This window comes from Symbiopectobacterium sp. Eva_TO, assembly GCF_053848865.1.
Map to the genome: position 1 here is coordinate 916,472 of NZ_JBSPEY010000004.1, position 230,686 is coordinate 1,147,157.

169 protein-coding genes, 4 tRNA genes, 66 pseudogenes and 1 riboswitch (2 of these 240 cut by a window edge) are annotated in these 230,686 nt (G+C 52.8%); of the genes and pseudogenes, 110 read left to right on the top strand and 129 right to left on the bottom strand.

Annotation, left to right across the window (positions count from 1 at the left end):
• Nucleotides 1–780, top strand: a pseudogene (locus tag ACWWJF_RS06760) (enolase C-terminal domain-like protein) (its annotated part extends 31 nt beyond the left edge of the window); the annotation flags it as partial.
• 6 nt (nucleotides 781–786) lie between these two features.
• On the opposite strand, the gene ACWWJF_RS06765 reads toward ACWWJF_RS06760, so the two are convergent.
• Nucleotides 787–2,118, bottom strand: a complete 1,332-nt coding sequence (locus ACWWJF_RS06765; RefSeq protein ID WP_455869025.1) for an IS4 family transposase — start codon at nucleotides 2,116–2,118, stop codon at nucleotides 787–789.
• Nucleotides 2,119–2,241: 123 nt separating this feature from the next.
• Here ACWWJF_RS06765 and ACWWJF_RS06770 point away from each other — a divergent pair.
• From ACWWJF_RS06770 to ACWWJF_RS06820, 11 genes and pseudogenes are all read left to right on the top strand, one after another.
• A pseudogene (locus tag ACWWJF_RS06770) lies at nucleotides 2,242–2,589 on the top strand (enolase C-terminal domain-like protein); the annotation flags it as partial.
• 154 nt (nucleotides 2,590–2,743) lie between these two features.
• Nucleotides 2,744–4,177, top strand: a pseudogene (locus ACWWJF_RS06775) (ABC transporter substrate-binding protein); the annotation flags it as partial.
• Nucleotides 4,178–4,280: 103 nt separating this feature from the next.
• Nucleotides 4,281–4,736, top strand: a pseudogene (locus ACWWJF_RS06780) (helix-turn-helix domain-containing protein); the annotation flags it as partial.
• Nucleotides 4,737–4,809: 73 nt separating this feature from the next.
• Nucleotides 4,810–5,978 (top strand): IS3 family transposase gene (locus ACWWJF_RS06785; RefSeq protein WP_455869026.1). Its coding sequence is split into 2 segments (ribosomal slippage): nucleotides 4,810–5,065 and nucleotides 5,065–5,978, totalling 1,170 coding nucleotides; the frame shifts between segments, so codons are not numbered across the junction.
• An 8-nt stretch (nucleotides 5,979–5,986) separates the two neighbouring features.
• Nucleotides 5,987–6,574: pseudogene (locus tag ACWWJF_RS06790) on the top strand (integrase core domain-containing protein); the annotation flags it as partial.
• A 55-nt stretch (nucleotides 6,575–6,629) separates the two neighbouring features.
• Nucleotides 6,630–6,812, top strand: a pseudogene (locus ACWWJF_RS06795) (transposase); the annotation flags it as partial.
• A gap of 67 nt (nucleotides 6,813–6,879) precedes the next feature.
• Nucleotides 6,880–7,885: pseudogene (locus ACWWJF_RS06800) on the top strand (IS110 family RNA-guided transposase).
• A gap of 265 nt (nucleotides 7,886–8,150) precedes the next feature.
• Nucleotides 8,151–8,867, top strand: a pseudogene (locus ACWWJF_RS06805) (IS5 family transposase); the annotation flags it as partial.
• 324 nt (nucleotides 8,868–9,191) lie between these two features.
• Nucleotides 9,192–9,886 (top strand): IS1 family transposase gene (locus ACWWJF_RS06810; protein ID WP_455869027.1). Its coding sequence is split into 2 segments (ribosomal slippage): nucleotides 9,192–9,435 and nucleotides 9,435–9,886, totalling 696 coding nucleotides; the frame shifts between segments, so codons are not numbered across the junction.
• Between the two features lie 83 nt (nucleotides 9,887–9,969).
• Nucleotides 9,970–10,281 (top strand): hypothetical protein, encoded by a 312-nt coding sequence (locus ACWWJF_RS06815; RefSeq protein WP_455869028.1) that lies wholly within the window; start codon nucleotides 9,970–9,972, stop codon nucleotides 10,279–10,281.
• 58 nt (nucleotides 10,282–10,339) lie between these two features.
• Complete coding sequence (locus ACWWJF_RS06820; protein ID WP_455869029.1) at nucleotides 10,340–11,548, top strand: IS256 family transposase; 1,209 nt, start codon at nucleotides 10,340–10,342, stop codon at nucleotides 11,546–11,548.
• Between the two features lie 233 nt (nucleotides 11,549–11,781).
• Here the strand turns inward: ACWWJF_RS06820 and ACWWJF_RS06825 are convergent.
• The 8 genes and pseudogenes from ACWWJF_RS06825 to ACWWJF_RS06860 form a co-directional block, all read right to left on the bottom strand.
• Nucleotides 11,782–12,812: pseudogene (locus ACWWJF_RS06825) on the bottom strand (IS630 family transposase).
• 172 nt (nucleotides 12,813–12,984) lie between these two features.
• Nucleotides 12,985–13,629 carry an adenylate kinase gene (gene adk, locus ACWWJF_RS06830; protein WP_455869030.1) on the bottom strand — a complete coding sequence of 215 codons (645 nt, stop codon included), beginning with the start codon at nucleotides 13,627–13,629 and terminating at the stop codon, nucleotides 12,985–12,987.
• Between the two features lie 160 nt (nucleotides 13,630–13,789).
• On the bottom strand, nucleotides 13,790–15,679 hold the full coding sequence (gene htpG, locus ACWWJF_RS06835) for a molecular chaperone HtpG (protein WP_455869031.1): 1,890 nt from the start codon (nucleotides 15,677–15,679) through the stop codon (nucleotides 13,790–13,792).
• 207 nt (nucleotides 15,680–15,886) lie between these two features.
• Entirely contained in the window at nucleotides 15,887–16,492 is a 606-nt protein-coding gene (gene recR / locus ACWWJF_RS06840) for a recombination mediator RecR (protein WP_455869032.1), read from the bottom strand.
• Entirely contained in the window at nucleotides 16,492–16,821 is a 330-nt protein-coding gene (locus ACWWJF_RS06845) for a YbaB/EbfC family nucleoid-associated protein (protein ID WP_455869033.1), read from the bottom strand. The genes recR and ACWWJF_RS06845 overlap by 1 nt, the downstream gene beginning before the upstream one ends.
• Before the next feature lie 39 nt (nucleotides 16,822–16,860).
• The gene (gene dnaX / locus ACWWJF_RS06850) at nucleotides 16,861–18,846 is read right to left on the bottom strand and encodes a DNA polymerase III subunit gamma/tau (protein ID WP_455870970.1); all 1,986 of its coding nucleotides are present in this window, start codon (nucleotides 18,844–18,846) and stop codon (nucleotides 16,861–16,863) included.
• Nucleotides 18,847–18,958: 112 nt separating this feature from the next.
• Nucleotides 18,959–19,510, bottom strand: coding sequence for an adenine phosphoribosyltransferase (gene apt / locus ACWWJF_RS06855; protein WP_455870971.1), 552 nt, complete (start codon nucleotides 19,508–19,510; stop codon nucleotides 18,959–18,961).
• 157 nt (nucleotides 19,511–19,667) lie between these two features.
• The gene (locus ACWWJF_RS06860) at nucleotides 19,668–20,027 is read right to left on the bottom strand and encodes a DUF454 family protein (protein ID WP_455870972.1); all 360 of its coding nucleotides are present in this window, start codon (nucleotides 20,025–20,027) and stop codon (nucleotides 19,668–19,670) included.
• Between the two features lie 167 nt (nucleotides 20,028–20,194).
• Between ACWWJF_RS06860 and priC the strand changes: the two genes are divergently transcribed.
• Both priC and rsmS read left to right on the top strand, forming a co-directional pair.
• A complete protein-coding gene (gene priC / locus ACWWJF_RS06865) occupies nucleotides 20,195–20,734 on the top strand; it encodes a primosomal replication protein PriC (RefSeq protein WP_455870973.1) in 540 nt (179 codons plus the stop codon).
• 22 nt (nucleotides 20,735–20,756) lie between these two features.
• A complete protein-coding gene (gene rsmS / locus ACWWJF_RS06870) occupies nucleotides 20,757–20,927 on the top strand; it encodes a pleiotropic regulatory protein RsmS (protein ID WP_455869034.1) in 171 nt (56 codons plus the stop codon).
• A gap of 192 nt (nucleotides 20,928–21,119) precedes the next feature.
• Here the strand turns inward: rsmS and ACWWJF_RS06875 are convergent.
• A pseudogene (locus ACWWJF_RS06875) lies at nucleotides 21,120–21,677 on the bottom strand (mechanosensitive ion channel domain-containing protein); the annotation flags it as partial.
• A 107-nt stretch (nucleotides 21,678–21,784) separates the two neighbouring features.
• Between ACWWJF_RS06875 and ACWWJF_RS06880 the strand changes: the two are divergent.
• A pseudogene (locus ACWWJF_RS06880) lies at nucleotides 21,785–22,826 on the top strand (IS481 family transposase).
• 63 nt (nucleotides 22,827–22,889) lie between these two features.
• A pseudogene (locus tag ACWWJF_RS06885) lies at nucleotides 22,890–23,039 on the top strand (transposase); the annotation flags it as partial.
• On the opposite strand, the pseudogene ACWWJF_RS06890 reads toward ACWWJF_RS06885, so the two are convergent.
• Both ACWWJF_RS06890 and ACWWJF_RS06895 read right to left on the bottom strand, forming a co-directional pair.
• Nucleotides 23,031–24,362: pseudogene (locus ACWWJF_RS06890) on the bottom strand (IS4 family transposase). The pseudogenes ACWWJF_RS06885 and ACWWJF_RS06890 sit on opposite strands and share 9 nt — an antisense overlap.
• A gap of 122 nt (nucleotides 24,363–24,484) precedes the next feature.
• On the bottom strand, nucleotides 24,485–25,519 hold the full coding sequence (locus ACWWJF_RS06895) for an IS630 family transposase (protein WP_455870938.1): 1,035 nt from the start codon (nucleotides 25,517–25,519) through the stop codon (nucleotides 24,485–24,487).
• Nucleotides 25,520–25,704: 185 nt separating this feature from the next.
• Here ACWWJF_RS06895 and queD point away from each other — a divergent pair, with 185 nt between their 5' ends.
• Nucleotides 25,705–26,067 carry a 6-carboxytetrahydropterin synthase QueD gene (gene queD, locus ACWWJF_RS06900; protein WP_455869035.1) on the top strand — a complete coding sequence of 121 codons (363 nt, stop codon included), beginning with the start codon at nucleotides 25,705–25,707 and terminating at the stop codon, nucleotides 26,065–26,067.
• A 16-nt stretch (nucleotides 26,068–26,083) separates the two neighbouring features.
• Here the strand turns inward: queD and queE are convergent, their stop codons facing one another.
• Together queE and ACWWJF_RS06910 are read right to left on the bottom strand one after the other, a co-directional pair.
• Nucleotides 26,084–26,755, bottom strand: coding sequence for a 7-carboxy-7-deazaguanine synthase QueE (gene queE, locus ACWWJF_RS06905; protein ID WP_455869036.1), 672 nt, complete (start codon nucleotides 26,753–26,755; stop codon nucleotides 26,084–26,086).
• A 171-nt stretch (nucleotides 26,756–26,926) separates the two neighbouring features.
• Nucleotides 26,927–27,082 carry a hypothetical protein gene (locus ACWWJF_RS06910; RefSeq protein WP_455871272.1) on the bottom strand — a complete coding sequence of 52 codons (156 nt, stop codon included), beginning with the start codon at nucleotides 27,080–27,082 and terminating at the stop codon, nucleotides 26,927–26,929.
• Between ACWWJF_RS06910 and ACWWJF_RS06915 the strand changes: the two are divergent.
• Nucleotides 27,020–27,964: pseudogene (locus ACWWJF_RS06915) on the top strand (MBL fold metallo-hydrolase). The gene ACWWJF_RS06910 and the pseudogene ACWWJF_RS06915 sit on opposite strands and share 63 nt — an antisense overlap.
• Before the next feature lie 56 nt (nucleotides 27,965–28,020).
• On the opposite strand, the pseudogene bglB reads toward ACWWJF_RS06915, so the two are convergent.
• The 7 genes and pseudogenes from bglB to rlmD all read right to left on the bottom strand — a co-directional run bounded on the left by bglB (nucleotide 28,021) and on the right by rlmD (nucleotide 39,206).
• Nucleotides 28,021–29,160: pseudogene (bglB, locus tag ACWWJF_RS06920) on the bottom strand (beta-galactosidase BglB).
• Between the two features lie 39 nt (nucleotides 29,161–29,199).
• Nucleotides 29,200–30,762: pseudogene (locus tag ACWWJF_RS06925) on the bottom strand (MFS transporter).
• A gap of 368 nt (nucleotides 30,763–31,130) precedes the next feature.
• Nucleotides 31,131–32,432, bottom strand: coding sequence for a phosphopyruvate hydratase (eno, locus tag ACWWJF_RS06930; protein WP_455869037.1), 1,302 nt, complete (start codon nucleotides 32,430–32,432; stop codon nucleotides 31,131–31,133).
• A 116-nt stretch (nucleotides 32,433–32,548) separates the two neighbouring features.
• Nucleotides 32,549–34,186, bottom strand: coding sequence for a glutamine hydrolyzing CTP synthase (gene pyrG, locus ACWWJF_RS06935; protein WP_455869038.1), 1,638 nt, complete (start codon nucleotides 34,184–34,186; stop codon nucleotides 32,549–32,551).
• A gap of 349 nt (nucleotides 34,187–34,535) precedes the next feature.
• Entirely contained in the window at nucleotides 34,536–35,333 is a 798-nt protein-coding gene (gene mazG / locus ACWWJF_RS06940; protein ID WP_455870974.1) for a nucleoside triphosphate pyrophosphohydrolase, read from the bottom strand.
• 227 nt (nucleotides 35,334–35,560) lie between these two features.
• Nucleotides 35,561–37,792 carry a GTP diphosphokinase gene (relA, locus tag ACWWJF_RS06945; RefSeq protein ID WP_455869039.1) on the bottom strand — a complete coding sequence of 744 codons (2,232 nt, stop codon included), beginning with the start codon at nucleotides 37,790–37,792 and terminating at the stop codon, nucleotides 35,561–35,563.
• A 9-nt stretch (nucleotides 37,793–37,801) separates the two neighbouring features.
• Nucleotides 37,802–39,206, bottom strand: a pseudogene (gene rlmD, locus ACWWJF_RS06950) (23S rRNA (uracil(1939)-C(5))-methyltransferase RlmD).
• A 60-nt stretch (nucleotides 39,207–39,266) separates the two neighbouring features.
• Between rlmD and barA the strand changes: the two are divergent.
• The gene (gene barA / locus ACWWJF_RS06955) at nucleotides 39,267–42,041 is read left to right on the top strand and encodes a two-component sensor histidine kinase BarA (protein ID WP_455869040.1); all 2,775 of its coding nucleotides are present in this window, start codon (nucleotides 39,267–39,269) and stop codon (nucleotides 42,039–42,041) included.
• 57 nt (nucleotides 42,042–42,098) lie between these two features.
• On the opposite strand, the gene ACWWJF_RS06960 is transcribed toward barA, so the two are convergent.
• Nucleotides 42,099–42,749 carry an RBBP9/YdeN family alpha/beta hydrolase gene (locus ACWWJF_RS06960; RefSeq protein WP_455869041.1) on the bottom strand — a complete coding sequence of 217 codons (651 nt, stop codon included), beginning with the start codon at nucleotides 42,747–42,749 and terminating at the stop codon, nucleotides 42,099–42,101.
• A 281-nt stretch (nucleotides 42,750–43,030) separates the two neighbouring features.
• Here ACWWJF_RS06960 and ACWWJF_RS06965 point away from each other — a divergent pair, with 281 nt between their 5' ends.
• The gene (locus tag ACWWJF_RS06965) at nucleotides 43,031–44,239 is read left to right on the top strand and encodes an IS256 family transposase (protein ID WP_455869042.1); all 1,209 of its coding nucleotides are present in this window, start codon (nucleotides 43,031–43,033) and stop codon (nucleotides 44,237–44,239) included.
• Nucleotides 44,240–44,272: 33 nt separating this feature from the next.
• Here the strand turns inward: ACWWJF_RS06965 and ACWWJF_RS06970 are convergent, their stop codons facing one another.
• The 6 genes and pseudogenes from ACWWJF_RS06970 to ACWWJF_RS06995 form a co-directional block, all read right to left on the bottom strand.
• Nucleotides 44,273–45,415 carry a glycerate kinase gene (locus ACWWJF_RS06970; protein WP_455869043.1) on the bottom strand — a complete coding sequence of 381 codons (1,143 nt, stop codon included), beginning with the start codon at nucleotides 45,413–45,415 and terminating at the stop codon, nucleotides 44,273–44,275.
• Between the two features lie 107 nt (nucleotides 45,416–45,522).
• Nucleotides 45,523–46,407, bottom strand: a complete 885-nt coding sequence (garR, locus tag ACWWJF_RS06975) for a 2-hydroxy-3-oxopropionate reductase (RefSeq protein ID WP_455869044.1) — start codon at nucleotides 46,405–46,407, stop codon at nucleotides 45,523–45,525.
• Nucleotides 46,408–46,463: 56 nt separating this feature from the next.
• The gene (gene garL, locus ACWWJF_RS06980; RefSeq protein WP_455869045.1) at nucleotides 46,464–47,243 is read right to left on the bottom strand and encodes a 2-dehydro-3-deoxyglucarate aldolase; all 780 of its coding nucleotides are present in this window, start codon (nucleotides 47,241–47,243) and stop codon (nucleotides 46,464–46,466) included.
• A 55-nt stretch (nucleotides 47,244–47,298) separates the two neighbouring features.
• A pseudogene (locus tag ACWWJF_RS06985) lies at nucleotides 47,299–48,575 on the bottom strand (enolase C-terminal domain-like protein).
• Between the two features lie 91 nt (nucleotides 48,576–48,666).
• Nucleotides 48,667–50,007 (bottom strand): annotated as a pseudogene (locus tag ACWWJF_RS06990) (enolase C-terminal domain-like protein).
• Nucleotides 50,008–50,228: 221 nt separating this feature from the next.
• Nucleotides 50,229–51,073 (bottom strand): IS5 family transposase gene (locus tag ACWWJF_RS06995; protein ID WP_455869046.1). Its coding sequence is split into 2 segments (ribosomal slippage): nucleotides 50,229–50,728 and nucleotides 50,728–51,073, totalling 846 coding nucleotides; the frame shifts between segments, so codons are not numbered across the junction.
• A gap of 44 nt (nucleotides 51,074–51,117) precedes the next feature.
• Between ACWWJF_RS06995 and ACWWJF_RS07000 the strand changes: the two genes are divergently transcribed.
• The 7 genes and pseudogenes from ACWWJF_RS07000 (at nucleotide 51,118) to cysH (ending at nucleotide 60,165) form a co-directional block, all read left to right on the top strand.
• On the top strand, nucleotides 51,118–51,939 hold the full coding sequence (locus ACWWJF_RS07000; RefSeq protein WP_455870975.1) for an efflux RND transporter periplasmic adaptor subunit: 822 nt from the start codon (nucleotides 51,118–51,120) through the stop codon (nucleotides 51,937–51,939).
• 70 nt (nucleotides 51,940–52,009) lie between these two features.
• The gene (locus tag ACWWJF_RS07005) at nucleotides 52,010–53,341 is read left to right on the top strand and encodes an IS4 family transposase (RefSeq protein ID WP_455869047.1); all 1,332 of its coding nucleotides are present in this window, start codon (nucleotides 52,010–52,012) and stop codon (nucleotides 53,339–53,341) included.
• A gap of 288 nt (nucleotides 53,342–53,629) precedes the next feature.
• Nucleotides 53,630–54,671 (top strand): annotated as a pseudogene (locus tag ACWWJF_RS07010) (IS481 family transposase).
• A 59-nt stretch (nucleotides 54,672–54,730) separates the two neighbouring features.
• Nucleotides 54,731–55,669 (top strand): annotated as a pseudogene (locus tag ACWWJF_RS07015) (IS630 family transposase); the annotation flags it as partial.
• Between the two features lie 186 nt (nucleotides 55,670–55,855).
• Nucleotides 55,856–57,670: an NADPH-dependent assimilatory sulfite reductase flavoprotein subunit gene (gene cysJ, locus ACWWJF_RS07020; RefSeq protein ID WP_455869048.1), complete on the top strand. Its 1,815-nt coding sequence runs from the start codon at nucleotides 55,856–55,858 to the stop codon at nucleotides 57,668–57,670.
• Between the two features lie 32 nt (nucleotides 57,671–57,702).
• Nucleotides 57,703–59,418, top strand: a complete 1,716-nt coding sequence (gene cysI / locus ACWWJF_RS07025) for an assimilatory sulfite reductase (NADPH) hemoprotein subunit (protein WP_455870976.1) — start codon at nucleotides 57,703–57,705, stop codon at nucleotides 59,416–59,418.
• Between the two features lie 12 nt (nucleotides 59,419–59,430).
• The gene (gene cysH / locus ACWWJF_RS07030) at nucleotides 59,431–60,165 is read left to right on the top strand and encodes a phosphoadenosine phosphosulfate reductase (protein WP_455869049.1); all 735 of its coding nucleotides are present in this window, start codon (nucleotides 59,431–59,433) and stop codon (nucleotides 60,163–60,165) included.
• A gap of 207 nt (nucleotides 60,166–60,372) precedes the next feature.
• On the opposite strand, the pseudogene ACWWJF_RS07035 reads toward cysH, so the two are convergent.
• Nucleotides 60,373–61,096 (bottom strand): annotated as a pseudogene (locus tag ACWWJF_RS07035) (XRE family transcriptional regulator).
• 265 nt (nucleotides 61,097–61,361) lie between these two features.
• Between ACWWJF_RS07035 and ACWWJF_RS07040 the strand changes: the two are divergent.
• Nucleotides 61,362–61,547 (top strand): annotated as a pseudogene (locus tag ACWWJF_RS07040) (antiterminator Q family protein); the annotation flags it as partial.
• Nucleotides 61,548–61,562: 15 nt separating this feature from the next.
• On the opposite strand, the gene ACWWJF_RS07045 reads toward ACWWJF_RS07040, so the two are convergent.
• Both ACWWJF_RS07045 and uvrA read right to left on the bottom strand, forming a co-directional pair.
• Nucleotides 61,563–62,257 (bottom strand): IS1 family transposase gene (locus ACWWJF_RS07045; RefSeq protein ID WP_455869050.1). Its coding sequence is split into 2 segments (ribosomal slippage): nucleotides 61,563–62,014 and nucleotides 62,014–62,257, totalling 696 coding nucleotides; the frame shifts between segments, so codons are not numbered across the junction.
• Nucleotides 62,258–62,449: 192 nt separating this feature from the next.
• On the bottom strand, nucleotides 62,450–65,284 hold the full coding sequence (gene uvrA, locus ACWWJF_RS07050; RefSeq protein ID WP_455869051.1) for an excinuclease ABC subunit UvrA: 2,835 nt from the start codon (nucleotides 65,282–65,284) through the stop codon (nucleotides 62,450–62,452).
• A gap of 227 nt (nucleotides 65,285–65,511) precedes the next feature.
• Between uvrA and ACWWJF_RS07055 the strand changes: the two genes are divergently transcribed.
• The gene (locus tag ACWWJF_RS07055) at nucleotides 65,512–65,667 is read left to right on the top strand and encodes a hypothetical protein (protein ID WP_455868661.1); all 156 of its coding nucleotides are present in this window, start codon (nucleotides 65,512–65,514) and stop codon (nucleotides 65,665–65,667) included.
• Nucleotides 65,668–65,867: 200 nt separating this feature from the next.
• Here ACWWJF_RS07055 and ACWWJF_RS07060 read toward each other — a convergent pair whose 3' ends face one another.
• Nucleotides 65,868–66,275 carry a hypothetical protein gene (locus ACWWJF_RS07060; RefSeq protein ID WP_455869052.1) on the bottom strand — a complete coding sequence of 136 codons (408 nt, stop codon included), beginning with the start codon at nucleotides 66,273–66,275 and terminating at the stop codon, nucleotides 65,868–65,870.
• Between the two features lie 525 nt (nucleotides 66,276–66,800).
• On the opposite strand from ACWWJF_RS07060, the gene ACWWJF_RS07065 reads away from it, so the two are divergent.
• Nucleotides 66,801–68,008, top strand: a protein-coding gene (locus ACWWJF_RS07065) for an IS3 family transposase (protein ID WP_455870574.1) whose coding sequence is annotated in 2 segments (ribosomal slippage) — nucleotides 66,801–67,122 and nucleotides 67,122–68,008 — 1,209 coding nt in all. Because the reading frame shifts where the segments join, the coding sequence is not laid out codon by codon here.
• A 155-nt stretch (nucleotides 68,009–68,163) separates the two neighbouring features.
• On the opposite strand, the pseudogene ACWWJF_RS07070 reads toward ACWWJF_RS07065, so the two are convergent.
• Nucleotides 68,164–68,697, bottom strand: a pseudogene (locus ACWWJF_RS07070) (ATP-binding protein); the annotation flags it as partial.
• Nucleotides 68,698–68,796: 99 nt separating this feature from the next.
• On the opposite strand from ACWWJF_RS07070, the pseudogene ACWWJF_RS07075 reads away from it, so the two are divergent.
• From ACWWJF_RS07075 to ybcJ, 5 genes and pseudogenes are all read left to right on the top strand, one after another.
• A pseudogene (locus ACWWJF_RS07075) lies at nucleotides 68,797–69,827 on the top strand (IS630 family transposase).
• Nucleotides 69,808–70,035 (top strand): diguanylate cyclase domain-containing protein, encoded by a 228-nt coding sequence (locus tag ACWWJF_RS07080; RefSeq protein WP_455870977.1) that lies wholly within the window; start codon nucleotides 69,808–69,810, stop codon nucleotides 70,033–70,035. The pseudogene ACWWJF_RS07075 and the gene ACWWJF_RS07080 overlap by 20 nt, the downstream one beginning before the upstream one ends.
• Nucleotides 69,986–70,201: a GGDEF domain-containing protein gene (locus ACWWJF_RS07085; protein ID WP_455869053.1), complete on the top strand. Its 216-nt coding sequence runs from the start codon at nucleotides 69,986–69,988 to the stop codon at nucleotides 70,199–70,201. The genes ACWWJF_RS07080 and ACWWJF_RS07085 overlap by 50 nt, the downstream gene beginning before the upstream one ends.
• 114 nt (nucleotides 70,202–70,315) lie before the next feature.
• Nucleotides 70,316–71,179 carry a bifunctional methylenetetrahydrofolate dehydrogenase/methenyltetrahydrofolate cyclohydrolase FolD gene (folD, locus tag ACWWJF_RS07090; protein ID WP_455869054.1) on the top strand — a complete coding sequence of 288 codons (864 nt, stop codon included), beginning with the start codon at nucleotides 70,316–70,318 and terminating at the stop codon, nucleotides 71,177–71,179.
• An 85-nt stretch (nucleotides 71,180–71,264) separates the two neighbouring features.
• On the top strand, nucleotides 71,265–71,477 hold the full coding sequence (ybcJ, locus tag ACWWJF_RS07095) for a ribosome-associated protein YbcJ (protein WP_455869055.1): 213 nt from the start codon (nucleotides 71,265–71,267) through the stop codon (nucleotides 71,475–71,477).
• 85 nt (nucleotides 71,478–71,562) lie between these two features.
• Here ybcJ and cysS read toward each other — a convergent pair whose 3' ends face one another.
• The 3 genes and pseudogenes from cysS to ACWWJF_RS07110 all read right to left on the bottom strand — a co-directional run bounded on the left by cysS (nucleotide 71,563) and on the right by ACWWJF_RS07110 (nucleotide 75,293).
• Nucleotides 71,563–72,948 (bottom strand): cysteine--tRNA ligase, encoded by a 1,386-nt coding sequence (cysS, locus tag ACWWJF_RS07100; RefSeq protein WP_455869056.1) that lies wholly within the window; start codon nucleotides 72,946–72,948, stop codon nucleotides 71,563–71,565.
• A 223-nt stretch (nucleotides 72,949–73,171) separates the two neighbouring features.
• Entirely contained in the window at nucleotides 73,172–73,594 is a 423-nt protein-coding gene (locus ACWWJF_RS07105) for a DoxX family protein (RefSeq protein ID WP_455869057.1), read from the bottom strand.
• Nucleotides 73,595–74,087: 493 nt separating this feature from the next.
• A pseudogene (locus tag ACWWJF_RS07110) lies at nucleotides 74,088–75,293 on the bottom strand (IS3 family transposase).
• A 72-nt stretch (nucleotides 75,294–75,365) separates the two neighbouring features.
• Between ACWWJF_RS07110 and ACWWJF_RS07115 the strand changes: the two are divergent.
• From ACWWJF_RS07115 to ACWWJF_RS07130, 4 genes and pseudogenes are all read left to right on the top strand, one after another.
• Nucleotides 75,366–75,998 (top strand): replication protein, encoded by a 633-nt coding sequence (locus ACWWJF_RS07115; protein ID WP_455869058.1) that lies wholly within the window; start codon nucleotides 75,366–75,368, stop codon nucleotides 75,996–75,998.
• Nucleotides 75,995–77,140, top strand: a complete 1,146-nt coding sequence (locus ACWWJF_RS07120) for a replicative DNA helicase (protein WP_455869059.1) — start codon at nucleotides 75,995–75,997, stop codon at nucleotides 77,138–77,140. Before ACWWJF_RS07115 ends, ACWWJF_RS07120 begins: the two co-directional genes overlap by 4 nt.
• A 270-nt stretch (nucleotides 77,141–77,410) precedes the next feature.
• Nucleotides 77,411–78,742 carry an IS4 family transposase gene (locus ACWWJF_RS07125; RefSeq protein ID WP_455869060.1) on the top strand — a complete coding sequence of 444 codons (1,332 nt, stop codon included), beginning with the start codon at nucleotides 77,411–77,413 and terminating at the stop codon, nucleotides 78,740–78,742.
• A gap of 117 nt (nucleotides 78,743–78,859) precedes the next feature.
• Nucleotides 78,860–79,899 (top strand): annotated as a pseudogene (locus ACWWJF_RS07130) (IS481 family transposase).
• Nucleotides 79,900–79,956: 57 nt separating this feature from the next.
• Here the strand turns inward: ACWWJF_RS07130 and ACWWJF_RS07135 are convergent.
• Both ACWWJF_RS07135 and ACWWJF_RS07140 read right to left on the bottom strand, forming a co-directional pair.
• Nucleotides 79,957–80,844, bottom strand: a pseudogene (locus ACWWJF_RS07135) (IS481 family transposase); the annotation flags it as partial.
• A pseudogene (locus ACWWJF_RS07140) lies at nucleotides 80,835–82,166 on the bottom strand (IS4 family transposase). The pseudogenes ACWWJF_RS07140 and ACWWJF_RS07135, both read right to left, overlap by 10 nt.
• Nucleotides 82,167–82,528: 362 nt before the next feature.
• Between ACWWJF_RS07140 and ACWWJF_RS07145 the strand changes: the two are divergent.
• On the top strand, nucleotides 82,529–83,671 hold the full coding sequence (locus ACWWJF_RS07145) for a phage tail fiber protein (RefSeq protein WP_455869061.1): 1,143 nt from the start codon (nucleotides 82,529–82,531) through the stop codon (nucleotides 83,669–83,671).
• A gap of 323 nt (nucleotides 83,672–83,994) precedes the next feature.
• Here ACWWJF_RS07145 and ACWWJF_RS07150 read toward each other — a convergent pair whose 3' ends face one another.
• Nucleotides 83,995–85,098: a YcbX family protein gene (locus tag ACWWJF_RS07150; RefSeq protein WP_455870978.1), complete on the bottom strand. Its 1,104-nt coding sequence runs from the start codon at nucleotides 85,096–85,098 to the stop codon at nucleotides 83,995–83,997.
• 211 nt (nucleotides 85,099–85,309) lie between these two features.
• Between ACWWJF_RS07150 and rlmKL the strand changes: the two genes are divergently transcribed.
• The 6 genes and pseudogenes from rlmKL to ACWWJF_RS07180 form a co-directional block, all read left to right on the top strand.
• The gene (gene rlmKL, locus ACWWJF_RS07155) at nucleotides 85,310–87,454 is read left to right on the top strand and encodes a bifunctional 23S rRNA (guanine(2069)-N(7))-methyltransferase RlmK/23S rRNA (guanine(2445)-N(2))-methyltransferase RlmL (RefSeq protein WP_455869062.1); all 2,145 of its coding nucleotides are present in this window, start codon (nucleotides 85,310–85,312) and stop codon (nucleotides 87,452–87,454) included.
• Between the two features lie 3 nt (nucleotides 87,455–87,457).
• Nucleotides 87,458–89,377, top strand: coding sequence for an ABC transporter ATP-binding protein (locus ACWWJF_RS07160; protein WP_455869063.1), 1,920 nt, complete (start codon nucleotides 87,458–87,460; stop codon nucleotides 89,375–89,377).
• Between the two features lie 181 nt (nucleotides 89,378–89,558).
• On the top strand, nucleotides 89,559–90,797 hold the full coding sequence (gene pqiA / locus ACWWJF_RS07165; protein ID WP_455870979.1) for a membrane integrity-associated transporter subunit PqiA: 1,239 nt from the start codon (nucleotides 89,559–89,561) through the stop codon (nucleotides 90,795–90,797).
• A complete protein-coding gene (gene pqiB / locus ACWWJF_RS07170) occupies nucleotides 90,784–92,433 on the top strand; it encodes an intermembrane transport protein PqiB (protein ID WP_455869064.1) in 1,650 nt (549 codons plus the stop codon). The genes pqiA and pqiB overlap by 14 nt, the downstream gene beginning before the upstream one ends.
• Nucleotides 92,430–92,993, top strand: a complete 564-nt coding sequence (gene pqiC, locus ACWWJF_RS07175; protein ID WP_455869065.1) for a membrane integrity-associated transporter subunit PqiC — start codon at nucleotides 92,430–92,432, stop codon at nucleotides 92,991–92,993. The genes pqiB and pqiC overlap by 4 nt, the downstream gene beginning before the upstream one ends.
• A gap of 234 nt (nucleotides 92,994–93,227) precedes the next feature.
• A pseudogene (locus ACWWJF_RS07180) lies at nucleotides 93,228–93,692 on the top strand (MurR/RpiR family transcriptional regulator); the annotation flags it as partial.
• Nucleotides 93,693–93,847: 155 nt separating this feature from the next.
• Here the strand turns inward: ACWWJF_RS07180 and ACWWJF_RS07185 are convergent.
• Nucleotides 93,848–94,012 (bottom strand): excisionase, encoded by a 165-nt coding sequence (locus ACWWJF_RS07185; RefSeq protein WP_455869066.1) that lies wholly within the window; start codon nucleotides 94,010–94,012, stop codon nucleotides 93,848–93,850.
• Nucleotides 94,013–94,232: 220 nt separating this feature from the next.
• Between ACWWJF_RS07185 and ACWWJF_RS07190 the strand changes: the two genes are divergently transcribed.
• Together ACWWJF_RS07190 and ACWWJF_RS07195 are read left to right on the top strand one after the other, a co-directional pair.
• Nucleotides 94,233–95,401 (top strand): IS3 family transposase gene (locus ACWWJF_RS07190; protein WP_455869067.1). Its coding sequence is split into 2 segments (ribosomal slippage): nucleotides 94,233–94,488 and nucleotides 94,488–95,401, totalling 1,170 coding nucleotides; the frame shifts between segments, so codons are not numbered across the junction.
• Nucleotides 95,402–95,495: 94 nt separating this feature from the next.
• Nucleotides 95,496–96,075, top strand: a pseudogene (locus tag ACWWJF_RS07195) (substrate binding domain-containing protein); the annotation flags it as partial.
• Between the two features lie 8 nt (nucleotides 96,076–96,083).
• Here ACWWJF_RS07195 and ACWWJF_RS07200 read toward each other — a convergent pair.
• Nucleotides 96,084–97,007 (bottom strand): LysR family transcriptional regulator, encoded by a 924-nt coding sequence (locus tag ACWWJF_RS07200; protein WP_455870980.1) that lies wholly within the window; start codon nucleotides 97,005–97,007, stop codon nucleotides 96,084–96,086.
• Between the two features lie 221 nt (nucleotides 97,008–97,228).
• A complete protein-coding gene (locus ACWWJF_RS07205; protein ID WP_455869068.1) occupies nucleotides 97,229–97,363 on the bottom strand; it encodes a hypothetical protein in 135 nt (44 codons plus the stop codon).
• Between the two features lie 97 nt (nucleotides 97,364–97,460).
• Between ACWWJF_RS07205 and ACWWJF_RS07210 the strand changes: the two are divergent.
• Nucleotides 97,461–98,417 (top strand): annotated as a pseudogene (locus ACWWJF_RS07210) (ABC transporter substrate-binding protein); the annotation flags it as partial.
• Here the strand turns inward: ACWWJF_RS07210 and ACWWJF_RS07215 are convergent.
• From ACWWJF_RS07215 to ACWWJF_RS07240, 6 genes and pseudogenes are all read right to left on the bottom strand, one after another.
• A pseudogene (locus ACWWJF_RS07215) lies at nucleotides 98,418–98,534 on the bottom strand (IS5/IS1182 family transposase); the annotation flags it as partial. It lies immediately after the preceding pseudogene.
• 37 nt (nucleotides 98,535–98,571) lie between these two features.
• Nucleotides 98,572–99,779, bottom strand: a protein-coding gene (locus ACWWJF_RS07220) for an IS3 family transposase (RefSeq protein ID WP_455870981.1) whose coding sequence is annotated in 2 segments (ribosomal slippage) — nucleotides 98,572–99,458 and nucleotides 99,458–99,779 — 1,209 coding nt in all. Because the reading frame shifts where the segments join, the coding sequence is not laid out codon by codon here.
• Nucleotides 99,780–99,870: 91 nt separating this feature from the next.
• Nucleotides 99,871–100,188 (bottom strand): annotated as a pseudogene (locus tag ACWWJF_RS07225) (transposase); the annotation flags it as partial.
• A protein-coding gene (locus tag ACWWJF_RS07230; protein WP_455868400.1) for an IS3 family transposase occupies nucleotides 100,188–101,356 on the bottom strand; the annotation gives its coding sequence in 2 pieces (ribosomal slippage) (nucleotides 100,188–101,101 and nucleotides 101,101–101,356; 1,170 coding nt in all). The pseudogene ACWWJF_RS07225 and the gene ACWWJF_RS07230, both read right to left, overlap by 1 nt.
• 128 nt (nucleotides 101,357–101,484) lie before the next feature.
• Nucleotides 101,485–102,329 (bottom strand): IS5 family transposase gene (locus tag ACWWJF_RS07235; protein ID WP_455869069.1). Its coding sequence is split into 2 segments (ribosomal slippage): nucleotides 101,485–101,984 and nucleotides 101,984–102,329, totalling 846 coding nucleotides; the frame shifts between segments, so codons are not numbered across the junction.
• Between the two features lie 59 nt (nucleotides 102,330–102,388).
• Nucleotides 102,389–102,595: a YbfA family protein gene (locus ACWWJF_RS07240; protein WP_455869070.1), complete on the bottom strand. Its 207-nt coding sequence runs from the start codon at nucleotides 102,593–102,595 to the stop codon at nucleotides 102,389–102,391.
• A 295-nt stretch (nucleotides 102,596–102,890) separates the two neighbouring features.
• Here ACWWJF_RS07240 and ACWWJF_RS07245 point away from each other — a divergent pair, with 295 nt between their 5' ends.
• Nucleotides 102,891–103,931, top strand: a complete 1,041-nt coding sequence (locus tag ACWWJF_RS07245; protein ID WP_455869071.1) for an IS481 family transposase — start codon at nucleotides 102,891–102,893, stop codon at nucleotides 103,929–103,931.
• A gap of 251 nt (nucleotides 103,932–104,182) precedes the next feature.
• Nucleotides 104,183–104,866: a two-component system response regulator KdpE gene (kdpE, locus tag ACWWJF_RS07250; protein WP_455870982.1), complete on the top strand. Its 684-nt coding sequence runs from the start codon at nucleotides 104,183–104,185 to the stop codon at nucleotides 104,864–104,866.
• Between the two features lie 60 nt (nucleotides 104,867–104,926).
• On the opposite strand, the pseudogene ACWWJF_RS07255 reads toward kdpE, so the two are convergent.
• Nucleotides 104,927–105,643, bottom strand: a pseudogene (locus tag ACWWJF_RS07255) (IS5 family transposase); the annotation flags it as partial.
• 79 nt (nucleotides 105,644–105,722) lie between these two features.
• Here ACWWJF_RS07255 and ACWWJF_RS07260 point away from each other — a divergent pair.
• Nucleotides 105,723–105,962, top strand: coding sequence for a hypothetical protein (locus ACWWJF_RS07260; protein WP_455869072.1), 240 nt, complete (start codon nucleotides 105,723–105,725; stop codon nucleotides 105,960–105,962).
• Here ACWWJF_RS07260 and ACWWJF_RS07265 read toward each other — a convergent pair.
• The 5 genes and pseudogenes from ACWWJF_RS07265 to ACWWJF_RS07285 form a co-directional block, all read right to left on the bottom strand.
• Complete coding sequence (locus ACWWJF_RS07265; protein ID WP_455870964.1) at nucleotides 105,909–106,913, bottom strand: IS110 family RNA-guided transposase; 1,005 nt, start codon at nucleotides 106,911–106,913, stop codon at nucleotides 105,909–105,911. The genes ACWWJF_RS07260 and ACWWJF_RS07265 overlap by 54 nt on opposite strands.
• Nucleotides 106,914–106,980: 67 nt before the next feature.
• Nucleotides 106,981–107,184: pseudogene (locus tag ACWWJF_RS07270) on the bottom strand (transposase); the annotation flags it as partial.
• A 91-nt stretch (nucleotides 107,185–107,275) separates the two neighbouring features.
• Nucleotides 107,276–107,970, bottom strand: a protein-coding gene (locus ACWWJF_RS07275) for an IS1 family transposase (RefSeq protein ID WP_455868802.1) whose coding sequence is annotated in 2 segments (ribosomal slippage) — nucleotides 107,276–107,727 and nucleotides 107,727–107,970 — 696 coding nt in all. Because the reading frame shifts where the segments join, the coding sequence is not laid out codon by codon here.
• Between the two features lie 85 nt (nucleotides 107,971–108,055).
• Nucleotides 108,056–108,364, bottom strand: a complete 309-nt coding sequence (locus ACWWJF_RS07280) for a hypothetical protein (RefSeq protein ID WP_455869073.1) — start codon at nucleotides 108,362–108,364, stop codon at nucleotides 108,056–108,058.
• 321 nt (nucleotides 108,365–108,685) lie between these two features.
• Nucleotides 108,686–110,636 (bottom strand): annotated as a pseudogene (locus ACWWJF_RS07285) (bifunctional 2',3'-cyclic-nucleotide 2'-phosphodiesterase/3'-nucleotidase).
• 185 nt (nucleotides 110,637–110,821) lie between these two features.
• Here ACWWJF_RS07285 and cysQ point away from each other — a divergent pair.
• Complete coding sequence (gene cysQ, locus ACWWJF_RS07290) at nucleotides 110,822–111,562, top strand: 3'(2'),5'-bisphosphate nucleotidase CysQ (RefSeq protein WP_455869074.1); 741 nt, start codon at nucleotides 110,822–110,824, stop codon at nucleotides 111,560–111,562.
• Between the two features lie 69 nt (nucleotides 111,563–111,631).
• On the opposite strand, the pseudogene ACWWJF_RS07295 reads toward cysQ, so the two are convergent.
• Nucleotides 111,632–112,188 (bottom strand): annotated as a pseudogene (locus ACWWJF_RS07295) (YtfJ family protein).
• 337 nt (nucleotides 112,189–112,525) lie between these two features.
• Here ACWWJF_RS07295 and ACWWJF_RS07300 point away from each other — a divergent pair.
• A complete protein-coding gene (locus ACWWJF_RS07300; RefSeq protein WP_415674214.1) occupies nucleotides 112,526–112,732 on the top strand; it encodes a DUF1107 domain-containing protein in 207 nt (68 codons plus the stop codon).
• A 79-nt stretch (nucleotides 112,733–112,811) separates the two neighbouring features.
• On the opposite strand, the gene ACWWJF_RS07305 is transcribed toward ACWWJF_RS07300, so the two are convergent.
• Together ACWWJF_RS07305 and ACWWJF_RS07310 are read right to left on the bottom strand one after the other, a co-directional pair.
• Nucleotides 112,812–114,152, bottom strand: coding sequence for a hemolysin family protein (locus ACWWJF_RS07305; RefSeq protein ID WP_455870983.1), 1,341 nt, complete (start codon nucleotides 114,150–114,152; stop codon nucleotides 112,812–112,814).
• A 175-nt stretch (nucleotides 114,153–114,327) separates the two neighbouring features.
• Nucleotides 114,328–114,534 (bottom strand): annotated as a pseudogene (locus tag ACWWJF_RS07310) (peptide-methionine (S)-S-oxide reductase); the annotation flags it as partial.
• Nucleotides 114,535–114,552: 18 nt separating this feature from the next.
• Between ACWWJF_RS07310 and ACWWJF_RS07315 the strand changes: the two are divergent.
• Nucleotides 114,553–115,320 (top strand): DUF1187 family protein, encoded by a 768-nt coding sequence (locus ACWWJF_RS07315; protein ID WP_455869075.1) that lies wholly within the window; start codon nucleotides 114,553–114,555, stop codon nucleotides 115,318–115,320.
• A gap of 112 nt (nucleotides 115,321–115,432) precedes the next feature.
• Here the strand turns inward: ACWWJF_RS07315 and msrA are convergent.
• Both msrA and ACWWJF_RS07325 read right to left on the bottom strand, forming a co-directional pair.
• Nucleotides 115,433–115,898 (bottom strand): annotated as a pseudogene (gene msrA / locus ACWWJF_RS07320) (peptide-methionine (S)-S-oxide reductase MsrA); the annotation flags it as partial.
• Between the two features lie 278 nt (nucleotides 115,899–116,176).
• Nucleotides 116,177–117,031: pseudogene (locus tag ACWWJF_RS07325) on the bottom strand (IS4 family transposase); the annotation flags it as partial.
• A gap of 228 nt (nucleotides 117,032–117,259) precedes the next feature.
• On the opposite strand from ACWWJF_RS07325, the gene tamA reads away from it, so the two are divergent.
• The 7 genes and pseudogenes from tamA to ACWWJF_RS07360 all read left to right on the top strand — a co-directional run bounded on the left by tamA (nucleotide 117,260) and on the right by ACWWJF_RS07360 (nucleotide 125,799).
• Entirely contained in the window at nucleotides 117,260–118,996 is a 1,737-nt protein-coding gene (tamA, locus tag ACWWJF_RS07330) for an autotransporter assembly complex protein TamA (protein ID WP_455869076.1), read from the top strand.
• Nucleotides 118,993–122,862, top strand: a complete 3,870-nt coding sequence (gene tamB / locus ACWWJF_RS07335; RefSeq protein WP_455869077.1) for an autotransporter assembly complex protein TamB — start codon at nucleotides 118,993–118,995, stop codon at nucleotides 122,860–122,862. Before tamA ends, tamB begins: the two co-directional genes overlap by 4 nt.
• 2 nt (nucleotides 122,863–122,864) lie before the next feature.
• On the top strand, nucleotides 122,865–123,206 hold the full coding sequence (locus ACWWJF_RS07340; RefSeq protein ID WP_455869078.1) for a gamma-glutamylcyclotransferase family protein: 342 nt from the start codon (nucleotides 122,865–122,867) through the stop codon (nucleotides 123,204–123,206).
• A 318-nt stretch (nucleotides 123,207–123,524) separates the two neighbouring features.
• A complete protein-coding gene (locus ACWWJF_RS07345) occupies nucleotides 123,525–123,731 on the top strand; it encodes a siderophore-interacting protein (protein WP_455869079.1) in 207 nt (68 codons plus the stop codon).
• A 107-nt stretch (nucleotides 123,732–123,838) separates the two neighbouring features.
• Nucleotides 123,839–125,128 (top strand): annotated as a pseudogene (locus tag ACWWJF_RS07350) (IS4 family transposase); the annotation flags it as partial.
• 4 nt (nucleotides 125,129–125,132) lie between these two features.
• Nucleotides 125,133–125,729, top strand: coding sequence for a siderophore-interacting protein (locus ACWWJF_RS07355; protein ID WP_455869080.1), 597 nt, complete (start codon nucleotides 125,133–125,135; stop codon nucleotides 125,727–125,729).
• Nucleotides 125,698–125,799, top strand: coding sequence for a hypothetical protein (locus ACWWJF_RS07360; RefSeq protein ID WP_455870984.1), 102 nt, complete (start codon nucleotides 125,698–125,700; stop codon nucleotides 125,797–125,799). Before ACWWJF_RS07355 ends, ACWWJF_RS07360 begins: the two co-directional genes overlap by 32 nt.
• Nucleotides 125,800–125,867: 68 nt before the next feature.
• Here the strand turns inward: ACWWJF_RS07360 and ppa are convergent, their stop codons facing one another.
• Together ppa and plsY are read right to left on the bottom strand one after the other, a co-directional pair.
• Nucleotides 125,868–126,395 (bottom strand): inorganic diphosphatase, encoded by a 528-nt coding sequence (ppa, locus tag ACWWJF_RS07365; protein ID WP_455869081.1) that lies wholly within the window; start codon nucleotides 126,393–126,395, stop codon nucleotides 125,868–125,870.
• A 94-nt stretch (nucleotides 126,396–126,489) separates the two neighbouring features.
• Entirely contained in the window at nucleotides 126,490–127,116 is a 627-nt protein-coding gene (gene plsY / locus ACWWJF_RS07370) for a glycerol-3-phosphate 1-O-acyltransferase PlsY (RefSeq protein ID WP_455870985.1), read from the bottom strand.
• Between the two features lie 107 nt (nucleotides 127,117–127,223).
• Between plsY and folB the strand changes: the two genes are divergently transcribed.
• Both folB and bacA read left to right on the top strand, forming a co-directional pair.
• Complete coding sequence (gene folB / locus ACWWJF_RS07375; protein ID WP_455869082.1) at nucleotides 127,224–127,577, top strand: bifunctional dihydroneopterin aldolase/7,8-dihydroneopterin epimerase; 354 nt, start codon at nucleotides 127,224–127,226, stop codon at nucleotides 127,575–127,577.
• Nucleotides 127,578–127,929: 352 nt separating this feature from the next.
• Nucleotides 127,930–128,748, top strand: coding sequence for an undecaprenyl-diphosphate phosphatase (gene bacA, locus ACWWJF_RS07380; protein ID WP_455869083.1), 819 nt, complete (start codon nucleotides 127,930–127,932; stop codon nucleotides 128,746–128,748).
• Nucleotide 128,749: 1 nt separating this feature from the next.
• Here bacA and ACWWJF_RS07385 read toward each other — a convergent pair.
• Both ACWWJF_RS07385 and ACWWJF_RS07390 read right to left on the bottom strand, forming a co-directional pair.
• Nucleotides 128,750–128,923: pseudogene (locus ACWWJF_RS07385) on the bottom strand (helix-turn-helix domain-containing protein); the annotation flags it as partial.
• Between the two features lie 21 nt (nucleotides 128,924–128,944).
• Nucleotides 128,945–129,478 (bottom strand): Crp/Fnr family transcriptional regulator, encoded by a 534-nt coding sequence (locus tag ACWWJF_RS07390; protein ID WP_455869084.1) that lies wholly within the window; start codon nucleotides 129,476–129,478, stop codon nucleotides 128,945–128,947.
• A gap of 110 nt (nucleotides 129,479–129,588) precedes the next feature.
• Between ACWWJF_RS07390 and ACWWJF_RS07395 the strand changes: the two genes are divergently transcribed.
• Nucleotides 129,589–130,257 (top strand): SAM-dependent methyltransferase, encoded by a 669-nt coding sequence (locus tag ACWWJF_RS07395; protein ID WP_455869085.1) that lies wholly within the window; start codon nucleotides 129,589–129,591, stop codon nucleotides 130,255–130,257.
• 3 nt (nucleotides 130,258–130,260) lie between these two features.
• Here the strand turns inward: ACWWJF_RS07395 and ACWWJF_RS07400 are convergent.
• The 3 genes from ACWWJF_RS07400 to ACWWJF_RS07410 all read right to left on the bottom strand — a co-directional run bounded on the left by ACWWJF_RS07400 (nucleotide 130,261) and on the right by ACWWJF_RS07410 (nucleotide 133,670).
• Nucleotides 130,261–131,429 (bottom strand): IS3 family transposase gene (locus ACWWJF_RS07400; RefSeq protein WP_455868400.1). Its coding sequence is split into 2 segments (ribosomal slippage): nucleotides 130,261–131,174 and nucleotides 131,174–131,429, totalling 1,170 coding nucleotides; the frame shifts between segments, so codons are not numbered across the junction.
• 173 nt (nucleotides 131,430–131,602) lie between these two features.
• Nucleotides 131,603–132,844, bottom strand: coding sequence for a multifunctional CCA addition/repair protein (locus ACWWJF_RS07405; protein WP_455869086.1), 1,242 nt, complete (start codon nucleotides 132,842–132,844; stop codon nucleotides 131,603–131,605).
• Between the two features lie 205 nt (nucleotides 132,845–133,049).
• Nucleotides 133,050–133,670, bottom strand: coding sequence for a TIGR04211 family SH3 domain-containing protein (locus ACWWJF_RS07410; RefSeq protein WP_455869087.1), 621 nt, complete (start codon nucleotides 133,668–133,670; stop codon nucleotides 133,050–133,052).
• 221 nt (nucleotides 133,671–133,891) lie between these two features.
• Here ACWWJF_RS07410 and ACWWJF_RS07415 point away from each other — a divergent pair.
• Both ACWWJF_RS07415 and ACWWJF_RS07420 read left to right on the top strand, forming a co-directional pair.
• Nucleotides 133,892–135,099, top strand: a protein-coding gene (locus ACWWJF_RS07415; RefSeq protein ID WP_455870986.1) for an IS3 family transposase whose coding sequence is annotated in 2 segments (ribosomal slippage) — nucleotides 133,892–134,213 and nucleotides 134,213–135,099 — 1,209 coding nt in all. Because the reading frame shifts where the segments join, the coding sequence is not laid out codon by codon here.
• 173 nt (nucleotides 135,100–135,272) lie between these two features.
• Nucleotides 135,273–135,974: pseudogene (locus tag ACWWJF_RS07420) on the top strand (CYTH domain-containing protein); the annotation flags it as partial.
• A 20-nt stretch (nucleotides 135,975–135,994) separates the two neighbouring features.
• On the opposite strand, the gene ACWWJF_RS07425 reads toward ACWWJF_RS07420, so the two are convergent.
• On the bottom strand, nucleotides 135,995–137,026 hold the full coding sequence (locus ACWWJF_RS07425; protein WP_455869088.1) for an IS630 family transposase: 1,032 nt from the start codon (nucleotides 137,024–137,026) through the stop codon (nucleotides 135,995–135,997).
• An 84-nt stretch (nucleotides 137,027–137,110) separates the two neighbouring features.
• Between ACWWJF_RS07425 and ACWWJF_RS07430 the strand changes: the two genes are divergently transcribed.
• The 5 genes from ACWWJF_RS07430 (at nucleotide 137,111) to ACWWJF_RS07450 (ending at nucleotide 144,464) form a co-directional block, all read left to right on the top strand.
• A complete protein-coding gene (locus ACWWJF_RS07430; RefSeq protein WP_455870987.1) occupies nucleotides 137,111–137,758 on the top strand; it encodes a CHAD domain-containing protein in 648 nt (215 codons plus the stop codon).
• A 44-nt stretch (nucleotides 137,759–137,802) separates the two neighbouring features.
• On the top strand, nucleotides 137,803–140,670 hold the full coding sequence (gene glnE / locus ACWWJF_RS07435; protein ID WP_455869089.1) for a bifunctional [glutamate--ammonia ligase]-adenylyl-L-tyrosine phosphorylase/[glutamate--ammonia-ligase] adenylyltransferase: 2,868 nt from the start codon (nucleotides 137,803–137,805) through the stop codon (nucleotides 140,668–140,670).
• Between the two features lie 85 nt (nucleotides 140,671–140,755).
• Nucleotides 140,756–142,189, top strand: a complete 1,434-nt coding sequence (hldE, locus tag ACWWJF_RS07440) for a bifunctional D-glycero-beta-D-manno-heptose-7-phosphate kinase/D-glycero-beta-D-manno-heptose 1-phosphate adenylyltransferase HldE (protein ID WP_455869090.1) — start codon at nucleotides 140,756–140,758, stop codon at nucleotides 142,187–142,189.
• A gap of 25 nt (nucleotides 142,190–142,214) precedes the next feature.
• On the top strand, nucleotides 142,215–144,245 hold the full coding sequence (gene ligA / locus ACWWJF_RS07445; protein ID WP_455869091.1) for an NAD-dependent DNA ligase LigA: 2,031 nt from the start codon (nucleotides 142,215–142,217) through the stop codon (nucleotides 144,243–144,245).
• Between the two features lie 3 nt (nucleotides 144,246–144,248).
• Nucleotides 144,249–144,464: a DUF3820 family protein gene (locus ACWWJF_RS07450; RefSeq protein ID WP_455869092.1), complete on the top strand. Its 216-nt coding sequence runs from the start codon at nucleotides 144,249–144,251 to the stop codon at nucleotides 144,462–144,464.
• Nucleotides 144,465–144,506: 42 nt separating this feature from the next.
• Here the strand turns inward: ACWWJF_RS07450 and ACWWJF_RS07455 are convergent, their stop codons facing one another.
• The 3 genes and pseudogenes from ACWWJF_RS07455 to garD form a co-directional block, all read right to left on the bottom strand.
• Nucleotides 144,507–144,869 carry a FlxA-like family protein gene (locus ACWWJF_RS07455; protein ID WP_455869093.1) on the bottom strand — a complete coding sequence of 121 codons (363 nt, stop codon included), beginning with the start codon at nucleotides 144,867–144,869 and terminating at the stop codon, nucleotides 144,507–144,509.
• 230 nt (nucleotides 144,870–145,099) lie between these two features.
• Nucleotides 145,100–146,203 carry a methyl-accepting chemotaxis protein gene (locus ACWWJF_RS07460; protein WP_455869094.1) on the bottom strand — a complete coding sequence of 368 codons (1,104 nt, stop codon included), beginning with the start codon at nucleotides 146,201–146,203 and terminating at the stop codon, nucleotides 145,100–145,102.
• A 541-nt stretch (nucleotides 146,204–146,744) separates the two neighbouring features.
• A pseudogene (gene garD, locus ACWWJF_RS07465) lies at nucleotides 146,745–147,512 on the bottom strand (galactarate dehydratase); the annotation flags it as partial.
• A gap of 127 nt (nucleotides 147,513–147,639) precedes the next feature.
• Between garD and ACWWJF_RS07470 the strand changes: the two are divergent.
• The 4 genes and pseudogenes from ACWWJF_RS07470 to ACWWJF_RS07485 form a co-directional block, all read left to right on the top strand.
• Nucleotides 147,640–148,970: pseudogene (locus ACWWJF_RS07470) on the top strand (IS4 family transposase).
• Nucleotides 148,971–149,324: 354 nt separating this feature from the next.
• On the top strand, nucleotides 149,325–150,365 hold the full coding sequence (locus ACWWJF_RS07475) for an IS481 family transposase (RefSeq protein ID WP_455868660.1): 1,041 nt from the start codon (nucleotides 149,325–149,327) through the stop codon (nucleotides 150,363–150,365).
• A gap of 292 nt (nucleotides 150,366–150,657) precedes the next feature.
• Nucleotides 150,658–151,866, top strand: a complete 1,209-nt coding sequence (locus tag ACWWJF_RS07480) for an IS256 family transposase (protein ID WP_455869095.1) — start codon at nucleotides 150,658–150,660, stop codon at nucleotides 151,864–151,866.
• A gap of 32 nt (nucleotides 151,867–151,898) precedes the next feature.
• Nucleotides 151,899–152,366, top strand: a pseudogene (locus ACWWJF_RS07485) (U32 family peptidase C-terminal domain-containing protein); the annotation flags it as partial.
• Nucleotides 152,367–152,512: 146 nt separating this feature from the next.
• Here ACWWJF_RS07485 and ACWWJF_RS07490 read toward each other — a convergent pair.
• On the bottom strand, nucleotides 152,513–152,689 hold the full coding sequence (locus ACWWJF_RS07490; RefSeq protein WP_455869096.1) for a hypothetical protein: 177 nt from the start codon (nucleotides 152,687–152,689) through the stop codon (nucleotides 152,513–152,515).
• A gap of 59 nt (nucleotides 152,690–152,748) precedes the next feature.
• Between ACWWJF_RS07490 and yegS the strand changes: the two are divergent.
• Nucleotides 152,749–153,639: pseudogene (gene yegS / locus ACWWJF_RS07495) on the top strand (lipid kinase YegS).
• A gap of 8 nt (nucleotides 153,640–153,647) precedes the next feature.
• Here the strand turns inward: yegS and psiE are convergent.
• On the bottom strand, nucleotides 153,648–154,055 hold the full coding sequence (gene psiE / locus ACWWJF_RS07500) for a phosphate-starvation-inducible protein PsiE (RefSeq protein WP_264623672.1): 408 nt from the start codon (nucleotides 154,053–154,055) through the stop codon (nucleotides 153,648–153,650).
• A gap of 289 nt (nucleotides 154,056–154,344) precedes the next feature.
• Nucleotides 154,345–155,712, bottom strand: a pseudogene (locus tag ACWWJF_RS07505) (efflux RND transporter permease subunit); the annotation flags it as partial.
• 73 nt (nucleotides 155,713–155,785) lie between these two features.
• On the opposite strand from ACWWJF_RS07505, the gene ACWWJF_RS07510 reads away from it, so the two are divergent.
• A protein-coding gene (locus ACWWJF_RS07510; RefSeq protein ID WP_455869097.1) for an IS3 family transposase occupies nucleotides 155,786–156,975 on the top strand; the annotation gives its coding sequence in 2 pieces (ribosomal slippage) (nucleotides 155,786–156,041 and nucleotides 156,041–156,975; 1,191 coding nt in all).
• 34 nt (nucleotides 156,976–157,009) lie between these two features.
• Here ACWWJF_RS07510 and ACWWJF_RS07515 read toward each other — a convergent pair.
• Nucleotides 157,010–157,561, bottom strand: a pseudogene (locus tag ACWWJF_RS07515) (integrase core domain-containing protein); the annotation flags it as partial.
• Nucleotides 157,562–157,741: 180 nt separating this feature from the next.
• Nucleotides 157,742–158,230: pseudogene (locus ACWWJF_RS07520) on the bottom strand (helix-turn-helix domain-containing protein); the annotation flags it as partial.
• Between the two features lie 287 nt (nucleotides 158,231–158,517).
• On the opposite strand from ACWWJF_RS07520, the gene yqaB reads away from it, so the two are divergent.
• The 4 genes from yqaB (at nucleotide 158,518) to ACWWJF_RS07540 (ending at nucleotide 161,483) form a co-directional block, all read left to right on the top strand.
• Nucleotides 158,518–159,084 carry a fructose-1-phosphate/6-phosphogluconate phosphatase gene (yqaB, locus tag ACWWJF_RS07525; RefSeq protein WP_455869098.1) on the top strand — a complete coding sequence of 189 codons (567 nt, stop codon included), beginning with the start codon at nucleotides 158,518–158,520 and terminating at the stop codon, nucleotides 159,082–159,084.
• The gene (locus ACWWJF_RS07530) at nucleotides 159,081–159,509 is read left to right on the top strand and encodes a YqaA family protein (RefSeq protein ID WP_455869099.1); all 429 of its coding nucleotides are present in this window, start codon (nucleotides 159,081–159,083) and stop codon (nucleotides 159,507–159,509) included. The genes yqaB and ACWWJF_RS07530 overlap by 4 nt, the downstream gene beginning before the upstream one ends.
• 79 nt (nucleotides 159,510–159,588) lie before the next feature.
• The gene (gshA, locus tag ACWWJF_RS07535; RefSeq protein ID WP_455869100.1) at nucleotides 159,589–161,148 is read left to right on the top strand and encodes a glutamate--cysteine ligase; all 1,560 of its coding nucleotides are present in this window, start codon (nucleotides 159,589–159,591) and stop codon (nucleotides 161,146–161,148) included.
• A gap of 95 nt (nucleotides 161,149–161,243) precedes the next feature.
• Nucleotides 161,244–161,483, top strand: coding sequence for a hypothetical protein (locus ACWWJF_RS07540; RefSeq protein ID WP_455869101.1), 240 nt, complete (start codon nucleotides 161,244–161,246; stop codon nucleotides 161,481–161,483).
• Here ACWWJF_RS07540 and ACWWJF_RS07545 read toward each other — a convergent pair.
• Together ACWWJF_RS07545 and ACWWJF_RS07550 are read right to left on the bottom strand one after the other, a co-directional pair.
• Nucleotides 161,430–161,543: pseudogene (locus tag ACWWJF_RS07545) on the bottom strand (IS110 family transposase); the annotation flags it as partial. The gene ACWWJF_RS07540 and the pseudogene ACWWJF_RS07545 overlap by 54 nt on opposite strands.
• A gap of 171 nt (nucleotides 161,544–161,714) precedes the next feature.
• Nucleotides 161,715–161,807 (bottom strand): annotated as a pseudogene (locus ACWWJF_RS07550) (hypothetical protein); the annotation flags it as partial.
• Nucleotides 161,808–161,855: 48 nt separating this feature from the next.
• On the opposite strand from ACWWJF_RS07550, the pseudogene ACWWJF_RS07555 reads away from it, so the two are divergent.
• Nucleotides 161,856–162,550 (top strand): annotated as a pseudogene (locus tag ACWWJF_RS07555) (IS1 family transposase).
• Nucleotides 162,551–162,564: 14 nt separating this feature from the next.
• Here the strand turns inward: ACWWJF_RS07555 and ACWWJF_RS07560 are convergent.
• A pseudogene (locus tag ACWWJF_RS07560) lies at nucleotides 162,565–163,389 on the bottom strand (IS110 family RNA-guided transposase); the annotation flags it as partial.
• A 233-nt stretch (nucleotides 163,390–163,622) separates the two neighbouring features.
• Between ACWWJF_RS07560 and luxS the strand changes: the two are divergent.
• Complete coding sequence (luxS, locus tag ACWWJF_RS07565) at nucleotides 163,623–164,123, top strand: S-ribosylhomocysteine lyase (protein WP_455869102.1); 501 nt, start codon at nucleotides 163,623–163,625, stop codon at nucleotides 164,121–164,123.
• On the opposite strand, the gene ACWWJF_RS07570 is transcribed toward luxS, so the two are convergent.
• Together ACWWJF_RS07570 and ACWWJF_RS07575 are read right to left on the bottom strand one after the other, a co-directional pair.
• Nucleotides 164,116–165,284 (bottom strand): IS3 family transposase gene (locus ACWWJF_RS07570; RefSeq protein ID WP_455868400.1). Its coding sequence is split into 2 segments (ribosomal slippage): nucleotides 164,116–165,029 and nucleotides 165,029–165,284, totalling 1,170 coding nucleotides; the frame shifts between segments, so codons are not numbered across the junction. The genes luxS and ACWWJF_RS07570 overlap by 8 nt on opposite strands.
• A 57-nt stretch (nucleotides 165,285–165,341) precedes the next feature.
• Complete coding sequence (locus tag ACWWJF_RS07575; RefSeq protein ID WP_455869103.1) at nucleotides 165,342–165,584, bottom strand: hypothetical protein; 243 nt, start codon at nucleotides 165,582–165,584, stop codon at nucleotides 165,342–165,344.
• Nucleotides 165,585–165,731: 147 nt separating this feature from the next.
• Between ACWWJF_RS07575 and ACWWJF_RS07580 the strand changes: the two are divergent.
• Nucleotides 165,732–166,937 (top strand): annotated as a pseudogene (locus ACWWJF_RS07580) (IS3 family transposase).
• 37 nt (nucleotides 166,938–166,974) lie between these two features.
• On the opposite strand, the gene ACWWJF_RS07585 reads toward ACWWJF_RS07580, so the two are convergent.
• Nucleotides 166,975–167,769: a cytochrome C assembly family protein gene (locus tag ACWWJF_RS07585; protein WP_455870988.1), complete on the bottom strand. Its 795-nt coding sequence runs from the start codon at nucleotides 167,767–167,769 to the stop codon at nucleotides 166,975–166,977.
• Nucleotides 167,770–167,950: 181 nt separating this feature from the next.
• Between ACWWJF_RS07585 and ffh the strand changes: the two genes are divergently transcribed.
• The 7 genes from ffh (at nucleotide 167,951) to ACWWJF_RS07620 (ending at nucleotide 172,610) form a co-directional block, all read left to right on the top strand.
• Nucleotides 167,951–169,312, top strand: a complete 1,362-nt coding sequence (ffh, locus tag ACWWJF_RS07590) for a signal recognition particle protein (protein WP_455869104.1) — start codon at nucleotides 167,951–167,953, stop codon at nucleotides 169,310–169,312.
• A gap of 147 nt (nucleotides 169,313–169,459) precedes the next feature.
• Entirely contained in the window at nucleotides 169,460–169,708 is a 249-nt protein-coding gene (gene rpsP, locus ACWWJF_RS07595; RefSeq protein ID WP_196907624.1) for a 30S ribosomal protein S16, read from the top strand.
• A gap of 18 nt (nucleotides 169,709–169,726) precedes the next feature.
• Nucleotides 169,727–170,275 carry a ribosome maturation factor RimM gene (gene rimM, locus ACWWJF_RS07600; protein ID WP_455869105.1) on the top strand — a complete coding sequence of 183 codons (549 nt, stop codon included), beginning with the start codon at nucleotides 169,727–169,729 and terminating at the stop codon, nucleotides 170,273–170,275.
• Nucleotides 170,276–170,313: 38 nt separating this feature from the next.
• A complete protein-coding gene (gene trmD, locus ACWWJF_RS07605) occupies nucleotides 170,314–171,069 on the top strand; it encodes a tRNA (guanosine(37)-N1)-methyltransferase TrmD (protein WP_455869106.1) in 756 nt (251 codons plus the stop codon).
• A 59-nt stretch (nucleotides 171,070–171,128) separates the two neighbouring features.
• Nucleotides 171,129–171,476 carry a 50S ribosomal protein L19 gene (gene rplS, locus ACWWJF_RS07610; protein ID WP_222157879.1) on the top strand — a complete coding sequence of 116 codons (348 nt, stop codon included), beginning with the start codon at nucleotides 171,129–171,131 and terminating at the stop codon, nucleotides 171,474–171,476.
• 151 nt (nucleotides 171,477–171,627) lie between these two features.
• Nucleotides 171,628–172,272: a hypothetical protein gene (locus ACWWJF_RS07615; RefSeq protein ID WP_455869107.1), complete on the top strand. Its 645-nt coding sequence runs from the start codon at nucleotides 171,628–171,630 to the stop codon at nucleotides 172,270–172,272.
• Nucleotides 172,273–172,316: 44 nt separating this feature from the next.
• Nucleotides 172,317–172,610 carry a hypothetical protein gene (locus ACWWJF_RS07620; protein ID WP_455869108.1) on the top strand — a complete coding sequence of 98 codons (294 nt, stop codon included), beginning with the start codon at nucleotides 172,317–172,319 and terminating at the stop codon, nucleotides 172,608–172,610.
• Nucleotides 172,611–172,811: 201 nt separating this feature from the next.
• On the opposite strand, the gene ACWWJF_RS07625 is transcribed toward ACWWJF_RS07620, so the two are convergent.
• The 4 genes from ACWWJF_RS07625 to ACWWJF_RS07640 form a co-directional block, all read right to left on the bottom strand.
• The gene (locus ACWWJF_RS07625; protein WP_455869047.1) at nucleotides 172,812–174,143 is read right to left on the bottom strand and encodes an IS4 family transposase; all 1,332 of its coding nucleotides are present in this window, start codon (nucleotides 174,141–174,143) and stop codon (nucleotides 172,812–172,814) included.
• A 70-nt stretch (nucleotides 174,144–174,213) separates the two neighbouring features.
• A complete protein-coding gene (locus ACWWJF_RS07630) occupies nucleotides 174,214–174,849 on the bottom strand; it encodes a dihydrodipicolinate synthase family protein (RefSeq protein WP_455869109.1) in 636 nt (211 codons plus the stop codon).
• Nucleotides 174,850–175,004: 155 nt separating this feature from the next.
• Nucleotides 175,005–175,439 (bottom strand): N-acetyltransferase, encoded by a 435-nt coding sequence (locus ACWWJF_RS07635; RefSeq protein ID WP_455869110.1) that lies wholly within the window; start codon nucleotides 175,437–175,439, stop codon nucleotides 175,005–175,007.
• Nucleotides 175,432–175,998, bottom strand: coding sequence for a DNA-3-methyladenine glycosylase I (locus tag ACWWJF_RS07640; protein WP_455869111.1), 567 nt, complete (start codon nucleotides 175,996–175,998; stop codon nucleotides 175,432–175,434). Before ACWWJF_RS07640 ends, ACWWJF_RS07635 begins: the two co-directional genes overlap by 8 nt.
• A gap of 246 nt (nucleotides 175,999–176,244) precedes the next feature.
• Here ACWWJF_RS07640 and ACWWJF_RS07645 point away from each other — a divergent pair, with 246 nt between their 5' ends.
• From ACWWJF_RS07645 to glyS, 3 genes are all read left to right on the top strand, one after another.
• Entirely contained in the window at nucleotides 176,245–177,051 is an 807-nt protein-coding gene (locus ACWWJF_RS07645) for a sulfite exporter TauE/SafE family protein (RefSeq protein WP_455869112.1), read from the top strand.
• 165 nt (nucleotides 177,052–177,216) lie between these two features.
• Nucleotides 177,217–178,131, top strand: a complete 915-nt coding sequence (glyQ, locus tag ACWWJF_RS07650) for a glycine--tRNA ligase subunit alpha (RefSeq protein ID WP_455869113.1) — start codon at nucleotides 177,217–177,219, stop codon at nucleotides 178,129–178,131.
• 5 nt (nucleotides 178,132–178,136) lie between these two features.
• Entirely contained in the window at nucleotides 178,137–180,206 is a 2,070-nt protein-coding gene (gene glyS, locus ACWWJF_RS07655; RefSeq protein ID WP_455869114.1) for a glycine--tRNA ligase subunit beta, read from the top strand.
• Between the two features lie 78 nt (nucleotides 180,207–180,284).
• Here the strand turns inward: glyS and ACWWJF_RS07660 are convergent, their stop codons facing one another.
• Nucleotides 180,285–180,683 (bottom strand): aminotransferase class III-fold pyridoxal phosphate-dependent enzyme, encoded by a 399-nt coding sequence (locus tag ACWWJF_RS07660; protein ID WP_455869115.1) that lies wholly within the window; start codon nucleotides 180,681–180,683, stop codon nucleotides 180,285–180,287.
• Nucleotides 180,683–181,585 (bottom strand): aminotransferase class III-fold pyridoxal phosphate-dependent enzyme, encoded by a 903-nt coding sequence (locus ACWWJF_RS07665; RefSeq protein WP_455869116.1) that lies wholly within the window; start codon nucleotides 181,583–181,585, stop codon nucleotides 180,683–180,685. The genes ACWWJF_RS07660 and ACWWJF_RS07665 overlap by 1 nt, the downstream gene beginning before the upstream one ends.
• A 160-nt stretch (nucleotides 181,586–181,745) precedes the next feature.
• On the opposite strand from ACWWJF_RS07665, the gene ACWWJF_RS07670 reads away from it, so the two are divergent.
• Both ACWWJF_RS07670 and ACWWJF_RS07675 read left to right on the top strand, forming a co-directional pair.
• Nucleotides 181,746–183,077, top strand: coding sequence for an IS4 family transposase (locus ACWWJF_RS07670; RefSeq protein WP_455869117.1), 1,332 nt, complete (start codon nucleotides 181,746–181,748; stop codon nucleotides 183,075–183,077).
• A gap of 78 nt (nucleotides 183,078–183,155) precedes the next feature.
• Nucleotides 183,156–184,190 carry an IS481 family transposase gene (locus ACWWJF_RS07675; protein WP_455868298.1) on the top strand — a complete coding sequence of 345 codons (1,035 nt, stop codon included), beginning with the start codon at nucleotides 183,156–183,158 and terminating at the stop codon, nucleotides 184,188–184,190.
• 76 nt (nucleotides 184,191–184,266) lie between these two features.
• Here the strand turns inward: ACWWJF_RS07675 and ACWWJF_RS07680 are convergent.
• The 8 genes and pseudogenes from ACWWJF_RS07680 to ACWWJF_RS07715 all read right to left on the bottom strand — a co-directional run bounded on the left by ACWWJF_RS07680 (nucleotide 184,267) and on the right by ACWWJF_RS07715 (nucleotide 190,042).
• Nucleotides 184,267–184,343 (bottom strand) — tRNA-Arg (locus tag ACWWJF_RS07680).
• A 113-nt stretch (nucleotides 184,344–184,456) separates the two neighbouring features.
• Nucleotides 184,457–184,533 (bottom strand) — tRNA-Arg (locus ACWWJF_RS07685).
• 8 nt (nucleotides 184,534–184,541) lie between these two features.
• Nucleotides 184,542–184,634, bottom strand: a tRNA-Ser gene (locus ACWWJF_RS07690).
• Between the two features lie 301 nt (nucleotides 184,635–184,935).
• Nucleotides 184,936–185,121: a carbon storage regulator CsrA gene (gene csrA / locus ACWWJF_RS07695; RefSeq protein WP_455869118.1), complete on the bottom strand. Its 186-nt coding sequence runs from the start codon at nucleotides 185,119–185,121 to the stop codon at nucleotides 184,936–184,938.
• Nucleotides 185,122–185,447: 326 nt separating this feature from the next.
• On the bottom strand, nucleotides 185,448–188,075 hold the full coding sequence (gene alaS, locus ACWWJF_RS07700; RefSeq protein ID WP_455869119.1) for an alanine--tRNA ligase: 2,628 nt from the start codon (nucleotides 188,073–188,075) through the stop codon (nucleotides 185,448–185,450).
• Between the two features lie 137 nt (nucleotides 188,076–188,212).
• Entirely contained in the window at nucleotides 188,213–188,437 is a 225-nt protein-coding gene (locus ACWWJF_RS07705; RefSeq protein WP_455869120.1) for a regulatory protein RecX, read from the bottom strand.
• Between the two features lie 50 nt (nucleotides 188,438–188,487).
• Nucleotides 188,488–189,676, bottom strand: a pseudogene (locus ACWWJF_RS07710) (IS256 family transposase).
• Nucleotides 189,677–189,724: 48 nt separating this feature from the next.
• Complete coding sequence (locus ACWWJF_RS07715; protein WP_455869121.1) at nucleotides 189,725–190,042, bottom strand: regulatory protein RecX; 318 nt, start codon at nucleotides 190,040–190,042, stop codon at nucleotides 189,725–189,727.
• 107 nt (nucleotides 190,043–190,149) lie between these two features.
• Between ACWWJF_RS07715 and ACWWJF_RS07720 the strand changes: the two genes are divergently transcribed.
• Nucleotides 190,150–191,190: an IS481 family transposase gene (locus tag ACWWJF_RS07720; protein ID WP_455869122.1), complete on the top strand. Its 1,041-nt coding sequence runs from the start codon at nucleotides 190,150–190,152 to the stop codon at nucleotides 191,188–191,190.
• A 79-nt stretch (nucleotides 191,191–191,269) separates the two neighbouring features.
• On the opposite strand, the gene recA is transcribed toward ACWWJF_RS07720, so the two are convergent.
• The 4 genes and pseudogenes from recA to ACWWJF_RS07740 form a co-directional block, all read right to left on the bottom strand.
• The gene (recA, locus tag ACWWJF_RS07725; RefSeq protein ID WP_455869123.1) at nucleotides 191,270–192,349 is read right to left on the bottom strand and encodes a recombinase RecA; all 1,080 of its coding nucleotides are present in this window, start codon (nucleotides 192,347–192,349) and stop codon (nucleotides 191,270–191,272) included.
• A gap of 136 nt (nucleotides 192,350–192,485) precedes the next feature.
• Nucleotides 192,486–192,977 (bottom strand): nicotinamide-nucleotide amidase, encoded by a 492-nt coding sequence (pncC, locus tag ACWWJF_RS07730; RefSeq protein ID WP_455869124.1) that lies wholly within the window; start codon nucleotides 192,975–192,977, stop codon nucleotides 192,486–192,488.
• Nucleotides 192,978–193,081: 104 nt separating this feature from the next.
• Nucleotides 193,082–193,543: pseudogene (locus ACWWJF_RS07735) on the bottom strand (integrase core domain-containing protein); the annotation flags it as partial.
• Between the two features lie 9 nt (nucleotides 193,544–193,552).
• Nucleotides 193,553–194,717, bottom strand: a pseudogene (locus tag ACWWJF_RS07740) (IS3 family transposase).
• On the opposite strand from ACWWJF_RS07740, the gene ACWWJF_RS07745 reads away from it, so the two are divergent.
• Entirely contained in the window at nucleotides 194,706–194,987 is a 282-nt protein-coding gene (locus ACWWJF_RS07745; protein ID WP_455869125.1) for an IS4 family transposase, read from the top strand. The pseudogene ACWWJF_RS07740 and the gene ACWWJF_RS07745 overlap by 12 nt on opposite strands.
• A gap of 227 nt (nucleotides 194,988–195,214) precedes the next feature.
• On the opposite strand, the gene ACWWJF_RS07750 is transcribed toward ACWWJF_RS07745, so the two are convergent.
• A tRNA-Lys gene (locus ACWWJF_RS07750) sits at nucleotides 195,215–195,290 on the bottom strand.
• A gap of 183 nt (nucleotides 195,291–195,473) precedes the next feature.
• On the opposite strand from ACWWJF_RS07750, the gene ACWWJF_RS07755 reads away from it, so the two are divergent.
• A complete protein-coding gene (locus ACWWJF_RS07755; protein WP_455869126.1) occupies nucleotides 195,474–196,514 on the top strand; it encodes an IS481 family transposase in 1,041 nt (346 codons plus the stop codon).
• A gap of 34 nt (nucleotides 196,515–196,548) precedes the next feature.
• Here ACWWJF_RS07755 and ACWWJF_RS07760 read toward each other — a convergent pair whose 3' ends face one another.
• Complete coding sequence (locus tag ACWWJF_RS07760; RefSeq protein WP_455869127.1) at nucleotides 196,549–196,950, bottom strand: hypothetical protein; 402 nt, start codon at nucleotides 196,948–196,950, stop codon at nucleotides 196,549–196,551.
• Between the two features lie 266 nt (nucleotides 196,951–197,216).
• On the opposite strand from ACWWJF_RS07760, the pseudogene ACWWJF_RS07765 reads away from it, so the two are divergent.
• The 3 genes and pseudogenes from ACWWJF_RS07765 to ACWWJF_RS07775 form a co-directional block, all read left to right on the top strand.
• Nucleotides 197,217–198,604: pseudogene (locus tag ACWWJF_RS07765) on the top strand (DDE-type integrase/transposase/recombinase).
• 48 nt (nucleotides 198,605–198,652) lie between these two features.
• Entirely contained in the window at nucleotides 198,653–198,958 is a 306-nt protein-coding gene (locus ACWWJF_RS07770; protein ID WP_455870989.1) for a KilA-N domain-containing protein, read from the top strand.
• A gap of 218 nt (nucleotides 198,959–199,176) precedes the next feature.
• Nucleotides 199,177–199,508 (top strand): annotated as a pseudogene (locus ACWWJF_RS07775) (IS5/IS1182 family transposase); the annotation flags it as partial.
• A 75-nt stretch (nucleotides 199,509–199,583) separates the two neighbouring features.
• On the opposite strand, the gene ACWWJF_RS07780 reads toward ACWWJF_RS07775, so the two are convergent.
• A complete protein-coding gene (locus tag ACWWJF_RS07780) occupies nucleotides 199,584–200,714 on the bottom strand; it encodes a hypothetical protein (protein WP_455869128.1) in 1,131 nt (376 codons plus the stop codon).
• Nucleotides 200,715–201,029: 315 nt separating this feature from the next.
• A pseudogene (locus ACWWJF_RS07785) lies at nucleotides 201,030–201,572 on the bottom strand (IS4 family transposase); the annotation flags it as partial.
• A gap of 74 nt (nucleotides 201,573–201,646) precedes the next feature.
• Here ACWWJF_RS07785 and ACWWJF_RS07790 point away from each other — a divergent pair.
• Together ACWWJF_RS07790 and ACWWJF_RS07795 are read left to right on the top strand one after the other, a co-directional pair.
• Nucleotides 201,647–202,815 (top strand): IS3 family transposase gene (locus tag ACWWJF_RS07790; protein ID WP_455869129.1). Its coding sequence is split into 2 segments (ribosomal slippage): nucleotides 201,647–201,902 and nucleotides 201,902–202,815, totalling 1,170 coding nucleotides; the frame shifts between segments, so codons are not numbered across the junction.
• Between the two features lie 300 nt (nucleotides 202,816–203,115).
• Nucleotides 203,116–203,409, top strand: coding sequence for a LysR substrate-binding domain-containing protein (locus ACWWJF_RS07795; RefSeq protein WP_455869130.1), 294 nt, complete (start codon nucleotides 203,116–203,118; stop codon nucleotides 203,407–203,409).
• Between the two features lie 39 nt (nucleotides 203,410–203,448).
• On the opposite strand, the gene ACWWJF_RS07800 is transcribed toward ACWWJF_RS07795, so the two are convergent.
• A complete protein-coding gene (locus ACWWJF_RS07800; protein ID WP_455868660.1) occupies nucleotides 203,449–204,489 on the bottom strand; it encodes an IS481 family transposase in 1,041 nt (346 codons plus the stop codon).
• A gap of 116 nt (nucleotides 204,490–204,605) precedes the next feature.
• Here ACWWJF_RS07800 and ACWWJF_RS07805 point away from each other — a divergent pair.
• Nucleotides 204,606–205,061 (top strand): annotated as a pseudogene (locus tag ACWWJF_RS07805) (LysR substrate-binding domain-containing protein); the annotation flags it as partial.
• A gap of 49 nt (nucleotides 205,062–205,110) precedes the next feature.
• Here ACWWJF_RS07805 and ACWWJF_RS07810 read toward each other — a convergent pair.
• From ACWWJF_RS07810 to ACWWJF_RS07840, 7 genes are all read right to left on the bottom strand, one after another.
• A complete protein-coding gene (locus tag ACWWJF_RS07810) occupies nucleotides 205,111–205,299 on the bottom strand; it encodes a YpfN family protein (RefSeq protein ID WP_455869131.1) in 189 nt (62 codons plus the stop codon).
• Nucleotides 205,300–205,301: 2 nt separating this feature from the next.
• Nucleotides 205,302–205,976: a M15 family metallopeptidase gene (locus ACWWJF_RS07815; RefSeq protein ID WP_455870990.1), complete on the bottom strand. Its 675-nt coding sequence runs from the start codon at nucleotides 205,974–205,976 to the stop codon at nucleotides 205,302–205,304.
• A complete protein-coding gene (gene dapE, locus ACWWJF_RS07820) occupies nucleotides 205,973–207,100 on the bottom strand; it encodes a succinyl-diaminopimelate desuccinylase (RefSeq protein WP_455869132.1) in 1,128 nt (375 codons plus the stop codon). Before dapE ends, ACWWJF_RS07815 begins: the two co-directional genes overlap by 4 nt.
• Nucleotides 207,060–207,464, bottom strand: coding sequence for an ArsC family reductase (locus ACWWJF_RS07825; protein WP_455869133.1), 405 nt, complete (start codon nucleotides 207,462–207,464; stop codon nucleotides 207,060–207,062). Before ACWWJF_RS07825 ends, dapE begins: the two co-directional genes overlap by 41 nt.
• 407 nt (nucleotides 207,465–207,871) lie before the next feature.
• A protein-coding gene (locus ACWWJF_RS07830; protein ID WP_455870991.1) for an IS3 family transposase occupies nucleotides 207,872–209,079 on the bottom strand; the annotation gives its coding sequence in 2 pieces (ribosomal slippage) (nucleotides 207,872–208,758 and nucleotides 208,758–209,079; 1,209 coding nt in all).
• Nucleotides 209,080–209,289: 210 nt separating this feature from the next.
• Entirely contained in the window at nucleotides 209,290–210,321 is a 1,032-nt protein-coding gene (locus ACWWJF_RS07835; protein WP_455869134.1) for an IS630 family transposase, read from the bottom strand.
• 278 nt (nucleotides 210,322–210,599) lie between these two features.
• Nucleotides 210,600–211,298: an aspartate/glutamate racemase family protein gene (locus ACWWJF_RS07840; RefSeq protein WP_455869135.1), complete on the bottom strand. Its 699-nt coding sequence runs from the start codon at nucleotides 211,296–211,298 to the stop codon at nucleotides 210,600–210,602.
• 220 nt (nucleotides 211,299–211,518) lie between these two features.
• Here ACWWJF_RS07840 and cspE point away from each other — a divergent pair, with 220 nt between their 5' ends.
• On the top strand, nucleotides 211,519–211,728 hold the full coding sequence (gene cspE, locus ACWWJF_RS07845; protein ID WP_222159976.1) for a transcription antiterminator/RNA stability regulator CspE: 210 nt from the start codon (nucleotides 211,519–211,521) through the stop codon (nucleotides 211,726–211,728).
• Nucleotides 211,729–211,781: 53 nt separating this feature from the next.
• Here the strand turns inward: cspE and crcB are convergent, their stop codons facing one another.
• Nucleotides 211,782–212,165 carry a fluoride efflux transporter CrcB gene (gene crcB / locus ACWWJF_RS07850; RefSeq protein WP_455869136.1) on the bottom strand — a complete coding sequence of 128 codons (384 nt, stop codon included), beginning with the start codon at nucleotides 212,163–212,165 and terminating at the stop codon, nucleotides 211,782–211,784.
• A 75-nt stretch (nucleotides 212,166–212,240) separates the two neighbouring features.
• Nucleotides 212,241–212,302: riboswitch (Fluoride riboswitch) on the bottom strand.
• Between the two features lie 172 nt (nucleotides 212,303–212,474).
• Between crcB and tatE the strand changes: the two genes are divergently transcribed.
• The gene (gene tatE, locus ACWWJF_RS07855; protein ID WP_438814660.1) at nucleotides 212,475–212,684 is read left to right on the top strand and encodes a twin-arginine translocase subunit TatE; all 210 of its coding nucleotides are present in this window, start codon (nucleotides 212,475–212,477) and stop codon (nucleotides 212,682–212,684) included.
• Between the two features lie 100 nt (nucleotides 212,685–212,784).
• Here the strand turns inward: tatE and lipA are convergent, their stop codons facing one another.
• From lipA to leuS, 13 genes are all read right to left on the bottom strand, one after another.
• Nucleotides 212,785–213,750 (bottom strand): lipoyl synthase, encoded by a 966-nt coding sequence (lipA, locus tag ACWWJF_RS07860; RefSeq protein WP_455869137.1) that lies wholly within the window; start codon nucleotides 213,748–213,750, stop codon nucleotides 212,785–212,787.
• A 212-nt stretch (nucleotides 213,751–213,962) separates the two neighbouring features.
• A complete protein-coding gene (gene lipB / locus ACWWJF_RS07865) occupies nucleotides 213,963–214,652 on the bottom strand; it encodes a lipoyl(octanoyl) transferase LipB (protein ID WP_455870992.1) in 690 nt (229 codons plus the stop codon).
• A 114-nt stretch (nucleotides 214,653–214,766) separates the two neighbouring features.
• Nucleotides 214,767–215,030, bottom strand: coding sequence for a DUF493 family protein YbeD (gene ybeD / locus ACWWJF_RS07870; RefSeq protein ID WP_252319101.1), 264 nt, complete (start codon nucleotides 215,028–215,030; stop codon nucleotides 214,767–214,769).
• Nucleotides 215,031–215,165: 135 nt separating this feature from the next.
• The gene (dacA, locus tag ACWWJF_RS07875) at nucleotides 215,166–216,377 is read right to left on the bottom strand and encodes a D-alanyl-D-alanine carboxypeptidase DacA (RefSeq protein WP_455869138.1); all 1,212 of its coding nucleotides are present in this window, start codon (nucleotides 216,375–216,377) and stop codon (nucleotides 215,166–215,168) included.
• 167 nt (nucleotides 216,378–216,544) lie between these two features.
• Nucleotides 216,545–217,651, bottom strand: coding sequence for an endolytic peptidoglycan transglycosylase RlpA (rlpA, locus tag ACWWJF_RS07880; RefSeq protein ID WP_455869139.1), 1,107 nt, complete (start codon nucleotides 217,649–217,651; stop codon nucleotides 216,545–216,547).
• 14 nt (nucleotides 217,652–217,665) lie between these two features.
• Complete coding sequence (gene mrdB / locus ACWWJF_RS07885; protein WP_455869140.1) at nucleotides 217,666–218,778, bottom strand: peptidoglycan glycosyltransferase MrdB; 1,113 nt, start codon at nucleotides 218,776–218,778, stop codon at nucleotides 217,666–217,668.
• A gap of 8 nt (nucleotides 218,779–218,786) precedes the next feature.
• The gene (gene mrdA, locus ACWWJF_RS07890) at nucleotides 218,787–220,691 is read right to left on the bottom strand and encodes a peptidoglycan DD-transpeptidase MrdA (protein WP_455869141.1); all 1,905 of its coding nucleotides are present in this window, start codon (nucleotides 220,689–220,691) and stop codon (nucleotides 218,787–218,789) included.
• Nucleotides 220,692–220,725: 34 nt separating this feature from the next.
• Complete coding sequence (gene rlmH, locus ACWWJF_RS07895) at nucleotides 220,726–221,196, bottom strand: 23S rRNA (pseudouridine(1915)-N(3))-methyltransferase RlmH (protein WP_222159985.1); 471 nt, start codon at nucleotides 221,194–221,196, stop codon at nucleotides 220,726–220,728.
• Between the two features lies 1 nt (nucleotide 221,197).
• Nucleotides 221,198–221,515 carry a ribosome silencing factor gene (gene rsfS / locus ACWWJF_RS07900; protein WP_455869142.1) on the bottom strand — a complete coding sequence of 106 codons (318 nt, stop codon included), beginning with the start codon at nucleotides 221,513–221,515 and terminating at the stop codon, nucleotides 221,198–221,200.
• 210 nt (nucleotides 221,516–221,725) lie between these two features.
• On the bottom strand, nucleotides 221,726–222,382 hold the full coding sequence (nadD, locus tag ACWWJF_RS07905) for a nicotinate-nucleotide adenylyltransferase (protein ID WP_455869143.1): 657 nt from the start codon (nucleotides 222,380–222,382) through the stop codon (nucleotides 221,726–221,728).
• A complete protein-coding gene (gene holA, locus ACWWJF_RS07910; RefSeq protein ID WP_455869144.1) occupies nucleotides 222,375–223,412 on the bottom strand; it encodes a DNA polymerase III subunit delta in 1,038 nt (345 codons plus the stop codon). Before holA ends, nadD begins: the two co-directional genes overlap by 8 nt.
• Nucleotides 223,409–223,966: an LPS assembly lipoprotein LptE gene (lptE, locus tag ACWWJF_RS07915; RefSeq protein WP_455869145.1), complete on the bottom strand. Its 558-nt coding sequence runs from the start codon at nucleotides 223,964–223,966 to the stop codon at nucleotides 223,409–223,411. The genes holA and lptE overlap by 4 nt, the downstream gene beginning before the upstream one ends.
• Before the next feature lie 14 nt (nucleotides 223,967–223,980).
• Entirely contained in the window at nucleotides 223,981–226,563 is a 2,583-nt protein-coding gene (gene leuS, locus ACWWJF_RS07920; protein ID WP_455869146.1) for a leucine--tRNA ligase, read from the bottom strand.
• A 468-nt stretch (nucleotides 226,564–227,031) separates the two neighbouring features.
• Between leuS and ACWWJF_RS07925 the strand changes: the two are divergent.
• A pseudogene (locus ACWWJF_RS07925) lies at nucleotides 227,032–227,517 on the top strand (zinc ribbon-containing protein).
• Between the two features lie 82 nt (nucleotides 227,518–227,599).
• Here the strand turns inward: ACWWJF_RS07925 and ACWWJF_RS07930 are convergent.
• Nucleotides 227,600–228,325 carry an amino acid ABC transporter ATP-binding protein gene (locus ACWWJF_RS07930; RefSeq protein ID WP_455869147.1) on the bottom strand — a complete coding sequence of 242 codons (726 nt, stop codon included), beginning with the start codon at nucleotides 228,323–228,325 and terminating at the stop codon, nucleotides 227,600–227,602.
• Nucleotides 228,322–228,876, bottom strand: a pseudogene (gltK, locus tag ACWWJF_RS07935) (glutamate/aspartate ABC transporter permease GltK); the annotation flags it as partial. The gene ACWWJF_RS07930 and the pseudogene gltK, both read right to left, overlap by 4 nt.
• A 72-nt stretch (nucleotides 228,877–228,948) precedes the next feature.
• Between gltK and ACWWJF_RS07940 the strand changes: the two are divergent.
• A protein-coding gene (locus ACWWJF_RS07940; RefSeq protein WP_455868400.1) for an IS3 family transposase occupies nucleotides 228,949–230,117 on the top strand; the annotation gives its coding sequence in 2 pieces (ribosomal slippage) (nucleotides 228,949–229,204 and nucleotides 229,204–230,117; 1,170 coding nt in all).
• 9 nt (nucleotides 230,118–230,126) lie between these two features.
• On the opposite strand, the pseudogene ACWWJF_RS07945 reads toward ACWWJF_RS07940, so the two are convergent.
• Nucleotides 230,127–230,426 (bottom strand): annotated as a pseudogene (locus ACWWJF_RS07945) (transposase); the annotation flags it as partial.
• A 15-nt stretch (nucleotides 230,427–230,441) separates the two neighbouring features.
• Nucleotides 230,442–230,686 (bottom strand): IS1 family transposase gene (locus ACWWJF_RS07950; protein WP_455869148.1); it runs 450 nt beyond the window's last position. Within the gene, nucleotides 230,442–230,686 belong to an annotated coding region that runs on past the window's edge; the region does not span the whole gene.

The following is a 230,686-nucleotide window of genomic DNA, read 5'->3' on the forward strand; positions in this document are numbered from 1 at the left end:
TTACGTATCCCACTCGTCGCGTGTCCGACAGTGCGGGACATTCGCATCCAGGAGAAGAGAATCAGGCCAAGATGGCCCTCTTGACGCTGACCACCGACGATGGACATCAGGGCTATGCATTTGCACCACCCGAAGTGGTTCGTCCCCATATTATCAACGCGTTCTTCCGCAAGGTGCTGATCGGGCAGAACCCGTTTGACAGAGAACGTCTGTGGCAAGATCTGGTGCATTGGCAGCGCCAACCAACTGACCGATCGCGCCATCTCTATCGTGGAATCTGCGCTGTGGGATCTGCAAGGTCGCTTCCTGAATATGCCAGTACACAAACTGCTGGGCGGTTTTCGTGAAAAAGTGCCAGCTTACGGCAGCACCATGTGCGGCGATGAGCTGGAAGGCGGCCTTTCGACGCCGGAAGAGTACGGCCAGTTTGCCGAGAAACTGGTGGCGCGCGGCTATAAGGCGATCAAGTTGCACACCTGGATGCCGCCGGTATCCTTCGCACCCAGCCCGCAGATGGACGTTAAAGCCTGTGCTGCCGTGCGTGAAGCGGTAGGTCCAGATGTCTGCCTGATGCTGGATGGCTACCACTGGTACAGCCGTAGCGACGCGCTCTACATTGGCCGTGAATTGCAAAAACTGAACTTTACCTGGTTTGAAGAGCCGATGGAAGAGCAGAGCATGGCGTCCTACAGCTGGCTGACCAAGAGCCTGGATATCGACGTTATTGAGCCTGAAAGCCTGTCAGGCAAATACTTTAGCCGCGCCGACTGGGTGAAAGACACCTCGTTATACACATCTCTGTTCGTGCCTGAGCGCGCGTAGCGTTTCGGCGGCCGTCATGACTTTCTGCAAGCCTTTCCAGATAGTTTTTGCGCCTGGTTCACCGTCGCCTTTTCGAGCAAGAAAGCCTCCGAGTTGCGCAACTAAGCGCAATACTTCGTTTAGCTTAGGGCGGCCCTTGGGCATACGCTTGTTCATCAGTAGGTAAGCGCCATGAGTCTCGTCGGAATCAAAGAACAACATTGCGTCCAGCTCTGGACAGGTTCGTCCCATACGCATTAAATAGGCGATGCGCCATGCCACGATCATGAACAGCGCCAATGCCCGCTCAATGCGATCCACGGTCGATAACTGTAACGCTTCGACACAGCAGCCGTTCTTCAGCACATTGAAGAACATCTCGATTTCCCATCTAGCCCGATACCAGTCGATCAGCTCCACGATATCTTCTCGTCCTTCAGGTACGCGATTGCTCAGCAACCGCCACTCGACCGGCTTCACGCCTGCTGGCGGCTCAATTTCCTTGGCCATCACACAAGTCACTGCCAACCCGCAACGCAGCGACACTCGCTTCACGCGCAGCGCCTGTTTCACCGTACGCGCCTTCTGCCCCGCGCGAGCCGCCATAACGAATTGGATTTCTCCCACCGGCACGGTCTTTCCAACCTTCTGCCAAAGCTTCTCATTACAGTCCAGACTGCGATTATGAGTCGAGCGGATCAACCAGTCAGCCTGAGTGCCAAGGTCATCAGCGAGCTGCATCAACGCCTTGATATCCGCTTCGCGATCGGCTAAGTACACCAGACGTGTGTTTGGCAACTCCGAGGCGAGTTCAGCAACTCGCTCGTATCCCTCGAGCCAGCGCGTACTCTCCTTGAGCCCATCGCGTTTTCCGTCTGCATCCTTCGGCTCTCTTGCCCACATCCACGCATCCAGTACGCCCAACCCCACGCGATCCGGACTGACCGCGTAGGTCGGATGCAGGTACAGACCACGCCTGGCTTCGTAGTTCAAGGGACCCAAGCCTTGGATTTGCTGCCCGTTGAAGTCAAGCTCGGTAGTGTCTTGGATACACAGCACAACCTCGTGTTCTCGGATCCTTTCCTGCGTACGCTGCCAGTGAGGTTGCAGAATGTCTCGCCATTCGAATGCTTGGTTCTCCATGAAGCGGTAAGCACCCAGCGTCTCAGACCATCCGAGGCACGCATGCGGAATGCTGGCTTGCGGATTCTCAGCCAGCCGTATCAAAAGCCCTTTGGCACGCTTATTGAGCCTCGTGTCACCAAGATTTACCCCTTCCAGTTCTTGGTGTGCCCAGCCATCTGAATCCCGTGTCATTTTTCAGCGCCGTAAATGGCGATAGTACACGTCGGTTTCACTTCATTTACAACCCCACTGGCTGCCTATTTCAGCCCGCTAACCCTTGGCATATAAGGCGTTGCGGACTTGTGTATAACGAGGTGGGTGAAAGAGGGTGCCTGTGACATTCTGCGCGCGGGCGTGCAGGGCGTGGGTGGCCTTTCTCCGACCATGAAGGTCGCCGCATTGGCGGAAGCCTTTGGTATGGATTGTGAAATCCACGGTAATGGTGCACCGAATCTGAACGTGGTGGGTGCGATTAAAAACTGCCGTTGGTATGAACGCGGTCTGCTGCATCCTTTCCTGAACTATGAAGAGCCCGCCGCTTACCTCAACAGCATCATCGACCCGATGGATGACGACAGCTTTGTTCACCTGCCGCAGTGTCCAGGCCTGGGTGAAGACATCAACTTTGATTGGATCGAGGAGCATACTCTGAGTAAAGAATAACCGCAGTAATAATAATAAATAGCAGTAATAACAAAGTAGTACTGAAAGAAAGAGCCCTTACAAAATATACGTTTCGTCTTCCATTCTTCACACCTGGAGAAGTCTAATGAAAGCACGAGCAATAATCCGTACCCTGCTACTTAGCTGTTTCTGTATGGCCGCAACACCGGCCTTGCTGTCTGCAAAAACGCCCGACGATCAACTGATCGTCGGGATGAACATGAACAATATGCTATCCCTCGATCCCGCCGCGATGACCTGCAACGAGGTGGTCGGCATTATCGTCAACCTTTACGACTCGCTGGTCGAGCTCGATCCTGAAAACCTCAGCCGCGTGCTGCCTTCGCTGGCGAAAAGCTGGGAGATCAGCCCAGACAACAACCTAATCACCTTCCATTTGGTGGATAACGCCAAATTCTACTCCGGCAACCCGGTCACCGCCCATGATTTTGCCTGGTCGATGAAACGGTTGCTAACCCTCAACATGGCGCAGGCCACCACCTGGAAATCCTACGGCTTTACGGCAGAAAATGTCGAAAAGCTGATCCGCGCCAAAGATGACAAAACGGTGGAGATCGAACTGCCTAAACCGAACGATCCCAAGCTGGTGATCTATTCCCTTGCCACGCTCGGCAGCGGATCGGTGTTGGACAGTAAAACCGTAATGAAGAATGAGAAAAACGGTGACTGGGGTAACGGTTGGTTGACCACCAATGAAGCCGGTTCCGGTCCGTTCAAGCTGGACGTATGGCAGGCGAAAGACGTGCTGCGCGTGAACCGTGCCGACGGTTACTGGCGCGGTGATGCTAAAATGCGCCGGGTGATCTTCCGTCATATGACCGAATCTCAGGCGCTACGTCTGATGATCGAAAAGGGCGATATTGATGTGGCGACCGGTATGTCGGTGCCGGACATCAATGCCCTGAAAGCGAACCCGGATGTGAAAGTTGAAGAGGTGAAGAAAGGCACGCTCTATTACGTAGCCATGAGCCTGAAGAACGACGAATTCGCCAAGCCGAAAGTGCGTGAAGCGGTGCGCTACCTCATCGATTACGACGGTATCAACAAGACCGTGATGCCAGGCTATGGTTTCTACCACCAGCGCCCGATTCAGGCGGGAATGGATGCCACGCTGCCTAACCCCGGTTACAAGCTGGACGTGCCGAAGGCCAAGGCGCTGCTGGCGGAAGCGGGTTATCCGAACGGCTTTGAAACCACGCTGCGGGTGCTGTCCGATCAACCTTTCCTCAACCTGGCGACGTCGGTGCAATCCACTCTGGCGCAAGCCGGTATTCGAGTCAAGATCATTTCCGGCACCGGTAATCAGGTTTATGGCGCGATGCGCGATCGTAAATTCGATATGCTGGTCGGACGCGGTGGCGGCGGGGTTGATCCCCATCCGCACTCAAGCCTGCGCTCAGTGGTGTATAACCCGGATAACAGCGATGAAGCCAAACTCACCAACTTCCAGGGGTGGAGAACCTCTTTCTACGATGCGCAACTGAACGAAATGATCGATCAGGCGCTGCTGGAGAAAGATCCCGCCAGGCAGAAGCAGCGCTATGCCGAGATACAGAACCGCTATGAGGTGTATTAGTCGCGACTTGATCTGACACTGAACCTTGAAAGGTTGAGAGTTACCGGTTTTGATATGGGTGTCGAATCCTTATACAAAACACGAGGTAACTCTCATGCTTCATACTAACAATCCCATCATCAAACACAAAGCCGGCCTGCTCAATCTCGCCGAAGAACTCGGTAACGTATCAAAAGCCTGTAAAATCATGGGGGTGTCACGCGACACGTTTTATAGCTATCAGGAACTGGCGGCAGAAGGCGGCATTGACGCTCTGGTTAACCAAAACCGCCGGGTTCCCAACCTGAAAAACCGTGCTGATGAAGCCACTGAACGTGCGGTTGTTGATTACGCCATTGAGTTCCCGGCTCATGGCCAGCACCGGACCAGTAATGAGCTGCGTAAAAAAGGCGTCTTCATTTCTGGCAGCGGTGTGCGCTCCATCTGGCAACGACACGATCTGGAAAACTTTCGTAAGCGCCTGAAGGCACTTGAGGAAAAAGTTGCCAGAGAAGGCATCGTACTTACTGATGCTCAAATCGCTGCACTGGAGAAGAAGGCGCACGACGACTGTAGTGGCACACTGATACTGGCCACCTGATCGGAGGTGATATGCTCACCTCATCAACACGACAGGTGACCTCATGGGTAAACATTTTACGGCGGAATTTAAGCTCGAAGCCGCAAAGCTGGTTGTCGACCACGGCTACACATACGTTAAGGCCGCAGAGGCGGTTAATGTCAGCCATTCTGCCATTAGTCGCTGGGTCAATAAGCTTCGCCTTGAACGACAGGGAAAAACGCCAACGGGACTTCCTCTTACCCCTGAACAGCTCGAGCTGCGTGAGATGAAGAAAAAAGTCCAATGCCTTGAAATGGAGAACGAAATCCTAAAAAAGGCTACGGCGCTCTTAATGTCGGACTCACTCAACGGTTCACGGTAGTCGACAGGCTGAGGGCGCGATACCCGGTCACGGCGTTGTGCCAAACTTTTGAGGTACATCGCAGCAGCTACAGGCACTGGCAGGCTTCCGCTAATGAACCCGACGGTGAGCGCGTGGTTAAGTGTCGCCGCGTCATGGAAGCCTGGAACGCCAGCGGCGGCTCTGCCGGCGCTCGAAGTATCGCGACCATCGTCACCGGCAGCTCCGGTGTCAAAATGGGGCGCTGGCTGGCTGGCAAGCTGATGAAGGAGCTGGGTATCGCCAGCTGCCAGCGACCGGCTCACAAATACAAACGCGGCGGCAATGAACACGTTGAAATACCGAACTATCTCAACCGCCAGTTCGCGGTTACCGCGCCGGATCAGGTCTGGTGCGGCGATGTGACCTACATCTGGACGGGCAAATGCTGGGCTTACCTTGCGGTGGTGCTAGATCTGTTCGCCCGCAAACCGGTGGGCTGGGCCATGTCGACGTCGCCGGACTCGGCGCTGACAGTTAAAGCGTTGCAGATGGCCTGGGAACTCCGGGGACAACCAACAGGAGCCATGTTCCACAGCGACCAGGGCAGCCACTATACCAGCCGTCAATACCGGCAAGCCCTGTGGCGCTGCCGGATAAAGCAGAGTATGAGTCGGCGGGGTAACTGCTGGGATAATGCGCCAATGGAGCGGTTCTTCCGCAGCCTGAAGACAGAATGGGTGCCGACAAAGGGTTACAACAGCTTCAGCGAAGCCCAGGACGCGATTATCCGCTACATCACGGGGTATTACAGCGCTATCCGGCCTCACTGGTATAACGGCGGCTTAACTCCAAACGAATCTGAGCGACTGTTCTACATACAGTCTAATGCGGTGGCCAATATTAGTTGACCACTACAGACGAAGCCTGTGGTGAAATAGAGACTGCTCACCCGGGTTATCTGGGGTCGCAGGACACCTTCTACGTGGGTAATCTGAAAGGTGTTGGCCGTATCTACCAGCAGACGTTCGTGGATACGTACTCGAAAGTGGCGCACTGCAAGCTTTACACGAGTAAAGCACCGATCTCTGCCGCCGACCTGCTCAATGATCGCGTGCTGCCGTTCTACGAAGCTCAGGGGCTGCCAATGCTAAGAATACTGACGGACAGGGGGACGGAGTACTGCGGTAAAGTGGAACAACATGACTATCAGCTGTACTTGGCTATCAACGATATAGACCATACGAAAACGAAAGCGATGTCTCCGCAGACAAACGGTATCTGCGAGCGCTTCCATAAAACTATTTTGCAGGATTTTTATCAGGTTGCGTTCCGTAAGAAGTTATACGAGGACCTAGAAAGTCTACAAAAGGATCTGGACAACTGGTTGTGGCATTACAATAATGAGCGAACTCATCAGGGTAAAATGTGCTGCGGGCGTACGCCAATGGCCACGTTACTTGATGGTAAACGAGTCTGGGCAGAAAAAAATCTGAACCAGATTTAATCTGACAGACACCTGTATAAATAACCGGTAATTGTCAGATCAGGTCTGAGCTAATATAACTAACTGGCCCTCCTATAACAAGGCCCTCAAGCAGCGCGGTTCTCTAACCGTATGGCTAGATGAATCAGCCATTGCTGCATGGACGGAAAAAACGACTACTGAACGGCGTGGACGACCGCTCCACTACTCAGATATGGCCATCACCACAGTCCTGATGATGAAACGCGTGTTTGGCCTAATGAGATGGTCACCCCCACCCTGTGAGCGGTACGCTGACAGGGTGTTTCTTTATGGAGAAGGCCATCATGCAAAACGTCACGCTTATTGGTATCGATCTCGGCAAACATTCTTTTCACATTCATTGCCAGGATAAATCAGGCAAGGCATTACTGCGGAAAAAGTTTACCCGCACCAAACTCATCGAGTTTCTGGCTACGTGTACACCTACTACCGTTGTAATGGAAGCCTGCGCCGGTGCCCATTTTATGGCTCGTCGGATCAGTGAGCTGGGGCATGAAGTAAAGTTGATCTCTCCGCAGTTTGTCCGCCCTTTTGTCAAGAGCAACAAGAACGATTTCGTTGATGCCGAAGCAATATGCGAAGCCGGATCACGCCCTTCCATGCGGTTTGTGCAGCCAAGAACTGAGGCTCAGCAGGCTATGCGAGCCTTGCATCGCGTCAGGGAGTCGTTGGTCAGAGACAACGTTAAAACGACTAACCAAATGCATGCTTTTTTACTGGAGTTTGGTATCAGCATGCCGAAAGGTATTGCGGTAATCAAAAGGCTTTCAGCTGTTCTGGCTGATAATGACTTGCCACCTTATCTGGCACAGTTGCTGCTTCGATTACACGATCATTACCAATATTTGGTTGGGCAGATAGCAGAGCTCGAAAGAGAACTTGGGCAGGCACTCTCTCTAGATGAAACTGGCCAGCATTTAATGACCATCCCTGGTGTTGGACCGATAACAGCCAGCGTTTTGTCATCACAGTTAGGCGATGGCAAGCAATATGAAAACAGTCGTAATTTTGCCGCTTCCACCGGTCTTGTACCCCGCCAATACAGTACTGGAGGGAAGAATACTCTGCTGGGTATTAGCAAGCGTGGAGATAAAAACCTTCGCCGATTGCTTGTTCAATGTGCGCGGGTATTTATCCTAAGAATTGACCATCAATCAGGGAGATTAGCTGATTGGGTAAGGTCTCAGTTGGGCAGGAAACATTCTTGCGTTGTGTGCTGTGCATTAGCAAATAAATTAGCTCGAATAGCTTGGGGCAATAACGACACGAAATACCGTGTTTGAACAGTAATGCTGGTCTAACAGTCAGCAATTTAACGAAATTACCCATCTGGTTTTGCGAAGACTGATTATTGATGACATGAACGGCCTGACGGCCTGATATAAAACCAAAAAATGAAAATGGCTCAATGAAGCCGATGGTCTTTTTAGGAATATCAGGTGCGAAACTCATCGTGGCGCGGGCATCCTTGGCCATAAAGACGCCGGATAGATTTAAGCAAGCCCACCATTAATCAAAGATCAGTGTTGCAAAAATGGGGGTGACCATAGATTCATTGAGGGCTTTACAGGGTTTTGTTGACTCGATTTTTAAACTGATTAAATTGTCGCTGCATTGTCCAGACTATTCGCTGCTCAGCAAGCGAGCAAAGACAGTGAACATCAGCATAAAAACGCCAACCCGTGGTGAAATCTCACATCTGGTCATTGATGGAACCGGCCTGAAGGTCTTTGGCGAAGGCGAATGGAAAGTCCGGCAGCATGGTGCTGACAGACGCAGGGTGTGGCGTAAGCTGCATCTGGCAGTAGACAGTGCGACGCATGAGATTATCTGTGCGGATTTGTCGCTCAGTGGTACGACTGATGCCCAGGCTCTACCGGCACTGATAAACCAGACCCACCGGAAAATCAGAGAGGCATCGGCTGACGGCGCTTACGATACAGGTTACTGCCATGATGCTCTGCTGAGGAAGAAAATAAGGCCGCTTATCCCGCCGCGAAGGGGGGCGCAATATTGGCCGGACCACTACCACGAGCGTAACCACGCTGTTGCAAATCAGCGCCTGAGCGGCAGCAACGATACCTGGAAAAAGAAAGTGGGCTATCACCGACGCTCAGTGGCTGAAACGGCCATGTTCCGGTTCAAAACGCTTCTGGGTGGTCATCTAAGTCTGCGTGACTACGATGCTCAGGTGGGTGAAGCCATGGCGATGGTCAAAGCGCTTAACCGGATCACGCTATTAGGAATGCCGAACAGTATTCGCATCACGTAACAATCGACCTGGGGCACAGTCGTTACAAGTTCTGATTTATTCAACAAAGCCGCAGAGTACATGAACGCAAACGCACACGCGGCGGAAATTGAAATTGCATGGTATAACGATTTATTCAAAAAGATCTTTAACAACAATTAATTACATCACGATTAAAAGATAGAAATACTGGCGCATATCTTATTTATTGATATCAACGCCAGAAGTATCAAAGCGGGCTCGCAGTGGATGTCTCCCATCGGAGTAGAAAATCACATTAACAAGATGGTAATGCCTTCAAATAGTTGGCTTTTGTGATATTCTGCCGCTATTTGAGGTTTCCACGTGGTTACTGTTTTTGTTCATTGCCCTCGCTGCCATTCAGATAAAGTTTATCGACATGGCCTTAGTCCAACTAAGCGCGAACGCTTCCGGTGTCAGTGCTGTCGCCGTGTATTCCAGCTTACCTACCGCTATGAAGCGCGAAAGCCGGGAGTCAAAGAGCAGATCGTTGATATGGCCTTCAACGGTGCCGGTGTTCGCGATACCGCCAGAACGTTGAAAATCGGCATCAATACGGTCATCCGGGCTTTAAAAAGCTCTCGCCCCGCAGGATAACGTCTTCTCCCGTTGCTCACGCCGACGTCGCCCTTATCTGTGAACTTGATGAGCAATGGAGCTTCGTTGGCAGTCAGGCGCTACAGCACTGGCTCTGGTACGCTTACAATACCAAAACGGGCGGTGTTCTGGCCTACACTTTTGGCCCCCGAACCGATGAGACCTGCCGTGAATTGCTGGCTCTGTTGACACCGTTCAACATCGGCATGATTACCAGTGACAACTGGGGCAGCTATGCAAGAGAGGTTCCGAAGCAGAAACATCTGACTGGCAAGATCTTCACGCAACGCATAGAGCGCAATAACCTGACGCTCCGTACCCGCATTAAACGACTGGCGCGTAAAACGATTTGCTTCTCGCGCTCCGTCGAGATCCACGAAAAAGTCATCGGAGTCTTCATCGAAAAACACATGTTCTACTAATTGGAGTCATTACCCAAGAAAGAATCCTTACCTTTATTGACTTTCTCCTTGAGGTGATTGCCACACTGCCGCAAAAAGATCAAATGGATATCACCAACAAATACATGAACGAGGTTTTGATAAAGTACCCATCTCCCGTACTGTGGTATTATTATTTTGATTTGATCAAATCGCACAGTAAAATCCCGGAAAGCAAAAAAAGCCAGTTTCAAACCATCCGAGGCTACGAAGAACGAGTCGATAACTTTTACAACGACAGCAAAGGTATCGATAAAAACTACATTGACTTAAAAAGCAGTGTGCTCTATTCCCTTTTCTATGCGTATCACATCAGAAACGGGAACAAAAGCGATGCGGATAGAAATTATGATAAGGTCAATAGACCCTGTACATAAATTTGTGTAATTGCCTGATTTTGATATGTTCAATCCAACATCAAAAACAGGTTAATTTATGGACGAAAAACAGTTGCAGGCTCTGGCTAACGAACTGGCCAAAAATCTCAAAACCCCTGACGATCTCAGCCAATTCGATCGCCTGCTGAAGAAAATCAGCGTTGAGGCTGCTCTCAACGCCGAAATGTCCCACCATCTGGGCTACGATAAAAATCAGCCCAAACCGGGGGCCAACTCCCGCAACGGCTATTCCACAAACACCGTGACCACCGGCGATGGCCCTCTGGCACTACGTACTCCGCGCGATCGTGATGGCTCCTTCGAACCACAACTGGTGAAGAAAAACCAGACCCGGATCACCGGGATGGATAACCAAATCCTGTCCCTGTACGCCAGAGGGATGACCACCCGCGAGATAGCGTCTGCGTTCAACGAGCTGTATGATGCGGATGTCTCACCGGCGCTGGTCTCGAAGGTCACCGACGCCGTGATGGAACAGGTTACTGAATGGCAAAATCGTCCACTGGATGCAGTCTATCCCATTGTTTACCTTGACTGTATCATCCTGAAGGTCCGGCAGGACAGTCGCGTCATCAATAAATCCGTGTTCCTGGCACTGGGTATCAACATCGAGGGCCAGAAAGAACTGCTGGGTATGTGGCTGGCCGAAAACGAGGGCGCGAAGTTCTGGCTCAATTTGCTGACAGAACTAAAAAACCGCGGCCTGAACGATATCCTCATCGCCTGTGTCGACGGTCTGAAAGGCTTCCCGGACGCCATCAACCCGGTGTATCCGGAAGCCCGCATCCAGCTGTGCATCGTGCACATGGTACGCAACAGCCTGAGGTTCGTCTCTTGGAAGGACTACAAAGTCGTCACACGCGACCTGAAAGCCATCTATCAGGCCGCTACGGAAGAAGCAGGCCAGCAGGCGCTGGAAGCATTCGCCAGCGCATGGGACAGCCGCTATCCACAGATAAGCCGGAGCTGGCAGACGAACTGGAGCAATCTGGCAACGTTCTTCGCTTACCCGGCAGATATCCGCAAAGTCATCGACACAACCAACGCCATCGAGTCGCTGAACAGTGTGATCCGGCATGCGATTAAAAAACGCAAGGTGTTCCCGACTGACGACGCAGTGAAAAAGGTGGTGTGGCTGGCAATCCAGTCGGCCTCACAGAAATGGACGATGCCACTGCGGGACTGGCGTATGGCAATGAGCCGTTTTATTATCGAGTTCGGTGACCGACTGGACGGTCACTACTGAGAAAGGCATTTACACAGAATCATGTACAGGGTCGGTCAATACGCTATTAAATGAGAATCCGACCGCGAAAGTGCTGTTTTATAAAATAGCAACGAAAACCAACGGTGAATCCCAGTCATCGCCCCGAAAACCCCCACTAAGTGCGTATCCGTTACAATGCGAAAAAGGTAAACCGGAGTAGATGATACGCTTCAGTGTTGAATAATCGCGCTAAATAGCTGTTCCTAATACCGCTACACTTTTGCCTGTCCATGTTTTCCACTGGGAAACGGGTTGACGGTTTCCATGAAGCGGCGAACCTTGTTCAGTCACTGCCACATTGAACAGCATTGATGATTGCGGGTAATGGTTTCATGCAACGCCTGCCATAACCGCTCTACATGATTTACCCATGGTGAGTACACCGGCTGATAAATAACCCTGAATTTCGGGTTTTCTTCCAGCCAGCGCTGCGTCTCCCGGCTTTTGTGAATAATGTAGTTATCAACTATCAGCGTGAGCGTTTTTGCCCGTCTGTACGTTGCTCCCAGATGCTCTAACATACTGATAAACAAACACGAACTTTTACTGTTTCCTCCAACATCGCTGACTTTTCCCGTCTCGCTGTGTAATGCACCCGCCAGATAATATTTCTCGTTCTGGCCCGGCGTCACGATGCGTTTCTGCTTCCCGCGAACCTGACAGTCCGCGCCAATTTTGGGATTCAGATGAATATCCACTTCGTCTTCGTAAAAGACGGGATGTTCCGCGCTGCATTGTTCCAGCGCCATCGCGATGGCCTCCATTTTTTCTTCCTTATGCGGGTCGCGGATACGCAGCGTAGGAGCTGCGCGTCGCCACACCAGACCGGCAGAAGGCAGCCAACGGCGCACCGTGGAAGCATGCAACTGGCAACCGGTTATCTCATTGATTTTTATCGCTAGCAGTTCCGTGCTCCAGCGCGAACGCTGATAGCCAAAATCATGAGGGGAACGCTTTACGAGCTGGATTAACAGTGCGCAGATCTGTTCAAACGGCCAGAGACGGCCACGACCGGGCCGCAGAGATTTGAGGCCTTCAATGCCGTACAGGGTGAGCCAGTTAATCCATCTGCCGATTGACGAACGGGCGCAGCAAAGCATTCGGCGACATCGCTCACGCGCTCGCCCCGATGCAACATCAGGATGGCGGTCAGCCTGCGGGCGTGATTCTTGTCACGCGTTTTATGGAGAGTTTTCTTCATCAGGCGTCGTTCGTTACGGGGTATCGGTGCTATGCTCGACATCGCTCAGTCCGGTTGATGATTTGGGATCTTTATCGATTGATCAGATCGCTCAACTCGGACTGAGTTCCCTTCAGGTGATCTACTATTCGGAACAGTTATTTAGATACCGCGCGCTCAAGCATAAAAAAGCCGGTCACGCTGTACCGGCATTTTCATACGACACTGCGATAGGTTAACCCAGGATGGATTCCAACTCAGCGCGCACTTGTACTACCTGACGGGTTCCGTCTACTTTGTGGTAGCGGGTATTGCCTGCCTTGGCCTCTTTCTGGTAGTAGTCCACCAGCGGCGCAGTTTGCTGATGATATTCCACCAGACGTTTACGCACGGTATCTTCATGATCGTCTTTACGGATGGTCAGTTCTTCACCCGTGACATCGTCTTTACCTTCAACCTTTGGCGGGTTGTACTTCACGTGGTAAACACGACCTGATGCAGCATGCACGCGACGGCCAATAATGCGATCGACAATCAGTTCGTCAGGCACAGCGAACTCAATAACGTTATCAACCTGAATGCCAGCGTCTTTCATGGCATCCGCTTGCGGAATGGTGCGAGGAAAACCATCCAGCAGGAAACCGTTACGGCAATCATCCTGGGCGATACGCTCTTTTACCAAGGCAATAACCAATTCATCTGTGACCAGTTTGCCTGCGTCCATGATTTCTTTGGCCTGTTTGCACAGTTCGGTCCCGGCTTTCACCGCCGCACGCAACATATCACCCGTGGAAATTTGCGGAATGCCATACTTTTCCATAATGAATTGTGCTTGAGTGCCTTTGCCTGCGCCCGGAGCGCCCAGCAGAATAATACGCATTGCGTAAATCCCCTTGCTATGTAGATTTTTTAAAATAAATTTGAAAATGCTCAACCATACCATTCCAGAGGCTTATCCTCAAGGAACGGGCTCGCTTCAGCGTGTCACAAAGCGAAAAAAAACCCGGTTAAAAACCGGGTTTTCAGAAAAGTGTGAGCGGTTATGCACTCAGCAGTTGGTTCATACGACGGATAAACTGGTTAGGATCTTCCAGCGTGCCGCGTTCAGCCAGCAGCGCCTGTTCCAGCAGCAGTTCAACCCACTCGCCAAACTGCACGTCATCGCCGGTGTTTGCAGCGCGTTTCACTAACGCATGCTCAGGGTTGAGTTCAAAGATATATTTCACTTCCGGCGCATTCTGCCCAGCGGCGGCAAACAGCTTCGCCATCTGCGTGCTCATTTCATTGGCATCGGTGGTGACGATGGCAGGCGTATCAGTCAGGCGATGCGTCAGGCGCACCTCTTTGACGCGTTCACCCAGCAGCGTTTTCACGCGCTCCACAAACGGTTCCAGGGATTTTTCCGCTTCTTTACGCGCTTCGTCATCACTGGCATCATCCGCCAGCTTATCCAGCGCTTCATCCGCTTTGCTGACGGACTGGAAGGACTTACCGTCAAACTCGGTCAGGTAGCTCATCATCCACTCATCGACGCGGTCAGAAAGCAGCAGCACTTCGATGCCTTTCTTGCGGAACAACTCCAGATGCGGGCTGCTCTTCGCAGCGGCATAACTGTCGGCAGTGATGTAGTAAATCTTCTCCTGCCCTTCGACCATACGACTGACATACTCTTCCAGCGATACCGTCGGAGCGGAGCTGTCGCCGTAGGTGGAAGCGAAGCGCAGCAGTTTGGCAATGGCTTCACGATTGCCTCCGTCCTCAGCAGGTCCTTCTTTCAGCACCAGACCAAACTGTAACCAGAAGGTTTGGTATTTTTCGGCGTCGTCTTTTGCCAGTTTTTCCAGCATCTGCAACACGCGTTTGGTCAGTGCATTACGCAGATTCTGGGTAACTCGGCTGTCTTGCAGGATTTCACGAGAAACGTTGAGCGGCAGATCGTTGGAGTCGATCAAGCCACGCACAAAGCGCAGGTAATTCGGCATGAACTGCTCGGCGTCATCCATGATGAACACGCGCTGAACATAGAGTTTCAGGCCATGTTTATGATCGCGGTTCCACATGTCCCACGGTGCCTGAGAAGGGATGTAGAGCAGGCTGGTGTACTCCTGCTTCCCTTCTACGCGGTTATGGCTCCAGCTCAGCGGATCGCTGAAATCGTGAGCAATGTGCTTGTAGAATTCTTTGTATTCATCTTCGGTCACATCCGCTTTATTGCGCGTCCACAGCGCATGTGCCTTGTTGACCTTTTCCCAAGTGACCGTCGGCTCGCCGCCCTCTTCTTCGCTCGGCGTATGGGTTTCAATTTCCACCGGCAGCGCGATGTGATCGGAGTATTTACCGATAATGGAACGCACGCGCCACTCATCGAGGAACTCATCTTCCCCTTCGCGCAGGTGCAGGGTGATCTCGGTACCGCGATCGGCCTTGACCACATCCGCCACGGTGTACTCACCTTCCCCCGCCGATTCCCAGAACACACCCTCTTCTGCCGCCGCGCCCGCTGCACGGGTACGCACCGTCACTTTATCCGCAACGATAAACGCAGAGTAGAAGCCCACACCGAATTGACCGATGAGCTGGCTGTCTTTGGCTTGATCGGAGCCGATCGATTCCAAAAACGCCTTGGTACCCGATTTGGCAATGGTGCCCAAATTATCGATAACTTCATCGCGGCACATCCCGATGCCGTTGTCCGCGATGGTCAGGGTACGTTGCTCTTTATTGGTGGAAACGTGCACGCGCAGTTCTCCATCCCCTTCATAGAGCGCTGGCGAAGATAAGGCGCGAAAACGTAACTTGTCTGCCGCATCAGAGGCGTTGGAGATCAATTCACGCAGGAAAATTTCTTTATTGGAATAAAGTGAATGGATCATCAAGTGCAGCAATTGCTTCACTTCAGATTGAAAACCGCGCGTTTCTTGGCCCTTCATGCTCATTGTCACTTACCTCAATCCTAATAGTTAGTCAGGCTGATAATGTTCAATCCCTGCAGCGGGTGTGGGAATGGTGCCGGTATTTCCGGCCAGTAGGCAAAAGGTGGGGATAAGGAGAAGGATTTTCAAGAGCAAAAAACAATTTATCCCCAGCGCGGCGTCAGGTGAAGACAACACCACGCCAGGGAAAATGCAGCACAGCTGCTACAAACGGATGAGATGACGCCCCGCCAGCGAATGGGAGAGTGTGGTACCATCGACCATTTCCAACTCACCGCCGACCGGCACGCCGTGCGCAATACGGCTCGCCACCACGCCGTGCTGGGCACACAGTTCAGCAATGTAGTTGGCAGTCGCATCGCCTTCCACCGTCGGATTAGTGGCAAGAATCACTTCTGTCAGGTTTTCCTGCCCTAAGCGTTGTTCCAGCAGGTCGAGTCCGATATCGTCCGGCCCGATGCCGTCCAACGGCGACAGATGCCCCATCAACACAAAGTAACGGCCGGCAAACTGTCCGGTCTGCTCAATGGCGTGGATATCTGCGGGGCTTTCCACCACGCAGATCTGTCCCGTTTGCTGACGACGCGGATTGGCGCAGATCGCGCAGCGTTCCTGCTCAGTAAAGGTGCGGCAATCCACACAGTGACCGATTTCAGACATGGCGCGCGTCAGGGCCTGCGACAAACGCATACCACCACTGCGATCGCGTTGCAGCAATTGAAACGCCATGCGCTGTGCTGATTTCGGCCCCACGCCCGGCAAGCAGCGCAGCGCCTCCATCAATGACTCAAGGAGCGGACTGGTTTGCATCAGAACGGCATCTTGAAGCCCGGCGGCAACTGCATACCGCTGGAAACTGACGCCATTTTCTCTTTCTGAGTTTCGTCGATACGGCGCGCGGCATCGTTGAATGCGGCAGCGATCAGGTCTTCCAGCATCTCTTTATCATCTTCCAGCAGGCTGGGATCGATTTCGACACGACGGCAGTTGTGTGCACCGTTGATGGTGACTTTGACCAAGCCTGCGCCTGATTCACCGGTCACTTCCAGCTTGGCAATCTCTTCCTGCATTTTCTGCATTTTGTCTTGCATCTGCTGGGCCTGCTTCATCAGATTGCCCAAACCACCTTTACCAAACATATGCTTCTCTCTATTGCATGGCTGCAAGAATTGCAGCGGTTAAACAGGGCGGATACTCTCTTCGTCCAGTTCCGCATCAAAGAAACGCCGCAGCGTTTGAATCGTTTTGTCGGTCATCAGAGACTCGCGCGCCTGCGCCAGTTTCTCTTCATAAATCGTCTGACGCCACTCCAGCGGTGTTAACGTACTGGGATCGTCATCCTCTACCACCACCAAGGTGATAGGCTTTCCATAATGTGCTGCCAATGCATCCATCAGCGTTTTTTGTGCCGACGGTGAATTCAAGTGACGCAGCGATGAACGTAAATGCAGCGTCACGGTTTCGTTATCCGTGTCGACTTTAAACGCGTTAAGCGCCAGTTGCTGAACCAGTTTCGGTAGAGGTAAACGTTGAACCTCTGCTGCCCAAGCATCGCGCGCTTGCGCTTCTTCCGTCAATTTAGCCGCTAATTCCGGCGTTTTCTCGTACTTCAGTACCGTGCGCAACGCTTTAGGCGTGGCGGTGGTTTCTGCCACGGTAGTCTGCTGTTGCTGCGCGCGCCAGCGGTACGCCTCAGGCTTTTTCTGCGCCTCGCCGTTCTTGTCAGCCGTCTGACGCTGCTGACTGCGTTCCGTCACCGAGGCCAAGCGTTCCAGCGCCGATACCGCCGTGCCCGGCCGAGCGCCTTCCTGCGCTGCCGGCTCAGACTTTTTTGGTGGCGGCGTACCCTGTCGCTGCAATAACTGGCTGCGCGCCTGCAACAGTTGCGAAGTAGTGTCAGGCAGCGGTGCGGCCTGTACAACATGCTCCTCTGGCACCGCTATCGGCGATGACGGCGCGGTGACAGGAGATGGCGGTGCACTAGGCGTCGTGGCCTGGCGCGCTGGCGCAATATGCGCCTGAGGTGAGGCTGGCGCACTTGCCACCACTGGCACGGTTGTCACAGGTGCAATCACAGCCTGCGGGTGAAACGCCAACGCTCTGAGCAGCGTCATTTCAACGCCCATACGCCGGTCTGGCGTATAGGATAATTCTTTTCGTCCCACCAGCAACGTCTGATAGTAGAGCAGCACATCGGCAGGCGGTACGGTGCGGGCCAGATCGCGCAAGCGCGACGCAATGGGGGAATCTTCCGGCCCGAGCGCCGTGGGCAGCAACTGCACCATCGCAATACGATGCAATAGCGTCAGCATCTCAACTAACAGCGCTTCCCAGTCAACGCCACGCGACGCCGCCTGTTGAAGCAACGCCATAGTCTGTTCGCCGTTGGCATTGACGATAGCTTCAATCAGCGCCAGCGGTTGTTCATCATCCAACGTGCCCAGCATGCGCGCGACCGCATCGGTCAACACCGCGCCCTGCCCCATGGCAATCGCCTGATCGGTCAGGCTCAGCGCATCACGCAGGCTGCCCTCCGCCGCACGCGCCAGCAGTTGCAAGGCGCGCGGTTCGGTCGCAATCGCTTCGGCTTGCAGCACTTGCTCAAGGTGGTGACGGATTTGCTCCACATCCAGCGCTTTGAGATGAAATTGCAGGCAGCGAGAAAGGATAGTGACAGGCAACTTCTGCGGATCGGTGGTCGCCAGCAGGAATTTAACGTGTTCGGGGGGCTCTTCCAGCGTTTTTAACAGCGCATTGAAGCTGTGGCGGGAGAGCATGTGCACTTCATCGATCAGGTAGACTTTGAACCGACCGCGCGCAGGGGCATACTGCACGTTATCCAGCAGTTCGCGGATGTCTTCTACCTTGGTGCGCGAGGCGGCATCAATCTCGATCAGGTCAACAAAACGCCCTTGCTCAATTTCCCGGCAATTCGCGCACTGTCCACAAGGCGTGGCGGTAATGCCGCTCTCACAGTTCAGTCCTTTCGCCAACAGGCGAGCGATACTGGTTTTCCCCACGCCACGCGTGCCGGAAAACAGATAGGCGTGGTGAACCCGCCCCATAGAGAGACCATTGGCCAATGCGGTCAGAACATGTTCTTGACCAACGACATCAGCGAAAGATTGAGGACGCCACTTACGGGCCAGTACCTGATAGCTCATCAATACCGCAACGGTTGTGTGATTGAGGAGGCCATGCTAACACGGCCTCGCCGGACACGGCGAGACTGTTTATCAGGATAGCCAACAGATTTACGACGGAAAAAAGGCAGGATCAATGGCCCGGGAAATTCACCAGACTGTAGCAGTTGATACCAAGATTATTCAAACGCTGCTCGCCGCCCAGATCGAACAGATTAATGATAAATGCCGCATCGGTGACGTCTCCGCCCAAACGGCGAATCAGCTTAACCTTGGCCTCAATGGTACCGCCGGTAGCCAGCAGATCGTCGATGACTAACACCTTGTCGCCAGCGCTGATGGCATCGGTGTGAATTTCCAGGCTGTCAGTGCCGTACTCCAACTCATAGCTTTCTGAAATCGTCGGGCGCGGCAGTTTGCCTGGTTTACGCACTGGCACAAAACCCACCCCCAACGCCAGTGCCACCGGTGCACCGAACAAAAAACCGCGCGCTTCCGTGCCCACCACTTTTGTTACGCCAGTGTCACGAAAACGGTTTACCAGCATCTCGATACTGGTCGCATACGCAACGGACGCTTCCAGCAGACTCGTGACATCACGGAACAAGATCCCCGGTTTGGGATAATCGGGAATGCTTTTAATGCTGTTTTTGATTAATTCTGAATGCTGTGCGGTTACGCTCATCATCTTTTGCCTGATAGTACGCTTTAAAAATCTTACCCATGACCGCTGCTGCTCCTTTCCGCTCATCGATACTGAGAGATAACCGGAGGCAAACGGCACACGAAAACGCTCAAATATAGTCAAACTGACGATCAAATGCAACAGCCTGCGATGGGTTTTATTGTCGCGGATCAACAACTGGCAGGCGCAACATAAAGGTTAGCAAGACCGCCATTATCGTTAACAGCAGCACTCTGACCCATACCATGTCCACCAGCCACAGCGAAATGGCGAAGGTCAGCACGATCATCACCACCGCTTTGCCTTTTGCTCCCGGCGGCAATGCTCGATGATACTGCCAGTGCCGCAAATAGGGGCCAAACCAGGAACGGTAGATCAGCCAGGCATGAAAACGCGGTGAGGAACGGGCAAAGCACCAAGCAGCCAGCAGCAGGAACGGGGTAGTCGGCAACAGCGGCAACACAACGCCTAACGTCGCCAACACAACCGCTAACCATCCCAACACCACCAACCCAATACATCACTGCTCATCCTCTTCACGTTACGCGCTAGCACTCTAGCATCCCGCCCTTCCCTGACGTTAGTTAAGATGCGCTCATCTTTATTCCCTACGTGCAAAAGGCTTGTGCCTGCTGACAATCCCGTGCAAGCTTGGCTTTATCATTTCATTATGTGGGTCAATCCGTGAACCGCCACCATTTTCTTCAGGCGTTGGAACATCAACTTGTCCTGTTGGCTCAGGCGGTCGCTCCGCTGGCAGACAGGCCGTTGGCCTACTCCCGTTTTGATCGCCAACTGTTTCAATCACATGGCACGCGTTTGCGCGATTATCTGAATGAAGTTGAGCAAAATTTTCAGTCCTTGCTCCATCTGGTAGCAGAAAGCCGTACCGAACGCGTCGCGTTCATGACGGAAAAATTGGTCGCGCAGATCGGCGCACTACAACGAGAACTCTCCACACAGGCGCTACGCCGTCAGGAAGAGAAGACGCCAGTCGCCGTTGCCAGCGATCTGTATCAAAAGCTGGCAGAGCACCAGGACTATGAACGACGCCTGAATTTGATGATTCAGGATCGGGAAAGCCAACTCGACAGAGCGGCAACGTTGAGCACGCAGCAACAGTTGCAACGAGAGATAGCCGCGCTCGAAGGCCGGTTAGCACGGTGTCGTCAGGCGCTGGAGCGTTTAGAGCGTAAGGTGGAAAGGCGTGAACAAGGGCTGTAACCGCAACCAAAGGACCTAACGCATGTCGCTGGAAAATGCCCCGCCAGAGGTCAAACTGGCAGTCGATCTGATTATGCTGCTGGAAGAGAGCGATATCACGCCCGATGTGGTGCTGGCTGCGTTAGAGATTGTGCGGCGTGACTACGAATCCAAGGCAGATGCCGTAACAGGGCCTGTGCCTGACAACGGATGACCCCGTTTACACCAGTTCACTAGGTTGCAGATAAACAGCGCTACACCCGCCGTCATCCCCTTCCATCACCGTCATTCCCGCGAAGGCGGGAATCTCATACCGAAGAAACACATTTATTCTCACAGAGCTCCCCGGCTTTCGCCGAGGATGACGAGGGGTAAAGTAATTTTGTTATCAGACGGATAACCCCGCTTACGCCGTTTCACCTACCGCGTTACCACCCAACGCGCGGTTTATCTCCTGAACTTCGCTGCCCTGTTTGTTATGCAGGTAGACTTCAAGCTGATTAAACGCGATATCAATATTATTTTCCCGACACAGCCTGTCGATACTACGGTTTAACTCATCTACCGTATAGCTGCGATCGCGCAGCTCCCGTACGTAAAGCCGCAGTTCGTGATCCAGCGAGCTGGCACCAAACGCCAGGAAAAACACCTGTGGCTCAGGATCGGTCATCACGCGGCTGTTCTCATGTGCCGCCTGCAACAGCACCGCTTTCACCTTGTCCAGATCGGAGCCGTAGGCCACGCCAATTTTAATCAGCACACGTGTAATGGTGTCCGACAGCGACCAGTTGATCAGCCGCTCGGTCACAAAGGCCTTATTGGGAATAATCACTTCTTTGCGATCGAAATCCGTAATGGTGGTGGCGCGAATGCGAATTTTGCTTACTGAACCGGAGAAGGTGCCAATAGTGATGGTATTGCCAATGCGTACCGGACGTTCGAACAGAATGATCAGGCCGGAAATTAAAGTGTATTAGTCGCGACTTGATCTGACACTGGACCTTGAAAGGTTGAGAGTTACCGGTTTTGATATGGGTGTCGAATCCTTATATAAAACACGAGGTAACTCTCATGCTTCATACTAACAATCCCATCATCAAACACAAAGCCGGCCTGCTCAATCTCGCCGAAGAACTCGGTAACGTATCAAAAGCCTGTAAAATCATGGGGGTGTCACGCGACACGTTTTATCGCTATCAGGAACTGGCGGCAGAAGGCGGCATTGACGCTCTGGTTAACCAAAACCGCCGGGTTCCCAACCTGAAAAACCGTGCTGATGAAGCCACTGAACGTGCGGTTGTTGATTACGCCATTGAGTTCCCGGCTCATGGCCAGCACCGGACCAGTAATGAGCTGCGTAAAAAAGGCGTCTTCATTTCTGGCAGCGGTGTGCGCTCCATCTGGCAACGACACGATCTGGAAAACTTTCGTAAGCGCCTGAAGGCACTTGAGGAAAAAGTTGCCAGAGAAGGCATCGTACTTACTGATGCTCAAATCGCTGCACTGGAGAAGAAGGCGCACGACGACGAAGCCTGTGGTAAAATAGAGACTGCTCACCCGGGTTATCTGGGGTCGCAGGACACCTTCTACGTGGGTAATCTGAAAGGTGTTGGCCGTATCTACCAGCAGACGTTCGTGGATACGTACTCGAAAGTGGCGCACTGCAAGCTTTACACGAGTAAAGCACCGATCTCTGCCGCCTACCTGCTCAATGATCGCGTGCTGCCGTTCTACGAAGCTCAGGGGCTGCCAATGCTAAGAATACTGACGGACAGGGGGGACGGAGTACTGCGGTAAAGTGGAACAACATGACTATCAGCTGTACTTGGCTATCAACGATATAGACCATACGAAAACGAAAGCGATGTCTCCGCAGACAAACGGTATCTGCGAGCGCTTCCATAAAACTATTTTGCAGGATTTTTATCAGGTTGCGTTCCGTAAGAAGTTATACGAGGACCTAGACAGTCTACAAAAGGATCTGGACAACTGGTTGTGGCATTACAATAATGAGCGAACTCATCAGGGTAAAATGTGCTGCGGGCGTACGCCAATGGCCACGTTACTTGATGGTAAACGAGTCTGGGCAGAAAAAAATCTGAACCAGATTTAATCTGACAGACACCTGTATAAATAACCGGTAACTGTCAGATCAGGTCTGAGCTAATACAATTTAGATGAAACTGGCCAGCATTTAATGACCATCCCTGGTGTTGGACCGATAACAGCCAGCGTTTTGTCATCACAGTTAGGCGATGGCAATCAATATGAAAACAGTCGTAATTTTGCCGCTTCCACCGGTCTTGTACCCACCTCGTTATACACATCTCTGTTCGTGCCTGAGCGCGCGTAGCGTTTCGGCGGCCGTCATGACTTTCTGCAAGCCTTTCCAGATAGTTTTTGCGCCTGGTTCACCGTCGCCTTTTCGAGCAAGAAAGCCTCCGAGTTGCGCAACTAAGCGCAATACTTCGTTTAGCTTAGGGCGGCCCTTGGGCATACACTTGTTCATCAGTAGGTAAGCTCCATGAGTCTCGTCGGAATCAAAGAACAACATTGCGTCCAGCTCTGGACAGGTTCGTCCCATACGCATTAAATAGGCGATGCGCCATGCCACGATCATGAACAGCGCCAATGCCCGCTCAATGCGATCCACGGTCGATAACTGTAACGCTTCGACACAGCAGCCGTTCTTCAGCACATTGAAGAACATCTCGATTTCCCATCTAGCCCGATACCAGTCGATCAGCTCCACGATATCTTCTCGTCCTTCAGGTACGCGATTGCTCAGCAACCGCCACTCGACCGGCTTCACGCCTGCTGGCGGCTCAATTTCCTTGGCTATCACACAAGTCACTGCCAACCCGCAACGCAGCGACACTCGCTTCACGCGCAGCGCCTGTTTCACCGTACGCGCCTTCTGCCCCGCGCGAGCCGCCATAACGAATTGGATTTATCCCACCGGCACGGTCTTTCCAACCTTCTGCCAAAGCTTCTCATTACAGTCCAGACTGCGATTATGAGTCGAGCGGATCAACCAGTCAGCCGGAGTGCCAAGGTCATCAGCGAGCTGCATCAACGCCTTGATATCCGCTTCGCGATCGGCTAAGTACACCAGACGTGTGTTTGGCAACTCCGAGGCGAGTTCAGCAACTCGCTCGTATCCCTCGAGCCAGCGCGTACTCTCCTTGAGCCCATCGCGTTTTCCGTCTGCATCCTTCGGCTCTCTTGCCCACATCCACGCATCCAGTACGCCCAACCCCACGCGATCCGGACTGACCGCGTAGGTCGGATGCAGGTACAGACCACGCCTGGCTTCGTAGTTCAAGGGACCCAAGCCTTGGATTTGCTGCCCGTTGAAGTCAAGCTCGGTAGTGTCTTGGATACACAGCACAACCTCGTGTTCTCGGATCCTTTCCTGCGTACGCTGCCAGTGAGGTTGCAGAATGTCTCGCCATTCGAATGCTTGGTTCTCCATGAAGCGGTAAGCACCCAGCGTCTCAGACCATCCGAGGCACGCATGCGGAATGCTGGCTTGCGGATTCTCAGCCAGCCGTATCAAAAGCCCTTTGGCACGCTTATTGAGCCTCGTGTCACCAAGATTTACCCCTTCCAGTTCTTGGTGTGCCCAGCCATCTGAATCCCGTGTCATTTTTCAGCGCCGTAAATGGCGATAGTACACGTCGGTTTCACTTCATTTACAACCCCACCGGCTGCCTATTTCAGCCCGCTAACCCTTGGCATATAAGGCGTTGCGGACTTGTGTATACTCGATTAACTTGAAGTTGCATTTTTCAGCGTCTGGAAGTTGTCATTAATCCTGCGCGACAAGCCCCCCGCCAGTCCCGGTAATATATTGCGGAAGAAGTGGTGTATTTCCTGCCGAAACGCCTTTGGTGAAGCGAAGTAGCGGTTGTTTCTCACCTTTTCATTCATCACTTTCCACAGTCTTTCTATCGGGTTCAGATTCGGGCTGTAAGGCGGCAGATAGTGGAGGTCGATATTCATCACATATGCCCACTTTTTCACCAGCTCCGCCCGGTGGTAACCCGCTCCGTCGAGTATGATATGCACCTTCTGTCTTATCGGGTAAGTTTCCCGGATGGCGATAAAAAAGCGGGCGATATTGAGACTGTTGATGCTGTCGTACTCCCGAACCACCGTGCTGCCGATGTCGTTCAGGTTCAGGGCTCCCATGATGTTCAGACGGGTACGACTACCGGTGGTTTCCACTGGCTGAGATTTTTTTCCCGCAGGCATCCAGCCATATGCCAGTTTTGTTCCCTGTGTCGGGTGGACGCCATCGATGAACAGGATGGGTTCATCGTCACCGGCTTTTTGTTTCAGCTCGTTGTAGGTTTCCACAAACGCCTGCTGCGCTTCTGCACTGAATTTATGTGGGATACCGACAGGCTTTCGATAACTGAAGCCGTTGCGGTGCAGCCATTTAGTCATTCCCGGAACGGTGTAGCGGATACCCCACCAATCAACAACCTGTTCAATGATAGCCTGTGTAGTGGGAAGAAGGTTGTTCGTCAGAGATGTGGTGAGTTCAGCGGTTTGCTCTTCGCTGAGATGACTATCAGAGCCGCCATTCTCAGGCGCAAGTTTCTCACCCTTTAGCCAATCATTTAGATGACGGCGTACCGTGGTTTCGTGAATAAGTTGCGATTGTGCAATCATTCCTGGCGTCCAGCCATCGGCAGACAATAGGACACACCGTATCCGATCGCGCACATGATGGTCACGACTTGTTTGGTGAAGATTCCTTAACTTTTTTTTCTGCTCTTCAGTGGGATGAATGTTCATAACCATGAAATGGGTATTGTTCATGGAAAATCAAGCATCTTCAATGATTACGAGTATAGGTCTCCTGATCAGATGAACACCCTATCAATCAGATTATTCTTCAACCAAACGTGCTTCAAGGACGACTTTCCGGTAGTATGCGACGGCTTTTGTTTACGCTCGGTTATCCCTTCAGGAACGTTGTTATGGTCACTACCCTATTTAAAGATTTTCAGTTTGAAGCCGCCCACCACCTACCGCACGTGCCGGAAGGGCACAAATGTGGCCGTTTGCACGGACATTCCTTTATGGTGAGACTGGAAATCACCGGTGAAGTCGACCCGCATACCGGCTGGGTGATGGATTTCGCAGACTTGAAAGCAGTATTCAATCCGGTTTGGCAGCAGTTGGATCACCACTACCTCAATGAAATCGCCGGCTTGGAAAACCCAACCAGCGAGGTGCTGGCGCACTGGATCTGGCAGCAGTTAAAACCCACACTGCCTCTGCTGAGCGCCGTGACGGTGAAAGAAACCTGCACGGCGGGCTGCGTTTATCGGGGGGAATAAAAGGTTCGGCATGCTATCAGGCGATATTCAGATACTTGTGCGTCTGCATCGACAGACGCCAATTACGCGCGATACAGATTTCGATACAGAGTTTGGTCGCCGTGTATTTCTGGCTGATGGGCTGTAGGGCGATAATCCGTGCTTTATCATCGTGTAAACGCGCCAGCAGAGCATCCAGCGCCTCAATGTCTTTCTCTCTCGCCACAGGATGCTTGATTTCATCAGCGCGCACTAATGCCAGGTCGAGCACCACCATGCCGCCGCGCATATTCACTTTGGGTGAGACCGTGACCCAGGTTTGCGGCGAACAGCGCACATCATGGGTGCCGCTGGTTTCTATCTGGCAGCGATAGCCGTTTTGCTCGAGATAGTCGGTCAGCGGCGTCAAGTCATGGATACAAGGCTCTCCCCCCGTGATAACGATATGCCGGGCGCTATACCCCTCTTGCTGGATGCGCGCCAGAATAGCTTCCGGGCTGGCCGGTGCCCAAGCATCGCTCTCCTGCGTCTTTACCAGAATATTCTCCAGTGTGGTTTCACGCTCAGCAAACTTATCCCAGGTGTGTTTGGTATCGCACCAACTGCAACCCACCGGACACCCTTGCAAACGTACAAAAATCGCCGGAACACCGGTAAAAAAACCTTCACCTTGCAGGGTTTGAAACATCTCATTTATTGGGTACAGCATAACATCCTATCACTTAACTATCGGGTGCCAGCACGAGCAGGCTGGTAAACCGTCATTATCGCAGATTGCCTGTGGTGCGCCAAACCCCACATCGCGTGACCGCGCCAGATAGCCGTTGCATTATAACGTTACGATAGGAGGTGATAACATTTGAGGAATGTTGCAGTTCGGTTAATAATCAAGGGGATTGCCCATTTCTTTTTCACGGTGTTTACGACAAGGAACGATACGATGAAACCTTTGAAAGCGGCGTGCCTGATAGCGATGACAGCCTTCGGCCTCCCCGATGCCGCAGTGGCTGAAGCCACGACGCAAGTCAAAACCCAACCCGGCCACTATCGGTAGTTGTTGGGGCAATATGAAATTACCGCGCTTTCAGATGGCACCAACGCTATGCCGATGGACAAACTGCTCACGCGCACCGATCCCAACACCATTCGCCAGTTGCTGGCAGAGAAATCCTTATCCCCCACGGTTGAAACTTCCATCAATGCGTTTCTGATCAACACAGGTAAAAATCTGGTGTTGATTGATACCGGCAACGGCACGCAGGCCAACAGCAACGTCGGAAAAGTACAGAAAAACCTATTGGCGTCGGGCTATCGTCCCGAACAGGTCGATACTATCCTGATGACCCACCTGCACGGCGACCATTTTGGCGGTCTGGTGCAAAACGGCAAGCTCTCCTACCCGAATGCGACCGTTTACGTTTCGCAAAAAGAGTATGATTTCTGGTTAGATCCGCAGCATCTGGCGCAAGCCGCCCCTTAACGCAAGCCCGCTTTCCAGCGGGTTCAGGACGTCTTTAAGATCCTGGCGGCAGCAAATAAAGTGAAAACCTTCAGCGGGGATGCCCCACTGCTGCCTGGCATTACACCGGTGTTTGCGCCAGGCCATACGCCAGGGCATACCGCCTATAGCATCGTCAGTGACGGCAATAAATTGCTGGCATGGGGCGATATCGTGCACGCCGAAGCAGTGCAAATGCCGATACCGGAAACCACCATCAGCTTCGATTCAGATATGGATCAGGAGACCAAAACCCGCGAAGCCCTGTCTGCTCAGGCAGCCAGTGAAGGCTATCTGGTGGCGGGCGCGCACCTGCCGTTCCCGGGCATCGGCCATGTAAATACCCGCGTGGAACGCAACGGCACCACCAACGGTTATCGCTGGATCCCGGTGAATTACAGCCTGAACGGACTGAAATAACGCCAAACCCCGCGAAGCAACATAGTGCTTTCGCGGGGCCATCTTCGGTTTATCGCTTACAGATAGACGCGCAGATACTCAGACAGGCACAGGATTGCCATCGCCTGACCGTAAGGCATGGAGGTCAGCGGTATCTGGCGGTAGTAGTCCAGATCGCGGCCCATCGCCGTACCAAACGACACATTGACCAGCTCGCCTTGCGGATTGATATTGGTAATCACGCCGCGAATCGCTTTTTCCGCCATCTCGGCATAGCGCTTATCCACATAGCGTTTGCTCACCGCTTTCAGAATACCATAGGCAAATCCGGCGGTGGCGGAGCTTTCCACGTAAGAGTTGGCGTCATCCAGCAGCGTATGCCACAGACCACTGTCATCCTGATACTGCGCCAGCGCTTCAATCTGGCTTTCCAGCACCTGCAACAGGAAGCGGCGCGTTGCATTTCCTTCAAGCAATTCCAGCAGTTCGATAAACTCAGGAATGGCTACCGTCAGCCAGCTATTGCCGCGCGCCCAACGCGCTTCGGCAAAATTGTGCTTGCCATCAAACGTCCAGCCATGGAACCACAGGCCGCTGCGTCGATCCATCAGATACTGCACGTGCAGTAAGAACTGGTAGGTTGCCTCTTCAATAAACTCGGGGCGGTTGAGCAGCTTGCCAATTTTTGCCAGCGGCAGCACACTCATCATCAGGGTGTCGTCCCACAGTTGATCGGTGTTTTCGCTGTTGTAGACGATATGCTGCAAACCGTTTTTCTGGGTGCGCGGCATGTCATACATCACCCACTCCGCCCAGCGCTCCAGATAAGGCACCCAACGGGCATCACGCGTCTCTTCATAGCGATAGGCCAGCGTCAGGAACGGGCAGACCGTGTTGACGTTTTTGGTAGGCGTACCTTCCGCCAGACGTGCCTCGAACCAATCATCAATGATGGCTCGCATCTGGTCATCACCCGTCTGTTGGTAATATTGGTAAATGCCGTACAGGCCAATACCGTGCGTCCATTCTCACCCAGCCCAACCCTTGGTATCGATGACACGACCATCATCCAACCGCAGCAGAAACTCACCGGTTTCATCCTTGATATTGACCAGATTATCGGTAATGCGGCAGATCAGTGCCTTCAGATCGTCGCGAGAGATAAAGTGCTCAGGCTGACGCAGCAGCGGGCTATGTTTAAAACTGAATACGGTCATAGATTATCATCCACTCTTATCGTTAATGCGTTCATGCGGTTAATGCTGAGTCACCTGGGTTGCTGAATGCGCCGGTTGTTTATGGCGATTCAGGTAACCGATATTGTTATTGCCTCACAGCGATTCATAAGACATGCCAGAGAGCATTTCCACCACCTGACGCGCCTGTGGCGTGATGCGTTCCGGCACCGGACGTCCAGCTTCACGCATTTTTAGCGTCTCTTCACGCAGTGTCTGGTGTGTTTGCAGGTTCAGTTTAAACCGTAATGAGACCAGAAAACCTAACGCCAGCACGCAGACTGTGCCGACACTGAGCACCATCAGGATGGTATGACTTACGCCCGGTGCCTGTACGCTCGGCCCTGAAACAAACCCCGACAGTTGCAACACCACGCCGACCAGCATCACCGCGCCGGCCTGAGAAGCCTTGCGAGTCAGCGTCATGATCCCGGCAAAGATCCCTTCACGACGTTGTGCGGTGATCACTTCATCCACATCGGCAATGTAGGTGTAAGTATTCCACGGTACGTAGTTGATACCACCACGCCCCAGCCCCGCCAACGCAGAGATCAGCAACAGCAAAGAGAACACATCGTGCAGGCCGCTGTAATAGAGCACGCCGTAAGACATCGCCGCCAGACCGAACAGGCAAACCACTAAGCGGTAAGAGGGAGCCGGTCCGAAGAGAATGCACAGCGGGATCATGCCAATCACCGCGAGGAATTGCAGGATAGCCATGGTACCCATCAGGTTGGAAGCCACCGTGGGGCTTTGCATCAGTACAAAGACGACGTAGTAGGTGAATACCGCGTTAAACACGTCCTGTGAAATGTAGCCGCCGAGGTACATCCCGAGATGTTGACGGAAAATACGAATGCGCAGCGTGGAAGAGAGTTCGACGCTCAGTCGCTTCAGGCTTTGTCCCAGCGTCAGTGACTGGCGTTCCTTTTCTGCCTGTAGTGACGCCGCTGACATCTCTTCGCGCGGCCGTTCCCAGGTAAAGAAATAGACCAGCGTCAGCACTGTGGCGCAAATCACCGAGAACACCAGGCTTGAGTAGAAGAAGGAAATGGCGTTGTCTTTGCCAAAGTGACTGAGCAGAATGCCTGGCAGGAACGCCGCCAGAATGGTAGAAAGCTGCGCCAGCGCGATACGCGCCCCGGAGAATTTGGTTTTCTGTTTAAAATCATCGGTCATTTTCGGTACCAGCGTTTCATACGGTACCAGAATCATGGTGTAGACCACATCAAACACCAAATAGATCAGCAGATAGTACCAGTACCCCATGTCGCCCACCCACATAAAGCTGTAGCTAAACACACAGGGAATACCGAGCAAAATAAAGAATTTACGGCGGCCAAAGCGTTTACCCAATCGGGTTGAGCCAAAGTTGTCCGTCAAGAACCCCATCAGCGGGCTGACAACGGCATCCAGTACTCTGGCCATCGCGAAAATAAACGTGGCTTCAATGGGCGTCAAGCCACAAAACGTGGTGTAAAAATAGAGCAACCATGCCGCCGTTAGCGCCGTGGTTCCCGCACCGAGAAAATCACCTGAGCCGTAAGCCAAATAGTTGGCCAGCCCAATTTTACGCGTTTTCATTTGCCATCCTTCCTGTGTCATTGTCTTTATGAAGGTAATGCGGCAGGGTACAAACCCTTTACTGCCGTGATAGCTAAACTACTGCCGGGACGTTGGGAAAACCTTTGCACCGTTGCCACGCCCCGAGCGGGATTGGCATCCCAGGGAAGAACGTAACGATCGACCTCAAGATTTTTATAAAAAGCCATTTTAAACCAATAAAACCAGCGGTTCGTTTATGGCGATCACAGGGTAGTAAGCACAGGAGCAGATAGGGATACGGACGTGAAAGGGATAATCACAGAGAACAAAAATAATAAAACCCGGAGACGCTTACGCGTTTCCGGGCTTCGATAGCCGGGCGATAAGTCCCGGCAGCAGACAGGCGATTACGCCTGGCCTTTCACTTCTTTCAGACCGTTGAATGCAGCACGGCCAGCCAGTGCTTCTTCGATACGGATCAGTTGGTTGTACTTGGCAACGCGATCAGAACGGCTCATGGAACCAGTTTTGATCTGACCAGCCGCAGTACCTACCGCCAGATCGGCGATGGTAGCGTCTTCGGTTTCGCCAGAACGGTGAGAGATAACGGCAGTGTAGCCAGCATCTTTCGCCATCTTGATAGCAGCCAGGGTTTCGGACAGAGAACCGATCTGGTTAAATTTGATCAGGATGGAGTTAGCGATGCCTTTTTCGATGCCTTCTTTCAGGATCTTGGTGTTGGTTACGAACAGGTCGTCACCAACCAGCTGGATTTTGTCGCCCAGTACTTTGGTCTGGTAAGCAAAACCGTCCCAATCAGATTCGTCCAGACCGTCTTCGATAGAAACGATCGGGTACTCTTTGGTCAGGCCTTCCAGATAGTGAGTGAACTCTTGAGAAGTGAAGGTTTTGCCTTCGCCTTTCAGTTCATAGTTGCCGGTTTCTTTGTTGTAGAACTCAGAAGCAGCACAGTCCATAGCCAGCGTAACGTCTTTGCCCAGCACGTAACCGGCATTTTTTACCGCTTCAGCGATAACAGCCAGTGCTTCTGCGTTGGAGCCCAGGTTCGGCGCGTAGCCGCCTTCGTCGCCAACAGCGGTGTTCAGGCCTTTGCCTTTCAGCACTTTCGCCAGGTGATGGAACACTTCAGAACCGATACGGATCGCTTCTTTCACCGTTTTCGCGCCAACCGGCTGAATCATGAACTCTTGAATATCAACGTTGTTGTCAGCGTGTTCGCCACCGTTGATGATGTTCATCATCGGCAGAGGCATGGAGAATTTGCCCGGGGTGCCGTTCAGTTCAGCGATGTGTTCGTACAGCGGTTGACCTTTGGACGCTGCTGCTGCTTTGGCGTTAGCCAGAGACACCGCCAGAATGGCGTTAGCACCAAAGTTGGATTTGTTGTCAGTACCGTCCAGGTCGATCATTAGCTGGTCGATGGCAGCCTGATCTTTGGCATCTTTGCCCAGAATGGCCTGCGCCAGCGGTCCGTTCACAGCGGCAACGGCTTTGGTTACGCCTTTGCCCAGGAAACGGGATTTGTCGCCATCACGCAGTTCCAGCGCTTCGCGAGAGCCTGTGGAAGCGCCTGACGGAGCAGCAGCAAGACCAACGAAACCACCTTCCAGGTGCACTTCCGCTTCAACGGTCGGGTTTCCGCGTGAGTCGATGATTTCACGGCCAATGACTTTAACGATTTTGGACATTAGATTTTCCTCAGTACAAGTTAAACTAAAACCGATTCTGTATATAAAACCGAGCTTTAAACTAAAACCTTAGACGAACAACGCGCGGTACTGGACCGCGCGTTGCTGAAAAACCCTTACTTCACCTGACGCTTTTGATACGCGCCAGCGGCTTTAACAAAACCGGCAAACAGGGGATGCCCATCTCGTGGCGTCGACGTAAATTCCGGATGGAACTGACAGGCCACGAACCACGGATGCTCAGGGAGTTCAACAATCTCCACCAGCTTGCGGTCGGCGGAAAGACCAGCAACACGCAATCCCGCCGCTTCAATTTGTTTCAACAGCATGTTGTTCACTTCATAGCGGTGACGGTGGCGTTCAATAATGGTTGCCTCACCGTACATCTCGCGCACCAGACTGCCTTCCGCCAGGTGGCAGGGTTGACCGCCCACGCGCATGGTGCCACCCAGGTCGCTCTCTTCACTGCGCACCTCAAGGTTACCGTCTTCATCACGCCATTCGGTGATCAGCGCAACAACCGGGTACTTACAGTCTGGCACAAATTCCGTAGAGTTTGCCGCTTCCATACCCACAACGTTACGGGCAAATTCCATCAAAGCGACCTGCATTCCCAGGCAAATACCCAGATAAGGGATGCTATTCTCACGGGCGTAACGCGCCGCCATGATTTTACCCTCAACACCGCGGTAGCCGAACCCCCCTGGGATCAAGATAGCATCAAGATCTTTGAGAACTTCGACGCAGCGGGTTTCTACACCCTGCGAATCGATCAGCTTGATGTTGACGGTCAGGCGATTTTTCAGCCCGCCGTGCTTCAGGGCTTCGATCACCGACTTGTAGGCATCCGGCAGTGCGACATATTTGCCGACCATGCCAATGGTGACTTCACCACCCGGATTGGCTTCCTGATAGACAACCTGTTCCCATTCGGACAGGTCTGCTTCGGCGCAACTCAAGCTGAATCGTTTACAAATATAATCGTCCAATCCCTGCGATTTCAAGAGCGCCGGGATTTTATAAATCGAATCAATATCTTTTAAGGAGATTACTGCTTTTTCCGGCACATTACAGAATAAAGCAATCTTTGCACGCTCGTTGGCGGGCACGGTGCGATCGGAACGGCAAATCAGCACGTCCGGCTGAATACCGATAGAAAGCAGCTCTTTTACCGAGTGCTGAGTCGGCTTGGTTTTCACTTCGCCTGCTGCCGCCAGGTACGGTACCAGCGTCAGGTGCATGAACAGGGTATGCTCGCGGCCCACTTCCACCGCCATCTGCCGAATCGCTTCAAGGAACGGCAGAGATTCGATATCGCCGACGGTGCCGCCGATTTCCACCAGCACCACGTCATGGCCTTCACCGCCTTCAATGATGCGTTCTTTAATGGCATTGGTGATGTGTGGAATCACCTGAATGGTTGCACCCAGGTAGTCGCCACGGCGCTCTTTGCGAAGCACATCAGAGTAGATACGGCCGGTGGTGAAGTTATTGCGGCGCGTCATTTTGGTACGGATAAAGCGTTCGTAGTGGCCCAAGTCAAGATCGGTTTCCGCGCCGTCTTCGGTGACAAACACTTCACCGTGCTGCGTCGGGCTCATCGTGCCCGGATCCACGTTGATGTACGGGTCCAGTTTCATGATAGTAACGTTGAGGCCACGGGCTTCGAGAATAGCCGCCAGAGAGGCTGCGGCAATGCCTTTACCCAGAGAGGATACGACCCCGCCGGTCACAAAAATATAATTAGTTGTCATGCTGAACCTGAGAGTTTAGGTTTATATACCCAAAATAATTCGAGTTGCAGGAAGGGGGCAAGCAAACGAATCCCTAGGAGCCTACTCAAGTAAGTGACTAGGGTGAGCGAGCACAGCCAACGTACCTGCAACTTGAAGTATGACGGGTATAACGATGGAGTACCAAGACGGGAAAGTAGTATACCTGAACCTGATGAAGGCTACAAATGTTGCTTTTCATCATTGTGGCGATCATAACGTCGTGGCTAAACCGATGTATCACGCACAAATAGCATGAAACATCTGATTAAAAATCATAAAGATAAATAACAAAGCCATCAGAAAAATGCAGTAATACGATAAAAATATCTTAACTGGCCTTTTCTTGACGTTTTACCTGTTCCCAAGCCGCGTCCATTTCCTCAAGCGTCGCCTGTTCAACTGTTTTTCCCGAGGCGATAACAATTTGTTCTACCTGACGGAAACGGCGGCTGAATTTGCGGTTTGCCGCCTGAAGCGCATTTTCGGCTTTTTGACCAAGATGGCGTGAGAGATTGACCGTAGCAAACAATAAATCGCCCACTTTTTCGGCCAGCTTTTCTTCATCCACTACTGCCTGCCGGGCTTCATGCATCACTTCATCAATCTCTTGATACACTTTGTCGACCAATGGCCCCAGACTGTTCCAGTCGAAACCGACTGACGCGCAACGCTGCTGGATTTTGTGCGCTTTCATCAAGGCGGGCAACGCGTCAGGAATATCGTCCAACGCCGAGTATCGGGCTTTTTCAGCGCGCTCCTGGGCTTTGGTTTGCTCCCAGTTGGCAAGCACCGCGTCACTGTCGGTGAGCGTCGCATCGCCAAAAATATGCGGATGTCGCCGCTCCAGTTTGTCGCTTATCGCGTCGCACACCGCAGAAAAATCAAACAACCCCTGCTCTTGCGCCATCTGGGCGTAAAACACCACCTGAAACAACAGATCGCCCAATTCGCTGCGCAGATCGTCGAAATCCTGACGCGCAATAGCATCCAGCACTTCGTAGGTCTCTTCCAGCGTGTAGGGCGCGATCGTGTCAAAGGTTTGTTTGCGATCCCACGGGCAACCATTTTCCGGATCGCGCAATGTATTCATAATGTAAAGAAGACGTTCAATAGCCGCTGCTGTCATGCCTGATTCCTGAATCAATAAAAATCGCGTGGCCCCCTTACTGGAGAAACGCGTTTATACCCGTCATACCTCACGTTGCAGGTGCGTTGACTGCTTTCGCTGACCCGAATCACTTACCTGAGGATTCCCTCACTGGCCGCCTTCCTGCAACGCGAATTATTTTGGGTATATTCCGTGATAGATCCCCGCCTGCGCGGGGATGACAAAGTGAGGACCTACGTAAAAAATTACGCTCCTTGCTGGCGACGCGCGTCAATGACATCCGGCAGTTGGTTGAGCTTCGCGAGCACCCGTCCCAATACCTGAAGGTTGTAGATCTCTATCTCCATGTCGATCACCGCGATCTGCTGTTTGGTATCACTGCGGCTGGACACGCCCAGCACGTTCACCTTTTCGTTCGCCAGAATGGTGGTGATATCGCGCAGTAACCCACTACGATCGTTGGCGGTTACGCGCACCGTCAGCGAATAGCCGCTGGAGTAGCTTTCCCCCCAGACGGCATCGACAATCCGCTCAGGCGCATGGCTGCGCAGATCGTCCAACTGCTCACAGTCAGCGCGGTGGATAGAGATACCGCGTCCGCGCGTAATGAAACCGATGATCTCATCGCCCGGGATCGGCTGGCAGCACCGCGCGATATGATGCATCAGATTGCCAACCCCTTCTACCACAACACGGCCGCTGTCTTTGCGGCTGTTCTGCGCTGGCGCTTTCTGCTGGGTAAGTTGACGCAGCGCTTCGCGATCCTGCTCCTCGGCGCTGGGTTGATTGAGCTGCGCCTGAAGGAAGTTCACCATCTGGTTAAGGCGAATATCCCCGCCGCCAATACCGGCCAGCAGTTCATCAAGCGAGTTGATGTTATAGCGCGGCAGCAGCAGCTTCTCTGCTGCTTTGAGGCTGATCCCCAAATGTTCCAGCTCGTTATCCAGAATCTGGCGCCCTGCCAGGATATTCTTGTCACGATCTTGCTTGCGGAACCAGTTATGGATCTTGGAACGGCCACGGCTAGTGGTGATATAACCCAGGTTCGGGTTCAACCAATCGCGGCTCGGGTTCGGCTGCTTCTGAGTGATGATTTCAATCTGATCGCCCATCTGCAACTGGTAGGTAAAGGGCACAATGCGCCCGCCAATTTTGGCCCCGATGCAGCGATGCCCAATATCGCTATGAATGTGGTAGGCAAAATCCAGCGGCGTAGAGCCGATTGGCAGATCGACCACGTCGCCTTTTGGCGTAAACACGTAGACACGATCGTCGAACACCTGGCTGCGTACTTCGTCCAGCATTTCGTCTGAATCGGCCATATCTTCTTGCCAGGTGAGCAGCTTGCGCAGCCAGGCAATGCGCCCTTCGTAACCGGAGCGTCCCCCCGCAACCGCGCCCTCCTTGTATTTCCAGTGCGCAGCAACACCCAATTCTGCATCTTCATGCATCTGTTTGGTGCGAATCTGGATTTCAAGAGTTTTGCCCCTCGGCCCCAATACCACCGTATGGATGGACTGGTAGCCGTTAGGCTTCGGGTTTGCCACGTAATCGTCGAACTCGTCGGGCAGGTGACGGTAGTGGGTGTGAACGATACCGAGCGCCGCATAGCAATCCTGCAAGCGTTCAACCACAATACGCACAGCGCGCACATCAAACAGTTCATCAAACGACAGGGATTTTTTCTGCATCTTGCGCCAGATGCTGTAGATATGCTTGGGTCGGCCATAGACTTCAGCCTTGACGCCCTCGCCCGCCATCGCGGTGCGCAGGGTTTTGACAAAATCGTCAATGTACTGTTCACGGTCAATACGCCGCTCGTGCAACAGTTTGGCGATTTTTTTGTATTCATCCGGATGCAGATAACGGAAACAGAAATCTTCCAGCTCCCACTTGAGCTGGCCGATACCGAGGCGGTTCGCCAAAGGCGCGTAGATGTTGGTACATTCCTTGGCCGCCAGCACGCGCTCTTCTTCCAGCACATCTTTCACTTCACGCAGGTGCGCAATGCGCTCCGCCAGTTTGATCACCACGCAGCGGAAATCTTCCACCATCGCCAGCAGCATACGGCGGATATTGTCTACCTGCTCGGAGGCAACGGAATCGTGTTGCGTCGCTTTCAGTTGACGAATCGCATCCATATCGCGCACGCCGTGCACCAAATCGACGATATTCTTGCCAAAAGCGTCACGCAGCGTGTCTTCATCCACCACGCCGGAGTCAGCCAACGGGAACAGCATCGCCGCGCGCATGCTGTCGTTGTCCATGGTGAGGGTGGAGAGGATCTCCACCATTTCAATACCGCGCCACAGCAGCAACATCGCATCGGGGTGCCCCTGCGTGTGCTGTTCACAATAGCGCCAAGTCTCGGCTAAGCGTTCACACGACTGCTGATTATTGATGCCCAACGATGCAATCCAGGCATCTGGCACAAACTCGCCGTCCGTATTCAAATGCGCACTTCTTACCGCAACCATAAACTCTCCCTACAATGCCGCTTTGCCAGAGCGTGCCGCCTTACCAGAACGCTGCAAAAACAGTGCCATCGATTCAAGGTGGCCGGTGTGAGGAAACATATCCAACATGGCGACCTGCGCCAACGTGTAACCTGCGGCCAACAACACTTTACTGTCCCGCGCCAACGTGGTGGGGTTACACGAAACATAGACCACACGCTGTGGTGCAAGTTTAACAATTTGCGGCATCACTTCCGCCGCCCCGGCGCGTGCCGGGTCTAGCAGTATCTTATCAAATCCCTTGGCGCTCCAGGACTGTTGCGCAACATCCTCGTCGAGATTTTGGTGAGAAAATGTGACGTTAGACAAGCCGTTACGGCGCGCATTCTCTCGTCCTTTCTCCACCAGCGCTGGCACACCTTCGACACCGATCACCTCTGCCGCACGCGTTGCCAGCGGCAGTGTGAAATTGCCCATGCCGCAAAACAGATCCAGAATACGGTCTTGCGGCTGCACATCCAGCCACGCCAGTGCCTGTGCTACCATCTGCTGATTCACCGCGTCATTGACCTGAATAAAGTCGCGTGGGCTTAAGGCGAGCGTCATGTCGTTCACACGATAAACCGGCGTGTCGCCCGTCAGAGGGATGACGATATCGGCCTCCGGTGCCAGATAGATAGCCACCTGCTGGGCTGCGGAAAACGCGCGTAAAGCATCGGTATCCGCCGCGCTCAGGGCATCAAGGTGACGCAACACCAGCAGCGGGCCGTTATCCGCCAGCACCAGTTCCACATGGCCGAGCCGTTTCACCCCTTGCAACTGGCTGAGGCAGTGACGCTAACAGTACATCCAGTTCCGGTGCCAACACTGAGCAGGTCGCGATATCCACCACATCGTGCGATTGCCCCTGGCGGTATCCCATGCGCAAACCCGACGCGGGTTGAGGCACTGATTTGGCGCGGGCTGAAGCTTTTCCGCCCGCTGACGCAGGTTTGTCTCACGTCAAAAAGTATAACGCAAGACGCGCACGCCGACGGTAACCATAGGCCGGCCCCGCAATCAGTCCAATATCCATCAGCGTTTGTCCGGTTTCTCGCGTTATCAGCTTTTGCAGCGCGGCCGATTTGCTGCGCTGTTGCAACGCGACATCGGCATGCTGCTGCTGGCAGCCACCGCACACGCCAAAGTGCGGACAGCCCGGTTCCACACGTTGCGCACTGCGCGTCAGCAGCCGTTTAAGTTCAGCGCGCGCATACTGACGTTTATCTTCGGTCAGTCGGACTTCCGCCTGCTCTTCCGGCAACACGCCGGGCACAAAAACGGTTTTGCCTTGATGACGCGCTACACCCTGTCCGAAGGGATCGAGATCGGTCACGGTCACGTTAATGGTTTGCCGGGTCGTCACACGCCGGTTTGGAGAGTAGAATTGCGCCATAGTTTGCTATTGTGTCTTTAAGCTGAACGTCTGGGCCTAATTCTCCCACATTGGAACCTCATGACCAAATACAGTCTGCGTGCCCGCATGATGATACTGATTCTGGCTCCAACATTGATTATCGGGTTGATGCTCAGTACCTTCTTCGTTATTAACCGCAGCAATCAGTTGCAGGACCAGCTTGCCAGCGCGGGGGCCAGTATTATTGAGCCGCTTTCCGCCGTCGCTGCCTATTCGCTGGTAGCCAACCAGCAGGAGATGATTCAGCCGCTAATCAATATGCTGCATCGGCGTCATTCCGACATTGTACGCGCCATTATCATCACTAACGCACAACATCAGGTGTTATTCAGCACCGATTCGCGCCATATCACCCAACTGATTGATGCGGTAAAACAGCAGTCGATGCCGTCAGGGCTACATTCCCACCAGGTTGATGACAAGCTGTTACTGCATATGCCTATCACCATCGGCCCGGAATTCACCCGTCATGCGGGCAAGGTCGAGCGCTCCGGCGCGACCGTGGGGTATGTGTTGCTGGAGCTGGATACCGACTCCATCATGCTGCAACAGTATCAGGAGACGTTTATCGCCACGCTGTTGATGCTGCTGTGCATGGCGATTGCCGGTCTGTTCGCCTACCGTCTGGTGCGCGATGTCACCATGCCGATACGCAATATGGTGGATACCGTCGATCGTATCCGTCGCGGTCAATTGGATAGCCGTGCAGAAGGGTGCATGCTGGGCGAGTTGGATATGCTGAAGAATGGCATCAACGCCATGGCGATGTCCCTGACGGCCTACCACGAGGAGATGCAGCAAAACATCGATCAGGCCACTTACGATCTGAGAGAGACGCTAGAACAGATGGAGATCCAGAACGTCGAGCTGGATTTGGCGAAAAAGCGGGCGCAAGAGGCCGCGCGTATCAAGTCCGAGTTTTTAGCCAACATGTCGCACGAGCTGCGTACCCCGCTTAACGGCGTGATCGGTTTCACCCGTCAAACGCTGAAAACTACGTTAACCGCCACCCAGACCGACTATTTGCGCACTATCGAGCGTTCCGCCAACAACCTGCTGACCATCATCAATGACGTGCTGGATTTCTCCAAGCTCGAAGCGGGCAAGCTGGTGTTGGAAAACATCCCATTCTCACTGCATAACACGCTGGATGATGTCATCACGCTGTTAGCGCACACTGCCCATGAAAAGGGATTAGAGCTGACGCTCAACATTCAGCCCGGCGTACCCGAACGTTTTATCGGCGATCCGATGCGTCTGCAACAGGTGATCACCAATCTGCTGGGCAATGCCATCAAATTCACCGAAAAGGGCAATATCGATATCCGCATTGAACGCCACCGTCAAAGCCATAAACAGCTGGAGTTGGAAATTCAGATCCGAGATACCGGTATTGGCATCGCCGAGGGACAGCAGACACAGTTGTTTCAGGCATTTCGGCAGGCAGATACCAGCATTTCCCGCCGCCACGGAGGCACCGGGCTCGGGCTGGTTATCACCCAGCGACTGGTGAAAGAGATGGGCGGCTATATTCGCTTCCAAAGCGCGGTAAACCAAGGATCCACCTTTTGGTTCCACATTACGCTAACCTGCGATCCGCACAGCAGCATGGCAGAGAACAATCTCTCCGTACTGCAAGGACACAGCATTGCCTATGTGGAAGCCAACGCCTCCGCCGCGCAAGCCGGATTAGATATTCTGGGGCAAACGCCGTTGCAGGTGCACTTTAGCGCGACCCTTGAACAGTTACCGCCGCAACATTTCGATATTTTGCTGCTCGGCGTTCCCCTCCGGCATCGTAATAACTTGCTGGATTACACCTCACAGTTGCGCGACATGAGCCGCAAAGCAGCTTGTGTTATTTTGGCCTTGCCCAGTCTGGCGCAAATGGATGCTGAACAGTTGAAATCCTTCGGTATCCACGCCTGTCTGAGTAAACCCCTTTCCTCGGTACGCCTGTTGCCCTTAATACAGGAAGGTCTGTTGATCCAGCAGCTATCGTTGCTGCCAGTAACGCAACCAGCAACGCTGCCCACACAGCGCTTGCCGCTGTGTGTGATGGCGGTGGATGACAATCCGGCTAACCTGAAACTGATCGGCACTCTGCTGGAAGAGCAGGTGGAAAACATCTTGTTGTGCGACAGCGGTGAAGAGGCTATCGCGCAGGCGGCAATGCAGGATATCGACGTCATCCTGATGGATATCCAAATGCCCGGCATGGATGGCATTCGCGCCAGCGAGCACATCCGCCAGCTTTCCCGCCACGCTAGTACGCCGATTATTGCGGTCAGCGCCCATTCGCTGAGTGACGAGCGCAAATCATTGCTGCAAGCGGGGATGGATGGTTATCTGGCTAAACCGATTGATGAGCAGATGCTGGCGTCGGTATTGGCGCGTTATACCCAACAACCGGGTATACCGATTGAAAGCGAGAACGGCAGCATGGCGCAATTGCTGGCTGAACATGATGACAGCCAGCTCTCGCTCGACTGGTCGCTGGCAACGCGTCAGGCAGCGAATAAACCCGATCTGGCGCGCGATCTGCTGCAAATGCTGCTGGATTCCCTGCCCGACGTGCAGCAACACATCGAAACGCTGTTGGCGGGCCACCCGGTGGCAGACACACTGCCGCTGATTCATAAACTGCACGGCAGTTGCGGCTACAGCGGCGTGCCACGCTTGAAGCAACTGAGTTACACGCTGGAAACCGCACTGCGTAAGGGAACGGACGTGCTTGAACTGGAGCCGGAGTGGTTGGAATTGCTCGACGAAATCGCCAATGTACGGCGGGCTGCGCAGGCGCATTTGTCGTAGCCCACAGGCATTGTGCCGAGCGTATCCTGATTCTGCTGCTCGTCTGACGCCAGCGGCTCACCGCCCTGATGCGGCTATGGCCTTCTGTAGCTCAGCCAGCACCAGAGGGAATTCGGTAAATCCATCACTTGCCAGAAAGTGGTTACCCTGCTCAACCGTAATGAACAGGGCATCGAGGGATTTCGCCAACGCCTGACTGAATCGGTAAGGAACCACGCTATCATCAGGTGCAGCGATGACAACGCGGCTGCTTGCCCTCTGCACCAGTTTGCGATAATCAATATCCGGTTTTATGAAGCGGTCGAGCTGCGGAAGCGTCGGCAGACGCTCATTGAAACCGGAAACCAGAATAAAGCCGCCGATAGGCGCGTTGCCCGGATGTTTTTCAAGGAACCTCAACAGCGTAATGCTGCCAAGGCTGTGCGCGACAAAATAGGTGTTGCTATCTAGCGATGTCACCTGTGTCTCGAGGGCCCGTTGCCACGCCTGCGGTTGGGGATCGCCAGGGGTGGGTAAATCAATGATCGACACCCTGACTCCCGTTTTCTCCATCTCGCTTTTCAACCACGCGAACCAATGCTCTGACGGTGAAGCGCCGTATCCGTGAACAATGTAGATATGCCTGTTTGACTGCTGTGTGTTTACGGGAGAGGTACAGCCCGACAAGGCGGCTGCCATCGAAAGGAGTAGCGCGGCGAATTTGTTCATATACCCTCACTGAATGGGCTGAAAAGTCAGATATTGGCGATAGACTTGAATCTTAGTGCTTCGAGTCCAATAACACAGAAGGGGTTAGCGTCAGTGATAGCAAAATGAATGGATTTTGGAACTTTGATGACGCGTCGCCCCCGGCACCAGCGCGGGGACGACGAAGAAAGGAGCCGCCAGAAAAAATCGGCAAAGAGAGCATTATTGGAGACCCTGTACATAAATTCGTGTAATTACCTGATTTTGATATGTTCAATCCAACATCAAAAACAGGTTAATTTATGGACGAAAAACAGTTGCAGGCTCTGGCTAACGAACTGGCCAAAAATCTCAAAACCCCTGACGCTCTCAGCCAATTCGATCGCCTGCTGAAGAAAATCAGCGTTGAGGCTGCTCTCAACGCCGAAATGTCCCACCATCTGGGCTACGATAAAAATCAGCCCAAACCGGGGGCCAACTCCCGCAACAGCTATTCCACAAACACCGTGACCACCGGCGATGGCCCTCTGGCACTACGTACTCCGCGCGATCGTGATGGCTCCTTCGAACCACAACTGGTGAAGAAAAACCAGACCCGGATCACCGGGATGGATAACCAAATCCTGTCCCTGTACGCCAGAGGGATGACCACCCGCGAGATAGCGTCTGCGTTCAAAGAGCTGTATGACGCGGATGTCTCACCGGCGCTGGTCTCGAAGGTCACCGACGCCGTGATGGAACAGGTTACTGAATGGCAAAATCGTCCACTGGATGCAGTCTATCCCATTGTTTACCTTGACTGTATCATCCTGAAGGTCCGGCAGGACAGTCGCGTCATCAATAAATCCGTGTTCCTGCCACTGGGTATCAACATCGAGGGCCAGAAAGAACTGCTGGGTATGTGGCTGGCCGAAAACGAGGGCGCGAAGTTCTGGCTCAATGTGCTGACAGAACTAAAAAACCGCGGCCTGAACGATATCCTCATCGCCTGTGTCGACGGTCTGAAAGGCTTCCCGGACGCCATCAACGCGGTGTATCCGGAAGCCCGCATCCAGCTGTGCATCGTGCACATGGTACGCAACAGCCTGAGGTTCGTCTCTTGGAAGGACTACAAAGCCGTCACACGCGACCTGAAAGCCATCTATCAGGCCGCTACGGAAGAAGCAGGCCAGCAGGCGCTGGAAGCATTCGCCAGCGCATGGGACAGCCGCTATCCACAGATAAGCCGGAGCTGGCAGACGAACTGGAGCAATCTGGCAACGTTCTTCGCTTACCCGGCAGATATCCGCAAAGTCATCGACACAACCAACGCCATCGAGTCGCTGAACAGTGTGATCCGGCATGCGATTAAAAAACGCAAGGTGTTCCCGACTGACGGCGCAGTGAAAAAGGTGGTGTGGCTGGCAATCCAGTCGGCCTCACAGAAATGGACGATGCCACTGCGGGACTGGCGTATGGCAATGAGCCGTTTTATTATCGAGTTCGGTGACCGCCTGGACGGTCACTACTGAGAAAGGCATTTACACAGAATCATGTACAGGGTCTTATTGGAGCGTTTGCGCCAGCTTGATGGTTGCCGCGACGTTACGTGCCGTCATGCGCACGTTGGCTGCCGCGTTGTCCAACGCTTCCTCCAGAGAACAGATGTTGTAAAGCACGCTGAATACCGCATCCAAGCCGTGTTCGTGCACCACGCCCACATCCGCTGTCAGGCTGCCCGCAATCCCGACCACCGGTTTGTTGTAACGCTTCGCCACGCGCGCCACGCCAATCGGCACTTTACCGTGCACCGTCTGGCTATCGATGCGTCCTTCACCAGTGATCACCAGCGACGCGTCCCGCACCAGTTCATCCAGTCCCAGCGCTTCGGTGACAATCTCAATACCCTGACGCAGTTCCGCACCACAGAAGGCCAATAGCGCAGCGCCCATGCCACCGGCCGCCCCAGAGCCCGGTACCTGATCTACATCGATATCCAGTCTGTGACGGATCACCTCGGCGTACTGCTTGAGCGCATTGTCTAACTGTATTATCATCGCCGGCGTCGCCCCTTTTTGCGGTCCGAACACCGCAGAAGCCCCCAGCTTACCGGTCAGCGGGTTCGTCACATCGCACGCCACTTCAAAACGGCAGCTTTTGATGCGTTGATCCAGTTCGCTGACGTCAACACGTTTAAGCGTATCCAGCGCGCCACCGCCAAAACCGATCGACTCACCCTGCGCATCCAGCAGTTTTGCCCCTAAAGCCTGCGCCATGCCCGCGCCGCCGTCATTGGTGGCGCTGCCGCCAATACCGATAATGCAGTGTTTTACCCCATGATCCAGCGCGCTGCGAATCAACTCGCCCGTGCCATAACTGGTGGTCAGCAGCGGATTACGCTGCGCGGAAGGCACCCGTTCCAAGCCGCTGGCCGCCGCCATTTCGATAAAGGCGGTTTTTTCATCACCCGACAGGCCGAAAAAAGCGTCGATCTTGTCTCCCAACGGACCTGTAACCTGAACCTCGACAATACGCCCTTGCGTTGCCGCCACCATGGCTTCAACCGTACCTTCGCCGCCATCCGCCACGGGCAGCTTGACGTAGCTGGCGTCAGGAAAAACCTCCCGAAAACCGGCTTCAATCTGTGTAGCAACTTCCTGTGCTGACAGGCTTTCTTTATAAGAATCCGGTGCGATAACTATTTTCATAAACGATCCGATTTCATAAACGATCCACCAGTATCAACGGGCCGCGGAGTCGTTACGGGTCAGTATGTCAGGTCGGTATCGAATAGTCGTCGTACCGACCTGTTGCCTTAGCGCGTCACTTCAACTTTGGCCAGCTTTTCGTAGTACCGTGCTAATGCACAGTGATCTGCCGTTCCCAGTTCGTCCGCTTTCAGCGCCTGCATCATTTCCATCACCGCCGCCGTTAACGGCAACTGCGCGCCAACGCCGTGTGAAGTATCCAGAGCATTCGCCAGATCCTTGATGTGCAGATCGATACGGAAGCCCGGCTTGAAGTTGCGATCCATCACCATCGGGGCTTTGGCATCCAGCACCGTGCTGCCCGCCAACCCACCGCGGATTGCCTGATACACCAGATCCGGGTTTAAGCCTGCTTTAGTCGCCAGCACCAGCGCTTCAGACATGGCGGCGATATTCAACGCCACGATCACTTGGTTAGCCAGTTTGGTCACGTTGCCTGCACCGATGTCACCGGTGTGCACCACCGAACCCGCCATCGCTTTCATTACGTCGTAGCAGCGATCGAATACCGCCTTGTCACCGCCCACCATCACGGAAAGGGTACCGTCGATGGCTTTCGGCTCACCGCCGCTCACCGGCTCATCCAGCATCGCGATGCCTTTTTCTGCCAATGCGGCAGCAATTTCACGACTGGCCAGCGGTGCAATGCAGCTCATATCAATCACGATGCTGCCTTCGCGTACACCGTCGATAACGCCGTTTTCACCCAGCACCACCTCTTTCACGTGCGGTGAATTGGGCAGCATGGTGATGATGATATCGCTCTGCTCGGCAACCGCTTTGGCGGTGTCGGCGGCGGTAGCACCCGCGGCGACCACTTCTGCCACCACAGCGCTGTTTCTGTCGGAAACTACCAATGAGTAACCTGCTTTGATCAGGTTTTTACTCATCGGTTTACCCATAATACCCAGTCCAATAAAACCAATTTTCATTACGTTAACCCCGTAGTCCGATCGTTAAATGCGGTAATGGCCTGACTGGCCCGGATTTATTCAAATGACTTTTTGAATTTGTCACACAGCGCCGCTGTGGCACCGCGGAACACGCCCAGATCGCTGCCAACAGCAACAAAGCTGGCCCCCCACTCCAGGTAACGACGCGCATCTGCTTCAACCGGTGCCAAAATGCCACTCGGTTTGCCGTGCGCTGCCGCACGCTCAAAAATATGGCGGATGACTTTCTGCACTTCCGGGTGATTCGGTTGCCCCAGATAGCCCAGTGCCGCAGAGAGATCGCCCGGTCCGACAAAAATACCGTCCACACCGTCAACCGCCGCAATGGCATCCAGGTTGTCGACACCTTCCTGGGTTTCGATCTGCACCAACACCGTGATGTTGTCGTTGATGGTGGCGAAATAGTTAGGTTCGGTACCGAACGCATTGCTACGATGACCGACAGAAACACCGCAAATACCGGCAGGGGGATAACGCGTAGACGCCACCGCGCGCACCGCTTCTTCTTCGGTTTCCACAAACGGAATCAGGAAGTTATAGAAACCGATATCCAGCAGACGTTTGATGATGACGGGTTCATTGCAGGGCGGGCGCACCACCGGCGCGCTATGGCTGCCTTTGAGCGCCATCAGCTGAGGGATAAAGGTGCTGATGTCGTTCGGCGCATGCTCTCCGTCCAGCACCAACCAGTCAAACCTGGCCAGTCCCAGCACTTCGGTAGAAATGGGGTTAGCCAACGCGCACCAGCAACCGATCAGGTTTTTTCCCTCAGTCAACTCCTGGCGAAATCGATTTGGCAACAATGGCGTCTTCATGTTTTATCCTTACTCTTTATCGCGCCGCCCCGGATGAGGCGGCGTACAGCGTGAATTAACGAACCAGGCAAGGGCGTTTGTTATCGAACGTCCAGCCAGGAATGAGATACTGCATGCCAACCGCATCTTCACGTGCGCCCAGCCCCGGTTTCTTCGGCACTTCAACCATACCACCGACGATTTTCAGCGGCTCTTTGGTGATGCGCTGGTTGCCTTCCTGCAAAATCCAGTGCGTATCGAGCGCGGCAATTTTGCCCGGCGCAGCAGCACCGACGTGGGTGAACATGGCGAGCGACACGTCGAAATGGTTGTTAGAGTGCGAGCCCCAGGTCAAGCCCCACTCATGGCACATCTGCGCCACGCGTACCGAGCCCTGCATGGTCCAGAAGTGCGGGTCCGCCAGCGGGATATCGACCGATTGCAGAGAGATGGTGTGGCCCATCTGACGCCAGTCTGTGGCGATCATATTGGTGGCCGTCGGCAAGCCAGTGGCACGGCGGAACGCGGCCATCACTTCGCGGCCCGAGAAGCCCTGTTCTGCACCGCACGGATCTTCCGCATACGCCAACACACCTCGCAGTTGCTTACCCAAGCGAATGGCCTCTTCCAGTGACCAGGCACCGTTGGGATCGAGGGTGATACGCGCCTGAGGGAAACGTTTGGACAGCGCGGTAACCGCTTCCGCCTCTTCACTACCGGCCAGCACGCCGCCTTTCAGTTTGAAATCATTGAAACCGTATTTTTCATAGGCGGCTTCGGCCAAGCGTACTATCGACTCAGGCGTCAGCGCTTCTTCATGACGCAGGCGATACCAGTCGCATTTTTCATCCGGCTGGCTCTGATACGGCAGGTCCGTTTTGGTACGATCGCCGATTTAGAACAGATAACCGAGCATTTCCACGGCGTCACGCTGTTGACCATCACCCAGCAGGGCGGCAACCGGCACGTTGAGGAACTGGCCCAGCAGGTCCAGCATGGCGGCTTCGATCCCTGTTACTACGTGGTGGTGGTACGCAGATCGAAGGTTTGCAGCCCGCGTCCAGAAGCATCGCGATCGGCAAACTGGTTACGCACGGCATTCATGACATTCTTATATTCGCGCAGAGTTTTACCGATCACCAAAACCGATGCATCTTCCAGCGTTTGACGAATTTTTTCGCCACCGGGAATTTCGCCCACACCGGTATGACCTGAGTTATCTTTCAGAATCACGATATTACGCGTGAAGTAAGGCGCATGCGCCCCGCTCAGGTTCAGCAACATGCTGTCGTGTCCCGCAACGGGAATGACTTGCATGTGGGTAATAACCGGTGTGGATTGTTGTAGGGTCATGTTGTTATCCTTTTAGTCTGTCTTTCGGTAGCTGTCGTTATGAAGCTTGCTTTACTAAAGCGTTTACCTGCCCGTTGCGCAGGCCCGTTTATTAACGACCGAAAACGGGACGCTTGCGATCGAATGTCCAGCCGGGGATCAGGTACTGCATGGCCGCGGCGTCATTACGCGCGCCGCTGGGCATTTTTTTGTGTAACTCATGGGCCTTCATCACTTGCGCCATATCCAGCTCAACGCCCAGCCCAGGACGATCGGGTACAGCAATCTTGCCGTTGACGATCTGTAGCTGCTCTTTGGTCAGATGCTGCCCTTCCTGCCAAATCCAGTGGGTATCAATCGCGGTAGGATTGCCCGGAGCCGCTGCGCCAACGTGAGTAAACATAGCTAGTGACACATCAAAATGGTTATTGGAGTGGCAACCCCAGGTCAGGCCCCAGTCGTTACACAATTGCGCGACGCGCGCAGCGCCGTGCATGGTCCAGAAATGCGGGTCCGCCAGCGGAATATCCACGGCTTGCAACATCACGGCATGGTTCATTTCACGCCAGTTGGTGGCTATCATATTGGTTGCCACCGGCAGGCCAGTAGCGCGGCGGAACTCGGCCATTACCTCACGACCAGAGAAGCCTTGTTCTGCCCCACAAGGATCTTCGGCATAGGTCAGAATGCCGTTCATGCCTTTGCACAAACGGATAGCTTAATCCAACAGCCAGGCACCGTTGGGATCGACAGTGATGCGGGCATCCGGGAAACGTTTTTTCAACGCTTTCACCGACTCAATCTCTTGTTCGCCCGGCAGCCCCCCACCTTTCAGTTTAAAATCTTTGAAACCGTAACGATCGGCGGAGGCTTCAGCCAAGCGCACAATGGCGTCGCTGTTCATTGCAGCCTGATGGCGCTGGTGATACCACTCGTGCTTGCCGGTTTCCCCCGGCAGATAAGGCAGATCCGTTTTGGTGCGATAGCCGATGTAGAACAGATAGCCTAACACCGTGACTTCATCACGCTGTTTGCCTGGCCCAAGCAGCTCGGCAACGGGCACGCCCAGGAACAGGCCTTGTAAATCCAACAGCGCGGCTTACAGCGCCACCACGGCGTTGACCCGCAGTTCAAACGTCCAGGCCCCTTTGCCGAAGGCGTCAAAATCGGAGGATTGGTTACCGGTGTGCACGTCATGCACCAGACGATTCATACGCGCAATCTGTTCACCTTTCACACGGGGGATCGCATCGACCAGCGTGCGATAAATCACCTCACCGCCGGGAGCTTCACCGACGCCGGTATGGCCCGCGCTGTCGATCAAAACCACCAGGTTACGCGTGAAGTAGGCACCGTGTGCGCCGCCAATGTTCAACAGCATGCTGTCATAACCGGCAACTGGGATAACCTTCATGTCGGTAATGACCGGGGTACTCTGGGTATTATTTATCATCGTGTGTTCCAGCCGAGGTCAGTGTCAGCGCGGAAGAGACAGATTCTCACTACAGGGCAACGTATCTCCACGCATCATCGTTGCTCTACTGCATCAAATTATAATGACTGGCATGCATTGGCTCATTGGGCGAGTGCACAACATTTTGTCTCAGGATAATGATTAAATGGTAACTCGGCACAACGCATTGCGAAGTCATTCACGGAATTAGGCTGTGCCCCTTAATTACATAACCTCTGGTAAAACAGGCGGATGCAGCTCAGTTTCAACATTGCCAGATAATTCCTCGCCGTTTTGTCGTAACGTGTCGCAATGCGACGGTATTCTTTCAGACGGCCAAAGCACCGCTCAACAACGTTCCGATTGCGGTAGGCGTCACGATCGAGCTTTGAACGACCATCCACCGCCATTTTTTCAGTGGATTTTCGGGGGATGACAGTTTTTATACCTCTGTTTTTCAGCTCGTTACGTAATACATGCCCGGAGTACGCCTTGTCAGCGAGTACCGCATGACCACGGCGTTTCATACTGCCGTTCTGGCGTTGAACACCAATACCGTCCAAAAGACGTAGTGCAAACTGACTTTCATGAGCCTGACCGGGGCTCAACACGATGTTTAACGGAAGACCACTTCCGTCTGTAGCCATATGGATTTTGGTGCCAAAACCACCTCGAGAGCGACCCAGCCCATTATCTCCGGTGATATCGGGATGTTTTTTTGAGCACCGGCAGCACATTTCAGCGCCCTGATATTGCTACCATCCAGCACAGTCGCTGACCAGTCCACGAGGCCATGGGCATCAAGTGATGAAAGTAACTTATTAAAAATAATGTTAATGACTCCCGATTTTGACCATCGGTTAAAGCGGTTATAAACGGTTTTCCATGGGCCGTATCGCTCAGGTAAATCACGCCATGGGGCACCAGAGCACAGCCCCCAGAACATGCCATTGATAATCATGCGATGCTCAGCCCATGGGCGTCCGGCCTGTGGTGTTGCTGGTTCAGCAGGGAGTAAGGGCTGGATGATAGCCCATGCTTCATCGGGAAGGTCGTAGCGAGCCATAGTTAAAAATGATGTAGAAACAAACAGTTAGTATAACTCATGGGATTAAGGGACACAGCCTAGAACGGTTGCTGGTGCGTGAAGGGGAACCCGTCACACAGGGGCAGGTGATCGCTGAGCTTAATAGCAATGATGCGCGACTGCGTCTACAGGATCGCCAGGCCACTTTTAACCTGTCTCAAACCCAATTTACCCGTTATGCGGCGTTGAGCGAGCGTCACATTGTGGCGCGTGCTGAACAGGACGTGCAGCGAGCCGCTCGTGATTCGGCACAGGCCGCGCTGAAACTGGCGAAAGAAGAGCTTGACGATACGGTCATTCGGGCTCCGTTTCCCGGTGTTATCGCCATGGTCAACGCCCGTAATTATCAAATTGTCGCAGCAGGACAATCTATTGCTACGTTAAACGCGCTGGAACTGCTGGACGTGGAATTCAGCATTCCCGAAAGCCTTTTTATTCTTATCGATGCCAATAATGTGAAATATCAACCTGTGGTTGAATTGAACAACCTGCCAGGACGCGAGTTTGTCGCCAGCTACAAAGAGCACACCGCACAAACGGTGTCAGGGGCGCTGACCTATCGTATGGTGCTGACCATGCGACGTCCGCAAGATATTCCGCTGTTGTCGGGCATGAGCGGTAGGGTGAAGATCAACCTGGGTAATCTCCCCGGCAGTGTGGCTGCAATGGCAGTGGTTGTTCCGGTTGAGGCGGTTTTCAATCCGGATACCAGCGCCGAGCATAAGCCGCATGTGTGGGTGGTTAATGAACGTGATGGCAAGCTGTTTGTCACCTCGCGCCAGGTTGAACTCACCTCGTTATACACAAGTCCGCAACGCCTTATATGCCAAGGGTTAGCGGGCTGAAATAGGCAGCCAGTGGGGTTGTAAATGAAGTGAAACCGACGTGTACTATCGCCATTTACGGCGCTGAAAAATGACACGGGATTCAGATGGCTGGGCACACCAAGAACTGGAAGGGGTAAATCTTGGTGACACGAGGCTCAATAAGCGTGCCAAAGGGCTTTTGATACGGCTGGCTGAGAATCCGCAAGCCAGCATTCCGCATGCGTGCCTCGGATGGTCTGAGACGCTGGGTGCTTACCGCTTCATGGAGAACCAAGCATTCGAATGGCGAGACATTCTGCAACCTCACTGGCAGCGTACGCAGGAAAGGATCCGAGAACACGAGGTTGTGCTGTGTATCCAAGACACTACCGAGCTTGACTTCAACGGGCAGCAAATCCAAGGCTTGGGTCCCTTGAACTACGAAGCCAGGCGTGGTCTGTATCTGCATCCGACCTACGCGGTCAGTCCGGATCGCGTGGGGTTGGGCGTACTGGATGCGTGGATGTGGGCAAGAGAGCCGAAGGATGCAGACGGAAAACGCGATGGGCTCAAGGAGAGTACGCGCTGGCTCGAGGGATACGAGCGAGTTGCTGAACTCGCCTCGGAGTTGCCAAACACACGTCTGGTGTACTTAGCCGATCGCGAAGCGGATATCAAGGCGTTGATGCAGCTCGCTGATGACCTTGGCACTCCGGCTGACTGGTTGATCCGCTCGACTCATAATCGCAGTCTGGACTGTAATGAGAAGCTTTGGCAGAAGGTTGGAAAGACCGTGCCGGTGGGAGAAATCCAATTCGTTATGGCGGCTCGCGCGGGGCAGAAGGCGCGTACGGTGAAACAGGCGCTGCGCGTGAAGCGAGTGTCGCTGCGTTGCGGGTTGGCAGTGACTTGTGTGATAGCCAAGGAAATTGAGCCGCCAGCAGGCGTGAAGCCGGTCGAGTGGCGGTTGCTGAGCAATCGCGTACCTGAAGGACGAGAAGATATCGTGGAGCTGATCGACTGGTATCGGGCTAGATGGGAAATCGAGATGTTCTTCAATGTGCTGAAGAACGGCTGCTGTGTCGAAGCGTTACAGTTATCGACCGTGGATCGCATTGAGCGGGCATTGGCGCTGTTCATGATCGTGGCATGGCGCATCGCCTATTTAATGCGTATGGGACGAACCTGTCCAGAGCTAGACGCAATGTTGTTCTTTGATTCCGACGAGACTCATGGAGCTTACCTACTGATGAACAAGCGTATGCCCAAGGGCCGCCCTAAGCTAAACGAAGTATTGCGCTTAGTTGCGCAACTGGGAGGCTTTCTTGCTCGAAAAGGCGACGGTGAACCAGGCGCAAAAACTATCTGGAAAGGCTTGCAGAAAGTCATGACGGCCGCCGAAACGCTACGCGCGCTCAGGCACGAACAGAGATGTGTATAACGAGGTGGGTTGAACTCACCTCGTTATATACTCGTAATCATTGAAGATGCTTGATTTTCCATGAACAATACCCATTTCATGGTTATGAACATTCATCCCACTGAAGAGCAGAAAAAAAAGTTAAGGAATCTTCACCAAACAAGTCGTGACCATCATGTGCGCGATCGGATACGGTGTGTCCTATTGTGTATTAGTCGCGACTTGATCTGACACTGGACCTTGAAAGGTTGAGAGTTACCGGTTTTGATATGGGTGTCGAATCCTTATACAAAACACGAGGTAACTCTCATGCTTCATACTAACAATCCCATCATCAAACACAAAGCCGGCCTGCTCAATCTCGCCGAAGAACTCGGTAACGTATCAAAAGCCTGTAAAATCATGGGGGTGTCACGCGACACGTTTTATCGCTATCAGGAACTGGCGGCAGAAGGCGGCATTGACGCTCTGGTTAACCAAAACCGCCGGGTTCCCAACCTGAAAAACCGTGCTGATGAAGCCACTGAACGTGCGGTTGTTGATTACGCCATTGAGTTCCCGGCTCATGGCCAGCACCGGACCAGTAATCAGCTGCGTAAAAAAGGCGTCTTCATTTCTGGCAGCGGTGTGCGCTCCATCTGGCAACGACACGATCTGGAAAACTTTCGTAAGCGCCTGAAGGCACTTGAGGAAAAAGTTGCCAGAGAAGGCATCGTACTTACTGATGCTCAAATCGCTGCACTGGAGAAGAAGGCGCACGACGACGAAGCCTGTGGTGAAATAGAGACTGCTCACCCGGGTTATCTGGGGTCGCAGGACACCTTCTACGTGGGTAATCTGAAAGGTGTTGGCCGTATCTACCAGCAGACGTTCGTGGATACGTACTCGAAAGTGGCGCACTGCAAGCTTTACACGAGTAAAGCACCGATCTCTGCCGCCGACCTGCTCAATGATCGCGTGCTGCCGTTCTACGAAGCTCAGGGGCTGCCAATGCTAAGAATACTGACGGACAGGGGGGACGGAGTACTGCGGTAAAGTGGAACAACATGACTATCAGCTGTACTTGGCTATCAACGATATAGACCATACGAAAACGAAAGCGATGTCTCCGCAGACAAACGGTATCTGCGAGCGCTTCCATAAAACTATTTTGCAGGATTTTTATCAGGTTGCGTTCCGTAAGACGTTATACGAGGACCTAGAAAGTCTACAAAAGGATCTGGACAACTGGTTGTGGCATTACAATAATGAGCGAACTCATCAGGGTAAAATGTGCTGCGGGCGTACGCCAATGGCCACGTTACTTGATGGTAAACGAGTCTGGGCAGAAAAAAATCTGAACCAGATTTAATCTGACAGACACCTGTATAAATAACCGGTAACTGTCAGATCAGGTCTGAGCTAATACACCTATTGTCTGCCGATGGCTGGACGCCAGGAATGATTGCACAATCGCAACTTATTCACGAAACCACGGTACGCCGTCATCTAAATGATTGGCTAAAGGGTGAGAAACTTGCGCCTGAGAATGGCGGCTCTGATAGTCATCTCAGCGAAGAGCAAACCGCTGAACTCACCACATCTCTGACGAACAACCTTCTTCCCACTACACAGGCTATCATTGAACAGGTTGTTGATTGGTGGGGTATCCGCTACACCGTTCCGGGAATGACTAAATGGCTGCACCGCAACGGCTTCAGTTATCGAAAGCCTGTCGGTATCCCACATAAATTCAGTGCAGAAGCGCAGCAGGCGTTTGTGGAAACCTACAACGAGCTGAAACAAAAAGCCGGTGACGATGAACCCATCCTGTTCATCGATGGCGTCCACCCGACACAGGGAACAAAACTGGCATATGGCTGGATGCCTGCGGGAAAAAAATCTCAGCCAGTGGAAACCACCGGTAGTCGTACCCGTCTGAACATCATGGGAGCCCTGAACCTGAACGACATCGGCAGCACGGTGGTTCGGGAGTACGACAGCATCAACAGTCTCAATATCGCCCGCTTTTTTATCGCCATCCGGGAAACTTACCCGATAAGACAGAAGGTGCATATCATACTCGACGGAGCGGGTTACCACCGGGCGGAGCTGGTGAAAAAGTGGGCATATGTGATGAATATCGACCTCCACTATCTGCCGCCTTACAGCCCGAATCTGAACCCGATAGAAAGACTGTGGAAAGTGATGAATGAAAAGGTGAGAAACAACCGCTACTTCGCTTCACCAAAGGCGTTTCGGCAGGAAATACACCACTTCTTCCGCAATATATTACCGGGACTGGCGGGGGGCTTGTCGCGCAGGATTAATGACAACTTCCAGACGCTGAAAAATGCAACTTCAAGTTAATCGAGTATATAACGCTTTAAGCGTTAAGGATTATCAGAAAAACCATTTAGGCATTTTGGTTATTAAATATTGCCATCGCGTCTTTAATTGTTGCGCGCTGGATAGGTAACCTTATATTCCATACAACTTTAGATTGCATAAATATCGCTATATGGCGGGACGACTTACAAGGACACTGAAATCACGATGACCACTCTGGTTTCGTTGCTGCCGCTTAGTGCTGAGCAGCTTGCGCGTTTGCAGAGCGCCACGGGGGATTTCTCTCCAGCGCAGCTGGCCTGGCTGTCAGGCTATTTTTGGGGCGTCGCGCAGGGCAATGGGGCTCAGAGCGGTGCCGTGTCGGCCGTATCGCTCCCGGCCAGTGTCGCTGCGCCTGCCCAAAGCATTACCCTTATCTCCGCATCGCAAACGGGCAATGCCCGCCGCGTGGCGGAACAACTGCGTGACGATTTGCTTGCAGCCAAGCTTGCGGTCACGCTGGTGAATGCAGGCGATTATAAATTTAAGCAAATTGCGCAGGAAACGCTGTTGCTGGTGGTGACCTCCACGCAAGGGGAGGGGGAACCGCCGGAAGAAGCCGTGGCGCTGCATAAATTTCTGTTTTCCAAAAAAGCTCCTGCGCTAAAAACCACGTCGTTTGCGGTGTTCGGATTGGGGGATACCTCTTACGAATTCTTCTGTAAAGCCGGTAAAGATGTTGATGGTCGATTGGCAGAGCTGGGTGCAGAGCGCCTGCTCGATCGCGTGGACGCCGATGTTGACTATCAGACGGCCGCTGAGCAGTGGCGTCGGCAGATTGTTGATATCCTTCAGGCGCGTATACCGGCACAAGGTGCTGCGGTGGTTCAGGCGAGCGCCAGCGGAACGCGGGATGAAATTTCTAGCAGTCCGTACAGTAAAACCGCGCCTTACACGGCGAGTTTCGCCGTGAATCAGAAAATCACGGGGCGTGCGTCCGATAAGGATGTGCGCCATATCGAGATCGATCTGGGGGATTCCGGGCTGCGCTATCAGCCGGGTGATGCGCTTGGCGTGTGGTATCAAAACGATCCGGCGCTGGTACAAGAGTTACTGGAATTGCTGTGGTTGAAAGGGGATGAGCTTGTGACCGTGACGGGAGAGACATTGCCTTTGTCACAGGCGCTGCAACGCCATTTCGAACTGACGCAAAACACGGCGCCGCTGGTGGAAAAGTACGCCGCGTTGTCCCGCAACGATGCGTTACTGGCGTTGGCGGCTGAAAAGCCTGCGCTGCAACAGTTCGCCCAGCGCACGCCGCTGGTGGATATGGTGCGTCAGGCACCGACGGAATTGACGCCGGAGCAACTGATTGGCTGGCTGCGACCGTTGACGCCTCGCCTTTATTCCATTGCCTCTTCCCAGGCTGAAGCCGAAAGTGAAGTGCATATCACCGTTGGTGTTGTGCGCTACGACTATGAGGGACGTGCGCGAACGGGCGGTGCATCAGGTTATCTGGCGGATCGTTTGAATGAAGACGATGAGATTCAGGTCTTTATTGAACATAACGATCACTTCCGCCTGCCTGCCGATCCCTCGACGTCCGTCATCATGATCGGACCTGGCACCGGCATTGCTCCGTTTCGTGCCTTTATGCAACAGCGCGAAGCGGACGGTGCCGAAGGCAAAAACTGGCTGTTTTTCGGCAACCCGCACTTTACCGAAGATTTTCTCTATCAGGTGGAATGGCAGCGCTACGTGAAAGACGGGCTGCTGACGCATATCGATCTGGCCTGGTCGCGCGATCAAGCACACAAGATCTATGTGCAGGACAAACTGCGCGAGAAGGGTGAACAGGTGTGGAGCTGGATCCAGGACGGCGCACATCTCTATGTGTGTGGCGATGCCAACCGTATGGCGAAAGATGTGGAGCAGGCGCTGCTGGACATCATCGTCACCCACGGCGGTCTGGATGTTGAACAGGCCGATGAGTTTTTAAGTGAACTGCGCCTTGAGCGCCGTTATCAGCGCGATGTGTACTAGCGAGATCTTTATCAATGAGCGAAAAATTACCAATCGATGAACTTTATCCCGGCCCGTTAGTGGTAGAAGGGAAACTCGCTGATGCGGAGCGCCTGAAGCGGGAAAGTAACTACCTGCGCGGTACCATTGCTGAAGATTTGCAGGAAGGGCTGACGGGCGGTTTTAACGGCGATAACTTTTTGCTGATCCGTTTTCACGGCATGTATCAGCAGGATGACCGCGATATTCGCGCTGAGCGTGCCGAGCAAAAGCTGGAACCGCGTCATGCCATGATGCTGCGCTGCCGTTTGCCCGGTGGCGTGATGACGCCGGAACAGTGGTTGGGGATTGATAAATTTGCTGCCGAGAGCACGCTCTATGGCAGCATTCGTATCACCAACCGCCAAACCTTTCAGTTTCACGGTATTCTGAAGCCGAACGTGAAACCGGCGCACCAGTTGCTGAATCATCTGGGGCTGGATGCGTTGGCGACTGCCAACGATATGAACCGTAACGTGCTTTGTACTTCTAACCCGGTGGAATCCGAGCTGCATCAGCAGTCCTATGATTGGGCGAAGAAGATCTCCGAGCATCTGTTGCCACGTACCAGTGCCTACGCCGAGATCTGGCTGGATCAAGAGAAAGTCGCTACCACCGATGAAGAACCGATCCTCGGGGCGACCTATCTGCCGCGCAAGTTCAAAACCACGGTAGTGATCCCGCCGCAAAACGATGTCGATCTGCACGCCAACGATCTTAATTTTATCGCTATTGCCGATAATGGCCGTCTGGTCGGTTTCAACGTGTTGGTAGGTGGCGGCCTTTCTATCGCCCACGGCGATAAGGCAACCTATCCGCGCACTGCCAGTGAGCTGGGTTATATTCCGATTGAGCATACGCTGGCCGTGGCCGAAGCGGTGGTGACCACGCAACGTGACTGGGGTAATCGCACCAACCGCAAAAATGCCAAAACCAAATATACGTTGGAGCGTGTCGGCGTTGACACCTTCAAACGTGAAGTGGAAAAGCGCGCGGGCGTGACCTTTGAATCGGTGCGCCCGTATGAATTTACTGGCCGTGGCGATCGCATTGGCTGGGTGAAAGGCATCGATAGCAAATGGCACCTGACGCTGTTTATCGAAAATGGCCGTATTCTCGATTATCCAGGGCGCCCGTTGAAAACCGGGTTGGCTGAAATTGCCAAAATCCATAAAGGGGATTTCCGCCTCACGGCGAATCAAAACCTGATTGTGGCAGGCGTGAATACGCGCAATAAAGCGAAGATTGAAGCGCTGGCGCGCGAGCACGGGTTGATTGACGATAGCGTCAGCGAGCAGCGTAAAAACTCGATGGCCTGCGTATCCTTCCCAACCTGTCCGCTGGCGATGGCGGAGGCCGAGCGTTTTCTGCCGGAATTTGTCACCGAGGTGGAAGGCATTATGCAGCGCCACGGCGTGGGCGACGAGCATATCGTACTGCGGGTAACCGGCTGTCCGAACGGCTGTGGCCGCGCCATGCTAGCGGAAATTGGTCTGGTGGGGAAAGCCGTTGGGCGCTACAACCTGCATCTGGGCGGTAACCGCGAAGGCTCGCGCATTCCGCGTATGTATCGCGAAAATATCACGCAGGCGGAGATCCTGAGCGAACTGGATGGTCTGATTGGCCGCTGGGCGCTGGAGCGCCAGCAGGGAGAAGGGTTTGGTGACTTCGCGATTCGTAGCGGCATTATCAAGCCGGTGCTCGATCCGGCGCGCGATTTTTACGATTAACCGGGAGGCATGATGTCGGTATTCTCTCTTGAAGCGCTCAATGCGCTACCCAAACCGGAGCAGGCGCAAGCGCTGGCAGAAACCAACGCCCAGTTGGAAACGCTCTCTGCCGAGGCGCGCGTAGCTTGGGCGCTGGAGCACTTGCCGGGAGAGTACGTTCTCTCTTCCAGTTTCGGTATTCAGGCGGCGGTAAGCCTGCACTTGGTCACGCAACTGCGCCCTGATATTCCGGTTATCCTCACCGATACCGGCTACCTGTTCCCGGAGACCTACCAGTTTATCGATACACTGACCGAGCAGTTGAAACTCAATTTGAAGGTGTATCGCGCCGAGCACTCCCCGGCCTGGCAGGAAGCTCGCTATGGCAAGCAGTGGGAACAGGGCGTTGAAGGCATTGAGCAGTACAACCAGCTAAACAAAGTAGAACCAATGAATCGCGGGCTGAGTGAGCTACAAGCACAAACCTGGTTTGCCGGGTTGCGGCGCGAGCAGTCGGGCAGCCGTGGACATCTGCCGGTGCTGGCTATCCAACGCTGCGTATTCAAGGTGTTGCCTATTATCGATTGGGATAACAAGCAGGTGTATCAATATCTCAAGCAGAACGGTTTGTCCTACCATCCGCTGTGGGATCAAGGATACCTGTCCGTAGGGGATACGCATACCACGCGTAAATGGGAACCGGGAATAAGCGAAGAAGAAACGCGATTCTTTGGTTTGAAACGGGAGTGTGGGTTGCACGAGGGGTGAGTGTCACCTCCATCCTTCCAGCCCACTTCCGTCATTCACGCACACCTCCGTCATTCCCGCGAAGGCGGGAATCTCCTACAGGCGAAACAGGTTTTGTCTAACAGAGATCCCCGGCTTTCGCCGAGGATGGCAAGGGGGACAATGACTTTTCAGCAGTCTGCGACCGTTGGTAAACAGCCTTTTTTGTGCACAGTGCTGGCACAGTAATCAGTAGTCCAGCACCGCCCACCAGAATACGCGCCCGATAATATCGACTTCGCTGAGGGATTTCTCTTCCACGGGATGCTCAGCACTGTTGTAACTGCGGATGCTTACCGTGTTTGGCCCAACTTGGTACAGCAACTTAATGCGGTTCCAACCGTTTTGGCTGATGGCGTAGATCTTGCCATCAATAATACGCTTATCGTTGGTGTTGACGGCGACGGTTGTACCATCGGGAATAAACGGTTCCATGCTGTCGCCCTTGGCCGGGAAACAGAGTACGCCAGAACCATCCGAATTGGCACCGACGCGGCGTAGGGTCGATTTGGAAAATCGCAGCTTAAACCCGTTATGATCTTCATTCATGATGAGCCCAGTCCCGCAGGCGAATTCAATATCTTTCAGAAACGGCACTTCCACTTCATCATCCCGCAAGGGGGGGGCTGTCCCACACATCAACCGTTCCCCACTGGGATTCCGGCGGAACGTTGGAGCGCGAGTCGTAAGGTTCTGCCGCAGGCGCACGCATCGGTTCATCACCATTTGCCAGCCATTCTGGACGGACTCCCAACGCATCGGCGATATCAATGATACGCGAGGTTCCTTTCGCCTGACCGGAGGTCAAGCGCCTGATGGTTGGCTGAGCCATGTTAACGGCACGTGCCAGTTGCCCCTGAGTCATTCCCGTCAGCGACATCGCATGGTTGAGCCGTTCTGCCAAAGTGTTCATCGTTTCCATGCCAGTAACTTTATAGCATTCGCTATTGCTTTTCAAGTGAAATGGCAATACCTTTTACTATTATCGATAGCTAAAGATATTATCACACTAACAACATCGGCTACGCGTGAATAACGGACGTTAGTTCTTAATTAAATCAATAGCTTTTCGGTGGCAGTCTATGGCTTCCGCTCTTTTGTTACTCCAGGGGACGGTGCGGCAAGAACCCAATGGTCTTGTCAGATAACGGTATAGAAACAACAAAGGTGGCGAGATGATTCGTGATATCCAAAAGGTGCTCGAGCGCTATGGCGCATGGGCTTCTCATACTGAACACGGGCTGTATTACTCATCGGTGGCGGCGGGCTTCCGTGGGCTGCTGCCCTCCAGCCAGCGCTCGCGCCCGTCGTGTTGCGATGACGATGGGTTGATTGTTAATGGGGCGATGGCGTGTTTGAAAAAACGGTAATAACTCCAATTAGTAGAGCATGTGTTTTTCGATGAAGGCTCCGATGACTTTTTCGTGGATCTCGACGGAGCGCGAGAAGCAAATCGTTTTACGCGCCAGTCGTTTAATGCGGGTACGGAGCGTCAGGTTATTGCGCTCTATGCGTTGCGTGAAGATCTTGCCAGTCAGATGTTTCTGCTTCGGAACCTCTCTTGCATAGCTGCCCCAGTTGTCACTGGTAATCATGCCGATGTTGAACGGTGTCAACAGAGCCAGCAATTCACGGCAGGTCTCATCGGTTCGGGGGCCAAAAGTGTAGGCCAGAACACCGCCCGTTTTGGTATTGTAAGCGTACCAGAGCCAGTGCTGTAGCGCCTTACTGCCAACGAAGCTCCATTGCTCATCAAGTTCACAGATAAGGGCGACGTCGGCGTGAGCAACGGGAGAAGACGTTATCCTGCGGGGCGAGAGCTTTTTAAAGCCCGGATGACCGTATTGATGCCGATTTTCAACGTTCTGGCGGTATCGCGAACACCGGCACCGTTGAAGGCCATATCAACGATCTGCTCTTTGACTCCCGGCTTTCGCGCTTCATAGCGGTAGGTAAGCTGGAATACACGGCGACAGCAGTGACACCGTAAGCGTTCGCGCTTAGTTGGACTAAGGCCATGTCGATAAACTTTATCTGAATGGCAGCGAGGGCAATGAACAAAAACAGTAACCACGTGGAAACCTCAAATAGCGGCAGAATATCACAAAAGCCAACTATTTGAAGGCATTACCGGATATTTATCGCTAAGAAAAATAGCGTGAAATAACAGGACGACAACGAAAGCGGTGTTTATCGAAATAAAAAGTAAACGTGAATAGCCTTATAATCACGACGCCAGGCGCAATACCGGGCGTCGTGAACAGCACTACTTGCGTGCCAATATCGGTTTGAGGAAACGGGCAGTGTGCGATGCTTCGCAATTGGCAACTGTCTCCGGGGTGCCGGACACCAGTATTTGACCGCCACCGCTGCCACCTTCCGGACCAAGGTCCACAATCCAGTCTGCGGTTTTAATCACATCCAGATTGTGCTCAATCACCACAATGGTGTTTCCCTGATCGCGCAACTGGTGCAACACGTCCAACAATTGCTGAATATCGGCAAAATGTAGCCCGGTGGTTGGCTCGTCAAGAATATACAGGGTTTGCCCCGTTCCTCGCTTGGACAACTCGCGGGACAGTTTCACACGCTGTGCTTCACCGCCGGAGAGCGTGCTCGCCGACTGGCCAAGACGAATATAAGAAAGCCCCACATCGATAAGGGTTTGCAGCTTACGCGCCAAGGCAGGAATAGCATCAAAGAAGTCACGCGCCTCTTCAATGGTCATTTCCAGCACTTCGTGAATGCTTTTACCCTTGTATTTGATTTCCAGCGTTTCACGGTTATAGCGTTTGCCTTTGCACTGATCGCACGGCACATAGATATCCGGCAGGAAGTGCATCTCCACTTTGATGACACCATCGCCCTGACAGGCCTCACAGCGCCCGCCGCGCACGTTGAAACTAAAGCGCCCAGGGTTGTATCCGCGGCTTCTCGCTTCTGGCACACCGGCAAAAAGTTCACGGATGGGGGTAAATACGCCTGTGTAGGTCGCCGGGTTGGAACGCGGTGTGCGCCCAATAGGACTTTGATCGATATCGATCACCTTATCAAAATGCTCAAGGCCGTGAATCTCACGGTACGGTGCCGGTTCCGCCAGCGTTGCGCCATTGAGCTGACGTTGCGCCAGCGGAAACAGCGTATCGTTAATCAGCGTCGATTTGCCGGAACCAGAAACACCGGTGATACAGGTGAACAGCCCGACGGGTAGCGTCAGCGTGACATCTTTCAGGTTGTTGCCTTTGGCCCCTACCAGCTTCAGCACTTTGGTAGGATCGGCAGGCACGCGTTGTGACGGCACGGAGATTTTTCGCTCACCGCTCAGGTACTGGCCGGTCAACGATTCTGGCACCGCCATGATCTGTTCTACCGAGCCTTCCGCTACCACCTGGCCGCCGTGCACCCCCGCACCCGGTCCGATATCAATCACATGATCCGCCGCGCGAATGGCGTCTTCATCATGCTCCACCACAATCACGGTGTTGCCCAGATTGCGTAGGTGGATCAATGTCTCCAACAGGCGTTCGTTGTCCCGCTGGTGCAAGCCAATGGAAGGTTCATCCAGTACATACATCACCCCCACCAGACCGGCACCAATTTGGCTCGCCAGTCGGATACGCTGTGCTTCACCGCCGGAAAGCGTTTCGGCAGAACGCGACAGCGACAGGTAGTTCAATCCCACGTTCACCAGGAATTTCAGGCGATCGCCGATCTCCTTCAACACTTTTTCAGCAATCTGCGCGCGCTGACCACTTAGCTTCATGTTTTGGAAGAACGTCATCGCATGGCCGATGCTCATGTCGGAAATCTGCGGCAGCGTGGTCTGTTCGACAAACACATGGCGCGCTTCCTTACGCAGACGCGTACCGATGCAACTGGCACATGGACGGTTACTAATAAACTTGGCCAGTTCTTCGCGCACCGCGCTTGATTCGGTTTCCTTGTAACGCCGTTCCATGTTGTTCAACACGCCTTCGAAAGGATGGCGTCGCACGGACGTATCGCCACGATCGTTGATGTATTTGAACTCGATAGTGTCTTTACCGGAACCGTACAGAATGACGTGACGAATTTTTTCACTCAGGCTGTCGTAGGGTGCCTCGACATCAAAACGATAATGCTCCGCCAGTGAACGCAGCATCTGAAAATAGTAAAAGTTACGTCGATCCCAGCCGCGAATCGCACCGCCGGCCAACGACAGCTCACCGTTTTGCACCACACGTGCCGGATCGAAGAACTGCTGCACGCCCAACCCATCACAGCTCGGACAAGCGCCAGCCGGATTGTTGAAGGAGAACATGCGCGGCTCCAGCTCATGCATGCTATAGCCACACTGCGGACAAGCGAAATTGGCGGAAAACAGCAGTTCGGGCTGCTTGTTGCTATCATCCATATCCGCCACAATAGCGCTACCGCCGGAAAGCTCCAGCGCGGTTTCAAACGATTCCGCCAGACGCTGTGCCAAATCCTCACGCACTTTGAAACGATCGACGACTACCTCAATGGTGTGTTTCTTCTGTAATTCCAGCTTGGGCGGATCGGAAAGATCGCAAACCTCGCCGTCGATACGGGCGCGGATATAGCCTTGTGTCGCCAGGTTTTCCAGCGTTTTGGTGTGCTCCCCTTTGCGATCTTTAACAATCGGGGCGAGCAGCATCAGGCGAGTACCTTCCGGCTGTGCCAGCACGTTATCCACCATCTGGCTGACGGTCTGCGCCGCCAGCGGCACATCGTGATCCGGACAGCGCGGCTCACCCACTCGGGCAAAGAGCAGACGCAAATAGTCGTGAATCTCGGTGATAGTGCCCACGGTTGAGCGCGGGTTATGGGACGTGGATTTTTGCTCAATGGAAATCGCCGGTGACAACCCTTCGATATGATCGACGTCCGGCTTCTCCATTAAAGAGAGAAACTGGCGCGCATAGGCAGACAACGATTCAACGTAGCGCCGCTGCCCTTCCGCATACAGGGTATCAAACGCCAGCGACGATTTACCGGACCCCGACAGCCCGGTGACCACAATCAGTTTATCGCGCGGAATTACCAGATTGATATTTTTGAGGTTATGAGTACGGGCACCACGAACTTCGATCTTATCCATTCACATACATCCCGGAGTTAACGCTATTTTTCATCATCCCGCAGGCGGAGATAACCGGTACGAAACGTGCCATTATGACACAAAAAACACCCGCTGCGTTTTTTAGCACCGCAGATGGCGGCTCAGTGGGGGGACAAGCAGAAGAAACACGCTATGTAGTGGCACACTGATACTGGCCACCTGATCGGAGGTGATATGCTCACCTCATCAACACGACAGGTGACCTCATGGGTAAACATTTTACGGCGGAATTTAAGCTCGAAGCCGCAAAGCTGGTTGTCGACCACGGCTACACATACGTTAAGGCCGCAGAGGCGGTTAATGTCATATCGTTATACACATCTTTTGGCCATTTTTTGAACAGGATGCTCAGAACCCCGTGAATTAAGGCATTCAAGCCATCCCATTGGCTTTTTGAGGTTCAAAATGCCACTCTGAGATAAACCCGTAACTCATTGATTAAACAGTGCGTTAGAAAGATGTGTATAACGATATGGGTTAAACTGGGCTGCATCCGCCTCTTTTACAAGAAGTTATGCAATTAAGGGACACAGCCTAGTATTTAATTTTACACTTTATAAAATTAAATATATTCAATTTTATAACCAGAAAATTTTATTTCATCATCAATTCCTCTGAACGAAAAAGTTGCTATATTAGCTCCATCCATATCAGCTGTGGCTTTAAGCTCCACAAAAACATCTTTAGGTATTTTATTATCAAAATGTTTAACGTCATCTATCCCCATAATTAGCAAGCCTTTTCCTACGGCATTCTTTAATGTTATACGATAATTACGCCCAATCTTTAACTTTCTTGTACATTCAATAATACCAGCACCACTCAACGTGACTTCCCCCCTTGTCATAGAAAAACCAGGCCCCCCGCTTTCTCGAAGCTGAAAATAACGAAGTTCATAATCTGCAAGTTTTTTAAAGCCATCGTAGTTATGAAAATCACAATCAATAACCTGTGAATATATAGCTGTCATGATCATCCTCATATCAAAAGTTACAATACTATCTTATTAATAAAAAATCTGGAGTACAGCAATACAAGCGTATACTCCAGGGCGAGAGCATGAATGCTCATTAAGTAAGCACATAGGGGCTTTGTTGAATAATAGTGAGTCATGCTGTTTTGCCAAGCCACTTTTGGTAGAAAATGCTTGTCCCCTCAGGTGTACAGTTTTCTCATGAAGCCTAACTGCATGATTTTGCGTTGCGAGGATCCGTCGTTTCACTGGGCTGCCAGCATAAAATCTATTTATTCAACAAAGCCGCACATAGGTCAAAAAACAAACGCCTCAGCGCCCAAAAATCATCTGTTAGGATGTTATTTGACCAAAATAAGCGTGTTTATTAACCATTATCTGTTCAAAAAACATTCACTCTCTCACCCTGGCGTATACTCAACGTACTGCAATGATGTAGCCCCCTGTAACACCAGACAGTAGCTGTATCTCCAGATAAGAGATAGGCTTAGATATATGTCTAACAATCATGCTAATTTTGAAATGACCGGGATCCTGTTAGGGCAAGAAGTCCGTAAGCGTAAAACTCCGCAAGAGAAAATCGCCATCATTCAGCAGACAATGGAGCCGGGGATGAACGTCTCCCATGTAGCCCGCCTGCATGGCATCCAGCCCAGCCTTTTGTTTAAGTGGAAGAAGCAATACCAGGAAGGAAGCCTCACCGCCGTTGCGGCCGGAGAAGAAGTGGTTCCAGCTTCGGCGCTGGCGACTGCCCTCAAGCAGGTCCGGGAGCTACAGCGCCTTCTGGGTAAGAAGACGATGGAAGTTGAGATCCTCAAAGAAGCAGTGGAGTACCGCCAGTCGCGAAAATGGATAGCGCACGCGCCCTTGTTGCCAAAGGACGGGGAATAGCTCTGGTCAGCCGCGCCATGAGCGTGTCGCGTGCGCAGCTGTCACTGCGGGTTAACCGTTCTGCCGACTGGCTGGACAGGCGCAGCAACCGGCGTAATGACGAAGCTGATGCTGAGATATTATCGGACATCCTCCGTATCATCAGCGACATGCCCAGTTACGGTTACCGCCGAGTGTGGGGTATCCTGCGTAAGCAACGTCGTGCAGAGGGACTTCCACCGGTGAACGCCAAACGGCTTTACAGGATAATGAGCGAGCATAACCTGCTGTTGTTGCATGATAAAACTGAACGTCCGAAGCGGGAGCATAAAGGCAAAATCGCGGTAGCAGAGAGCGATATGCGCTGGTGCTCAGATGGCTTCGAGTTCGGTTGTGACAACGGCGAGAAGCTGCGGGTGACGTTCGCACTGGACTGCTGCGACCGGGAGGCCATAGACTGGGCAGCGAGCACCAGGGGTTATGACAGTTCAACCGTGCAGGATGTGATGCTGAGGTCGGTGGAAAAACGCTTCGGTAGCGCGCTGCCGGATAAACCAGTGCAATGGCTGACGGATAATGGTTCAGCGTACACAGCGCATGAAACGCGGAAGTTCGCCAGAGAACTGAATCTGGAGCCCTGCACAACAGCAGTGAGCCGTCCACAGAGTAACGGCATGGCAGAACGATTCGTGAAGACGATGAAGGAAGATTACATCGCCTTCATGCCAAAACCCGATGTGCGAACAGCGCTGAAGAATCTTGCAGCGGCGTTCAATCATTACAATGAAAACCATCCGCACAGTGCGCTGGGATACAACTCCCCAAGAGAATATCGGCGCCAGCGGGCATCGTTAACTTAAGATACAAAAGCTGTCCGGAGATGGTGGGTCAAGATCAACTCAACGTACTGCAAGATGTACGGCAAGGCCGCGCGATGGGCTTACTACTCGTGCCTTCTGCTGGATAGGCTGATGCATCTTGAAGTACGTTGAGTATATAAAAATCGATACCTGAGTCATCCAGTCATGCGTGAACGGTAACTGCTCCACGTGAACGTCAAAGTGCAACCGCCACCGTCGTTCATACGGTCGATAACGCGCTCCCCGATAAATCCGGCCAGTTCGTTCAATGCCAAATTACTGATAAGAATCGTAGGTTTCATGCTCTCGTAGCGCGTGTTGATAACTTCGAATAAAATCATCTTTTCCGCCTCGCTACCGAACTGAACGCCTACCTCGTCGATGATGAGCAAATCAGGCTGGGTATAGCGCTTGATAACCGCGGACTCAGAGTACTCAGCACTTTTGCTCCACGTTGATTTAAATTCGCGGGCAATTCGCAAAACGGTCGTGAATAGCGCTGAATTTTGGTGCTCGTTGATAACGTGCTTGGCAATCGACAGGGCAAGGTGATTCTTGTCGGTTCCTGGCTTACCGCACATCACCAAGCCGCCACCCTGCTTAAGGCGTTCAGGCCAATGGGTGACATAGGCATTGCAGAATTTTAAGCAACGTGCTGCATCAGGATTCACTGGCTCGTAGTTATCTAAATAACTGTTCCGAATAGTAGATCACCTGAAGGGAACTCAGTCCGAGTTGAGCGATCTGAGCAATCGATAAAGCTCCCAAATCATCAACCGGACTGAGCGATGTCGAGCATAGCACCGATACCCCGTAACGAACGACGCCTGATGAAGAAAACTCTCCATAAAACGCGTGACAAGAATCACGCCCGCAGGCTGACCGCCATCCTGATGTTGCACCGGGGCGAGCGCGTGAGCGATGTCGCCAGAATGCTTTGCTGCGCCCGTTCGTCAATCGGCAGATGGATTAACTGGCTCACCCTGTACGGCATTGAAGGCCTCAAATCTCTGCGGCCCGGTCGTGGCCGTCGCTGGCCGTTTGAACAGATCTGCGCACTGTTAATCCAGCTCGTAAAGCGTTCCCCTCATGATTTTGGCTATCAGCGTTCGCGCTGAAGCACGGAACTGCTAGCGATAAAAATCAATGAGATAACCGGTTGCCAGTTGCATGCTTCCACGGTGCACCGTTGGCTGCCTTCTGCCGGTCTGGTGTGGCGACGCGCAGCTCCTACGCTGCGTATCCGCGACCCGCATAAGGAAGAAAAAATGGAGGCCATCGCGATGGCGCTGGAACAATGCAGCGCGGAACATCCCGTCTTTTACGAAGACGAAGTGGATATTCATCTGAATCCCAAAATTGGCGCGGACTGGCAGGTTCGCGGGAAGCAGAAACGCATCGTGACGCCGGGCCAGAACGAGAAATATTATCTGGCGGGTGCATTACACAGCGGGACAGGAAAAGTCAGCGATGTTGGAGGAAACAGTAAAAGTTCGTGTTTTTTATCAGTATGTTAGAGCATCTGAGAGCAACGTACAGACGGGCAAAAACGCTCACGCTGATAGTTGATAACTACATTATTCACAAAAACCGGGAGACGCAGCGCTGGCTGGAAGAAAACCCGAAATTCAGGGGTATTTATCAGCCGGTGTACTCACCATGGGTAAATCATGTAGAGCGGTTATGGCAGGCGTTGCATGAAACCATTACCCGCAATCATCAATGCTGTTCAATGTGGCAGTTACTGAACAAGGTTCGCCGCTTCATGGAAACCGTCAGCCCGTTTCCCAGTGGAAAACATGGACAGGCAAAAGTGTAGCGGTATTAGGAACAGCTATTTAGGCGTCAAGTGTCTGCAAACCGTGAGCCATGCGCTGAGCAGTATGCCGCGTCGCAAAGAGGATTTAATCGCACGTTATGGCGGTGAAGAGTTTGTCATCATTCTGATGGATGTGACGGAAGAAGGCGCCGTAGCGTTTGCAGAACGGGCGCTGGAAGCTATCAGACACCAGCGTACCCCCCCATGAACTCACCACGCTGGATGAAAAAGTCGTTACAGCCAGCGCTGGCGTCTACCTTTTTGTGGGAACAACACCGGCTCAGGCACCGGAGAGCGTGATTATTCGTGCAGATAAAGCATTGTATCAGGCCAAGAGCAAGGGCAGAAATCGCGTTGAAATTGCGACAGAATAGGTCAACAGCGGTCAGGTGCGGACGAATTTATATTGATACAGTGCCTGACAGCGCGCGTCGCTTCTGACAAAATAGCGCCATCCCCGTAGTTTTATTTGATGGATTTCCAGAGAGATGGCAGCAAAGATTATTGATGGTAAAACGATTGCGCAGCAAGTGAAGGATGAAGTTTGTGCGCGCGTCAAGCAGCGCCTGGCCGAAGGCAAGCGTGCGCCAGGGCTGACTGTTGTGTTAGTCGGCGATAATCCCGCTTCACAGATCTACGTCGCTAGCAAACGTAAAGTGTGTGACGAAGTGGGCTTTGTCTCTCGCTCTTATGACTTACCTTCCAGCACCACGGAAGCCGCGCTGTTGGCGCTGATCGACGAACTGAATGCCGACAACAGCATTGATGGTATTTTGGTTCAGTTGCCGCTGCCCGAAGGCATTGATAACACCAAAGTCATCGAGCGCATCGCACCCGATAAAGACGTGGACGGCTTCCACCCTTACAACGTCGGTCGCCTGTGCCAGCGCGACCCGCTGCTGCGTGCCTGCACGCCGCGCGGCATCATCACGCTGCTGGAACGTTACAACGTGGACATGTTTGGCTTGAATGCCGTGGTGGTGGGTGCGTCCAATATCGTTGGCCGTCCGATGAGTCTGGAACTACTGCTGGCAGGTTGTACCACCACGGTGACCCACCGTTTTACCAAAAACCTGCGTCAACACGTTGAGCAGGCCGACTTGCTGATTGTTGCGGTTGGCAAGCCGGGCTTTATTCCCGGCGAGTGGATTAAACCGGGTGCCATCGTGATCGATGTCGGCATCAATCGTCTGGACAGCGGCAAAGTGGTGGGAGATGTGGAGTTTTCCGTCGCACAGGAGCGCGCGTCGCTGATAACGCCGGTGCCCGGCGGTGTTGGTCCTATGACCGTTGGCACCCTGATTCAAAACACGCTGCAAGCCTGCGAAGAGTACCACGACGGCAACGCGTAACAGCACGGATATACGGTTAACGCATAAACATCACGTTAACATCGCGCGCTCAGGCGCGCCTTTTTCTTTCTTACAGCAGGATGTTATGGAAACTTTTCATCTCGATAAACACCCGCACGTTGAACTGTGCGATCTGCTTAAACTGCTTGGCTGGAGTGAGAGCGGCGCTGCCGCCAAAGCCGCCATTGCTGACGGTGGCGTCAGCGTTGACGGCCTGGTCGAAACGCGTAAGCGCTGCAAGATCATTGCTGGTCAGCGGGTCAACTTTGACGGGCAATCGGTAAATGTCGTGCCCTAAGCAACAGCCAGTAGTCTGATCCAATAAAAATCGCCCGCAAAGGTTTACCGTCGCGGGCGTTTTTTAACACGAACTAACAATAGCGTTATTTACGGCGCCATGTCGTGCCCTGCGGACCGTCTTCTAACACAATCCCCATTTCCGTCAGGCGCGCACGCGCTACATCGGCCAGCGCCCAGTCTTTGGTCTGACGCGCGTCATTACGCTGCTGAATCAGGGCTACGATCTCTTGCACTTCGTCACCATCCGCTTGAGAACCGCTTTGCAGGAAGGATTCCGGGTCTTGCTCCAACAGCCCAAGAATGCCCGCCAAACGGCGCAACGCGGCGGCCAGCGCATCCGCCGCCATCGCATCTTCCGCTTTCAGGCGGTTCACCTCACGTGCCATGTCAAACAGCACCGAGTAAGCCTCTGGCGTATTAAAATCATCGTCCATCGCCGCGCGGAAGCACGTTTCAAACGCGTCGCCACCTTGAGCCGTCGCTGCCGGATCGGTGCCACGCAACGCAGTGTACAAACGCTCCAAAGAGGCACGCGCCTGTTTCAGGTTCTCTTCACTGTAATTCAACTGGCTACGGTAATGGCCCGACATCAGGAAGTAACGCACGGTTTCAGCGTCGTAATATTTCAGTACATCGCGTACGGTGAAGAAATTGTTGAGCGATTTAGACATCTTTTCGCGATCGATCATCACCATACCGGAATGCATCCAGTAGTTGACGTAAGGGCCGTCATGGGCGCAGGTCGACTGAGCAATTTCGTTCTCATGGTGCGGGAACATCAGATCGGAACCGCCGCCGTGAATATCAAAGTGTTCGCCAAGCTGTTTGCAGTTCATGGCTGAACATTCGATGTGCCAGCCGGGACGCCCTCCCCCCCAAGGGGATGTCCAGTGCGGCTCGCCGGGTTTCGACATTTTCCACAACACAAAATCCATCGGATTGCGTTTCACTTCCGCAATATCAATACGTGCCCCCGCTTTCAACTGTTCCAGATCCTGGCGAGAAAGCACGCCGTAACCCGGCGCGCTGTCGACAGAAAACATCACATCGCCGTTGTCTGCCACATAGGCATGTTTGCGCGCAATCAGTTGCGCCACCAGTTCAATAATTTCGGCGATATGGTGTGTAGCACGCGGCTCTAGATCGGGACGTAAAATGTTCAACGCATCAAAATCAGCGTGCATTTCGGCGATCATGCGCGAGGTCAGTTGTTCGCAGCTTTCTCCATTCTCTGCGGCGCGTTTGATGATTTTGTCGTCGATGTCCGTTACATTGCGCACATAATTGAGCGAGTAACCCAAATAGCGCAAATACCTGGCAACCACATCGAAAGCCACAAAAGTACGCCCGTGACCGATATGACACAGGTCATACACGGTAATGCCGCATACATACATGCCCACGTTACCGGCATGAATGGGTTTGAATTCCTCTTTTTGGCGACTCAGCGTATTAAAAATCTTTAACATCAAAACATTCCATGATATTCGCGGGAGAAGTGGAGTATGCGCAGCAAACGGAACACCGCCGTTGAGGCGGGTTCAGCAAGCCCAGCAGCGTATTGAAACCTGAACCTCGAGCTATTGCAAGACTGAGACAGCGTAATAGGAAGATAATTGATAAGGATTAAAAAACAGAAACCCGGCAATGGCTCGCCGGGTCTTATGTTACTGCTTGCAAACCGAAGAAGCGTTAGCGCAAATTCGGATTACTCATCACGGAGTATTTCCCGCTGCCCAGCAGCGCGATAGCCAATGCAGCGAAGAAGAATACCGCAGTCGGTTCAGCGCCCCAGGCACCGGTTTTCGCCAGCGAAACAAAACCCGCTGGTGCAGCCAGAAGTTGCGCAACCACCATGGTACCCGCAACCACTAAGGCAGAAGGACGTGTCAGAATGCCGAGAATCAATAAGATGGGGGCAACGACTTCACCCGCAAAGACACCATACGCGATAAACGTCGGTAATCCCGCATTTGTCAGCATACCCGCGATGGCAACAACCCCATCGACCATTTTGTGCCATCCATGAAAAATCAACAAAATGCCAAAAGCGAGACGCAGCAGCAGTTTGCCTGCATCGGGTTTATCCAGTACACGATTGATTAAGCCCAGCATGATTCACCTGTTAGTATTAGAAATGATTATTAATTATAATTCAATTAAAAACAAACACTTAAATTAAAAATATTTTATTAATCATAAAGTTGTTATACTCAATGTTACTCAAAATCCGTGATAAAACCGTGCAAGTATTAGAGCAACTAGAGACAACTTTTTCGGCAAAATGGACGTGCCAATCACAGATGCCGAGGAAGGGATGCCAGCCAGAGAAGAGGCTTTTCCTTTGGCTGGCGTGTTGGCTTAGGTGACGTACCGAGGCATTGAAAAAATGCTCTTTACTCATGCAAAACCTACCGGGACAACTGGGATATCGGGACAGATTTAAAATAACCATTAAAATTCAATTGAATATATGAAAATCCTTGTCCCAGAGTTGTCCCATTCTCATCTCTTCTCCGTCCCAGCTTCATGACAAATAATCGTTGCACCGGTCTGCACAAATCCCTAATAGACATTAACATTCAATAAGTTATCTGCACTGTAGTGGTCAACTAATATTGGCCACCGCATTAGACTGTATGTAGAACAGTCGCTCAGATTCGTTTGGAGTTAAGCCGCCGTTATACCAGTGAGGCCGGATAGCGCTGTAATACCCCGTGATGTAGCGGATAATCGCGTCCTGGGCTTCGCTGAAGCTGTTGTAACCCTTTGTCGGCACCCATTCTGTCTTCAGGCTGCGGAAGAACCGCTCCATTGGCGCATTATCCCAGCAGTTACCCCGCCGACTCATACTCTGCTTTATCCGGCAGCGCCACAGGGCTTGCCGGTATTGACGGCTGGTATAGTGGCTGCCCTGGTCGCTGTGGAACATGACTCCTGTTGGTTGTCCCCGGAGTTCCCAGGCCATCTGCAACGCTTTAACTGTCAGCGCCGAGTCCGGCGACGTCGACATGGCTCAGCCCACCGGTTTGCGGGCGAACAGATCTAGCACCACCGCAAGGTAAGCCCAGCATTTGCCCGTCCAGATGTAGGTCACATCGCCGCACCAGACCTGATCCGGCGCGGTAACCGCGAACTGGCGGTTGAGATAGTTCGGTATTTCAACGTGTTCATTGCCGCCGCGTTTGTATTTGTGAGCCGGTCGCTGGCAGCTGGCGATACCCAGCTCCTTCATCAGCTTGCCAGCCAGCCAGCGCCCCATTTTGACACCAGAGCTGCCGGTGACGATGGTCGCGATACTTCGAGCGCCGGCAGAGCCGCCGCTGGCGTTCCAGGCTTCCATGACGCGACTACACTTAACCACGCGCTCACCGTCGGGTTCATTAGCGGAAGCCTGCCAGTGCCTGTAGCTGCTGCGATGTACCTCAAAAGTTTGGCACAACGCCGTGACCGGGTATCGCGCCCTCAGCCTGTCGACTACCGTGAACCGTTGAGTGAGTCCGACATTAAGAGCGCCGTAGCCTTTTTTAGGATTTCGTTCTCCATTTCAAGGCATTGGACTTTTTTCTTCATCTCACGCAGCTCGAGCTGTTCAGGGGTAAGAGGAAGTCCCGTTGGCGTTTTTCCCTGTCGTTCAAGGCGAAGCTTATTGACCCAGCGACTAATGGCAGAATGGCTGACATTAACCGCCTCTGCGGCCTTAACGTATGTGTAGCCGTGGTCGACAACCAGCTTTGCGGCTTCGAGCTTAAATTCCGCCGTAAAATGTTTACCCATGAGGTCACCTGTCGTGTTGATGAGGTGAGCATATCACCTCCGCTCAGGTGGCCAGTATCAGTGTGCCACTACATACCCCAGCATACAAAGGCTTGTCAGTGACACTGGATTGGAAAGAAAAACCATTGGGAAAGGCATCAATCAGATGATCGAAGAGGGTCTGATTCGCGATACCGGCGAGAGAAAAGGCCCGACAAAACGGGTTCGGGTATTACAGCTAAATATCGGCAATAAATGTACCCAAAAACGGAATGATACCGAAAACGGTAATGTTACCAAAAACGGAACGTTAAATGATCCCAATATTGGGACGTTGAATGATCCCAAAAACGGGATTTTGAATGATCCCAAAATTGGGACACAGAATCAGTCATTAGAACCCAACATAGAACCTAAAACCCCCTTACCCCCTACCGGGGGCGATGAAGGGTCTTTCCTGAAAAGCCAAAAAACCAAAACAGCGCCACCTGACTATCAGGCGGTACTTCAGGCTTACAACGATGCCGCGGGAAATCGTCTGCCCAATGCCTCTACCCTGAACGATTCCCGCCGACGCGCTATCAAGCGACTGTTGGGCGAGCTGGCAGAGCCCACGCCAGAGGCCGCCGGAAAGTATTTCCAGTACTTCATGGAGACCGCCAAGCCGTTTTACTTTGGCGAAAATCCCCGTCAGTGGCAGGCCAGTTTTGATTACCTGCTACGCAGCGATACCCTGCTGAAAACCCGTGAGGGTGCGTTATGACCCAGAGTATACCGACCGTGCCGTACAGTCTGGATGCCGAAGAAGGGGTGATTGGTAGTCTGCTACTGGATGCGCAGAGCGACAATGCTCAGAGCGTGATGGCTTTTCTCAAACCCGAATCGTTCCACAGCAGTCATTGCCAGGCGATATTTTCCGTGCTGAAGGAGATGAATACACACCGCAAGACTATCGACAGCCTCACGGTGAACGACGAGTTAGAAAACCGTGGTTTGCTCCATCTGGTAGGTGGATTTTCCTACCTGGCCCAGATAGCAAAAAATACGCCCAGTGCCGCTAATGTGGTGGGATATGCCAATGTCGTGCGGGACAAGGCTACAGAACGTTTTGCACTGCGTCAGGCTAACCAGATCACGGCATTGTTTTACGAACGGAACGGGATGAGCGCAGCGGAAAAACTGGACGTTGCCCAACGGTTGATAACCGAAGCGACGGACTATGCTCAAACCGGCAACCAAAAGGGATTACGGCGCATTGACGACGTTGCCGACCGGTGGATACTGGCGATTGAAGCGCGCTGTAATAATCCCGATGCCCATCGCGGCCTGTCAACAGGGATACCCGACCTGGATAAACTGCTGTACCCGAAATTCATCGTCACAGGCTCGCTGTTCGTGATAGGTGCGCGGCCCAAGATGGGAAAAACCACGGTAATGACCGAGATGGCGTTACATGTGGGTGATATCGCGAAACTCCCCGTCGCCATGTTCAGTCTGGAAATGCCGGAAGAGCAGATTTTCGAGCGCATGGTAGGGCAGCAGGCACACGTGAACACCGACATGTTCTATCAGGGAGCGAAAAATCAGGAAGACTGGAAAAAGGTTTACGCGGCGGTTGAACGGATGCGCAATCACCCGCGGATCTGGCTGGACGATCAACCGGGGATGACGCTGGCGCACATCCAGGCAGAGTGCCGGAAACTAAAACGGAGCGAAGGGCAAATCGGCATGATTGGCGTGGATTACCTGACGCTGATGACGACCGATAAAGCCGATACCAATGCGCTGGCGTTTGGCAATATAACCAAGGCGCTGAAGAACCTTGCCAAAGAACTGGATACCGTCGTGGTGCTACTGACCCAGCTAAACCCATATCGTTATACACATCTTTTGGCCATTTTTTGAACAGGATGCTCAGAACCCCGTGAATTAAGGCATTCAAGCCATCCCATTGGCTTTTTGAGGTTCAAAATGCCACTCTGAGATAAACCCGTAACTCATTGATTAAACAGTGCGTTAGAAAGATGTGTATAACGATATGAGCTAAACCCACCTCGTTATACACAAGTCCGCAACGCCTTATATGCCAAGGGTTAGCGGGCTGAAATAGGCAGCCGGTGGGGTTGTAAATGAAGTGAAACCGACGTGTACTATCGCCATTTACGGCGCTGAAAAATGACACGGGATTCAGATGGCTGGGCACACCAAGAACTGGAAGGGGTAAATCTTGGTGACACGAGGCTCAATAAGCGTGCCAAAGGGCTTTTGATACGGCTGGCTGAGAATCCGCAAGCCAGCATTCCGCATGCGTGCCTCGGATGGTCTGAGACGCTGGGTGCTTACCGCTTCATGGAGAACCAAGCATTCGAATGGCGAGACATTCTGCAACCTCACTGGCAGCGTACGCAGGAAAGGATCCGAGAACACGAGGTTGTGCTGTGTATCCAAGACACTACCGAGCTTGACTTCAACGGGCAGCAAATCCAAGGCTTGGGTCCCTTGAACTACGAAGCCAGGCGTGGTCTGTACCTGCATCCGACCTACGCGGTCAGTCCGGATCGCGTGGGGTTGGGCGTACTGGATGCGTGGATGTGGGCAAGAGAGCCGAAGGATGCAGACGGAAAACGCGATGGGCTCAAGGAGAGTACGCGCTGGCTCGAGGGATACGAGCGAGTTGCTGAACTCGCCTCGGAGTTGCCAAACACACATCTGGTGTACTTAGCCGATCGCGAAGCGGATATCAAGGCGTTGATGCAGCTCGCTGATGACCTTGGCACTCCGGCTGACTGGTTGATCCGCTCGACTCATAATCGCAGTCTGGACTGTAATGAGAAGCTTTGGCAGAAGGTTGGAAAGACCGTGCCGGTGGGAGAAATCCAATTCGTTATGGCGGCTCGCGCGGGGCAGAAGGCGCGTACGGTGAAACAGGCGCTGCGCGTGAAGCGAGTGTCGCTGCGTTGCGGGTTGGCAGTGACTTGTGTGATAGCCAAGGAAATTGAGCCGCCAGCAGGCGTGAAGCCGGTCGAGTGGCGGTTGCTGAGCAATCGCGTACCTGAAGGACGAGAAGATATCGTGGAGCTGATCGACTGGTATCGGGCTAGATGGGAAATCGAGATGTTCTTCAATGTGCTGAAGAACGGCTGCTGTGTCGAAGCGTTACAGTTATCGACCGTGGATCGCATTGAGCGGGCATTGGCGCTGTTCATGATCGTGGCATGGCGCATCGCCTATTTAATGCGTATGGGACGAACCTGTCCAGAGCTGGACGCAATGTTGTTCTTTGATTCCGACGAGACTCATGGCGCTTACCTACTGATGAACAAGCGTATGCCCAAGGGCCGCCCTAAGCTAAACGAAGTATTGCGCTTAGTTGCGCAACTCGGAGGCTTTCTTGCTCGAAAAGGCGACGGTGAACCAGGCGCAAAAACTATCTGGAAAGGCTTGCAGAAAGTCATGACGGCCGCCGAAACGCTACGCGCGCTCAGGCACGAACAGAGACGTGTATAACGAGGTGACCTAATATGTATTAGTCGCGACTTGATCTGACACTGGACCTTGAAAGGTTGAGAGTTACCGGTTTTGATATGGGTGTCGAATCCTTATACAAAACACGAGGTAACTCTCATGCTTCATACTAACAATCCCATCATCAAACACAAAGCCGGCCTGCTCAATCTCGCCGAAGAACTCGGTAACGTATCAAAAGCCTGTAAAATCATGGGGGTGTCACGCGACACGTTTTATCGCTATCAGGAACTGGCGGCAGAAGGCGGCATTGACGCTCTGGTTAACCAAAACCGCCGGGTTCCCAACCTGAAAAACCGTGCTGATGAAGCCACTGAACGTGCGGTTGTTGATTACGCCATTGAGTTCCCGGCTCATGGCCAGCACCGGACCAGTAATGAGCTGCGTAAAAAAGGCGTCTTCATTTCTGGCAGCGGTGTGCGCTCCATCTGGCAACGACACGATCTGGAAAACTTTCGTAAGCGCCTGAAGGCACTTGAGGAAAAAGTTGCCAGAGAAGGCATCGTACTTACTGATGCTCAAATCGCTGCACTGGAGAAGAAGGCGCACGACGACGAAGCCTGTGGTGAAATAGCGACTGCTCACCCGGGTTATCTGGGGTCGCAGGACACCTTCTACGTGGGTAATCTGAAAGGTGTTGGCCGTATCTACCAGCAGACGTTCGTGGATACGTACTCGAAAGTGGCGCACTCAAGCTTTACACGAGTAAAGCACCGATCTCTGCCGCCGACCTGCTCAATGATCGCGTGCTGCCGTTCTACGAAGCTCAGGGGCTGCCAATGCTAAGAATACTGACGGACAGGGGGACGGAGTACTGCGGTAAAGTGGAACAACATGACTATCAGCTGTACTTGGCTATCAACGATATAGACCATACGAAAACGAAAGCGATGTCTCCGCAGACAAACGGTATCTGCGAGCGCTTCCATAAAACTATTTTGCAGGATTTTTATCAGGTTGCGTTCCGTAAGACGTTATACGAGGACCTAGAAAGTCTACAAAAGGATCTGGAAAACTGGTTGTGGCATTACAATAATGAGCGAACTCATCAGGGTAAAATGTGCTGCGGGCGTACGCCAATGGCCACGTTACTTGATGGTAAACGAGTCTGGGCAGAAAAAAATCTGAACCAGATTTAATCTGACAGACACCTGTATAAATAACCGGTAACTGTCAGATCAGGTCTGAGCTAATACACCTAATACTGATTGAGGCAATTCCTGATTGTAGAGCCAAACATATCGATGCAGAGTGATCTCAAGCTCTTCACCAGAATTGAAATGGTGGCTCTGCAGCACATCTTCTATGCGCCCATTAAATCGCTCGACCATACCATTTGTTTGAGGATGCATCGGTGGGCTAAGTCGGTGTTCTATATCAGGCTCTGCACACAAACGGTCGAATTCATGTTTCCCGGTGGCTGAACGTTTTCGCAGACCAAAAAGACGGTCTGTAAATTCCTTGCCATTGTCTGTAAGTACCCGATGGATAGCCATGGGACATGCCCGGTTAAGATCACGCAAGAAACGCCGCGCATTAGCCGCCGTCTTGGCTTTGTAGAGACGGATAAAAACCCATCGAGTCGCGCGATCTATACCTACGAAAAGATAGCGTCGCGAGGTTTCATTTGACATTTGTGGAAGATATTTCACATCAACATGCAGATAACCAGGTTCGTAGCTTTTAAACGCTTTGTGCTTTGGTTTTGGTGCTTTCTCCTTCATGTCACGCAAACTCCCCACTCCGTGCCTGCGTAAACAGCGATCCAGGCCAGATCGAGATACGGCGGGATTCAAGAATTCGCGTACGACCGCCAACAGATCGTCAAGAGGAAGAAAAAGCGTTTTTCGCAGGGAGACAGCCACGGCTTCCTGAGCCGGCGACAGAGTCGTCTGCAAACGATGGGGAATATGGCTATGATCCTCAACACTATCTCGTTTTTTCCATTTATAAACAGTCAGTTAAGAGATGCCATAACGCTTAGACAAAGTAGATGCAGGCTCGTTGCTTGCCTGAAGAGATGCTCTGATTTTAGGTGTTGTAGTTGCCTGACGATGGAGTCTAATCCACCTCGTTATACACATCTCTGTTCGTGCCTGAGCGCGCGTAGCGTTTCGGCGGCCGTCATGACTTTCTGCAAGCCTTTCCAGATAGTTTTTGCGCCTGGTTCACCGTCGCCTTTTCGAGCAAGAAAGCCTCCCAGTTGCGCAACTAAGCGCAATACTTCGTTTAGCTTAGGGCGGCCCTTGGGCATACGCTTGTTCATCAGTAGGTAAGCGCCATGAGTCTCGTCGGAATCAAAGAACAACATTGCGTCCAGCTCTGGACAGGTTCGTCCCATACGCATTAAATAGGCGATGCGCCATGCCACGATCATGAACAGCGCCAATGCCCGCTCAATGCGATCCACGGTCGATAACTGTAACGCTTCGACACAGCAGCCGTTCTTCAGCACATTGAAGAACATCTCGATTTCCCATCTAGCCCGATACCAGTCGATCAGCTCCACGATATCTTCTCGTCCTTCAGGTACGCGATTGCTCAGCAACCGCCACTCGACCGGCTTCACGCCTGCTGGCGGCTCAATTTCCTTGGCTATCACACAAGTCACTGCCAACCCGCAACGCAGCGACACTCGCTTCACGCGCAGCGCCTGTTTCACCGTACGCGCCTTCTGCCCCGCGCGAGCCGCCATAACGAATTGGATTTCTCCCACCGGCACGGTCTTTCCAACCTTCTGCCAAAGCTTCTCATTACAGTCCAGACTGCGATTATGAGTCGAGCGGATCAACCAGTCAGCCGGAGTGCCAAGGTCATCAGCGAGCTGCATCAACGCCTTGATATCCGCTTCGCGATCGGCTAAGTACACCAGACGTGTGTTTGGCAACTCCGAGGCGAGTTCAGCAACTCGCTCGTATCCCTCGAGCCAGCGCGTACTCTCCTTGAGCCCATCGCGTTTTCCGTCTGCATCCTTCGGCTCTCTTGCCCACATCCACGCATCCAGTACGCCCAACCCCACGCGATCCGGACTGACCGCGTAGGTCGGATGCAGGTACAGACCACGCCTGGCTTCGTAGTTCAAGGGACCCAAGCCTTGGATTTGCTGCCCGTTGAAGTCAAGCTCGGTAGTGTCTTGGATACACAGCACAACCTCGTGTTCTCGGATCCTTTCCTGCGTACGCTGCCAGTGAGGTTGCAGAATGTCTCGCCATTCGAATGCTTGGCTCTCCATGAAGCGCTAAGCACCCAGCGTCTCAGACCATCCGAGGCACGTATGCGGAATGCTGGCTTGCGGATTCTCAGCCAGCCGTATCAAAAGCCCTTTGGCACGCTTATTGAGCTTCGTGTCACCAAGATTTACCCCTTCCAGTTCTTGGTGTGCCCAGCCATCTGAATCCCGTGTCATTTTTCAGCGCCGTAAATGGCGATAGTACACGTCGGTTTCACTTCATTTACAATCCCACCGGCTGCCTATTTCAGCCCGCTAACCCTTGGCATATAAGGCGTTGCGGACTTGTGTATAACGAGGTGAGTCTAATCATCATGATATTTTGCCCTCAACTATATCCCTCAGTAGCCATCTTGCCATGAACAGCGCGGTGCGACGAGGGTCTATATAATGATCCGGTACTAAACACCTATGCCATTCCCACTTCACCCAGTGTTTCCATTGAACAGTTTGCTCACGAATTTGCCTCAACGCTTGCTTATTACCAGCAGCAGTTATCAAGCTGGCAGCAGATATTAACCGGAACGGGAAACGTTACGTTGACCACGCCAGACGGTCAGACCGTTACCGTTCGCTCGCAACGGGCGTGGGATACGGCGCTGAATAGGAAAGCCAATTCCAGCGATGTTTTCTTGCTGAAAGGCGCGCTGGGAACCAATGACCTGAACAATGCTATCGGAACCGATTACCAGGGTATCTGGTGGCAGAATGCGACCGCAAACGCCACGGCGGCAAGGAACTATCCTGTGGTGTCCGCTGGGAACCTGCTTGTGCTCTACAACAGTGTGACCAGCTACGGCATTACGCAGATTTATATCACCCCTGTTTCAAAGCGCATTTTTATCAGAAGCAAGCCAACACCGAGCGATGCATGGACAACATGGGATGAGTTTTGGACTAGCGCAAATCTGCCAAACCCCGCAACGCTTGATACTGCGCAAAACATAACTGGGCTAAAGCAATTTCGTAGGAATTCAGAAGCGTTCATGATCTTCCCTGCTGAACAAGGAAAGTCGTCGTTAATCCGAGGAAGTGACGCTGATGGAAATTCAAGATGGTATTTGGGTTACGGTGGTGACAACGTAAATACGCTAACGTTGCATAACTATAAAGCAAGTAACGGGATCTATTTCAACGAAAACGGCGATATATCGATTAATCCGGCTTATGGTAAACGTATTTACCAATGGACATACCCGCTACTGGCGGCAGGGCTGAATGCTATATCCGACGCCAACGGCTTCTGGAAAACAGCAAGCCCGGTTGTGAAGCTGTTTGCTGACGGCACCAGCGAACTCACCAGCGAAGCCGAGGGCATCACCAGCGAGCGCCTGAGCGAAGGGGTGTACCGTATTTCCGGCTGTTTGGGGCTGAATGCCGATCTTGCCTGGGGCGGTATCGAGGGGGGGATCAGTTGCCCGAAATGCCGGAACGGGCTTGAGCGAGTCTGGAATGATTATGACGTCGAAGCTGACGGCTCTATCGTTATTCGCACCTATCACCGGCCACACCCTGACGCCCCAGCGTTTGCACGCAATGAGATAGAGGGCTACGCGAACGGCGACCTGATCGATATCCCGCGTTACACCTTCATATCGGTACGCGTGCAAATGCCAGAACGTGAGGCGCTCAAACCGAAAGTAACGCAGAGTAATGTTTACTGCAACACCGTAGCAAGCTAAACGAAAAGCCCACGTCGCTCGGCTATGAGGTCGAGCGCATCATCAAGAGTAGGGAGCAGGTCGGGGTGAATGTGATTTGTCACGTCAAGGAATGGGGTCGGCAAGTCGAAATGGACGGTAATTTATTGATAAAAATGTCGTGTATTGTCGTGCTTTGTTGTGTTTTGTCGCCTATGTTTTGAGCGATAAAGTCAATCAATATATTGATATTTATGGTTTTTATGTGTTTTGACTCCGCTGTTGTGCCAGCAGAGCGCACTGGCAGGGGCGATGCCATCGGCATCCTTCCCCTATGCCAAGGTGGTGTAGGGGAAAGATTCTTGTCAGGCGAGCACCAGGTCTCCCTGTGGCACGCAACTGCAGGCCAAAATAGTGCCATCCTCGCGCACGGCACCCCGCTTTAGGGGCGAAACCTCACCGCTGACCAGCGTCATTTTGCAACAACCGCATACGCCCGCCCGGCAAGAATAGGGCACGTGCACACCGTGCTGCTCTAGTTGCTCTAACAAAATTTGCTGATTATTCCCCGGCAGCGTTTTGCCCTGATAGTGCAGGGAAAGGCCTTGTTCCGCCTGAACCGGCGCTTCCAGCGTTGCGGCAGGGGTTCCTGCACCATAGAGACGCGGTGGCTTGGTTGCCAGCACCTCGACGCTATCGCCCACCCGAATGATACCGCTTTGACGTGCCACCATATTCTGACCAAAATCCACGTCACCGTTTTCCGCCGTGCGGAAGGCTTGCAACGTGGCGAGCGGCTCTCCCGAGGGATGCTTGCGCCCACGCTCGGTGCTCACGGTGGTCAATACGCAGCGGCTGCACGGTTTAACAACGTCAAAAGTCACCTCGCCAATACGGACCGTCTGCCAGCCGTCTTCCGCGAAGGCATCAGCGCCGGTTACCACAATGTTAGGGCGGAACTGAATCAGCTTGATCCCCGCGCTACAACGCTGGCGCATTGCCTGAAAAGAGGCTTCATTGACCAACAGATAAGGGTAACCGTCGGCGAAACCCAACGGAATGTCGGGAAAACGCTTCACGCGACGAGAGGGCATGTCGCCAACCCAGCGCAACTGTACCGGACGTTTAAAATAACCGCTCAACCACTGGTTGATGTTATCGGGTGCGATACAGGCGGAAAAATGCGTGCCCCAGACTTCTGTGGGCTCTGGTGTGTGGGCGAAATCCGCATAGCGTACTAACGCCTGAGCGCCGTCAGGTGCAGTGAGGAACAGGCCGTCAGGCAGCAACGCCGGTGTAAACAGCACCATTTCGGGAAACTGGCGTGCCGTGATAAAGGTCCCACCAGGTTCCGTCACCATAAATGAACGGTCATACGCCAGACCGCTGGGCGTTGCCAACGCATGGGAAAGTTGCAAGCCGCGCAAGGATTTGACCGGATGAACGTACAGTTGGGAAACACCAATCATCAAGAGTGCCTATCTGTTCAAAGGTTTTAACGCCGCAACTTTATGACAAGTCGCTGGGATTAGCTATAATGCGCCTCAATTTTATGTGTTACACCCGTGATACTTCAAATTGCACGTGCGCTGACTGTGTGGGGTCATCCGAACCACTTATCGCTTTCCTGCAACTCGAAGTCGTCTGGGTCTACCCTTTTACCTTGGTGGTCGTCGTATTATGAATTCTCTGTTTGCCAGCACGGCGCGTGGTCTGGAAGAACTGCTTAAAAGTGAACTTGAAGCGTTAGGTGCGCAGGAATGCAGCCTGGTTCAAGGTGGCGTGCATTTTCAGGGTGACGACCGTTTGATGTATCACAGCTTGCTGTGGAGCCGCCTGGCATCACGTATTTTATTGCCGCTCGGCGAATGCAAGGTCTACAGCGATCTCGATCTCTACCTCGGTGTTCAGGCCATTGACTGGACCTCTGTGTTCTCGGTTGATAGAGCTTTTGTTGTTCATTTTACCGGCACTAACGACGAAATCCGTAATTCTCAGTACGGCGCGCAGAAAGTGAAAGACGCCATTGTCGATAGCTTTGTGCGTAAAACTGGTCAGCGCCCTAACGTGGCCAAGCAGCAACCGGATATTCGCATCAATGTGTTTCTGCAACGCGAGACGGCCAGCATTGCGCTGGATCTCAGCGGCGAAGGCTTGCACCAGCGCGGTTATCGTGAAGGCACTGGCGCTGCGCCGTTGAAAGAAAACCTCGCGGCGGCCATTGTGCTGCGCTCGGGTTGGCAGCCGGGTACGCCAATGATCGATCCGCTGTGCGGTTCAGGTACGTTGTTGATTGAGGCCGCTATGATGGCCGCCGATCGCGCACCGGGCTTGCGCCGCGATCATTGGGGATTTAGCGTCTGGCTGAACCATAACGCCGATGTGTGGCGTGACGTGGTGTCTGAGGCGCAGGTGAGGGCCAAACAAGGCCTGCAAACCACCACCTCCCGTTTTTACGGTTCAGACAACGATAGCCGGGTGATTGAGCTGGCGCGCGCCAATGCGCGCCGTGCCGGTGTCAGCGAATTGATAACCCTCTCGGTTCAGGATGCGGTGCGACTGCGCAATCCGCTGCCGCAAGGTCCGACAGGAACAGTACTCAGTAACCCGCCTTACGGTGAGCGTCTGGAGAGTGAGCCTGCTCTGATCGCCTTACACAATATGCTGGGCCGCAAGCTGAAAAGTGAGTTCGGTGGCTGGACGCTGTCGCTGTTCAGTGCGTCACCGGAACTGTTAACCAGCCTGCCGTTACGTGCTGAACGCCAGTTTAAGGTCAAAAACGGGCCGCTGGATTGCGTACAGAAAAACTACCGTATTAGCGCTGCGCCTGAAGCCTCGGCGGGTGAAACCACCGTGCCGCGCGTGAGCGCCGACGTTGCTCCGGATTTTGCCAACCGACTGCGCAAAAACTGCCGTAAACTGGAAAAATGGGCCCGTCAGCAGGGTATAGAATGTTATCGCCTGTATGACGCCGATCTTCCGGAATACAATGTGGCGATCGATCGTTATGGCAGTTGGGTGGTAGTGCAGGAGTACGCGCAGCCGAAAACCGTCGATCCGCAAAAAGCCCGCCAGCGGGTGTTTGATATTATCAATGCTACGTTGCACGTGTTGGAACTGCCTGCCAATCGCTTGGTGTTAAAAACCCGCGAACGGCAAAAGGGCAAGAGCCAGTATGAAAAACTGGCGCAGAAGGGCGATTTCCTACTGATGCAGGAGTATAACGCCAAGCTGTGGGTGAATCTGACCGATTATCTTGATACCGGACTGTTTCTCGATCACCGTATCGCGCGCAAGATGCTGGGCGAAATGAGTAAAGGAAAAGACTTCCTGAACCTCTTTGCCTATACCGGCACGGCCAGCGTCCACGCAGGGTTGGGCGGTGCGCGCACCACCACTACGGTGGATATGTCGCGTACCTACCTGGAATGGGCGGAGAAAAACCTGAGCAGCAATGGTCTGGCAGGTCTTCAGCATCGTCTTATTCAGGCGGATTGCCTGACCTGGATGCAGGAAACGCGCGAACAGTTTGACCTGATTTTTATCGATCCGCCCACGTTCTCAAATTCGAAACGCATGGCCGATGCTTTTGACGTGCAACGGGACCATCTGGCGTTGATGAAAGATTTGCAGCGTATACTGCGTCGAGGCGGTACCATTCTGTTTTCTAACAACAAACGCGGTTTCCAGATGGATCAGCCGGGCATTGTAGCCCTTGGGCTTCGCGCCACGGAAATTAGCGAGAAAACCCTTTCATTAGATTTTGCCCGCAATCGCCAGATCCATAACTGTTGGCTGCTGCGACACGCGGGCGAGGAAAAGTAAGTCATGTCATTAATTAGCGTCTCGGATGCCTGGCTGTCGTTCAGCGATGCGCCTTTACTTGAGAACACCGAACTGCACATTGAAGAAAATGAACGCGTCTGCCTGGTAGGGCGTAACAGTGCGGGGAAATCGACCCTGCTGAAAATTCTGGCGCGCGAAGTGCGGCTGGACGATGGGCGTATTGTTTATGAGCAAGATCTGATCGTCTCCCGTTTGCAGCAAGATCCGCCGCGTGACATAGCGGGAAGCGTATTTGATTTTGTGGCAGAAGGGGTGGCCGAGCAGGCCGATTACCTGAAACGCTACCATGAAGCCTTGCGTCTGGTCGAACAGGATCCCAGCGATAAGAACCTGAACCAGCTGGCAGTACTTCAGGAAACGTTGGAAACCCAAGGGCTGTGGCAATTGGAAAATCGCATCCACGATGTGTTGGTCCAATTGGGTCTGACAGCAGATGCGCCCTTGTCCTCGCTTTCTGGCGGCTGGCTGCGCAAGGCCGCACTGGGCCGTGCGCTGGTCAGTGGGCCGAAAGTCTTGCTGCTTGATGAGCCGACCAACCACCTGGATATCGAAACCATCGACTGGCTAGAAGGTTTCCTCAAAACGTTCCAGGGCAGTATCGTTTTCATCTCCCATAACCGTTCTTTTATTCGCAACATGGCGACACGCATTGTCGATCTCGATCGTGGCAAACTGGTCTCCTGGCCCGGCAATTACGACAAGTATCTGCTGGGCAAAGAAGAAGCGCTGCGTGTGGAAGAGCTGCAAAATGCCGAATTCGATCGCAAGCTGGCGCAGGAAGAGGTGTGGATCCGTCAGGGCATCAAGGCGCGTCGCACGCGTAATGAAGGCCGGATGCGTGCGCTGAAAGCGATGCGTCAGGAGCGTTCACAGCGTCGCGAAGTGATGGGCTCTGCCAAAATGCAGGTTGAAGAATCGGCTCGTTCCGGCAAAATCGTGTTTGAACTGGAAAACGTCGATTATCACATCGGTGATAAAAATCTGGTGCGGGGATTCTCTGCCCAGGTGTTGCGCGGTGACAAGATAGCGCTGGTTGGGCCAAACGGCTGCGGCAAAACCACGCTGTTGAAACTGCTGTTGGGCGATCTGCAAGCGACGCACGGTCGCGTTCACTGCGGCACCAAGCTGGAAGTTGCCTATTTTGATCAGCACCGCGCGGAGCTCGATCCTGAGCGCACCGTGATGGATAACCTGGCCGAAGGCAAACAGGAAGTGATGGTTAATGGCCGTTCTCGCCATGTGCTGGGCTACCTGCAAGATTTCCTTTTCCATCCCAAACGGGCAATGACGCCGGTAAAAGCCCTGTCAGGCGGTGAACGTAACCGACTGCTGCTGGCGCGTTTGTTCCTCAAACCCAGTAACCTGTTGATTCTTGACGAACCAACTAACGATCTTGATGTGGAAACGCTGGAACTGTTGGAAGAGTTGATCGACAGCTATCAAGGTACTGTGCTGCTGGTGAGCCACGATCGTCAATTTGTGGATAACTCGGTCACCGAGTGCTGGATTTTCGAAGGGGATGGGCGTATTAACTGCTATGTTGGCGGTTATTATGATGCACAGCAGCAGCGCGCTGAAACGGTGCCCTTGCGTAAATCCGTGCCTGCGGCGGCGGAAAAATCAGCAGAGAGTAAAGAGACCGTTCAGAACGCACCCAGCGCTAAACGTCAAACCGGTAAACTCAGTTATAACCAGCAGCGCGAACTGGAGCAGTTACCCCAGAAACTCGAACAACTGGAACAGTCCATTGCGGCGTTACAAGCTCAAATGAACGATGCTGATTTCTTTACCCGTCCGCGTGATGAAACGCAAAAGATATTGAATGCATTGGCAGAAGCGGAGCAGGAGCTGGAAGTGTGTTTTGAGCGCTGGGAAGCGTTGGAAACGCAGAAAAACGGCTAACGTTGCGTATACTACCAACAGGTAGATGCCTTCTGACGGTAACCACACGTACGATATACCGTGCCGTGGGAACACGAGCCTTCTACAGGTAACGGCGGCGGCGCGCCTGACCGGGGTGCCGCGCGGCGAAAGATAAAGGAGGCGGAGCGTGTGCAATCATAATGCAAGGCATGACGACTACATGTTGTGCCCCCAGTGCGACATGCTGGTGGAATTACCCTCCCTGATGCATGGGCAAAAGGCGGTGTGTCCGCGCTGTAAATCAACCTTGGCCAACCGCCAGAATCAGGCGCGCCAGCGCTCCATTGGTTTTGCCTTCAGCTCCTTGCTGATGCTGGCATTGGCGAACGCTTTTCCTTTTGTTTATATGCGCGTGGCGGGCATTACCAGTGAGATCTCACTGTTTGAGATCCCGCAGGTGATGGTGTCCGATAATTACGCCAGCGTCGCCTTTCTGTTTATGCTGTTTGTTCAAGTGATCCCGGCGATTTCCATGGTGATGGTTATCCTGTTGTCGCTGCACTCCTCCTTGTCAGCACAGATAAAACGGCTGATGGCAACCTGGCTCTTCTGGCTAAAAAGCTGGGGAATGGCCGAAATTTTTCTCGCTGGCGTGCTGGTGAGCTTTGTGAAGCTGATGTCTTATGGTGAAATTGGCGTCGGCACTGGTTTTGTGCCCTATGTACTGTTTTGTTTGCTGCAACTACTGGCCTATCAAAGTCTGGATCGGCGCAGCGTGTGGAATGACGTAGCGCCTGCTCCACCGTTACCCTTTGCACCGCAGACCGGACGATCGGGTTTGGCACAAGGGCTGCGCTCCTGCACCTGCTGTACGGCGATATTGCCTGCCGATCAGTGGGAATGTCCGCGTTGTCATTGCCACGGCCATGTGCGACGTAAAAACAGCCTGCAATGGACGCTGGCGCTGCTTTTAACCTCCGTGCTGCTTTATGTTCCCTCGAACCTGCTGCCGATTATGATCACCGAAGCGTTGGGGAGTAGTGAAACCTCCACCATTATGTCGGGGGTGATTCTGCTGTGGGGGATGGGGTCTTATCCGGTGGCGCTGGTGATCTTCATTGCCAGTATTATGGTGCCATCGCTTAAAATGCTGGCGCTGGCGTGGTTGTGTTGGAGTGCGGCGGGTAATGGACGTCAGGACAATGAACGTCTGCACGTGGTATATGAAATGGTGGAATTTGTCGGTCGCTGGTCGATGATCGACGTATTTGTCATTGCTGTACTGTCTGCCATGGTGCGCATCGGCCAGTTAATGAGTGTATACCCGGCAATCGGCGCGGTGTTGTTCGCGCTGGTGGTCATTTTGACCATGTTTGCCGCCATGACGTTTGATCCCCGTTTGTTGTGGGATCGCCAGCGTGATAATGATCAAGAGGGATCAGCCATTGGCGAAAAATAATTATTCTGTCGCAAACGTAGAAGCGATTAAACGCTGGTCGCCCGTATGGATTGTGCCCATTGTGACGGTGCTGATCGGAGCCTGGATTTTATTTTACCATTTCAGTCACCTGGGGCCGCAGATCACGCTAACGACACAGAGTGCTGAAGGGATTGTGGCCGGTAAGACCACCATCAAAAGCCGCAGTGTGGACGTCGGCGTGGTGGAAAGCGTGGTGTTGAGTGACGACCTGCGCCAGGTGGAGATTGTGGCTCGCTTGCATTCTGGTATGGGCAAGTTGTTGCGCCATGATTCTGTGTTCTGGGTGGTGAAGCCGCAAATTGGACGAGAAGGGGTTTCCGGGCTAGGTACCCTGCTGTCCGGCGCATTTATTGAACTTCAGCCGGGGATGTGCGGTGAAGCGCGCAGTGAATTTGCGTTGCTGGATTCGCCACCGCTGGCACAACCGCATGCCAAAGGGATTCGCATTTTGCTCGACAGCGAACGTTCTGGCCAACTGAACGCTGGCGATCCAGTGCTGTTTCGTGGCTACCGCGTCGGTTCGGTTGAAACCAGCGAGTTCGATACCAAGGCGCGCCAAATGCGCTATCAGCTGTTTATTACCGCGCCTTACGACAGTCTGGTGACTAGCAATGTCCGTTTCTGGAAAGACAGCGGCGTGACGCTGGATATGTCAGCGCAGGGGATGCGGGTAGAAATGGGATCGTTGACCACCTTGTTCAGCGGCGGTGTTAGCTTTGACGTGCCGACCGGTTGGGATCTGGGTGAACGCGTGCAAGATCGTGCGCAATATCAGCTGTTTGATAACGAACGCAGTATTCAGGATTCGCTCTACACGGAGTACAAAGAATATGTGATGTTCTTTGATGAATCCATCCGTGGATTGCAGGTGGGGGCACCGGTGGAATTCCGTGGCATCCGTCTGGGAACCGTCGCCCAAGCGCCGCTGGTGACGACCAACTTCAAGCAGGATATAAACATGGAGTATCGCATTCCGGTGCTGATCCACGTTGAACCTGCACGTTTTGAAAAGATCATCGGTAAGCAGTTTGATTACCAGAAACAACTCGCCGACGCACAGACTATGGGGCTGCGTGCCTCATTGAAAACGGCCAACCTGCTGACTGGCGCCTTGTTTATCGATCTCGATTTTTACCCGAAAGCACGTGGTAACAGTACAGGACCGCTGCGTGTGGTTGATGGGTATCCGGTGTTGCCAACCATGGGCGGCGGTTTGTCGCAAATCCAGCAAAAACTGATGGCGGTGTTGGATAAGATCAACGACCTGCCGTTAACGCCAATGGTGAGCGAAGCGACCAAAACGCTGGTAGAGAGCCAGTCAACGCTACGTGAGTTGAAAAAGACGCTCGCTTCGTTAAACCAGATAGCTTCCAGCAAGGCGATGCAATCGCTGCCGCAGGACATGCAGCAAACGCTACAGGAGCTGAACCGCAGTATGCAAGGGTTACAGCCTGGCTCGCCGGCCTATAACCGATTGGTGGCAAACATGCAGCGTTTGGATCAGGTGTTAAGGGAGTTGCAGCCGGTACTGCGCACGCTGAATGATAAAAGCAATGCACTGATCTTCCAGGCGCCTGAGAGCGAAGATCCCCAACCGAAGAGGGCGAAACCATGAGTAAAGGATGGCTGGTGGCAATGGCGTTGTTGTTGAGTGCATGCAGCAGTACAACGCCAAAAACCTATTACCAACTGCCGCAACCGTCTGTGGCGACTGCGGGTAAAACGGATCTCACCGCGGCCCGCACGCTGTGGCTTTCCCACGTTGCGTTGGCGGATTATCTCAGTACGTCGGGCTTGGTTTACCAGACCAATGATGTGCGTTATATCATTGCCAGCAATAACCTGTGGGCCAGCCCGTTGGAGCAGCAGTTGCAACAGACGCTGCAAAGCAGCCTGAATGCCGGGCTGCCGGGCTGGACGGTAAGTTCGCAACCCTTAGGGGCTGCACCCTCAGAGCTGGCTATTACCGTGAAAGCTTTCCACGGCCGTTACGACGGAAAAGCTGTGGTGCAAGGGGAGTGGACCTTGCAACGCGGCGATCGACTGCTGCGCCAGCCGTTCAATCTGGCGCTGCCAGTCAATGACGATGGTTATGATGCGTTGGTGACAACGCTGGCACAAGGTTGGCAGCAGGTTGCTCAATCCATCGCCGCGCAGATTCAACGCAGCGAGTAGTTGGCAGCTATAGGAAACACTTATCTAACATTATGTAATTTAACTATTTATCACTTATTGTCTGGCACTGTTTTTATGCATTTGCTTGCACGCAGTGCGCCATGATGGCGCACTGCACCTTTCTAAATACCCCCAAGAAACATCTTCTTAATAAATATCAATCGGTTATTTTTTGGCACAGATACTGCAATGTTAATCGCATAACATTATGATTGCGAATGACAGGGCACTAACATGCAGCAAGATGACGCCAATTCCGCTAACCCTGACGCCAATGTGCGTATTGATCTTGTCGCACGTATCGAAGCGTCATTCAGTCAGCAGACCCCCAGCGGTAAGCGTGTTGCTGGTTGGTTGCTGAATAATCTGACACAGATACCGTTTGAATCGGCGGATAGCATCGCTGGTTATACCGGCACGACGGGAATTACCGTGGGCCGCTATCTGCGCAAGCTGGGTTATCGCAATCTGGAGGATGTCAAAGCGAGTCTGCGTGCCGATGCGCTGGCTCCTTACCGCCCTTGGGGCGTTACTGACCGCCTGGATGCCTGGCAGCAGCAGCGTACCCTCTCGAATCGTCTCAGCCCCTCTCTGCGTCTGGAGGTTGATGCCATTCAGGACGTCTATCGTCTGGCGCAAACGGAGACTTTCGCGCGCATTATTCAGCAACTGGCCGAGGCAGAAGCGGTGTTTATTCTCAGCACCTAATTAATTCCTCTTCTGATTGATATAAAAAGATTAATTTATTAGTGGTGGATTTTATGCCCACATTTATGCCCGCATCGTCTGAAAATCCTGTTCGAATTATTAGCAAAATCCGCCGAGAACCATCGCCCAGTGCGGGCGGGGAGCAGTCACTTCGACTCCTGTGATGGTAATTTATTGTACATGGCTTTCCAGTCCTTGTAATCCCGGTATTCCCAGCGCGACCATCTGCCGATTTTTTTCGGTGGAGGCAGGCGACCGGCTTTGATTTGCTCATAGAAAAATGTCTTGCCGAATTTTGAATCCTGCATCATGAACTTCAGATCAACAAAAGAGTCATCGCGTATTTCCATTGTTTCCTCACTTAGCCCGTGTCACTACAGTCGCCCCAGATTTCCGCACCGCCTCGCACACTCTGACGTAGTAGCGCTGTAGCGTCTCACCTTTGCCTGGAGCCGGTATGTAGTGGCACACTGATACTGGCCACCTGATCGGAGGTGATATGCTCACCTCATCAACACGACAGGTGACCTCATGGGTAAACATTTTACGGCGGAATTTAAGCTCGAAGCCGCAAAGCTGGTTGTCGACCACGGCTACACATACGTTAAGGCCGCAGAGGCGGTTAATGTCAGCCATTCTGCCATTAGTCGCTGGGTCAATAAGCTTCGCCTTGAACGACAGGGAAAAACGCCAACGGGACTTCCTCTTACCCCTGAACAGCTCGAGCTGCGTGAGATGAAGAAAAAAGTCCAATGCCTTGAAATGGAGAACGAAATCCTAAAAAAGGCTACGGCGCTCTTAATGTCGGACTCACTCAACGGTTCACGGTAGTCGACAGGCTGAGGGCGCGATACCCGGTCACGGCGTTGTGCCAAACTTTTGAGGTACATCGCAGCAGCTACAGGCACTGGCAGGCTTCCGCTAATGAACCCGACGGTGAGCGCGTGGTTAAGTGTAGTCGCGTCATGGAAGCCTGGAACGCCAGCGGCGGCTCTGCCGGCGCTCGAAGTATCGCGACCATCGTCACCGGCAGCTCTGGTGTCAAAATGGGGCGCTGGCTGGCTGGCAAGCTGATGAAGGAGCTGGGTATCGCCAGCTGCCAGCGACCGGCTCACAAATACAAACGCGGCGGCAATGAACACGTTGAAATACCGAACTATCTCAACCGCCAGTTCGCGGTTACCGCGCCGGATCAGGTCTGGTGCGGCGATGTGACCTACATCTGGACGGGCAAATGCTGGGCTTACCTTGCGGTGGTGCTAGACCTGTTCGCCCGCAAACCGGTGGGCTGGGCCATGTCGACGTCGCTGGACTCGGCGCTGACAGTTAAAGCGTTGCAGATGGCCTGGGAACTCCGGGGACAACCAACAGGAGTCATGTTCCACAGCGACCAGGGCAGCCACTATACCAGCCGTCAATACCGGCAAGCCCTGTGGCGCTGCCGGATAAAGCAGAGTATGAGTCGGCGGGGTAACTGCTGGGATAATGCGCCAATGGAGCGGTTCTTCCGCAGCCTGAAGACAGAATGGGTGCCGACAAAGGGTTACAACAGCTTCAGCGAAGCCCAGGACGCGATTATCCGCTACATCACGGGGTATTACAGCGCTATCCGGCCTCACTGGTATAACGGCGGCTTAACTCCAAACGAATCTGAGCGACTGTTCTACATACAGTCTAATGCGGTGGCCAATATTAGTTGACCACTACAATGTGAAGTGTATTAGCTCAGACCTGATCTGACAGACACCTGTATAAATAACCGGTAACTGTCAGATCAGGTCTGAGCTAATACAGGTCACGGCATTTTTGCAACGCCATCCGCGCGTGGCGGTGGATATGCAGATGAATAACCGTGCTCAATCTGGTAGAAGATCGCATTGATCTGGCTCTGCGTATCACCAATGCACTCGATCCCAACCTGATTGCTCGCCCGCTCGGCCAGTGTGCCTCCGTGCTGTGCGCTGCGCCCGCTTACCTGGCAAAACAGGGAATGCCGCGTCAATTGAGCGATCTTTCGCTGCACAATTGTCTGACCTACACCTACTTTGGCAAAAGTCTGTGGAATTTTACCCATGAAAATGAGCCGGTTACCGTACCCGTGAGCGGCAATCTGAGCGGCAACGAATCGCTGGTACTGCTATCCAGCGCGCTGGAAGGTGCGGGCATCACGCTGCAACCGCGCTACTCGGTTCAACGCTATCTTGCCAGCGGCGCGTTGGTGCCGCTGCTGACAGAGTACCGACCGCAGGATATGGGGATCTACGGTATCTACGCGTCTCGTCAACATATGCCGCCCGCACTGCGTGCGTTGCTGGACTTCTTGGTGCACTGGTTTGCCCATGAGCCGCGCTGGCAGGCGCTGCAAGCGGAATAGTGAGCCACTCAGCGCACCAGCACCGCCTCCAACTGCTCGGCAATGCCTGCCGTATAGCGCGTTAGATGAGCGATCACGGTATCCACCAGCGCGGAGGCTGGGCGGTGCAGTGGGCGAATCAGGCTGACGGTAAAAGGCACCGCGATGCTGAACGGGCGCACCACCACGCCGGAGGCGGCGTAATCCAAAGCGGTGAGCGGGTTGACGATAGAAATGCCGACACCGGCGCGCACCATGGCGCACACTGATGCTGCACTGTGGGTTTCCAGCACCATATCACGCGCTATCCCGGCGCTATCAAAGAGTTTGTCCAACAGTTGGCGATAGCTATCGCTGCTTGAAAGGCTGATAAATCGCTCATGGCGAAAATCTTCTGGCGTCAGTATCTGACGCGCGGCTAAACGGTGCTGTGTGGGCAGCACGCACACTTCGTTCAACGTCAGCACGGTGTGGCGCTCGGTGCCTGCGGGCGTCACGCTGTTCTCCGTCAACCCCAGATCGTGACGCTGTGCTGATAGCCACTCTTCCAGCAGCGGCGATTCCTGAGGTATGACGTGCAGGCTGAGTGAGGGATAGCTGTCCAGCAACGGTTTGCATACGTTAGGAAGCAGGGACTGAGAAAATACCGGCAGGCAGGCGATAGAAAGCTGTGCCTGTTCAAAACGTCGAATGTCGCGCGCGGCATTGATGATGCGATCCAACCCGTAGTAGGAGCGTTGCACCTCTTCGAACAGTTGCAACCCCTGCGCCGTCGGGTGAAGGCGTCCGCGTACCCGCTCGAACAACGGCATCTGCACCAGATGCTCGAAGCGTGCCAGCTCACGGCTTACGGTGGGTTGCGAGGTATTGAGCAACGCGGCTGCCTCGGTGAGGTTACCGGTGGTCATGACGGCATGAAAAATTTCAATGTGGCGCAGTGAAATGATCGGCATCGTGGCCTCGGTCGTGGTTGCCTCGCTAACCAATATCATAAATGAATAGCTTGGCCGGAATTTATTTATTTTTTCACCAAATGCGGAGGGAATCGCGCTTGGTGGTTGTTCAATCAATCGCGAAGCACATTTTCTGCGGTTAATGTCACATGACGGTAATGTTATCACTGTGGTTCACAGCCTCTGAATGGATGAAGCCATGAGGCTGAACTATCATCGGGTTACTGCGCTTCATGCAGGCGCATTTCACCAGAATTAAACACCGATATCGCGCAATGTGCACCATGACGGGGAATGTCGAGCTTGGTCCGATGGGGATGTTCTCGTCCCTCCTTGCGCTGACATGCGGTTGTCATACACCCGACATATAACTTTCATCCCGCTGTGCTGAATTGGCGTAGTTATTGCTGGCTAAGACCAGCGTCGCGAACCTATGAAATCAGGAGCATCATGATGAAGAAATTGTTGTCTTCCGTGTTAATCAGTAGCGCACTGTTCTCCTCAATCGCTTTTGTTTCCGCCCCGGTGTTGGCACAGGATCTGGCTGCGTTGGAAAAAGCTGCACGGGCTGAAGGCGCGGTAAACAGCGTAGGGATGCCGGACAGTTGGGTCAACTGGAAAGACACCTGGCAGGATCTCTCCACAAAATACGGTTTGAAGCACAGTGATACCGATATGTCTTCCGCGCAGGAAATTGCCAAATTTGCGGCTGAAAAAGAGAATGCCAGTGCCGACATCGGTGACGTAGGCGCTGCGTTTGGACCGATTGCGGCGCAAAAAGGTGTAACCCAGCCCTATAAACCGACCACCTGGGAACAGGTACCTGACTGGGCTAAAGATAAAGATGGACACTGGGCGCTGGCTTATACCGGATCTATCGCCTTTATTATTGATAAACAGCAGGTGAAAGAGATCCCACACAGCTGGGCCGACTTGCTTAAAGGCAATTACGTTGTGACCATTGGTGACGTTAACTCCGCCTCTCAGGCGGTAAGCGGCGTACTGGCAGCCAACTTTGCGCTGGGTGGTGACGAAAAAAACCTGAAACCAGCGTTGGAGTTCTTCGGCAAGCTGGCGAAAGCCGGGCGTCTTGGCGTTACCGATCCGGTGATCTCAAATATCGAAAAAGGGGAAGTGCAGGTTGGTGTGGTGTGGGATTTCAACGGCCTGAACTACCGCGACAAAATCAACAAAGATCGCTTTGAAGTGCTGATCCCTTCCGATGGTTCTGTGATCTCCGGTTATACCACCATCATCAATAAATACGCCAAAAACCCCAACGCGGCCAAGCTGGCGCGTGAGTACATCTTCTCTGATGCCTGACAGATCAATCTGGCGCGTGGCTATGCGCGCCCGATCCGCGCGCAGCACATCACGCTACCAGATGATGTGAAGGCTAGGCTGTGTCCCTTAATTACATAACCTCTGGTAAAACAGGCGGATGAAGCCCAGTTTCAACATTGCCAGATAATTCCTCGCCGTTTTGTCGTAACGTGTCGCAATGCGACGGTATTCTTTCAGACGGCCTGATCTTGACCCACCATCTCCGGACAGCTTTTGTATCTTAAGTTAACGATGCCCGCTGGCGCCGATATTCTCTTGGGGAGTTGTATCCCAGCGCACTGTGCGGATGGTTTTCATTGTAATGATTGAACGCCGCTGCAAGATTCTTCAGCGCTGTTCGCACATCGGGTTTTGGCATGAAGGCGATGTAATCTTCCTTCATCGTCTTCACGAACCGTTCTGCCATGCCGTTACTCTGTGGACGGCTCACTGCTGTTGTGCAGGGCTCCAGATTCAGTTCTCTGGCGAACTTCCGCGTTTCATGCGCTGTGTACGCTGAACCATTATCCGTCAGCCATTGCACTGGTTTATCCGGCAGCGCGCTACCGAAGCGTTTTTCCACCGACCTCAGCATCACATCCTGCACGGTTGAACTGTCATAACCCCTGGTGCTCGCTGCCCAGTCTATGGCCTCCCGGTCGCAGCAGTCCAGTGCGAACGTCACCCGCAGCTTCTCGCCGTTGTCACAACCGAACTCGAAGCCATCTGAGCACCAGCGCATATCGCTCTCTGCTACCGCGATTTTGCCTTTATGCTCCCGCTTCGGACGTTCAGTTTTATCATGCAACAACAGCAGGTTATGCTCGCTCATTATCCTGTAAAGCCGTTTGGCGTTCACCGGTGGAAGTCCCTCTGCACGACGTTGCTTACGCAGGATACCCCACACTCGGCGGTAACCGTAACTGGGCATGTCGCTGATGATACGGAGGATGTCCGATAATATCTCAGCATCAGCTTCGTCATTACGCCGGTTGCTGCGCCTGTTCAGCCAGTCGGCAGAACGGTTAACCCGCAGTGACAGCTGCGCACGCGACACGCTCATGGCGCGGCTGACCAGAGCTATTCCCCGTCCTTTGGCAACAAGGGCGCGTGCGCTATCCATTTTCGCGACTGGCGGTACTCCACTGCTTCTTTGAGGATCTCAACTTCCATCGTCTTCTTACCCAGAAGGCGCTGTAGCTCCCGGACCTGCTTGAGGGCAGTCGCCAGCGCCGAAGCTGGAACCACTTCTTCTGCGGCCGCAACGGCGGTGAGGCTTCCTTCCTGGTATTGCTTCTTCCACTTAAACAAAAGGCTGGGCTGGATGCCATGCAGGCGGGCTACATGGGAGACGTTCATCCCCGGCTCCATTGTCTGCTGAATGATGGCGATTTTCTCTTGCGGAGTTTTACGCTTACGGACTTCTTGCCCTAACAGGATCCCGGTCATTTCAAAATTAGCATGATTGTTAGACATATATCTAAGCCTATCTCTTATCTGGAGATACAGCTACTGTCTGGTGTTACAGGGGGCTACATCATTCTTTCAGACGGCCAAAGCACCGCTCAACAACGTTCCGATTGCGGTAGGCGTCACGATCGAGCTTTGAACGACCATCCACCGCCATTTTTTCAGTGGATTTTCGGGGGATGACAGTTTTTATACCTCTGTTTTTCCGCTCGTTACGTAATACATGCCCGGAGTACGCCTTGTCAGCGAGTACCGCATGACCACGGCGTTTCATACTGCCGTTCTGGCGTGGAACACCAATACCGTCCAAAAGACGTAGTGCAAACTGACTTTCATGAGCCTGACCGGGGCTCAACACGATGTTTAACGGAAGACCACTTGTAGTGGTCAACTAATATTGGCCACCGCATTAGACTGTATGTAGAACAGTCGCTCAGATTCGTTTGGAGTTAAGCCGCCGTTATACCAGTGAGGCCGGATAGCGCTGTAATACCCCGTGATGTAGCGGATAATCGCGTCCTGGGCTTCGCTGAAGCTGTTGTAACCCTTTGTCGGCACCCATTCTGTCTTCAGGCTGCGGAAGAACCGCTCCATTGGCGCATTATCCCAGCAGTTACCCCGCCGACTCATACTCTGCTTTATCCGGCAGCGCCACAGGGCTTGCCGGTATTGACGGCTGGTATAGTGGCTGCCCTGGTCGCTGTGGAACATGACTCCTGTTGGTTGTCCCCGGAGTTCCCAGGCCATCTGCAACGCTTTAACTGTCAGCGCCGAGTCCGGCGACGTCGACATGGCCCAGCCCACCGGTTTGCGGGCGAACAGATCTAGCACCACCGCAAGGTAAGCCCAGCATTTGCCCGTCCAGATGTAGGTCACATCGCCGCACCAGACCTGATCCGGCGCGGTAACCGCGAACTGGCGGTTGAGATAGTTCGGTATTTCAACGTGTTCATTGCCGCCGCGTTTGTATTTGTGAGCCGGTCGCTGGCAGCTGGCGATACCCAGCTCCTTCATCAGCTTGCCAGCCAGCCAGCGCCCCATTTTGACACCGGAGCTGCCGGTGACGATGGTCGCGATACTTCGAGCGCCGGCAGAGCCGCCGCTGGCGTTCCAGGCTTCCATGACGCGGCTACACTTAACCACGCGCTCACCGTCGGGTTCATTAGCGGAAGCCTGCCAGTGTCTGTAGCTGCTGCGATGTACCTCAAAAGTTTGGCACAACGCCGTGACCGGGTATCGCGCCCTCAGCCTGTCGACTACCGTGAACCGTTGAGTGAGTCCGACATTAAGAGCGCCGTAGCCTTTTTTAGGATTTCGTTCTCCATTTCAAGGCATTGGACTTTTTTCTTCATCTCACGCAGCTCGAGCTGTTCAGGGGTAAGAGGAAGTCCCGTTGGCGTTTTTCCCTGTCGTTCAAGGCGAAGCTTATTGACCCAGCGACTAATGGCAGAATGGCTGACATTAACCGCCTCTGCGGCCTTAACGTATGTGTAGCCGTGGTCGACAACCAGCTTTGCGGCTTCGAGCTTAAATTCCGCCGTAAAATGTTTACCCATGAGGTCACCTGTCGTGTTGATGAGGTGAGCATATCACCTCCGCTCAGGTGGCCAGTATCAGTGTGCCACTACAGTAGCGCACAATGATGTTTTTTTACTTACTCGCAGCGCAGCTTAGGCTGTGTCCCTTAATTACATAGCCTCTGGTAAAACAGGCGGATGCAGCCCAGTTTCAACATTGCCAGATAATTCCTCGCCGTTTTGTCGTAACGTGTCGCAATGCGACGGTATTCTTTCAGACGGCCAAAGCACCGCTCAACAACGTTCCGATTGCGGTAGGCGTCACGATCGAGCTTTGAACGACCATCCACCGCCATTTTTTCAGTGGATTTTCGGGGGATGACAGTTTTTATACCTCTGTTTTTCAGCTCGTTACGTAATACATGCCCGGAGTACGCCTTGTCAGCCAGCACCGCATGACCACGGCGTTTCATACTGCCGTTCTGGCGTTGAACACCAATACCGTCCAAAAGACGTAGTGCAAACTGACTTTCATGAGCCTGACCGGGGCTCAACACGATGTTTAACGGAAGACCACTTCCGTCTGTAGCCATATGGATTTTGGTGCCAAAACCACCTCGAGAGCGACCCAGCCCATTATCTCCGGTGATATCGGGATGTTTTTTTGAGCACCGGCAGCACATTTCAGCGCCCTGATATTGCTACCATCCAGCGCAGTCGCTGACCAGTCCACGAGGCCATGGGCATCAAGTGATGAAAGTAACTTATTGAAAATAATGTTAATGACTCCCGATTTTGACCATCGGTTAAAGCGGTTATAAACGGTTTTCCATGGGCCGTATCGCTCAGGTAAATCACGCCATGGGGCACCAGAGCACAGCACCCAGAACATGCCATTGATAATCATGCGATGCTCAGCCCATGGGCGTCCGGCCTGTGGTGTTGCTGGTTCAGCAGGGAGTAAGGGCTGGATGATAGCCCATGCTTCATCGGGAAGGTCGTAGCGAGCCATAGTTCAAAATGATGTAGAAACAAATAGTTAGTATAACTCATGGGATTAAGGGACACAGCCTAGAAAAAATCACCGGCTGCCGCTTCTGATTGCGCCATCCAGACCGGCTGATCGCTGGTTTTCAACCAAACACGGTGCAGATAGCTGTAAAAGTGGGCGCGATCGGTACGAAACAGCATCACAGGCAACGCCAGTAAACCGAAAGCAACAACAGCAACGCGACGCAGGAGAACGCGATACAAGGGATAAGCAGTATAAATCGACATAGCGATCCTCCTTCATCAGTGAGCAGCCACTGCAACGATATTGCTCACAAAATCAACACAACGATGAATAACTGCTCAAAATAGTACCGCTTTTACTGAAACTTTACTACTCATCGGACCAGAAAAAGATCGTGTTTTCGTCATTTTTCCCGAATATTCTGTTATTGAGTTACAAAATGGTTAATGAATTACATGTATTAGTCGCGACTTGATCTGACACTGGACCTTGAAAGGTTGAGAGTTACCGGTTTTGATATGGGTGTCGAATCCTTATACAAAACACGAGGTAACTCTCATGCTTCATACTAACAATCCCATCATCAAACACAAAGCCGGCCTGCTCAATCTCGCCGAAGAACTCGGTAACGTATCAAAAGCCTGTAAAATCATGGGGGTGTCACGCGACACGTTTTATCGCTATCAGGAACTGGCGGCAGAAGGCGGCATTGACGCTCTGGTTAACCAAAACCGCCGGGTTCCCAACCTGAAAAACCGTGCTGATGAAGCCACTGAACGTGCGGTTGTTGATTACGCCATTGAGTTCCCGGCTCATGGCCAGCACCGGACCAGTAATGAGCTGCGTAAAAAAGGCGTCTTCATTTCTGGCAGCGGTGTGCGCTCCATCTGGCAACGACACGATCTGGAAAACTTTCGTAAGCGCCTGAAGGCACTTGAGGAAAAAGTTGCCAGAGAAGGCATCGTACTTACTGATGCTCAAATCGCTGCACTGGAGAAGAAGGCGCACGACGACGAAGCCTGTGGTGAAATAGAGACTGCTCACCCGGGTTATCTGGGGTCGCAGGACACCTTCTACGTGGGTAATCTGAAAGGTGTTGGCCGTATCTACCAGCAGACGTTCGTGGATACGTACTCGAAAGTGGCGCACTGCAAGCTTTACACGAGTAAAGCACCGATCTCTGCCGCCGACCTGCTCAATGATCGCGTGCTGCCGTTCTACGAAGCTCAGGAGCTGCCAATGCTAAGAATACTGACGGACAGGGGGACGGAGTACTGCGGTAAAGTGGAACAACATGACTATCAGCTGTACTTGGCTATCAACGATATAGACCATACGAAAACGAAAGCGATGTCTCCGCAGACAAACGGTATCTGCGAGCGCTTCCATAAAACTATTTTGCAGGATTTTTATCAGGTTGCGTTCCGTAAGACGTTATACGAGGACCTAGAAAGTCTACAAAAGGATCTGGACAACTGGTTGTGGCATTACAATAATGAGCGAACTCATCAGGGTAAAATGTGCTGCGGGCGTACGCCAATGGCCACGTTACTTGATGGTAAACGAGTCTGGGCAGAAAAAAATCTGAACCAGATTTAATCTGACAGACACCTGTATAAATAACCGGTAACTGTCAGATCAGGTCTGAGCTAATACAAATTACATTTAATGTATAAATCAATGTTGCGTTTATTGGTTCTTTTTCCGCTCCTGCTGCCCTGCTCTCTTTCCATCATCCGAAAGGCTTTTGTCGCAAACACGCAGAAATATATGATAGCGTCATAAAGTATCATTTAACGTCGTGCAGACGGATCAACACCCGCAGCAATCAGACAGAAGGAGTAGATGCCCTGCTATCCGCCAGCGTTTTGATCATAGAAGATGAAAAAGAGATCCAGCGCTTTGTACGCAGCGCACTGGAAAGCGAAGGGCTACGCGTTTTTGATTCGCAGACCTTGCAACGTGGCCTGCTGGAAACTGCTACCCGCAAGCCTGATCTGGTGATTCTCGATCTCGGATTACCTGACGGTGATGGCACCCTTTACCTCCGCGACGTTCGCCAGTGGAGCAGCGTGCCGATTATTGTGTTGTCCGCGCGCAGTGATGAACGGGATAAAATCGACGCTCTGGATGCGGGTGCTGATGATTATCTCGCCAAGCCGTTCGGGATTGGCGAGTTACTGGCCCGTGTGCGCGTTGCTCTGCGCCGCCACGGCGCTAACTCGATGGAAAGCCCGGTGGTGACATTCGGCAACATTACTGTTGATCTCAGCCAGCGTTTAGTCAGCCGAGACAGCGAAACACTGCATCTGACGCCTACGGAATTCAAACTGTTGGCACTGCTGCTGGCGAATGCGGGCAAAGTGCTGACGCAGCGCCAACTGCTGGTACATGTTTGGGGACCCAACGCAGTGGAAAGTAGCCATTATCTTCGCATCTATATGGGACACCTGCGACAAAAGCTGGAAAGCGACCCCACACGGCCTCGTCACTTTATCACCGAAACCGCTGTAGGTTACCGTTTTATGCCTTGAGCTACCGTAGGCTTTGTTGAATAAATCAGAACTTGTAACGACTGTGCCCCAGGTCGATTGTTACGTGATGCGAATACTGTTCGGCATTCCTAATAGCGTGATCCGGTTAAGCGCTTTGACCATCGCCATGGCTTCACCCACCTGAGCATCGTAGTCACGCAGACTTAGATGACCACCCAGAAGCGTTTTGAACCGGAACATGGCCGTTTCAGCCACTGAGCGTCGGTGATAGCCCACTTTCTTTTTCCAGGTATCGTTGCTGCCGCTCAGGCGCTGATTTGCAACAGCGTGGTTACGCTCGTGGTAGTGGTCCGGCCAATATTGCGCCCCCCTTCGCGGCGGGATAAGCGGCCTTATTTTCTTCCTCAGCAGAGCATCATGGCAGTAACCTGTATCGTAAGCGCCGTCAGCCGATGCCTCTCTGATTTTCCGGTGGGTCTGGTTTATCAGTGCCGGTAGAGCCTGGGCATCAGTCGTACCACTGAGCGACAAATCCGCACAGATAATCTCATGCGTCGCACTGTCTACTGCCAGATGCAGCTTACGCCACACCCTGCGTCTGTCGGCACCATGCTGCCGGACTTTCCATTCGCCTTCGCCAAAGACCTTCAGGCCGGTTCCATCAATGACCAGATGTGAGATTTCACCACGGGTTGGCGTTTTTATGCTGATGTTCACTGTCTTTGCTCGCTTGCTGAGCAGCGAATAGTCTGGACAATGCAGCGACAATTTAATCAGTTTAAAAATCGAGTCAACAAAACCCTGTAAAGCCCTCAATGAATCTATGGTCACCCCCATTTTTGCAACACTGATCTTTGATTAATGGTGGGCTTGCTTAAATCTATCCGGCGTCTTTATGGCCAAGGATGCCCGCGCCACGATGAGTTTCGCACCTGATATTCCTAAAAAGGCCATCGGCTTCATTGAGCCATTTTCATTTTTTGTTTTTATATCAGGCCGTCAGGCCGTTCATGTCATCAATAATCAGTCTTCGCAAAACCAGATGGGTAACTTCGTTAAATTGCTGACTGTTATACCAGCATTACTGTTCAAACACGGTATTTCGTGTCGTTATTGCCCAAGCTATTCGAGCTAATTTATTTGCTAATGCACAGCACACAACGCAAGAATGTTTCCTGCCCAACTGAGACCTTACCCAATCAGCTAATCTCCCTGATTGATGGTCAATTCTTAGGATAAATACCCGCGCACATTGAACAAGCAATCGGCGAAGGTTTTTATCTCCACGCTTGCTAATACCCAGCAGAGTATTCTTCCCTCCAGTACTGTATTGGCGGGGTACAAGACCGGTGGAAGCGGCAAAATTACGACTGTTTTCATATTGCTTGCCATCGCCTAACTGTGATGACAAAACGCTGGCTGTTATCGGTCCAACACCAGGGATGGTCATTAAATGCTGGCCAGTTTCATCTAGAGAGAGTGCCTGCCCAAGTTCTCTTTCGAGCTCTGCTATCTGCCCAACCAAATATTGGTAATGATCGTGTAATCGAAGCAGCAACTGTGCCAGATAAGGTGGCAAGTCATTATCAGCCAGAACAGCTGAAAGCCTTTTGATTACGGCAATACCTTTCGGCATGCTGATACCAAACTCCAGTAAAAAAGCATGCATTTGGTTAGTCGTTTTAACGTTGTCTCTGACCAACGACTCCCTGACCCGATGCAAGGCTCGCATAGCCTGTTGAGCCTCAGTTCTTGGCTGCACAAACCGCATGGAAGGGCGTGATCCGGCTTCGCATATTGCTTCGGCATCAACGAAATCGTTCTTGTTGCTCTTGACAAAAGGGCGGACAAACTGCGGAGAGATCAACTTTACTTCATGCCCCAGCTCACTGATCCGACGAGCCATAAAATGGGCACCGGCGCAGGCTTCCATTACAACGGTAGTAGGTGTACACGTAGCCAGAAACTCGATGAGTTTGGTGCGGGTAAACTTTTTCCGCAGTAATGCCTTGCCTGATTTATCCTGACAATGAATGTGAAAAGAATGTTTGCCGAGATCGATACCAATAAGCGTGACGTTTTGCATGATGGCCTTCTCCATAAAGAAACACCCTGTCAGCGTACCGCTCACAGGGTGGGGGTGACCATCTCATTAGGCCAAACACGCGTTTCATCATCAGGACTGTGGTGATGGCCATATCTGAGTAGTGGAGCGGTCGTCCACGCCGTTCAGTAGTCGTTTTTTCCGTCCATGCAGCAATGGCTTATTCATCTAGCCATACGGTTAGAGAACCGCGCTGCTTGAGGGCCTTGTTATAGGAGGGCCAGTTAGTGATTTTAAAATTTTGTTTTGCCATGGAGACCTGATGTTGAAACAACTATGGTGATCTGATCCGATGATTACCCAAACTTTCTATTTATTCAACAAAGCCGCGGTAATGACTCCAATTAGTAGAACATGTGTTTTTCGATGAAGGCTCCGATGACTTTTTCGTGGATCTCGACGGAGCGCGAGAAGCAAATCGTTTTACGCGCCAGTCGTTTAATGCGGGTACGGAGCGTCAGGTTATTGCGCTCTATGCGTTGCGTGAAGATCTTGCCAGTCAGATGTTTCTGCTTCGGAACCTCTCTTGCATAGCTGCCCCAGTTGTCACTGGTAATCATGCCGATGTTGAACGGTGTCAACAGAGCCAGCAATTCACGGCAGGTCTCATCGGTTCGGGGGCCAAAAGTGTAGGCCAGAACACCGCCCGTTTTGGTATTGTAAGCGTACCAGAGCCAGTGCTGTAGTGCCTTACTGCCAACGAAGCTCCATTGCTCATCAAGTTCACAGATAAGGGCGACGTCGGCGTGAGCAACGGGAGAAGACGTTATCCTGCGGGGCGAGAGCTTTTTAAAGCCCGGATGACCGTATTGATGCCGATTTTCAACGTTCTGGCGGTATCGCGAACACCGGCACCGTTGAAGGCCATATCAACGATCTGCTCTTTGACTCCCGGCTTTCGCGCTTCATAGCGGTAGGTAAGCTGGAATACACGGCGACAGCAGTGACACCGGAAGCGTTCGCGCTTAGTTGGACTAAGGCCATGTCGATAAACTTTATCTGAATGGCAGCGAGGGCAATGAACAAAAACAGTAACCACGTGGAAACCTCAAATAGCGGCAGAATATCACAAAAGCCAACTATTTGAAGGCATTACCCAGTTTTCCCTCTAGCAACAGACTCATTTATCCCTTGCCGCTGGAGCTAATGCAGCCATGGCCAAGGATGTTTAATCGTTTGGTGCCTTTATACGTATCGTCGAACCAGTAAATATGAAGTTCATCTGGGTTGGTTTTTAAGTCACGAAAATCATGGCCCCAGCGGACATAGTGATCGTCCGACTTATCAGGGCTAAGCAGATGAGTGTCCGCATCATGAACAATGGAGGTTAACTTTTGCAAAAAAGACGGCGTGAGTTGTTCTTTGGGAACCGATGATCGCGTGCCGGATGGCTCGCTCATTGGTTGGGTGGGTGTCAATGGCGTAATCGGCATCGTTAATCAATGGTAATCACCTGATGTAAACCTGTGTACATTTTGACAGCGAAGCCGTTAGTTAATCATTCATAAACAGATTGCTGGGCTACTGCGCTGTACTCCCTGTCGTGACGGGCGGACTGGATTACTTCAATCTGATCGCTGACACCGTCAATCATATCAGCGTTGTCGCTGCGAAAGCCGCTCAGGTTAAGCAAGGAGGAGAGGTGAGGTTTTCTTTCTGTAGCAGATCCTCCGCCTGTACGGAGGATGAATAATGAGTAGAATGATGTTGTCAGCCGTTTGAGAACGCCGCATCAAGCGGCGTTCTGTAACCGATTACTGTTTTTGCAGATCGAGGCGGTATAACGCAAAGCCCACGTCATCATGGCCGAGGGATGTCATCGGGTATTGCGCTTTTTCTTTGATAAAAGCCGCAGCCTTCGCTGAAGGTGTCGTTTCCACGCGGATATCCAGTGGTGTGTCGCTCTTGATCGGCGCCAAACGCCAATTGTTGTCCGCTTGAGGTTTCACTTCGCCCTGTTTTTGCGTTTCTGCACTGATATAGGCGGCCAGCACAGAACGTTTTTCATCAGGCGAGGCAAAGGCAACGTACTTTTCTCCGGTTCCGGCAAATTTTTCGCCGTAGGCGCGGTAGTTGTTGGTGGCGATCAGGAACGTCATTTTGGGATCGATGGGTTTACCCTGATAGGTCAAATTAACGATGCGCTCGGCGTTGGGATTACGCGGCGCGCACTCCCCGTCGTAACGGGCAGGTTGTGTCACATCGATCTGGTAATTGACACCGTCAATCACATCAAAGTTATAGGTGCGGAAACCGTCCCAGTTAATCAGGGATTGTGGCGCCTTGCTGTGAACATCGATTTGATTGAACTGGCCCGCTGAGCACTCCAGCCACTCTTTCACCTGCTGCTCGTTCACTTTTACTACCACCAGCGTATTGGGGTAGAGATAGAGATCGGCGTCGTTACGGAACGTCAGCTCACCCTTTTCCACTTCCACATAGCTATTCGGATCGTTCTTTTTGCCGCCCGCTTTAAACGGTGCGGCGGCGGAAAGCAACGGAATATCTGCCAGATCGGGGTCGCCCTGAATAAAGTGCTGCACATAAGCGCGCTGCGCGTTATTGACGATCTGCACGGTGGGGTCATCCTGCACCAGTGACAAATAGCTGTACATGTTGTCAGCGGCCTTACCGATAGGCTTGCCGACAAAGGTGCGCGTTTGTTGATGCGCGTCGGACAACACATTCACCAGATCTTTATCCGCTTCGGCACGCGATTGTTTTTGCGCTTTGTCGAAAATAGGGCGCGCTTGAGCTTTCCCCTCCGTCTCCTGCCATTGGCCGCTGTCATTGTTGACCACTAAATCAACAATACCCAGATGATCGCCCCATTGGCCGGGCATCACGGCGGGAATACCGTTCAAGGTGCCCTGCGCAATATAACTGCCGGGAATAGCGGCAAAATCTTTGCTGGGGAACACGGCGTGAGCATGGCCGAACAGAATGGCATTGATGCCCGGTATCTGGCTCAGGTAGTACACTGAGTTCTCTGCCATGGCCTTGTACGGCTCGCCAGAAAGGCCGGAGTGGGGGATGGCAACCACAATATCCGCACCTTTCTGCCGCATTTCGGGCACCCACTTCTTCGCGGTTTCGGTTATGTCGGCGACGGTCACTTTGCCGCTCAGGTTGGCCTTATCTCACACCATGATTTGCGGCGGTACAAAACCGATATAACCGATGCGTAAAGTATGAGTCTTACCATCGCGATCCTTTACCTGTGTGTCCTTGATCAGATAAGGCGTGAACAGCGGTTTGCCGGTTTTCGCATCGAGCACGTTGGCGTTCACGTAAGGGAAAGCAGCACCGGACAGCGCTTTGTGCAGATAATCCAAACCGTAGTTGAATTCATGGTTGCCGATGTTGCCGACCGCATAGTCGAGCCGGTTCATGGAGAGATAAACCGGATGCACCTCCCCCCTGTTGCAGCCCCTTGGCCGCCATGTAATCGCCCAGCGGGCTGCCCTGGATCAAGTCGCCGTTATCCACCAGAACGCTGTTAGTGGCCTCCTGACGCGCGCCGTGAATCAAGCTGGCGGTGCGTACCAGACCGAATTTATCGGTGGGGGTATCTTTGTAATAATCAAAATCCATCATATTGCTGTGCAGATCGGTGGTTTCCAAAATGCGCAGATCGACGGTGGCAGCGTGCAGTGTGGTGGTAACAAACAGGGCCACTAAACCTGGCGCGAGCGCGTGCTTCATATAGCCTGACTCCTTCATGTTGGCGTTGCACTTGGATTTGATACTCATAAAGTATCCTACCAAAGGAAGTAAATTGGCATAGAATCATGACAGGTCAGTGGCGCATCTCACTCTTTTGACAAAAAATAGGTCCGTTACTGCGTTGTATTGTGTACACAGCGGGCACCAGAAAGACGAGGTTCATTATGTTGGAACAAATTTGCCAGTTGGCGCGTGACGCCGGTGCCGCCATCATGCAGGTGTATGATGGCGAACGCCCTGTCGATGTCGCGCATAAAAAAGATGCGTCTCCTGTGACCGCAGCGGATTTGGCGGCGCATCACATCATCAAGCAGGGATTGGCACAGATGTTTGCCGATATTCCCCTGTTGTCGGAAGAAGATCCGCCAGCCTGGGAGGTCCGCCAGCATTGGCAGCGCTACTGGTTGGTAGACCCGCTGGATGGCACCAAAGAGTTTCTTAACCGTAACGGCGAGTTCACCGTGAATATCGCGCTGATTGAAAATGGCGCGCCGGTGCTAGGCGTAGTGTATGTGCCGGTTACCGGAGTCATGTACGCGGCATCGGGGGGAAAAGCGTGGAAAGAGGTGGAAGGCGTGCGCCGTTTGATCCGTGTTAACCATGCGCACCCGCCGCTGGTGGTCGTGAGCCGTTCTCATCTGGACGCAGAGTTAAAAGACTATTTGCTTCAGCTTGGTGAACACCAGACGGTTGCGATTGGATCTTCGCTCAAATTTTGTCTGGTGGCGGAGGGTAAAGCCCAACTGTATCCGCGTTTCGGGCCGACTAACGTGTGGGACACCGCCGCCGGGCACGCTGTCGCTGCGGCTGCCGGTGCGCAGGTACATGACTGGCAGGGCAAAACCCTCAATTATGTGCCGCGTGAATCCTTTCTCAATCCAGGGTTTCGCGTGTCGTTGTTTTGATGTGCGCAGCGGTATGGGCGAGGCAGGCGTGGTGAGACGATCGCCCACGCCTGTTCTCCCTGCCGAGAGTTATTCTTTCAACAGCTGTGGCAGCATGTTCATTACTTGCTGCACTTCTTGCGCACTGAGCGCCCCGTCTTTGAAATAGCGCACCTGGCCGCGCTTATCCAGCACCACGATCGCTGAACTTTTCTGCTCTAACTGCCAGGCTTTGCGGACGTTGCCATTACTGTCGACGATAAACTGCGACCAGGGAAAGGTTTTTTACTCTCTTCAAGACTGCTACGAACAAACGGGCCAGTGCCGATAATGGCGTCGTCGGTATTGACGATTGTCGTCGTTTGGTAATATTCATGCGCTAGATTAGCGGCCTTGATGGCACTTATCAGCGGATCATTCATCTCTTTGGCCGATGTCCTACCTGCAATGTGCTGGATGACGCGCACCTTTCCCACGAGCTGTGCGCTGTTCCAGTTCTGTTAGCTAAACTGTTGGTTTTGATACATCAGTTCCCCTTTATCGGCAATGCCAGTGGGGGGCAAGGTACTGTTGAGCGTAAGGTTGTGCGCCATGCAGGGCAGCGCCAACAGGGTACACAAGCTAAGCAGGGCTATTCGCAGACGCAGCGTCGAGGTGTGGCAGGCAGTCATAACGTGTCCTCTGGTAGAAAGCGGCGAAGGTTACGCGAAACCGTTGCTTAAGCGTAGAGGAAGATATCTGGTCTGTCCTGTCTGAAATGTGATCGAACTTCACAATTTTTGTTACGTAAAGGTAAAAATAAAACTATGCTGATCGATAACGGAACTATCTTATAACAGTCTGAAAACCGGGTGAATTATGCTGTTTTTTTGTGTGGAACTAAATGCCATCTGGCGACACTAATAGTTAGGCGTTCTTTTAACGCATGACTTTATACCCCAGCTTGGGGCCGAAGAGAAAAATGAAAACGGGAGGAGAGATACAATGCGGATCTTCGAACGTTACAACCCGTTAAAAGTTGCGAAGTACGTGAAAACGCTGTTTCGTGGCCGGTTGTATATCAGAGGCATCGGTGCTTTCGAGTTTGATTACGGCAAAATATTATTGCCGAAAACCCAAGACAAACAGCATTTGCTGGTGATGTCTGAGGTGAACCGTCAGGTGATGCGGCTGCAAGCCGACATGGGATAACGGTTTGAGAGGAATGCTGCCGCCGCCAGTGATGGGCAGCAGCAACGGGCCAGCGGTTCAGGCTGGCGCAGGTTGAAGCCTAGCTTTTAGGTTCTGCCGCAGGTTCTGCATCGGCAATTGCCGCAGACGCTGCGTTCTTCTCTTCAAGACGAGTGACCAGCAACTGGTCAATCTTGTAGCTGTCGATATCCACCACTTCAAATTTGTAGCCTGCAAAACGGACAGAATCGGTACGTTTCGGAATCTTGCGCAGCATATACATCATAAAGCCGCCGATGGTTTCGTAATTGTCCGAATGGGGAAAATCGTCGATATCCAGCGCACGCATCACGTCTTCAATCGGCGTGCCGCCATCGATGAGCCACGAGTTTTCATCACGCGCCACAATCTGTTCTTCCATGCCCTGACCAACCAGATCGCCCATCAGCGTGGTCATCACATCGTTCAGGGTGATAATGCCGACCACCAGTGCATATTCGTTCAGGATCACCGCGAAATCTTCGCCCGCCGCTTTAAAGCTTTCCAGCGCTTCCGACAGTGTCAGCGTATCGGGCACGATCAGCGCGGTGCGGATTTGAATACCGCCGTTGAGCGCCAGGCTCTGGTTGCCCAAAACACGGTTGAGCAGATCCTTGGAGTCAACATAACCGACGACCTGGTCGATATTGCCGTTACACACCAGAAATTTGGAGTGTGGTTGTTGGGCAATCTTCTCTTTTATTTGCGCTTCGTCTTCGTGCAGATCGAAAAAGACCACGCTTTCCCGCGGTGTCATCGACGAGGGCACCGTGCGAGATTCCAGCTCAAATACGTTTTCAATCAATTCATGCTCTTGCTTACGCAGCACGCCCGCCAGCGCCCCAGCTTCCACCACTGCGTAAATGTCATCGGAGGTGATGTCGTCGTTGCGTACCATAGGCAGTTTGAGCAAACGAAAGATCACATTCGATAGGCCGTTAAAAAACCACACCAACGGACGGAAAAAGAACAGGCAGAAGCGCATGGGATTGATAATCCGGATAGCAACGGCTTCCGGTGTCGTCATGCCAATGCGTTTCGGCGTTAAGTCGCCTAACAGAATAAACAGACTGGTTACCAGCACAAAGGAACAGGCAAAACTGACGGAATCGGCCATTTCTGGCGTCATAAAGCGTTGGAAAAACACAGTGAAATAGGGAGAGAACGCTTGATCGCCGATGATACCGGCCAGAATGGCCACGGCGTTAATACCGATTTGAATAACGGTAAAAAAGATACCGGGCGTTTCCTGGAGCTTTAATACCATGGCGGCGTTGAGATTACCCTCATCGGCCATCTGTTTAAGTTTTATTTTGCGTGAAGCGGCCAGTGATATCTCGGACAACGAGAAAAACGCACTGAGCGCGATCAGAAGAACTATCAGTAATAAACTGTTTAACATATGTTTTCCGGCCATCGTGGCCAGATCCTCAGGAAGTTCATGAATGCATGAATAGTAATAATCGCATTAGATGACAGAATGAATAACGCCGCCGTAACGGATGTCAGGCGGCGCAAGCATTATAACGGTGTTGATGGGTCATTTGGCAAGCATGGCGTAAAATATGGGCAATTTATCAGGCGTTGGGCGGCAAACACAGGCCGATGCCCGCCAATCCGCAATAGCCGCCGGGATTCTTGTGCAGGTATTGCTGGTGTTCATCTTCCGCGTAATAAAAGGGGCCCGCCTGAACGATTTCTGTGCTGATGGTGCGCGCATCACCGCTGGCGCGCATGGCTTGCTGGAAACGTGCCAGACTGGCCTTCGCCAACGTCATCTGTTCATGGTTAGGAATCTCAAAATGAAACGCTCACACTTTTCGCATCCGCCTGCGGATGCGGTTTTTTCACCCGGCCTGCGACGACTGGCCTGGCTCAACATCGCCGTACAGGCGGCCTTTCCCCTGGCGGTGGCCTTCACTCCGGTGATGGCCGGGGCCGGCGAACTGCATTTCCTGCAGCAGCCTGCGCCGTTGTCCGCGCAGCGCACGCAGGTCTACAACCTGGGCGCCGGTGAGACCGCCGCGTCGGTCGCAAAAAAGTTCCACCTCACCCTCGACCAGTTGCGCGAGCTCAATCAGTTGCGCACCTTCGCTCACGGCCTGAGCGGCCTGCAGCCCGGGGATGACGTGGACGTTCCGCTGATAACGGCAAAGGATAAAAAAACAGCATCAGGCGTATCTACGACATCCCCTTCCTCTGACGGCACATCCGCTTCCGCTGAAGGGGGCGATGAGTGCCCGTCCGGGAAAGCTTACGCTTATCCGGAAGGGTATGTTCCTGAAATGCTACCAGCAGTCGTTGTTTTCACTGGTGCATTCCGTGTATCCGGATATCAAAGTTACCGGACGCAGGATAAAAAAGCTCGGCGGGCAGGCTGTAACAAAGCGGGAGGAGCGCCTGTGTCATGGACATATTATTCTGCCCGCCGGCTGACGCAGGCGCAGTGTGAAAATATGCTGTCGCGGGATAAGGAGGTGGGAAAGGGGCACGGATTTCGGGTGATGCTGACGGAGTTTTGTTGTGAGAAGGTGGAAGATGATGTGAGGGTTATTCAGCAGACAATGTAACGATGCCCCGCAGGCGAGACAGAGGGTACAGCATCAGGCCAGGGCAAAGAGGTGCCCGGGACATACAAGGCACCGGAACCGCAACGCGGTGACGCCCGCCCTGTAAGGGCGCTACGTTCTGCGGTGAGCGTGTAGATGGCTGAGCGATACTGCGTGCCGAGATCGTTACCCTGACGCATGCCCTGCGCCGGATCGTGATTTTCCCAAAACAGTTGTAGCAGGCGATCGTAGCTGATGACAGCCGGATCGTAGACGATGCGCACCGCTTCGACGTGATCGGTCAGCCCGCTACAGACTTCACGGTAGGTGGGATTGGGCGTAAAGCCTCCAGTGTAGCCTGCTGCGGTACTGTATACGCCCTCCTGCTGCCAGAACAGGCGTTCCACGCCCCAAAAACAGCCCATGGCGAACAGCACAACGTCCATGTTGTCAGGAACGTGAGTCATGGAATGTTGGCTGACAACGTTCAGGCGTGCCAGTGGAGTTGGTGTGCCTCGCCCCGGCAGCGCTTCTGATTGACGGATACGTTGGTTTTTATCACTGTGCTGTACCACGTTGTTACTCCCACGATAATCCATGTTATTCATAGGTAACAGAATAACTAAGAAAGTTCACGCTGTCTTTATGGTTCAAGCCCGTTTAAGGTTAAGGTGTTGCGCAACCTGCATTTTTGAAATTACTCATTACACTTTAGAGCATATCGTTATACACATCTTTCTAACGCACTGTTTAATCAATGAGTTACGGGTTTATCTCAGAGTGGCATTTTGAACCTCAAAAAGCCAATGGGATGGCTTGAATGCCTTAATTCACGGGGTTCTGAGCATCCTGTTCAAAAAATGGCCAAAAGATGTGTATAACGATATGGCTTCACGCCTGCTGGCGGCTCAATTTCCTTGGCTATCACACAAGTCACTGCCAACCCGCAACGCAGCGACACTCGCTTCACGCACAGCGCCTGTTTCACCGTACGCGCCTTCTGCCCCGCGCGAGCCGCCATAACGAATTGGATTTCTCCCACCAGCACGGTCTTTCCAACCTTCTGCCAAAGCTTCTCATTACAGTCCAGACTGCGATTATGAGTCGAGCGGATCAACCAGTCAGCCGGAGTGCCAAGGTCATCAGCGAGCTGCATCAACGCCTTGATATCCGCTTCGCGATCGGCTAAGTACACCAGACGTGTGTTTGGCAACTCCGAGGCGAGTTCAGCAACTCGCTCGTATCCCTCGAGCCAGCGCGTACTCTCCTTGATCCCATCGCGTTTTCCGTCTGCATCCTTCGGCTCTCTTGCCCACATCCACGCATCCAGTACGCCCAACCCCACGCGATCCGGACTGACCGCGTAGGTCGGATGCAGATACAGACCACGCCTGGCTTCGTAGTTCAAGGGACCCAAGCCTTGGATTTGCTGCCCGTTGAAGTCAAGCTCGGTAGTGTCTTGGATACACAGCACAACCTCGTGTTCTCGGATCCTTTCCTGCGTACGCTGCCAGTGAGGTTGCAGAATGTCTCGCCATTCGAATGCTTGGTTCTCCATGAAGCGGTAAGCACCCAGCGTCTCAGACCATCCGAGGCACGCATGCGGAATGCTGGCTTGCGGATTCTCAGCCAGCCGTATCAAAAACCCTTTGGCGCGCTTATTGAGCCTCGTGTCACCAAGATTTACCCCTTCCAGTTCTTGGTGTGCCCAGCCATCTGAATCCCGTGTCATTTTTCAGCGCCGTAAATGGCGATAGTACACGTCGGTTTCACTTCATTTACAACCCCACCGGCTGCCTATTTCAGCTCGCTAACCCTTGGCATATAATGCGTTGCGGACTTGTGTATAACGAGGTGACTTTAGAGTGGGTGTAGATGAGGATGTTGAGTGGGATTGTTTTTGACATGATTTTCAACACACGCCTGTGTAGAACAATATAAACGAACGTGGGGAGTTGGCATGTCACGATACCGTACTTTGCTTTTTGTGTGCCTACTGGCAACTGCATCGTCCTATGCAGCGAACGTGCGTTTGCAAGTGGTGGTATTAGAAGGGGAATTACAGCGCAATGTGCGTGCGCGGCTCTCTACCATCGGCCCTGATGAGGTCAGCGCCGACGGGCGCTTTCGTGCCCGGGTTGATGATGCGATCCGGCGCGGGTTACGGGCGTTGGGGTATTACGATCCGCTAATCAATTTTGAGTACCGCCCGGCAGAAAACGGCGGACGACCGCTGCTGTTGGTGACGGTGACGCCGGGTGAGCCGGTCAAAATCGCGGGCACCGATGTTCTGCTGCGCGGCGATGCGAGCAGCGACAGCGATTTCCTCCAACTGCGGCGCCGTAGCCTGCCTGCGATAGGCAGTGTGCTGAACCACGGCGACTATGATGATTTTAAGCGTTCATTAAATAACCTGGCACTGCGTAAAGGGTATTTCGATGCGCACTACGACAAAAGCCAGTTAGGCGTGATACGCGAAACGCGGGAAGCGTTCTGGGATATCGATTATGACGGCGGCACCCGTTACCGTTTCGGTGACGTGCACTTTCAGGGGAGTCAGATCGATGAAGCCTATCTGCGCAATCTGATCCCGTTTAAGCGTGGCGATGAGTATACCAGCGAAGATCTGGGCGAATTTAACCGGCGTTTGTCTGCAACTGGATGGTTCACCTCGGCAGTAGTCTCCCTCAATTTCGCGGCGGGAAAAACCGATAAAATGCTGCCGCTGGATGCGGTCGTTACACCGCGTGCTCGCAATTTACTGGAAACCGGGGTGGGGTACTCCACTGACGTGGGGCCACGCTTTCAGACCACGTGGCGCAGGCCGTGGATCAACGAGCGTGGACACAGTCTGGAAAGCAGCCTGAGCGTCTCTGCACCGGAACAGTCGCTGGATTTCAGTTACAAAATCCCCTTGCTGAGAAGCCCGTTGGAGCAGTTCTACTTGCTGCAAGCCGGTTTTAAACGCGAAGACCTGAATAACACCAAATCAGATGGCACCATGCTCAACGTGGCGCGCTTTTGGACGCTTAATCGAGGTTGGCAGCGCTCCATCAACCTGCGCTGGAGTCTCGATCACTTTACTCAGGGCAGTGTCACCGATACCACCATGCTGCTCTATCCCGGCCTGACGCTGAATCGCACGCGACAGCGCGGCGGGACTATGCCCACCTGGGGTGACTCACAGCGCTATTCGCTGGATATCTCAGATACCACCTGGGGCTCGGATATCGATTTCGCGGTGATACAGGCGCAGAACGTCTGGATCCGTACGTTGGAGGATAAGCACCGTTTTGTCGCGCGTGGCAACGTCGGTTGGATTGAAACCAATAGCTTCTCCCGCGTGCCGCCGTCGCTACGCTTCTTTGCCGGGGGCGATCGCAGCATTCGCGGCTATAAGTTCCGCTCTATCTCACCGCGTGATGACGAAGGCAAACTGACCGGTGCGTCAAAATTGCTAACTGGTTCTCTGGAATACCAGTACAACTTTACCGGGCGCTGGTGGGGGGCGGTGTTTGTCGATACCGGTGATGCGGTAAACGATCTCAAGATCAACGACCTGAAAACCGGTGCCGGGGTCGGGATTCGTTGGGCCTCGCCGGTGGGACCGGTCAAATTCGATTTTGCCGTTCCGGTAAATGATTCCGAGAAACGTAACGATCTCCAGTTCTATATTGGTTTGGGGCCTGAGCTATGAGCCTGATAAAGAAAATAGCCATTGGGGCCATCGCATTTTTGTTGTTGTTGCTCATCACGCTGGCGGGGTTACTGTTTACCACGCCGGGGTTGCATTTACTGCTTAATGGCGCGGCGCGTTGGGTTCCGGGGTTGGAGATCGCCGAGGTGCAAGGCGGTTGGCGCGATCTGACACTGCGCGGTGTCAGTTATCAAACACCGGGTATCACGCTCAACGCTGGTGAGCTGCACCTCGCGTTGGAACTGGGCTGCCTGACGCGCAGTCAAATTTGTATCAATGATATTGGGCTACGCGATCTTGATGTCGTCATCGACAGCAGCGTCATGCCGCCGCCTGTGGAGACGCCTGCCCCCAGTGCGCCGGTGGGCGAACTGACGGCACCGTTCCCGATACGTCTTAGCCAACTAACACTCAACAATATCCGCGTTACGCTGGACGATACGGCGGTTTCTCTGGGTGAACTGCACACCGGCATGCACTGGGAAGGGCGCGCGTTGACCTTGCTGCCGACGCAAATCAATGCGCTGCTGGTGGCACTGCCGAAAACCAAACCAGCATCTACCGTTGCAGAAAGTACGTTGGTGGCCACCGAAGATGGCAAAGTCACCGCTTCTGAAGTGGGTGATATCGCCTCCGCGACGGCGCAGGCTGCTGCCGCACCGCAACCAGAAGCAACGCCACCTGCACCGGAAAAAGTGGCGATGCCGCCCGCATTGGGCGAGCAGCTACAGGCGCTGTTTGCCAAGCCGCTGTTGCCGGCGTTACCCGTGTTCACGCTACCGCTTGATATAGACATCAGCGAGTTGCGTGGTGAACACCTGCGACTGACTGGCGATCAAGATATCACCCTCACCACGCTGCAACTCAAAGCCGCTACCCAACAACAACATATTCAGTTGGAAAAACTGGCAATCCAGTCACCGCAAGGTGCCCTGCATGCGGCGGGCGAGGCCACGCTTAGCGATAACTGGCCGCTGTCTTTCGTTCTGAACGGGGTGGTGAATACCGCGCCGTTGAAAGGCGAGAAGATCAAACTGACGGTGGAGGGCAGCCTGCATGACTGGCTGAACACCACGCTTAACCTGTCCGGGCCGCAGCGTGCACTGCTTACCCTGAAAGCGCAGTTGGCCCAGCCTGAACTGCCGTTGGCGCTTACCGTGCAGTCTGAGCGTCTCGCCTGGCCGTTAACGAGAGAGGCGGAGTATCAGGTTAATAATCTGGCGTTAAGTCTGACCGGTAAGGCTACTGATTATGCCTTGAAGATCAACGGTGATATTCGCGGTAGCGCTGTGCCTCCCGCCACGCTGGCGTTAGAAGGCAAAGGCAATTTGCAGCAGTTTGATATAAGCCCGCTACGACTCTCTGCGTTGCAAGGCACCACTGAATTGCGCGCACTGGTGGACTGGAGCGAGGCCATCAGTTGGCGCAGCGAACTGGTACTCGATGGCATTAATACGGCGAAGCAATGGCCGGAATGGCCTGCGCGCATTGACGGCAAGATCAGTACGCGCGGCAGCCTGTACGGTGGTAACTGGCAGGTGGCGGTGACTGAACTGCGCCTGAACGGCAATATCAGGCAAAACAAATTGACGGCGCAAGGCTCGTTGAACGGCAATGCCGCAGGCCAGTGGCACATTCCTGGCATCAACCTGGCATTAGGGCGTAACCAGCTTGATGTTAAAGGCGATTTAGGTCAGCAATGGAAACTGGACGGCGTCATTGACGCCCCAGCGTTAAACGGCGCCTTGCCGGGGCTTGCGGGGCGCGTCGCTGGCACGGTAAGGTTGCGCGGCAATCAGACCGCACCGCAGCTATTGGCGGATCTCAACGCCACAGGGCTGCGCTGGCAGGGGTTATCGATCAATCGCCTGACGCTGGAAAGCGATGTGCGCTCGGATGCTCAGGTCAATGGCCGAATGGCGTTGCGCGTTGAGCAATTGCAACAGGAAGGCGTGAAAGTTTCTTTGCTGACACTGAATGCGCAAGGCAATGAGCAGCAGCATCAGTTGCGCTTGAACGTGGAAGGGGAACCTGTCGCCGGACATCTGACCGTGACCGGGTACTTTGACAGAGCACAGCAGCGTTGGCGCGGTACGCTGGATCAAACTCAGTTCACTACGCCGGTGGGGGAATGGCGTTTGTCGCCCTCAATGTCGCTGGATTATCAGCAAGCGCTGGCGCGCATTACGCTCGGTGCACACTGTTGGCAAAACCCGAATGCGGAGCTGTGCGTGCCGCGTGCCGTAGACATTGGCCCGAGCGGACAAGCCAGCGTGGTGTTAAACCGTTTTGATTTGAAGATGCTGGAACCGTTTTTGGGCGCAGACACTGCGCTGAGCGGCGTATTTACCGGCCGTGCTGATGTGGCCTGGCAGCCGAACGGTGGGTTGCCACAGGCAAAAATCGCGCTCACCGGGAACAAGATTGCACTGCGTCAGCAGATGAACGGCAACACGCTGCCAGTTGATTTTGACACTTTCACGTTGAACGCGGGCGTCGATCGCGGCCGCGCGACGCTGGGATGGCTCATCGCTATTCACAATAACGGCCAGTTCCGGGGTGATATTCAGGTGACGGACCCGCAGGGGCGACGCCAACTGGGCGGTGATATCGCCATCGACAAAATCTCCCTTGCGCTGCTGAATCCGGTGTTAAGTCGGGGGGAAAAAGCGGCGGGCATGCTGAACGGCGCGTTACGTGTGGGTGGTAATGTGCGTCAGCCTCAACTGAACGGACAGCTGGCGCTGGAAGGACTGGATATCGACGGTCACTGGATGCCGGTCGATCTGACCGATGGCCGTTTGGCGGTGAACTTCAATGGTATGAGTTCTACGCTACAGGGCTTCCTGAAAACCACGCAAGGGCAGCTTAATCTTAACGGTGATGCGGATTGGCATCAGCCGGAAGCGTGGCGGGCACGTATTGCGGCGAAGGGCGATAGGGTGCGGGTGACGTTGCCGCCGACGGTGCGGCTTGATGTTTCCCCGGATATTGAGTTTGAAGCCACGCCGCAACTTTTCACGCTCAATGGTTCGGTCAGGGTGCCATGGGCGCGTATTACCGTACAAGAGATGCCGGAAAATGCGGTGGATGTCTCCTCGGATGAAGTGCTGTTGGACGAACAACGTCAGCCGCTAGCGCGTAACAACGCTGCGATCCCTATCAACAGTAACCTGACCATTCGCGTAGGTGACGATGTGCGCCTTGATGCCTTTGGCCTGCGGGCCAGTTTGCAAGGCGACCTGAAAATGGTGCAGGACGAGCGCGGTTTGGGGTTGAACGGCCAGATCAACATTCCTACCGGGTGTTTCAAGGCCTACGGACAGGATTTAATCGTGCAAAAAGGGATTCTGGTGTTCTCCGGGCCACCAGCCGAACCGAATTTGAACATCGAAGCGGTGCGCAACCCTGATAATACGGCGGATGGTGTGACGGCGGGTGTGCGTATCACCGGTGCGGCGAGCGCGCCGCACATCGAGGTGTTTTCCACACCGACATTATCGCAGCAAGAAGCATTATCTTACCTGTTGCGGGGTCAAGGGCTGGACAGCACCGGTTCAGACAGTAATATGATGACCTCGGCCTTAGTAGGGTTAGGGGTTGCGCAAAGCGGTCAAGTTGTGGGTAAAATCGGCGAGGCCTTTGGCGTAAGTGATTTAGCTCTGGATACACAGGGCGCTGGCGACGAATCTCAAGTTGTGGTCAGCGGTTACGTCCTCCCAGGCCTTCAGGTCAGATACGGTATTGGCATATTTGACTCTTTAGCAACGTTGACGTTGCGTTATCGGTTAATGCCAAGACTCTATTTGGAAGCGGTGTCTGGTCTCGATCAGGCACTGAATGTGCTCTATCAGTTCGAGTTTTAGCGATGCGAATTATTGTTTATGGCAGTTTACGACGCAAACAGGGAAACAGTCACTGGATGACGAACGCACAGTTGCTAGGGGATTGTCAACTCGGTGGTTACGAGATGTATGACCTTGGCCATTATCCTGCGGTGGTAGTCGGGGAGGGGGACATTTTTTGCGAAGTTTATCGCATAAGCTCATCTATCCTGACAGAACTCGATGCGCTAAAGCGTGATGGTCACGAATACAAGCGCGAGTTAATCAGCACCCCGCTCGGGAGTGCGTGGATATATCTGTATCAACACTCGGTAACAGGGTTGCCGCGTATCGACAATGGCGATTGGCTGACGCGCGAGCAGTAATGGTACTGGGTAGTTTGTAAATAAAAGCGTAACCGGCGCGGTGTCGGTTACGATTCACTTTCCTTGCACCATCCTTTCTCACGCCATTCTGTTATCCTTTTATTAACAATAATGTTTCTCATTATCAATCCCGAGTGCTAAGGTAAACGCCCTTTTGGCCCGATGTGGGGCCATTATGGTCGCCCCTACGGGATAAGATGAGAAAGGTCATGGCAGAAAAACAGAAATACCGCATTTTTAACGTCGTGCTGGCGCATAAGACTTACCTGAACGCCTTCCCTGATGCGCTGTGTGTTCTCCGGTGAGTCGGTGCGTCAGATGAAAATGGATGCACCGGATCAACGCATCAAGCTGCTGCTTCCTCCCTCCGATGGCGTTTTCCCCGAATTGCCTGACAGTGATGAGTGGTACCGTCAGTGGCTGGCGCTGCCCAAGGCGCAGCGGCCGGTGATGCGCACCTATACCCACCTCGTTATACACAAGTCCGCAACGCCTTATATGCCAAGGGTTAGCGGGCTGAAATAGGCAGCCGGTGGGGTTGTAAATGAAGTGAAACCGACGTGTACTATCGCCATTTACGGCGCTGAAAAATGACACGGGATTCAGATGGCTGGGCACACCAAGAACTGTAAGGGGTAAATCTTGGTGACACGAGGCTCAATAAGCGTGCCAAAGGGCTTTTGATACGGCTGGCTGAGAATCCGCAAGCCAGCATTCCGCATGCGTGCCTCGGATGGTCTGAGACGCTGGGTGCTTACCGCTTCATGGAGAACCAAGCATTCGAATGGCGAGACATTCTGCAACCTCACTGGCAGCGTACGCAGGAAAGGATCCGAGAACACGAGGTTGTGCTGTGTATCCAAGACACTACCGAGCTTGACTTCAACGGGCAGCAAATCCAAGGCTTGGGTCCCTTGAACTACGAAGCCAGGCGTGGTCTGTACCTGCATCCGACCTACGCGGTCAGTCCGGATCGCGTGGGGTTGGGCGTACTGGATGCGTAGATGTGGGCAAGAGAGCCGAAGGATGCAGACGGAAAACGCGATGGGCTCAAGGAGAGTACGCGCTGGCTCGAGGGATACGAGCGAGTTGCTGAACTCGCCTCGGAGTTGCCAAACACACGTCTGGTGTACTTAGCCGATCGCGAAGCGGATATCAAGGCGTTGATGCAGCTCGCTGATGACCTTGGCACTCCGGCTGACTGGTTGATCCGCTCGACTCATAATCGCAATCTGGACTGTAATGAGAAGCTTTGGCAGAAGGTTGGAAAGACCGTGCCGGTGGGAGAAATCCAATTCGTTATGGCGGCTCGCGCGGGGCAGAAGGCGCGTACGGTGAAACAGGCGCTGCGCGTGAAGCGAGTGTCGCTGCGTTGCGGGTTGGCAGTGACTTGTGTGATAGCCAAGGAAATTGAGCCGCCAGCAGGCGTGAAGCCGGTCGAGTGGCGGTTGCTGAGCAATCGCGTACCTGAAGGACGAGAAGATATCGTGGAGCTGATCGACTGGTATCGGGCTAGATGGGAAATCGAGATGTTCTTCAATGTGCTGAAGAACGGCTGCTGTGTCGAAGCGTTACAGTTATCGACCGTGGATCGCATTGAGCGGGCATTGGCGCTGTTCATGATCGTGGCATGGCGCATCGCCTATTTAATGCGTATGGGACGAACCTGTCCAGAGCTGGACGCAATGTTGTTCTTTGATTCCGACGAGACTGATGGCGCTTACCTACTGATGAACAAGCGTATGCCCAAGGGCCGCCCTAAGCTAAACGAAGTATTGCGCTTAGTTGCGCAACTGGGAGGCTTTCTTGCTCGAAAAGGCGACGGTGAACCAGGCGCAAAAACTATCAGGAAAGGCTTGCAGAAAGTCATGACGGCCGCCGAAACGCTACGCGCGCTCAGGCACGAACAGAGATGTGTATAACGAGGTGACCTATACCCTACGCGACGTGGATGCGGCTAACGGTGAAATGGCGGTAGAGTTTGTTGTTCATGGCACCGAAGGACCAGCGTCTGCCTGGGCAATACAGGCGCAATCGGGGGATGCATTGCGCATTGTTGCGCCGTGCGTGGGAGATGATGAAGGTGATAGCGGCGGCTATGAGTGGCTTCCACCAGCGGAAATGACCCATGCCTTGTTAATTGGCGATGAAACTGCATTGCCTGCTATCAAGGGCATTCTGGAACAACTGGCGCAGCAGTCGAATCCCGTGCAGGTGCAGGCGTTTATCGAAGTGCCGCTGGAGGCCGACTGTGTGGATATGAGCGCGTTTGCCTTTGCCGAGGTGCACTGGCTGCCGCGTAAGCCGCAGGGAGCTTCTTACGGTGAACGACTGTTGCACAGCGTGCGAGCACATGTACGTTTGCCGGATATTCGCCTGGAAGCAGAGACTACCGAATTGCACGAGTTGGCAGAAGGTGAATTGCTGTGGGAGTCGGCCAGTCAGACGCACGGCCAATTTTTTGGCTGGGTGGCGGGCGGAATCCTCGGTGGTGAAAAACCTGCGGCGTTACTTGTCCGGTGAACGTCAGGTGCCACGCGATATAATCACGTTTATGGCTTACTGGAGCCGCGAACGGCAGCGGGATCTTTGACTGCGCGCTGAAAAGAAAACGGCGAGGAGATCCCCGCCGTTAGATACGTTGCGCAGTGCGCTACACGCTTATTTTTTCGCGCGTTCGAAGGAGGCAACGATCTCGGCTTTGGCCGCGTCCACGTTTTCCCAACCTTCTACTTTCACCCATTTCCCTTTTTCCAGCGCTTTGTATTGCTCGAAGAAGTGGGCGATTTGGCCACGCAGCAGTTCCGGCAGGTCGTTCACATCCTTGATGTGATCGTATTCTTTGCTCAGCTTGGTGTGCGGCACGGCAACCACTTTAGCATCTTCACCGGATTCGTCGGTCATTTTCAGTACGCCAACCGGACGGCAGCGGATCACTGAACCGGGTTGCAGCGGGTAAGGGGTCGGTACCAGTACGTCAACCGGGTCACCGTCCAGAGACAGGGTGTTGTTGATGTAGCCGTAGTTGCACGGGTAGAACATGGCCGTTGCCATGAAACGGTCTACAAACAGGGCACCGGTTTCTTTATCGACTTCGTATTTGATGGGGTCAGCGTTGCCCGGGATCTCAATGACTACATAGATATCATCCGGCAGTGATTTGCCCGCCGGGACGTTGATCAAACTCATGTCTGTTTCCTTTTTTCTAACGTCAGAAATGGAGTGGCGGCCATTATAGCCAACCCATTGGTAAAGTGCTGCGGTTTTTCAATCTCAGTGGCGTTTAGTCAGCGTCATCGTTTGGCGGGATTTCTTCTTTGCTACGGCGCTTCCAAATCTTGCTTTCCTGCCCGCGCCACAGACGTTGAATATTGTCGTGATGCCGCATCAGGATCAGGCAAGAGAGCATGGCTACCGGAAAGGTGAACTGGGGTTTAAACCACCACACATAAAAGGGCGCGATCAGCGCACTCACGATGGCACCGAGGGAGGAATAGCCGCTAAGCAGTACGGTAAGCAGCCAGGTGACGGTCATCACACCGGTCAGATCCCAGCCGACAGGCGCGATGGCACCAAACGCAGTTGCCACGCCTTTCCCGCCGCGAAAACGGAAAAATACCGGATAGAGATGGCCCAAACAGGCGGCAATCGCGGTAATACCAAGATAAAGCGGTGTGACGCCAAGCGCATAAGCGCCCCAGACCGGTAACATGCCTTTCAGCACGTCAAACACCAATACGGTAGCGGCGGCGGCTTTGCCTCCGATACGTAATACATTCGTCGCGCCGGGATTTCCTGAACTATGCTGGCGTGGATCGGGCAGACCCGCGATGCGGCACTCCAGAATCGCACTGGAGATGGAGCCGCACAGATACGCGAAAATTATCATGCCAAGCGCGGTAGCACTCATAACGCGGTTCCGTTGAATAAAGGTCGTTTTACAGTTGCCATCCGTGGATAATACGCATATTCCGGCGGAAGTGATACCAAACAGCGCCAAAAACAGAGAATGACGTGATGGATATTGTATTTATAGAAGAACTTACCGTGATTGCCACTATAGGCGTTTACGACTGGGAACAAACCATTTCGCAAAAGCTGGTGCTCGATATCGAAATGGGCTGGGATAACCGCAAGGCCGCCGCAAGCGACGATGTAAATGACTGCCTCAGCTATGCCGATGTCAGTGACGCGGTGATTGCCCATGTCTCCAGTCAGCCGTTTGCGCTGGTCGAGCGCGTGGCAGAAGAAGTGGCACAATTGCTGATGCAGAGCTTTGCCATTCCCTGGCTGCGTATCAAAGTGAGCAAGTCGGGTGCAGTCGCGCAGGCACGCCAGGTGGGCGTAGTGATCGAGCGCGGCACACGGTAAATGCGTACGGGTTTGCACATGTGGTTTTTTTTATGAATCTTTTTTGTCAGTGAAACTAACATCGCGTTTTTTAGTCTATTGTGGTGGTGTTTAAAGTCATATCGTTATACACATCTTTTGGCCATTTTTTGAACAGGATGCTCAGAACCCCGTGAATTAAGGCATTCAAGCCATCCCATTGGCTTTTTGAGGTTCAAAATGCCACTCTGAGATAAACCCGTAACTCATTGATTAAACAGTGCGTTAGAAAGATGTGTATAACGATATGGTTTAAAGTGGCGCACGCGGACAGCGTAGCCACTTTTTTTATGGGTGCTTCTTTTATTTCGGTTCGGAAAGGCAGGGCGCGAGCATGGCAGATCTTCACACGCTGGTGGTGGCATTTATTCTTGGGGTTGTTGAAGGGTTAACGGAGTTTTTGCCCGTGTCATCGACGGGGCACATGATTATTGTTGGCAGTTGGTTGGGGTTTGATGATGAGAAGGCGAAAACCTTCGAAGTCATTATCCAATTGGGCTCTATCCTGGCGGTCGTCGTGATGTTTTGGCGTCGTCTGTTTGGGCTGATCGGTATCCACTTTGGTGCCGTGCCCCATGAAGGACGCAGTAACGATCGTCTGAAGCTGGGGCATATTCTGCTGGCGATGATCCCGGCGGTGGTGTTGGGATTGGTGTTTCACAGCACTATCAAGTCACTGTTTAATCAGCAGAATGTGATGTATGCCTTGATTGTTGGCGGTTTCCTGCTGCTGGCGGCGGAGTGGCTGAAGCCGAAGACGCCGCGTGCCAGCGGATTGGATGATATCACCTATCGCCAGGCATTTATGATTGGCTGTTTTCAATGTCTGGCGCTGTGGCCGGGATTCTCCCGTTCGGGCGCGACCATTTCCTGCGGAATGCTGGTGGGTGTCAGCCGTTACGCCGCCTCTGAGTTCTCCTTTATTTTGGCGGTGCCAATGATGATGGGCGCGACGGTGCTGGATCTGTATAAAAGCTGGCATTTCCTGTCGCTGGCCGATGTGCCGATGTTCGCCGTGGGCTTTATCACCGCGTTTCTGGTTGCGCTGGTCGCGATCAAAACCTTCCTGAAACTGATCAAACGCATTTCGTTTGTCCCGTTCGCGATTTACCGCTTCTTCGTGGCGGGCGTTGTCTATCTGGTGTTCTTCTGACTCAGAACGGGCGCTGTGCCTGCGCGGCCAACGCGCGCAGGTAGTCCAGATTGCATAACGTGATGTAACTGGCGCGGCAGGTGATGTAACCCTGCCGCTGCCACTCCGCCATCAGGCGGCTCAAGGTTTCTGCGCGAATACCCAACTGTGTTGCCAACTGTCCGCGATTGAGCGGTAGTCGAACTTGCGCGTTTGGCTAGGTATCTTGCTGGGAGCGATGTAGACGCAGCAGGTAATCCGCCAACCGTTCGCCCGCCGAACTGGAGGTCAGCCAGTCGATCTGGTTAATGGTGGCGTAAAGCTTCTGGCTAAGGTTGCCCAGTAGTTGCAGCGCCAGCGTCGTCCGTTGCAGACAAAACTGATGCAGCGTCTCTCGCGGAATCAATATTGCCTGTCCTGCGCTGAGTGCCGGAATGTTCATCGGGAAGCGGCCGTGCTCCATAAACACGGCGGCGAGCGCCACCCATTCGCCGCGTAAAAACTGCCCGAAGACCTTGTCATCCCCCTGATAGGTATGGCGAAACGCCTGTAGTTCACCCTGTTCCACCAGCTGACAGTAACGCATCTTATCCCCTTCGCGAAACAGCATTTCCCCTGCCTGAAAGTGGATACGACAGCATGCGCGCTGTAAGGCGAGCACCACCGCTTCAGGCTCGTTGCGTAGCCACTGATGGGAAAACAGCACCTCGCAATGTTCCTCTGTCGGTAAGGGTATTTTGACAAACGTCATTGGTGCCTCACTCACGGGGTTCTACAGTGTCTGACATCAAACGGAAATAATAATCATTTGCTTGTTTTCAGCAAGCACCTGAGCACGGTAATCGCGAGGAGGACGTAAGCATGTCAGAGAAATTGGCGGGACATAAATTTCTGGCGAGGTTAGGTAAAAAGCGCCTGCGCCCCGGCGGACGTGCGGCCACCGAGTGGTTGATGCAGCAGGGTGCGCTAACACCATCGACGCGTGTTCTGGAAGTGGCGTGTAATATGGGCACCACCGCCATTGAGATGGCGCAGCGTTACGGGTGCGCTATCGTCAGGGTGGATATGGACAAGGCGGCATTACAGCAAGTACGGCACAACATTCTGGCTGCTGGCGTCGAAGGGCGTGTGACGGTGATGGAAGCGAATGCCTTGGCATTACCGTTCCCTGATAACCACTTTGACGTGGTGATTAACGAAGCGATGCTCACCATGTACGCCGACAAAGCCAAGCGCCCGCTGATTCAGGAATATTTACGCGTGCTAAAACTCGGAGGGCGGTTGCTGACACATGACATAATGCTGCTGCCGCAGGCCTCGGGTGATGTCACGGAGCAGAAGCGCGCGGCAATCAATGTCAACGTCCAGCCGTTAACGCTGGCGGGGTGGCGCAGCCTGTTTCTTGAAAGTGGTTTCAGCCAGGTGGAGAACGCGCAGGGCGCGATGACGTTGATGACGCCGTCTGGCATGATTTACGATGAAGGTTGGGGCGGCGCGGCAAAGATTGTGCGCAACGCGTTGAAGGTGTAGTGGTCAACTAATATTGGCCACCGCATTAGACTGTATGTAGAACAGTCGCTCAGATTCGTTTGGAGTTAAGCCGCCGTTATACCAGTGAGGCCGGATAGCGCTGTAATACCCCGTGATGTAGCGGATAATCGCGTCCTGGGCTTCGCTGAAGCTGTTGTAACCCTTTGTCGGCACCCATTCTGTCTTCAGGCTGCGGAAGAACCGCTCCATTGGCGCATTATCCCAGCAGTTACCCCGCCGACTCATACTCTGCTTTATCCGGCAGCGCCACAGGGCTTGCCGGTATTGACGGCTGGTATAGTGGCTGCCCTGGTCGCTGTGGAACATGACTCCTGTTGGTTGTCCCCGGAGTTCCCAGGCCATCTGCAACGCTTTAACTGTCAGCGCCGAGTCCGGCGACGTCGACATGGCCCAGCCCACCGGTTTGCGGGCGAACAGGTCTAGCACCACCGCAAGGTAAGCCCAGCATTTGCCCGTCCAGATGTAGGTCACATCGCCGCACCAGACCTGATCCGGCGCGGTAACCGCGAACTGGCGGTTGAGATAGTTCGGTATTTCAACGTGTTCATTGCCGCCGCGTTTGTATTTGTGAGCCGGTCGCTGGCAGCTGGCGATACCCAGCTCCTTCATCAGCTTGCCAGCCAGCCAGCGCCCCATTTTGACACCAGAGCTGCCGGTGACGATGGTCGCGATACTTCGAGCGCCGGCAGAGCCGCCGCTGGCGTTCCAGGCTTCCATGACGCGACTACACTTAACCACGCGCTCACCGTCGGGTTCATTAGCGGAAGCCTGCCAGTGCCTGTAGCTGCTGCGATGTACCTCAAAAGTTTGGCACAACGCCGTGACCGGGTATCGCGCCCTCAGCCTGTCGACTACCGTGAACCGTTGAGTGAGTCCGACATTAAGAGCGCCGTAGCCTTTTTTAGGATTTCGTTCTCCATTTCAAGGCATTGGACTTTTTTCTTCATCTCACGCAGCTCGAGCTGTTCAGGGGTAAGAGGAAGTCCCGTTGGCGTTTTTCCCTGTCGTTCAAGGCGAAGCTTATTGACCCAGCGACTAATGGCAGAATGGCTGACATTAACCGCCTCTGCGGCCTTAACGTATGTGTAGCCGTGGTCGACAACCAGCTTTGCGGCTTCGAGCTTAAATTCCGCCGTAAAATGTTTACCCATGAGGTCACCTGTCGTGTTGATGAGGTGAGCATATCACCTCCGCTCAGGTGGCCAGTATCAGTGTGCCACTACAAGGCGGAAAACCGCGCAACCTTCCTTCGGCTGTTTCGCACCTTCCGCCGCTACCGGCACCTGCTTAACTATATTGCGGTCTGTAGCACGAAATAAGCCTCCTACGGGGTCGAAGCGGGAATTTTCTGCGCATTCCACGCGGTAAGCGCAGCAATACGTCGCCGGTGCAGCTCCTCGCGCACGCCAATACCCTGAAAACCGTCGGCCACAACTGCCCCACTGGTGACGGCGCAGGCAACGGTGAAGGCCTCGCGCAGGTAGTTGCCTTGCGGATAGGGGGATTCTTCAAAACCGGTGCGGCCACGGGCATCCGCTTCACTGGTGAGCACCAACTTCTCCAGCCGTTCCGGCTTGCGCCACACGTCCAGCGCATCAAACAGCTTCATCAGCGTTTTGGGCTGCAATACCGTTACGGCATGCGCCAGGTCATGATATTCCGCTACCAGCTTCGCCAGGTCGCGCAGCGCATTAGGTACACGTAAGCGCTGGCACAGTTGCTCCACCAGTTTCACGCCCGCCGGGCCGTGTCCGTGGTGACGTGGCCAGAGCGCGGGCGGTGTCAGCGCTTTTCCCACATCGTGGCACAGCGTGGCAAAGCGTACATCGATCTCGGGGGTGAGGAGAGCGGCAATCATCAGGGTCATCAGGGTATGAACGCCGCTGTCGATTTCCGGGTGCCATTGTGCCGGGGCTGGTACGCCATACAGATTGTCGATTTCGGGAAACAATACCGCCAGCGCACCGCAGTCGCGCAGCACCTGAAAATAGACGTGAGGCGAGCGGGTTGCCAGCGCCTTTTCCGTCTCTTTCCACACCCGTTCGGGCGTAAGAAAAGCCAACTCGCCCTCGCGCGTCATAAATTGCATCAGCGCCAGTGTTTCCTCCGCGATGTGAAAACCTAGATGGGCAAAACGCGCGGCAAAGCGCGCCACGCGCAGTACGCGTAGCGGATCTTCCTGAAAAGCCGGAGATACATGGCGCAGCAGACGCTGTTGCAGATCGTAACGGCCGTGATAGGGATCAACCAACTCACCCTCTGCGGTTTGGGCGATGGCGTTAATGGTCAGATCGCGCCGCAGCAGATCCGCTTCCAGCGTAACATCGGGTGCGGCATGGCAAATAAAGCCGGTATAGCCGTTACCCGATTTGCATTCAGTGCGCGCCAGCGCATACTCTTCTTTGCTTTCCGGGTGCAAAAAGACGGGAAAATCCCGCCCGACCTGCTGGTAGCCAAGCGCCAACATCTGTCCCGGTGTGGCACCCACCACCACCCAGTCACGTTCTGACACTGGGAGATCGAGTAAGGCGTCCCGCACTGCGCCGCCAACCAGATAACTCTTCAATACAAACTCCTGGCTTTACTAATCCGATCATTCCCGTGTAAGCGGGAATCTCTTACAGGCCAAACGCATGCCTTCTGCAGGAGGTTCCCGGTCTGCGCCGAGGATGATGGGAGCACTACGTTAACATAAGGTTAATAGTTACATACCCATCGGCCTGCCGCAATCTATGCCGCAAGTCAATGTGATTTGTGATGTGGCTTACACCTCAGCGCATCCAGCGATCGTTTTTCTTTCTGCAGGGGATCAGGTGCGGTAGCAGCAAACCGATCAGCAGACCGATGCCCGCCACGCCACCGCCGTACAGGAACCATTGCAAAATGATTTCCCGTTGCTTGTCATCCAGTTGCACATTGGCTGCATCGACTTTCTTTTGCGCGACAATCAGCTGATTTTTTAAATCCTTATTTTCGTTACGCAGAGCGGTGATGATATTGTCGCTGGCAGACACTTTTTGCTGCATATCGGCAGTACGTTGGTTCCATTCCTGATCGATATTGCCTAATCGCGCGGTGAGGTCGGAAACCTGCTTTTCCAGTTCCGGCACGCGCAGGCGTAGGCTGGGCGTTTGACTCAGTTGATTGAGCGGCAGCCAACTGGTGCGATCTTTGCTATCGCTAATTTGGGCATAGCCGGCATTTTCATTCACGCTGAGCACGGTGACTTCCTCACCGGCATTGAGCGTGCCAATGATGCGGTACTGGGTGCCAGGGCCGGTATGAATGTAGGTCGACAGCTCATCGGAGATGTAGCGTTTATCTTCTGCGTGACTCGCCCAACTCAGTGTGAGGCTGACAAAGGTGAAACAAACGAGGCCTAATTTCTTCATAATTTCATCATGTTGCGCGAATGGTTGGGTGATAGTAGAGGCATAAGTCTGACGAGGCAATGGGTAAACCGAAATGAGAACACTCCTATTACCCACGCCGCATTACCTGTCATTGCTGCCCGGTAGGTTTTGATGTAGCCCCCTGTAACACCAGACAGTAGCTGTATCTCCAGATAAGAGATAGGCTTAGATATATGTCTAACAATCATGCTAATTTTGAAATGACCGGGATCCTGTTAGGGCAAGAAGTCCGTAAGCGTAAAACTCCGCAAGAGAAAATCGCCATCATTCAGCAGACAATGGAGCCGGGGATGAACGTCTCCCATGTAGCCCGCCTGCATGGCATCCAGCCCAGCCTTTTGTTTAAGTGGAAGAAGCAATACCAGGAAGGAAGCCTCACCGCCGTTGCGGCCGGAGAAGAAGTGGTTCCAGCTTCGGCGCTGGCGACTGCCCTCAAGCAGGTCCGGGAGCTACAGCGCCTTCTGGGTAAGAAGACGATGGAAGTTGAGATCCTCAAAGAAGCAGTGGAGTACCGCCAGTCGCGAAAATGGATAGCGCACGCGCCCTTGTTGCCAAAGGACGGGGAATAGCTCTGGTCAGCCGCGCCATGAGCGTGTCGCGTGCGCAGCTGTCACTGCGGGTTAACCGTTCTGCCGACTGGCTGGACAGGCGCAGCAACCGGCGTAATGACGAAGCTGATGCTGAGATATTATCGGACATCCTCCGTATCATCAGCGACATGCCCAGTTACGGTTACCGCCGAGTGTGGGGTATCCTGCGTAAGCAACGTCGTGCAGAGGGATTTCCACCGGTGAACGCCAAACGGCTTTACAGGATAATGAGCGAGCATAACCTGCTGTTGTTGCATGATAAAACTGAACGTCCGAAGCGGGAGCATAAAGGCAAAATCGCGGTAGCAGAGAGCGATATGCGCTGGTGCTCAGATGGCTTCGAGTTCGGTTGTGACAACGGCGAGAAGCTGCGGGTGACGTTCGCACTGGACTGCTGCGACCGGGAGGCCATAGACTGGGCAGCGAGCACCAGGGGTTATGACAGTTCAACCGTGCAGGATGTGATGCTGAGGTCGGTGGAAAAACGCTTCGGTAGCGCGCTGCCGGATAAACCAGTGCAATGGCTGACGGATAATGGTTCAGCGTACACAGCGCATGAAACGCGGAAGTTCGCCAGAGAACTGAATCTGGAGCCCTGCACAACAGCAGTGAGCAGTTCACAGAGTAACGGCATGGCAGAACGGTTCGTGAAGACGATGAAGGAAGATTACATCGCCTTCATGCCAAAACCCGATGTGCGAACAGCGCTGAAGAATCTTGCAGCGGCGTTCAATCATTACAATGAAAACCATCCGCACAGTGCGCTGGGATACAACTCCCCAAGAGAATATCGGCGCCAGCGGGCATCGTTAACTTAAGATACAAAAGCTGTCCGGAGATGGTGGGTCAAGATCACTGCCCGGTAGGTTTTTTCTGCCGCAGATGTTAGGGGTAAGGTGGTGTAATATAGCAAGTATCCGTATTTTCCGTCGCTGATGAATGGTTGTCAGCATCCGACCCGCAGGGTCATGTTTTTTAGATTGAAATAATGATGAGTGAAGAGATCGAACTGAAGTTTATTGTGCATCCGGACATGGCGGCTACGCTGCCGCGCAAACTGACGGCCTGGCAAACTGACTACAGCCACAGCGAGCATCTGGAAGGGCGACTGCTTAGCAACACCTATTATGAAACGGCGGATAACACGCTGCGTCAGTTCGGTATGGGGCTGCGTGTGCGCGGTGAAAACGGCCGGCACGAAATGACGCTGAAAACCGCGGGAACGGTGATCGGCGGGCTGCATCAGCATCCTGAATACAATGTGCCGCTGGCGAATGCCAATCTGGATATACGGTTGCTGCCCGCAGATGTCTGGCCGCCAGAATGCGATGTTGAAGCACTTGCGCAGGCGCTGCATCCACTGTTTAGCACCCATTTTCAGCGTGAGCAGTGGGTTATCGCTTACCACCAAAGTTTGATTGAGATTGCCTTCGATCAGGGGGAAGTTGCCGCTGGTGAATTGAGTGAGCCCATTTTGGAATTGGAGATGGAATTGAAAGCCGGGCAAACCGATGATTTGCTGGCGCTGTTGCAAGAGCTGGCGGAGTGGGGTGGAATGCGCCAGGGCAGCCTGAGCAAAGCGGCCCGCGGTTATCATCTAGCTCAAGGTGCGGTGCCGCGCGAATGTCGGGCGCTACGTATGCTGACGCTGCCTGCAAAGAGCACCATCGATCAGGCGATTGGCGCTGCGCTAAATAGCTGTTCCTAATACCGCTACACTTTTGCCTGTCCATGTTTTCCACTGGGAAACGGGCTGACGGTTTCCATGAAGCGGCGAACCTTGTTCAGTAACTGCCACATTGAACAGCATTGATGATTGCGGGTAATGGTTTCATGCAACGCCTGCCATAACCGCTCTACATGATTTACCCATGGTGAGTACACCGGCTGATAAATAACCCTGAATTTCGGGTTTTCTTCCAGCCAGCGCTGCGTCTCCCGGCTTTTGTGAATAATGTAGTTATCAACTATCAGCGTGAGCGTTTTTGCCCGTCTGTACGTTGCTCTCAGATGCTCTAACATACTGATAAACAAACACGAACTTTTACTGATTCCTCCAACATCGCTGACTTTTCCCGTCCCGCTGTGTAATCCACCCGCCAGATAATATTTCTCGTTCTGGCCCGGCGTCACGATGCGTTTCTGCTTCCCGCGAACCTGCCAGTCCGCGCCAATTTTGGGATTCAGATGAATATCCACTTCGTCTTCGTAAAAGACGGGATGTTCCGCGCTGCATTGTTCCAGCGCCATCGCGATGGCCTCCATTTTTTCTTCCTTATGCGGGTCGCGGATACGCAGCGTAGGAGCTGCGCGTCGCCACACCAGACCGGCAGAAGGCAGCCAACGGCGCACCGTGGAAGCATGCAACTGGCAACCGGTTATCTCATTGATTTTTATCGCTAGCAGTTCCGTGCTCCAGCGCGAACGCTGATAGCCAAAATCATGAGGGGAACGCTTTACGAGCTGGATTAACAGTGCGCAGATCTGTTCAAACGGCCAGCGACGGCCACGACCGGGCCGCAGAGATTTGAGGCCTTCAATGCCGTACAGGGTGAGCCAGTTAATCCATCTGCCGATTGACGAACGGGCGCAGCAAAGCATTCTGGCGACATCGCTCACGCGCTCGCCCCGGTGCAACATCAGGATGGCGGTCAGCCTGCGGGCGTGATTCTTGTCACGCGTTTTATGGAGAGTTTTCTTCATCAGGCGTCGTTCGTTACGGGGTATCGGTGCTATGCTCGACATCGCTCAGTCCGGTTGATGATTTGGGATCTTTATCGATTGATCAGATCGCTCAACTCGGACTGAGTTCCCTTCAGGTGATCTACTATTCGGAACAGTTATTTAGAGCATGCGCTGGCCCACTGGCAATATCATGAAGAGCTGTGGGCTCGCGGTGAACGCAAGGTGCGCGTGCAATTGCTGGAAGCCAGTGCGTTGATGCGTGAAATGTTGGTGCTGGTGGGGGGCGCGGTACCGCGCAAAGTCACCACGCTGTTCCGCGCGGCGCTCACCCATCTGGAAGAGCAGGTCGCAGGTGAAACGGATGCCGAGAAGGTGTGTTATGACGCCAACTATCTGAACAGTAAGTTAGTGCTCACGTCATGGTTGGTTAACAACAGCTGGCGTGAACATATGGATAACAAAAGCCGTATGCGCTTAATGGGCTCGTATAAACGCTTTTGTTACGTGATGCTGGATCGCGCCATGGCGGAATTGCGCTCCGTATTTAGTCACCCGCTGGATGCGGAGCACTACCAGCAGCAGTTGGCGCGTTTGCAACGCAACATCAATGCGTTCCTGCTGCTCTCCAGCGCCTATACGGAAACCACCGTCGAATCCTTTATCGCGCAGTGGCGTGCGGTAGAGCACGGTATCAAACATCTTCCCGCTTCGGGCGTGGACAGCGTGCTGGAAAATACCCGCCGTCAGGCGGTGGAACAAACGCCGTACTGGTTAAGCAGCGCCAGCGTGTAACGTATTATTGTTTCCCGGAGTGCCGGGATTATCAGGGAGTTGCCATGTCTAATTCGCCATTCTCCTCTGCGTTGCCGCCGCTGCTGGCGGAGCAGGCGCAGCGTGTGTTATCCCGCCTGCAAGAGAGCATGACGCTCCCTGCGTCCATCGCGCCAGAGGATCTGGCGGTGCTGGCCTCCAGTGACTTTGTCAGCGAGGCGCTGGCACGCTATCCCGATTGGTGGGAGGCATTGCATCAGCAACCGCCGCAGCCTGAGGAGTGGCAGCATTACGGGCAATGGTTGGCACAAACGCTGGAGGCGGTGAGCGATGAGGCGAGGCTGATGCGCGTGCTGCGTGAGTTTCGTCGCCGGATGCTGGTACGTATTGCCTGGTCGCAATCACTCGCCACCAGTACCACGCCGCAAACGCTGCGCCAACTGAGCGAATTGGCTGAAACATTGATTGTTGCGGCGCGCGGCTGGCTTTATGACGCCTGCTGCCGCGAGTGGGGCACGCCCTGTAATGCGCAAGGGGAGCCGCAGCCGCTGCTGATATTGGGCATGGGCAAGCTGGGGGGCGGTGAACTGAACTTCTCCTCTGATATCGACCTGATATTTGTCTATCCGGAAAACGGTCAAACGCGCGGGGGACGGCGCGAATTGTATAATGCGCAATTCTTTACCCGGCTGGGGCAGCGCCTGATCAAAGCGTTGGATCAGATGACAGTGGACGGTTTTGTCTACCGTGTCGATATGCGTTTACGCCCGTTTGGCGACAGCGGTCCGTTGGTGCTCAGCTTTGCTGCCATGGAGGAGTATTATCAGGAGCAGGGGCGCGATTGGGAACGCTACGCGATGGTGAAAGCGCGTTTGATGGGCGGCATGGAAGATGCCTACAGTCAGGAACTGCGCGCGCTGCTGCGTCCGTTTGTGTTCCGCCGCTATATCGATTTCAGTGTGATCCAATCGCTGCGTAACATGAAGAGCATGATTGCCCGCGAAGTACGGCGGCGCGATCTGCGTAACAACATCAAGCTGGGCGCGGGTGGTATTCGCGAAATTGAGTTTATCACCCAGGTTTTCCAACTGATTCGCGGTGGACGTGAATCGGGGTTGCAAGGCCGGGAACTGCTGCCGACGTTGCAGCACACCGGTAGTCTGGGCCTGCTCTCGCCGCCGCAGGTGGACGAACTGAGCAATGCCTATCTGTTTTTACGACGGCTGGAAAACCTGTTGCAAGCGATTGCCGATGAGCAGACGCAAACTTTGCCGCAAGAAGCGCTGAATCAGCAGCGTCTGGCGTGGGGCATGAGGTTTGATGGCTGGGAAACGTTAAATGGTGCCTTACAAAACCATATGCTGGCGGTGCGCCGGGTGTTTAATGACCTGATTGGCGATGATGCACAGGACGGGCAGGATGCGCCGGAGTGCAGCGGTTACAATAGCGTATGGCTGGACGCGCCCGATGAGGTGGATATGGGGGCGTTAATGCCTCACCTCAGCGAAGGGGCACGTAACGAGCTACTGCGCGCCATTACCGATTTTCGTCATGATTTGGTTAAACGTACCATTGGCCCACACGGGCGTGACGTGCTCGATCATCTTATGCCGCTGCTGCTGGTCGAAGTGTGTGCTCACCAGCAGGCTGAGCTTATTTTGCCTCGCCTGACGCCGTTGTTGCTCGGTATCGTGACGCGCACCACCTATCTGGAACTGCTGCTGGAGTCGCGCCCTGCGTTGATTCAATTGGTCCGTCTGTGTGCTGCCTCACCGATGGTGGCAAGCCAGCTGGCGCGTTATCCGCTGCTGCTGGATGAACTGCTCGATCCGGCGACGCTCTATCACTCGCTGGCGCCGGAAGCCTATCACGATGAATTGCGCCAATACCTGATGCGCGTGCCAGAGGAAGACGAAGAGCAGCAACTGGAAGCCGTACGGCAGTTCAAACAGGCTCAGCATTTGCGCATTGCCGCTGGCGACATCCCGGGCGTGCTGCCAGTGATGAAAGTGAGCGATCACTTAACCTATCTGGCAGAAGCCATCATTGCTGCCGTGGTGCAGCAAGCCTGGACGCAGATGGTGGCGCGTTATGGGCAACCGACACACCTGCACCAGCGCGAAGGGCGTGGTTTTGCGGTGATTGGTTATGGCAAGTTGGGCGGTTGGGAATTGGGCTACAGCTCCGATCTCGATCTGGTGTTCCTGCTGGACTACCCGGATGAGGTGGTAACCGACGGTGAGCGCAGTATTGATGGCCGCCAGTTCTATCTCCGTCTGGCGCAGCGTGTGATGCACCTGTTCAGCACGCGTACCTCCTCGGGCATTCTGTACGACGTCGATGCTCGCCTGCGCCCGTCTGGGGCGGCGGGAATGCTGGTCAGCACCGTCGGGGCTTTCGGCGATTATCAACAGCATGAAGCCTGGACCTGGGAGCATCAGGCGCTGGTGCGCGCGCGTATGGTCTATGGTGAGCGTGGCGTACAGGCGCAGTTTGAGGCGATACGGCGTCAGATTTTATGTCAGGAACGCGAGCCGGAGACGCTGCGTGCGGAAGTGCGCGAAATGCGTGAGAAGATGCGTCAGCATTTGGCCAATAAAGACCCCGCGCTGTTTGATCTGAAAACCGATGAGGGTGGTATCACCGATATTGAATTTATCGTGCAGTATCTGGTACTGCGTTATGCGGCACAGGAGCCACGCCTGACGCGCTGGTCTGATAACGTGCGCATTCTGGAACTGATGGCCCAGTGCGGCGTGATGGACGAGGAAGAAGCGCGGGCTTTGACGTTGGCGTACATTACCCTGCGCGATGCGTTGCATCATCTGGCGTTGCAGGAACAGTCGGCGCGTGTAAGCGCTGAAAGCTTTTTGAGCGAGCGTCAACAGGTGAAAACCAGCTGGGAGAAATGGCTGGGTGCCGAGGCGCAGTAGGCAACGAATGTTGTTTCGAAGGGCTGCGGGGGCTGTGCTATTATCGCGGCCAACTGTATGACAAAAAACATCTTGGAGTAGGTGCATGAAAGTTTCATTACCTGATTTTCGTCAGGCTGGCGTGCTGGTGGTAGGGGATGTGATGCTGGATCGCTACTGGTACGGTCCTACCAGCCGTATTTCGCCAGAAGCGCCTGTACCGGTAGTCAAAGTCGATACCATTGAAGAACGTCCCGGCGGTGCGGCCAACGTGGCCATGAACATTGCGGCGCTGGGTGCCAGCTCCCGTCTGGTCGGGCTGACGGGCATCGATGATGCCGCACGCGCGCTGAGCGCCAAACTGAGCGATGTGAACGTCAAGTGCGATTTTGTTTCCGTCCCGACGCACCCTACTATTACCAAACTGCGCGTGCTGTCGCGCAACCAGCAGTTGATTCGCCTGGATTTCGAAGAAGGCTTTGACGGTGTTGATCCGCAGCCGATGTTGGAACGTATTGCGCAGGCGCTGCCAAAAATCGGCGCGCTGGTACTGTCAGACTACGCGAAGGGCGCACTGGCTCATGTGCAGGCGATGATCCAAACCGCCAATGCGGCGAGCGTGCCAGTCCTGATTGACCCGAAAGGGACCGATTTCGCTCGCTATCGTGGTGCCACCTTGCTGACCCCGAACCTCTCCGAGTTCGAAGCGGTTGCCGGACGCAGCAAAACCGAAGAAGAACTGGTAGCGCGCGGCGAGAAAATGATTGCCGATTTTGACCTTTCCGCACTGCTGATCACCCGTTCTGAACAGGGCATGACGCTGCTTCAGCCGGGCAAAGCGCCGCTGAATCTGCCGACACAGGCGCAGGAAGTCTACGATGTGACCGGTGCGGGCGATACCGTGATTGGCGTATTGGCAGCGGCGCTGGCGGCGGGAAATTCACTGGAAGATGCCTGTTTCCTGGCGAACGCCGCAGCGGGTGTGGTAGTGGGTAAGCTGGGAACCTCTACCGTCACGCCTATCGAGCTGGAAAATGCCATTCGTGGTCGCGCTGACAGCGGTTTTGGTGCGATGGATGAAGCGCAACTGAAAGCGGCTGTCGCGCAGGCGCGCCTGCGCGGTGAAAAAATTGTCATGACCAATGGCGTATTCGATATTCTGCATGCTGGTCACGTCTCTTATCTGGCGAACGCACGCAAGCTGGGCGATCGCTTGATTGTGGCGGTGAACAGCGATGACTCCACCAGCCGCTTGAAAGGCCCCACGCGTCCGGTCAATGCCCTGGCGCAACGTATGGCAGTGTTAAGTGCCCTCGGCGCGGTGGACTGGGTGGTGCCGTTTGAAGAAGATACCCCGCAGCGCCTGATTGCTGGCATTTTGCCGGATATTCTGGTCAAAGGCGGTGACTACAAGCCGGAAGATATCTCAGGCAGTAAAGAGGTGTGGGCCAACGGCGGTGACGTCCAGATGCTGAACTTTGAAGATGGCTGTTCTACCACTAACATTATTAATGCCATCAAAGCCAATACGCCGCGATAAACCAAAAGAGTACGGGTAACCTCCAGTGACAGTTGAACATCTGACATCGCGTGTGGCCGAGCTGCACGCGCAATTGCGCCACCACGAATATAAATATCACGTTGAAGATGCGCCGGAAATTCCTGACGTGGAATATGACCGCCTGATGAATGAGCTCAAGGCGATCGAAGCGGAACATCCTGAACTGATTACGCCAGATTCGCCCACGCAGCGCGTTGGCGCGGCACCCGTGTCGGCGTTCGAGTCCATGCGTCATGAGGTGCCGATGCTGTCGTTGGATAACGTATTCGATGATGAAAGCTATCTGGCGTTTTACAAACGCGTGCAGGATCGCTTGAAAAGCGGCGAGGAACTGGCCTTCTGTTGTGAGCTGAAGCTCGATGGTTTGGCGGTAAGCCTATTGTATGAAAACGGCCTACTGGTGCAGGCCGCCACGCGCGGCGATGGCACGACAGGGGAAAACATTACCGCCAATATCCGTACCATCGGAGCCATTCCGCTGCGGTTGCACGGTGATAACATCCCTGCGCGCGTGGAAGTGCGTGGCGAAGTGTTTATGAAACACCGTGGCTTTGAAAAGATGAATGATGAAGCGCGGCGTACCGGTGCCAAGATTTTTGCCAATCCGCGCAATGCGGCGGCGGGGTCGTTGCGTCAGCTCGATCCGCGAATTACGGCTAAACGCCCCCTAACGTTCTTCTGCTATGGCGTTGGCCTGTTGGAAGGCGGAACCTTGCCTGCCAGCCATCTGGCACGCCTGAATCAATTTAAAGCCTGGGGACTGCCGGTTAGCGATCGTATCCGTTTGTGCACTGGTAGCGCAGACGTGCTGGCATTTTATCGTCAGGTGGAGCAAGAGCGCGCCACGCTCGGCTTCGATATTGACGGTGTGGTGGTCAAAGTTGACGACCTGGCATTGCAAGAGCGGCTCGGGTTTGTAGCGCGCGCGCCGCGCTGGGCGGTGGCCTTTAAATTCCCGGCGCAGGAGCAACTGACTTGGCTACACGGCGTTGATTTTCAGGTAGGGCGCACTGGTGCCATTACGCCGGTGGCACGCCTTGAGCCGGTTGCCGTTGCCGGGGTTATGGTGAGTAATGCCACCTTGCATAACCGCGATGAGATTGAACGTCTCGGCATACAGATCGGCGATCGCGTTATCGTGCGTCGTGCAGGCGATGTTATTCCGCAGATCGTTGGGGTAGTGGAAGCAGAACGCCCTGCGGATGCGCGTGCTATCGACTTTCCTGAGCAATGTCCGGTGTGCGGCTCCGAGGTGGAGCGCGTTGACGGTGAGGCGGTGACGCGCTGTACTGGCGGGTTGATCTGCGGTGCACAGCGTAAGGAAGCGTTAAAGCACTTTGTCTCCCGTCGTGCGCTGGATGTGGAAGGTATGGGGGACAAGGTTATCGATCAATTGGTGGAAAAAGAGTACGTCAAAACTCCCGCCGACCTGTTCAAGCTTACCGCTGGCATCCTGACTGGACTAGATCGTATGGGGCCGAAATCGGCACAGAATCTGGTCAATGCGCTGGAAAAAGCTAAATCCACCACCTTTGCCCGTTTCCTGTTTGCGTTGGGTATCCGTGACGTAGGGGAAGCGACCGCAAGCAACTTGGCACAGCATTTTGCCACCCTGGATAACCTGCTAGCGGCGGATGAAGAAGCGCTGCTGGAAGTGGCGGATGTGGGGCCTATTGTGGCGAAGCATGTGCGCCATTTCCTGCAAGAAACGCACAACCAGCAAGTGATTCGCGAGCTTATCAATCCTGAGGGCATCAATATCCATTGGCCTGACATCGAAAGGGTGGATGTTGAGACGCTCGATAACCCGTTTGCCGGCAAGACCATTGTGCTGACGGGGTCGTTGAGCCAGCTATCCCGTGATGAAGCCAAGGATCGCCTGACGGCGCTGGGCGCGAAAGTGAGCGGCAGCGTGTCCAAGAAAACCGATATGGTGATTGCCGGGGAAGCCGCGGGCTCCAAGCTGGCCAAAGCACAAGAGTTGAATATCCCGGTGATTGATGAAGCTGAGATGATCCGCCTGCTAGGAGCCTAACCGATGGAAAAAGAGGATTTGATCGCCATCGCCATTCAGCAGATGCCATTTGGCAAGTATCAGGGCCGTGTACTGATCGATTTGCCTGAGGAGTATTTGCTGTGGTTTGCCCGCAAGGATGCGTTTCCCAAAGGTCGACTGGGCGATTTGATGCAGCTGACGCTGACCATCAAGATTGAAGGGCTGCAAGGGTTGGTGACGCCGCTCAAGCAGCGTTAAAAGCAGCACCGCGTTTGCGGTGCTGCGCGTGTGGCTGAACGGCTACACGTAGATGTTGATTTTATTCTCTTCGGTCAGCTTGTTAACGCCTTCCTCTTGAGCCGTAGACGTGGATGCCGCCTGCTGCTGTTTACTCTCCGATGACTCATTCTGCAACCGGGCGATTTGGGCCTGAAGCGCTTGAATCTGCGCCTGAATCAACTGCTGCTGCTCCTGAATACTGGCCTTTTCTTCATCCGTGCTGGCTTTCTCGAGAGAGGAAGCGAGCGATTTGGCCTGCTGCGTTAGCGTTTTAATCTGCTGATTAAGACGAGCAATTTGCTGCTCATTGCTGGTCCCTGAGCTCGCGCTGCTGCCAGAGGCAGACGTCACGCGCTGATGCTGGTCATTTTTTCTCCTTGTCATTACGGCACTGGTTGTGCTTATAGAGTATCGACGCTTATTCCCTCTAGCTTGACAGGGATTTTGTCGGAATACAGAACGATAGGATCAGGTTTTTTACAGTAAATGTAACAATATGTGTTATTTGCCAGTGCCGAGAGAAACACAGGAAGGGGCTATCGGCATTGCGCGGGACGCACGGCGAGGGAATTATCCTTATTCCCAGCCGTATCGTGCGTTGAAAGGAGGATTAATCAACTGCCATACACATTGATGGCGCTGGTGAGCCGTTGAGCCTGGCGGTTCAAACTTTCTGCCGTATCGGTTGATTGCACTACCATTTCGGTATTGCTTTGGGTCATGATTTCGATTTGGGCGATGGATTGGTTAATCAACCCCAACGCCTGCGTCTGCTCTTGCGTGGCGTTGCTGATCTCTTTGATCATGGTCGAGACTTGCAGCACTTCGCTGACAATATCCGCAATGTGTTTGCCCGCGTTTTCCACCATTTTACCGCCTGACTCCACGCTTGCGACGTTCGCATCGATCAGCGTTTTGATCTCTTTGGCGGCTGAGGCAGAGTGTTGGGACAGGTTGCGTACTTCGGCAGCGACTACGGCAAAACCGCGGCCTTGCACACCCGCTCTGGCGGCTTCTACTGCGGCGTTGAGTGCCAGAATGTTGGTTTGAAACGCAATGCTGTCGATCACGCCGATAATATCGACGATTTTATCGCTCGCCTTGGAGATGGATTCCATCATACAGATGGTTTCCCCCATGATATCCCCGCCTTTTTGCGCCGTCTGGCTGGCCGCTTCCGCCATACTGGTGGCTTGGATTGCCGTTTCAGCACTTTGCTGTACCGCAACGGTAATTTCTTCGATTGCGGCGGCGGTTTGTTGCAGGTTGGCTGAGGTCTCCTCGGTACGGGCATTGAGTGACGTATTGTTTTCCGTCAGACGTTGACTCACGTCGGTCATGCCTTGCACCTGAGTGCCAACGTCATCTACCAGCGAGTGAAGGTTGAGGCCAAACTGATTAATGGAGCGCATTAACAGGCCTATCTCATCCACGCGGTTAAAGTGAACGTGTGACGTTTTACGTCCGGACACCACGCCTGTCCAGCTATCGCCTTGTTGCAGGGTGTACCACATGTCTGCAAACGCTTCGACGGGCATATCTGGATGGCGCACCACATTGTGGGGCTGTGTGATAAGTTCATCTTCGGTATAGCCGCTGACGCGAATGAAAGCGGAGTTGGCGTAGGTAATGTAACTTTGAGTATCTGTGGTGGATATCAAAGTTGTGTCCACGTCCAACAGATACTCCTGTTGCGTAACAGGCGTATTGACCCTCATTTTTAACCCCTGGTGCAATTATGGTGCTGTGTTAATAAATTCATGCCCGGTTAAAGGCATGCAAAATTAAAGGTTATTAATTTATGTCACTGCTTTAATGATCATAAAAATGTAATAACTTCACACTGATGACGTTTGCCACGTCACTGTGGGCACGGGGTGCAACAATCCCTCGTTCGAATTTGAACACGCAGACATCAGAGCGTGTAAGTTTATGATGTTGCTGAGGATGCTGTCAATTCCTTCGTTTTTAAATAGCACTTTTTAAAATATAAAACCTAGTGAATATAATGATTTAAAACATACAGTTATAATAATTTCATGTGAAACTACAGGATAGAATGAAGCGCTCAATTGTTACTGTGGTTTGCAAATTTGTTCAAATTTGTAAATAAAATGAAAGGCGTTATTCGTGGGAAAAATCTTATAATCCCTACAAAGGGTTACGGGATAAACAGAAAATATTAATCAATAATAGAATAAAAAAATAAACGCCAGACAACGATAAGTTGCCTTGCGAAATATAAAAAAGGTTTATTTATCAAGTTACAGGCGCAGGGTTGAATACCGCCAGTGCGTTATGTAGGCCCCATTGATCCGACCAGGTTTTCTTCCTTCCGCTGGCAATATCAAGGATAAAATGGAACAGCTCCCAGCCTACTTGTTCGATGGTGGCATCGCCGGTAGCAATTGTGCCTGCATTGATGTCCATCAAATCATGCCATCGTTCCGCTAATGCGGTGCGGGTCGCCATTTTGATCACGGGCACGGCTAACAGGCCATAAGGTGTGCCGCGACCGGTGGTGAACACCTGCACGGTAATGCCTGAGGCTAACTGTTGGGTGCCACACACAAAATCGCTGGCAGGCGTTGCCGCATAGATCAACCCGCGTTTGGTCGGACGCTGCCCTGGAGAGAGCACTTCGGAAATGGCGCTTTGACCTGATTTGGCAATCGAGCCGAGCGCCTTTTCTACCACGTTCGCCAGCCCACCCTTTTTATTGCCCGGAGACGGGTTGGCGCTGCGATCGGTTTTTCCGGTATCCAGGTAGTTGTCATACCAGGCCATCTCTTCAAGCAGACGGCGACCCACTTCTTCGGTCGCGGCGCGCGGTGTGAGAAGGTGAATGGCATCGCGTACTTCGGTGACTTCCGAGAACATCACGGTAGCGCCGCAGCGCACTAGTAAATCTGAGGCATAACCCACTGCCGGGTTGGCCGTCACGCCGGAGAAGGCATCGCTGCCCCCGCACTGCATCCCTACCACTAACTCAGAAGCCGGGCAGGTTTCGCGACGACGCAGGTTAAGGACACCTCGTTATACACAAGTCCGCAACGCCTTATATGCCAAGGGTTAGCGGGCTGAAATAGGCAGCCGGTGGGGTTGTAAATGAAGTGAAACCGACGTGTACTATCGCCATTTACGGCGCTGAAAAATGACACGGGATTCAGATGGCTGGGCACACCAAGAACTGGAAGGGGTAAATCTTGGTGACACGAGGCTCAATAAGCGCGCCAAAGGGCTTTTGATACGGCGGGCTGAGAATCCGCAAGCCAGCATTCCGCATGCGTGCCTCGGATGGTCTGAGACGTTGGGTGCTTACCGCTTCATGGAGAACCAAGCATTCGAATGGCGAGACATTCTGCAACCTCACTGGCAGCGTACGCAGGAAAGGATCCGAGAACACGAGGTTGTGCTGTGTATCCAAGACACTACCGAGCTTGACTTCAACGGGCAGCAAATCCAAGGCTTGGGTCCCTTGAACTACGAAGCCAGGCGTGGTCTGTACCTGCATCCGACCTACGCGGTCAGTTCGGATCGCGTGGGGTTGGGCGTACTGGATGCGTGGATGTGGGCAAGAGAGCCGAAGGATGCAGACGGAAAACGCGATGGGATCAAGGAGAGTACGCGCTGGCTCGAGGGATACGAGCGAGTTGCTGAACTCGCCTCGGAGTTGCCAAACACACGTCTGGTGTACTTAGCCGATCGCGAAGCGGATATCAAGGCATTGATGCAGCTCGCTGATGACCTTGGCACTCCGGCTGACTGGTTGATCCGCTCGACTCATAATCGCAGTCTGGACTGTAATGAGAAGCTTTGGCAGAAGGTTGGAAAGACCGTGCCGGTGGGAGAAATCCAATTCGTTATGGCGGCTCGCGCGGGGCAGAAGGCGCGTACGGTGAAACAGGCGCTGCGCGTGAAGCGAGTGTCGCTGCGTTGCGGGTTGGCAGTGACTTGTGTGATAGCCAAGGAAATTGAGCCGCCAGCAGGCGTGAAGCCGGTCGAGTGGCGGTTGCTGAGCAATCGCGTACCTGAAGGACGAGAAGATATCGTGGAGCTGATCGACTGGTATCGGGCTAGATGGGAAATCGAGATGTTCTTCAATGTGCTGAAGAACGGCTGCTGTGTCGAAGCGTTACAGTTATCGACCGTGGATCGCATTGAGCGGGCATTGGCGCTGTTCATGATCGTGGCATAGCGCATCGCCTATTTAATGCGTATGGGACGAACCTGTCCAGAGCTGGACGCAATGTTGTTCTTTGATTCCGACGAGACTCATGGCGCTTACCTACTGATGAACAAGCGTATGCCCAAGGGCCGCCCTAAGCTAAACGAAGTATTGCGCTTAGTTGCGCAACTCGGAGGCTTTCTTGCTCGAAAAGGCGACGGTGAACCAGGCGCAAAAACTATCAGGAAAGGCTTGCAGAAAGTCAGACGGCCGCCGAAACGCTACGCGCGCTCAGGCACGAACAGAGATGTGTATAACGAGGTGGGGTATTGCGGGTGCGTGAGGGAGTTATCAGCGATGTGACGCATCGCGCGAATCGCCTATTTTCGTGAAATACCTCCCAGTCGATAGGGCAACTGCACCAACATATTTAAAAATCGATTTTCAATGTTGTGCCTTTCGCTAGTGAGCCGGCAATTGACGGAATTTATAATCTTCTGGCGAGTGAATGATTCGGTTAACTATTTCGAAGTGACAACACTGAAGCGTTCGCAATATAAAGCTTAAAGTGTATTAGTCGCGACTTGATCTGACACTGGACCTTGAAAGGTTGAGAGTTACCGGTTTTGATATGGGTGTCGAATCCTTATACAAAACACGAGGTAACTCTCATGCTTCATACTAACAATCCCATCATCAAACACAAAGCCGGCCTGCTCAATCTCGCCGAAGAACTCGGTAACGTATCAAAAGCCTGTAAAATCATGGGGGTGTCACGCGACACGTTTTATCGCTATCAGGAACTGGCGGCAGAAGGCGGCATTGACGCTCTGGTTAACCAAAACCGCCGGGTTCCCAACCTGAAAAACCGTGCTGATGAAGCCACTGAACGTGCGGTTGTTGATTACGCCATTGAGTTCCCGGCTCATGGCCAGCACCGGACCAGTAATGAGCTGCGTAAAAAAGGCGTCTTCATTTCTGGCAGCGGTGTGCGCTCCATCTGGCAACGACACGATCTGGAAAACTTTCGTAAGCGCCTGAAGGCACTTGAGGAAAAAGTTGCCAGAGAAGGCATCGTACTTACTGATGCTCAAATCGCTGCACTGGAGAAGAAGGCGCACGACGACGAAGCCTGTGGTGAAATAGAGACTGCTCACCCGGGTTATCTGGGGTCGCAGGACACCTTCTACGTGGGTAATCTGAAAGGTGTTGGCCGTATCTACCAGCAGACGTTCGTGGATACGTACTCGAAAGTGGCGCACTGCAAGCTTTACACGAGTAAAGCACCGATCTCTGCCGCCGACCTGCTCAATGATCGCGTGCTGCCGTTCTACGAAGCTCAGGGGCTGCCAATGCTAAGAATACTGACGGACAGGGGGACGGAGTACTGCGGTAAAGTGGAACAACATGACTATCAGCTGTACTTGGCTATCAACGATATAGACCATACGAAAACGAAAGCGATGTCTCCGCAGACAAACGGTATCTGCGAGCGCTTCCATAAAACTATTTTGCAGGATTTTTATCAGGTTGCGTTCCGTAAGACGTTATACGAGGACCTAGAAAGTCTACAAAAGGATCTGGACAACTGGTTGTGGCATTACAATAATGAGCGAACTCATCAGGGTAAAATGTGCTGCGGGCGTACGCCAATGGCCACGTTACTTGATGGTAAACGAGTCTGGGCAGAAAAAAATCTGAACCAGATTTAATCTGACAGACACCTGTATAAATAACCGGTAACTGTCAGATCAGGTCTGAGCTAATACACTTAAAGGCTAAACAATTAGTGATTTACCACACTTTCATTCTGATAACCCTACGGCATTCTGTTTCCAGGAGTGTGTTATTGAGAATGAATGAACTAACCGTGATCGACAGCAGGAGTTCATCATGAATACAGTAAGCTCAGCAACTGGCGCTATACAAAAGGACCCTGTACATAAATTTGTGTAATTGCCTGATTTTGATATGTTCAATCCAACATCAAAAACAGGTTAATTTATGGACGAAAAACAGTTGCAGGCTCTGGCTAACGAACTGGCCAAAAATCTCAAAACCCCTGGCGATCTCAGCCAATTCGATCGCCTGCTGAAGAAAACCAGCGTTGAGGCTGCTCTCAACGCCGAAATGTCCCACCATCTGGGCTACGATAAAAATCAGCCCAAACCAGGGGCCAACTCCCGCAACGGCTATTCCACAAACACCGTGACCACCGGCGATGGCCCTCTGGAACTACGTACTCCGCGCGATCGTGATGGCTCCTTCGAACCACAACTGGTGAAGAAAAAACAGACCCGGATCACCGGGATGGATAACCAAATCCTGTCCCTGTACGCCAGAGGGATGACCACCCGCGAGATAGCGTCTGCGTTCAACGAGCTGTATGACGCGGATGTCTCACCGGCGCTGGTCTCGAAGGTCACCGACGCCGTGATGGAACAGGTTACTGAATGGCAAAATCGTCCACTGGATGCAGTCTATCCCATTGTTTACCTTGACTGTATCATCCTGAAGGTCCGGCAGGACAGTCGCGTCATCAATAAATCCGTGTTCCTGGCACTGGGTATCAACATCGAGGGCCAGAAAGAACTGCTGGGTATGTGGCTGGCCGAAAACGAGGGCGCGAAGTTCTGGCTCAATGTGCTGACAGAACTAAAAAACCGCGGCCTGAACGATATCCTCATCGCCTGTGTCGACGGTCTGAAAGGCTTCCCGGACGCCATCAACGCGGTGTATCCGGAAGCCCGCATTCAGCTGTGCATCGTGCACATGGTACGCAACAGCCTGAGGTTCGTCTCTTGGAAGGACTACAAAGCCGTCACACGCGACCTGAAAGCCATCTATCAGGCCGCTACGGAAGAAGCAGGCCAGCAGGCGCTGGAAGCATTCGCCAGCGCATGGGACAGCCGCTATCCACAGATAAGCCGGAGCTGGCAGACGAACTGGAGCAATCTGGCAACGTTCTTCGCTTACCCGGCAGATATCCGCAAAGTCATCGACACAACCAACGCCATCGAGTCGCTGAACAGTGTTATCCGGCATGCGATTAAAAAACGCAAGGTGTTCCCGACTGACGACGCAGTGAAAAAGGTGGTGTGGCTGGCAATCCAGTCGGCCTCACAGAAATGGACGATGCCACTGCGGGACTGGCGTATGGCAATGAGCCGTTTTATTATCGAGTTCGGTGACCGCCTGGACGGTCACTACTGAGAAAGGCATTTACACAGAATCATGTACAGGGTCGCACGGCACAGGTTTACCGGCAGGCGATCGACGATGCCGCCGCAGGCAAACCCTTCGATCCGACACTGCTGCAAACACTGGAAGGTCTGGCGCACCGTGGTTATACCGAAGGTTTCCTGCGTCGCCACGTTCATGAAGATTATCAGAACTACGAATACGGCTATTCAGTATCGGATCGTCAGCAGTTTGTTGGTCAATTTACCGGCGAACGGCGTAACGGATTGGCTGAAGTGGCAGTGAAAAACAAGTTCTCCCTCGGTGACAGCGTGGAGATGATGACGCCGAACGGCAACATTCAATTCACGCTCGATGCGCTGCAAAACGCCAAGGGTGAAGCTATCGACGTCGCACCGGGAAACGGGCATATCGTTTACCTGCCAGTGCCGGATGACGTGGCGCTGGAGTTTGCGTTACTGCTGCGTAACCTGCCAAGTGACGTGACCACCCGTAACCCCAATGCAGCGTAAGGCAGCGCAATCCCCTTGTGTGTCGTCCTCGGCGAAAGTCGGGGACCTCTTGCAGAAGAATTGCGTTTAGCCTGTAGGTGATTCCCGCCAGCGCGGGAATCACAGTGGGGCACAATCTGCGACTTTTTGCAAATTTTAGAAACAGATCACATCAATACCCTTACTATCTGGTTAGTATTGCGTCGCTGAGAAAATCTGGAACGAAAAATAAGCGTAGTGATACTACTAGGAACCACCTCCTTGGCCAGCTCAATCTCCCTTGGGCTGGCTTTTTCTTTGCTTTTTTCTGCTTTATCCCTTGTTCTGATACCGCTCTCGGCCATTTCTGGCTACGCTGTGTATACCTGTCATTGCCTCTTTTCAGCGCAAAAAGGAGCACGCCATGAGCCAACATCATCCCGTATCCCTATTGATTTTCAACGGAAAAAACACCGATAACGACATATTGCGCAGCGCAAGAGTACAGAAAAGCTGGATTTACGCTGCATGTGCGCGTGACCTGGGAACACGGTGATGCTAAACGCTACATTGAGGAAGCCGTGCAGCTTACGGTGGATAATGTGATTGCAGCCGGTGGGGATGGCACGATCAATGAGGTCGCCAGCGCACTGGTGCAATGTGCCCCAGCCCAGCGTTTGGGATCATCCCACTCGGCACAGCGAATGATTTTGCCACCAGTTGCCAGATCCCGCTTGATGTCGAACATGCATTAGCGTTGGCGTTAAAAGGGCACGCGACACCGATCGATGTCGCCTGCGTCAACGACAGCCACTATTTTATCAATATGGCGACAGATGGTTTTGCCACTCGCATCACCACAGAAACACCCTCGAAGATGAAATCCGCACTGGGAGGTGCATCTTACGTGCTGCACTCCTTGCTGCGTATGGATATGCTGACCGCAGAGCGCTGCGAGATTCGTGGCCCCGATTTTCAGTGGTCAGGCGATACGCTGGTGATCGCCATCGGTAACGGGCGGCAGGCGGGCGGCGGCCAACCGTTGTGCCCGGAAGCGCTGATCAACGATGGGCAATTGCAACTGCGCGTACTCTCAGCCAAGGAGTTGTTGCCTAACATGCTTCAGGCGTTGTTCACTGGCAGCGAGAACCCGAATGTGATCGCCGCGACCTTGCCCTGGTTGGAGATCGTTGCGCCCGATAACATCACCTTTAACCTGGACGGCGAGCCGTTAAGTGCCAACCGATTCCGTATCGACATCGTGCCAGCTGCCTTAACCTGCCGATTGCCGCCACAGTGTCCACTGTTGGCCTGAATGACAGATTACTCCCGTTTAAGCCGCTTGCTATTCGCCAGATAGAGCGTCACTACCAGCACCAGAATAGCGGCGGCATACGCCAAGGTATCCAGCGGATCTTTATGGTCTACGATGATCAGGCGAATAATCGCGGTAATGCCGATATAGACAAAATAGCGCAGAGGGAAATGGTAGCCCGATTGAAAATACTTCACGATAAGCGCAATAAACTCAAAATAGAGAAAGTAGATAACAATCCCTTCAATGAGCTGAAAAGAAGAATCTTTTTCACTGCTGATCAGCAGTACTTGCGCCAGATGAAATGTCTCTTTCATCAGGAAAATCACCAGAATGGTCGCCAGCAGCAATAACCCAATATTGAGTATCGTCTGAAGCATTTTCGCCACTTTGAGCCCGCGCGCAGAACCCGGCATATGCAGTACTTCATCCATAGGTATTTACCTTACATCATCATCAACGCACCATGCAGCATAGTGGCATGGCTCCTGCAAGGGTACGGCAGGCAGATGTCGTTATTATGTCGCTGAGGCTTATGCCGTCAGTCGTTGTCATGCCATAGCGGTTTTTTACCACACTACGCCGCATTTTTACTCATAACGTTTTGGCATTATTTCATTACGCCACTGATACCACGGGGGAGAAATGACATAGCCAGGCAGCACGCTACCTGGCTATGAAAATAAGGCAGAATTGTCAGCGTCCTCAGGAGGCCACTGATGCTTTTTTCTCGTCCCGGTTCATACAACTGTAAATCACTGGCAATACCAATAATGTCAACACAGTAGCAAAACCCAGACCAAACATGATCACCACCGTCATGCTTTGGAAAAAGGCATCGATCAATAACGGGGCCAACCCCAGAACCGTGGTAAACGCGGTGAGCAGGATAGGACGCAAACGGGAGGTCGATGCATCGATAATGGCATCACGCATGTTTTTTTGCTCGCGTTGCAAGCAAATCTCTTCAACCAACACAATACCGTTACGAATCAACATCCCGCTCAGGCTAAGCAAGCCAATCAACGCCATAAATCCGAACGGAATCCCCGTAAGCAGGAACCCGACGGTGACACCGATTAACGCCAGCGGTACGGTAAGCCAAATGGCAATCGCATGTTTCACCGAGCTGAACATCAATACGGTGATGATAAACATCACGATAAAGGCAATGGGTAAGCTGGTGAGCAGCCCCTCCTGTGCCTCTTTTGTACTTTGATAGTCACCGCCCCACTCGAGGCGATAGCCATGCGGCAACGCAATGTCATCAATAGCAGGCTTAATGCGCCCCAGCAACTCGGCAGACGTTTCGCCACTCTGCGATGAAGGATCGGCCTGTACCGTCAGCGTACGCATGCGATCGCGACGCATGATCAACGGATCTTCCCATTCAGTGGTGAAACGGTTAACCACGTTATCGATCGGAATGAATGCCTGTCGCGCCTGACTCCAGATCATTACGTCATTGAGCCTGTCAGCGTTTAACCGCTCCGCATCCGGAGTGCGCAACACGATAGGCATCAACCGTGTTCCGTCACGGTATAACCCCACATTGATACCGCCGAAGCTCATCCGCAACGCACTGTCGATCTCACGCTTGTCGACCCCCAACTCACGCCCAAGATAATCCGAAAACTGCGGGCGAATCACTTTACTGCTCTCCTGCCAGTCATGCATCACCCCGTCGGAATCGGGGTCAGCCCTCGCTATCTGCTCCGCCGTAGCCGCCAACGAACGCAGTATCGTGGGATCGTTACCAATAAATCGTGCTTCGATCGAACGGTTATTGGACGGGCCAAACATAATGCGCTTCGCCTGACCTTTCACCGCCGGGTAGTTATCACGCACATAGGCTTCGACATCCCTAATCAACGGCGGGATCTGATTCAGCGCGTCCGTACGCACCAGTATCTGCGCATAGTTGGCGTATTGCCGCTGGGCGTTGTAGGTCAGCATAAACCGTAACGCCCCCTGCCCTACCGTCACCATGGTATTGTCGACACCAGGTTGCTCGCTGATGTGCTTTTCGATTTCCGCCGCAATCTTCTCTGTATAAGCGATATCGGTGCTGTATGTAGTGGCACACTGATACTGGCCACCTGAGCGGAGGTGATATGCTCACCTCATCAACACGACAGGTGACCTCATGGGTAAACATTTTACGGCGGAATTTAAGCTCGAAGCCGCAAAGCTGGTTGTCGACCACGGCTACACATACGTTAAGGCCGCAGAGGCGGTTAATGTCAGCCATTCTGCCATTAGTCGCTGGGTCAATAAGCTTCGCCTTGAACGACAGGGAAAAACGCCAACGGGACTTCCTCTTACCCCTGAACAGCTCGAGCTGCGTGAGATGAAGAAAAAAGTCCAATGCCTTGAAATGGAGAACGAAATCCTAAAAAAGGCTACGGCGCTCTTAATGTCGGACTCACTCAACGGTTCACGGTAGTCGACAGGCTGAGGGCGCGATACCCGGTCACGGCGTTGTGCCAAACTTTTGAGGTACATCGCAGCAGCTACAGGCACTGGCAGGCTTCCGCTAATGAACCCGACGGTGAGCGCGTGGTTAAGTGTAGCCGCGTCATGGAAGCCTGGAACGCCAGCGGCGGCTCTGCCGGCGCTCGAAGTATCGCGACCATCGTCACCGGCAGCTCCGGTGTCAAAATGGGGCGCTGGCTGGCTGGCAAGCTGATGAAGGAGCTGGGTATCGCCAGCTGCCAGCGACCGGCTCACAAATACAAACGCGGCGGCAATGAACACGTTGAAATACCGAACTATCTCAACCGCCAGTTCGCGGTTACCGCGCCGGATCAGGTCTGGTGCGGCGATGTGACCTACATCTGGACGGGCAAATGCTGGGCTTACCTTGCGGTGGTGCTAGATCTGTTCGCCCGCAAACCGGTGGGCTGGGCCATGTCGACGTCGCCGGACTCGGCGCTGACAGTTAAAGCGTTGCAGATGGCCTGGGAACTCCGGGGACAACCAACAGGAGTCATGTTCCACAGCGACCAGGGCAGCCACTATACCAGCCGTCAATACCGGCAAGCCCTGTGGCGCAGCCGGATAAAGCAGAGTATGAGTCGGCGGGGTAACTGCTGGGATAATGCGCCAATGGAGCGGTTCTTCCGCAGCCTGAAGACAGAATGGGTGCCGACAAAGGGTTACAACAGCTTCAGCGAAGCCCAGGACGCGATTATCCGCTACATCACGGGGTATTACAGCGCTATCCGGCCTCACTGGTATAACGGCGGCTTAACTCCAAACGAATCTGAGCGACTGTTCTACATACAGTCTAATGCGGTGGCCAATATTAGTTGTATTAGCTCAGACCTGATCTGACAGTTACCGGTTATTTATACAGGTGTCTGTCAGATTAAATCTGGTTCAGATTTTTTTCTGCCCAGACTCGTTTACCATCAAGTAACGTGGCCATTGGCGTACGCCCGCAGCACATTTTACCCTGATGAGTTCGCTCATTATTGTAATGCCACAACCAGTTGTCCAGATCCTTTTGTAGACTTTCTAGGTCCTCGTATAACGTCTTACGGAACGCAACCTGATAAAAATCCTGCAAAATAGTTTTATGGAAGCGCTCGCAGATACCGTTTGTCTGCGGAGACATCGCTTTCGTTTTCGTATGGTCTATATCGTTGATAGCCAAGTACAGCTGATAGTCATGTTGTTCCACTTTACCGCAGTACTCCGTCCCCCTGTCGGTCAGTATTCTTAGCATTGGCAGCCCCTGAGCTTCGTAGAACGGCAGCACGCGATCATTGAGCAGGTCGGCGGCAGAGATCGGTGCTTTACTCGTGTAAAGCTTGCAGTGCGCCACTTTCGAGTACGTATCCACGAACGTCTGCTGGTAGATACGGCCAACACCTTTCAGATTACCCACGTAGAAGGTGTCCTGCGACCCCAGATAACCCCATATCGTTATACACATCTTTCTAACGCACTGTTTAATCAATGAGTTACGGGTTTATCTCAGAGTGGCATTTTGAACCTCAAAAAGCCAATGGGATGGCTTGAATGCCTTAATTCACGGGGTTCTGAGCATCCTGTTCAAAAAATGGCCAAAAGATGTGTATAACGATATGAGATAACCCGGGTGAGCAGTCTCTATTTCACCACAGGCTTCGTCGTCGTGCGCCTTCTTCTCCAGTGCAGCGATTTGAGCATCAGTAAGTACGATGCCTTCTCTGGCAACTTTTTCCTCAAGTGCCTTCAGGCGCTTACGAAAGTTTTCCAGATCGTGTCGTTGCCAGATGGAGCGCACACCGCTGCCAGAAATGAAGACGCCTTTTTTACGCAGCTCATTACTGGTCCGGTGCTGGCCATGAGCCGGGAACTCAATGGCGTAATCAACAACCGCACGTTCAGTGGCTTCATCAGCACGGTTTTTCAGGTTGGGAACCCGGCGGTTTTGGTTAACCAGAGCGTCAATGCCGCCTTCTGCCGCCAGTTCCTGATAGCGATAAAACGTGTCGCGTGACACCCCCATGATTTTACAGGCTTTTGATACGTTACCGAGTTCTTCGGCGAGATTGAGCAGGCCGGCTTTGTGTTTGATGATGGGATTGTTAGTATGAAGCATGAGAGTTACCTCGTGTTTTGTATAAGGATTCGACACCCATATCAAAACCGGTAACTCTCAACCTTTCAAGATCCAGTGTCAGATCAAGTCGCGACTAATACAGTTAATCATAATATCCCATGCTTTCCCTTTGATTTTATCCCCAGCGTTACCTGCACGCGGCTAATCCACCCTTGCTAACCGCTTATACACCGATAGCCTTGCTTTTTGTGGTTTTATTGAACCAGCGACATCATTTTGACTTTGCGCTAAAGTAACGGCTCTTTTGCGCTATTCACGGAGTCACGATGTACGATCGTTATCAAGGTCTTATTTTTGATATGGATGGCACCATCCTCGATACTGAGCCCACACACCGCGCAGCCTGGCATAACATTCTGGGCAAGTACGGCATGACCTATGATGCTCAAGAAATGGTGGCGTACAATGGTGCTCCCATTGAGAAAATCGCAGCGGTGATCCTGGCCCGGCATAACGTGGATATGGACCCAAAGGCGCTGGCCACTGAAAAGCTGGCACTGGTGGAAGAGATGCTGTTTGATACGGTTAAGCCGTTGCCCTTGATTGACGTGGTGAAAGCGTACCAGGGACGTCGACCTATGACGGTTGGCACCGGTAGCCCACGCCACCTGGCTGACAGGCTGCTACGTCATCTTGGCTTGCGCGACTACTTTGTTGGTATTGTCGGCGCGGAGGATGTACTGCATCATAAACCGTTTCCTGACACCTTCCTGCGCTGCGCCCAGCTCATGCAGGTAGAGCCTGAAACCTGCGTCGTATTTGAAGATGCGGATTTTGGCATTCAGGCAGCGCAGCGCGCAAACATGGCTGTTATCGATGTGCGCACGCTGTGAGTGCCTTCTGGGGACTGGTTTCTCTCTTCTGGAGTAGTTTTCTCAGCGCGACATTATTACCTGGCAGCTCTGAAGTGCTGCTGGTCTCTTTATTGGTGGCGAAGGTTACCGGCGCGGTGCCGCTGATTGTCGTGGCAACAATAGGCAATACGCTGGGCGGTATGACCAATCTGGTGCTGGGGCGTATTCTGCCACAGCCAAAGCCGCGTACCGGCACGTTAACGGCGCTACGCTGGTTGCAGCGTTATGGTCCGGTGGCGCTTTTGTTGAGTTGGGTACCGGTTATTGGCGACGTGCTATGCGTGGCAGCGGGATGGCTGCGCATGCCGTGGTTGTACTCCACGCTTTTTATCTGTATCGGGAAAGCGCTGCGTTATATCGTGGTGACCATCGTGGCATTACAAGGAATGACTTTGTGGTCATAACGTATAGCACTGTATTTTAGTAGAGATGATACGATTTCATTATGCGAACAATCATTACATCTAACAGCGGGTGGTCGATTTGATCCCGGATATATCACAAGCGTTGACCTGGCTTGAACATCACCCTGATGCGGTGAAGGGGATTCAACGCGGTATTGAACGCGAAACGTTACGCGTACAGCCCAATGGACATTTGGCACAGACAGGGCACCCAGAAAATTTAGGGGCGGCATTAACCCATCCCTGGATCACAACGGATTTCGCAGAATCCTTATTAGAATTTATTACGCCTGTTGATCGGGATGTCGATCACCTGTTGGCATTCTTACAGGACATTCACCGCTATGTCACGCGTAACATCGGTTCTGAGCGGTTATGGCCGTTTAGCATGCCGTGTTTTATTCCCGATGAGACAAATATCGATCTGGCTCAGTACGGCACATCGAACGTTGGCCGGTTTAAAACGCTCTACCGTGAGGGGTTGAAAAACCGCTATGGCGCGTTGATGCAGACCATTTCCGGCGTGCATTACAACTTTTCACTGCCGCTTGCATTCTGGCAAGCGCGTGCGGGCGTCTCTGACGCTGAAAGTGGTAAGCAGGAGATATCCGCCGGTTATTTTCGTTTGATCCGCAACTACTACCGTTTCGGATGGGGGATTCCTTATCTGTTTGGCGCATCGCCCGCCATCTGCTCTTCTTTTTTGCAGGGGCGTGAAACGGCATTGCCGTTTGAACGTGGCGAAAACGGGCTCTATTATCTTCCCTACGCGACCTCATTGCGTTTGAGTGATCTGGGCTACACCAACAAATCACAGAGCGATCTGGGCATCACGTTTAATACGCTGGATGGATATGTGGCAGCGCTGAAGCGTGCGATCAAAACGCCGTCAGCGGAATATGCCGCGATGGGGGTTAAACAAGGCGATCGCTACTTGCAGCTCAATACCAACGTGTTGCAGATTGAAAATGAGCTGTATGCGCCGATCCGTCCTAAACGTGTAACTCGCAGTGGCGAAACGCCCTCTGATGCGCTGATGCGCGGCGGCATTGAGTATATTGAAGTACGCTCACTGGATATCAATCCCTTTACGCCGTCGGGTGTCAGCGCCGAGCAGGTGCGTTTCCTCGATCTGTTCCTGATCTGGTGCGCACTGGCTGATGCGCCGGAAATGGATAGCGCCGAACTGCAATGTACCCGTAAAAACTGGAACCGTATTATTCTTGAAGGGCGCAAACCGGGGTTGACCGTCGGTATGGGATGTGAAACGCGGCAGCAGCCATTGGCCGATGTTGGACATGCCTTGTTCCTCGATCTGCGCCGCGTGGCAGAAGTGCTGGATAGAGAACATGAACAGCCCTATTATCAGCAGGTCTGCGACGAGTTGAGCGTAGGGTTTGATAAGCCGGAAAACACGTTCTCCGGGCGTCTGTTGCCGCTATTGAAAGCGCAGGGCTGCGGTAATCTTGGCTTGACGTTGGCAGACCGTTATCGTGAGCGGCTCAGTCAAGAGCCTTTAGCGGTGTTGACGGAGGCGCAGTTTGTTGCCGAGAGTGAACGCGCCTGGCAAAAACAGCGCGCGCTGGAAGCGCAAGATACGCTGTCGTTCGAGGCCTATCTGGCAGCGACTCAGGCTTGAGCAGACACTAGATAAAGAAATCTATGGTCACCCCCATTTTTGCAACACTGATCTTTGATTAATGGTGGGCTTGCTTAAATCTATCCGGCGTCTTTATGGCCAAGGATGCCCGCGCCACGATGAGTTTCGCACCTGATATTCCTAAAAAGACCATCGGCTTCATTGAGCCATTTTCATTTTTTGGTTTTATATCAGGCCGTCAGGCCGTTCATGTCATCAATAATCAGTCTTCGCAAAACCAGATGGGTAACTTCGTTAAATTGCTGACTGTTAGACCAGCATTACTGTTCAAACACGGTATTTCGTGTCGTTATTGCCCAAGCTATTCGAGCTAATTTATTTGCTAATGCACAGCACACAACGCAAGAATGTTTCCTGCCCAACTGAGACCTTACCCCATATCGTTATACACATCGTTCTAACGCACTGTTTAATCAATGAGTTACGGGTTTATCTCAGAGTGGCATTTTGAACCTCAAAAAGCCAATGGGATGGCTTGAATGCCTTAATTCACGGGGTTCTGAGCATCCTGTTCAAAAAATGGCCAAAAGATGTGTATAACGATATGACCTTACCCAATCAGCTAATCTCCCTGATTGATGGTCAATTCTTAGGATAAATACCCGCGCACATTGAACAAGCAATCGGCGGTAATGCCTTCAAATAGTTGGCTTTTGTGATATTCTGCCGCTATTTGAGGTTTCCACGTGGTTACTGTTTTTGTTCATTGCCCTCGCTGCCATTCAGATAAAGTTTATCGACATGGCCTTAGTCCAACTAAGCGCGAACGCTTCCGGTGTCAGTGCTGTCGCCGTGTATTCCAGCTTACCTACCGCTATGAAGCGAGAAAGCCGGGAGTCAAAGAGCAGATCGTTGATATGGCCTTCAACGGTGCCGGTGTTCGCGATACCGCCAGAACGTTGAAAATCGGCATCAATACGGTCATCCGGGCTTTAAAAAGCTCTCGCCCCGCAGGATAACGTCTTCTCCCGTTGCTCACGCCGACGTCGCCCTTATCTGTGAACTTGATGAGCAATGGAGCTTCGTTGGCAGTCAGGCGCTACAGCACTAGCTCTGGTACGCTTACAATACCAAAACGGGCGGTGTTCTGGCCTACACTTTTGGCCCCCGAACCGATGAGACCTGCCGTGAATTGCTGGCTCTGTTGACACCGTTCAACATCGGCATGATTACCAGTGACAACTGGGGCAGCTATGCAAGAGAGGTTCCGAAGCAGAAACATCTGACTGGCAAGATCTTCACGCAACGCATAGAGCGCAATAACCTGACGCTCCGTACCCGCATTAAACGACTGGCGCGTAAAACGATTTGCTTCTCGCGCTCCGTCGAGATCCACGAAAAAGTCATCGGAGCCTTCATCGAAAAACACATGTTCTACTAATTGGAGTCATTACCCAATCGGCGAAGGTTTTTATCTCCACGCTTGTTAATACCCAGCAGAGTATTCTTCCCTCCAGTACTGTATTGGCGGGGTACAAGACCGGTGGAAGCGGCAAAATTACGACTGTTTTCATATTGCTTGCCATCGCCTAACTGTGATGACAAAACGCTGGCTGTTATCGGTCCAACACCAGGGATGGTCATTAAATGCTGGCCAGTTTCATCTAGAGAGAGTGCCTGCCCAAGTTCTCTTTCGAGCTCTGCTATCTGCCCAACCAAATATTGGTAATGATCGTGTAATCGAAGCAGCAACTGTGCCAGATAAGGTGGCAAGTCATTATCAGCCAGAACAGCTGAAAGCCTTTTGATTACCGCAATACCTTTCGGCATGCTGAGACCAAACTCCAGTAAAAAAGCATGCATTTGGTTAGTCGTTTTAACGTTGTCTCTGACCAACGACTCCCTGACGCGATGCAAGGCTCGCATAGCCTGCTGAGCCTCAGTTCTTGGCTGCACAAACCGCATGGAAGGGCGTGATCCGGCTTCGCATATTGCTTCGGCATCAACGAAATCGTTCTTGTTGCTCTTGACAAAAGGGCGGACAAACTGCGGAGAGATCAACTTTACTTCATGCCCCAGCTCACTGATCCGACGAGCCATAAAATGGGCACCGGCGCAGGCTTCCATTACAACGGTAGTAGGTGTACACGTAGCCAGAAACTCGATGAGTTTGGTGCGGGTAAACTTTTTCCGCAGTAATGCCTTGCCTGATTTATCCTGACAATGAATGTGAAAAGAATGTTTGCCGAGATCGATACCAATAAGCGTGACGTTTTGCATGATGGCCTTCTCCATAAAGAAACACCCTGTCAGCGTACCGCTCACAGGGTGGGGGTGACCATCTCATTAGGCCATGGTATAAGGCCATGGTATAAGCCGTGTCCGAAAAACATCTCTGAGAAATAGGGATGATGATGATAAATGCGCGTCTTTCATAGAGTCAGACTCGTTGGGAACCAAAAAGTTTCTTGGAAAGATGAAAAAAGTCATTTTTTTTATGAGGAGGTGGCAACATGCCGTTATTAGATAGCTTCACCGTAGACCATACCCGCATGGCAGCACCGGCGGTTCGAGTGGCTAAAACCATGACAACCCCTCATGGCGACACCATTACCGTGTTCGATCTGCGTTTCTGTCGCCCGAATAAAGAGGTGATGCCGGAGCGCGGTATTCATACGCTGGAGCACCTGTTTGCCGGTTTCATGCGCAACCATCTCAATGGTGATAGCGTTGAAATTATCGATATTTCTCCGATGGGTTGCCGCACGGGATTCTACGTGAGCCTGATTGGCACACCGGCAGAGCAACGCGTGGCTAAAGCCTGGAGCGCGGCGATGGAGGATGTGCTCAAAGTGACCGATCAACGCAAAATCCCTGAGCTAAACGAGTTCCAGTGCGGCACCTATGAGATGCACTCTCTGGAAGAGGCTCAGGACATTGCACGCCATATTCTGGCGCATCCGATTGGCGTCAACCAGAATGACGATCTGGCGTTACCTGTAGTGGTCAACTAATATTGGCCACCGCATTAGACTGTATGTAGAACAGTCGCTCAGATTCGTTTGGAGTTAAGCCGCCGTTATACCAGTGAGGCCGGATAGCGCTGTAATACCCCGTGATGTAGCGGATAATCGCGTCCTGGGCTTCGCTGAAGCTGTTGTAACCCTTTGTCGGCACCCATTCTGTCTTCAGGCTGCGGAAGAACCGCTCCATTGGCGCATTATCCCAGCAGTTACCCCGCCGACTCATACTCTGCTTTATCCGGCAGCGCCACAGGGCTTGCCGGTATTGACGGCTGGTATAGTGGCTGCCCTGGTCGCTGTGGAACATGACTCCTGTTGGTTGTCCCCGGAGTTCCCAGGCCATCTGCAACGCTTTAACTGTCAGCGCCGAGTCCGGCGACGTCGACATGGCCCAGCCCACCGGTTTGCGGGCGAACAGATCTAGCACCACCGCAAGGTAAGCCCAGCATTTGCCCGTCCAGATGTAGGTCACATCGCCGCACCAGACCTGATCCGGCGCGGTAACCGCGAACTGGCGGTTGAGATAGTTCGGTATTTCAACGTGTTCATTGCCGCCGCGTTTGTATTTGTGAGCCGGTCGCTGGCAGCTGGCGATACCCAGCTCCTTCATCAGCTTGCCAGCCAGCCAGCGCCCCATTTTGACACCGGAGCTGCCGGTGACGATGGTCGCGATACTTCGAGCGCCGGCAGAGCCGCCGCTGGCGTTCCAGGCTTCCATGACGCGGCTACACTTAACCACGCGCTCACCGTCGGGTTCATTAGCGGAAGCCTGCCAGTGCCTGTAGCTGCTGCGATGTACCTCAAAAGTTTGGCACAACGCCGTGACCGGGTATCGCGCCCTCAGCCTGTCGACTACCGTGAACCGTTGAGTGAGTCCGACATTAAGAGCGCCGTAGCCTTTTTTAGGATTTCGTTCTCCATTTCAAGGCATTGGACTTTTTTCTTCATCTCACGCAGCTCGAGCTGTTCAGGGGTAAGAGGAAGTCCCGTTGGCGTTTTTCCCTGTCGTTCAAGGCGAAGCTTATTGACCCAGCGACTAATGGCAGAATGGCTGACATTAACCGCCTCTGCGGCCTTAACGTATGTGTAGCCGTGGTCGACAACCAGCTTTGCGGCTTCGAGCTTAAATTCCGCCGTAAAATGTTTACCCATGAGGTCACCTGTCGTGTTGATGAGGTGAGCATATCACCTCCGCTCAGGTGGCCAGTATCAGTGTGCCACTACATACCGAAGGATAAACTGGCAGAGTTGCATATCTAAAAAATAAAAAAGGCACCCTTCACCAGGTGCCTTTTTTGTTTGCATATCGTCACGGATAAAGCGTATTCTGATGTAGCCCCCTGTAACACCAGACAGTAGCTGTATCTCCAGATAAGAGATCATATCGTTATACACATCTTTTGGCCATTTTTTGAACAGGATGCTCAGAACCCCGTGAATTAAGGCATTCAAGCCATCCCATTGGCTTTTTGAGGTTCAAAATGCCACTCTGAGATAAACCCGTAACTCATTGATTAAACAGTGCGTTAGAAAGATGTGTATAACGATATGATAAGAGATAGGCTTAGATATATGTCTAACAATCATGCTAATTTTGAAATGACCGGGATCCTGTTAGGGCAAGAAGTCCGTAAGCGTAAAACTCCGCAAGAGAAAATCGCCATCATTCAGCAGACATGGAGCCGGGGATGAACGTCTCCCATGTAGCCCGCCTGCATGGCATCCAGCCCAGCCTTTTGTTTAAGTGGAAGAAGCAATACCAGGAAGGAAGCCTCACCGCCGTTGCGGCCGGAGAAGAAGTGGTTCCAGCTTCGGCGCTGGCGACTGCCCTCAAGCAGGTCCGGGAGCTACAGCGCCTTCTGGGTAAGAGACGATGGAAGTTGAGATCCTCAAAGAAGCAGTGGAGTACCGCCAGTCGCGAAAATGGATAGCGCACGCGCCCTTGTTGCCAAAGGACGGGGAATAGCTCTGGTCAGCCGCGCCATGAGCGTGTCGCGTGCGCAGCTGTCACTGCGGGTTAACCGTTCTGCCGACTGGCTGGACAGGCGCAGCAACCGGCGTAATGACGAAGCTGATGCTGAGATATTATCGGACATCCTCCGTATCATCAGCGACATGCCCAGTTACGGTTACCGCCGAGTGTGGGGTATCCTGCGTAAGCAACGTCGTGCAGAGGGACTTCCACCGGTGAACGCCAAACGGCTTTACAGGATAATGAGCGAGCATAACCTGCTGTTGTTGCATGATAAAACTGAACGTCCGAAGCGGGAGCATAAAGGCAAAATCGCGGTAGCAGAGAGCGATATGCGCTGGTGCTCAGATGGCTTCGAGTTCGGTTGTGACAACGGCGAGAAGCTGCGGGTGACGTTCGCACTGGACTGCTGCGACCGGGAGGCCATAGACTGGGCAGCGAGCACCAGGGGTTATGACAGTTCAACCGTGCAGGATGTGATGCTGAGGTCGGTGGAAAAACGCTTCGGTAGCGCGCTGCCGGATAAACCAGTGCAATGGCTGACGGATAATGGTTCAGCGTACACAGCGCATGAAACGCGGAAGTTCGCCAGAGAACTGAATCTGGAGCCCTGCACAACAGCAGTGAGCAGTCCACAGAGTAACGGCATGGCAGAACGATTCGTGAAGACGATGAAGGAAGATTACATCGCCTTCATGCCAAAACCCGATGTGCGAACAGCGCTGAAGAATCTTGCAGCGGCGTTCAATCATTACAATGAAAACCATCCGCACAGTGCGCTGGGATACAACTCCCCAAGAGAATATCGGCGCCAGCGGGCATCGTTAACTTAAGATACAAAAGCTGTCCGGAGATGGTGGGTCAAGATCATTACTGTGCCACAAAGTGCTGGATAACACGGCTGCCGAAGTAGGCCAGCGTCAGTAACAGTGTGCCCACCATGCTGAACCATACCACTCGGCGTCCGCGCCACCCTTGATGGTAATGCCCCCACAGCAGCAGAATATAGTTGAACCAGGCAAACAAGGAGAACAGCGCCTTGTGAAGATTCTCTTTGTTCTCAATGATGTTATCCATGTAAAACAAACCGCTGCACAACGTCATCGTCAGCAGGATGACGCCAATTTGCGTGACATGAAACATCTTGCGCTCAATGCTCAACAGCGGCGGCATTTCAGAAACTATGCTCAGCTTTTTGTTTTTGAGCAGATAATCGATCAGTGCTAATTGCAGCGCATAGAGCGCGGCAATAATCAGGGTGGCATAAGAGAACAACGCCAGCACGATATGGAACAGCAGCCCCGGCGTTTTTTCCAGATGCGTTATAAACTCGCCGGGCAAAAAGCTGGCAAAGGCCAGATTAATAAGCGCAAACGCGTAAACGATAGGCAACAGAAACCAGCCACGATTGCGCGATGCAACAAACGTCATCACGGTGCATATCATCAAGCTGATGGTAGACCCAATATTCAACAGGCTAAGATTTTGCCCGGTTTGCACATCAAAAATGCGGTGATAGAGCGTAATTGCGTGGCAGAGCAGGGCCACAGTCGCAGAGATCATCGCCAACCGGCGGTAGGCACTCTGTTTGCGCAATAGGCCAGGAATAATCAGTCCCAGGCTGATTGAATAGGCGACTAACGCTGTAATGGCAAAGAGTGGCATAGTGATAAACACATTGAGCGGCTGCTGAAGTGATAGGGAGTGACAGTATAGCGGTTGTCTCGTCACGCACCAACCGGTTATCGTCGCGCTTCACAGCAATCGTTTCGTCTTTCATGGTATAATCAGCCATATTTGTCCAGAGTGTCGCGTATGCGGCCCGCCTTTCGTTGAGCACAAGATAATGTTTGATAACTTAACTGACAGACTCTCGCGCACATTGCGCAACATCAGTGGCCGCGGACGGTTGACTGAAGACAACATCAAAGACACCCTGCGCGAAGTGCGCATGGCCTTACTTGAAGCCGATGTGGCGCTCCCTGTGGTGCGTGATTTTATCAACCGGGTCAAGGAAAGTGCCGTCGGGCATGAAGTAAACAAAAGCCTGTCGCCGGGCCAGGAATTCATCAAGATCGTCAAAAACGAACTTGTTGCCGCGATGGGAGAAACCAACGAAGCCCTGAATCTGGCAGCTCAACCGCCGGCCGTGGTGTTGATGGCGGGTTTGCAAGGGGCGGGTAAAACCACCAGCGTGGGTAAGCTGGGCAAGTTCCTGCGTGAGAAGCACAAGAAGAAAGTTCTGGTGGTTTCCGCGGACGTATACCGCCCTGCGGCGATCAAACAGTTGGAAACCCTGGCTCAAACGGTCGAGGTGGATTTCTTCCCCTCCGACGCGCATGAAAAACCGCTTGATATCGTTAACCGCGCGCTGCAACACGCCAAGCTGAAGTTTTACGATGTGCTGCTGGTGGATACGGCCGGTCGTCTGCACGTTGACGAAGCGATGATGGACGAAATCAAGCAGGTGCATGCGGCCATCAAGCCTGTTGAAACACTGTTTGTGGTTGACGCCATGACCGGTCAGGATGCGGCCAATACCGCAAAAGCCTTTAATGAGGCATTGCCGCTTACCGGTGTGATTTTGACTAAAATTGATGGTGATGCGCGCGGCGGTGCGGCGCTGTCAATTCGTCATATTACCGGCAAACCGATTAAATTCCTCGGTGTTGGCGAAAAGACAGAAGCCTTGGAGCCGTTCCATCCCGAACGTATTGCGTCGCGTATTCTCGGTATGGGGGATGTGCTTTCCCTGATCGAAGATATTGAAAGCAAGGTTGACCGCTCTCAGGCGGAAAAACTGGCGAAAAAGCTGAAGAAAGGGGATGGCTTTGATTTAACCGACTTCCTCGATCAACTTAAGCAGATGCGTAACATGGGCGGCATGGCCAGCATGATGAGCAAGCTGCCGGGCGTGGGACAGTTGCCGGACAACGTGAAATCTCAAATGGATGACAAAGTGCTGGTGCGTATGGAAGCCATCATCAACTCGATGACGCAACAGGAACGTGCCAAGCCGGAAATCATCAAAGGATCACGCAAGCGTCGTATCTCCACCGGGTCAGGCATGCAGGTGCAAGACGTCAACCGTTTGTTAAAACAGTTTGACGACATGCAGCGTATGATGAAAAAGATGAAAAATGGCGGTATGGCAAAAATGATGCGTAGCATGAAAGGCATGATGCCGCCGGGTTTCCCGGGGCGTTAAGAGCGATTTTTTTGCTCTTGGCAGCGCAAGTTGACTCTTTAGATTGCTTTTTGCGCCAAAATGAGTAAAATTTTCGGGCTTTTTATATGACACCCGGGCCCCGTTCCTCGATGGGGCCCCGCTGTTTTATTAACTAAAGAGGATGTTATGGTAACAATTCGTTTGGCACGAGGCGGCGCGAAAAAACGCCCGTTCTATCAAGTCGTCGTGACTGACAGCCGCAATGCACGCGACGGTCGTTTCATCGAGCGCGTCGGTTTCTTCAACCCGATCGCAGCCGGTAAAGCCGAAGCTCTGCGTCTGGATCTGGACCGTATTGCACATTGGGTTGGCCAAGGTGCAACTATCTCTGATCGCGTTTCTGCGCTGATCAAAGATGCTAAAAAAGCTGCGTAATCTGCTGCGGTGGTGACAATGAGCAAGCAACTTAACCCGTCATACTCCGTTAATCCCATCGTGATGGGAAAAATGGGGTCAACGTATGGTATTCGGGGTTGGCTCAGAGTGTTTTCCTCCACCGAAGAAACCGAAAGCATTTTTGATTACCAGCCTTGGTATATCCAGTCTCAGGGATCCTGGCAGATTGTCGAGATCGAAAGCTGGAAACACCATAATCAGGATCTGATCATCAAAGTAAAAGGTGTTGATGATCGCGATGCGGCAAATTTATTAACGAACGCTGAGATCGTTGTAGATTCTGCACAGCTTCCTGATTTGGAGGAAGGTGATTATTACTGGAAGGATCTTTTTGGCTGCGAAGTCATTACATCTGCGGGATATCAGCTGGGCAAAGTCATTGATATGATGGAAACCGGTTCTAACGATGTGCTGGTGGTCAAAGCTAACCTGAAAGATGCCTTCGGCGCGAAGGAACGGTTGATTCCGTTTCTGACCGGACAGGTTATCAAGCACGTAGACCTTTCTACGAAAACGATTGAAGTAGATTGGGACCCGAGTTTTTGAGCTCTGAATCAAACGAACGAACTGAGTGGAACGCAAAAATGTGGATTGGGGTGATTAGCCTGTTTCCAGAGATGTTTCGCGCAGCGGTTGATTATGGAGTCACTGGTCGGGCAGTAAAAAATGGCCTGCTGAACGTAACGTGTTGGAATCCTCGTGATTTCACCTACGATCGGCATCGTACCGTGGACGATCGCCCTTATGGTGGCGGCCCCGGTATGCTGATGATTGTGCAACCCTTACGGGATGCCATTCATGAAGCAAAGGCCGCGGCAGGCGACGGTGCCAGGGTGATTTATTTATCACCTCAGGGACGTAAGCTGGATCAACAGGGCGTACGGCAGCTCGCAACGCATCAGAAACTGATTCTGGTGTGCGGCCGGTATGAAGGGATTGACGAGCGCGTAATCAGAACCGAAATTGATGAAGAATGGTCAATCGGGGATTATGTTCTCAGTGGCGGTGAGTTGCCAGCAATGGTGCTTATCGACTCGGTATCCCGTTTTATTCCTGGCGTGCTGGGGCATGAATCTTCCGCGGAAGAGGACTCCTTTGCAGATGGGCTGTTGGATTGTCCACACTTCACTCGTCCTGAAGTGCTGGAAGGCGTGGAGGTTCCCCCGGTGTTACTGTCGGGAAACCATGCTGAAATACGTCGCTGGCGATTAAAGCAGTCGCTTGGCCGAACCTGGCTTAGAAGACCTGAACTTCTGAAAAGCCTAGCTCTGACTGACGAGCAAACGGCGTTGTTGACTGAGTTCCAGCGTGAACATCAGCCTGAGCAACGAGAGGATTAGGGCGTTGCACTTAGGTGCGCGTACCCATGTATCAGTTTACCTAGGGTAAGAGACATATTATGAGCAACATTATTAAGCAGCTTGAACAAGAGCAGATGAAACAGGACGTACCTGCATTTCGTCCGGGTGATTCCGTTGAAGTGAAGGTATGGGTCGTTGAAGGTAGCAAAAAACGTCTGCAGGCATTCGAGGGCGTGGTTATCGCTATTCGTAACCGCGGTCTGCACTCTGCATTCACTGTTCGCAAAATTTCTAACGGCGAAGGCGTAGAGCGTGTATTCCAGACTCACTCTCCGGTTGTTGACAGCATCACTGTGAAACGTCGTGGTGCAGTACGCCAGGCTAAACTGTATTACCTGCGTGAGCGCACTGGTAAGTCTGCTCGTATCAAAGAGCGTCTTAACTAAGCGTTCGCTAACGCGACATCCAAAAGCTTTTAGTTACGAAGGGTTTAGCCAATGGCTAAACCCTTTTTTATTGAGGTAATTAGCTGATGGTGTCGCTACGGTGTAAGGGTACATTGTATGAAATAGTGAATGTCATCAATATAGAGGGCGCATGAATACAATTTTATCTTTGCAAACCGGACTCAACGCTGATCTGAATTATTATAAAACCAGTGAGCATAGCATTATTAATGATGCCATTTTCTCACCAGAAAATAGTGTTAACTTTAGCGATGAAGGAAGAGTTCTATTAGCGATTGTTACTCTCGGAGTAAGCTATGTAGTTATAAAACTATTAGAAGATTACAGGCAGAATAAAGTAAAAACGGATGTTTTATCAATAACCAAGACATTGTTAAACAGTATTGAACGTTTGGATGAGTCTGCCAGTGAAGAGAAAAAAATAAAAATTCCACTTTCAAACGGAAATGAAGTTGTATTTACGGAGAGATGTAACTTGAGTGGCTATTGCACTGTAATAGAAGAAAAAAAATCAAGGGCCTTACACATTGGTAAATATAATGAAAAAAAAGCATACATTTATAAAAGCTTTAAAGAGATAAAAGAAACGCTTGTTCAGGATATTATTTCTCATAAAGATCATTATAGTTATAAAGAAGATGCGCTGATTGATGTGGCTGCTTATCTTCATCAGAAAAGCGAAAATGCCATGAAGGTTAAAGCGCTTGGAAGTCATATTATTCAAGCCAATAAAATAACACATCCAGTTGTTTTTAATAAAAAAATATTGGTGTGAAGCTCAGAGAGGAACATGTTCCTGGCTATACAACGTTCACTTTTTTGAGTAAGAAAAATGTGTTCTCTAGTCGAGAACATATTGTGTTGGGCGTTGTAACATCTTGTGGACGTGAGTTTGTGCTGAGTGCATCTTCAGGTGATGATCGAAATATTTATTCTGATAAAAATGTAAAGTATATAAAACTAGGTCTGACGAGGGGGGATAAAATAGAAGATGTTTTCGAAAATTTAGTGTCAGCGTTAAAGAACGCTGATTCCAGTAAGCGCGATTTTGTTGAGATCTTGCACGGTTTGTATCCAAATATATCAATACCCCTACTTTCTAGTGTGACATAGTGTTATTGCATGATGTGTATTAGCTCAGACCTGATCTGACAGTTACCGGTTATTTATACAGGTGTCTGTCAGATCAGGTCTGAGCTAATACACGTTATTGCCCAAGCTATTCGAGCTAATTTATTTGCTAATGCACAGCACACAACGCAAGAATGTTTCCTGCCCAACTGAGACCTTACCCAATCAGCTAATCTCACCTCGTTATACACATCTCTGTTCGTGCCTGAGCGCGCGTAGCGTTTCGGCGGCCGTCATGACTTTCTGCAAGCCTTTCCAGATAGTTTTTGCGCCTGGTTCACCGTCGCCTTTTCGAGCAAGAAAGCCTCCCAGTTGCGCAACTAAGCGCAATACTTCGTTTAGCTTAGGGCGGCCCTTGGGCATACGCTTGTTCATCAGTAGGTAAGCGCCATGAGTCTCGTCGGAATCAAAGAACAACATTGCGTCCAGCTCTGGACAGGTTCGTCCCATACGCATTAAATAGGCGATGCGCCATGCCACGATCATGAACAGCGCCAATGCCCGCTCAATGCGATCCACGGTCGATAACTGTAACGCTTCGACACAGCAGCCGTTCTTCAGCACATTGAAGAACATCTCGATTTCCCATCTAGCCCGATACCAGTCGATCAGCTCCACGATATCTTCTCGTCCTTCAGGTACGCGATTGCTCAGCAACCGCCACTCGACCGGCTTCACGCCTGCTGGCGGCTCAATTTCCTTGGCTATCACACAAGTCACTGCCAACCCGCAACGCAGCGACACTCGCTTCACGCGCAGCGCCTGTTTCACCGTACGCGCCTTCTGCCCCGCGCGAGCCGCCATAACGAATTGGATTTCTCCCACCGGCACGGTCTTTCCAACCTTCTGCCAAAGCTTCTCATTACAGTCCAGACTGCGATTATGAGTCGAGCGGATCAACCAGTCAGCCGGAGTGCCAAGGTCATCAGCGAGCTGCATCAACGCCTTGATATCCGCTTCGCGATCGGCTAAGTACACCAGACGTGTGTTTGGCAACTCCGAGGCGAGTTCAGCAACTCGCTCGTATCCCTCGAGCCAGCGCGTACTCTCCTTGAGCCCATCGCGTTTTCCGTCTGCATCCTTCGGCTCTCTTGCCCACATCCACGCATCCAGTACGCCCAACCCCACGCGATCCGGACTGACCGCGTAGGTCGGATGCAGGTACAGACCACGCCTGGCTTCGTAGTTCAAGGGACCCAAGCCTTGGATTTGCTGCCCGTTGAAGTCAAGCTCGGTAGTGTCTTGGATACACAGCACAACCTCGTGTTCTCGGATCCTTTCCTGCGTACGCTGCCAGTGAGGTTGCAGAATGTCTCGCCATTCGAATGCTTGGTTCTCCATGAAGCGGTAAGCACCCAGCGTCTCAGACCATCCGAGGCACGCATGCGGAATGCTGGCTTGCGGATTCTCAGCCAGCCGTATCAAAAGCCCTTTGGCGCGCTTATTGAGCCTCGTGTCACCAAGATTTACCCCTTCCAGTTCTTGGTGTGCCCAGCCATCTGAATCCCGTGTCATTTTTCAGCGCCGTAAATGGCGATAGTACACGTCGGTTTCACTTCATTTACAACCCCACTGGCTGCCTATTTCAGCCCGCTAACCCTTGGCATATAAGGCGTTGCGGACTTGTGTATAACGAGGTGGGTTTAACCTGATTCATCAATTCCCGAATGTGGCTGATATTATTAATGGTGTCTTTAATGCCGATGATCGACGGGAATTGCTGCGCTAAACGACGCACCATATCGGCAGAAATTGTGTGCCCCGTCAGCTGCGGAAAGTTATAAATCATGATCGGCAGTGCGAGATTTTCCGCCACGGTTTGGTAAAAGCGAAAAAGACTCTCTGCGCTGAGCGGTGCGTAATAAGGATTGATGACCAGCACGGCATCTGCGCCACAGCGTGCTGCATGCTGCCCGAAATACAGGACATCATCGATGCAGGTGCCGCCGATACCGAGGATCACTGGCACGCGACCATTGACATGGTCAACCACAAATTCTGCGGTTTCCTGACGGGTTTCCCGGCGCAAGGCATAAAATTCGCCGCAGGTGCCCAGTGCCAGCACGCCGTGTACACCAGCGTTAATCACCCGATCGAGCAACCTGCCCATTGCTTGCTTGTCGAGGTTCCCCTCAGCATCCGTCAACGTGGGAAGGGGAGGGATAACACCCTTAATCCGATCTGCTTTCATTCCATTCACTATATTAAAAAATAGTTCCATATAATAAACCACCCAAAGGGTGAGTGATTCAACCACAGGGTTGATGAAACGCGATCGTTATCACTAATTACGCGTGGAACAGAACGTGGGTATGACAACGTATTGGCAGGCAGGGCTGGTTATTGAGGGAATTTATGCAGGTTAGCCTGACATCGTCAGGCCGTTTTTTCCCATTGCATAATCTGCGCGGGGGCATTGGTTTCTGCGGGGAACGTACGTTTTACCGGGGAGAAGCCCAGTTTCTGGTAAAAGGCACAGGCGCGCAGGTTTTGTTCATACACTTCCAGACTCAGAACAGGGAAGCGTTGCTGCACATGGGTCATCAGCGCGATGCCCACGCCTTTGCCATGCCATCGATGATGGACAAACAGTGCACCGACAAAACGTTGTTCCATCACGCTGATAAAACCGACGATCGCACCTTCAACCTCATAAACCCAGGTTTCTGAGTTGGGGATATACTGGTCGCGCACCAGCGGTTCGCTTTCCTGCCAATAGGTTGGGTTGATAAACGGGTGCGATCGGGTAGTGCTTTCCAGCCACAGGGGGAGAAGGAGGGCAAGATCCTCTGGCCGGTAGTATCTAATCACGCGCAGCCTCTTGATAGCAGAAGCAGTCGGTAGTGTGATCGTTGACCAAACCAGCGGCTTGCATAAAGGCATAGCAGATGGTTGAGCCGATAAACTTGAAGCCGCGTTTTTTCAGCGCTTTCGACATGGCATCGGAAACGGCGGTTTTGGCGGGCACATAGGACAGTGTGGTGGGGCTGTTGACCAACGGCGTATGGTTAACGAAAGACCAGATAAAATCGGAAAAAGACTCGCCCTGTGCTTCCATGTCACACCAGATGCGCGCGTTGGTGATGATGGCTTCAATTTTGCCGCGATGGCGGATAATGCCACTGTCTTGTAACAAGCGCTCGACGTCTTCCTGCGTCATGCTTGCCACTCTTTTCGGGTCAAACTGATGAAAGCTTGCCCGGTAGTTTTCCCGCTTTTTCAATACCGTTATCCATGACAAACCGGCCTGCTGTCCTTCAAGACAGAGCAGTTCGAACAGTTTGACGCTCTCTTTGCACGGTTTGCCCCATTCCGTATCGTGATAATCGAGATAAAGCGGGTCCTGGGTGACCCATGCGCATCGCTTCATGGTCGCGTTCCTGTGACGTGTGGCGCTTCTGTAATAAGCGCAGGCTATTGCAGTTTCATCAAGTTGTCATTTCATCATGATGTTGCTAAAGATAAGCGCGGTTCAATCACGATCATGACAAAATTTAACTGTATATGCAACCAGTCTTTTGTGTGCATGCTCACAAAAAATCAATAAGATCCGCGCGTGAAAGGCACTGCACAGGTTATACACTATTACACATTGCAAGCGGCGAAGGGGAAGCACATGGCTATTGAGTGGATCGTTGCCTATCTGGCGTTGGGCGGCGTTGTCGGGTTCGTGGCGGGGCTGTTGGGGATTGGCGGCGGCGGCATCATGGTGCCGATTTTAACGGCACTGTTTGCTGCACAGGGTGTACAAGGTGAGCATCTGGTGCATTTGGCTCTGGGCACCTCAATGGCGGAGATTGTCATTACCGCGATCTCCAGCTTGCGCACCCATCACCAGCATCAGGCGGTGTTATGGCCCGTGGTGCTGCGTATTACGCCAGCGATCCTTATCGGCACCTTTGCCGCTACTTGGTTGGCGACGCTGCTGCCTACGCGGGCGCCGGCGATCTTCTTTTCCTGCTTTATGGCCTATGTTTCATTGCAGATGGTGCTCAACATCAAACCCAAAGCACAGCGCCAACTGCCGGGAGTGGCTGGGGTATCGCTGGCGGGGCTGATTATCGGCGGTATTTCTGCGCTGGTGGCGATTGGCGGGGGATCACTCACCGTGCCGTTTCTGACCTGGTGTAATGTGCGCATTCAGCAGGCGATTGGCACGTCGGCGGCGGTGGGGCTGCCTATCGCGCTGGCGGGGGCGCTGGGTTATATGATTAACGGCTGGTCCACGGCGGGGATGCCTGCCTACACGTTGGGCTATGTCTCAGTACCTGCCGTGCTGCTGATTTCGGCGGTGAGCTTCTTTACCGCGCCGTTTGGTGCGCGTTTGGCGCATCGTTTGCCGGTTGCTACCTTGAAAAAGATCTTTGCCGCACTGCTGCTGGTGCTAAGCCTGAAAATGTTGCAAACGGTGTTCACCGCCTGAGCCGATGGGCGCGGCTCGCCATGGGCCGCGCCGTGCGAAACGGGCCTCTACATCAATAAAGTGCCGCTGAAGTGAAGTTGTTGCAGCATTCTGGCTGTATATCTTGCACTCAGAGGGTATACTGGCGCATTCCATATAAATCCACATGTATCGCGTGAATCTGACATGCAAAAGTTTGATACCAAGACCTTCCAGGGCCTGATCCTGACGTTGCAGGATTACTGGGCTCGCCAAGGCTGCACCATCGTCCAACCTTTGGATATGGAAGTCGGCGCTGGCACCTCTCATCCGATGACCTGTCTGCGCGTGCTGGGGCCAGAGCCTATTGCCGCTGCCTATGTACAGCCGTCGCGTCGTCCTACTGACGGTCGTTACGGGGAAAACCCGAACCGCCTGCAACACTATTATCAGTTTCAGGTCATCATCAAGCCGTCACCAGACAATATTCAGGAACTCTATCTCGGTTCGCTGAAAGAGCTGGGGCTGGACCCCACCATTCACGATATTCGTTTCGTGGAAGATAACTGGGAGAACCCGACGCTGGGCGCCTGGGGGCTAGGCTGGGAAGTGTGGTTGAACGGTATGGAAGTCACGCAGTTTACCTACTTCCAGCAGGTGGGAGGGCTTGAGTGCAAGCCGGTGACCGGCGAGATCACTTATGGTCTGGAACGTCTGGCAATGTACATTCAGGGTGTGGACAGCGTCTATGACCTGGTGTGGAGCGATGGCCCGCTGGGTAAAACCACCTACGGTGACGTGTTCCACCAAAACGAGGTGGAACAGTCCACCTATAACTTCGAATACGCCGACGTCGATTTCCTGTTTACCTGCTTCGAGCAGTACGAAAAAGAAGCGCAACAGCTGCTGGCGCTGGAAAAACCGCTGCCGCTGCCTGCCTACGAGCGCATTCTGAAAGCGGCGCACAGCTTCAACTTGCTGGACGCGCGTAAAGCCATTTCAGTTACCGAACGTCAGCGCTATATTCTGCGCATTCGCACGCTGACCAAAGCGGTGGCCGAAGCCTACTACGCTTCCCGTGAAGCGTTGGGCTTCCCGATGTGTAACAAGAAAGAGAGCTAACAGCGATGACTGACAAGACTTTTCTGGTGGAAATTGGCACGGAAGAGCTGCCGCCAAAGGCGCTGCGTTCTCTGGCGGAGTCCTTTGCCGCCAATTTCACCACTGAATTGGATAATGCCGGACTGACACACGGCGACGTGAGCTGGTTTGCTGCGCCGCGTCGTTTGGCGCTGAAAGTGGCGCAACTGAGTGCCGCACAACCGGATCGTGAAGTCGAAAAACGTGGCCCGGCCATTGCTCAGGCGTATGACGCTGAGGGCAAACCGACCAAAGCGGCTGAAGGCTGGGCGCGAGGCTGCGGTATCACTGTCGATCAGGCAGAACGTTTGACGACGGACAAAGGCGAGTGGCTGTTGTATCGCGCGCTGGTAAAAGGCGGCAGCGTGCAGAGGCTGTTGGCGGATATGGTCGCAAACGCGCTGGCGAAACTTCCGATCCCGAAACTGATGCACTGGGGCGATAAAGATACCCAGTTTGTGCGTCCGGTGCATACGGTAACGATGCTGTTGGGTGATGAACTGATCCCCTGTCAAGTACTGGGCATTGAATCCGCTCGCACCGTGCGCGGCCATCGCTTTATGGGAGAATCCGAATTCACCATCGATAACTCTGACCAATACCCGAGTATCCTGCTGGAACGCGGCAAGGTTATCGCCGATTATGAAGCGCGTAAGGCGTTAATCAAAGCCGATGCGCAAGCGGCTGCGCGTCAGATTGGTGGTAATGCCGATCTGAGCGAAAGCCTGCTGGAAGAAGTGACCTCACTGGTGGAATGGCCAGTGGTGCTGACCGCGCGCTTTGAAGAAAAATTCCTGGCAGTGCCTGCCGAAGCGCTGGTTTACACCATGAAGGGCGATCAGAAGTATTTCCCGGTGTATGACAACGCCGGAAAGCTGCTGCCGAATTTCATCTTTGTTGCCAACATTGAATCCAAAGATCCGCAACAGATTATTTCGGGTAATGAGAAAGTGGTGCGTCCGCGTCTTGCGGATGCCGAATTCTTCTTCAACACCGACCGTAAAAAACGTCTGGAAGATCATCTGCCGCGTCTGCAAACCGTGCTGTTCCAACAGCAGTTGGGTACGCTGCGCGACAAGACCGATCGCATTCAGGCCTTGGCGGGCTGGGTGGCGGAGAAAATCGGTGCCGACGTTGCTCACGCGAAACGTGCCGGTTTGCTCTCCAAGTGCGACCTGATGACCAACATGGTGTTCGAATTTACCGACACCCAGGGCGTAATGGGGATGCACTACGCACGTCAAGACGGCGAAGCCGAAGACGTTGCCGTTGCCCTGAACGAACAGTATCAGCCGCGTTTTGCCGGAGATGCGCTGCCTGCGTCAGGCGTGGCCTGCGCATTGGCGATTGCCGACAAGATGGACACGCTGGCGGGAATTTTCGGTATCGGTCAACACCCGAAAGGGGATAAAGACCCGTTCGCGCTGCGCCGTGCTGCGCTGGGTGTGCTGCGTATTATCGTTGAGAAACAGCTGCCGCTCGATCTGCAAACGCTGACGGAAGAAGCGGTACGCCTGTATGGCGACAAGCTGACCAACGCTAATGTGGTCGATGACGTGATCGAATTCATGCTGGGCCGTTTCCGCGCCTGGTATCAGGAAGAAGGTCATAGCGTGGACACCATTCAGGCGGTATTGGCCCCTCGCCCGACTCGCCCGGCAGATTTCGATGCCCGAGTGAAAGCGGTGAGTCATTTCCGTTCGCTGGATGCCGCTACTGCGCTGGCTGCGGCCAACAAGCGCGTGTCTAACATTCTGGCGAAATCCACCGATACGCTGAACGCCAACATTGATGCTGCTCTGCTCAAAGAGAAAGAGGAAATTCAACTGGCCACCTACGTAACCGCGCTGGAAAGCAAACTGGCACCCTGGTTTGCAGAAGGGCGCTACCAGGAAGCGTTGGCGGAACTGGCCGAACTGCGTGAACCGGTTGATAACTTCTTCGATAAGGTGATGGTTAACGCGGAAGACGAAAGCGTGCGCCTTAACCGCCTGACGCTGCTTAATCAGTTACGTAACCTGTTCCTGAAAGTGGCGGATATTTCCGTATTGCAGTAAGCGAACAGCGCGACGCGTAGCATCTAAACAAATAAGGGCCGTTCATGCAGGAATGGCCCTTTTTCTACCTGTGTCTTGCTACCGGTCTTCCTTCTCAAACGCTGTTTGCAGTGCCAGCACCAGCGTATCGCAACCGGCTTTATCGATGGTTAATGGTGGAGCCAACACCAGTTTCGGGCCGACCGGGCGCACCACCGCACCGGCGTCGCGTGCTGCTTCTGCAATGCGAAATGCCAGGCCGTTATCTGGGGCTAATGAGCGCTTGCTCGCTTTATCCTCCACCAGCGCCAGCATCAGCCCTTTGCCCCGCACGTTGCCCACCGAGCGGAAGCGTGACTCAAACGGCAGCAACTGACCTAACAAATATTCCCCCTGATGAGCGGCATTGGCTGGCAGATTCTCCTGCTCAACAATATCCAACACCGCCAGCCCGGCGGCGCAAGCCAGCGGGTGACCACCGTAGGTAAAGCCTGTCATCAGTAACCCGCGCGCATCGCGGTTGTCCAGATGGCCGCTTCGATTCGCTGATTCAGCACGGTCGCAGACAGCTGCACATATCCGGCGGTGAGGGCTTTGGCAAACACCATAATGTCTGGTTTTACGCCCCAACCGCGTGAGCCAAACATCGCCCCGCTGCGGCCAAATCCGGTGACCACCTCATCAGCGATCAGCAGTACGCCGTATTTATCACAGATCTCGCGTACTAGCGGCCAGAAGTTAGCGGGTGGCACAATCACGCCGCCTGCGCCCTGTACGGGCTCAGCGATAAAGGCGGCGACGGTATCCGGGTCGTAATAAAGAATTTCACGTTCAAGCTGCTCGGCGACCAATTTCCCTAACGTATGGGGATCGTCGCAGTTCCACGGGTTGCGATACAGCCAGGGCGATTCAATTTGCGTACAGCCTTCCAGCATTGGACCGTAATTGAGGCGGTAAATCGGCAGGCCAGACACTGAGGTGCCGCCCATGTGTACGCCGTGATAGGCATTCTTTAGCGAGATAAAGCGTGTGCGCTGCGGCTTGCCTTGCAAAATCCAGTATTGGCGCACCACTTTGAGCGCAGTTTCCACACCGTCTGAGCCGCCCATGCCGTACAGCACCCGCCGCATATCTTCTTGCTGTGTCATCTGGATGAGGCGATTAGACAGCGCTTCTGCCATCGGGTGGCTGACGCCGTCAAACACTTGGTAGTAAGCCAGTTCATCCATCTGTTTGGCGATAGCGGCTTTTACTTCCGGGCGATTATGGCCCACGTTTACGCACCACAGCCCGGCGAAGCCATCGAGCATTTTGCGCCCTTTATCATCCCAGATGTAAAGACCGTCGCCTTTTATGATGCGCAACGGCTCGCGTTCGGCCCAGTCATTCGGGTGCGCCATCGGGTGCCAAAAACGGTAATCGGTGTGGTTATAGGCACCTCGTTATACACAAGTCCGCAACGCCTTATATGCCAAGGGTTAGCGGGCTGAAATAGGCAGCCGGTGGGGTTGTAAATGAAGTGAAACCGACGTGTACTATCGCCATTTACGGCGCTGAAAAATGACACGGGATTCAGATGGCTGGGCACACCAAGAACTGGAAGGGGTAAATCTTGGTGACACGAGGCTCAATAAGCGCGCCAAAGGGCTTTTGATACGGCTGGCTGAGAATCCGCAAGCCAGCATTCCGCATGCGTGCCTCGGATGGTCTGAGACGCTGGGTGCTTACCGCTTCATGGAGAACCAAGCATTCGAATGGCGAGACATTCTGCAACCTCACTGGCAGCGTACGCAGGAAAGGATCCGAGAACACGAGGTTGTGCTGTGTATCCAAGACACTACCGAGCTTGACTTCAACGGGCAGCAAATCCAAGGCTTGGGTCCCTTGAACTACGAAGCCAGGCGTGGTCTGTACCTGCATTCGACCTACGCGGTCAGTCCGGATCGCGTGGGGTTGGGCGTACTGGATGCGTGGATGTGGGCAAGAGAGCCGAAGGATGCAGACGGAAAACGCGATGGGATCAAGGAGAGTACGCGCTGGCTCGAGGGATACGAGCGAGTTGCTGAACTCGCCTCGGAGTTGCCAAACACACGTCTGGTGTACTTAGCCGATCGCGAAGCAGATATCAAGGCGTTGATGCAGCTCGCTGATGACCTTGGCACTCCGGCTGACTGGTTGATCCGCTCGACTCATAATCGCAGTCTGGACTGTAATGAGAAGCTTTGGCAGAAGGTTGGAAAGACCGTGCCGGTGGGAGAAATCCAATTCGTTATGGCGGCTCGCGCGGGGCAGAAGGCGCGTACGGTGAAACAGGCGCTGCGCGTGAAGCGAGTGTCGCTGCGTTGCGGGTTGGCAGTGACTTGTGTGATAGCCAAGGAAATTGAGCCGCCAGCAGGCGTGAAGCCGGTCGAGTGGCGGTTGCTGAGCAATCGCGTACCTGAAGGACGAGAAGATATCGTGGAGCTGATCGACTGGTATCGGGCTAGATGGGAAATCGAGATGTTCTTCAATGTGCTGAAGAACGGCTGCTGTGTCGAAGCGTTACAGTTATCGACCGTGGATCGCATTGAGCGGGCATTGGCGCTGTTCATGATCGTGGCATGGCGCATCGCCTATTTAATGCGTATGGGACGAACCTGTCCAGAGTTGGACGCAATGTTGTTCTTTGATTCCGACGAGACTCATGGCGCTTACCTACTGATGAACAAGCGTATGCCCAAGGGCCGCCCTAAGCTAAACGAAGTATTGCGCTTAGTTGCGCAACTGGGAGGCTTTCTTGCTCGAAAAGGCGACGGTGAACCAGGCGCAAAAACTATCAGGAAAGGCTTGCAGAAAGTCATGACGGCCGCCTGTAGTGGTCAACTAATATGTATTAGTCGCGACTTGATCTGACACTGGACCTTGAAAGGTTGAGAGTTACCGGTTTTGATATGGGTGTCGAATCCTTATACAAAACACGAGGTAACTCTCATGCTTCATACTAACAATCCCATCATCAAACACAAAGCCGGCCTGCTCAATCTCGCCGAAGAACTCGGTAACGTATCAAAAGCCTGTAAAATCATGGGGGTGTCACGCGACACGTTTTATCGCTATCAGGAACTGGCGGCAGAAGGCGGCATTGACGCTCTGGTTAACCAAAACCGCCGGGTTCCCAACCTGAAAAACCGTGCTGATGAAGCCACTGAACGTGCGGTTGTTGATTACGCCATTGAGTTCCCGGCTCATGGCCAGCACCGGACCAGTAATGAGCTGCGTAAAAAAGGCGTCTTCATTTCTGGCAGCGGTGTGCGCTCCATCTGGCAACGACACGATCTGGAAAACTTTCGTAAGCGCCTGAAGGCACTTGAGGAAAAAGTTGCCAGAGAAGGCATCGTACTTACTGATGCTCAAATCGCTGCACTGGAGAAGAAGGCGCACGACGACGAAGCCTGTGGTGAAATAGAGACTGCTCACCCGGGTTATCTGGGGTCGCAGGACACCTTCTACGTGGGTAATCTGAAAGGTGTTGGCCGTATCTACCAGCAGACGTTCGTGGATACGTACTCGAAAGTGGCGCACTGCAAGCTTTACACGAGTAAAGCACCGATCTCTGCCGCCGACCTGCTCAATGATCGCGTGCTGCCGTTCTACGAAGCTCAGGGGCTGCCAATGCTAAGAATACTGACGGACAGGGGGACGGAGTACTGCGGTAAAGTGGAACAACATGACTATCAGCTGTACTTGGCTATCAACGATATAGACCATACGAAAACGATGTCTCCGCAGACAAACGGTATCTGCGAGCGCTTCCATAAAACTATTTTGCAGGATTTTTATCAGGTTGCGTTCCGTAAGACGTTATACGAGGACCTAGAAAGTCTACAAAAGGATCTGGACAACTGGTTGTGGCATTACAATAATGAGCGAACTCATCAGGGTAAAATGTGCTGCGGGCGTACGCCAATGGCCACGTTACTTGATGGTAAACGAGTCTGGGCAGAAAAAAATCTGAACCAGATTTAATCTGACAGACACCTGTATAAATAACCGGTAACTGTCAGATCAGGTCTGAGCTAATACAGATTAACAACATGAGGAATGGTGCATCCGGGAGGATTCGAACCTCCGACCGCTCGGTTCGTAGCCGAGTACTCTATCCAGCTGAGCTACGGATGCAGAAAAATTCTTTGTATCAAGCAGCGTTTGCTTACAACGCGTAAGAGTAACAACATTTACTATTTTCATAACCCTGATAGATACGTAACTTTCATCATTTATCATCGGTGTTATGGTGCATCCGGGAGGATTCGAACCTCCGACCGCTCGGTTCGTAGCCGAGTACTCTATCCAGCTGAGCTACGGATGCATAGTAAATGGCGGTGAGGGAGGGATTCGAACCCTCGATGCAGCTTTTGACCGCATACTCCCTTAGCAGGGGAGCGCCTTCAGCCTCTCGGCCACCTCACCAACACGCTAACCTTCGAACCACGATGATGATGTTTCTTTCATCGTGCTCACCGGTACTGCGTGGCGCACATATTACTTTCCCGGACTTATAAGTCAAACAATTTTTCCTAACTCTTGGTTGTTTGAACAAATCACACCCAACACGCACAGATTCACAGCGAAAAGTCTATTTTATCAACAGCGTTAACGGCTATTGATGCCTGTGACAAAACGCACTCATAGGAAACTAAAACGGCATGGGAGGATATTCAGGGAAGCTAAAACGAACGCGTCCCGCCTGAAAGGCGAGACGCTTGGTAAATCAGTAGGACGTCGGTTGTGACTTTTCCGCTTGGATCCTCTGGTAAATCTCTTCGCGGTGAACAGAAACTTCTTTCGGCGCATTAACACCAATACGAACCTGGTTGCCCTTTACCCCTAGCACGGTAACCGTCACCTCATCGCCAATCATGAGGGTTTCGCCAACTCGACGAGTAAAAATAAGCATTCTTTGCTCCTTGAAAGATTATAAAGAGTCGGGTCTCTTTGTCTCCCCGCCATTCTCCATCATGCGCCGTGAAAACATAAACCTAAATGGGGAAACGCACTCCGCCATCTTACTCCAGTGTATCGTTACTTTTAGTTTAGTCGATGTCAGCCGTTTTCGCTGTTTTATCACGACATTTGTTATCACAACAAAGGGCTACAGCATGCTCCGCTTACCAACACAAGCTCGGCAGACCGATATTTTCCCCCAGCGCACGTCCCTGGCCTAAGTGGAAAACGCCAAAATAAATATTTTGGCGTTTCGTTGAGATAACACACTATTTATAGTTATAGCCTATCCGTTACCCATGTTTCAACGCTAGATAGTGCCGAAGGTAAAGCGGCTGGGTTGTTCCCACCGGCTTGTGCCATATCAGGACGTCCGCCCCCTTTACCACCGACCTGCTGAGCGATAAAGCCAATCAATTCACCGGCTTTAACACGATCGGTCAAATCCTTCGTGATACCGGAAATCAAGCTGACTTTATCTTCTGAGACGGTTGCCAGCACAATGATGGCTGAACCGAGCTGGTTCTTCAGATCGTCCACCATAGTACGCAATAATTTCGGGTCGGTGTTATCCAACTGTGTTACCAACAGTTTCGCGCCCTTGATCGTTTTCGCCTTCGAGGAGAGCGAGGCACTTTCCTGGGCTGCCTGCTGTTCTTTCAACTGTTGCAGCTCTTTTTCCAACTGACGAGTACGATCCATCAGGGAACGCACTTTTTCCGCCACGTTATGGCTATCGCCTTTGACCAGTTGGGTCACATCCTGTAATACGTCACTTTGACGATGCAGCGCCGCCAGTGCCCCACTGCCCGTTACGGCCTCAATGCGTCGAATACCCGCCGCCGTCCCTGATTCGGAGACAATCTGGAACAAACCGATATCCCCGGTACGTTTGGCATGCGTACCGCCACACAGCTCAATGGAGAAATCGCCCATGGTTAATACGCGCACATGGTCTTCATATTTCTCGCCGAACAGGGCCATTGCACCTTTGGCTTTTGCATCCGACAGCGCCATCACGTTAGTGTCGACGTCGTGGTTACGACGAATCTGCGCGTTGACAATATCTTCCACCTGACGGATTTGCTCTGCCGTCATGGCTTCCGGCTGCGAGAAGTCAAACCGCAGGTAGTTATCGTTAACCAACGAGCCTTTCTGCGCAACGTGCTCGCCCAGCACCTGGCGCAGCGCGGCGTGCAGTAAGTGAGTGGCGGAGTGGTTAAGACGAATACGATCCCGACGCTCACTATCTACATCAGCATTCACCGTATCATTGACGCGCAGCGTACCCTGAGTCAGAGACCCCAGGTGACCAATTGCCTGACCAAACTTTTGGGTATTCCCAACGGTAAAGCGCACGTTGGCATTATGCAGTGTCCCGGTATCGCCGACCTGACCGCCCGATTCCCCATAGAACGGTGTTTCATTGAGGATAACCACGCCCTCTTCACCGGCATTGATCGCTTCGACCGCCTGTCCGTTTTGATAGAGTGCGATAACCGTAGCCTGCTGCTGTGTCTTGTCGTATCCCGTAAATGGCGTGGCCACATCAACACGAATCAGGGTGTTATAATCGATGCCGAACCCACTGGTTTCACGCGCGCGCTGGCGTTGTGCTTCCATCGCACGCTCAAAGCCGTCCTTATCCACTGTAAGATCGTGCTCACGGCACACGTCTTCCGTTAAATCGAACGGGAAGCCGTAAGTGTCATACAGCCGGAACGCCGTCTCACCGTCCAGTACGTTCCCTTTCAGGTTTTTGATCTCTTCATCCAGCAGGCTAAGGCCGCGTTCCAGCGTGCGGGCAAACTGCTCTTCTTCCGCTTTCAGCGCCTGTTCAACCACCGCTTGCTGCTGTTTCAATTCATCAGCCGCCGCCCCCATGACCTGAATCAATGGCACAACCAATTTATAGAAGAAGGCCTCTTTGGCACCGAGGAAATTACCGTGACGCACCGCGCGACGAATAATACGGCGCAGAACATAACCACGGTTTTCGTTGGATGGCATGACGCCATCAGCGATCAGGAATGCGCAGGAGCGGATATGGTCAGCGATAACGCGCAAGGACTTGTTGCTCAAATCCTGAGTGCCAATAATGCGCGCCGCTTCTTGGATCAATGAGGTAAAAACATCGATCTCGTAGTTGGAATTGACGTGTTGCAATACCGCAGTAACACGCTCCAGCCCCATCCCGGTATCAACAGACGGTTTAGGCAATGGAACCATGGTGCCATCAGCCTGACGGTTGAACTGCATAAATACCAGGTTCCAGATCTCGATATAGCGATCGCCATCTTCATCCGGGCTTCCCGGAGGACCGCCCTGGATATGGTCGCCATGATCGTAAAAAATTTCCGAACACGGACCACATGGGCCAGTATCACTCATCTGCCAGAAGTTGTCAGACGCGTATTGACCGCCCTTGTTGTCACCAATACGGATAATGCGCTCGGCGGGTACGCCGACTTCGTTTGCCCAGATGTCATAGGCTTCATCGTCGGTGGCATATACCGTTACCCATAATTTCTCTTTGGGCAGGTTAAACCATTGCGCACCAGTCAGCAGTTCCCATGCATATTGGATGGCATCACGCTTGAAGTAGTCACCGAAGCTGAAATTACCCAGCATTTCAAAGAAGGTGTGGTGACGCGCGGTGTACCCGACGTTATCTAAATCGTTATGTTTACCGCCTGCACGCACGCAGCGCTGTGACGTGGTAGCACGCACATAGTTGCGTTTGTCCAGCCCCAGGAAAACACCCTTGAACTGGTTCATTCCCGCATTGGTAAACAGCAATGTCGGATCGTTATTCGGCACCAGTGAACTACTGGAAACGATCTGGTGTCCTTTACTCTGGAAAAAATCGAGAAACGCTTGACGGATCTCAGCGGTGCTCTTGCTCATAATTGTCCTGGAATGAAACTAAAAGAACAGATCGTGGGCAAGGCTAGTGCAGCATAGTGACGCTACCCGTGCAACTCACGAACAAAAAGTGGGAATAAGATAAATTTTCTTCGGGGGAAGTAAAACACCGGATGCATTCAATGCGAAAAATTCGTATAAATGTCCTGAATTTCATCATGAGAAAAGCCGCGAGTTAACAAGTATCGCTGTTGTTTTGCTTTTTCTTTCCAGTCAATTGGCGGCACATCACCAAATTTACGCGTTGCTACCTGCTGCGCGAGGGCGAACCAGTCAATTTCACATTCCATCAATGCGGATGAAATGACAGAACGCGAAAGGCCTTTCTGACGTAATTCCGCCACAATACGCTGAGAGCCATGACCCTGTACATGATTCTGTGTAAATGCCTTTCTCAGTAGTGACCGTCCAGGCGGTCACCGAACTCGATAATAAAACGGCTCATTGCCATACGCCAGTCCCGCAGTGGCATCGTCCATTTCTGTGAGGCCGACGGGATTGCCAGCCACACCACCTTTTTCACTGCGTCGTCAGTCGGGAACACCTTGCGTTTTTTAATCGCATGCCGGATCACACTGTTCAGCGACTCGATGGCGTTGGTTGTGTCGATGACTTTGCGGATATCAGCCGGGTAAGCGAAGAACGTTGCCAGATTGCTCCAGTTCGTCTGCCAGCTCCGGCTTATCTGTGGATAGCGGCTGTCCCATGCGCTGGCGAATGCTTCCAGCGCCTGCTGGCCTGCTGATGGCTTTCAGGTCGCGTGTGACGGCTTTGTAGTCCTTCCAAGAGACGAACCTCAGGCTGTTGCGTACCATGTGCACGATGCACAGCTGGATGCGGGCTTCCGGATACACCGCGTTGATGGCGTCCGGGAAGCCTTTCAGACCGTCGACACAGGCGATGAGGATATCGTTCAGGCCGCGGTTTTTTAGTTCTGTCAGCACATTGAGCCAGAACTTCGCGCCCTCGTTTTCGGCCAGCCACATACCCAGCAGTTCTTTCTGGCCCTCGATGTTGATACCCAGTGCCAGGAACACGGATTTATTGATGACGCGACTGTCCTGCCGGACCTTCAGGATGATACAGTCAAGGTAAACAATGGGATAGACTGCATCCAGTGGACGATTTTGCCATTCAGTAACCTGTTCCATCACGGCGTCGGTGACCTTCGAGAGCAGCGCCGGTGAGACATCCGCGTCATACAGCTCTTTGAACGCAGACGCTATCTCGCGGGTGGTCATCCCTCTGGCGTACAGGGACAGGATTTGGTTATCCATCCCGGTGATCCGGGTCTGGTTTTTCTTCACCAGTTGTGGTTCGAAGGAGCCATCACGATCGCTCGGAGTACGTAGTGCCAGAGGGCCATCGCCGGTGGTCACGGTGTTTGTGGAATAGCCGTTGCGGGAGTTGGCCCCCGGTTTGGGCTGATTTTTATCGTAGCCCAGATGGTGGGACATTTCGGCGTTGAGAGCAGCCTCAACGCTGATTTTCTTCAGCAGGCGATCGAATTGGCTGAGAGCGTCAGGGGTTTTGAGATTTTTGGCCAGTTCGTTAGCCAGAGCCTGCAACTGTTTTTCGTCCATAAATTAACCTGTTTTTGATGTTGGATTGAACATATCAAAATCAGGCAATTACACAAATTTATGTACAGGGTCAGAGCCATAGCCTTTTCGGCTTCGTCCATGAATGTACCGCTGAGCAAATCGCGCATCATCCAACCAGCCGTGTTCATGGCAATATTCCAAAGCAGCGTCAATATCCGCAGCGTCAAATGCCGGATCAACACGAGCCGTCAACTTGCGGCGTAGCTCCCCTTCGCTGTGATCGCGTACCGCTAACAGGCGCATTGCAATAGTGAGTGCGTTAACAGAGGGAGTTGATGGTGTCATTGAAGATACATCTTGGTGAGAGAGCACGACAAACTCCGAATAACGTTTATCGTGCTCCATTCAAGTGTATTAGTCGCGACTTGATCTGACACTGGACCTTGAAAGGTTGAGAGTTACCGGTTTTGATATGGGTGTCGAATCCTTATACAAAACACGAGGTAACTCTCATGCTTCATACTAACAATCCCATCATCAAACACAAAGCCGGCCTGCTCAATCTCGCCGAAGAACTCGGTAACGTATCAAAAGCCTGTAAAATCATGGGGGTGTCACGCGACACGTTTTATCGCTATCAGGAACTGGCGGCAGAAGGCGGCATTGACGCTCTGGTTAACCAAAACCGCCGGGTTCCCAACCTGAAAAACCGTGCTGATGAAGCCACTGAACGTGCGGTTGTTGATTACGCCATTGAGTTCCCGGCTCATGGCCAGCACCAGACCAGTAATGAGCTGCGTAAAAAAGGCGTCTTCATTTCTGGCAGCGGTGTGCGCTCCATCTGGCAACGACACGATCTGGAAAACTTTCGTAAGCGCCTGAAGGCACTTGAGGAAAAAGTTGCCAGAGAAGGCATCGTACTTACTGATGCTCAAATCGCTGCACTGGAGAAGAAGGCGCACGACGACGAAGCCTGTGGTGAAATAGAGACTGCTCACCCGGGTTATCTGGGGTCGCAGGACACCTTCTACGTGGGTAATCTGAAAGGTGTTGGCCGTATCTACCAGCAGACGTTCGTGGATACGTACTCGAAAGTGGCGCACTGCAAGCTTTACACGAGTAAAGCACCGATCTCTGCCGCCGACCTGCTCAATGATCGCGTGCTGCCGTTCTACGAAGCTCAGGGGCTGCCAATGCTAAGAATACTGACGGACAGGGGGACGGAGTACTGCGGTAAAGTGGAACAACATGACTATCAGCTGTACTTGGCTATCAACGATATAGACCATACGAAAACGAAAGCGATGTCTCCGCAGACAAACGGTATCTGCGAGCGCTTCCATAAAACTATTTTGCAGGATTTTTATCAGGTTGCGTTCCGTAAGACGTTATACGAGGACCTAGAAAGTCTACAAAAGGATCTGGACAACTGGTTGTGGCATTACAATAATGAGCGAACTCATCAGGGTAAAATGTGCTGCGGGCGTACGCCAATGGCCACGTTACTTGATGGTAAACGAGTCTGGGCAGAAAAAAATCTGAACCAGATTTAATCTGACAGACACCTGTATAAATAACCGGTAACTGTCAGATCAGGTCTGAGCTAATACAATTCAAGTCACTTAACGCGGTTTAAAATTCGCCGTTATTTTCACTACCCGCGGTTTCTGCATCATCGTAGAAACCCGCTTCGCTTGCTGGTGCAGACACATGCTCTTTGTTGTGCAGCAGCATTTCACGCAGCTTTTTATCCAACTCGGCCGCGATTGCCGGGTTTTCTTTCAGGTAATTGCACGCATTCGCTTTGCCTTGCCCGATCTTGTCGCCGTTGTAGCTATACCAAGCACCCGCTTTCTCAATCAGCTTATGTTTCACGCCAAGATCGACCAACTCACCGTGGATGTTGATCCCTTCACCGTACATGATCTGGAACTCAGCCTGTTTAAAGGGCGCCGCCACTTTGTTTTTCACCACTTTCACGCGTGTTTCACTGCCCACCACTTCTTCTCCATCTTTAATGGAGCCAATGCGGCGGATATCGATACGTACAGAAGCATAAAACTTCAGCGCGTTACCCCCGGTGGTGGTTTCCGGGTTACCAAACATAACGCCAATTTTCATACGGATCTGGTTGATAAAAATCAGCAGCGTATTCGCCTGCTTCAAGTTACCGGCCAGCTTACGCATCGCCTGACTCATCATGCGAGCCGCCAGCCCCATGTGGGAATCACCGATTTCACCTTCGATTTCCGCTTTCGGCGTCAGCGCCGCCACTGAGTCAACGATGATCACGTCAACCGCACCTGAACGCGTCAACGCATCGCAAATCTCTAACGCCTGCTCGCCGGTATCGGGCTGAGAACACAGCAGGTTATCGATGTCGACACCCAGCTTTTTGGCATAAATCGGATCGAGTGCATGTTCAGCATCGATAAATGCGCAGGTTTTACCTTCACGCTGTGCAGCGGCGATAACTTGCAGCGTTAGTGTTGTTTTACCTGACGATTCTGGTCCGTAGATTTCAACGATACGCCCCATTGGCAGCCCACCAGCTCCCAAGGCAATATCAAGTGACAGAGAGCCGGTAGAGATCGTTTCAACGTCCATTGAGCGGTCTTCGCCCAAACGCATGATAGAACCTTTACCAAATTGCTTTTCGATCTGGCCCAGCGCAGCCGCCAATGCCTTTTGTTTGTTCTCGTCAATAGCCATTTCTACTCCTGTCATGCGGCGTAACGCTCTCGCTACACGGCCGCGCACTTTATGTGACTGACACTGGTATGTAATCAAACAGGCGTGTCACCGAATCATTAATAGCATTATACTGTATGCGCATACAGCATCAAGATTATTTTTGCAGAAATCCATCCAAAAGCATCTGAAGTGCGAAACGCACGGCCTGAAGCCGCACAGCATGCCTATCGCCAAGAAACAGCATTTCACGCGCCAGTAGGTTGCCATGCTTGTCACACCAGCCAAACCAGACGGTACCAACGGGTTTTTCGTCAGAACCGCCGTCGGGGCCAGCAATGCCGCTCACAGAAAGTGAATAATCAGCCCCCGCTGCGCGCAAGGCCCCCTGCACCATTTCCCGTACGGTTTGCTCACTCACTGCGCCGTATTGGGCGAGCGTTTCCTCACTGACACCAATGAGGCGCTGTTTTGCCTGGTTGCTGTAAGTGACAAATCCATAGTCAAACCAGCCGGAACTCCCCGCCACATCAGTAATCGATTTCGCTATCCAGCCTCCCGTACAGGATTCTGCACAGGTCACCTTTGCACCCAACGCAGTCAGGCGCGCTCCAATCTGGGCGCTTAACTGCAAAATCTCGGTTTCCATGTTCACTCCACGTTGATTGAGGGTATAGCATCACAGCGTATCATTTTCACACGGGTTCGCCTTCCCCTGATCTTGACCCACCATCTCCGGACAGCTTTTGTATCTTAAGTTAACGATGCCCGCTGGCGCCGATATTCTCTTGGGGAGTTGTATCCCAGCGCACTGTGCGGATGGTTTTCATTGTAATGATTGAACGCCGCTGCAAGGTTCTTCAGCGCTGTTCGCACATCGGGTTTTGGCATGAAGGCGATGTAATCTTCCTTCATCGTCTTCACGAACCGTTCTGCCATGCCGTTACTCTGTGGACGGCTCACTGCTGTTGTGCAGGGCTCCAGATTCAGTTCTCTGGCGAACTTCCGCGTTTCATGCGCTGTGTACGCTGAACCATTATCCGTCAGCCATTGCACTGGTTTATCCGGCAGCGCGCTACCGAAGCGTTTTTCCACCGACCTCAGCATCACATCCTGCACGGTTGAACTGTCATAACCCCTGGTGCTCGCTGCCCAGTCTATGGCCTCCCGGTCGCAGCAGTCCAGTGCGAACGTCACCCGCAGCTTCTCGCCGTTGTGTAGTGGTCAACTAATATTGGCCACCGCATTAGACTGTATGTAGAACAGTCGCTCAGATTCGTTTGGAGTTAAGCCGCCGTTATACCAGTGAGGCCGGATAGCGCTGTAATACCCCGTGATGTAGCGGATAATCGCGTCCTGGGCTTCGCTGAAGCTGTTGTAACCCTTTGTCGGCACCCATTCTGTCTTCAGGCTGCGGAAGAACCGCTCCATTGGCGCATTATCCCAGCAGTTACCCCGCCGACTCATACTCTGCTTTATCCGGCAGCGCCACAGGGCTTGCCGGTATTGACGGCTGGTATAGTGGCTGCCCTGGTCGCTGTGGAACATGACTCCTGTTGGTTGTCCCCGGAGTTCCCAGGCCATCTGCAACGCTTTAACTGTCAGCGCCGAGTCCGGCGACGTCGACATGGCCCAGCCCACCGGTTTGCGGGCGAACAGGTCTAGCACCACCGCAAGGTAAGCCCAGCATTTGCCCGTCCAGATGTAGGTCACATCGCCGCACCAGACCTGATCCGGCGCGGTAACCGCGAACTGGCGGTTGAGATAGTTCGGTATTTCAACGTGTTCATTGCCGCCGCGTTTGTATTTGTGAGCCGGTCGCTGGCAGCTGGCGATACCCAGCTCCTTCATCAGCTTGCCAGCCAGCGCCCCATTTTGACACCAGAGCTGCCGGTGACGATGGTCGCGATACTTCGAGCGCCGGCAGAGCCGCCGCTGGCGTTCCAGGCTTCCATGACGCGACTACACTTAACCACGTGCTCACCGTCGGGTTCATTAGCGGAAGCCTGCCAGTGCCTGTAGCTGCTGCGATGTACCTCAAAAGTTTGGCACAACGCCGTGACCGGGTATCGCGCCCTCAGCCTGTCGACTACCGTGAACCGTTGAGTGAGTCCGACATTAAGAGCGCCGTAGCCTTTTTTAGGATTTCGTTCTCCATTTCAAGGCATTGGACTTTTTTCTTCATCTCACGCAGCTCGAGCTGTTCAGGGGTAAGAGGAAGTCCCGTTGGCGTTTTTCCCTGTCGTTCAAGGCGAAGCTTATTGACCCAGCGACTAATGGCAGAATGGCTGACATTAACCGCCTCTGCGGCCTTAACGTATGTGTAGCCGTGGTCGACAACCAGCTTTGCGGCTTCGAGCTTAAATTCCGCCGTCAAATGTTTACCCATGAGGTCACCTGTCGTGTTGATGAGGTGAGCATATCACCTCCGCTCAGGTGGCCAGTATCAGTGTGCCACTACATACTGATGAACAAGCGTATGCCCAAGGGCCGCCCTAAGCTAAACGAAGTATTGCGCTTAGTTGCGCAACTGGGAGGCTTTCTTGCTCGAAAAGGCGACGGTGAACCAGGCGCAAAAACTATCTGGAAAGGCTTGCAGAAAGTCATGACGGCCGCCGAAACGCTACGCGCGCTCAGGCACGAACAGAGATGTGTATAACGAGGTGAGTTGAAGCCAGTGAAAAAGGACTGCCTCACCCACGGTTAATTAATTGGGAAGAAAAGTGGCTGGCATGGGAAGCACGGGTAATATTAGCCGAAGAGAAGCGGATCGCAGCGGAAGCAAATAGAGTTTATGTCAAAGTAGAGATTGACCCATCTAAAGACGAACGCTTTAAAGATTACAGAGGGCGTTACGGTGCTGTCAGAAGCGACTAATCCCAAATATGGTGGGTTGTGCAGGATTCGAACCTGCGACCGATGGATTAAGAGTCCACTGCTCTACCAACTGAGCTAACAACCCAGGATGGCAGAATTGATTAAAGGGCCGTAACGAGAAAAGCTTTCACAACCAGAGAGAGAATACCCAGAATTCCAGCACTCATGTATTAGTCGCGACTTGATCTGACACTGGACCTTGAAAGGTTGAGAGTTACCGGTTTTGATATGGGTGTCGAATCCTTATACAAAACACGAGGTAACTCTCATGCTTCATACTAACAATCCCATCATCAAACACAAAGCCGGCCTGCTCAATCTCGCCGAAGAACTCGGTAACGTATCAAAAGCCTGTAAAATCATGGGGGTGTCACGCGACACGTTTTATCGCTATCAGGAACTGGCGGCAGAAGGCGGCATTGACGCTCTGGTTAACCAAAACCGCCGGGTTCCCAACCTGAAAAACCGTGCTGATGAAGCCACTGAACGTGCGGTTGTTGATTACGCCATTGAGTTCCCGGCTCATGGCCAGCACCGGACCAGTAATGAGCTGCGTAAAAAAGGCGTCTTCATTTCTGGCAGCGGTGTGCGCTCCATCTGGCAACGACACGATCTGGAAAACTTTCGTAAGCGCCTGAAGGTACTTGAGGAAAAAGTTGCCAGAGAAGGCATCGTACTTACTGATGCTCAAATCGCTGCACTGGAGAAGAAGGCGCACGACGACGAAGCCTGTGGTGAAATAGAGACTGCTCACCCGGGTTATCTGGGGTCGCAGGACACCTTCTACGTGGGTAATCTGAAAGGTGTTGGCCGTATCTACCAGCAGACGTTCGTGGATACGTACTCGAAAGTGGCGCACTGCAAGCTTTACACGAGTAAAGCACCGATCTCTGCCGCCGACCTGCTCAATGATCGCGTGCTGCCGTTCTACGAAGCTCAGGGGCTGCCAATGCTAAGAATACTGACGGACAGGGGGACGGAGTACTGCGGTAAAGTGGAACAACATGACTATCAGCTGTACTTGGCTATCAACGATATAGACCATACGAAAACGAAAGCGATGTCTCCGCAGACAAACGGTATCTGCGAGCGCTTCCATAAAACTATTTTGCAGGATTTTTATCAGGTTGCGTTCCGTAAGACGTTATACGAGGACCTAGAAAGTCTACAAAAGGATCTGGACAACTGGTTGTGGCATTACAATAATGAGCGAACTCATCAGGGTAAAATGTGCTGCGGGCGTACGCCAATGGCCACGTTACTTGATGGTAAACGAGTCTGGGCAGAAAAAAATCTGAACCAGATTTAATCTGACAGACACCTGTATAAATAACCGGTAACTGTCAGATCAGGTCTGAGCTAATACACATTAATTTTTGCTCAGAGCGAATGCCTGCCATTTCAAGTTGTAAATCTCTGCGGACGATTTCCATATCCTTGCGGACGTTGCCAATTTCTGCGGACAGGTCCTTACGGACATTGCCTATCTCTGCGGACAGATCCTTACGCACATCGGCTATTTCTGCGGACAGGTCCTTGCGGACATCGGCTATCTGCGCGTCGGTCTTCTCGAAGCGAGCTTGCATCTCTTTGCGTACGTCTTCAAGGTCACGCTTGGTAACAACATCCGCCACCTCATGAGACTTGCGTACGACGAGCGAAATCGCCTTGGCCTGCTCACTCGTAAGCCCGGCGGTTTGAAGCTCTTCTGACGCCTGCAATGTATCAAATGCAACTTGGCCCATAGAGGCTCCTCCTGTGTTAAGCCAAGTGTAAGCGATCTGACCGCCAATCTGCAAAATTTTACCCGTACCCCCCTTCTAACCACATCCGTTTAATTATGGAGGAATCGTTATGTCTAAATTAGTTGTCATTGAAAATACCATCGTTCGTCAGGACGCTTTCGGGCTTTACTGTCTGTGATGTAGCCCCCTGTAACACCAGACAGTAGCTGTATCTCCAGATAAGAGATAGGCTTAGATATATGTCTAACAATCATGCTAATTTTGAAATGACCGGGATCCTGTTAGGGCAAGAAGTCCGTAAGCGTAAAACTCCGCAAGAGAAAATCGCCATCATTCAGCAGACAATGGAGCCGGGGATGAACGTCTCCCATGTAGCCCGCCTGCATGGCATCCAGCCCAGCCTTTTGTTTAAGTGGAAGAAGCAATACCAGGAAGGAAGCCTCACCGCCGTTGCGGCCGGAGAAGAAGTGGTTCCAGCTTCGGCGCTGGCGACTGCCCTCAAGCAGGTCCGGGAGCTACAGCGCCTTCTGGGTAAGAAGACGATGGAAGTTGAGATCCTCAAAGAAGCAGTGGAGTACCGCCAGTCGCGAAAATGGATAGCGCACGCGCCCTTGTTGCCAAAGGACGGGGAATAGCTCTGGTCAGCCGCGCCATGAGCGTGTCGCGTGCGCAGCTGTCACTGCGGGTTAACCGTTCTGCCGACTGGCTGGACAGGCGCAGCAACCGGCGTAATGACGAAGCTGATGCTGAGATATTATCGGACATCCTCCGTATCATCAGCGACATGCCCAGTTACGGTTACCGCCGAGTGTGGGGTATCCTGCGTAAGCAACGTCGTGCAGAGGGACTTCCACCGGTGAACGCCAAACGGCTTTACAGGATAATGAGCGAGCATAACCCATATCGTTATACACATCTTTTGGCCATTTTTTGAACAGGATGCTCAGAACCCCGTGAATTAAGGCATTCAAGCCATCCCATTGGCTTTTTGAGGTTCAAAATGCCACTCTGAGATAAACCCGTAACTCATTGATTAAACAGTGCGTTAGAAAGATGTGTATAACGATATGAGCATAACCTGCTGTTGTTGCATGATAAAACTGAACGTCCGAAGCGGGAGCATAAAGGCAAAATCGCGGTAGCAGAGAGCGATATGCGCTGGTGCTCAGATGGCTTCGAGTTCGGTTGTGACAACGGCGAGAAGCTGCGGGTGACGTTCGCACTGGACTGCTGCGACCGGGAGGCCATAGACTGGGCAGCGAGCACCAGGGGTTATGACAGTTCAACCCTGCAGGATGTGATGCTGAGGTCGGTGGAAAAACGCTTCGGTAGCGCGCTGCCGGATAAACCAGTGCAATGGCTGACGGATAATGGTTCAGCGTACACAGCGCATGAAACGCGGAAGTTCGCCAGAGAACTGAATCTGGAGCCCTGCACAACAGCAGTGAGCAGTCCACAGAGTAACGGCATGGCAGAACGGTTCGTGAAGACGATGAAGGAAGATTACATCGCCTTCATGCCAAAACCCGATGTGCGAACAGCGCTGAAGAATCTTGCAGCGGCGTTCAATCATTACAATGAAAACCATCCGCACAGTGCGCTGGGATACAACTCCCCAAGAGAATATCGGCGCCAGCGGGCATCGTTAACTTAAGATACAAAAGCTGTCTGGAGATGGTGGGTCAAGATCAGGCTTTACTGTCTGAATGATTTACATCGTGCCGCCGTTGCGCAAGGTAAAGCGACTGAATCACAGAGGCCTTCGGCTTTTTTCAAAAGTAAGGGGACTCGTAAGATAGCAAAATCGTTAGGTAATAACGCATTAAAGACAATGCATGGCGGCATTGAATCAGGCATTTGGGTTGTACCTGCATTAGCTATTCGCTATGTCTATTGGCTTAAAAAAGAAACAATTATAGATAAAAATAGAGCCACAACAGCCTGCTGCTTTGCCGTCATGATGAACGAAGCACCACTGAATCACTTCTCCAGGGAGGTGATTTGTTAGTACCGATGTAGAAATGACCCACATGCCAATGTAAAACTGACCCACCATGGGTAAAACTGGCAGTTTTAAGCGAGCTGCCGATGCTAACATTGGAGTTAATAGTGGAGATTGCTGTTCTTCGTCGGCAAGGCATGTCCATACGTGCTATTGCCCCTCATTTGGGCTGTTCCCGCCAGACTATCCGGCGCTATATCCGCATGGGGGATACTGTGTCATCGTCCCGTTACTGCCACGATGCGTTGCTGAGAAAGAAGAACAGGCCCTTATCCCGCCGCGAAGCGGGGCGCAATAGTGGCCGGACAAGTACCATGAACGTAACCATGCGGTGGCGAATCAGTATCTGAGCGGGAGTAATGACATCTGTAAAAAGAAAGTGGGTTATCACCGCCGTTCAGTGGCAGAAACGGCGATGTTCCGTATCAAAACTCTGCTGGGTGGCCACCTGAGCCTGCGAGACTATGACGCGCAGGTGGGAGAAGCCATGGCGATGGTCAAAGCGCTGAACCGGATGACGCTGTTGGGTATGCAGGCCAGCGTCCGGATTACATAAAACAGGTGTTCAAGCGGGAACCATCCTGTCCGCTAACTCTGATTTATTCAACAAAGCCCACGTGTCATTTAAAATTTACGCGTATTTTCTAACATGCTTATATGCATATGGATAGTTTTCACTATTCTCTAATATAAAATTATCTATTTCTTTGAGTAATTCTGATTTATCAACACTCTTTTTATCTATTCTTGCGTAAATATCACCATTTATTGGACCTTTATAATGTTTACTAGATGGAATTTCTGATGAGTTAAATTGAATATTATCATAAAAGTTAAATTGAATATTATCATAAATAGGTTTATTGCTTTGGTTATATGGCACTGCATATATAGGTTCATCATCTAATTCACTAGGATGAGAATAAATTTTAAATCCATTTAACTGATTGATTTCATTATTAATTTCCTTGGCGAGACTTTCTTGTGTATTTCTTCTTATTTCGTTAATTGATTGAGCAAAATGATAAATCCACTCATTTTCTGTTCCTATTGTTTTTGTGATATCCATGCCATCAATAGAATCTAGCGAAGAGCGTTGCTGGGCATAATAATCAAAACATTTCATTTGTAATAAAATCCATTTTTGGGCGAAACGCTGATTAATAGCCATTTCTTGTTTTGCCTCTTCATCCAATAAATGCAGATTTACTCGTCCATGATTTGCTAAAGACACGCCTTCTAATTTATTTTGCTTACCATCGTATTTTACTTTATTTAAAGCTACATCGAGACCTTCACGGATGACAGTATCATTGTCTAATAATTCACTACTATTAGTTAATTCTCTTTCTTTCAAAGAACAAACGTCTTTTTCAGTGCTCCCATAAACTAATTCTCGCTCATCCATAACATTTTTAATAGAAAAAGAAAAAGTATATATACCATCTTCGTTGTTTTGAGTAATAAATGCCTGAAATCTATCTTGATAAGCTGGATGTGCCATTTCCTTAAGTTGATAAAAAGCAGTAATTTTTTTCAAAACAGATTCAGTAGCAGGTTCATCATTACTATGTGTTAACTCATAAATTTTTTCCAGTGCTTCACTTGCTTTGGTTCCACAAAACCAATCTTTAATTTTTTCCCATATTCCAACATGTATGGCTTCATCTTTTGATGAACTATTAATAGCGCGCTGGATATTTTCATCACTAAGCGTTCTATTGAATGTGAATAGTGAATTACCTTGAATAGAAAGTGACATAGTATAGATCCTTTTCTGGTCGCGACTCAAATTTGTTGATAATAGATATTTATCACATATTTATTCTAAACAGATTATCTATAGATAACAGTTAGCGATGTTTCTTTGTCAGATATCAGGGCATAGGCCATATCGTTATACACATCTTTTGGCCATTTTTTGAACAGGATGCTCAGAACCCCGTGAATTAAGGCATTCAAGCCATCCCATTGGCTTTTTGAGGTTCAAAATGCCACTCTGAGATAAACCCGTAACTCATTGATTAAACAGTGCGTTAGAAAGATGTGTATAACGATATGGGCATAGGCCACCTCGTTATACACATCTCTGTTCGTGCCTGAGCGCGCGTAGCGTTTCGGCGGCCGTCATGACTTTCTGCAAGCCTTTCCAGATAATTTTTGCGCCTGGTTCACCGTCGCCTTTTCGAGCAAGAAAGCCTCCCAGTTGCGCAACTAAGCGCAATACTTCGTTTAGCTTAGGGCGGCCCTTGGGCATACGCTTGTTCATCAGTAGGTAAGCGCCATGAGTCTCGTCGGAATCAAAGAACAACATTGCGTCCAGCTCTGGACAGGTTCGTCCCATACGCATTAAATAGGCGATGCGCCATGCCACGATCATGAACAGCGCCAATGCCCGCTCAATGCGATCCACGGTCGATAACTGTAACGCTTCGACACAGCAGCCGTTCTTCAGCACATTGAAGAACATCTCGATTTCCCATCTAGCCCGATACCAGTCGATCAGCTCCACGATATCTTCTCGTCCTTCAGGTACGCGATTGCTCAGCAACCGCCACTCGACCGGCTTCACGCCTGCTGGCGGCTCAGTTTCCTTGGCTATCACACAAGTCACTGCCAACTGTAGTGGCACACTGATACTGGCCACCTGATCGGAGGTGATATGCTCACCTCATCAACACGACAGGTGACCTCATGGGTAAACATTTTACGGCGGAATTTAAGCTCGAAGCCGCAAAGCTGGTTGTCGACCACGGCTACACATACGTTAAGGCCGCAGAGGCGGTTAATGTCAGCCATTCTGCCATTAGTCGCTGGGTCAATAAGCTTCGCCTTGAACGACAGGGAAAAACGCCAACGGGACTTCCTCTTACCCCTGAACAGCTCGAGCTGCGTGAGATGAAGAAAAAAGTCCAATGCCTTGAAATGGAGAACGAAATCCTAAAAAAGGCTACGGCGCTCTTAATGTCGGACTCACTCAACGGTTCACGGTAGTCGACAGGCTGAGGGCGCGATACCTGGTCACGGCGTTGTGCCAAACTTTTGAGGTACATCGCAGCAGCTACAGGCACTGGCAGGCTTCCGCTAATGAACCCGACGGTGAGCGCGTGGTTAAGTGTAGTCGCGTCATGGAAGCCTGGAACGCCAGCGGCGGCTCTGCCGGCGCTCGAAGTATCGCGACCATCGTCACCGGCAGCTCTGGTGTCAAAATGGGGCGCTGGCTGGCTGGCAAGCTGATGAAGGAGCTGGGTATCGCCAGCTGCCAGCGACCGGCTCACAAATACAAACGCGGCGGCAATGAACACGTTGAAATACCGAACTATCTCAACCGCCAGTTCGCGGTTACCGCGCCGGATCAGGTCTGGTGCGGCGATGTGACCTACATCTGGACGGGCAAATGCTGGGCTTACCTTGCGGTGGTGCTAGACCTGTTCGCCCGCAAACCGGTGGGCTGGGCCATGTCGACGTCGCCGGACTCGGCGCTGACAGTTAAAGCGTTGCAGATGGCCTGGGAACTCCGGGGACAACCAACAGGAGTCATGTTCCACAGCGACCAGGGCAGCCACTATACCAGCCGTCAATACCGGCAAGCCCTGTGGCGCTGCCGGATAAAGCAGAGTATGAGTCGGCGGGGTAACTGCTGGGATAATGCGCCAATGGAGCGGTTCTTCCGCAGCCTGAAGACAGAATGGGTGCCGACAAAGGGTTACAACAGCTTCAGCGAAGCCCAGGACGCGATTATCCGCTACATCACGGGGTATTACAGCGCTATCCGGCCTCACTGGTATAACGGCGGCTTAACTCCAAACGAATCTGAGCGACTGTTCTACATACAGTCTAATGCGGTGGCCAATATTAGTTGACCACTACAATGTGTAAAGGCTTATGCGCGCGATAAATATTTCACCGAAAAAACGGTCACCGTTAACACCGAAAAGGGCAAGAAGCAATTTTATGAAGTCATTCTTTTAAAAGAAGGTGGGCTTTGTTGAATAATAGTGAGTCATGCTGTTTTGCCAATCCACTTTTGGTAGAAAATGCTTGTCCCCTCAGGTGTACAGTTTTCTCATGAAGCCTAACTGCATGATTTTGCGTTGCGAGGATCCGTCGTTTCACTGGGCTGCCAGCATAAAATCTATTTATTCAACAAAGCCACGCGCAAGGTGCAGTTAAACGGAAATGGCATTCACTTTATCGATATTGCGCGCCGACTCATTCAGTCACACGACGACGCCGTCGTGGAGATTAAATCTTATGCCACCGGATACAAAGGTAAAATTGTATTGGCGGTGTTGCCTTCAATGGCGGTGGAATGGTTGCCGCATGTGCTGGCACAGCACCATCGTGCACATCCTGATATCAAGGTTGAGCTGTTGGATACGCAGTGGGATCGCTGCCTGAAAGCTATTCTGGATGGACGCGCGGAAGTGGCATTAACTGTATTAGCTCAGACCTGATCTGACAGTTACCGGTTATTTATACAGGTGTCTGTCAGATTAAATCTGGTTCAGATTTTTTTCTGCCCAGACTCGTTTACCATCAAGTAACGTGGCCATTGGCGTACGCCCGCAGCACATTTTACCCTGATGAGTTCGCTCATTATTGTAATGCCACAACCAGTTGTCCAGATCCTTTTGTAGACTTTCTAGGTCCTCGTATAACGTCTTACGGAACGCAACCTGATAAAAATCCTGCAAAATAGTTTTATGGAAGCGCTCGCAGATACCGTTTGTCTGCGGAGACATCGCTTTCGTTTTCGTATGGTCTATATCGTTGATAGCCAAGTACAGCTGATAGTCATGTTGTTCCACTTTACCGCAGTACTCCGTCCCCCTGTCCGTCAGTATTCTTAGCATTGGCAGCCCCTGAGCTTCGTAGAACGGCAGCACGCGATCATTGAGCAGGTCGGCGGCAGAGATCGGTGCTTTACTCGTGTAAAGCTTGCAGTGCGCCACTTTCGAGTACGTATCCACGAACGTCTGCTGGTAGATACGGCCAACACCTTTCAGATTACCCACGTAGAAGGTGTCCTGCGACCCCAGATAACCCGGGTGAGCAGTCTCTATTTCACCACAGGCTTCGTCGTCGTGCGCCTTCTTCTCCAGTGCAGCGATTTGAGCATCAGTAAGTACGATGCCTTCTCTGGCAACTTTTTCCTCAAGTGCCTTCAGGCGCTTACGAAAGTTTTCCAGATCGTGTCGTTGCCAGATGGAGCGCACACCGCTGCCAGAAATGAAGACGCCTTTTTTACGCAGCTCATTACTGGTCCGGTGCTGGCCATGAGCCGGGAACTCAATGGCGTAATCAACAACCGCACGTTCAGTGGCTTCATCAGCACGGTTTTTCAGGTTGGGAACCCGGCGGTTTTGGTTAACCAGAGCGTCAATGCCGCCTTCTGCCGCCAGTTCCTGATAGCGATAAAACGTGTCGCGTGACACCCCCATGATTTTACAGGCTTTTGATACGTTACCGAGTTCTTCGGCGAGATTGAGCAGGCCGGCTTTGTGTTTGATGATGGGATTGTTAGTATGAAGCATGAGAGTTACCTCGTGTTTTGTATAAGGATTCGACACCCATATCAAAACCGGTAACTCTCAACCTTTCAAGGTCCAGTGTCAGATCAAGTCGCGACTAATACACATTAACCGCAGGTCAGCCTTCTCCGGGCACGTTCAGTTCCCGAATGTTGTTTGCCGATGAGTTTTTCCTGATTTGTCACCGCAATCACCCTCTGGCACAGCGCCAGAGCGTTGACGTTGCCGAAGTGGCACAGCACGCCTTTGTGGGCTTCTCTCAGGGGACCAGCATCCGTCAGTACACCGATCAACTGATGGCGCCGCACAGCTTTAACTACGTGCTTGAAGTGCGCCAACTGACCACCATGATGGGGCTAGTCGCAGCCAACTATGGGGTGAGCATTGTGACCGGTCTGACGCTGTTTCAGTTTCAGCACAAGGATATCGCGATTGTACCGTTTCGCGATCTGTCGCTACAGCGCGGCATCTATCTGGTGACCGACAAAGAGCGGCACTTGTCACAGTGCGCCAAAGAGTTCTATGAATTTCTGCTGGAAAAAGCGGAGAGTTTAACCCCTCGCTCAGCACCCTGACTCGTTGTTCAAAAATGGTCCGCAGGCAACTGGCTGGAAGAGAAACGCATCAGGGTTTTTTCTCCGGCCAGTCATCTTCTTTATCCCACTCGGCGTTGTTGTCTCTATGCGGAGGCAGCTCCGGTTTATTCTTGAGAAAGCGTTTATGGTCGAGGCGGCTCAGTTCTTTCATGCTGTTAATCACCATACCAACCAGAATAATCAGAATCACCCACCAGTAATCAGCCAGCCAGGACATGTTCAATCCTCATCGATATTCATGATAAAGCGGGAAAAAATATCAGGCAGATGCAGGCGTAGCCAGGTATCTCCCGCGATATCTTCATGTTGCCAGGCTTCCAAAATAACCTCTGGTGTCAACTGTTTCGCTGCCGGTCTGGACAAGGGCTGGTAGCTGATGTGCCAGGGTTCCACAGCAACGCCGCCGCGATCGTGGGCAAAAGGTCGGTAAAAATCGAACTGTGCCATATGCGCAGTAAGCCAGTCGTTCAGTTCAGCGAAATAGCCGCCCGCCTCATATTCCCACGGCTCCAGTTGCAGACGAGCCCCTTGAGGCAGGCGTGACGGATCGTAGATATCAAGCTCGGAGCCCCAGTGATGGCGGCTGGCGCACGGGAGGGCAGACCAGCGCAATATCGCGGCACAGCGTTCCGCCACGGAAAGCGTTGCTGCCACCAGCGGCTGGCTGTTTTTATCCAGCAACGGGCGCTCGCCGTTGAATTTTTGATTCCAGATGTGGCGCTGGCGGGCAAAGTCACGAAAGGTGCTGGCGGGCTGTAACTGAAAACCATCACGCGCAGCCGCCTGATGTAAGCCCGTGAAGGCAGTGAGGGCGGCCGGTTGCAGGCTGTGCGCCTCACCGAGCGGGACAAGGTGCTCACGGGTTTTCCCCGTGAGCATGGCGTGCGTCATTATGCGATGAGCTGCTCCATAATGCGTTGATAAATAAGGCTTAGTAATTGCAGATCCGCGGCGCTGACGCATTCGTCCACTTTATGAATGGTGGCGTTTACCGGGCCAAGTTCTACCACCTGTGCGCCCATCTGCGCGATAAATCGCCCATCCGACGTACCGCCATTGGTCAGCAACTCCGGAGTGATTTCGCTGTAATGCTCAACGGCGGTCACTACGGCATCGACCAGATATCCTGGAGGTGTTAAGAATGGTTGGCCGGAGAGATTCCAGTTCAGCGTGTAGTTAAGCTGATGGCGATCCAGCAGAGCGGCGACGCGCGCTTTAACCACGTCGTCCGTCAACTCGGTGCTGAAGCGGAAATTAAACTGCACAAACAGCTCGCCGGGTATCACGTTATTGCTGCCAGTGCCCGCATTGATATTGGCAATTTGCATGCTGGTGGGAGGAAAAAAGGCATTGCCCTGATCCCATTCGGTGCCCACCAATTCATTCAGGGCTTCCATGGCGCGATGTACTGGGTTGTCGGCCAGATGCGGATAGGCCACGTGGCCTTGTACCCCGTGTACCGTCAGATTGGCGGTAATAGAGCCACGACGCCCGTTTTTCACCACGTCGCCTAGTTTGGTGGTGCTGGAGGGTTCGCCCACCAGGCAGTAATCCACGCGTTCATTACGTGCCATTAACGCCTCAACCACTTTCACCGTGCCGTTCACCGCACTGGCTTCTTCATCTGAGGTGATCAAAAACGCCAGGCGGCCCTGATGATGGGGATTAGCTTGTACAAACCGCTCAGCGGCCACCACCATGGCTGCAATTGACCCTTTCATGTCTGCTGCACCGCGCCCATACAAAAAGCCATCGCGCAGGGTAGGTTCAAACGGTGGGTGCTGCCAGCGGCTGGCATCACCGCTCGGAACCACATCGGTATGCCCGGCAAACGCCAGCGTTTTGCCTTCACCGCGCCATGCCCAGACATTTTCGGTATCGCCGAAATCCATTTTTTCAATGGTAAAGCCCACCGCTTTCAGACGTTCAATCAGCAGTGCCTGACACCCTTCATCGCGCGGGCTGAGCGACGGGCGTTTAATCAATTGTTGTGCAAGTTCTAAAACGGGGCAGGACATCTCTCTCTTTCTCCGCGGTAAAGGCGTGGTAACTTTCGGCGTTAAAGCCTAACAGGGCGCGCTCCCCGCTCACCATCAGCGGGCGTTTGATCAAGGCTGGATGGGCCAACAGCAGCGCAATGGCGCTTTCGGCATCGATGACGGCGGCGCGCTCTGCGTCACTTAATTGTCGCCAGGTGGTCCCGCGCGTATTGAGCAACGGCTGCCAATCACCGACAAGGCGGATAAAGGCGGTTAGTTGCGTATGATCCAACCCATCGACAGGGTAATCATGAAACTGATAGGCAATCTGATGCGCTTCCAGCCAGCGTCGTGCTTTTTTGATGGTATCGCAGTTTTTAATACCGTACATCATCAGCGTCATGGTGATAACAGTCCTTTCTCATCGGGAGGCCATTAAGGCGGCAGGTGAATGTGTCAGCATGCCGAAAAATGGCGGGGATATCCACCGATGCAATCTGCTCAGAATGGGATCTTGTTCGCTTTTTATTCGACAGGAAAACGTTTCGCTGGTTAAAAAGTGGGCTTATACTCATATCGTTATACACATCTTTTGGCCATTTTTTGAACAGGATGCTCAGAACCCCGTGAATTAAGGCATTCAAGCCATCCCATTGGCTTTTTGAGGTTCAAAATGCCACTCTGAGATAAACCCGTAACTCATTGATTAAACAGTGCGTTAGAAAGATGTGTATAACGATATGGCTTATACTGGCCTCAGTTAATTTCCAGGGTGATCTTGACCCACCATCTCCGGACAGCTTTTGTATCTTAAGTTAACGATGCCCGCTGGCGCCGATATTCTCTTGGGGAGTTGTATCCCAGCGCACTGTGCGGATGGTTTTCATTGTAATGATTGAACGCCGCTGCAAGGTTCTTCAGCGCTGTTCGCACATCGGGTTTTGGCATGAAGGCGATGTAATCTTCCTTCATCGTCTTCACGAACCGTTCTGCCATGCCGTTACTCTGTGGACGGCTCACTGCTGTTGTGCAGGGCTCCAGATTCAGTTCTCTGGCGAACTTCCGCGTTTCATGCGCTGTGTACGCTGAACCATTATCCGTCAGCCATTGCACTGGTTTATCCGGCAGCGCGCTACCGAAGCGTTTTTCCACCGACCTCAGCATCACATCCTGCACGGTTGAACTGTCATAACCCCTGGTGCTCGCTGCCCAGTCTATGGCCTCCCGGTCGCAGCAGTCCAGTGCGAACGTCACCCGCAGCTTCTCGCCGTTGTCACAACCGAACTCGAAGCCATCTGAGCACCAGCGCATATCGCTCTCTGCTACCGCGATTTTGCCTTTATGCTCCCGCTTCGGACGTTCAGTTTTATCATGCAACAACAGCAGGTTATGCTCGCTCATTATCCTGTAAAGCCGTTTGGCGTTCACCGGTGGAAGTCCCTCTGCACGACGTTGCTTACGCAGGATACCCCACACTCGGCGGTAACCGTAACTGGGCATGTCGCTGATGATACGGAGGATGTCCGATAATATCTCAGCATCAGCTTCGTCATTACGCCGGTTGCTGCGCCTGTCCAGCCAGTCGGCAGAACGGTTAACCCGCAGTGACAGCTGCGCACGCGACACGCTCATGGCGCGGCTGACCAGAGCTATTCCCCGTCCTTTGGCAACAAGGGCGCGTGCGCTATCCATTTTCGCGACTGGCGGTACTCCACTGCTTCTTTGAGGATCTCAACTTCCATCGTCTTCTTACCCAGAAGGCGCTGTAGCTCCCGGACCTGCTTGAGGGCAGTCGCCAGCGCCGAAGCTGGAACCACTTCTTCTGCGGCCGCAACGGCGGTGAGGCTTCCTTCCTGGTATTGCTTCTTCCACTTAAACAAAAGGCTGGGCTGGATGCCATGCAGGCGGGCTACATGGGAGACGTTCATCCCCGGCTCCATTGTCTGCTGAATGATGGCGATTTTCTTTTGCGGAGTTTTACGCTTACGGACTTCTTGCCCTAACAGGATCCCGGTCATTTCAAAATTAGCATGATTGTTAGACATATATCTAAGCCTATCTCTTATCTGGAGATACAGCTACTGTCTGGTGTTACAGGGGGCTACATCAAGTTTATTACCAGGGGGACATGATGATAGAAGTAGAAGTGCGTCACTGGAAAGACTTCATTGAAGAAATGCTACGTAAAAAATAATTATCGGTTACCTAAATAGCTGTTCCTAATACCGCTACACTTTTGCCTGTCCATGTTTTTCACTGGGAAACGGGCTGACGGTTTCCATGAAGCGGCGAACCTTGTTCAGTAACTGCCACATTGAACAGCATTGATGATTGCGGGTAATGGTTTCATGCAACGCCTGCCATAACCGCTCTACATGATTTACCCATGGTGAGTACACCGGCTGATAAATAACCCTGAATTTCGGGTTTTCTTCCAGCCAGCGCTGCGTCTCCCGATTTTTGTGAATAATGTAGTTATCAACTATCAGCGTGAGCGTTTTTGCCCGTCTGTACGTTGCTCTCAGATGCTCTAACATACTGATAAACAAACACGAACTTTTACTGTTTCCTCCAACATCGCTGACTTTTCCCGTCCCGCTGTGTAATGCACCCGCCAGATAATATTTCTCGTTCTGGCCCGGCGTCACGATGCGTTTCTGCTTCCCGCGAACCTGCCAGTCCGCGCCAATTTTGGGATTCAGATGAATATCCACTTCGTCTTCGTAAAAGACGGGATGTTCCGCGCTGCATTGTTCCAGCGCCATCGCGATGGCCTCCATTTTTTCTTCCTTATGCGGGTCGCGGATACGCAGCGTAGGAGCTGCGCGTCGCCACACCAGACCGGCAGAAGGCCGCCAACGGCGCACCGTGGAAGCATGCAACTGGCAACCGGTTATCTCATTGATTTTTATCGCTAGCAGTTCCGTGCTCCAGCGCGAACGCTGATAGCCAAAATCATGAGGGAAACGCTTTACGAGCTGGATTAACAGTGCGCAGATCTGTTCAAACGGCCAGCGACGGCCACGACCGGGCCGCAGAGATTTGAGGCCTTCAATGCCGTACAGGGTGAGCCAGTTAATCCATCTGCCGATTGACGAACGGGCGCAGCAAAGCATTCTGGCGACATCGCTCACGCGCTCGCCCCGGTGCAACATCAGGATGGCGGTCAGCCTGCGGGCGTGATTCTTGTCACGCGTTTTATGGATAGTTTTCTTCATCAGGCGTCGTTCGTTACGGGGTATCGGTGCTATGCTCGACATCGCTCAGTCCGGTTGATGATTTGGGATCTTTATCGATTGATCAGATCGCTCTACTCGGACTGAGTTTCCTTCAGGTGATCTACTATTCGGAACAGTTATTTAGTTTTTCCCATTGATAGATTTGAGTACAGAACCAGGAACAACATTCCATCCAATGCAAAGGCAGTCAGAACGCTCTGACTGACTTTTTTCATGGATAAAATGAGGAAATCTTGAGTGTTTTACTCAGGAAATTGTGATTTAAAACAATAGCTAAATGATTTATGAATACATATAAATTAGTTATTTTCTAATGCGTAATCTGCTGCAGCAATGGCGTGCAGATGGCTGGTATCAAAAAGAGGAATTTTTGTATCAGATTGATGGATTAAAAGGGGAATTTCGGTGCAGCCGAGAATCACTCCTTCAGCACCTTGCAGGGCAAGCCTATCGATAATAATGCTAAATGCTTCTCGCGAACGGTCGAGCAATACGCCGCGGCATAACTCGTCGTAAATGACACGATTGATCTCGTCTCGCTGATCGGGTTGCGGAATGATGACATCAATGCCGTGGCGCTCTCGTAAGCGACCACGGTAGAAATCCTGCTCCATGGTATAGCGAGTACCCAATAAGCCGACGCGCGTCATGCCAACTTGTTTCAGACTGTCGGCAGTGGCATCGGCGATATGCAATACCGGTAATTGACTGGCGCTTTCTACCTGGTCGGCCACCTTGTGCATGGTGTTGGTGCAGATGACGATCGCTTCTGCGCCTGCCTGACGTAGCCCGAGGGCGATTTCAGAAAGCCGCTGTGCCGCCTGCTCCCATGCGCCTTGTGCCTGGAGTTGCTCGATATCATGAAAATCTACGCTGTGCAGTATCAGTTTTGCTGAGTGCAAGCCTCCCAGACGCTGTTGAACGCGTTCGTTAATGAGGCGGTAGTAGGGCACGGTGGATTCCCAACTCATGCCACCGATCAATCCAAGGGTTTTCATTGTTAGTTTATCCTGTGGGTCATTTGCGGTTGCCCGACACAGTGTGTAGGGAGAAAACGGTAACAAAGGTGTCTCATTTCAAACTATTGGTAAATCGGAGCGCATATTTAGCGATTTTCATCACTTTTTATCCAAGTTCAACTGGACAAATGCGTTACTAATTGCTGTACTGTACCAGACACACATTTTGTGTCTTTCATTCATGTTAAAGGTAAGTTTGATGTCTAAGATTAAAGGTAGCGTTAAGTGGTTCAATGAGTCCAAAGGTTTTGGTTTCATCACTCCGGAAGACGGCAGCAAAGATGTATTCGTACACTTCTCTGCAATCATGAGCAATGGTTTCAAAACTCTGGCTGAAGGTCAGCGTGTAGAGTTTGAAATCACTGACGGTGCTAAAGGCCCATCTGCGGCTAACGTTATCGCTATTTAATAATACCGATTTCTTGAAAACCCGCCTTATGGTGGGTTTTTTTTATTCTTTTGTCAGGATACCAGCCAGTTGACCAGTGCGAATGCCAGCGCAGTCATGAGCAGTGAGCCTACCAGATTACACAGAATGTTGATGGCAGCCGCTGAGAGCTGGCCCTGGTTGATAAACAGAAACGTCTCCGCCGAAAAGGTGGAAAATGTGGTTAATCCGCCACACAGCCAGGTCGTTATCAGCAGTTTCCAATGCGGCGGTAACTCCGCATGACGGGCAAAATAGGCGAGGGCACCACCGATGACAAAAGCCCCGATCAGGTTTGCCATCAGCGTACCCACAGGCAGTACTGACACCGCTGTGGTGTTATAGCGCATTCCCAATGCCCACCGGGCAACGCTTCCCGCTCCGCCGCCGATAAACACGGCAAGAAACATCATCCACATAATGACCTCGTGTTGTGCATTATTTTACGTTGAAAGTGATTCAGAGCGGGCAGATGCCTACGCGCCTGCTCTGGGGCGTTCGTAGGCATCATCAGCCCAAAGGGCGGTTAGGGAGGAATGCCATCTCCATGTGACAAAAACAGTGTAGCGGCGATAGGTATCTGGATTCAAGCACTGGCAATAGGCATATCAGAGGTAGGGTCTAATTTTGTTACAAATGGATTTTGTGTTCGCGCTGTCGCAGGCATAAATAAGAAATATCGTTTTTATTCGCTGGTATTCCAGTATTCGTAATCAGGTAGGTGTGTGATGGAAGGTATTAGCATTGCCAAACTGTTGGTGATTGCCGCGCTGATCGTATTGCTGTTCGGCACCAATAAACTGCGCTCGCTGGGCGGCGACTTGGGGGCAGCAATCAAAGGGTTCAAGAAAGCGATGAATGACGATCAGTCAGTGAAACCGACCACCGCAGGAGATGATGCAGCGCCTGCCGGTGAAATTCGTCATAACAAGGACTAATCGTCTTAATGAAAAAGGGCGGCCTGTCGGCCTCCCTTTTACGATAAGTACGTCAGCAACAGAGTCAATGTGTAACTAAATATTGTTACACCCAACGTGCTTACTTAACCTCAATGCCTTTCGCTTGCAGATCGGCGTGATACGACGAACGCACCAACGGGCCGCAGGCTGCGTGGGTAAAGCCCATCGCCGTCGCCTCGGCTTTCATTTCATCGAATTCTTCCGGACTCACATAGCGTTTCACTGGCAGGTGATGACGGCTAGGCTGTAAGTATTGCCCTAATGTCAACATGGTGACACCGTGGCTGCGCAGGTCACGCATTACTTCAACGATCTCTGCATTGGTTTCCCCCAGCCCAACCATCAGGCCGGATTTAGTCGGAATTTCAGGGTGAGAGGCTTTAAAGTTCTCAAGCAGTTTCAATGACCACTCGTAGTTGGCACCAGGGCGTACCTGACGGTAGAGGCTCGGTACGTTTTCCAGATTGTGGTTGAACACATCCGGCGGCGTCACGTTCAGGATATCCAGCGCCTTATCCATACGGCCGCGGAAATCGGGCACCAGCGTCTCGATGCGAATATGTGGGTTTTTACGGCGGATCGCGGCGATGCAGTCTGCGAAGTGCTGTGCGCCGCCGTCACGCAGGTCATCCCGGTCTACGGAGGTGATCACCACGTAACGTAACCCCATGTCATGGATTGTCTGTGCCAGTTTCTCTGGCTCATTGGCATCGGGCGTTACCGGGCGGCCGTGTGCCACGTCGCAGAACGGGCAGCGGCGGGTACAAATGGCACCCAGAATCATGAAGGTGGCTGTACCGTGGTTGAAACATTCGGCCAGATTCGGGCAGGAAGCTTCTTCACAGACAGAATGCAGGCCGTTTTTGCGCATGGCCGCCTTGATGCCCTGAATACGGCTGGAATCGGCAGGTAACTTGATTTTCATCCATTCAGGTTTACGCAGTAGCTCCTGCCGCTCAGTGACGACGGTGCGTACCGGGATGAGTGCCATTTTGTCTGCATCGCGGTATTTAACGCCGCGTTCCATCTGAATCGGTTTACTCATGATAGCCAGGTTCCAGTTCTGAATCACAGGTTGAATCATGATTTAAGTTCTATGATTCAATGGATTATGTTTCTAATTAAACTTTTTTAAAAACTATAAAAAATTATACCATCTTTGCTGTATGACATTCAGCCTTTACGTCGCACAAATGCATAAATAATGTAAACGGAATGTGATTTGGCACCGATAAGCATAAACCCAACTGCACCATTTCACGCCGATATACTGCGCGGTACGGGCGCGCCATGAGAGGCCCAATCCCATACCAGTGGCGCTTGTTGCGTGTAGCCAAGCTGTTGCATAAAGGTCGCGACCAATAGCGGGGCGACATCTGCCACTTCCACGCCGGGTACGTGCTGGCTGACCTGCGTCATTACCATGCCCGCATAGCCGCACGGGTTAATACGCAGGAACGGCGTCAGGTCCATATTGATGTTGAGTGCCAGCCCATGGAAAGAGCAGCCTTTACGAATGCGTAGTCCGAGTGAACAGATTTTAGATTCCTGCACATACACACCCGGCGCATCAGCGCGAGCATGAGCGGTGATACCGAACTGTGCCAGTGTATCGACCACGGTATTTTCAATGGCGGTGACCAGTTCCCGCACGCCCACTTTTCGGCGTTTCAAATCCACCAGAACATACATCACTTGCTGGCCCGGTCCGTGATAGGTCACCTGGCCGCCGCGATCGCTTTGAATCACTGGAATATGGCCGGTAGTGAGCAGATGCTCTGCCTTGCCAGCTTGACCTTGGGTAAAAACGGGAAGGTGCTGCACCAACCAGAGCTCATCCGCGCTTTGCGTGTCACGCAAATCGGTAAACTGGTGCATTGCCAATGAGACGGGCTCATAGGGTTGTACGCCAAGCTGACGTAAGATGATCTTATCCTGTAGCAACATCGTGATCTTCAGGTTAAGGAAAACAATGGAGCCGATTATAGTCGCGGGACGCGCCAGCGAACAGCGCTGAAACACATTTTCCCGCGATTATCCGGTCGGGCAGGCGTCATGCCCTTACAGTACAACGCGTACGATATCGATAGCGCCCAGCTCTTCATAGAGCGTTTCGACTTGCTCAATGTGCGTGGCGGTAATGGTGATGGAAACCGAATGATAATTGCCTTTGCTACTCGGTTTGACCTGCGGGCTATAGTCGCCCGGCGCATGACGTTGCACCACTTCGACAACGCGGTCTACCAATTCTGGCTGCGCGTGTCCCATCACCCGGTAGGTGAATGAGCAGGGAAATTCGAGCAGTTCATTGAGTTTGGTTTTCATGTGTTCTCCAGATGGATCGGTGCCCATGCTGATCGTCGCTGTTCAATAGCGTTTGGTTCAACATAAAGTATAACTCCCGCCTCAGCGGGAGTAATCATCTCTGAATATGGGGCCAAAAATGGTTAACCCAAGGGCTTAGCCTAACCAGCGATGGAACACCAGGCGAATGTAGTCAAACAGACGGCCAAAAATGCCCCCTTCTTTGACTTCATTCATCACGACCAGCGGGCGTTGCTCAATGGTTTTGCCATCAAGTTGGAAGTTGATGGTACCAACCACCTGGTTTTTGCTCAGCGGTGCGTGCAGTTCCGTGTTATTGAGCACATAGCTGGCTTTCAGATCTTTCATCCGACCGCGCGGAATGGTGAGGTAGGCATCTTTTTCCACGCTCAGGGAAACCCTGTCGCTATCACCGAACCAGACGGGCTCGGATGCAAACTCTTTGCCGGCTTTCAGCGGTGCAACGGTTTCAAAGAAACGGAAACCCCAGGTGAGCAGCTTTTTGCTCTCGGTTTCACGGCCTTTGAAGGTGCGTCCGCCCATCACTACCGAGATCAAACGCATTTGACCTTCAGTGGCCGAGGCAACCAGATTGTAACCTGCCGCATTGGTGTGGCCGGTTTTGATACCGTCGACGGCCAGGCTGCTGTCCCACAACAGGCCATTACGGTTGGTCTGTTTGATGTTATTAAAGGTGAACTCTCTTTCTTTATAAATGGCGTACTCGTCCGGCACATCGCGAATCAACGCCTGGCCAATCAGCGCCATATCGCGCGCGGAGCTGTGTTGCCCCGGTGCATCCAAGCCGTGCACGGTCTGGAAATTGGTGTTCTGCAAACCCAATGCTTTCACATAGTTGTTCATCAGGCTAACGAAGGCATCCTGGCTACCCGCCACATAATCAGCCATCGCAACGCAAGCGTCATTACCCGATTGCAGAATGATGCCGCGACTGAGTTGTGAAACCGGTACACGATCGCCCGGTTTCAGGAACATCAGCGACGAGCCCTGAAAGGTCGGGTTTCCGGTTGCCCAGGCATCTTTGCCGACGGTTACGATGTCATTCTGGGTAATCTTGCCGGATTTCAGCGCCTGACCGATAACATAACTGGTCATCATTTTGGTCAGACTTGCGGGATCGCGGCGCGCATCGGCATTCATTTCTGCCAACACTTTGCCAGAGTTGTAATCAATCAGGATGTACGACTCGGCGTCGATTTGTGGTACGCCGGGGATCATCGTCTTGAGATTGACGTCTTCCGCATGGGCCGTTGTGGCAACGCTGACGGCAAGCAGCGTGCCCAGCGCTGTACCTAAGGTGAAACGAGACGTGATAACAATATTCATGATTGGAACTACAACATCCGTGGAGTGAAGTTAAAAAACGAGCCGTACTATAGCAGATGCGCCATAGCGCGGCACCAGACATTCCGTTACGTGATTTTGCTAAAGCAGAATGGCGTAACAACCCCATGCCCGCACATTAACAGGCGGCGGACTGGGGCGCGAGAGGATTATTGCGCGTCTGCCGCCGTGACAAAGGCGTGCTGCTGCGCTTCTGTTGCCAAACGCTGCTGAAGTTCAGTGGCCTGTTGGCTGTTTTGAAAAGGGCCAAGCTGAACGCGATACAAGCCGTTGCTGGGTGTCACTTTTCCCGTTACGTGGAAGCGTTCGCTCAGGCTTTTCAGCCAGGTTTGCGCACGCTGTGGGTCGCTCAGCGCTCCAACCTGAACCAGATAGCGCCCGTTACTGTTGCCAATCGGTGTCGCTGCCGGCGTCACGGCAAGCGGGCGCGCTGCTGTGGTTGCTGGCGCGCTGGTCACAGGCGTAGCGGCATGTGTATCTTCCAATACGCCAGAACGCAGGGCGGTAGGAGCACCCAGAAACCCACTTGTGCGGGCACTGGTGTTGCTGGCCGGCATATCGCTGTTATTTTGCACACTGAGGGCGTTGTTACTGACGGGCCTGCTGGCAATGGCTGCTGGCGCACTGGTTTCCATCACAGGCGTACCCAATCCGCTAGCACCGAGGTTCGGGCGATCGGGCAGGGCAAAACTCTGTTTGGCGACGGTTGTCCCAATAGTGCCTGGCCCGGAGAGCGTGCCATCTGGCGCGACCACGATCGCTTCAACTTTCACTTTGGTATTGTTGGATATATTGAGGCGATCGCCAGCCGCCTTGGACAGATCGATAATTCTGCCTGGCGTATACGGGCCGCGATCGTTCACACGAACCACCAGACGGCGGCCGTTGCTCAGGTTAGTCACGCGGACATAGCTGGGTAATGGCAGCGTGGGGTGCGCAGCGGTAATGGCGTTGGGATCGAAGATTTCGCCGATAGAGGTACGATTCCCGTTGGCTTCAGCGCCGTTCCAGGTTGCCAGACCGACCTCGGAGAAGTTCTGCGCGTTCTGGAGCACCTTGTAGGTTTTTCCCTTGATGGTGTAATCCTGCAACGTGCTCGGATTATAGGGCTCATAGCGCGGCTCGGCTCCGCCAATCTCTTCCACCGGACCATTATAAGCCGGGGTCGGCGTAATCGGCGCGCGCGGGGCTTCCGTGGTGGTACAGGCTGCAAGCATCAAGGTGACGATGCCGACCCAAAGCCAGTCCTTACGCATGTGTTTACCTCACTTTATAAGTTTTTCGAGAGCATCTTACGGTGCGTGTGGATTGACATCACAATGCCAAACCCTGCCATCAACACAACCAACGCTGAGCCGCCGTAACTGATAAGCGGGAGCGGCACCCCGACCACGGGCAATATGCCACTCACCATACCGATGTTAACAAAAACATAGACAAACAGAATGAGAATCAGGCCGCCGACCATCACCCGGCCAAACGAGGTTTGGGCATTGGCGGCAATTACCAGACCACGCATGATGACAAACAGATACATGGCGATCAGAACCAGCACACCAATCAACCCCAACTCCTCTGCCAATACGGCAAAAATAAAGTCGGTGTGGCGTTCGGGCAGGAATTCAAGCTGTGACTGGGTGCCTTGTAGCCAGCCTTTACCCGACAAACCCCCGGAGCCGATAGCAATTTTGGATTGAATAATATGGTAGCCCGCCCCCAGCGGATCGCTTTCCGGATCGAGCAGCATCATCACGCGGGCGCGTTGGTAATCGTGCATCAGAAAGAACCAGAGCACGGGTATAAACGCTGCAAGCAACACTAGCGCCACGGCGATCAGTCGCCAGCTCATGCCCGCGAGAAAAAGCACAAACAGGCCGGATGCCGAGACCAGAATCGACGTGCCCAGGTCGGGTTGCGCCGCCACCAGCAGGGTCGGCAAAAAGATTAATACCAGGGCGATCCCGGTGTTTTTCAGCGACGGTGGGCACATATCACGGTTGATAAAGCGCGCTACCATCAACGGCACGGCAATTTTGGCAATTTCTGACGGCTGAAAACGGACAAAGCCAAGATCAAGCCAGCGCTGTGCGCCTTTACTTATCTGGCCGAACACATCCACCATGATCAACAGAATGACACAGACGATATAGAAATAGGGTGCCCAGCCTTCGTAGACGCGCGGCGGAATTTGCGCCATGGCGATCATCACGGAAAGACCAATGGCTATCTGTGCCGCTTTACGCTCCATCATGCCGATATCCTGGCCGCTGGCGCTCCACATCACGAATAAGCTATACCCCAGCAGCGCCAGAATACAGAGCAGGAAGGGCAGGTCGATATGCATCTTGGTCCAAATCGACCTTTTTTGTTGGCTTTCAGTCATGGCGGCGGTTACTCGCTTTCAGAACCGGGTGCGCTGGGTGGCGCATCGGGCAATTCGGTGTTGTTATCGCCCAGCATAATGTGGTCGAGCATCTGGCGTACCAAGGCGCTGATAGCAGGGCCTGCACCGCCATTCTCCAAAACGATTGAGATGGCAATTTTGGGGTTTTTATAGGGGGCAAATGCCGTCAACAGTTTGTGGTCACGCAGGTGTTCGGCGATTTTATTCGCATTGTAGGTCTCATTTTCTTTCAGGCCAAATACCTGCGCAGTACCGGTTTTTGCTGCGATCTTATAGGGCGCATCGGCAAAAAATTTATGTGCAGTGCCGTTCTGACGGTTAGCAACCCCGTACATCCCGTCTTTGGCGATTTCCCAATAGCTGGCACGCACATCGCTAAGTCGTGACACTTCTTGCTGACGATAAGGTACGATGACGCCGCTATTGCGAGCACTATAAAGCAGGTGTGGTGTTTTCACGTTGCCATCGTTGATGAGCGTCGTCAGTGCTTTCGCCATTTGAATCGGCGTGGCAATCCAGTAGCCTTGACCAATGCCAACCGGAATGGTGTCCCCTTGATACCAAGGACGTTTGAAGCGTTTCTGCTTCCACTCACGTGTGGGCATATTGCCGGAACTCTCTTCCGCCAGATCGATACCGGTGTATTCACCGTAGCCGAACTTGTTCATCCATTCTGCCAGGCGATCGATACCCATGTCATAAGCGACCTGATAGAAGAAGGTATCCGCAGATTCTTCCAGCGATTTGGTCAAGTTCAAGCGGCCATGGCCCCATTTTTTCCAGTCGCGGAACCGTTTTTCTGAGCCCGGTAATTGCCACCAACCTGGATCGAACAACGAGGTGGTGGGGGTAATCACATTGGCGCTTAATGCAGAGGCGGCAATGTAGGGTTTCACCGTTGAAGCCGGAGGATATAGCCCCTGCGTGGCGCGGTTGATCAGCGGTTTGTTAGGGTCATTAAGCAGTGCGCGATAGTCTTTGCTCGAGATGCCATCAACGAACAGGTTGGGATCGTAGCTCGGGGTGGAAACCAGTGCGCGCAGGCCACCATCACGTGGATCGATAATCACCACCCCTGCCCGACTGCCTTCCAGCAGTTTTTCAACGTAGATTTGCAGGTTGAGATCGATGGTGAGGTAGATATCCTGACCCGCTTGCGGCGGCTGCTCGTGCAGTTGACGGATGACGCGGCCACGGTTATTGACTTCCACCTCTTCATAACCGGGTTTACCGTGCAGAATATCTTCGTAATAGCGCTCAATGCCCAGTTTTCCTATGTCGCGCGTGGCGGCGTAATCGGCAATTTTTTCTTCCTTACTCAGTCGCTCTACGTCTTTATCATTGATTTTTGATACGTAGCCGAGGACATGGGTTAGGGCAGAGCCATACGGGTAATAGCGGCGTTGATAGCCTTTGACTTCCACGCCGGGAAAACGGTACTGGTTGACGGCAAAACGGGCGACATCCACGTCGCTTAAGGCGGTTTTGACCGGAATGGAGGTGAAGCGGCGTGAGCGTTTACGTTCTTTCTCGAAGTTTTCCAGATCATCATCAGTGAGATTGACGATGGGTTTCAGAGCAGCGAGCGTATCTTGCAGGTTATCAACTTTGTCCGGCACCAATTCCAACTGGTAAATGGTGCGGTTGAGCGCCAGTGGAATACCGTTGCGATCGTAAATGATGCCACGGCTGGGTGCGATGGGTACCAGCTTAATGCGGTTTGCGTTTGAGCGTGTGCGGTAGTCATCAACGCGCACCACTTGCAAATGGTACAGATTGGTCACCAGCACGCCGGAAAGCAGCAAAATACCGATGAACGCCACTAAAGCACGACGTACGAAAAGGGCGGATTCCGCCGAATAATCACGAAAGGGTTTATGTTCTGTTTTCATCCGGCAACTATTTCGTGTGTTTCATCGTACAGTCTTACTCTCTATGGTAAGGGTGATTGGTGGTGATGCTCCAGGCCCGATACAGGCTCTCGGCCACCAATACGCGCACCAGCGGGTGCGGCAGCGTTAACGGTGATAGCGACCAGCTTTGCTCCGCCGCCGCTTTGCAAGCGGGGGCCAGCCCTTCTGGGCCGCCAATCAGCAGGCTGACGTCGCGCCCGTCCTGTTTCCAGCGTTCCAATTGGCTGGCAAGCTGCGGCGTTTCCCACGGCGTACCGGGAATATCCAGTGTCACAATACGGTTACCTTTCCCCACTGCAGCCAGCATCAGTTCCCCTTCACGCTCGAGAATACGTTTGATATCCGCATTCTTTCCCCGTTTACCAGCAGGGATTTCCGTGAGCTCGAAGGGCATGTCTTTGGGAAAACGTCGCAGATAATCCGAAAAACCTGTCTGCACCCAGTCCGGCATTTTGGTGCCAACGGCGACCAGTTGCAGCCTCATGCTAGCTCCACAGTTTTTCCAGTTCGTACAGGTGACGGCTCTCTTCCTGCATCACGTGTACCATCACATCACCGAGATCGACAACCACCCAGTCAGCACCTTGCTCATCCTCAACACCCAGTGGGATCATTCCGGCAGCGCGTGAGGCTTGTACCACATGGTCGGCGATAGACGAAACGTGGCGGCTGGATGTACCGGTGCAGATAATCATGCAGTCGGTAATGCTGGATTTGCCACGCACGTTCAGCGCAACGATATCCTGGCCTTTTAAATCATCTATTTTATCAATAACAAAATCTTGGAGTGCTTGGCCTTGCAAAGGTTCCTCCTGCCTGGCGGTTCAACCGGAGAAATGTGCTCCGGCGGGTAAAAAGGGTTGCGTGTTCATGCATGACGCACCGCAGGTGTTTCAGGGTATTAACGACCCATTTGGCGGCGTAGACAACGCGCTTTACCGTTTTTTACCGGACTGAAAAACCAGCGGCGGACTATAGTATGCCCGGTGAGAGAGTGGTATGTGGGAAGCGGGTTAACGGTATAAGTCGTGAGCATCCATAAAATGCAGCACGGCAGGGGGAACCAAATCGTCGCAGGATTCACCCTTCTGACGGCGCTGGCGAATATCCGTGGCAGAGACGGTGACCAGCGGCGTGTGCGCCAAATAGATCAACCCGTGCGGCTGCGTGTGAAGATCTGCGGCATTTTCAGCGCTGTGCGCTTCCAGACACGCCTGCTGTTCTGGCGTGTCTAACGTGGTGCGGTAACCTGGGCGTGCGCAGACCAGTAGATGACACACCTTGAGCAGGTCTTGTCCACGGTGCCAGGCGTGTAATGTGAACAGCGAATCCTGGCCGATAATAAAGGCCAACGGAATGTTATCGCCCATTTCTGCGCGGATCATCTCCATGGTATCAATGGTGTAAGACGGCGTGATGCGCTGCAATTCACGGTCATCCACGCTGAATAACGGCGTCTCGGCGATGGCGAGTTCCACCATGCGCTTGCGCTGTTGCGCGGTGGCTTCAGGCTGTTCGCGGTGAGGCGGTACGTTATTGGGCATCAGCGTGATGCGCGTTACGCCTATTTCATTCGCCAGCGCAGTGACTGGACGTAAATGCCCATAATGAATGGGATCAAAGGTGCCGCCGAAGTAGGCGATCAGTTCAGGCGGAGTAACGCTATTCATCGGCGTTGACCATACCGGGCGCAAGCACCTTGCCGCACAATAACAGCGTCAGCGTTTGCATTTCTGGCCAGATGGATTGGCCATAATCCTGTTTTAGCGTCAATTCCAATCGCGTCAGCAGGTGCATAGCTTGTTGCAACTGATGTCCATTGAGCCGTTGGAGTGCCTGAGTGAGCAGTGCGCGTCGGTTTTGCCACACTTTATGCTGATCAAACAGGGTACGTAACGGTGTTGTCACCATGTTGCGCTGCAAGGTGACCAACAGCGTCAACTCACGTTGCAGCGTGCGCAGCAGAATCACAGGTTCGCTGTCTTCAGCTTGTAACTGTTGCAACACGTGCCAGGCGCGTTTGCTTTTGCCTGCCAGCATGGCATCCAGCCAATGAAAGGGCGTGAAGTGTGCGGCATCGTTTACCGCCTGCTCAACGCGTGGCAACGTGAGCTTGCCGTCAGGATAGAGCAATGACAAACGTTCCAGCGCCTGCATCAACGCCAGAAGATTGCCCTCATAGCAGTAACACAGCAGTTGCGTGGCGGCATCATCCAGTTGCAGTTTACGTTGCTTGGCGCGTTGTGCCACCCAGCGCGGTAATTGCGTCTGTTCCGGTGTTAAACAGTTGATGATCACGCCGTGCTGCGACAGTGCTTTATACCAGGCGCTGTTTTCTTGCGCTTTGGTGAGTTTGCTGCCGCGTAGAATAGGCAATACGTCCTGATGCAGCAGTCCAGCCAGTTTGACCAGATTTTCTGCCATGGCGGCGTTGGGGCCGTTTTCCGGCAGTTGCAGCAGTAGGCTTTGCCGTGAAGCGAACAGGCTGAGTGCCTGACATTCGCTGAAAATAGCATCCCAATCGGTGCTTTGATCGAGTGTGAAACTAAAATGTTCGGTGAAACCCTGCTCCCGCGCGCGGTGACGCAGCATGTCCAGGCTTTCCTGCAACAACAGTGGATCGTTGCCAAACAGCAGATAGCAAGCGCGCAGCCCTTCATTGAGCTGCGCGGCAAGCTGTTCTGGATAGATACGGATCATGAACGCCCGTTGTTATCGCTGATGGCGGTGGCACGTTGCTGGCGGTTTTTCACCTCATCACTGCCGTTGATGGTCACCAGTTTACGCACTAACTGCTCGGCAGCCTGACGGCGCATCTCCTTACGTATGATGTCCTGCTCGGCGTCTTTTGCCAACGCGGCGAGCGGGTTATCAAAGAAGGTGCGGAACACCGTGACCGAGAGTGGATAAATATCTTCACCCGGCAGCAGCACCTGCGCCTGAACGGTCAGCACCAACTGGTACTCTGCGGTGGCCCCATCCTGGAAAATAGAGACAGTGTCTCTGGCTTCCGTGGAGCCGATAATACGCAGGGATGCGATATCCTGACGCGCGGCGTCTTCCTCGATTCTTACATCACTGGCACGTAGCTGATCGCGAATGGCCCGGGTCAACGGACCAAAAGGATCGTTACTGGTCAGCGTTAATACCTTCAATTCGCTGGGCAGTTGTGTGGTGCCACGCAGATGAAAACCGCAGCCGGCGGTAACCAGCGCCGCCAACCCCAGCAACAACGTGAATAAACGATGTCGCACAGTGCCTCCTTGGCTTAACCTACAACCAGGTTAAGCAGTTTGCCCGGAACGTAAATGACTTTACGTACTGTAACGCCTTCCAGGTATTTTGCCACCAGATGTTCCTGTGCGGCACGCGCCTGAACCTGCTCCTGCGTGGCATCGGCAGCAACCGTAATTCTCCCGCGCACCTTGCTGTTCACTTGCACCACGACCAATTTGGAGTCTTCCACCATGGCATCTTCATCGGCAACAGGCCACGGGGCCGTGTCGATATCGCCATTGCCACCCAGCGCCTGCCACAGCGTGAAGCAGGCGTGCGGTGTGAACGGGTACAGCATACGCACCACGGCCAGCAGCGCTTCCTGAGTCAGTGCGCGATCCTGCTCGCTTTCTTGCGGCGCTTTTGCCAGCTTGTTCATCAGTTCCATCACGGCGGCGATAGCGGTGTTGAACGTCTGACGACGACCAATATCATCGGTGACTTTAGCGATGGTTTTGTGCAGGTCGCGACGCAGTGCTTTCTGATCTTCGGTCAGCGTGGAAACATCCAGCGCACCGGTAGCGCCTTTTTCCGTGTGGTCGTAAACCTGTTTCCACACACGCTTGAGGAAGCGGTTAGCCCCTTCAACCCCTGATTCCTGCCATTCCAGCGTCATTTCTGCCGGAGAGGCGAACATCATAAACAGACGCACGGTGTCGGCACCGTATTTCTCTACCATCACCTGCGGGTCGATACCGTTGTTCTTCGATTTCGACATCTTGCTCATCCCGGCGTACACCAGTTCGCGGCCTTCTGCATCGAAGGCTTTCAGGATGCGTCCTTTGTCATCGCGCTCCACGGTGACGTCAGACGGTGATACCCAGATACGTTCGCCACTGTTGCCGGTGTAGTAGAAGGCATCAGCCAACACCATCCCCTGACACAACAGGCGCTTGGCGGGTTCATCGGAGGTGACAAGACCTGCATCACGCATCAACTTGTGGAAGAAGCGGAAATACATCAGGTGCATGATGGCGTGTTCGATACCGCCCACGTATTGATCGACCGGCAGCCAGTAGTTGGCTGCAGCCGGATCGAGCATACCCTGATCGTATTGCGGGCAAGTGTAGCGCGCGTAGTACCAGGAGGATTCCATAAAGGTATCGAAGGTATCGGTTTCACGCAGCGCAGGCTGACCGTTGACGGTGGTTTTTGCCCAGTTGGGATCGGCTTTGATAGGGCTGGTAATGCCATCCATCACCACGTCTTCCGGCAGAATCACTGGCAGTTGATCTTCCGGGGTCGGGATAACGGTGCCATCTTCCAACGTCACCATCGGGATTGGAGCTCCCCAGTAACGCTGACGGGATACGCCCCAATCGCGCAGGCGATAGTTGACTTTGCGTGCGCCGACGCCGAGTGCGACCAGCTTGTCCGCAATGGCGTTAAAGCCCGCCTCGTGATCCAGACCGCTGAATTCGCCTGAGTTGAACAGTGCGCCTTTCTCGGTCATGGCTTGTGCAGAGATATCGGGTTCGCTGCCGTCCAGGTTCAGGATAACGGGTTTGATCGTCAACTGATATTTAGTGGCAAATTCCCAGTCGCGCTGGTCGTGGCCCGGAACGGCCATCACCGCGCCAGTGCCGTAATCCATCAGCACGAAGTTGGCTGCCCATACTGGCAGTTTTTCGCCGGTCAGTGGATGCACCACGAACAGGCCTGTCGCCATGCCCTTTTTCTCCATGGTCGCCATATCTGCTTCGGCAACTTTGGTGTTACGGCATTCATCGATAAACGCGGTCAACGCCGGGTTAGTGGTGGCGGCGCGCAGCGCCAGCGGATGCGCTGCAGCAACGGCGACATAGGTGGCACCGATAAAGGTATCCGAACGCGTGGTGTAGACGGTCAGCTTGTCAGCGCTGTCTGCCACGTCAAAGGTGATTTCCACCCCTTCCGAACGGCCAATCCAGTTGCGCTGCATGGTTTTGACCTGCTCCGGCCAGCTTTCCAGCGTGTCCAGATCGTTGAGCAGTTGATCGGCGTAATCGGTGATTTTGATAAACCACTGCGGGATCTCTTTACGCTCCACTTTGCTGTCACAGCGCCAGCAGCAGCCATCGATAACCTGTTCGTTGGCCAGCACCGTCTGATCGTTCGGGCACCAGTTCACCGCAGAGGTTTTCTTGTAGACCAGACCTTTTTCGTACAGCTTGGTGAAGAACCACTGTTCCCAGCGATAATAATCGGGTTTACAGGTGGCGACTTCACGATCCCAGTCATAGCCAAAGCCCAGCAGCTTCAACTGGTTTTTCATGTAATCGATGTTGGCATAGGTCCAGGGGGCCGGTGCGGTGTTGTTTTTTACCGCAGCCCCTTCCGCTGGAAGACCGAAAGCGTCCCACCCGATCGGTTGCAGGACATTTTTTCCCAACATGCGTTGGTAGCGGGAAATAACGTCACCGATGGTGTAATTACGTACGTGCCCCATGTGTAGGCGGCCAGAAGGGTAGGGGAGCATGGAAAGGCAGTAGTACTTTACCTTGCCGGGCTCTTCGGTCACTTTAAACGTTTTGTTTTCTTGCCAGTGAAGCTGGACGCGAGTTTCTATCTCTTCTGGGCGGTATTGCTCTTGCATGGCTGCCAGGGGTCCTATTTAGTAAAGAAGCGCTACACCCGTAGCGTGTTCCGATTCATCATAATGATCCGCATAGCATAGCTGATAAGCAACGCTGGCAACAACCGTCTCTGCACCCTAAGCGCTGATTTATACCCGTCATACTTCACGTTGCAGGTGCGTTGGCTACACTCGTCCACCCGAATCACTTACCTGAGTAAGCTCATCGGGATTGATGAACCTCATCCCTGAGGTTCACCCTTCGGGCCAGCGCAAGCGCTGTGCAAATTTGTCTCTCCCTTGCCGCCTTCCTGCAACTCGAATTATTTAGGGTATATGGATGCAAGCCGCAAAGTTGGCAAAAAGTGGGGCAAAGAGAGGTGATGAGCAAGAATAGTGCTTAAAACCGTCTAAAATAGAGAGGGATAGCTAAACAGGTACCGTCATTGCTCCGCCAATGTTAACCAATCCGCGTATTCAGGAGGCACCATGAACAAGAAAGCCCGGCATTATCGTGCGCTGATGTCTTCCATCATGACGCGTTTAAGCGCCGGTGAACGCGATCTGACTCAGATGCTCCAACACGCCCGGGAGAGCTTGCACGACAGCGAAGATCTCACCCACCGCGAACGCGAAGATATTATTCAGTCCGTAGAGCGCGATTTGGCCGAATTTGCTCAGCGTTACACGGATAGCCAGGACGAGGATTTATCCGATAGCGTGTTTCTGCGTGTCATCAAGTAGAGCCTGTGGCAAGAGCTGGTGGATATCACGGATAAAACTCAATTGGAATGGCAGGCGCTGTTTAAAGATGTCAGCCATCACGGTGTTTACCACAGTGGTGAAGTCGTCGGGCTGGGTAATTTGGTGTGTGAAAACTGCCATCACCATTTGGCATTCTATACGCCGGAAGTGCTGCATCGTTGTCCGAAGTGCGAGCACGATCAGTTTCAGCGTCAGCCTTTTCAGCCCTGACGAGGTAGCTTAAGGGAGAGGCGTTCCCGCTTGCGCGGGAACGCGCGTCGCAACGTTAGGCGCTGCGATACTGGATAATGGCTTAGTGCAGGATCTTCGCCAAAAAGTCTTTAGCGCGCTCGGATTTGGGATTGTTGAAGAACTCGTCTTTAGGTGTGTCTTCCACAATCTTGCCTTCATCCATGAAGATGACGCGGTGTGCCACTTTGCGCGCAAAGCCCATTTCGTGGGTAACGACCGTCATCGTCATGCCTTCTTGCGCCAGTTCAACCATAACATCCAACACTTCGTTGATCATTTCCGGATCGAGCGCGGAAGTCGGTTCGTCAAACAGCATGGCAACCGGGTCCATGCAGAGTGCGCGCGCAATGGCGACACGCTGTTGCTGACCACCGGAGAGCTGGCCGGGAAATTTGTTAGCGTGCGCGGACAAACCCACGCGATTGAGCAATTTGGTGGCCTTTTCACGCGCGGCCTCTTTATCACGCTTGAGCACTTTCACCTGCGCCAGCGTCAGATTCTCAATGATGGAGAGGTGGGGAAACAGTTCAAAATGCTGGAACACCATGCCCACTTTGGAACGCAATTGCGCCAGATTGGTTTTCTTGTCGTTAACCGAGATGCCGTTAACGTCAATCTGACCTTGCTGCACGGGTTCAAGGCCATTAACCGTTTTGATCAACGTGGATTTCCCGGAGCCTGACGGCCCACACACGACCACCACTTCACCTTTTTTCACTTCTGTCGAACAATCGGAGAGCACCTGAAAGTGACCATACCATTTGGAAACGTTTTTTAGAGTAATCATCGAACAGTCCTTCTTTTCAGGTAACTGACCAGTATCGATGCGCTAATGCTGATAACGAAATAAACCAATCCGGCAAACAGTACCATTTCCACCTGGGTTCCGTCGCGTTCGCCAATGGTTGACGCGGTGCGGAAGAAGTCCGCCAGGCTCAGTACATACACCAGGGAGGTGTCCTGGAACAGGACGATCCCTTGCGTCAGGAGCAACGGCACCATGGCGCGAAACGCCTGCGGCAGGATCACCAGCTTCATGGATTGCCACTGTGTCATGCCGAGCGCCAACGCTGCGGAAGACTGTCCGCGTGAAATGCTGAGTATGCCCGCACGGATAATTTCAGAGTAATAGGCGGCTTCAAACAGCGAAAAGGCTACCATAGCGGAGATCAGACGAATATTCGTTTTTGGTGATAGCCCAAGCACATTTTGTAATAAGCTAGGAACCACAAGATAGAACCACAACAGCACCATCACCAATGGGATGGAGCGGAAGATGTTAACGTAGCCTTTGGCAAACCAGCGGATCGGGGCGAAAGACGACAGCCTCATTACCGTGTAGTGGCACACTGATACTGGCCACCTGATCGGAGGTGATATGCTCACCTCATCAACACGACAGGTGACCTCATGGGTAAACATTTTACGGCGGAATTTAAGCTCGAAGCCGCAAAGCTGGTTGTCGACCACGGCTACACATACGTTAAGGCCGCAGAGGCGGTTAATGTCAGCCATTCTGCCATTAGTCGCTGGGTCAATAAGCTTCGCCTTGAACGACAGGGAAAAACGCCAACGGGACTTCCTCTTACCCCTGAACAGCTCGAGCTGCGTGAGATGAAGAAAAAAGTCCAATGCCTTGAAATGGAGAACGAAATCCTAAAAAAGGCTACGGCGCTCTTAATGTCGGACTCACTCAACGGTTCACGGTAGTCGACAGGCTGAGGGCGCGATACCCGGTCACGGCGTTGTGCCAAACTTTTGAGGTACATCGCAGCAGCTACAGGCACTGGCAGGCTTCCGCTAATGAACCCGACGGTGAGCGCGTGGTTAAGTGTAGTCGCGTCATGGAAGCCTGGAACGCCAGCGGCGGCTCTGCCGGCGCTCGAAGTATCGCGACCATCGTCACCGGCAGCTCTGGTGTCAAAATGGGGCGCTGGCTGGCTGGCAAGCTGATGAAGGAGCTGGGTATCGCCAGCTGCCAGCGACCGGCTCACAAATACAAACGCGGCGGCAATGAACACGTTGAAATACCGAACTATCTCAACCGCCAGTTCGCGGTTACCGCGCCGGATCAGGTCTGGTGCGGCGATGTGACCTACATCTGGACGGGCAAATGCTGGGCTTACCTTGCGGTGGTGCTAGACCTGTTCGCCCGCAAACCGGTGGGCTGGGCCATGTCGACGTCGCCGGACTCGGCGCTGACAGTTAAAGCGTTGCAGATGGCCTGGGAACTCCGGGGACAACCAACAGGAGTCATGTTCCACAGCGACCAGGGCAGCCACTATACCAGCCGTCAATACCGGCAAGCCCTGTGGCGCTGCCGGATAAAGCAGAGTATGAGTCGGCGGGGTAACTGCTGGGATAATGCGCCAATGGAGCGGTTCTTCCGCAGCCTGAAGACAGAATGGGTGCCGACAAAGGGTTACAACAGCTTCAGCGAAGCCCAGGACGCGATTATCCGCTACATCACGGGGTATTACAGCGCTATCCGGCCTCACTGGTATAACGGCGGCTTAACTCCAAACGAATCTGAGCGACTGTTCTACATACAGTCTAATGCGGTGGCCAATATTAGTTGACCACTACACGTACAGCCTTTTTCCTATCGTTTTCGCCGCGTTTTTCATCATGGGAACGTCACTGTTGGCCGCCAGCGCCAGCCATCTCTGCCTGTCATTCCGTCTTTCCTCGCTCCATGGCCTGTTCCAGATATCCTTTGCCAGCTCTTTCAGCGCCCAGCACTGGCTCGTCAGCTTCATCTGTGCACGCAGCCATATCAGCTTTTCCTGCCTGGATTCGGTCATCCACTTATCGCTGTACTGCCACAGGAAGCGGGTCCCCTTTGCCTGACGCCGGCTTTCAACAGGAAGGTGCGGATGTTCATTCTGGGGTAATGACTCCAATTAGTAGAACATGTGTTTTTCAATGAAGGCTCCGATGACTTTTTCGTGGATCTCGACGGAGCGCGAGAAGCAAATCGTTTTACGCGCCAGTCGTTTAATGCGGGTACGGAGCGTCAGGTTATTGCGCTCTATGCGTTGCGTGAAGATCTTGCCAGTCAGATGTTTCTGCTTCCGAACCTCTCTTGCATAGCTGCCCCAGTTGTCACTGGTAATCATGCCGATGTTGAACGGTGTCAACAGAGTCA

Coding starts and splice junctions, on each gene's coding strand:
- ACWWJF_RS07260 (WP_455869072.1), top strand. CDS start 105,723: ATGGCCAAGGATGCCCGCGCCACGATGAGTTTCGCACCTGATATTCCT.
- garR (WP_455869044.1), bottom strand. CDS start 46,407: ATGAAAATTGGTTTTATTGGACTGGGTATTATGGGTAAACCGATGAGT.
- barA (WP_455869040.1), top strand. CDS start 39,267: ATGACCAAATACAGTCTGCGTGCCCGCATGATGATACTGATTCTGGCT.
- dnaX (WP_455870970.1), bottom strand. CDS start 18,846: ATGAGCTATCAGGTACTGGCCCGTAAGTGGCGTCCTCAATCTTTCGCT.
- ACWWJF_RS07315 (WP_455869075.1), top strand. CDS start 114,553: ATGAAACGCTCACACTTTTCGCATCCGCCTGCGGATGCGGTTTTTTCA.
- ACWWJF_RS07205 (WP_455869068.1), bottom strand. CDS start 97,363: ATGACAACCGCATGTCAGCGCAAGGAGGGACGAGAACATCCCCATCGG.
- ACWWJF_RS07660 (WP_455869115.1), bottom strand. CDS start 180,683: ATGACAGGCTTTACCTACGGTGGTCACCCGCTGGCTTGCGCCGCCGGG.
- folB (WP_455869082.1), top strand. CDS start 127,224: ATGGATATTGTATTTATAGAAGAACTTACCGTGATTGCCACTATAGGC.
- cysJ (WP_455869048.1), top strand. CDS start 55,856: ATGACCACTCTGGTTTCGTTGCTGCCGCTTAGTGCTGAGCAGCTTGCG.
- ACWWJF_RS07425 (WP_455869088.1), bottom strand. CDS start 137,026: ATGTCGAGCATAGCACCGATACCCCGTAACGAACGACGCCTGATGAAG.
- ACWWJF_RS07835 (WP_455869134.1), bottom strand. CDS start 210,321: ATGTCGAGCATAGCACCGATACCCCGTAACGAACGACGCCTGATGAAG.
- ACWWJF_RS06820 (WP_455869029.1), top strand. CDS start 10,340: ATGGACGAAAAACAGTTGCAGGCTCTGGCTAACGAACTGGCCAAAAAT.
- queE (WP_455869036.1), bottom strand. CDS start 26,755: ATGCTGTACCCAATAAATGAGATGTTTCAAACCCTGCAAGGTGAAGGT.
- rlmH (WP_222159985.1), bottom strand. CDS start 221,196: ATGAGGCTGCAACTGGTCGCCGTTGGCACCAAAATGCCGGACTGGGTG.
- ACWWJF_RS06845 (WP_455869033.1), bottom strand. CDS start 16,821: ATGTTTGGTAAAGGTGGTTTGGGCAATCTGATGAAGCAGGCCCAGCAG.
- ACWWJF_RS07150 (WP_455870978.1), bottom strand. CDS start 85,098: ATGATTGGTGTTTCCCAACTGTACGTTCATCCGGTCAAATCCTTGCGC.
- ACWWJF_RS07800 (WP_455868660.1), bottom strand. CDS start 204,489: ATGCTTCATACTAACAATCCCATCATCAAACACAAAGCCGGCCTGCTC.
- ACWWJF_RS07305 (WP_455870983.1), bottom strand. CDS start 114,152: ATGTTAAACAGTTTATTACTGATAGTTCTTCTGATCGCGCTCAGTGCG.
- ACWWJF_RS07395 (WP_455869085.1), top strand. CDS start 129,589: ATGTCAGAGAAATTGGCGGGACATAAATTTCTGGCGAGGTTAGGTAAA.
- ACWWJF_RS07200 (WP_455870980.1), bottom strand. CDS start 97,007: ATGCCGATCATTTCACTGCGCCACATTGAAATTTTTCATGCCGTCATG.
- ybcJ (WP_455869055.1), top strand. CDS start 71,265: ATGGAAACTTTTCATCTCGATAAACACCCGCACGTTGAACTGTGCGAT.
- lipA (WP_455869137.1), bottom strand. CDS start 213,750: ATGAGTAAACCGATTCAGATGGAACGCGGCGTTAAATACCGCGATGCA.
- ACWWJF_RS07460 (WP_455869094.1), bottom strand. CDS start 146,203: ATGAGGGTCAATACGCCTGTTACGCAACAGGAGTATCTGTTGGACGTG.
- pncC (WP_455869124.1), bottom strand. CDS start 192,977: ATGGAAACCGAGATTTTGCAGTTAAGCGCCCAGATTGGAGCGCGCCTG.
- ACWWJF_RS07755 (WP_455869126.1), top strand. CDS start 195,474: ATGCTTCATACTAACAATCCCATCATCAAACACAAAGCCGGCCTGCTC.
- uvrA (WP_455869051.1), bottom strand. CDS start 65,284: ATGGATAAGATCGAAGTTCGTGGTGCCCGTACTCATAACCTCAAAAAT.
- hldE (WP_455869090.1), top strand. CDS start 140,756: ATGAAAGTTTCATTACCTGATTTTCGTCAGGCTGGCGTGCTGGTGGTA.
- ACWWJF_RS07265 (WP_455870964.1), bottom strand. CDS start 106,913: ATGCAAAACGTCACGCTTATTGGTATCGATCTCGGCAAACATTCTTTT.
- ACWWJF_RS06895 (WP_455870938.1), bottom strand. CDS start 25,519: ATGAACATTCATCCCACTGAAGAGCAGAAAAAAAAGTTAAGGAATCTT.
- ACWWJF_RS07585 (WP_455870988.1), bottom strand. CDS start 167,769: ATGCCACTCTTTGCCATTACAGCGTTAGTCGCCTATTCAATCAGCCTG.
- relA (WP_455869039.1), bottom strand. CDS start 37,792: ATGGTTGCGGTAAGAAGTGCGCATTTGAATACGGACGGCGAGTTTGTG.
- ACWWJF_RS07930 (WP_455869147.1), bottom strand. CDS start 228,325: ATGATTACTCTAAAAAACGTTTCCAAATGGTATGGTCACTTTCAGGTG.
- ACWWJF_RS07120 (WP_455869059.1), top strand. CDS start 75,995: ATGACCCAGAGTATACCGACCGTGCCGTACAGTCTGGATGCCGAAGAA.
- ACWWJF_RS07480 (WP_455869095.1), top strand. CDS start 150,658: ATGGACGAAAAACAGTTGCAGGCTCTGGCTAACGAACTGGCCAAAAAT.
- mazG (WP_455870974.1), bottom strand. CDS start 35,333: ATGACAGCAGCGGCTATTGAACGTCTTCTTTACATTATGAATACATTG.
- ACWWJF_RS07125 (WP_455869060.1), top strand. CDS start 77,411: ATGACACGGGATTCAGATGGCTGGGCACACCAAGAACTGGAAGGGGTA.
- cysH (WP_455869049.1), top strand. CDS start 59,431: ATGTCGGTATTCTCTCTTGAAGCGCTCAATGCGCTACCCAAACCGGAG.
- ACWWJF_RS07245 (WP_455869071.1), top strand. CDS start 102,891: ATGCTTCATACTAACAATCCCATCATCAAACACAAAGCCGGCCTGCTC.
- ACWWJF_RS06970 (WP_455869043.1), bottom strand. CDS start 45,415: ATGAAAATAGTTATCGCACCGGATTCTTATAAAGAAAGCCTGTCAGCA.
- rplS (WP_222157879.1), top strand. CDS start 171,129: ATGAGCAACATTATTAAGCAGCTTGAACAAGAGCAGATGAAACAGGAC.
- rimM (WP_455869105.1), top strand. CDS start 169,727: ATGAGCAAGCAACTTAACCCGTCATACTCCGTTAATCCCATCGTGATG.
- glnE (WP_455869089.1), top strand. CDS start 137,803: ATGTCTAATTCGCCATTCTCCTCTGCGTTGCCGCCGCTGCTGGCGGAG.
- pyrG (WP_455869038.1), bottom strand. CDS start 34,186: ATGACAACTAATTATATTTTTGTGACCGGCGGGGTCGTATCCTCTCTG.
- alaS (WP_455869119.1), bottom strand. CDS start 188,075: ATGAGCAAGAGCACCGCTGAGATCCGTCAAGCGTTTCTCGATTTTTTC.
- rpsP (WP_196907624.1), top strand. CDS start 169,460: ATGGTAACAATTCGTTTGGCACGAGGCGGCGCGAAAAAACGCCCGTTC.
- ACWWJF_RS07340 (WP_455869078.1), top strand. CDS start 122,865: ATGCGAATTATTGTTTATGGCAGTTTACGACGCAAACAGGGAAACAGT.
- ACWWJF_RS07055 (WP_455868661.1), top strand. CDS start 65,512: ATGGGTAAACATTTTACGGCGGAATTTAAGCTCGAAGCCGCAAAGCTG.
- cspE (WP_222159976.1), top strand. CDS start 211,519: ATGTCTAAGATTAAAGGTAGCGTTAAGTGGTTCAATGAGTCCAAAGGT.
- ACWWJF_RS07160 (WP_455869063.1), top strand. CDS start 87,458: ATGTCATTAATTAGCGTCTCGGATGCCTGGCTGTCGTTCAGCGATGCG.
- csrA (WP_455869118.1), bottom strand. CDS start 185,121: ATGCTTATTTTTACTCGTCGAGTTGGCGAAACCCTCATGATTGGCGAT.
- queD (WP_455869035.1), top strand. CDS start 25,705: ATGGTCACTACCCTATTTAAAGATTTTCAGTTTGAAGCCGCCCACCAC.
- ACWWJF_RS07240 (WP_455869070.1), bottom strand. CDS start 102,595: ATGTCGATTTATACTGCTTATCCCTTGTATCGCGTTCTCCTGCGTCGC.
- luxS (WP_455869102.1), top strand. CDS start 163,623: ATGCCGTTATTAGATAGCTTCACCGTAGACCATACCCGCATGGCAGCA.
- ACWWJF_RS07490 (WP_455869096.1), bottom strand. CDS start 152,689: ATGGCCGAGAGCGGTATCAGAACAAGGGATAAAGCAGAAAAAAGCAAA.
- ACWWJF_RS07645 (WP_455869112.1), top strand. CDS start 176,245: ATGGCTATTGAGTGGATCGTTGCCTATCTGGCGTTGGGCGGCGTTGTC.
- yqaB (WP_455869098.1), top strand. CDS start 158,518: ATGTACGATCGTTATCAAGGTCTTATTTTTGATATGGATGGCACCATC.
- trmD (WP_455869106.1), top strand. CDS start 170,314: ATGTGGATTGGGGTGATTAGCCTGTTTCCAGAGATGTTTCGCGCAGCG.
- ffh (WP_455869104.1), top strand. CDS start 167,951: ATGTTTGATAACTTAACTGACAGACTCTCGCGCACATTGCGCAACATC.
- ACWWJF_RS07345 (WP_455869079.1), top strand. CDS start 123,525: ATGAAAATGGATGCACCGGATCAACGCATCAAGCTGCTGCTTCCTCCC.
- glyS (WP_455869114.1), top strand. CDS start 178,137: ATGACTGACAAGACTTTTCTGGTGGAAATTGGCACGGAAGAGCTGCCG.
- ACWWJF_RS06965 (WP_455869042.1), top strand. CDS start 43,031: ATGGACGAAAAACAGTTGCAGGCTCTGGCTAACGAACTGGCCAAAAAT.
- folD (WP_455869054.1), top strand. CDS start 70,316: ATGGCAGCAAAGATTATTGATGGTAAAACGATTGCGCAGCAAGTGAAG.
- ACWWJF_RS06815 (WP_455869028.1), top strand. CDS start 9,970: ATGGATATCACCAACAAATACATGAACGAGGTTTTGATAAAGTACCCA.
- ACWWJF_RS07455 (WP_455869093.1), bottom strand. CDS start 144,869: ATGACAAGGAGAAAAAATGACCAGCATCAGCGCGTGACGTCTGCCTCT.
- ACWWJF_RS07825 (WP_455869133.1), bottom strand. CDS start 207,464: ATGACGCTGATGATGTACGGTATTAAAAACTGCGATACCATCAAAAAA.
- tamA (WP_455869076.1), top strand. CDS start 117,260: ATGTCACGATACCGTACTTTGCTTTTTGTGTGCCTACTGGCAACTGCA.
- ACWWJF_RS07300 (WP_415674214.1), top strand. CDS start 112,526: ATGCGGATCTTCGAACGTTACAACCCGTTAAAAGTTGCGAAGTACGTG.
- dapE (WP_455869132.1), bottom strand. CDS start 207,100: ATGTCCTGCCCCGTTTTAGAACTTGCACAACAATTGATTAAACGCCCG.
- mrdA (WP_455869141.1), bottom strand. CDS start 220,691: ATGAAAACAGAACATAAACCCTTTCGTGATTATTCGGCGGAATCCGCC.
- leuS (WP_455869146.1), bottom strand. CDS start 226,563: ATGCAAGAGCAATACCGCCCAGAAGAGATAGAAACTCGCGTCCAGCTT.
- ACWWJF_RS07665 (WP_455869116.1), bottom strand. CDS start 181,585: ATGGCGCACCCGAATGACTGGGCCGAACGCGAGCCGTTGCGCATCATA.
- ybeD (WP_252319101.1), bottom strand. CDS start 215,030: ATGAAAACCAAACTCAATGAACTGCTCGAATTTCCCTGCTCATTCACC.
- ACWWJF_RS07080 (WP_455870977.1), top strand. CDS start 69,808: ATGGACAGGCAAAAGTGTAGCGGTATTAGGAACAGCTATTTAGGCGTC.
- tamB (WP_455869077.1), top strand. CDS start 118,993: ATGAGCCTGATAAAGAAAATAGCCATTGGGGCCATCGCATTTTTGTTG.
- recR (WP_455869032.1), bottom strand. CDS start 16,492: ATGCAAACCAGTCCGCTCCTTGAGTCATTGATGGAGGCGCTGCGCTGC.
- ppa (WP_455869081.1), bottom strand. CDS start 126,395: ATGAGTTTGATCAACGTCCCGGCGGGCAAATCACTGCCGGATGATATC.
- ACWWJF_RS07185 (WP_455869066.1), bottom strand. CDS start 94,012: ATGATGCAGGATTCAAAATTCGGCAAGACATTTTTCTATGAGCAAATC.
- rsmS (WP_455869034.1), top strand. CDS start 20,757: ATGTCGCTGGAAAATGCCCCGCCAGAGGTCAAACTGGCAGTCGATCTG.
- plsY (WP_455870985.1), bottom strand. CDS start 127,116: ATGAGTGCTACCGCGCTTGGCATGATAATTTTCGCGTATCTGTGCGGC.
- glyQ (WP_455869113.1), top strand. CDS start 177,217: ATGCAAAAGTTTGATACCAAGACCTTCCAGGGCCTGATCCTGACGTTG.
- ACWWJF_RS07840 (WP_455869135.1), bottom strand. CDS start 211,298: ATGAAAACCCTTGGATTGATCGGTGGCATGAGTTGGGAATCCACCGTG.
- ACWWJF_RS07005 (WP_455869047.1), top strand. CDS start 52,010: ATGACACGGGATTCAGATGGCTGGGCACACCAAGAACTGGAAGGGGTA.
- ACWWJF_RS07630 (WP_455869109.1), bottom strand. CDS start 174,849: ATGGAACTATTTTTTAATATAGTGAATGGAATGAAAGCAGATCGGATT.
- psiE (WP_264623672.1), bottom strand. CDS start 154,055: ATGCCGGGTTCTGCGCGCGGGCTCAAAGTGGCGAAAATGCTTCAGACG.
- mrdB (WP_455869140.1), bottom strand. CDS start 218,778: ATGACTGAAAGCCAACAAAAAAGGTCGATTTGGACCAAGATGCATATC.
- apt (WP_455870971.1), bottom strand. CDS start 19,510: ATGAGCGTAACCGCACAGCATTCAGAATTAATCAAAAACAGCATTAAA.
- pqiA (WP_455870979.1), top strand. CDS start 89,559: ATGTTGTGCCCCCAGTGCGACATGCTGGTGGAATTACCCTCCCTGATG.
- cysQ (WP_455869074.1), top strand. CDS start 110,822: ATGTTGGAACAAATTTGCCAGTTGGCGCGTGACGCCGGTGCCGCCATC.
- recA (WP_455869123.1), bottom strand. CDS start 192,349: ATGGCTATTGACGAGAACAAACAAAAGGCATTGGCGGCTGCGCTGGGC.
- ACWWJF_RS07615 (WP_455869107.1), top strand. CDS start 171,628: ATGAATACAATTTTATCTTTGCAAACCGGACTCAACGCTGATCTGAAT.
- htpG (WP_455869031.1), bottom strand. CDS start 15,679: ATGAAGGGCCAAGAAACGCGCGGTTTTCAATCTGAAGTGAAGCAATTG.
- ACWWJF_RS06960 (WP_455869041.1), bottom strand. CDS start 42,749: ATGAACAAATTCGCCGCGCTACTCCTTTCGATGGCAGCCGCCTTGTCG.
- ACWWJF_RS06765 (WP_455869025.1), bottom strand. CDS start 2,118: ATGACACGGGATTCAGATGGCTGGGCACACCAAGAACTGGAAGGGGTA.
- ACWWJF_RS07745 (WP_455869125.1), top strand. CDS start 194,706: ATGTTTACCCATGAGGTCACCTGTCGTGTTGATGAGGTGAGCATATCA.
- ACWWJF_RS07810 (WP_455869131.1), bottom strand. CDS start 205,299: ATGTCCTGGCTGGCTGATTACTGGTGGGTGATTCTGATTATTCTGGTT.
- garL (WP_455869045.1), bottom strand. CDS start 47,243: ATGAAGACGCCATTGTTGCCAAATCGATTTCGCCAGGAGTTGACTGAG.
- ACWWJF_RS07625 (WP_455869047.1), bottom strand. CDS start 174,143: ATGACACGGGATTCAGATGGCTGGGCACACCAAGAACTGGAAGGGGTA.
- tatE (WP_438814660.1), top strand. CDS start 212,475: ATGGAAGGTATTAGCATTGCCAAACTGTTGGTGATTGCCGCGCTGATC.
- dacA (WP_455869138.1), bottom strand. CDS start 216,377: ATGAATATTGTTATCACGTCTCGTTTCACCTTAGGTACAGCGCTGGGC.
- ACWWJF_RS07390 (WP_455869084.1), bottom strand. CDS start 129,478: ATGACGTTTGTCAAAATACCCTTACCGACAGAGGAACATTGCGAGGTG.
- crcB (WP_455869136.1), bottom strand. CDS start 212,165: ATGTGGATGATGTTTCTTGCCGTGTTTATCGGCGGCGGAGCGGGAAGC.
- ACWWJF_RS07410 (WP_455869087.1), bottom strand. CDS start 133,670: ATGAAGAAATTAGGCCTCGTTTGTTTCACCTTTGTCAGCCTCACACTG.
- ACWWJF_RS07640 (WP_455869111.1), bottom strand. CDS start 175,998: ATGAAGCGATGCGCATGGGTCACCCAGGACCCGCTTTATCTCGATTAT.
- eno (WP_455869037.1), bottom strand. CDS start 32,432: ATGTCCAAAATCGTTAAAGTCATTGGCCGTGAAATCATCGACTCACGC.
- ACWWJF_RS07060 (WP_455869052.1), bottom strand. CDS start 66,275: ATGACAGCTATATATTCACAGGTTATTGATTGTGATTTTCATAACTAC.
- ACWWJF_RS07450 (WP_455869092.1), top strand. CDS start 144,249: ATGGAAAAAGAGGATTTGATCGCCATCGCCATTCAGCAGATGCCATTT.
- ACWWJF_RS07105 (WP_455869057.1), bottom strand. CDS start 73,594: ATGCTGGGCTTAATCAATCGTGTACTGGATAAACCCGATGCAGGCAAA.
- nadD (WP_455869143.1), bottom strand. CDS start 222,382: ATGAATAGCGTTACTCCGCCTGAACTGATCGCCTACTTCGGCGGCACC.
- rlpA (WP_455869139.1), bottom strand. CDS start 217,651: ATGCGTAAGGACTGGCTTTGGGTCGGCATCGTCACCTTGATGCTTGCA.
- ACWWJF_RS07475 (WP_455868660.1), top strand. CDS start 149,325: ATGCTTCATACTAACAATCCCATCATCAAACACAAAGCCGGCCTGCTC.
- ACWWJF_RS07780 (WP_455869128.1), bottom strand. CDS start 200,714: ATGTCACTTTCTATTCAAGGTAATTCACTATTCACATTCAATAGAACG.
- ACWWJF_RS07715 (WP_455869121.1), bottom strand. CDS start 190,042: ATGGAGCACGATAAACGTTATTCGGAGTTTGTCGTGCTCTCTCACCAA.
- pqiC (WP_455869065.1), top strand. CDS start 92,430: ATGAGTAAAGGATGGCTGGTGGCAATGGCGTTGTTGTTGAGTGCATGC.
- holA (WP_455869144.1), bottom strand. CDS start 223,412: ATGATCCGTATCTATCCAGAACAGCTTGCCGCGCAGCTCAATGAAGGG.
- adk (WP_455869030.1), bottom strand. CDS start 13,629: ATGCGTATTATTCTGCTGGGCGCTCCGGGCGCAGGCAAAGGCACTCAA.
- rlmKL (WP_455869062.1), top strand. CDS start 85,310: ATGAATTCTCTGTTTGCCAGCACGGCGCGTGGTCTGGAAGAACTGCTT.
- cysS (WP_455869056.1), bottom strand. CDS start 72,948: ATGTTAAAGATTTTTAATACGCTGAGTCGCCAAAAAGAGGAATTCAAA.
- ACWWJF_RS07720 (WP_455869122.1), top strand. CDS start 190,150: ATGCTTCATACTAACAATCCCATCATCAAACACAAAGCCGGCCTGCTC.
- ACWWJF_RS07760 (WP_455869127.1), bottom strand. CDS start 196,950: ATGGGCCAAGTTGCATTTGATACATTGCAGGCGTCAGAAGAGCTTCAA.
- ACWWJF_RS07540 (WP_455869101.1), top strand. CDS start 161,244: ATGGCCAAGGATGCCCGCGCCACGATGAGTTTCGCACCTGATATTCCT.
- bacA (WP_455869083.1), top strand. CDS start 127,930: ATGGCAGATCTTCACACGCTGGTGGTGGCATTTATTCTTGGGGTTGTT.
- ACWWJF_RS07670 (WP_455869117.1), top strand. CDS start 181,746: ATGACACGGGATTCAGATGGCTGGGCACACCAAGAACTGGAAGGGGTA.
- ACWWJF_RS07675 (WP_455868298.1), top strand. CDS start 183,156: ATGCTTCATACTAACAATCCCATCATCAAACACAAAGCCGGCCTGCTC.
- ACWWJF_RS07280 (WP_455869073.1), bottom strand. CDS start 108,364: ATGCCGATTACGCCATTGACACCCACCCAACCAATGAGCGAGCCATCC.
- lipB (WP_455870992.1), bottom strand. CDS start 214,652: ATGTTGCTACAGGATAAGATCATCTTACGTCAGCTTGGCGTACAACCC.